Here is a 183,215-nt window from a genome sequence, read left to right on the forward strand (position 1 = left end):
TTCGAGTTCCTACAACAGTTCCTTTGCCAATGGCGAACAACAGAACAACGTGCTCAACTTTAGGCTGGGAAGCAATTACGCCCTGTACAAAAAACACAATCTGAACCTCAACTTTTTAATGTTGTTCAGAAACTCGGAGCTCAATACCGGTCGCGACCTAACCATCACCTTTGGCTATAGCTATGCCTTTGATAATTTTAAGTTGGACATTGACCCGGGCAGCAGAACTCCCAACGAGCGTGACCCTAGAAATAAAGAAAACACTTTAAGCTTCCGCTATAGAAACGTAACCTACAGCGGCACCATTCCCAATTTAAACGAGCAGCTTACCAGTGTATATACAAGTGCTCCGTTTAGGAATATTCCACTATTTAAAAAAGACGAACTTAAAATTCTATTGACGACGGTTAAAGAGCAAAAAAGAGAGGACAGGTACAAAGAAAGTGCACTTACCTTTTTGGCAGAGCTGTACGCCTTTGGCGATTTTGAAAAAGTGTACGAAGAAGCTTTATATAACGTTATTTCAAATATTCAAGACGATATGAAAAAAATTGATATGGCCTTGGAGAACCTGTTTGTAGCCAAGAAACTGGAAGTAGACGAGCACCCGTTGCATAATAAAACAGAGGAGAATTATTCCCAAAGAGATAAGGCTTTGGCTCCTCGATATCAGGCCTTAGTTGCAGAACAACAAACCCGATTGGAAAAATTGGTGGGCCATCGATGGATGGAAACCCAATTCGCAGAATTTACCAGTATGGAGGACATTGAAAAGGGAACCGGATTTTTAAAAGAATTTAAAAAAGACTATGCATTAAAGTCTTTTGAAATGTTTGAGAAAACAGAAAATGTAAACCAACTGGAAACCTATTTGGAAAACGAAATCATTGATTTCTATTACAAAAAATCATTGAACTTGGTGAATCCGGAGTTTTTTGAGCTGAAGTATATTAATAGGAACTAGGGAGTTAGGAGTTAGGAAAATAAAAAAATGCATTTGGTAGAATTAAAATTTGAACTTTTAAAATTAGTCAGAAAAATGCGGCCCATATGGAATACTGCATACTGTCCACTGAAAAAGAATTGAATGTATAACCAACTAACAGCATATAAAACGGCGTTTTCATTAGCTATGGAGGTCTTTGAAATGACAAAAGAATTTCCAAAAGAGGAGCGCTATTCCCTAACCGACCAGATTAGGAGAAGTTCCCGTTCCGTTTGTGCCAATATTGCTGAAGGTTACCGAAAAAGGAGGTATGTAAAACATTTCGTTGCCAAACTTACAGACGCCGATATGGAAAATACAGAAACCCAAGTTTGGTTAAAGTTTTCATTGGAATGCCAGTACATAAAAGAAGAGACCAAAGTAGAACTGTACAACAAGACCGTAGAAGTAGGGAAATTGCTTGGTTATATGATCAATAATCCTAAAAAATTCTGCAGCAAATGATATTTAAAACCATAAAACATATCATCCAAACACTGCAAAACCGCATCCAGCAAACGGCAAAACTGAGCGCTGCTCACTGCCTACTGCAATCTGCAATCTGCCTACTATTTTTAACTTTTAACTACACAATCGCCACCGCCCAATCTTTTCCCGTACAGGTAATTCCGCAAGTGACGCCACCGCCACCTATATATTTTTCGGAATACGCCAACGAGAGTACGGTTAACAGTCCGTTGCGGGTACAGTTGATCTTAAACGATTTTGAGATTGTCAATCGGGAAGTCCGCCTAAGAGTTTCCTTTGAGGGTAGTGGCATCAGTTTTCAAAGTAAGGACCTGGTTACCGGCGCTTCGCCCCTATTTTTGGAAGGAGGCGTTCCCCTGGTACTTACCAACGTAGAGCTGGCACCCTATTTTAGATATGAAAACCTCAACGGTATTTCGGGTAATGTATATGGCAATGCCATCCCTGAAGGTGCCTATAACTTCTGTTTTGAGGTATTCGATGTGCTTACTGGTAGTCGTCTGTCCCAAAAATCGTGTGCCATTAGTGTAGTCTTTCAGAACGAACCGCCTTTTTTGGTATCCCCCAGAAATAAGACCAATGTAGAAGAAATCAATCCGCAGAACATTGTATTTCAGTGGACGCCCAGACACGTAAATGTTAGCAATGTAGAATACGAGCTTAGCATTGTGGAGATTTGGGACACGCAAGTGGACCCCCAACAGGCCTTTTTAAGCTCGCCTCCCGTTTTTCAGACCGTTACCAATGCCACTACCTATGTATACGGACCGGCAGATCCGCTCTTCCTATCCGGAAAAAATTATGCTTGGCGGGTACAGGCAAAGGCGAAACAAGGGTTGGAAGAGGTGGGCCTTTTTGAAAACCAAGGCTATAGCGAAATCTATTCCTTCAGTTATGCCGGCAGTTGTGATTTGCCCTTGGGCATTAACCATGAGGTTAAGGGGAGCACCAACGCCAATATATTTTGGGACGATTTCTCTACCGACGTACCGGAATACACCCTGCGTTACCGACAAAAAAACGTGGAGGGGGCGGAGTGGTTTCCGGCCAAAACCACCAGTAATATTCTCACCCTTTGGAACTTAAAACCGGGCACCACTTACGAGTACCAACTCAGTAAAAAATGTAACACGGTGTACAGTGACTGGAGCTTGTTAAAGGAGTTTACTACCACCTTGGAGTTTGAGGAAGAAAGCGTTCTGGATTGTGGCATAGCCCCCAATATTAGCGTCACCAATAAAGACCCCCTACCAAATATGGCATCGGGTAGCATTTTTAAAGCGGGCGACTTTCCGGTAACGGTGATGGAAGTAAGCGGTAGCAATGGCCGTTTTACGGGTAAGGGCTTTGTAAAAATGCCCTACCTAGAGAATCTTAAGGTGTATGTAGAGTTTACCAATATTCTGGTAAATACAGATCAAGAAATGGCGGAAGGCTCTGTAAGAACCGCCTATGACCCAACTTGGCGAAATATACTGAATACGGCTGATTTGGCCCAGCGGGCCGGGGAGTTTGTGGATGCCGTAGGAGATTTGGGAGAAAGCGTTGACGATATTCTTGAAGATGTATTTAACACAGACGACGAAGACGAAGAGAATGCCCCACCGGTAGATCCAGAAATGGAAGAAGGTGAAACAGTGCCCCCTTCTACCGAAACTTCTGGCGAGAATGAGACAGACACGAATACCTCGGACGCATCAAATGATGCTGACAACGAAGAGTCATCATCTGGTTCCACAAGCAACGATAGTAATGGCTCTACGCCGAACACAGGTGGTTCAACAGGTGATAATTCTTCTGACAACCCTAATCCTGACACCAATGAAGAAGATGAGCAAGAGGTAGTAATAGTTTACAATGGTTCTGAATATAGAAATGGTGATATCTTGGAAATTAAATATTCCAACAACTCAAGTAAACATTTATTCACCTTAGCAAATCACGCCAAAGATTGTAAGATAGATTGGAGCACACATGCTGACATGAATGAATTAGCAGCAACGTCCTTTGCGGGAAGTGGGCATCAAATAGAATTAAATTTAAATAATAAAGAGTATTTAACACTACAAGCAGAATATTGGACTCCTTCTGACAGTTATCCAGAAGGAGAATCACAGAAAATAAGAATTGTAATAAAAATTTTACGTGAGCAATTTGACTTAAAAGAATTATATGCAAAACATAGTAAAAGAAGAATTGCAAAATCTGGACAAACCTTATATTTACTTGACGACACTGGTCTTTCTGAAAGTTCCAAATTTAAAAAAGTTGAATTTGGGGTTAAAATTGACCCTAAATTAAAAGAATCTGAAATACACGATTTAAATCTTGGTTGGTATTATGGTTCAAACAAGTCTGTCTCAAAAGATGAGGCTAGTTTAAATATCTCTAGAAATATTAGGCTTAAAGAGGGGTTTGATAATACTACTGTAAAAGCTGGATACCCTAAAGCTAAAGAAAAAGATATCAATGTTAAGTGGGAAGACCAATATGATGTCTCTACAGATTACTTAACCAAATTCTCAAAAATACTAACTTTTTTAGAACAGTTTAATAGAATTTCTTCAAAATTTAAATCCGTTTTACCCTGCGAGGCTAGTATTTTAAATGATTTTAACGCCCTCGTAGGTGCGAAAAAAATAGCTTTTAAGTTAAGAACCTATAATGAAGAAGACGATGAAAGTAGAGAATTATATGACGTGTTACAAACTAACTTGAAACTACAATCCTCAAGTTTAGCCGATTTGCAATGTGGTAAGGATTTAGGTTATTTAGGCGTTTCATTAGGAAAGTTTTACGGTGGGATGAGTTTAGGCGCGAATATAAATTTTAGATATTCTTTAAAAACTAAAAATGAAACGTTAGAGCGGAAAACTGTTCCCGAAATATCTGGTGGATTCGTATTAACAACTGATTTTGGTTTTAAAACTGCCGAAATCATTGATGAATACTTCTTCTTAAAAGCTGCTATTGAAATTAAGGCAGGTACTAAAACAGTTTACCCCTTTAAAGGGAAAAATTATCAAATAGGCAGTTATCTCTATTTAGGTAAAACGAATTTTGTAGTCGATGGTTATATTGATACTTGGCTAACAGGAAGGGAAGATTTCAATTTCAAGTACTTAATTTATGATTCTCAATGGGAAAGCGATCAAAGACTAATTATCGACTTGAAAGCACAAGACATTTATTTAGAAACAGGTAATTAATGCTATATAAAATTTTCAACAGATTATTTCAATTTTTCTTATTTACCATTCTATTCGTTCTATTCATTAGCAGTATAAGAGTAGTACTTAACAATATAAAATATTTTGGAATTATTAAATCTGGGAAAATAATAGATATAGATTATACCAGAGGTTCCAAATCGACTGATGAGAGAGGCACCTATATGAATACGATATTAACGGAGGGTAATAAAGATACGGTTTATGGAGGAAGTCAGAATCAATATAAAAGGGGAGACAAAATAAAATTTCGCTTTCGAGGAATAGGAGGAAATATAATATTTGAAGTAAACGGATTGAAAGTACGCTCCAAATATGATACTTGGGATTATCTTTCTCCTATTATTCTACTTTTTTCATCATTTATGATTTACAAAATATTAACTCATTGGTTTATACCATTTTTAAATAAAATCAGAAAATGAGTAAAATAATTTTTTTATCAATCTTTTTCATTTTTTACGGACTGTATTCACAATCACAGAATATTGATGGCATATGTTCAGAAGCTGATTTATTCGGGATTCCTGTGGATAATAACCAAATTACATATCATAAATATGCGCCAGTTCTACAACTAAAAAAGAGGTACGCTTCATTTGAAGAAGTTAAAAATCGAACACCCGAAGAATTACTAATTTCTCAAATGTCAGTACAAAATAATAAATGGCTAGCTTATAATTTTGAAAATGATATCAAATGGAAAGAAGAGCAATTTAAAAGAATCACATCTCAAGACCCCGAGAAAAATTACATCGAATTAATCCGAAAAATAACATACCAAATAAACGGTACAAATTATTCCATTTTAAGGTTGAAAATTTATGATGACAGAAAAAGTAAACCCGCCACTTTAAGCCTAATGGCAAGTTGTAATAAAGGGAAATGGGCCTTCGTTAAAAATAAGACACGATCTCCGTTAGAATTTTTAATGTCCAACTTAAACCTCCAATATCTTGATAAGACCTTAGAAAATGAAGATTCGGATAATTCAAGGTTCAATGAATTAATAAAATCTTCATGGAGGTCGAACCGATTAAGTCCTACGAATATCTATAGAATAATCGGTGATAACATGCTGGTTAACGACGGTACTCTTGATAAGGTTTATGAAAGAGCCAACCCTTCCTCTCAACAAACAGAATTTCAAGAATACCATGAAAATTTTGTATTCACTAAAAACACAATAAACGTAAACTATCTTATCCCCCTAACTGATCAAGAATTCTGTTACTATTTTCCAAATCAACTATCACAATTTGATTCGAAAAGTATAGCTCAGCTTATTGAATACTTAGAAAACGAAAACATAAACCAAGAGGGTAAAAAACCAACTATTTTCCCTATTCATAAATTTAGATACCGACAGGACAATAAAGTGTTTGTAATTGTCAAATATTCCATTAGGCTTGAGAACGAAGAAGCCAAAATAAAAACAGAGGTATTTGATTATAATAGAGGTAGATACAAAGTACAGAATGAGATAAATCCAGTAAATAGTAATTTAAAATATTTGCTGAATGTTGCTAAATCAGATTTTATAATACAAATATCAAATGGTGAAAACAATGCAGATTACCCCGAAGTAAATGCTTTAAAACCCGAAACTAAGGACGCCAATGAAATTCTTAACCTGAAGGAACTCATACAAGTAATTACCAATAATAGTTCAAGTTTGGAAAAGTATTTAAACAATTAACATTTAAATTCTTGTTTCCCCGCTAGCGCGGGCGTCACGCTCGTGCCAGCGGCAGCAAAAAGTAAAGGCAAGGATAATTATAATGAGCATTAAATAATTACAAAACACCCCTGTAAAAACCGGTTTGGTTTTTACTGTCCCCTGTAGGGGACAATAACACGTAACAATTCCCCCTTAGAAGGGGGGGCCGCCGCCGCAGGGCGGGGGATGTATTCACCCCTGAATGAGGTGACGTTGTGCCAACATCGGGCGAGCAGAAGCGATGGTGGGGGTGTTAATGATGTAAGTACCAAAACACCCTTAAAGTCCCCTTTAGGAGACAATTAAAAAGTAATGAAAAACAGAATAATACCATATAACCCAAAATTGAAGGAACTGGCAAGGCAGCTACGCCAAAACAGCACCTTGGCAGAGGTATTATTATGGCAAAAAATAAAGAACAGGGCCTATGGGGTGCAGTTCTATAGGCAAGTGCCCATATTGGAATATATAGTGAACTTTTATTGTCATGAACTCATGTTTGCCATCGAGGTAGACGGTAACAGTCATGATCACAAATATGAATATGATGCCGATAGACAGGCCAAACTAGAGGAGCAAGGCGTAAAATTTTTAAGGTTGGGAGACCATGAAGTAAAAAAAGAAATGTTCAGCGTACTGTTAAAAATTGAAGAAACCATAAATCAATTAAAGAACGTTAGGAATTGATACTATAAAAACACCCCTGTTTTGGCTTTTCCAAAACTGTCCCCTCAAGGGGACAATTAATATTCCCCCTTTGAAGGGGGTGCTCGCAGGGCGGGGGGGGGTGTAAAAAATAAAATAGATGAAAAACAACTACCCACATATTTTACTTTTCATTCTATGCAGCCTGTTTTGCAGTTGCTTCACATTTGCTTATGAAGGCCCCATAAGCCTAGCTGATAGCACTCTTGTAAAAACAACAGATTCTGTTCTTACCAAAGAAACCCTGCCACAATCTGCCGAGGCCTTTGATCCCATGGCCCATTGGGCAAAAGAAAAAAACAAAAAAGTGACGGTTGCAGACGCTACTACTGCTGGGTATAGAAGTTTTCCAGAACTCGACTCCTATACCAACAATCTTTACCTGCCTCCGAGCAACGGTTTGGCTGAGTTTACACCAGAATATGTGCAAAACCTGTTTAAGATAGATAATAATACGCAAGAGCTTTTAAACGCCGGTAAAGAGGTATTTGATATTATCGATAGGGAAAAGCGTTTTATCAATATCATTGGGGGCCAAGAAATTATAGAACTGCCCGTAGGTATTACGCAACCTATTTCCGAGCACTCCTTTATCTCCTTGGGCATCGTAAGTATGGAATATCATACCAACTACACTGTGGTTGATCTGTTCGCCAAGATAAAACTGGCAGAATTAGGAGGTGAAGAACTCTTTTTTGCCGCCAATAACGTTAAAATTTCCCGTGAAGGCGGTATTTATGATGAAGCCACTTTAAGTCTTTTAGGCGATTTTCCTATAAGCATGAACGGTGGACAGTGGTTGGTCACCCTCAAAGGGGGAAAGGGAGAACGTGGCAAAGGAGACGGACAAACCTATGTGACCATCAACTGCGAGGGCAAGGTAAAAGAACTGGCTTTTAACGCAGATGTGCGGGTAGCCAAAACCGTGGCCGTTCCCTTAAATGAAGACGGTTCGTTAAAATTTCCGGCAAAGACGGAACCGGGCACCGGAGAAAACCCTGTTGGTAACGATAGCTACGTGGGGGCTAATATTAAACTGCAAACGGCCACATTAGAGGATATGCTCTTTGAGTTAGACCTACCTTTCTTTGAACTTAAAGCGTTACCTCGTTGGGGCTTTAAAATGGAAAAAACGGTTCTGGACCTAAGTGACACCAAAAACGCCGAGGGAATGCTATTTCCTGATATTTACCGTACTCAAGGTTTGCTACAGGGAAATGAAAACCTATGGCGGGGCTTTCACTCCAAGGAAGTGCGGGTCATGTTGCCCCCTGAGTTTAAAAAGAAAGGTTCCGATAAACGTATCTTCGTTGGGGCGCAAAATCTGTTTATAGACAATTTTGGGGTCTCAGGAGACTTTTATGCCACCAATGTTTTGGACATTAATGAGGGAGATGCCAGTAAATGGCAGATTTCTGTAGACTCTATTGGCGTTGATTTAAAGGTAAATAGATTTATTAAGGCTGGCTTTAACGGGGATATTGTACTGCCCATTAGCGATCAAAAATCTACGGGTGGCACATTGGCGTATAAAGGATTGATTACCGCAGATCAATATTACTCCGTTAACGTTGAGGCTACTGACGATGTAAGTTTTGATGTTTTTAAGGCTCAGGCAAAAATCTACAAGGGATCTTATGTAAAATTAGAAGTAGAAAACGATCGCTTCTACCCAGAGGCCAATCTTACCGGGCAAATGGCCTTTAGTGCACAACAAAAAAATCAATTAAACGAAGCTGAAGGCGATGATGGTGTAGAATTGGAATTTGACGGACTTTCGTTTGAGAATTTTAAAATACAGACTCGTGAGCGACCTTATCTTTCCATTGGCCGTGCCGGTTTCAAAGATGATATTAAACTGCCCAAACTCGCAGGTTTTGAATTGGGCTTCTACGATGTAGAAATTACCTCCGATGAGAACGACAACGCCACCCTGGCACTTAATTGTTATGTAAACCTAGACGATTCCGGTATTCATGGCGATGTTGGCTTAGAAATCAATGGGGCCTTGGAACAGGGTGATTTATTAAAATGGCGCTACCAAGGAATAGAGGTTACCGATATTGAGATTGATGTAAAACGAAAGTCCTTTGAGTTTTACGGAAAAGCATCCTTTTTTAAGGACAATCCTATTTATGGCAAAGGCTTTTCTGGGGAATTGCAGTTATATGCCGAAGATTTGGGCATAGAAGTAGGGGCCAGAGGTCTTTTTGGGGCCGTAGATGGATACCGTTATTGGTTCGTTGATGGTCATGGGCGACCGACAAAAAATAACAATACGAATTTCACCATTTTCGACATTGGCGGCGGTGTTTACCACCACATGCGAAAAGCAGGCATGGATGAAACTGCTACCTCCCTATCCGGAATCAAGTACCAACCGGACATCAATACTTCACTAGGTTTTAAGGCTTTGGCCGCTTTTGAAATAAAAAGTGGGGCGGCCTTTACGGCCTTGGCAGGTATAGAAATCGCTTTTAACAGCCAAGCGGCTGGTGGCGGTGTTAGTAGATTAGGCTTCTACGGTGCTGCCATGTTAATTCAGGGCAAAAGTGGTGGTGGCAATCCGCAAACCCCATTCGGCACCGTGGATCAAATGCAGCAAACCGTTTCCGCAAAGGAACAGGCATTGGGCAATTTCCATGAGCTCTCCATTGATAAAGAGGGTCTTAAATATTTTGCCGATGAAGTATTTCCCGAATTGCTGACAGGAGAAGAACTATTTGCAGCGCAAGTAGCCATCGATTTTGATTTTAGAAATAGGGCCTACTGGGGGCTGCTAGATGTTTATCTAAATGCTGGAGCCATCAGGGGCGAAGGTGAAAAGAACCATTTAGGTAGATTGGAGTACTACAATTCGCCTGACGATTGGTACATTTATGTTGGTACCCCGACCCACCGTTTTGGACTTGCAGATATACCCATTGGTCCGTTCTTGGCGAGCATCAACATGTATTTTATGACGGGCACCATATTACCAGACCCCGCCCAGCCGCCACAGAATGTAATAGATATTCTGCATTTATCTGGCAATGAGTTAGAATTCGGAAGAAACTTTGACCAAGAACTGGCAAGAGGAACAGGCTATGCCTTTGGGGCCAAATTTCAGCTGGGTATGGGCTTTGACTGGGGCCTTGTCTATGCCAGTGTAAGTGCAGGGGCCGGTTTCGATTTAATGATGCGTGATTTTGGTGATGCACATTGTAAAGGAAAGGAAGGACCAATAGGAATGGACGGGTGGTACTCCACCGGCCAAATGTATGCCTATCTACAGGGTGAAATAGGTGCCAGAATCAAAGTTTTTGGCATTAAAAAAGACATCCCCATTCTATCGGCTGGCATAGCCGTTTTAGCACAAGCTCAACTTCCAAACCCCTGGTTCATTAAAGGTTACGCCGGTGTTGATATCAAAGTTCTAGGACTGGTTAATATACATACCCGATTGAAGGTTATTATAGGGGAAGAGTGCGAAATTATTGGAAAAACAGGTTTGCAAGATGTGGTTATGATTTCTGACATTACCCCAAGGGACGGGTTGACCGATGTGGATGTTTTCGATGCTGTACAAGTAGCATTTAATGCTCCAATTGGCGAGCCTATCTATATTGAGGAGGAAGGAGGCAAAAAAACCTATAGAATTAGCTTGGATGAACTTATCGTAAAAAATGCCAATGGAATTATCGAAGGTTCTCAAGAACTCAATGAAAATAGGGATCTACTAACATTCAACTCTTCAGAAGTTTTACCTCCGGAAGATGAAATCACTGTTATAGCAAAAGTTTCATTTGAAGAGAAATCAGGAGGAAATTGGATAGTTGTCACCGAAAACGGCTCTCCCGTTATTGAAGAAAAAACGGTAACCTTCACAACCGGTGATGCTCCTAGAAAAATCCCTATTAAAAACATAGAATACATGTACCCTATGGTTGAACAACAATATATGTTGCCGAAGGAATTTTCGAAAGGGTTTGTACAATTATATAAAGGACAAGATTATTTATTTGGTAATGGCCTAAGTGATGAACTCTACTTTATTGACCAAAACGGAACTAAAACAAAAGCCGATTTCAGTTACAACAAAGCTGATAAACGACTCAATTTCTCCATTCCCAGTTTGGATAAAAAAAGCTCCTACACCTATGCTCTGATTACCTTAAACCCAGGTGATATTGAAGAAAATCAAGTAATGACAGCGGTTGAGTTCAATCAGATTTCTGAAGACCTTGAAATATCAAATAACACCATTGTAGGGAACGCTAGCAATGGTGCTTTTATAAGCAGACTAAATTTTAATTTCAACACAAGTGAGCACAATACCTTTAAACAAAAAATACAATCGATTAAAGCGAACAAATATGTAAATCAAAGCTTATCCAATGCAGCGCAACTAGCGGTTTACACCAAAGACTATGAGCCTTTTGAGCTTGCTGAAATAGCACCTTCAAGGTTTAATGGAGGGGTCCCATTAATAATTGGCAATGCTCTCAATAACAATAGGTATTTTAAAAACGAGATTTATCCAACGATATATGAAAACTATCCCTTGGACAACCGTTTTGAAGTTCAAAGAGACGCTGCAATATATGGTCTTCCACCAACTAGACCCATCTCCGTTTCGCAAGTTTATGTTACCTATGCTCAAAATCAACCTGAAAACAGTTTTCTAAAACAACGTTTTCCTTTTTACTGGGATATTGCTCAAGTATACCGAGAAGATTTCTATCACTTGCAATATGAAATTAGTAATTTCTATGATGACCCGGAAAACCCGAAAAGAAAAGATTTTGAATACATAATTTTTTCAAGATTTCCCTATATAAATAACGAGACCTACCAGGTAGAATTTAAATATCACCTTCCACATTCCAACAACGGCAATAAGGTGATATTTGATTACAAAAATGAATTTTAATGAATATACGCCTATTTCAACATATAATTCCTTTTCTACTTTCGGTGACTCTTCATAGCGGGCCCATCTTAGCGCAAAGCACTGAAAACGACCAATGGCAACTTGCCATTAAGCATCGAGTAAAAGATGACGGTATTTGCATTAGGTGGGCAGTAAATACTGTGGAAGCATGGCAGGCCGGCGTACAATATGGTTTTATCATTGAAAGGACATTGATAAACTCTACCTCGTCCAATACCAAAAACAATGAAAAACTATTGTTAACGCCCACCCCCTTAAAACCAAAGCCGGAACAGGAGTGGCAATCGGCAGCGATGAACAATGACATGGCTGCCGTAGCAGCACAGGCTATTTATGGCGACACCTTTTCAGTGAACAACCAAGAAGAGGAAAGCAGGTTTATGCAGGTAATCAATATGGCGTCTGAGAGAGAGCAGAGATTCGGTTTTTCGTTATATGCCATGGATCGCGATTTTAGCACCGCACAACTTGCAGGGTTTGGTTTTGTAGACAAGGATATTGAAGCAGGTGCTACTTATTTGTACCATATAAAATTAGCCTCTCCAACGCAGGATGACAGTCAAAAACTGGAGTATGGGTTTGTTGCACATACGGATGAAATAGAAGAGCTACCCAAACCCAGGGATTTTGTGGTATACTATTACAATGATGCCTTTCTATTGATATGGGAATACGATTCTTACTTACCCTATTACAACTCCTATGATATTGAACGTTCTGAGAACGGTCAAGATTTTACGAAAATCAATAAAGTGCCTATAACAAAACTGGCCAGCACCGATGTTAGTGGGATATCTTACACAGACAGCATTCCAGTTTACGACAAAAAGTTTTGGTATCGAATAAAAGGGCATTCCTATTTTAATGACGTGGGTCCAGTTTCGGATACTATGAGCGTAACCGCTTACAAGCAGCTGTTGGTGGCACCGGAAATAACCCAAAAGGATATTATCTCCGATAAAGAAGTAAAGTTACGATGGTCTTTTGCCAAGGACGAAGCTTGGAAAGTTACCAATTTTGACCTTCTCAGGGCAGATGATGCCATTGGTCCCTATACTACCGTACAATCAAATTTGAGCCAAAATGCGCGGGAAGCTTATTATAATAAGCTAACTGAGAGTAATTATTTTAGGGTTAGGGCAAAAGGAATAGCTGGGGATGTACAAGATTCGTCTCCCGTTTTGATTCAACCCATAGACTCCATTCCTCCTGCACAACCCAGAGGATTGAAAGGTACAGTAGATACCTTGGGAATTGTCAAAATCTCTTGGGAACCGAATACAGAACTCGACCTAAAAGGCTATGACGTTTTCCGCTCTAATACTAAAAATCAAGAATTTACGCGCTTGAATAAGAATCAAATTACCGGTCAGTCGTATACGGATACTATCAATATAAAGTCCTTTAACAAAGAGGTGCTCTACCGTATACAAGCGGTAGATAATCGTTATAACGCCTCGATTCCTTCGGATACTCTGGTAATGAAAAGGCCTAACCGAGCAGCACCTTTGAGCCCTTTGTTTTCGGATTACAGAATTGCACAAGACTCCGTTCATCTCCATTGGCTACCCAGCACCTCTGAAAATATTCAGAAACAAATGCTTTTTAGAAGTTTTATAGACCAACCTGAAAATTGGGAAAAAATTTTTGAGACGGAGACCAATAACCTTAGTACGTTTATTGACCTAAACATAGAGGCTGACACAAAATATGCATACACCCTAATAGCGGTTAACGAGTTTGGCATTGAAAGTAATCCATCTCCCCCATTGGGTCTTGTTACAGGAAAAGAATTAACAAGAGAAAGCATTAAAGGTATTTATGCCCAAGTAAATAGGGAGTTACACCTTATTGATATTAGTTGGAGAGGTGACTTAACCAATGTATCGGAACTTAGGTTGTACCGTAAGACGGAAACGTCTCCTTTTAGGCTATATGAGACCTTGGCACCAGATTCCAAAAAATATACGGATACCCGTTTACAAGTTGGCACTTCCTATGGCTATGCCATACAAGCTATTTTTAATGATGGTACCATAAGTACCTGGGAAGAAATCATGGTAACCTATTAATATAGTTAGTTATGAAGAATTTATTAAGTTTTCTTGTTCTTTATTGTACCCTAGGTGGTATTTTTCAATCATTTGGGCAAAGTAATGATTCTGAATACGGTATTCTATTTTTGACAGATGTCCCAAGTGGAAGTCCATCCAGTGGAACAATAAACGTAATACATAGTCAGGGCTCTTTTCTGTACAAGCCTACGTCCACAAATAGAGAAGAATATAATTACTATGAACTACCCTCAAATTTTAGTGGAATAACAGTAAGATATAGTGCATTTGGCGTTGATGATGGGTGTTCAAATGATGAAGAAATTACTTTTACTCCGGAAGATTTCAATAGAAGCTCCTATGGATTTTTTGGTTGCATTGGTCAAATAAGCACTTATCCAATTCATCTACCTAGTCCAGATGTAGAAAATTCTAGAATATGTCCTGAAGATGAAATTTTCTTAAGTTATGGTTGGCATTGGCAATATCAAATAATAAAAGAGGGTAATGTACAATCGGAATGGGAATATTTTCCTCCTGAATACCAAGAAAAAAGGTCTCTTACACTTAAACTTGAAGACTTCCTAACCAACTCTGAATTAGATAAAATTCAACAGATTAAATTTCAAACAGGATATGACGACAACTTCCTCAAACATATAACTTATGAAGTCACTAAATGTTCCCCAACCCTATTGACGGACCCACCAATTGCCGTTGATGAAACATGTGTAAACTCAAACAATGGCAGTTTTAGCGCCACATTTGAAAGAGGGGTTGTTTCTGGCGAAAAGATGATGGTAAAGGTTACCAATACCGTAACCTCTCAACCTTATCAAGAGGAATTTTATGAGAATGATTTCACATCCGGCACAATCAATTGGCCTAAAACATTGCCCCCGGGCACTTACTTTTTAGAATGGGTCACTTTGACGGATAATGGTGATGACACTTTCCCCGACAAAGCAAGGAAAAGCACAAACAACTTTACCATAAATGAAGCTATACCATTAGTTTTCGACTCTCTCAATAAAACAGATGAAACATGTCAAGGAGAAGCCAACGGCATAATAGAAAACATACAAGCTTCGGGCGGTAAACCACCCTACCAATACGCTATTGAAAACCAATTTGACTTTAGCTCGGAAAATTTCTTTGACAAATTACCAGCAGGCACCTATAATGTTCTTATTAGGGACAGCAATGATTGCACCACTAATCAAGAAGTAGAAATTATTTCCGGAGAGCCCTTACCTACATTCTACTTTACCGCCAACTCCACTTCTTTTGCCCAAAACGGAAACGGTGTTATTGAAATTGCTCTAGAAGATGGCAGCAACACCAATGGGTATTCTTACGTTTGGACTAGTGACGACCCTACTTTTACAACTCAAAATTCACCTACTCTACAAAATCTAAATACTGGTACCTACTCCTTGATAGTCACGGAGACAGCAACAGGTTGCAAATCCAATCAAGTTGACAACAGCTTTACGATAAGTACAATTCCTGAATTATCTGTTAGCCTTACTGCGAACAATGAGGTGCATTGTCCAGGCGATACATCGGCCTTATCGGCAAGCGTAACTTATGGTACTGGCTCAGGCCATACTTATGAATGGTTTGAAGGTCCGGTAGACACCGGCATTAGTATTCCAGGCAACACTAATACCATTACGGTCGAGGCTGGCAGTTATTCCGTAAGGGTTACCGATGATGGTGGCAATACGGCAACTTCTAGCTTTGATTTAAATTATACCGATGTCAATACAGGCAACCCCATAAACGAAATTTTAGCGGCGACAGTCGCCATTCAAGAAGACGCCAAGTGTAAAGGGGAAAGTTCTGGTAGAATAAGTCTAGACATTACAGGAGGCACCGGTTCATATCAGGTTTTTTGGGACGGTTCGTTGACTGCGGGGCCAATAGACAACAGTCAACTTGGGGCAGGACCCCATACCTATAGAATAGATGATGGAAACTGTACCATTACAGGTGGACCCATCGTAATTGGTGAACCAAGCGAAGAGCTCACCATTACATTTGTTTCAAAAACCGATGTGAATGCCAATGGCGGCTCCGATGGTTCAATTGAAATAGCGCTTTCGGGCACTACCCCAGATTACACAATTGAATGGTTGAAAGACGGAATAGCTTATACACCTACAAGTGGTTCCACAAATACGAGATTAATAGGGCTAGAAGTAGGGTCATATTCGGCTGTTGTAACCAACAACAATGGCACTGGCTGCTCCTCTACACTGGCGGAAGCGATTATAATTGGAGAACCGGGTCCATTAACTATAGAAAATCCACAAGCAATCGTAGAAGCTATTTTATGTTTTGGTGATAATACAGGAAGAATAACGGCTCAATATAGTGGTACCGCTCCTTTTGAGTTCGTATGGTTTGATGAAAACGGTATTGAAATAAAGCGAGGGAATGAAGACTTTATTGAGAATCTTGTCGCAGGAACGTATAGTTATACAATTGATGATGCTTCTGCAACACCTCCAATAACTAGTGACGCTATCAATGTAGGTCAACCATCGGAAATTATTTCCTTTGACATAACCGCCACTGGCACCTGTGCCAATAGCACCGAAGGAAGTATTTTAATCAGTAATGCTCAAGGCGGCACCCCTGGATACGCCTACAGTATTGACGGTACTAATTTTAAACCCTCCGGTAACTTTAGCTTTTTGAATTCCGGAAATTATACGGTAACCGTTCGTGATAGCAATGGATGTGAGATGGTACAAACCGATGTGGTGGTAGATAGTTATCCTGAAATTCTTTTGGATAACGAAAACACCATTGTGCTTTCTGTAAGTGCCGAGGGCAGAAGGGATGGTGCCATTTCCCCTATATTTACCGGTGGTGTACCCCCCTTTACTTATCAATGGACAGGACCGAACGTCAACGGAACCAATACACAGGATATTAGCGGCCTAGCGGAGGGAGACTATTCCATTTTGGTTACGGATGCCAATGGGTGTGTTCTAAACGAATCCTTTATCATTACTGAACCTGGCGAACTTATAGTTACTGCATCCCAAACGGAAGTCATTCCATGTAGCGGAGATGCCTTCGGTGAAATTGCCGGACAAGTTACAGGTGGCGTAGCGCCTTATATTCTGGAGTGGTTTCAGCAAATAAATGGTTCTGACATTAGGCTGGCGGAAGATTCCAATCTTTTGGCAGATTTAGGTCCTGGAAGCTACTTCCTTAGAGCTACCGATGCTAATGGAATTAACGCGGATTCTGGCATAGTGCTCATCACTGAACCGGATTTGCTAACGGCTTCGGTACTGAGCACCACCTCTATCTTATGTAGCGGGGAAGCGACAGGGGCTGTAGAAGTTACTTTTTCGGGTGGAACGGCTCCCTATGAATTTTCTTGGAGCAATGGTGATTCCAGCCTCAACTTGACCAATGTACCTTCTGGAGAATATACCCTTTTCATATCTGATGTGAATGGCTGCTATACAGAACTTACAGCGGTAGTAGAAGCGGCACCAGATGCCTTACAAATTAGCAATAGAGACCTCCTCAATGTTTCGGAATACAATGCTAATGACGGTAGTATATCATTGGAATTATCGGGAGGGGCCTTCCCTTTCGATATAGAGTGGACTCAATTATCCAATGGGCTGGCAATAGGCGACCAAGAAAATATTTCCCGTCTTGCGGCCGGAAGGTACCAAGTTACCATTTCAGATGATAATGGTTGCCGACTGACGGAAATTTTTGAAATTACCCAGCCTGATATTGTTGAGGAAACAATCATACAACCGGCTTGTGAAGGAGATACAGATGGAAGCATTTCCCTACTCGTAAATCAGGGCAACGGAACGTTTACTTATGAATGGAGTACAGGCGAAACGACCAATACCATCACTAATCTTGCCCCAGGTTCGTATTCCGTGACCGTAATAGGGCTAGAAAATGGTCCGGTAACACGTACATACTTAATCGAATACCCGAAACCTGTAGAAGTAGATTTAGGGGAAGACCAAACGCTTTGCTTGGATCAGGAATTGGCTTTGGATGCTAGTATAGAGGACGAGGGCGCTATTTATAGTTGGACCTCCAACAATGGATTTACAAGTAATTCTCCTGCTATAAACATCACCCAAAGTGGTACCTATATGGTTACCGTTACCTCCTCTTCAGGATGTAAAGCGGAGGGTTCTATATCGGTTAATGTAAGTACAGAGGAAATTAATGCCGAATTGGCGGCTTCTACACAGGCATTTGTAAATGAGACCATAATTGCCGTAGATATAAGCTACCCTCTTCCAGATAGGTTGGAATGGATATTTCCAGATGAAGCCTTGGTCGTTTCCTCGGATAGCGACGAAGCCCAATTGCAGTTTACCGAAGCTGGCGAATACGAAATCGGAATCATTACGTACCGAGGGGATTGTATCGCACAACAAACCAAAAAAATTATTATCAACCAATCGGATTCTACCGTAAAAGAAGAAGCAACCGCTAACGGAAGCAAGCTAGTAGAGGATTTTCTTATCTATCCGAATCCCTCCAGCGGGCAATTTACGGCAGATGTACATATGACAGAGCGAGGAAATATTAGCATCAAAGTATTTAGTTTGGCGAATAACGCCCTGATAGCCTCTAAAAAAGAACGAGGTGCCTCTTCTTATGAAGTTCCTTTTGATATTTCAGGACTACCAGCCGGGGTATATGCTGTATTACTGGAAACTCCTTATGGAAAGACTTTAAGGAAAGTAATAAAGAAATAATTTTCGATATATACTCAAAATGAAAAATGCCCAAAGAAATTCTTCGGGCATTTTTTAATTATCTTATTGGGTACTTATTAATCCGCTAGGACAATCACCTTGTTGTCTTTCATTTCAACGGTACCACTAGAAATCGGAAGAATTGTCTTGCCATCTGAATCTTTGGAGAATTTAGAAGCGAATTCCTCATCTACGGAGACATTACCATCCACCTTAACATTACCTTCTTGCAAAAGGGAAATAATAGGTTCGTGATTATTCAACATTTGAAACTCTCCATTTACCCCAGGAACAGTTACCGACGTAACCTCTCCCGCAAATAAAGTAGCCTCTGGCGATACAATTTCTAAATACATCTCTTATTAGTTTTAAGCTTTAAGTCAAAAGCCAAAGTAGTATAAAAAACCTTGAACTATTAACTTATCACTATTTACGCTTCAGCTAACATTTTCTCACCTGCCTCAATGGCTTCCTCGATGGTTCCTTTAAGGTTAAAGGCAGATTCTGGAAGGTGATCCAATTCACCGTCCATAATCATGTTAAATCCTTTAATGGTTTCCTTGATGTCTACCAATACCCCAGGGATACCTGTAAACTGTTCTGCCACGTGGAAAGGCTGGGATAGGAAACGTTGCACACGTCTTGCACGACCCACGGCCAATTTATCCTCTTCGGATAATTCTTCCATACCCAAGATGGCAATAATATCCTGTAATTCTTTATATCTCTGTAAAAGCTCTTTTACGCGTTGCGCACAGTTATAATGATCTTTTCCTAAGATTTCAGCCGTAAGAATCCTAGAAGTTGAATCCAAAGGATCCACCGCAGGATAGATACCAAGCTCTGCAATCTTACGAGACAATACGGTAGTAGCATCCAAGTGGGCAAACGTTGTTGCAGGAGCCGGATCCGTAAGGTCATCCGCAGGAACGTAAACCGCCTGTACAGAAGTAATAGAACCTCTTTTAGTGGATGTAATACGCTCTTGCATGGCACCCATTTCCGTTGCCAAAGTAGGCTGGTAACCTACCGCTGATGGCATACGACCCAATAGTGCCGACACCTCTGAACCTGCTTGCGTAAAACGGAAAATGTTATCAACGAAGAAAAGTACATCTTTTCCTTGTCCGTCTCCAGCACCGTCACGGAAATACTCCGCAATAGTCAAACCTGATAGCGCCACACGTGCACGTGCTCCCGGTGGTTCGTTCATCTGACCGAATACGAAAGTGGCTTTTGATTCTTTCATGGCAGCTTTATCTACCTTGGTCAAATCCCATCCTCCATCTTCCATGGAATGCAAGAAATCATCACCGTATTTGATAATACCGGATTCCAACATCTCACGCAACAAATCGTTTCCTTCACGGGTTCTTTCACCTACACCGGCAAATACAGAAAGACCACCGTGACCTTTTGCGATGTTGTTGATCAACTCCTGGATCAATACCGTTTTACCAACACCTGCACCACCGAACAATCCAATTTTACCACCCTTTGCGTATGGTTCGATCAAGTCAATTACCTTGATACCGGTAAAAAGTACTTCTGTGGAAGTAGAGAGGTCTTCAAATTTTGGCGCTTCGCGGTGTATTGGCAAACCTTTATCACCGGCTTTTGGCAAATCTCCCAATCCATCAATAGCATCACCAATTACGTTGAAAAGACGGCCATACACATCATCGCCAATAGGCATTTGAATGGCACTACCCGTAGCAAGTACATCAGTTCCACGGCTTAGACCATCCGTAGAGTCCATAGAAATGGTTCTTACGGTGTTCTCACCTACGTGCGACTGCACTTCCAAAACCAACTTAGAACCATCTTTATTGGTTATTTCCAATGAATCGTAGATTTTAGGAAGGGTATCTCCCGATTGGAACTCAACATCTACAACCGGCCCAATGATCTGCGAAACTTTACCTGTAACTTTAGACATTACCTTTTCGTTTAAAAATTCAATTGATTAACTATTGATAGACAGTTTTTTTCACCTGTGTTTTTCCGGGTGCAAAGGTAGCCTTTTCAACTTTAAATGAAAACTACTTTTTGTTCTTTTTTAAGTATAAAAAACGGCGCCTTACATAAGCACCGTTTTTTGTTGATTTTCAAACATTAAACTACCTCAAGGTAGGTGAATAATTCGTAGGGAAATTCCCTATATCATACAAAGAGCCGGAGTCCTCAAAATTTGAACCGTAAGTAGCATCTATAGCTTTCATAAATTCATTGGCCAATAGAGCGTACCCCCTTGCCGTAGGATGAACACCGTCCAGAGAGAATGCGCCACCGGTCACAAGATTGGCCGTTAAGGTATAGTCACCATCCGTTACTCCACCATTGGCCAAATTTTGCATGATGGCATTGGCGTCCACAAATGCCAACCCGGCACCGGAAGCGGCCGCAGCTATAGTTGCATTGAAATTGTCTGTAGCGGTTTTTAATTCATCTTGTTCTTCTGGAGTCAACACCCACTTATCCGCTAAAGGTAAACTAATGCCCTCCACTGAAAATTGACCAGCAATTGCCAATGGAAGACCTTGTGCCATTAAGGATGCCACCGAATCTTCATTTACCTCACCAATTACATTGCTGCTTGGCAATACAAATAAATCTTCTTCCGTTGCTTGTCTTGTTTGACCATATGTAATCCCTAAAAGATTGGCGACCAAGGGTGCCGCTTCTGAAGGCAACCCGAACTGTTGAACGAACAATGGAAAACCGGGGTTGGCATTAAGTGCCCCCGCTATCTGAGCAGATACATCTGCCAAATCTTCATCGAAAATAACAACGGCACTGGCCTCCGTTTCAGAAAAAACAACCAGCCTTTCAGTCTCACCCAAGGCAGTATAAATTTGATTTAAGGTACCAAAAATGGTGTTCAAGGTTGGAATCTGAGCAGCGAAATCAGGATTAGTAGGATCAAGTGGATTGTGAGGAACCGTCGTAAAATGAGGTATTGTGGTTACGTAGGGTATATTGGCCATAACACCTTGTGCACCAGCAGAAGTTAATGTGCCCACCAATCCATTGATAGCATTATCGAAAAGAGCCTGTTCAGTAATAGGGTTACTGTCATCACCACCGGAAATAGCATAACCCAACACATCATTATTACCTGCCCAAAGGGTAAAAAAGGTGGGAGATTGCGCCATAGCCAGTTCCAAGATACTTACATCCGGAGTGCTTCCGGTCATACGTACAAAATAAGGATTAGCGAGTTTTGCTTCCAAGTTGCCTAAATTTCCGTATCCATTAAATAGCATATGAAAACTTTTAGCTCCCGGAACCCCTAAATTGTTAAAAGGACCTGAGGGGTTGTTCAATGCAATATCTGTTGTTGGACTCACTGGCCCCACTACCTCCTCAAGATCTTTAGGTCCAGCTCCGCCAAACACCAACCTCGGTTTAAATCCTTCCAAAGGCACACCACCAGCCAACAGTCCTCCTATATTATCATTTGCTAAAGGTTGTGTAAACGAACCTCCTCCTACAAGAGAAAACTTTGCAGCCAATAGATTGGGCATGGAATTCTGTTGACCTGCAATAAACAGTGCATTGTCCGTTAAACCGGCGGTAAGGGAATTTCCTAAAGAAACATAGGTTGAAAAGTCGGCCGTACCCGAGGTAAGTTCGGGCATTTCCTCCACCATTTCCACTTCCTCAAAGTCCGATTCTTCGTTACATGCGATAAAAAGGCATGAAACTGCCCAAAGGGCAATATATCTTATTTTCATCATTGTAATTTTATAAGTTGTTGATGGTCCATGAAACATAGTACATAGAACCTATGAAACCTGTTCCAAAAGCTGTAAAATATTCATCACCCAAAAGATTGGTTGCACCCACTTTGAAAGAGGACTTTATGCTTGGCACCCGATAATTCAACTGGGCATCCAAAACGTGGAATTCGGGCACTACCCCATTTCCGAAGGTGGCTTCCCAGAAATAATCATCGCTAAATCTATATGCCAAATTGAAACCAAAATTTTCAAATACGTCCGTATTGCCCAATGACGCCTTGAACTTGTGTTCAGGCGTATTAAAATTGCTCATAAAATCAGGATTCGCTTCTTGATCAAAATCTTGCTTGGCATACGTATAACTTCCACTTAGATCGTACCCGCCAAAGAAAGTGGCTGTTAGACCAATAGAGGCCCCGTAGGAAGAAATATCTACGTCTGAATTGGTGTAGGCGCTATAGGCTTGAAAATCATCATTGGCAATAGCAGCTACCGAAAGTGACCCATCACCTACTGTACCATAATATGGTGCCACAACCACTTCTTGAGAAATAAAATCCTTATAGTTGTTATAGTAGGCACTAAAATCAATCACCAATTTGTCGATTTTACCACGATAACCTACCTCAACGGAAGTAACCAGTTCCGGCTTTACCACATCAGGATTAGCAACTACCAAATCAGCAGGATTGCCTGTTTCCCCTAAACGCTGCACCGAGCTAAGAGTATAAGAGTTTTCATAAGCAGCCCTACCTGTTTGAGTAATGGATGCTGGTTGCTGCAAACCACCTTGTGCCGCACCACTTACCTCAAAACTTCTCGAATATCTATCTAGGTTGTCAGGAGCAGAGCCCACGAGAATAGCTCGACCAGCATCGAGACCAATGAACAGATCTTGAGTCGTAGGATTTCTAAACCCGGTTTGCACAGAAGCCCTAATATTATGATCACGGTTCAAGGTAAGACCTGCGGATAACCTTGGAGAGAAGAATCCATCAAAAAATTCCGATTTATCATATCTCACTGACCCCGTTAACTTAAGGCTCATAGTCTCATTAAATTCAAAAGCTCTTTGTGCTTGGGTATACACCCCAAATTCAGAATAATCGATAGCTCCGTCATAATCAGTATAAATGGTACCGAAAGAATTCAGACTATACCTTCTATAAGACCCGCCCACCTGAATTTCAGCAAAATCGATTAATTCACTGAAATTGTAATTGGCATCTGCATGATAATATTTGGAAGCATCACGGAACTGAGAACCTGTGGAAAGATTGGGGTCATTGATGCTTCTGTTAAAGGCCGCTTCAAACTCCGGCGTCCCTGGCTCGAACCTTCCAGATTCGGCTTGTGCACGGGCTGCTGCGTGCGCTTGTTCGTTTGTAGCTCCTGCCAATGTTGCTTGCACATAGGCTCCCGTATATTCTCCAAACCATGTGTTATCATCCTTCCAAGCACGGTTGATATTAATACCCGTAAATACCATATCATAGGAATCCCCTGCTTTATCGGCAACTACATAACCTCTTAAAAAGAAGTTGTCATTTCTAAATTCTATTTTGTGCTGTTGTTGGAAAAAGTTATCGATATTATATCGGTTGGTTCCTTGATATATCGTAGAACCTGTACCCACTTTACCTACATAGGCAATTTCAAAATCATTGGCCCAAGGTCTGTAATAAAGACCCCAGTCCGCTTTCACGCTCTCTGCGTTATAATTGGTAAGATGTCTTTCGTTATAACCAGTTCTACTAACTTCTGTAGATGGCACCAAGGCATTTGCCCCTGCCGGCAACAATCCTAGACCTTCCAGAGTAACGGCAACATCCTTAATATCTGCCGAAACTTCATCACCATACACGTTAATACCGTCGTAATTCAAATCAGCACGTGTTCCACCAACCCTGGTTTTGTCAACCTCGCTGGTAGCCGCCCAATCGGTACCTTTTAAGTAGCCAAAATTCACCTTCCCGGCGAACTTGTCACTGAATTTGTACGCTAGACGTATACCAAAATCTGTGTAAGGATTGTCCCCTGCGGCCTCTTGCGAAGTCATCCCTCTTTTAGCAAAAGCGCTAATACCTTGATGGTCGAAAGGGTTTTTACTTCTCATAAACAAGATACCGTTAAATGCGTTAGCCCCATAAAGAGCGGATGATGCACCCGGCAATAATTCCACACTCTGCACATCGGTCTCGATCATTCCCACCAGGTTACCAATTGGAAAGTTTAATGCCGGAGTGGAATTATCCATACCATCTACCAATTGCATAAACCTAGTGTTCGCAAAGGTTGCAAAACCTCTGGTATTTACACTTTTAAAGGTTAAACTATTGGTATTTACGTCTACCCCTTTTAGGTTTTCCAATCCATCATAAAAATCCGCTGAAGCGGTATTCTTAATTTCCTGCAAACCAAAACGTTCTACTGTAACCGGAGATTCAAAAATACGTTCCGGAGTTCTAGAAGCAGATATTACAACCTCATCTAAGAATGTTTGCGCTTCGGAAAGAACTATCATAACCGATTGATTGTTTGAAGTAATCTCTTCTGTGGCTTCAGAATATCCGATACTTGAAATTGTTAACTGAAAGGGGGGGACCTCAGACGTTTCTAGAGTAAAATTACCGTCAAAATTAGCCGTAGCCCCAATTGCCTTACCCGTGATAATCACATTGGCTCCCGGAATGGGCTCATTGTTCTGATCTACCACTTTACCGTTTACCGTTGTCTGAGCTTGTACGAAACCGCCAAATAACAGCAATGCCAAAAATAGTACTCTTCTCATGTTAAGTTTAAGTTAAAAAGGTTCGTTTGACCAAGTTACATTTTTTTTTACACGAAAAATACTAAAATGAAAAAAATTATGCATGCATAATATATTTTTCTCAATTTATAACGAGCATATTCAGAATACCTTAATGAAAAAGACCATGGTTTCCCATGGCCTTTTTTGGTATTTACTATTTAAGTTTCCCTAATTTACTCCACTGTTACGGATTTTGCCAAGTTTCTTGGTTGATCTACATTACAACCACGCATAACTGCTATGTGATATGAAAGCAATTGTAAAGGAATAGTAGTTAATAAGGGTGTAAGACTTTCATATGTTTCCGGCACTTCTATTACATGGTCTGCCAGTTCCGTTACCTGCTCATCACCCTCCGTTACAATGGCAATTATTTTTCCTTTTCGGGACTTTATCTCTTGAATATTACTAACCACTTTTTCATAATGTCCTTTTTTGGTAGCAATTACGAACACGGGCATTTGATCATCAATCAATGCGATAGGCCCGTGCTTCATTTCTGCAGCCGGATACCCTTCTGCATGGATATAACTAATTTCCTTTAATTTTAATGCACCTTCCAATGCTACTGGAAAGTTATAACCTCGGCCCAAATAAAGACAATTGGTGGAATCCTTATATACATCGGAAATAATCTCTACTAGCGGATTTGACTCTAGGGCTTTCTCCACTTTGGAAGGTATGGTTTCCAGTTCCGTAAGGAACTGATGGAAATTCGATTCAGAAATCTCTCCTTTTTCTTTAGCTAGTTTTAAAGCGATAAGGGTCAAAACCGTTATTTGAGTAGTAAAAGCTTTTGTAGAAGCCACACCAATCTCTGGCCCCGCATGGGTATATGCGCCGGCGTGGGTCTCTCTTGCAATGGATGAGCCCACCACGTTACACACGCCAAAGACAAAAGCACCTTTATCCTTGGCCAGCTTTATGGCCGCCAATGTATCCGCCGTCTCCCCAGACTGGGAAATAGCAATCAAAACGTCCTTATCCGTAATGACCGGATTTCTATACCTAAACTCAGAAGCATACTCCACTTCTACCGGAATTCTTGCCAAATCCTCAAAAATGTATTCCGCTACTAAACCCGCATGCCAAGAAGTACCACATGCTACAATTATAATTCTATTGGCATTCATGAACTTCTCCAAATGCTCATCAATACCCGACATTTTAACGATACCTTGATCTGCACGTAGCCTTCCTCTATACGTATCCAGTATAGCGCGAGGCTGTTCATAAATTTCCTTGAGCATAAAGTGGTCATAACCCCCTTTTTCAATTTGCTCAATATTCATTTTCAACTCCAAAATATTTGGGTACGCTATGGCATCATCCTTTATTTTACGAAGTTTGATTTCCTTTCCTAACCTTACAATGGCCATTTCCTCATCTTCCAAATACACAGCGTTATTGGTGTATTCAATAAATGGGGATGCGTCTGAAGCAATAAAGTATTCATTCTCACCAATACCAATGGCTAGCGGACTACCCAGTTTGGCTACTACAATTTCATCTGGTTTTTGCTTATCAAAGACTGCGATAGCATAGGCACCTACGACTTCATTCAATGCTATTTGAACCGCTTTTCCCAGTTTTACGTTCTCTTGCTTTTTAACCTCTTCAATTAAGTTTACCAATACCTCGGTATCCGTATCTGACTGAAAGGTATACCCTCTTTTAATAAGCTCTTTTTTAATTGATTCATAATTCTCGATGATACCATTATGAATAATTACCAACTCTCCTGAATTGGAATAATGGGGATGGGAATTTACGTCATTGGGCACCCCGTGCGTTGCCCAACGTGTGTGTCCCATACCAAGAAATCCAGAAGTTGAAATTTCTTTATCCGCCTTTTTGCTAAGGTCCTCTACCTTTCCCTTTGTTTTGGAAAGGTTGATATCCTGCCCATCAAATAAAGCAATACCAGCACTGTCATAGCCCCGATACTCTAATCTTCTTAATCCCTTGATGATTATTGGATAGGCGTCTCTATGACCTATATAACCTACAATACCACACATATCTAGTAATTTACAGCTAAAATTGAAGTTAATGTTCAAGCAAATTTACAAGAACAATCTAGAAACCAATGTTCTTTAACATGTAAACGGTGATATTGGATTTATAGTATAGCTGAAAAAACTCCCTAAAAATCCATGAAACTGAGACTTACTATTCTGTTTCCGTATAGGAAATTTCCAACTGAAGTTTTTTACCCGACATACCTTCTGCCACATTACTTCCGTACAACACAGTACCCAGCGGAGTTAAGGAATTACCTGTAGGTAATTCTTCCTCCACATTATTGGTAATCATGGCATCCCTAATTCCTAACTGAAAAGGACTTGATGTCAAGGTCACTCCCAATGTGGCATTTTCAACATTACGGAGTAATAGATCGTTGATGTGTTCCGTAATCCTTATGGTGTATTTTAGAGCTTTTCCATCACTAGTCTCCTCAAGTTCCCCTCCGTACATTTCTTCCAACAGCACACTGGCCTGATCACTTTGAAGAATGCCTGTATTGTAGAGCGGCAGTAGTGTTTCTGTATTGAACAAGTACAAACTGGGCGGTTGGGCAACATCGCTCTCATCCGCGACATAAAAAACCAAATTGGCTTCATTTACAATCCAGTTGTTATTCTTTATCTGATTTAGAACACTGGTTCCGTTTTCATCATCAAACAGTTTTATTTCAGCATATGAGCCAGAACCTCCTTTGAGATATATTTTTTCGGCATTGGATTCCGAATCCATTGCATCCATAACATCAGCAGGATACGCATCGTTTGTTAAAGTATTCGCCGCATTACCGTTGACTATACCGGTAGCTTGTCCGCTACTCAACACAGAAGTTAGAAAGTTGATTACATAATCCTTTTCCCCTTCACCTTCCCCATCGGTTGTATCATAGCTATAAGTAATGGTTATATTGGCATCCTTTAAATCGAACAACATCATTACTTCTTCAGAAATACCGTTAAGTGTAAAATTTATTCCCCTAAAAAAGTCTTTGAAATTTCCTTGGCTTGCAAGCTCTGAACTACCTTCTTTATTCAAGATATTATTTTGGAAAAAATCGGCATCCAAAGCCACCCTTATTCCAGGACCTAAATAGGTAAATGTTTCAGACTCATCCACATCTTCAGTAGAGCTATCATCCCTATTCTGAACGGGAATTTGATTTCTACTCAATGCTACCTGCCCATCAAACAGCAGGCTATCAACAAAAGAAGGAGCAAATTCTTGATTGCTATAGTATTCTTGCGCTTCCTGAAAGTTGGCACTGGGGTCCAAATCCCGCAAATAGTAATTGGAACGCTCTACCCTTAAATTAACCATAGTGCCTTCTAAGGATGGATTAAAGGACTTTCCACCAACATATACACTATCTACATCCAGGGTTTTTTGATACTGGTTGGCCGTAAAATCATTGTCCTCGTCATCATCAATACCATCACCATCGGTATCTCGATTATTGGGGTTGGTACCTCTGCTTATTTCCTGAGCATCTGAAACTCCATCACCATCCGTGTCACTAGCAGCATCGTTAGGCAGGTCATCAAGTTCATCTATTAGACCGTCGCCATCTGAATCACCTCCGGGATTGATTAAAAAAGGGATGTATAAATAAACGGACTCTACCTTTTCATTTTCAGGTATTTGAGAATCACTAGGATCATCCTCAACCGCTTGCGAATAGATACCGAATGTAGGATTGACAGATGATAATTGAACCTGACTATTAACGGTGGCCTCCGTTTTACCGTACACTGGATGTGTAAAGGAACCTAGCTGATATAGCGGTAATTTGTTCGTGCTAACCGCTTCTATCTTCTTATTGTACGCGAAAACATCAAAGACAGCCTTATCCGTAGTAAAGGGAGAGCTTCCAATTACCCCAGAACCAATAGTAGTAGGATCTTCTTCACAGGCTACTACAGCTAGCATTAGCGAAACTGCTGCCAATGCAGAAAAGAAAAATCTTTTGAAAAATGTCATTCAGGACTATTTTAAAACTTCAGTGTTGTAAAAATTTGCATACGCCTCTTCAAATTCTTGAATAGAAACGTAAGGCAACACTGGTTTTTCAAGGTTGGAAATATGGTTATTCAAATCCTCAGGAATTTCTTCCGCGGCTAAAATAACGGCATCTGAATGATCTACGGCAACTTTTAACAAATTATTATACGATGGGGTTTCCAAGGCAGCTATACTTTCTTCAGGAATACCATCAAAAGCAATTTTTTTGATCATATCCTTCTGTAGCTCACCTTCAAAGGATTTACCGTAAACAGAGGTAACTATCTTGCTGGTATCGAACAAGGGCTCATCTGCATAATATTTTTTTAAGTAGAGTGGCAAAAGGGAAGCCATCCAGCCGTGAACGTGAATAATATCCGGTGTCCAATTCAATTTCTTGACAGTTTCTACGACACCTTTGGCAAAAAATATTGCTCTTTGATCATTATCCGGAAAAAGGTTTCCATCGGCATCGGAAAAAGTAGCCTTCCTCTTAAAGTACTCATCGTTATCAATGAAATAAACCTGAATACGTTCTTTTGGTATGGAGGCAACTTTAATAATCAAAGGCATATCCATATCATTGATTACCAAATTCATCCCCGATAGACGAATTACCTCATGTAATTGATGCCTACGCTCATTGATATTGCCGTACCTTGGCATAAAAATACGAATCTGCCCGCCGTTACTGTTCACCATTCTCGGGGTTTCGTAAGACATTAAGGAAACTTCGTTCTCCGGAAGATAGGGTACTAATTCCGATGATACGAACAATATCTTTTTACCATTCATGTATGCTATATTTTTTGCTGTGGGTTCTAACGTGGCTGCAAAATTACAAAAATTATGCAGATTAGCTGTAATATAGTAAGTTTGCTCCCCCTTAAAATGAACCTATGTTAATTTTTCGTACTCAAAAAGAGCTACAGAATCACTTAAATTCCAATCCTAAGAAAAACAGTTTGGGCCTTGTCCCCACCATGGGAGCACTTCACAATGGTCATTTGGAATTGGTTCGTACCGCAGTACTCCAAAACAAGACTGTAGTTGTAAGTATTTTTGTAAACCCTACTCAATTTGACAAAAAAGAAGATCTTGAAAAGTACCCAAAAACCTTTGAGGCAGACAAAAGACTATTGGAGACAGTTTCAAACGATTTAATCATTTTTGCCCCTTCAGAAACGGAAATATATGGCAATGCCATAGAATCAAAAACCTACGACTTTGACGGATTGGACAAGGTCATGGAAGGTGCTTTTAGGGACGACCATTTTAATGGAGTGGGAACCATAGTGGAAACCCTTCTCAAATTGGTACAACCAACAAGGGCCTATTTTGGGGAAAAGGATTATCAGCAATTACAGATTATCAAGAAATTGGTTTCTTCCCAACAAATACCAGTGGAAATAGTTCCATGCCCAATCGTAAGGGAACAACATGGTTTGGCAATGAGTTCTAGGAATGAAAGGTTATCCAAAGAAACCCGACTTAAAGCAGGCTATATCTATCAAATCCTACAGGCTGCCAAAATAAAATTTGGCACGAAAAGTGCTAGTTATGTTAAAGACTGGGTAGCCAAAGAGTTTGAGAACTATAGGGAATTGGAGTTGGAATATTTTGAAATGACCGAGGCCGAAAATTTGCTACCTGTTATAGAAAAATCAATTGATAAAAAATATAGAGCCTTTATTGCCGTTTATGCCGATGGTGTTAGATTAATTGACAACATAGCACTTAACTAATATTCGAGCCTAAAACCCAACAAAAGCAATTTCAAGGCTAAAGGAATTATTATAATTAACTTTGTACCATGCAAATAGAAGTTGTTAAATCTAAAATACACCGTGTAAAAGTTACAGGGGCCGACTTAAATTATATAGGAAGTATTACCATAGATGAAGATCTTATGGATGCTGCAAATATTATTAGGGGAGAGAAGGTACAGATCGTTAATAACAATAATGGAGAACGACTTGAAACGTACGCAATTCCAGGGCCTAGAAACAGTGGTGAGGTTACCTTAAATGGAGCAGCAGCACGTAAAGTAGCCGTTGGAGATGTATTGATTTTAATCACGTATGCTTGGATGGACATAGAGGAAGCCAAAGTATTTAATCCCTCCTTGGTTTTCCCAAATGAAAAGAACAATCTGTTGACCTAACCTTGAAAAACAACCTTAAAAAGATTCTTAAAACATTACTCCCAATAGCATTGGGAGTTTTTTTGGTTTGGTATTGGTACACTTCCACCTCAAAAGAAGAAATAGACCAGATTATTTATTATGTAAAAGAGGCTGATCTATTTTGGGTATCAGCATCCATGCTTTTAGGTGTTTTTAGCCATATTTCAAGGGCCATACGATGGAATTGCCTTCTAGAACCTTTAGGCTATAAGCCAAAAATAAGCAATAACACCTTTATTATTTTAATGGCCTACCTTACCAATTTGGGCATCCCCAGAACCGGTGAGATATTGAGGGCCACTGCGTTAACTACGTACGAAAACGTGCCTTTTGATAAAGGTATCGGCACCATAATAACCGAAAGGGTTATTGATGTACTTATGCTCTTTCTGATTATATTGCTTACGCTACTGCTTCAAACCGATATTATCCTAGGTTATCTTACTACAATTGGCATTCCCTTTAGTAAAATCATTACCCTTCTATTAATTGGTTTGTTTGGGGGATTCCTATTTTTGCTTTTTATCAAAAAATCGAAGCTGCCATTCGCATTAAAGTTGAAAACCTTTTTAAAAGGACTGTTTGATGGGCTTTTGAGCATCTTTAAAATGAAACAAAAATGGGCATTCATAGGGCATACCATTTTTATTTGGGTATGTTATATTGGCATGTTGTGGGTCATAAAATTTACGGTACCCGAAACATTGGTTTTGACCACCAGTGAGCTTTTGGTTGCGTTTGTGGCAGGCTCCTTGGCCATGATGTTCACCAATGGAGGTATTGGGCTTTACCCTATTGCCATAAGCACCGCCCTTTCCATCTTTGGCATAAGTAAGGTTTCCGGTGATGCCTACGGCTGGATTATGTGGATAGCACAAACCCTAATGGTAGTGGTTTTTGGTGCAATATCTTTTCTGTTATTACCGTTATTGAACAGAAACCGATAAGGATTCGCACCAAACAAAGTTCCATGTTACGTAAAATTACAATTCTAGCACTTTTAGTGTGCTCTGGGCTAAAAGCCCAGGTTACCCAAGAAATATTCGAATCGTTCAAACTACAGGAACGCAGGGATGTCAAATATTACTTCCCTGAAGATTATGATGAAACCAAAAAATATCCCCTGATTGTAGTATTGGACGCGGAATACCTTTTTGATCAAGTAGTTGCCAACGCTAAATTTTACCACCAGTTTCATGGAATGCCCGCAAGTATTGTTGTTGGTATTATGCAAAGTGAAAAAAGCATTCGGTTTGATGATTGTGCCTGGAACGAAGAAAACGGATTACCATCTGAAAAAGGCAAATTGTTCTTTGAATTCCTAGGAATGGAAATTATACCATATTTGGATCTCAATTATAGTACCGCCCCCTTTAAAATGGTAGTTGGTTATGACATCACCGCCAATTATACCAATTATTGGCTGTTCAAAGAAAATTCATTGTTCAACGCTTACATTAATATTTCCCCTAGCTTGGCTCCGGAGATGGAATCTAGGGTACCTTCACGTTTATCCGCATTTGACAAACAGATGTTCTACGAACTCATTATAGAGGATGAAAAAAATAAGGATACAGAGCGCATTTTAGCCATGCATAACGCTATTAAAGAGATTGACAAAGAAACGCTGCATTACAACTTTCAAAAATATGAAGGTGCAGACCATATTTCCATTGCAACCTATGGGATAGGAAAAGCCTTTGATAACATTTTTGGCATGTTCAAACCTATTAGCCCTAAAGAGTACAAAGAGCAAATACTTACCTCAGAAGAATCCGTCTTTCAATATCTTGAAAACAAATACAATGGTATTGAAGAATTGTTCGGCATAAAGAAAACAGTTGATCTGAACGATATCATGGCCATTTATGCCGCCTCTAGAAAAAAGGAAGATATAGAATCTTTAAAGCCGCTATCCGACCTTTGTAAAAAAGAGTTCCCGGACACTATGATGGGGTTTTATTTTGAAGGCGAATACTATGAGCAGATGGGTGAACCTAAAAAAGCACTTAAAACCTTTGAAAAAGCCTTTGGAATGGATGAAATAGACTTCCTTACAAAGGAAATGGCATTAGAAAAAATCGATGCCCTTAAAGCAGATTTTGGATATTAGCGTTTTTTGCTTTGACTCTAGCGTTTGATAGACCTGAATAGTCTTGATCAAATTTATTGTTTTAGTACCTTTACATCTTATCAAACAGGTACTTCATGGCTAAAGTAAAAACTGCCTATTTCTGTCAAAATTGCGGAGCCCAGTACGCAAAATGGGTTGGACAATGCTCTTCTTGCAAACAATGGAATACCGTTGTAGAAGAACTGGTGCAAAAAGAGGAAAAGCAAGGTTGGAAAAGCAGCTCCAATACGGCAAAAAAAGTTTCAAAGCCTCTGAGGGTTCATGAAATTAGTACAGATAAGGAAACAAGACTTAATACTTTTGACCTAGAATTCAATAGGGTTCTTGGGGGAGGATTGGTCCCCGGAGCCTTGGTTCTATTGGGTGGTGAACCTGGAGTTGGAAAAAGTACCTTACTATTACAAATAGCCCTAAAACTACCTTATACCACTCTTTATGTATCAGGTGAGGAAAGTCAGAAACAGATAAAAATGCGGGCAGACCGCATCCATCCTAATAGCGAAAATTGCTACATACTTACTGAAACCAAAACCCAGAACATTTTTAGGCAGATTGAAGCCACAGACCCGGATATTGTGGTCATAGATTCCATTCAAACATTACATTCAGATTATATAGAATCTGCCGCCGGAAGCATATCTCAAATCCGTGAATGTACAGCAGAGCTTATAAAGTTTGCAAAGGAAACCAATACTCCTGTTATTCTAATAGGTCATATTACCAAAGACGGTTCCATAGCTGGTCCTAAAATTTTGGAGCATATGGTAGATACCGTTCTACAGTTTGAAGGTGACAGAAATTATGTATATAGAATTCTACGATCATTAAAAAACAGATTTGGCTCTACAGCCGAACTAGGTATTTATGAAATGCAAGGTGGTGGACTAAGGCAAGTGAACAATCCTTCTGAAATCCTCATTTCCAAAAATGATGAAAAACTAAGCGGAACGGCCATAGCCTCTACCATTGAGGGAATGAGGCCTCTTATGATCGAAATTCAAGCACTCGTAAGCACCGCAGTTTATGGCACCCCCCAACGTTCTACAACCGGTTATAATGCCAAACGACTCAACATGCTTTTAGCCGTTCTGGAAAAGCGTGCCGGTTTTAAATTAGGTGCCAAGGATGTATTTTTAAATATTACAGGAGGCATTTCAGTAGACGATCCGGCCATTGATCTTGCTGTTATAGCTGCCATTCTTTCAAGTAATGAAGACATTCACATTGAAAAAGGGGTATGTTTTGCTGCAGAAGTGGGCCTAGCGGGAGAGATAAGACCGGTTCAGCGTGTTGACCAACGCATAATAGAGGCAGAAAAGCTAGGGTTTACCGAAATCTACGTTTCCAAAAACAATAAAATAGGACTTAAAAACACAAAGATCCAAATTCACCGTTGCTCTAGGATTGAAGATGTTGTCAGCGATTTGTTTGGTTAACGCCTATCTCTCATTATCCGAGCGCAAACCAAAATCACCAATATCACTAAAACAATCAGCACCAACTGCCCTAGACCAACTTTCAAAAAATACATAGCAAATTAGGGTGCTGGGTTCGGGATTTGATTATGTATTGCCTCTATATTCTTTAATACCTCTTCAGACAGATCTACATCAATACTCGCAATATTCTCCTTTAGTTGGCTCATAGTAGTTGCACCAATGATGTTGCTCGTAAGAAATGGTCTCGTATTCACAAACGCCAATGCCATCTGGGCAAGGCTCAACCCGTTTTCTTTAGCAAGCGTATTGTATTGTTCAGTTGCTTTCACCGCAGTTTCGCCGCTATATCTAGCATAATTAGGAAATAAGTTCAACCTACTATTGGCAGGCATCATTCCTCCCAAATACTTTCCGGAAAGAGTTCCGAATCCTAAAGGAGAATACGCCAAAAGTCCTATTTTCTCCCTAATTGAAATTTCGGATAGTCCTACTTCAAAAAGCCTGTTCAACAAACTGTAGGGATTTTGAATGGTCAACATACGAGGCAGACTTGCATGCACCTTACTTTCCGTTAAAAAACGCATGGTTCCCCATGGTGTTTCATTGGACAAACCTACATGCCTAATCTTTCCTTCACGAACCAAATCACGTAGCGTTTCCAGTACTTGGTGAATATTATCCTCCCAATGGTCACTAACATCATGCTTATAGCCCCGTTTTCCAAAGTAATTCGTATTTCGTTCTGGCCAGTGTAACTGATACAAATCTATATAATCCGTTTGTAGTCTGGTGAGACTGGCATTGACGGCCTCAATAATGGAGTCTTTTTTAAATCCTGATGTTCTTATAAACTTGGTAAAATCTGCCTTACCTGCAATTTTAGATGCAAGTACGACCTTATCCCTGTTTCCATTTTTTTTGAACCAAGTACCTATTATCTTTTCCGTGACCGAATGCCTATCAGGATGGGCAGGAATAGGGTAGAGTTCTGCAGTATCAAAAAAGTTGATTCCTTGATCCAAAGCATAATCCATTTGTTCATGTCCCTCGGCTTCCGTGTTCTGGTTGCCCCATGTCATGGTTCCAAGGCAAATTTTGCTTACTTCTATATCTGTATGTGGAAGTTTAGTGTACTTCATGGTTTTTTGGGGTGTTGTTTTTAAGAAGTTTCAAATTTAAAGAAATCCTATGGGCCTAGTTCCTCTTTATACCATTAATTTTCCAGCTCCAATAATATAGGACAATGATCACTGTGTTTTGCTCCCGAGAGAATTACGGAACGCTTTAATCTGTCTTCTAAAGTGTCTGCGACCATACCGTAATCAAGCCGCCAACCTTTATTATTGGCCCTTGCGTTGGCCCGGTAACTCCACCAAGTATAATTGTCCGGCGCGGGATTAAAATATCTAAAACTATCTATGAAACCACTCTTGAGAAATTGTGTCATCCACTCACGCTCCACAGGCAGAAATCCGGAAACATTTTTATTCCTAACCGGATCATGAATATCTATAGCTTCATGACAGACATTATAATCGCCCAAAACTATCAGATTTGGATGTGTTTTACGCAATTCATCGGCATAGACCTGAAAATCTGCCATATACATAAGTTTATGTTCCAATCTGGCCAAATTGGTTCCTGATGGTACATACATACTCATTACGGAAACATCGCCAAAATCTGCCCTTAAATTACGCCCTTCAAAATCCATATAGGCAACACCGGTTCCAAACGCCACATTATCCGGCTTTCTTTTAGACAGGATGGCAACGCCACTATACCCCTTTTTTTGGGCACTGAACCAATAATGATACGGATAACCGGCAGCTTCAAACAGCGATAGGTCCAACTGCTCTTCCATTGCCTTGATTTCTTGCAAACAGACCACATCAGGGTTTACGGTCATTAACCATTCTAATAAGCCCTTCTTTAACGCTGCTCTTATGCCATTTACATTGTACGAAACTATCTTCACCTATTTTGAATTTGTCCGAAAATAGGGAAAGCCTGTTACTTTTAAAAATTCAAAGAGGCTATTGACCAACAGAAGTTATACGCGCCAATTTTTGGCTCATTATTGTCATTAAACCAAGGTAAGCCTTGTATCTTTACCCCAATTGTTTTAATCATGAAGCTTACTCCCCTTTTAATACTCTTGCTGTCATTCACAGCTTGGTCACAAAGCACTACTGAAAACGACAGCATCACCCAACTGGATGAGGTTATTCTTTTAGACGCCTTAAAATCTAAAAAAAGCTTGGGTATTGAACCTTCATTGGTAATTTCTGCCAAGACTTTTCAAAATTACAGCCCTGCAGATATTGTTTCTTCGGTGAACCAAATACCGGGAGTTTTCGTCTTTTCCGGCGCTATAAACACCAATAGAATTACGGTAAGGGGTATTGGAAGTAGAACTGCTTTTGGAACAGACAAGCTCAGGCTATATTACAATGAAATTCCGGTTACGGATGGCTCCGGGTTTTCAACTATAGAGGCTTTCGACTTAGAAAACCTTAGTCAGATTGAAGTAATAAAAGGACCAAAAGCTACCTCTTTTGGCAGCAATCTAGGTGGCGCCATTATTTTAAGCCCCAAAGAAGCCTTAGGGGAATCGACCAATTTTAACAACAATCTCACGGTTGGTTCCTTTGGCTTGATTAAAAACAACCTTTCCTTCAACCATTTTGACGGTAAATTGCGGATTGGACTGCAATACGGTCATATGAGCATGGACGGCTATCGTGACAACAGTAGTTTTGACCGAGACGGAATTCTATTGAACACCTCCTTCAAAATCAATGAAAAAAACACCATTGGTCTTTTAATTAATCATATTGATTATACGGCGCACATTGCAAGCTCATTGGGTATTACCGCATTTATGGAAAATCCAAAGCAAGCTGCTACTAATTGGGGAGGGGTTTCCGGGTTTGAAACAAACAACTATTCGCTCACAGGTATTAACTACACCCATTACTTTAGCAACCGACTAAAAAATACCACGAGTGTCTTCTATAGCTATCTGGACCATTTTGAAAAGCGTCCGAGACCTTTAGGCTTTTTAGATGAAATTACCAAAGGGTTTGGGGCTAGAACTAAATTTTCTGGAACATTTAGTGCTTTTAGTTCTTTGGCAGAATATCATTTTGGCGGGGAGCTATATAAAGATGAATACAACTGGGCACTTTTTGAAACTTTGACCGAACCTGAAAACGGTAGTTTAGAAGGCCCACAATTCGCTAATAACAAAGAATTTAGAGATCAATTGAACCTCTTTGGGTCGGTGCTTTTTCCTCTTACCGAAAAGTTAAAAACCCAATTTGGGGTCAACATTAATAAAACTTCCTATGATTTTAGGGATAGATTCAACACAGGCCCCGACAACCAAAGTGCAGAAAGAAGTTTTAAGACCATTGTTCTCCCTAACTTTAACATCACTTATAAAGCTACTGATAATATCGAATTATTTTCCAATATAAGTAGGGGGTTTTCCAACCCTACGGTTGAACAGACACTTACCCCAGACGGAGTCATTAACCCCGATATTTCCCAAGAAACCGGAATGAACTATGAAATAGGAACAGACCTATTTCTTCATGATAAAAAATTTCACCTCAATCTGAACCTCTACCAAATGAACATAAAAAATTTGTTGGTAGCGGAACGGGTAGCCGAAGACCAATACATTGGCAGAAACGCCGGACAAACCAGGCATAGGGGTCTAGAAATCTACATGGATTATCTATTGGACATAGCCCCTAATTTTCATCTATCACCGTTTGTGAGTTATACCCTTAATGATCATGAGTTTTTAGATTTTACGGATGAGGACGAGGACTATTCTGGAAATCCTTTAACAGGAGTTCCCAAGCAACAACGTACCGCTGGCATTCAGCTTAAATTGTTCAAGGATTTTTATTGGAACACTACGCATCGCCATGTATCAGAAATACCGCTGCGAGATGACAATAGTCTAGAAAGTGAACCCTACAATGTTTTTACCACAAGAATGGGCTACCATAAAAAACTATCGGACAAATTTACTGTTGGTGCAGATTTTGGAATTGATAATATTTTCGATGAAAAATACGCATCCTCAGTTTTGATCAATGCCGGTAGTTTTGGCGGGGAACCCAGATATTACTATCCAGGTAACCCGAGAAACTATTATGCCAGTCTTAGACTAGGCTATCGGTTATAGAAAAATCAAAAAGATAGGAGTAGTGGCCTATTGAATTTTCTGTAACCAAGTTTTCATGTCTACTTGCTCGTGTATAATACGTTTTACATCGGCAATGGCTACACGTTCCTGTTCCATGGAATCCCTATGGCGAATGGTCACCGTTCGGTCTTCCAATGATTGATGATCTACCGTAATGCAAAAGGGTGTACCATTAGCGTCCTGCCTTCTATAACGACGACCAACAGCATCCTTTTCATCATATAGAACATTAAAGTCCCATTTTAAGTCATCTACAATTTCTTGTGCCAATTCTGGCAATCCGTCCTTTTTCAACAAAGGAAAGATAGCCGCTTTGGTCGGGGCCAGAACAGGAGGTAACTTAAGCACCGTTCTAAAAGTACCGTTTTCCAACTCCTCTTCTTGCAATGAATTGGAGAATACGGCCAAGAACATACGGTCTAATCCAATGGAAGTTTCAAGAACATAAGGGACATAACTCTCCCTGGTTTCAGGGTCGAAGTATTGTAATTTTTTACCGGAGTATTTTTCGTGATTACCAAGATCAAAGTCTGTTCTGGAGTGTATTCCTTCTAATTCCTTGAACCCAAAAGGAAAGCGAAATTCAATATCCGCAGCTGCATCTGCATAATGCGCCAATTTTTCATGGTCATGAAAACGATAATTATCCTCTCCCATACCAAGGCTTAAATGCCATTTCATTCGGTTTTCCTTCCACGTTTCATACCACTCCATTTGAGTGCCAGGCTTAATGAAAAACTGCATTTCCATTTGTTCAAACTCCCTCATTCGAAAAATGAACTGCCTAGCAACAATTTCATTTCTAAAAGCTTTTCCTGTCTGTGCTATGCCGAAAGGAATTTTCATTCGGCTGGTTTTTTGGACGTTCAAAAAATTTACGAAAATACCTTGAGCCGTTTCCGGACGTAAATATAAATCCATGGCACTTTCCGCAGATGCTCCCAATTTTGTGCCGAACATTAGGTTGAATTGCTTCACATCTGTCCAGTTTTTAGAACCGGACATAGGACAGGCAATTTCCAACTCTTCAATCAGCTTTTTTACATCTGCCAAGTCTTCTTTTTCCAAAGATTTGGCCAATCTACTAAGAATAGATTTTGCTTGTTCTTGATAATCCACCACCCTTTGGTTGGTAGCCAAAAACTGTTCTTTATCAAACTTATCGCCAAATCTCTTTTCTGCTTTGGCAACTTCTTTCTCTATTTTTGCCTCGATTTTAGCAACATAATCCTCTACCAAGACATCTGCACGATACCTTTTTTTAGAGTCCTTGTTATCTATCATGGGATCGTTAAACGCATCAACGTGCCCAGAAGCTTTCCAAGTAGTGGGGTGCATGAATATGGCGGCGTCAATACCCACAATATTATCATTGAGTTGCACCATGGCTTTCCACCAATAGTCCCTAATATTCTTTTTTAGTTCCGCACCGTTTTGAGCATAGTCATAAACAGCACTTAAACCATCATATATTTCACTGGATTGAAATACGTACCCGTATTCCTTTGCATGGGAGATAACCCTCTTAAAATCGTCTTCTTGTTTTGCCATGCGGCAAAAATAGGATATTACCTAAAGTCAAAAAAAATTATTTCAGCTCAAATTCCGTAGAGGACAGTAGTTTTTGTCCTTCAAAAATGTTGAGCCTGTACATTCCTTCTTCCAAGGAACCTTGAGGAATGGTAATAAAGTCGCAGATATTGGTGTCCTCACCGCTAAATTTAAATTCAACTCTCTTACTGTAGACATTTCCGTTTACGGAAATAGTATTCGCATTATCTGCTACAACGGTCATGTTAGGGTCTAAAAACTGATAATAAATAACCTTAGTGGTATTCATTTCCGTTATATCTGCCAAAACCGTTACGCAACCGCGGAGTTTTTCAATGATAGAGGCTTTGTTCGTATTAATTGGCTTGCCACTACGCAATCTAAAACCACTTCCCTCCGTACCCTGTAAACTAAGGTAGCTTTTGGATTTCAACTCACGATTAAGCTCCTTGATTTTTTGTCTTTGCATGGCCTCTGCCTCTGCCAATGAAATACTTTTTCCTTTCAGCTGTTCCAATTCCCTTTTGGTCTTTTCGTACTTCTCAGTAAGTAGCGTATTATTATACCTAAGGAAATTATTTTTAAGCTTTAAACTATCATTTTTAGACTCAAGCCTTCTTAATTCGGTCTTAAACTCTCTTAGTTTTTCGATAGTAAAATTTAATTGCCCGACGGAATCCAATAATTGTTGAATTCTATATTTTGAACTTTCCAATTCAATTTCGTTTACCTCATTGAGCGCAGAGAGCCTATCAACGTCTGTTTTCATTAAATTCAAATCCTGAACAAGAAGTTCCTTTTCACGTTGTAAAAAAGCTATTTCGCTTTTGTTCTGGGCATAACTGTAATAAAAAGCTATAAGAATACCGATTATCACGGCAACCAGGGCAGCAAAAATAATCTTGTAATTGAATTTAGTATCTTGAACGTTCATTGGGAACGGTGCGCTTTAGGTAAGTCGATCTTTTCGAGCTTAGATTTTGCTGTATAAAAAGTTAACAAATATAACAATTGATATCATTACGGTCCTTTTCCCTAGGGTCTGTTTTGGATGTAATGCTCATTTAATCAGAGGAGAGGAACTGGTCTGCACCACTTGTCGGAACAATTTGCCACTCACCGATTATTCTTTTAACGAAGAAAATCCCGTTGACCGTATATTTTATGGTCGAATTAACATAGAAAAAGCAAGTTCTTTCCTTTTTTTCTCAAAAAAAGGGATTGTTCAACAGCTTATTCATAACCTAAAATATAGAAATCAAGAAGTAATTGGTGACTTTCTAGGAGGGTGGTACGGTCAATTGTTAAAAGACAGTAAAGAGTTAGACGGTAAAATAGACCTTGTAATACCTGTACCGCTCCATTCCAAAAAATTAAAAAAGAGGGGATATAATCAAGTAAGCAAGTTCGCTAAAAAATTGGCAATGTACCTTGAAGCAGATTATGCAGATGATATTCTTGTTAAAACCGCAAATACTAAAACGCAGACCAAAAAGAACCGGTTGGGCAGATGGCATCAGCAAACCTCTTTGTACGCATTAAAAAATCCAGAAAGGCTAACGAACAAGAATGTTCTATTGGTAGATGATGTTATTACCACTGGAGGCACTATGGAAATTTGTGCTCAAGCTCTTTCATCCGGCATAAATATCAAGCTATATATTACTAGTATGGCCGTAGTACCCTAATTATGGTTTTTGCCAAAAATTAGTCGTTTCTTTGTATCCATATTTCTGGTTTATGGTGCGTAGGTTTACGGCGTTTCTTTTTCTCCTTTTAATTGTGAACAGCCTTTGGCAGTGCGCCAGAAAAGGCAGCCCTTCTGGTGGACCAAAGGATATTACCCCTCCTACGTTGGTGAAAACAGAACCTGATAGTATGACCACCAACTTTAAAGCGAAACGAATTCGTCTTTATTTTGATGAACTTATAAAATTGGAAGACGTACAAAACCAATTAATAGTTTCTCCACCATTAAAATATCAGCCAGATATTACACCTCAAGGTGGGGCCAGCAAGTATGTGGAATTCAAATTCAAAGACACTTTAAAGTATAACACCACCTATACCATAAATTTTGGCCAAAGTGTTCAAGACAATAATGAAGGGAACCCAAGTTCTTTCTTGACCTATGTTTTCTCCACAGGAGATTATATAGATTCTCTGCAACTTACAGGTGCCGTCAAGGATGCCTATAAAAGAAAAGCCGATGATTTTATAAGCATCATGTTGTATGAAATGGATACTGCTTACACAGATTCCACAGTTTATAAAAGACCTCCCAATTATATCACCAACACACTTGACAGTGCAGTTATATTTAGATTAAAAAATTTAAAGGAAGGTCAATACAAGCTTTTTGCCCTAAAGGACGCAGCAAAAAACCATGTTTTTGACCAAAACGCAGACAAAATTGCCTTCCTACCAGATACTATTACGTTACCAACAGACTCCACTTACGTTTTAAATTTATTTAAGGAAGTTCCCAATTACAGTATGGCGGTACCTAGCCTCGTAGCCAAAAACAGGATACAGTTTGGGTATTATGGAGATGCCACAGGGGTAGAAATAACACCTCTTACCCCCCTGCCAGACACTGTTTCCACAAAAATCGTGAAGGAAAAGGACAAGGATACCCTAAATTTTTGGCTTACTCCCTACGAAATGGATTCCATAGTTTTTACGGTAACCAATGAGAGATTAAAAGTAAAGGACACTTTTACGGTCAAAAACAGGAAAGTTGGTATTGACTCTTTACGTTTAAACCCCAATCAAAGCGGCTCTTTAAGTTTTACGGAATCCTTTTACATTGGAGCCAATACACCTCTCATTTCCATTGATACCACATTAATGAGCATGATGAACCAAGATTCTGTTGCCATTACCTTTAAGAGTGAATTGGACACCGTTCTAAATAAAGTTGACATAAACTTTGAAAAAGAACCCAATTCCAGTTATCAATTGGACTTATTGCCAGGAGCCATTGAAGATTTCTTTGGCCAAGTAAATGATACCATTTCATATTTTTTATCTACCGGGAGCTATGCCGATTATGGGAATCTAAGGTTTGAGGTAAAGGTAGCAGAGGATGCCTATCCTTTAATTGTACAACTAACGGATGAGCAAGGAAGTCTAGAGCGCGAAATAATTGCCAACGAACCCCAATCCTTTGAATTCAATCATTTGGACCCAGGCAATTATCTTTTAAAAGTAATTTTTGATAAAAACGGAAATGATAAATGGGATACCGGTAATTATTTAAAGCAATTACAACCCGAACGAATTAGCTATTATCCCGATGTAATTGAAGTAAGGGCCAATTGGGAAAAAGTGGAAACCTTTACTATACGAGAGTAAAATTATCCCGGTCTTCTAAAAACTTCAATTTCTTCCTAGTATCGGAAATATGGTTTTTATACAAGGTTGCATATAGAACCTCCTCTTTTTGGGAGAAAACCTTTTGGCTGCCCAAACAATCATATACGGCAGAATGTCCAGAATATTCATTGCCTTTTTCATCCTCCCCAATTCTATTAACCCCAATACAATAGCTCATATTTTCAATGGCACGAGCCTTTAAAAGAGCGTCCCAGGCAGCCACTCTGGGTTTTGGCCAATTTGCTACGTATAACAGAACATCATAGTTGTCCACATTCCTTGCCCAAACTGGAAACCTAAGATCGTAACATACCAGTGGACAAATTTTAAACCCCAAGTAATCTACAATCAATTTATCCGTACCCGCTTTATACACCTTGTCCTCTCCTGCCAAAGTAAAGGTATGACGCTTATCATAGTATACCACTTTTTCATTTGGGGCAACAAAAAATAGCCGATTGACAAACTCCTTTCCTGTATTGTATGCCACACTACCCACAATGGCTACCCCTTTCCCCTCTGCAATATTTTGCATCCAATCTATGGTTTTGTCGCCTTCGGAAATATCTATATTCTCAGGAGACATGGTAAAACCAGTAGTGAACATTTCGGGCAAAATAATGATATCCACATCACTAGAAACACGGTCTATCTTCCTAGAAATTAAAGCTCTATTAACTTCGGGATTTTCCCATACCAAGGCTGTTTGCACCAAGGCTATATGTAATTCTTCTTTCATCAATCAATCAATATGTACCTTACTCCCCTCCTGTTTAGCTAACTCATACAACTGTTGAAGTTGTGAAGAGAGAATACGGTCTTTAGAAAGTTCTGGTAATTCATTTATTTTAAAGAATCCAACCGCTTCCATGTCATATCCATGCTTTGGGGCACCTCCGGTTATGTTGCAAAGAAATATCAATTTATAGATATAGAATGGTTGAGGGGGATGAGGGTGACATCTTTTATCATAAATGGCCAAGAGTCTACACACCTCAGCTTCATATCCGGTCTCTTCTTTTATCTCTTTTAAAACTGCTTCAGAGGGAGTATCCCCTACATCTGCCCAACCACCGGGAATTGTCCACTTGTTATCCAATCTTTCCTTAGCCATGAGAATCTCATTTTGTTCATTTAGAACAAAACCCCGAACATCTACTTTTACCGTTGGATAGTCTTTTTCAGGAAGAAAAAAGTTATCTAAAGTCTTAAGTTCTGTACCCGAAATTTGAGCCATTAATTGGAGACTTATTTGCCTAACTTCTTGATAGCGTTCCTCTGAGTAGTCACTTTCGGCATAGACCAATCCAATATCAGCTATTGATTTAAGGCGTTTTACTAAGTTAAGTTGTTCTTCGGCATTTAAATCCATTACCCTTCCAACATGTTAATAAGCTCATGGGATCCTTGTAACTTGGCATGGTCGAGCGCCGTATGTCCCCTATTATCCTTTACACTTGTATCTGCTCCATTATCCAATAGTAACTTTGCAATTTTAGGTTTGTTAAATGTAGCTGCATAAATTAAGCAGGTACCCCCCATTGAATTTTTCACATTTACATTGGCCCCTTTATTCACCAGCAATTCTGCCAACTCATCATATCCTTTAAAACAGACGCCCATTAATGCCGTATTACCGGCCCCATCTACTTCATCTACTTCTGCACCTTTCTCCAATAACAATTGAGCAATTTCATATTGATTGTAGTATGTAGCTAAAATAAGGGGCGTAGAACCTCTTTGGTCCTTAATAGCCATGAGCTTAGGATTGTCGGAAATTGCCGTTGACACCTTTTCTATATTCCCAGACCTGATATAATTTAAAAAATCTTCATTCATACAAATTTTATTAAAAATGACGTTCCTAATACTATAAAAGCAACTGGACTGAAAATTACAAAATTGAATCTCTATCAAATATCCTGAATTGACTTTTCTAAAATAGCACTATCAAATAAATTTATAAGTACTTAATGACATCTATAACAATGCGTAACAACAATAAAGTAAATAACCATTAATTTTTAGATATTTTCCTACTTTAAAACATATTTTTATAACTTCACTCTCCAAACCCCCCTTGTAATTGGACACTTTAACCATTAACACGCTTATTAAGGAGGCACCTGTAGCCATTGCGTTACTGGATGACCAATATTGTTTTCAAACCTATTCTTCGGTTTGGGAAGACAAATTTTCTGTCCCAAATTCCAATTTGCTAGGTTTAAAGCTTTTTGAGGTAATGCCATTTTTGAAATCAGAATTGGAGTCGGTACTACCCAAATGCCTAAAGGGAGAATCCCATCAAAATGATGGAAATAAATTGGTAGTTGAAGGTATTGTAAAGTGGTTAAAATGGAAAGTGAATCCTCAGCGAAACCTTGATGGCATTATTACAGGAATCATTCTATTTCTAGAAGATATTTCTGAAAACAAAAGAAAGGAAGAGATACATCAAAAAGCTGTTGAAGTTGCCAAAATTGGCGGTTGGGAAATTGATTTACTTACCAATGATCTCTATTGGACAGATATCACCAAGCAAATTCATGAGCTTCCATTGGACTATACACCAAAATTGGAGGAGGGAATTAAATTCTATAAAGAAGGAAGACATAGAGATACTATTTCAAAAGTCGTAGCGCGAGCCATGGCAGATGGCACCCCTTGGGATGTTAACTTAATTATCGTAACTGCCAAAGGAAGGGAGCGTTGGGTACGCGCCATGGGCAGTGTTGAAATGAAACACGGCAAGTGTGTTCGTATTTTTGGTACTTTCCAAGATATTGATGATGAGAAAAGAATGGAAATCAAATTAAATGAGGTTTCCAACAGACTTGCCATTGCCACCACTGGATCCAATATAGGAATATGGGAATACTCTATGCTCAATGAAGACTTTGTATGGGATGACAACATGTACAAATTATATGGGGTCAAAAGAATCAATTTTAATCCTAACAATAGACATCATTGGAGAAGGGCCGTACACCCAGATGATTTAGATAATATTGTATCTACCCATATTAAAGCTCTGGAAGGCAAAAAAGAATATGAGACCCAGTATAGGGTCATAACCCCAAAAGGAGAAATTAGACACTTAGGTGCCAGGGCTGTTATCATATATGACGAGAAAGGTACGCCCACCAAGATGATAGGCACCAACTTTGACATCACAGAGCTTTCCAAGACACAATTAATGCTTGAACGTAGCGAAGAGTCCTTGCATAGGGCCTTTGAGAAATCTACAACGGGTATGGCGTTGGTAGGTTTAAAAGGCGAGTGGATTCAGGTGAACAAGCAATTATGTTCAAAACTGGGATACACGGAAGAAGAGCTACTTAATAAAACCTTTCAAGATATCACCCACCCAGAAGATCTAGAAAAAGATTTAGCCCTCCTTAATGAAATAATCAAGGGAAAAAGGGATAGTTATAAAATAGAAAAGAGATACCTTAATAAAGAAGGTCAGACTATTTTTGCGATATTGACAGTAACGGCAGTTAGAAATATTGAAGGGAAACTTTCGCATTTTATTTCACAGGTGATGGATATCACCCAGAGAATAAAATCCGAAGAAGAATTGACCAGACTTTTAAATATTACCAAGCAGCAAAATGATAGCCTTTTGAATTTTGCCCATATCGTCTCGCATAACTTAAGATCACACGCTACCAACCTCTCAATGCTCACTGGCTTTTTAGAAGGGGAAAAGGATGAATCCGAAGTAACAGAAATCCATTCTATGCTTAAGGATGCTTCTGAAAGCTTAAATGAAACCGTCATACATCTTAATGATGTGGTTCAACTCAAAGTAGGCGCCAACGAAAAAATGGTACCCGTAAACCTACCTGAAACCCTACACACGGTAAAAAAGAACCTAAGTGTATTATTAAATGATAAAAAGGTACAATGCACCGTAGATATGCCCCATAATTTAACCGTAAACGGTATTCCGGCATATATTGACAGCATATTCCTAAATTTGATTACCAATAGTATTAAATATAGTTCGCCCAAACGTACTCCCACTTTAAACATTACAACAGAAATTACCGAAAATCATGTAATTTTAAGTTTTGCGGACAATGGGCTAGGAATTAACCTAAAAAGACATGGCAAGAAAATTTTTGGCATGTATAAAACCTTTCATAAAAATAAAGACGCTAAAGGCATTGGCCTCTTTATTACCAAAAACCAAATGGAATCTATGAGAGGTAAAATAGATGTAGAAAGTGAAGTAGGCATAGGAACTACCTTTAAATTGTATTTTGAGAACAACCAAACCCCAGAATAATGGCTAGAGTAAGTAGTACTTGTATTATTGACGATGACCCCATTTTTGTCTATAGTACCAAACGAATTATGAAAGAAGTTGATTTCAGTGATGAAATCATGGTATACAATAACGGTCAAGATGCTATTGAAGCAATTGAAGATATTGTGGAAAGCGGAGAATCCATCCCTCCTATAATTTTCTTAGACCTTAATATGCCCATCATGAACGGTTGGGAGTTTTTGGATGAATTTGTAAAAATTCCTAATCCGAACAGGGAAAAAACGGTCATTTACATTATTAGTTCTTCTATAGACCCTCGTGATTTGGAACGGATAAGAAATTATGAAATAGTTGATAATTATATTTTGAAACCGGTGGTTCGCGAAGATTTACATACAGTACTAAAGAATATTGGAATAGAACACGATAAGACCACAGAAACATAGGATGTACACCTAGAATAATAGTTACTTTAAAAAGCTGGAATGAATGAATGAAGCCTTAAAAAGCATTTGTATAATAGATGATGACGCCATTTCGGTTTTTGGATTAAAAAGGGCACTAAAAAAATATGATGGGGAAACGGACCCCAATCCCTTAGTTTTTGAGAATGGGCAAGATGCGATTGACGAGTTTGAAGAATTAATAGAGGGCAATCAACCATTGCCCTCCGTTATTTTCATTGATTTAAATATGCCTATTATGAACGGATGGGAGTTTGTTGAGGAGTTTAAGAGAATACACCCCTCTGAGAAAACCACACCGCTCATTCTAATCATGAGTTCTTCTATTGATCCAGCGGATGCAGAAAAAGCCAAAAGCTACGGGTTAGATGACAATTACCTTTCCAAACCTGTTTCCAAAGAAATACTTGAAGCATATTTCAATTAATTCCGATTCCCAGGTGTAAAATCCTCCGGGGCAATTTGGGGTTGATTATTGGTACCTGCCGCACCCGTATCATTATAAATTTCCCACTCACTATTAGTAAAGTTTGGGTTCGCCATGTCAATATCTAGTTTTCTTAAAGCCCGTCCGTCCTCAAATTCGTGATCGGTTCCGGAACCGTCCTCTCCCACAATTCCAAATGCATCAATTACCTTTCCAAAAGGGTCTATAAGTTGAAGGTTGTCATCACCGTTAGAATCTGCGGGACTATTGCCGCCAATAGCCATATCCGGGGCAAAACCATATACCCTTTCAAACTCCTCTGCATTAGGGCTTATAACAAGTGTCTTATTGCCCTCCAGTACAATTCCTGAAAGGTCTAACGTTGAACTTATTTCGGTGTTGGCATTTGTAAACCTGACCAAAGACCATCCTTTTAAGCTTAAGGCCATTTCCGAGGCGTTGAAGATTTCAACAAACCTGGCACCTGCATTGTTATCGGGGTCAGCCAATTCTGAGATAAAAAGCTGATTAGAAGTAAACTCATCTATAAATGGAGCGCATCTATCCTTGGTAAATTCCATATCCTGTAAACTTCTTATGATCAAATCACCCTCCAAAAGAATCCCAGTGACCCTTCCATTTAATTCCGGTACAATTTCAGATTGAAAATCGGAATACCCACTATTCACTAGGGATATAACTTGGTCGTCACAATTGATCAGAGTTCTAACGGTCTCCTCCGCCTCATTTGCAAACGGAAGCCGTAATTCTTCCTCAACAAACTCCAAACTGTCCAGGGACACCAGTATACCGGAAGGATATTCGTTCCATTTTTCGATAGAAATTTTTACAGGTTGAATTATTGAAGGATCATCACAAGAACGAACGATATGCTCATCTACTACGTTGGCAGGTAAACGACCTACGGATACGTTGCCAAAGGATTCAAAGGTTGCTCCCAGTTTATAAACATTGCCACTCTTACCCAGATACAAACCTTTTAGTTTTACATACACTTTACTGCCAATAGGGTAAAGCAAGTGCGAATCTCGTATATCTATTTCTATTTGAAATGCTTCTTTAGGATTTGCAACAGCATCTTGAATATGCAGTACACTAAAAAAGTTACCGTACTCATCTGAAGAAACTACGAAACCCTCAATTATTAGATTCTCTTGAATTTGTACGGTTTCATCCATATAGAGTTCTTTGATTTCTGTATAAGTAGCATTTGCCATTATACTTTCATCGCATTCTGATTTGGGAGGATCAAATTCCCTATTACAGGACAAAAACCAAGTAGCAAACAAAATCACCAATGACATGTATTCAAAGAAGCATTTTCTTAAAAAATCCCGTTTTTCCATACTTCTAAAAACTATAGGCAATATTTAAAAAGAAGGTACGCCCGTAGCCATACCAATATTTAGGGGCAAATGAAGGGGTGCCACTCAAATTATCATCGCGTAACTGTCCAAAATTTCCATTTCTACTTTGTTCATAGCCGCCAGTCCTAAATTGCATATCAAACGCATTATTGATACTAGCGAACACACTAATATATTTACCGTTTTTCAACCATGACTTTCCGCCTATCAAATTGAGTAAATAGAAATTATCCAAAGGATTTTGCTTTAGCAATTCTTCAACATTTTCTGCAGTAGCATCTGGAAAGGGATTTCCTGTTTCCGGGTCTAAATAAAAACTGGAGGTTCTGGTAATAGTAGAAATGTTGGCATAATTATCTGCTAAATAGTTAGCCGTGGCGCCTATCCACCAATATTTGGGGTCTCTGTATTCAAAACCTAAAGCATACGCTTGTTGCGGACCTTGAGCAAGCTTATAGTCCTTTATTTGGGCCGGACCCAAAGATAGGTTTCCATCTATATTGATTAGATCTTCTTCTCTACCTGCCGTATCAAAATTAATGGTAACGTTAGGGTCACTAGCAAACACGTATTTGCCTATAGCCGCCACAAAATTCATTTTAACGGATGATGAAAGCTGATATTCCAATCCGAGTTCTGTACCCAAATGCAACTTATCTAAATCCGTCAATACTTCCTGAACAAAATCGGAACCCACCCCAGTGTCCACAAAGAAGAAGTTGATATCCGTTATGTTCTGAAAACGGGTATAAAAGGCACTCAACCTACCCGTTAAAGTGGGCAGCTTAAGATGGTAGTTAACATCTAGCGTCGTAATTTTTTCATCTTGAATACTAGTGACTACCTCATTATTCTCCCTAGGATTTATAAAAACATTTTGAAGCACCGGTGCCTTAAAAATTTGTGCAGCATTGGTGTTAACGACATGTCTTTCGGTTATTTTGTAGGTTGCACCTCCTTTAATACCATAGTTGGAAAAATGTACCCTATCACTCTTTCCAAGAGAATTGTCTAAATATCTCTCATTTTGAAAAAGCCCTTCCCTTTGGTAAGAAGTATTTGAATATTCGCCAGCCATGAAAGCACTCCATCTGGTCCTGCTATACCTAATTTGAGCAAAACTTGAATAATTTGTAGCGTCCAAAATGTAATTGTAATTAAAAACATCTCCTCTTCGTTTTTGAACCGAACCTGCTATATCATTTTTGGTATCGGAAAAAGCATCCAAATCATTATGAAACTGCGCCCCTAACAAATCGGTAATTTTAGCATAATTGATAGATGATAGTTGTGAATAGTTCAATCCAAGGTTTACTTGAACATTATGTAACATATCAAAGTTACTGATGAGATTAAAGTTAAACTGTTGATCATCCGTGACATCATCATATAAGAGATAAGCGGCCGCCTCCCTTTCATTGGACCTATAGATTTCCTCCCAATCAATTTGAGGTTCGTTTAGAAACCCTTCCTTTGCAAGATTCGCACTCGTAAAATTAGCCCCTATAGGACTATTGATATAAAAACTGGGAAGGTAACGGTAGTAAGTGGGATCTGGGTTTGGCGCGTTAAAATACCCCAGTCTGCTTCTATTGTTTGTTCCAAACTGATAGGAAACACCAGTATTCAAATTGAACTTATCTATTTCGACCCGATAATTTAGCATTAGGATAGGTTCTGAAATTTCTCGCTCCCGGGCATTTCGGGTCTTGTTATCTTGTTCCCCCCAATAGGGGTTATAACGATTACCTACCAACTGAAAAACTTCTTCTGTAATAGCCGATGACCTCCCACGTCTGTTAGAAGCCAGAATTCCAGTAAATTGAAGGGAGTTTTTATCATTGATTTTATACTCCCCTCCTACATAGGCACTATAGGCATCATATAAAGTTCCATTTATATAAGCCTCTTTTGCCCATCGTTTTGAAATTGAAACAGTATATGCCAGCCCATTCTCAAGCAGTCCAGAATTGTGTGTAGCCATGAACCTGCCCGCATATGTTCTATTAGAGGCAGATACCGTAAATCTAGTTCCTGGTCTTAACCCACTTGGGCGCGTATCTATATTTGTATTGCCTAAAATACCGCCAAAAGTAAAATCCGAAGGGGCTAACGCATTGGTATATTGCTGATTTCTTAATACATCATTAAGTCCTCCCCAATTATTCCATTGCGGCCTACCATCATAAAACTTGTTCATTTTAATGCCATTGATGGTAATATTTCCATTCTGGGAATCATATCCTCTTACCCTAAAGAAGGCTTGACCAAAGTCAAAAGCCGCCCTGTTTAGGAACAGGTCTCTAGTGGCCTGCAATAATCCCGAAGGGTTGGAGGCGATACCGTCGTCCGTAAGTTCATTATCGGTTAAAGTAATGAGGTTGGTAGTCTGTTCAGAGGTAATATCCTCCTCCAACATAATTGTTCCTAAATTCAAACGATCCAAAGTAAAGATTATAGGTATTTGTTTCTGAAGGTAATCCGGAGACGAAATCCTAAGGAGGATTTCCTTTTTTGTAGTTGTAATTTTAAACGATCCATTCTCCTGGGTCCTCACTAAATTATTGGACCCTACAATTGCAATTTCAGCTTGGGTAACGGGATTTTCCGTTCTCTGGGAAACTATGGTTCCAGTAAGTATATATTTATCTTGAGACCAAAGACTATGTAGGGCAATGAATGAAAAAACAAAAAGAAACCCAATGCGTTTCAACTACTTATATTTTTTGAAGAACATATCAATATTAACCAAATAAAGATTATTCTTACCAAGAATGAGGTTTAATCAGCTAAAAAAATCGTTAATTGAAGTAGATTTTATATCCCGATTATGAATTTAAAATTACTTTTTCTACTCCTGTTACCCTTTGTAGCAATTTCCCAAAGCAGTTCTTATAAAATAAGAACGGTTGCTTTTTATAATCTTGAAAATCTTTTTGATACCACCAATGACACTTTGATTTTTGATGATGATCGAACCCCAGAAGGAAAGGATAATTGGACCCAAGAAAGATATGAACGAAAGCTCCTTCAAATGTCAAAGGTCATATCGGAAATAGGCTCTGATAAAACCGGAAATTCCCCGGACATTCTGGGGATTTGTGAGGTAGAAAACTTAAGAGTGATAAAAGATTTGATACATCAAGATGCTTTAAGGAATAAGGGTTATGAAATTATTCATTATGATTCGCCTGATGAAAGGGGCATTGATGTGGCTTTACTTTACAAGAAATCGGCTTTTGTGCCGACTTCCACGGCAAGTCATCGGTTATTGCTCTTAAATGAGGAGCAAGAAAGAAATTATACCCGAGACCAATTGGTTGTTGGTGGCATGTTGGATGGTGAACAGTTATTTTTCTTAGTCAACCATTGGCCGTCTAGAAGTGGTGGTGAAGCAAGAAGCCGGCCAAACCGAATAGCCGCTGCCCAACTAAACAAACAAATTATTGATTCCCTACAAAGATTGGACGAGCAAGCAAAAATTATAAGTATGGGGGATTTTAATGACGACCCCACGAATGATAGTTTTAAAAAAATACTTCAAACCAAGGGCAAAATTAAAAAGCTGGAAAAAGGAGAGCTATACAATCCTATGGAGCGCTTATATAAGAAAGGTGTGGGTTCTTTGGCCTATAGGGACAACTGGAATCTTTTTGACCAGCTTTTTATGACAGAAGCCCTTTTAGAAAAGACAGATGAAAAGTATCATTTTTGGAAAGCCTCCGTATTTACCGCCCCCTATCTTTTAACACAAAAAGGAACCTATAAAGGCTACCCTTTAAGAACTTATGCTGGTGGCGCCTACACCGGAGGTTACTCCGATCACTTCCCGGTTTATCTATACCTAATTAGAAAGGAACCATAAAAAAACCCCTCCAATAAAAGAGGGGCTTGACTATTTTAGAAATTAGTTATTTCAATTGCTTCAATTTTATTTTTCGCCATTTCACCTTTATTCCTCCGCCGTCATGGATTTGTAAAGCCACTGACCCTTCTCCCTTACCTATTTTTTCATCGGTAAGCGTAATCATTTGGGTACCGTTCAACCAAGATGTAATTTGGTCTCCCTCTACTCGAATTTTCATTTTATTCCACTCGCCCATTTTCAAGGCTTTATCCTTTTCTGCTTCCGGCTTGATCAACCATCCTCTACCATAGGACTCATAAACACCACCGGTATCATGGCCTGGAGGTGCAACCTCTACCTGCCAGCCGGTAATTTTGGTCCCTTCGATAGTAGAACGAATAAATACACCACTATTTCCGTTGGCCTCTTGTTTAAATTCCAATGTCAATTCAAAATCCTTATAATGCTTATCAGTTGCCAAGTAGCCATAACCCTTGTCAGGACCGCTTTCACAAATGAGTAAACCATCTTCTACATACCATTTTTCGGTACCATAGATGGTCCAACCATCAAGATTTTTTCCATTGAACAATTTTTCTTTTTGGGCATGAGTGAAAGTCACCATACATACCACACACAGGGATACTAATAATCTCTTCATTTGATTTTTGGTTATAAAATTAGGGTTTGGGTTTGATTTATTTGATTGGTAAGATCAATTGAACCACGCATTCCATGGGATACGGCTCAGTAACAAAACAAGTCCGAGGCCATAGAAAATGGCAATGCTTTTAAATTTTTTGTCGCCTTCTACAAATTTTTTGTGTCTAGACCAGCCAATGGTAATGAATACGATGGCTACGATATTGATTACAGGATGTTCCAGTGCCAACAATCGTGCCTGGGCATTTAAACCTCCCATACCCAAGGTTTTGATAGCATTTAAGCCACTTGGGGAAACAAAGTAAAGAATCAACCCCACCAATAGCTGAATATGCGAGAGAATCAAGGCAAACAGACTTAGCCTTAAATCCTTTTCCATATTAAAGATTCTTTTTCCCATCCAGCCGCTTAAGGCGTTGAAAACGGCCAAAATCAATATTAAAAGAACTACATAGGCTAAATAGGAATGAAGCACTTGAACTATTTCGTACATAAGTTGTGATTTTAAGAAGCTAAATGTACGGCTTTTTGGGCATAAAAAAACCCCGCTAGTAGCGGGGTTTCAACTAAAATTTTTAGCTTACTTCTTTTATTTAGAATCTATAACTAAGTGAAAAGTTCCAAGTTCTTCCAAAACCAAAATACACTCTGTTTCCAGTATTTATGCCTTCATAGTTATTAAGAGGATCGGCATCAGGTGCAACGTTCGTTTCTGATTCAGAAATATAAGTTTCATCAAAAACGTTATTGACATTTAACCTCAAGGCCACAGATTTATCCGCTTCTTTACCAACAATCATCTTATACGACACTCCGGCATCAACCAAGTTATAGGCTGGCAATTCAAGAAGAAATCCATCATTATCAGCTACTCCATCTAGATTGTTATCTTGAAAAGAAAGAACATCAAAATCCGCATACAAATTATCAGCCCTAAAGTAACTAGCATCGAATTTTAACCTTTCAACGGGCTCTATTTCTGCTCCGATTCTTGCCGTGAATTGAGCGGCATCACCAACTTTCACGCCATCCAAAATCAAATCTGCAGTACCAAGCACATTACGTCCATCATCCAATACTGTACCTGTTGGGTTTCCAGTATATTCCCAATTACCTATAGAAACCATACCAGTAAAAGACAATATTGGCGAAGCCTTTGCCATAAAATCCACTTCAAGACCGGTATGTAATTGTTCTATTCCAGCATAGTTCGCCGTTCCTTGAAACAAAATATTACCATCAATATCGCTAACCGATATTCCATCACTTTCAAACCTATCCTTCCAGCTAGTTCTATAAAGGTTAACATTTGCGCTAAAAGCTGCTGAACGAAATCCATAACCTAATTCAACACCAAGAATTTTTTCATTCTCTAAATCAGGATTTATATCGTTTACAAAGTTTAAGAAAACCGCATCAAACAATGGTTGCTTTAAATAGTACCCTGCGTTACCGAAAATATTATGTTTTTCATTGATGTTATAGTTTAGGCCTGCCTTTATATTACCCCCGGATTGATTTACCCAATCAGTCTTTTGTTCTGGATCTGAATCCAAGTAATTGAATGGATCTTCTCTTTGAAAGCCTTGGTTAGAAAATGACCCCTGCATAAAGGCAGAAACTTTATCATTTTTATATTCCACTTGACCAAAGGCACCCAACCAACGTACGTAACCTATATTATAGTAATCGATTTTTTCTTCGTCATCAATACTACTGAAAACATTGAATGCATTACCTGCAGTTGGTGCGTATGTTTCCGTTACGGTTCGGAATGTATTATTGATGTTATCATTATCAACGTAGGCATCAGCCCCAAATAAATCCACTAGTCTTCTGTAGTGATATCCTTTATAGCTTCTGGCATCTACTCCTACATCAAAACTCCAATTACTGTTGATATCATTATGAAAATTTAGAATTGTACCATACCAGTTATGAGAATTAACAGATGATCTTTGTGAAATACCGTTCTCACTTCCTCTTACAAAATCATTATCATCCTCAAAACCAAAAGAACTATTATTTCCATTTACAAAGAGACCTTGATTGGCTAATGGACCTCCAAAAGTATATTCTTCTCTTTGTGTTCCAAAATCTGGAATATTTGCACCACTATTCCACCTTTCTATATCATCCATACGGATAAGACCATCAGCAGTTTTAAAAGTTGAAGAGAATGATTGATTACCATTTATTCTTCCTATTGAACCTATAGAGCCACCACGACCAAAAGATGCATAAGCAATTGCAGAAAATTTAGATTTTTCAGAAATAGAATAATCCCAGTTCAAAGAAACAACTGGTTTGTGATAGAAGTTACCCCCAAACGTATCTTCTTTACCATTTCTATAACCCCAATCACTATTATATTTAATGTTAGGATCTGTACCATTGCTTCCGAATTCCAAATAGTTATTTAAACTTGGAGCAAAACTTCTTTGGTTGTGCTGTTGCGGGGCACCTGTTACAATAAACTGAAAGTCATGTTTGTCATTAGGCTTATAACCTATTCCTATAAAATAGTTGAAACCTTCAAATTTAGTTCCATCAACATAACCGTTACCTGCAGTTCTTCCCAACAAAACAGAAGCTGAAAGACCGTTATCCATTAACCCAGTATTATAAGAAACCGTAGTCTTTAAATAATCTGCATTACCCACAGAACCAGTAACCATACCTCCCTCTTGTTGATCAGCAGTTTTGGTGATTACATTTATAGTACCACCAACCGAAGAAATCGCTAATTTAGAAGAGCCAAGACCTCTTTGAACCTGAATAGCAGAAGTCACATCACTTAACCCTGCCCAGTTACTCCAATATACCTGACCATTTTCCATGTCGTTTACAGGCACACCGTTTATCATTACCGCAGAGTTATTAGTGTCAAAACCACGGATATTGATTCTAGCATCACCAAAACCACCTCCTTGCTTAGTAACATATATAGAAGGTGTGGACCTTAGTATCTCCGGAAATTCCTGCGAACCTAATTTTTCCTGAATTTCAGCGGCTCTTATGGTTGACACAGCAACAGGCGTTTCCCTGTCCTTAGCTACATCAATAACACCACTCACTACAACACCTTCCAACTCTTGTGCATTAGGCTCAAGTGTAATTTGACCAATATTTCCTAAACTTGTAAAAGGGACATTTTTGCTTGCGAACCCTATATAAGATACTACTAAAGTTCCTGCATTACTTGGAACTTCTATGGTAAAATTACCATCAAAATCCGTTGAAGTACCAATTGTGGTTCCTTTTACGACAACACTTGCTCCAGGTAAAGGTTCATTTAAATCCCCATCAATGACGGTACCCGTAATAGTGCCTTGTGAAAATGCTACGGCCGCCATGAAGAAAGCGACCACTGTGAAATAGATTTTTTTCATTTGTGTGTATTTGTTAGTCTTCAATTTCGCTGCAAAAGTGCCCTATTTTATAATTTTGAACATTAACACAACGTTAAATTAATTAAGTTGAAATTAACATAAAAAATTTAGTTAACCATTGAAAAGCAGGGATTTACAACTAACCCAAACACAAAATACGAATCTAACAATCTAACTCTTAAATTCCTGCAAAAGCCTCAGTGTTGAGCCGTCATGTTTGCCAATTTCAGAGCCATTAATATCTTGAAGAATTTTACCGGCCAATTGCTTGCCCAATTCAACGCCCCATTGATCGTAGCTGAAAATATTCCAAATAATACCTTGTACAAATATTTTGTGTTCATACAAGGCAATGAGACTGCCTAAACTCTTTGGGGTAAGTTGATCGATCAGCAAAGTATTGGTTGGCTTATTGCCTTCAAAAACCTTAAATGGAATCAATTGCTCCATTTCCTCCTCAGCCATTCCTTTGGCTTTAAGTTCCGTGGTTACCTCTTCAACAGTTTTACCGTTCATGAGTGCCTCTGTTTGTGCAAAGAAATTGGCCATTAACTTATTATGATGGTCCACATCCCCAAACAAGGACATTTTAAAGCCTATAAAATCTGCAGGAATAAGTTTGGTACCTTGATGTATCAATTGAAAAAAGGCGTGCTGGGAATTGGTTCCCGGTTCTCCCCAAATAATGGTTCCGGTTTGGTACCCTACCCTTGAACCGGTACGATCCACACTTTTGCCATTACTTTCCATTATCCCTTGTTGCAAATAGGCCGAAAATCTACTTAGGTATTGTGAATAAGGGATAATAGCCTCTGTTTCTGCATCGTAAAAATTATTGTACCAGACGCTTAACAAGGCCAAGATCACAGGAATGTTTTCTTTAAAATCCGCAGTTTTAAAATGGTCATCCATTTCATTGGCACCTTTCAATAAAGATTCAAAATTATCCGGACCAACGGCCAATGCTATGGATAAGCCCACGGCACTCCATAAAGAAAATCGCCCGCCGACCCAATCCCACATAGGGAAGACATTCTTTTCATCTATACCAAATTCAGCAATTGCCTCTGTATTTGTACTTACGGCAGCAAAATGCTTCGCTATATCTTTTTGGGTAGCATGCTGGAGAAACCATTTTTTAATGGTTGTTGCGTTACTCAAAGTTTCTTGAGTTGTAAAAGTTTTGGAAACCACCACAAACAAAGTGGTTTCAGGATCCAGATTTTTTAGTATTTCGTGTACATGGTCCCCATCTACATTGCTAACAAAATGAGTGGTAAGCTGATTTTTGTAAAATTTTAAAGCTTCGGTAACCATAGCCGGGCCTAGATCAGATCCCCCAATACCTATGTTCACCACATCCGTAAAGACCTTGCCAGTATATCCTTTTACATCGCCATTAATTATACCGGATGCAAACTCACGTATATGCTGTTTTACTTTATAAACCTCTGGTACAACATTGACACCATCCACCAGAATTTTATCAGTGCTTTTCGCCCTCAAGGCAGTATGAAGCACGGCCCTGTCCTCTGTCTTATTGATATGCGCACCCGAAAATTGTTTGTCGATGGCGTCCGAAAGCTTTATCTCATCTGCCAGTTCCAATAACAACTCCAAAGTTTTATCCGTAATCCTGTTTTTAGAAAAATCAACCAAAAAATCATTCCAAGAAAGAGACAGCTTTTCTGCACGCTTATCATCTTTTTCAAACAACTCTTTTAAATGGGTATCTTTTGTTTCTTGAAAATGCTTGGATAATTCTTGCCATGAAGGCAACGAAGTAGGGTTTATATGATGTAAAGACATTGAGGATTGTATATTATGTTAGTATCTCTATCTGGCTAAATTAAGCCATATAGCTACTAATAACAACCTCTACTATGTGATTATTCCGTTAAGGCGGATAGCTCTCCTGCCAAAAGTTCATCTTCTACAGGTTGAGGAGGATATGCAATACAGTCTAATTGATCCTTTAAAGGAGCGATATAATTGAAGTACGCCGGTTGTAAAGTCTCCGCAAGAGGTTCGGCCTTAGGAAGTTCTTCCCTAAGCGGGTCTACCTGTCTTCCATCCTTCCAAAAACGGTAGCAAACGTGTGGCCCACTTGTATTCCCTGTCATGCCAATCCACCCGATAACATCGCCTTGTCTTACGAAATCGCCACGTTTTACGTTTTGCTTCTTCATATGCAGATATTGGGTACTATAGGTGCCGTTATGTCTAATTTTAACATATTTGCCATTACCACCACGCCTAGTAGATTCCGTTACGGTACCATCGGCAGTTGCCAAGATAGGCGTGCCTATAGGAGCTGCATAGTCAGTTCCTTTGTGAGGCCTAATTTTATTACCGTAATATCTGATTCTTCTTTTTAAGTTATAACGAGAAGATAATCTACCGAACTCTACGGGCATTCGCAAAAAGGTTCTTCGAAGGTTATTGGCACTCTCATCAAAGTAATCTACAATACTTTTTAAGGAATCATTTTCGTACGCAAAGGCATATACCGGTTTGCCATTATGCTCAAAATAAGCGGCATCGATACCTTCGGAACCGGCATAGATTGAGTCATTGATGTACTTTTCCTTATAGATAACCTTAAATTTATCTCCTTTTTGAAGCATAGAAAAATCAATGGTCCAAGCATACACATTTGCCAAGTTGTGAGTAACCATATAATCGATTCCTTGCTCTAAGAGCGCTTCGGATAAATTGCTGTTGATTACTCCAGAGACTTCCCGCTCCACAAATTTTACTTGCTTTTTCTCCTTGTAGGCACGAACGGTGTCCCTCAAGTCCACAACCGTATAATTGATAACGTCGTTCTCATAAATAAAAACCTGTGCAGTTTCAGAAGTATCACGGGATTTTAATATCATGTACGGTTTTCCCACACGTATTCTACGAACATCAAAAGTATCTTTAAAGTCTTCCGTTATCCTCGCGATTTTTGGATAATCCACTTTATGTTGAAGCATTAATTCACCAAAACTGTCACCACGTCTTATGGTATCCATTTTAACGGTAAAATCGTCCAGGTTAAAACCAAAATGCCTTTTGATGGGCTTTACAATGGGCGCAATGGCCAACTCAGTCTTTTGAATTTGTTGCTCCGTTGCGGCTTTTTCTTTACAGGAAAAGGTTAGGATAAGTACTAAAAAAAGGCCCCAGTATTTGTGCATTCTGAATTTTTATTTCTTTTCGGGATTAAATATATGGTCTACCCATTGTTTACCCCAATTATTTAACTCTTGTTTAGAATAAATTTCTGGAAAAAATACAACTTTCTGAAAACTAGGCGGCAAATACTCTTTCCAATTGGTTCCCCCGGTGGCGTCCACTTGCTCTTTGTCCTTTGCTAAATATCGATGGGCAGAACCCATATGCATCAATGGCCAGTTAACGTTTGCGTTGATATCCATTGTCTTTAACGCTTGAACGAGCTCTTTATTATACCTTTTGGTTTCCGGAAGCTGTAAATATTTATGATAGATGGTATTATTGCGTACCTGTTTAGCAATCCTTATTAACCGAGGGGTATATCTATACTCAAATTGTTTAAGGGTTAGGGTCTTTTCTCCCGTGGCTAAATCGGTCGCACCTCTTTTCCAATAAATCTCCTCGTAAAGCTCCTCAATTGAATTTAAATCAGAAAATTGATCCCTTTTACTTTGATGAATCAAATTCTCAAGACCCGTGGAATAAATTTCGATCATCCTGAATTGCGCCGATTGAAAGCCACTTGCCGGCAACAACGCCATTCTATATTGCAAAAATTGCTCTCGCTCCATTCCTTTGATCATGATCTTGAAGGAGGAAATAAGAGCTTCGTAATAACTATTGATTCTCCTTACTTTTTCGATAAAGAAGTCCAAGTTTTGCGATTTGTCATCTACCAACTGTTTTTGTTCATGCAGAATAAGCTTAAAATAAAGCTCGGTTATCTGATGGTACATGATGAATATTTCCTCATCCGGGAAATAAGTTCTTGGCTGTTGAAGGCTCAATAAGGTATCAAGATTGATGTAATCCCAATAGGTTAGGTATCTTTGATGGAGCAATCCGTCTAAATAAGAGCTAAGGTCTTGGCCAGAGTCCTTATATTTTTCCTCAAGCTTTTGTATCTGTGAATCTATCCGCTCCCTTTCTTTCATTAATTGCTAGTCCATTATAATCTTGAACTGATGTTTTAGACCATTATACCCGTCCAAATCTGCCTTTATGGAACCTACGGCCAAGTCTGCCTGGATTCTAATGGGTATACGGTTCTTGTCCTTGGACACCCACAAAGATAGGCTTTCTTTTTCTTTGAAGACCCTTCCGGACTGTACCAAGGGCCTAAATTTAAAACATTCTACTTTTCCGAACTTGGTTTTCAAAATTTCAGTACCCAAATATTTTAGCCTGAAATTAAAAACACCATCATCATCATATAGCATTTTAAGCTTGACCGCCTCACCTTTTACCAAATCATCTGGATCGTAGTTATTTCTGAGGTAATAAAAGGCTGAAAGTAAATCCTGAATACTATCCTGAAGATCAAAATTGTACTTTTTCTTATTTTTTTTATCGTTGAGTACTGCCTTATCCGCAGTATGGTCAAAATTTATTTCAATATCCTTGGTGTACCCACCTTCATCAATCTTTCTTATAAAGCGGTATGGTTTGCCGTCTTCCTTACCAAAATAACTTTCGTAGGTATCGTCTACCTTAAAAAAGAGGCTTGCGAGACCTGTAGTTTGACCCTTACCCACCACATGATAGACAGGTACCTCTCCTATATTATCAGATTTAAGGTGAAGAGTAGCGTAGCTGGCATTTAAAAAACCATAGTGCATTCTAAATTTTAACCATTCGCCAGGTTTGAAAGCAGAACTTTCGTATTGCGCCTGAACAAAAAAGCCAAGGGTAAGGAGAAGTATTGTAAAGACCTTTTTCATAAGGTTCGTTTTAACTATAAAATTAAAAAATGCCAAATGGATTTTTTCTAGGATTACAATAACTTAAACAAAATTTATTCCAAAGTATTGCTTTTAACACATTGCAGTGCACCTTCCTATATCAAAAAAAGCCCCAACATTACTGTTAGGGCTTTTCCTAAATAACCAACCAAACTTTAAATTATGAAAAACCAATACTTAAAGTTGTAAGGGAACCACCCCTTACACCAACAAATTTACTGCTTGTTTTAAGATTGGACATCTATTTAACTTACTTTAACTATTACATTAACAGTTCTTTTTACTTACAAGCGATTTTTTTAAACACAGTTGATTAGAATCCTCATCAAAATAACCAAGAAAACCGCTGAATTCCCCTAAACCTAGAGGGTACCCCTAGATTCCTGTTCCCTTTCAATAGCCTCAAAAAGAGCTTTGAAATTTCCTTTTCCAAAAGACTTCGCACCTTTTCTTTGAATAATTTCTATAAACATTGTAGGACGATCCAATATAGGCTTTGTAAATATCTGCAAAAGGTATCCTTCTTCATCCCTATCCACTAAAATACCTAGTTCGCGCAAGGGTACTAAATCCTCATCTATTTCTCCCACACGATCCAATAATTCCTCATAATAACTTGGAGGAACGGTCAAGAACTCCACCCCTCTATCACGAAGAGAGCCAACGGTCTCGATTATATTATCCGTTGCCAATGCCATATGTTGCACCCCAGCACCATTATAAAATTCAATGTACTCCTCTATCTGTGATTTTTTTCTCCCGTCTGCAGGTTCATTAATCGGGAATTTAATCCGTCCATTGCCATTGCTCATCACCTTGCTCATAAGGGCGGTATATTCAGTGGAAATATCTTTGTCGTCAAACGAGACCAATTGTGCAAACCCCATTACTTTAGCATAAAACTCACACCATTTGTTCATCTCGTTCCAACCTACATTTCCTACCATATGATCCACATACTTTAATCCTACATCTTTGGGCTGATAATGTGGCGACCATTTTTTGAAACCAGGTAGAAAGACCCCGTTATAATCTTTTCTCTCCACGAACACATGCACCGTCTCGCCATATGTGTGAATTCCTGATACCACAACTTTACCGGAACCATCTTGTAGGGTCTTTGGCACCAAATAACTTTCTGCCCCCCTGGCAACGGTTTCCTTATAGCTTTTGGTGGCATCATCCACCCATAGGGCAATAGTCTTTACACCATCTCCATGGGAATCTATATGTTTATTAATGTCTCCGCCAGGCTTTAGGGGAGAAGTAAGCATGATCCTAATTTTTCCTTGTTGCAATACATAACTTACCCTATCCTTAAGACCGGTTTCCAGACCTGCATACGCTACAGGTTGAAAGCCCCAGGCAGACATATAATAGTGAGCCGACTGTTTGGCATTTCCTACGTAAAGTTCTACATAATCCGTTCCTAATAATGGCAAAAAATCTTCCGCTTCCAAGTTCTCCTTTGGCAATTGCAAGGAGGTATTATCCAATGTTGACATATGAGTATTTTTAAGTTGAGTTCTGATAAAAGCCTAGTCATAGGCAGATAAAATGGATGACCCTCTAAAGGATCAATAAAAAGAGGATTTACAAAACCTCAGTGGTATTACCACATGGCCCTAAGATGGGAAGTAATATCAATTCTAAACCGTAACATCTCTAACAAATATCGGAAAAAAATTATACAGCACCTATATAACCACCTCAAAACCAATATCCCAAACTGAAGAAAAAATTGCTGTTCTTGCCTTCGGGAGACCATGAATAATGTACTTGTAAAGGCCCAAGAAAGGACTCCCAACCGTATCCTACCCCATATCCCGAATAATCGGGCAAGGTGAACCACTCCCCGGTTCTAAAAAGGTCATCATCCACGTTGGCAAAATTTGCGGTAAACATTAAATGGTTATTAGGAGCAAATTCCAAATCCAATCTACCTGTCGATTTAACAAAACTGTTACCCGGCAGTGATATAAAATCGTAACCAAAAAATGGAATTAGATTGTTGACTTGTATAGAGCCATATCCGCCCAATACAAAATCAAACGAAGTAACATTGGAAGTTCCCAATTTAAAACCTCCTTCTGTTTCTATATTTAGGGTTAACGGTCCAAAAATGGGAAATGCGGTACCTACTTTAGCCTGTGCCACGGAAAATTCCTTGAAATTCTTATTAAAATCCAACGAAAAAAGATATAAATGAAAGTCCCCATCAAAGTAAACCCCCTTAGAAGGAAAGTAGCGGTCATCATAGGTATCTAAACGCAAACCACCAAAGACGCTATAGAAATCACTTTTCTCAAAAAAGGTACGACCGTCCTGAACCCGAAAAGAATCAGGATTTTCCATATCATTGTTCACTCCCAAGGTTCGCGTACTTAACTTTAGTAATTTATGCTCCATCCCCAATCTAAAGGCGAATTCCTCCCTCAGTACGGTCTCTACATAGACCTGATTGGTAAAGTCCGTAATGTCAAGATTAATGGTATTCAAGTTTCCAGTAATGGGAACTTCGTAATTACCTCTAATTAGTTCAAAGTCAATTTCCTTTGCCGTCTCCTTAAAGCTAGAGTTGATTCCAAAACTCCAATAGGAACCTTTGTCCACATAATATTGAAGATTGTATCTAATATTGTCCCCAATAATAAAATCAAAAGAAGTAACATCATCCCTGGTAACAAGGTTTTTTCTCGTAAGATTAATGATAGCACCCGTTTTAAAAAGATTATCATAATGCGCACCTAAGCGCAAAAATGTTTTGTTTTTGTTCTCAACCAATTTTATGGTGAGTTCTTGTTCAGAATCATTGGTCAACAAATTATAATGTATGGTCTGAAAGTTACCAGTTGCGGAAAGATTACTCACCCCTTGCTTAAGTTCATTAAAGGTTGGCGACTCATCTGGCTCAAACCTCAACTTTCCCTTTACATAACCCCTGGAATAATTGTCACTTCCCGTAATGGTTAACCTATCAACATCCAATTGATCCTCGGGCTTATACATTTTAACATGAAATTCTTTCCTTCCCCCGGGCTCCGCCAATTTTTTGAGTTCTTCAAATTTCTCCCTTGCTGCCTCCTCGCCTTTACCAATTATGGTCTCGAACAGATTAAAGTCAATTACCGAAAAATCCGTTATATCAGGTTTTATATAGACATCTGTTAATTGAGACTTTTCTTCCATATCCAAAGCCGTACGGTAATTATTGATCTGCAATAAAATTTCAGTGGCAGATAATAAGGCCTCCCTATCCTTTAGTCCATGCTGAACGTCCACGCCTATAATAATATCCGCTCCCATTTTTTTTACTTCGGCTATAGGGTAATTGTTCACAACTCCACCATCTACAAGAACCTGGTCATCAATTAAAGCAGGCGAAAACAAGGAAGGAAGGGCTCCACTGGCCATCACTGCCTCCGGAAGATATCCACTGTTCAAAAGAACTTCTTTACCTGTTTCCACATCTGTAGCAATACATAAAAAAGGAATAGGCAATTTGCTAAAATCATCTATATCCTTTACCGGGTAAAGCAAACGAACCAATTCATTATAAACATTTTGCCCACCAGATAGTGCCGGAGGAACCGAAACTTTAAAATTGTTGAAAGGCAAGGTTATGGAATACCTTTCAGAATCTTCCTTTTCGTAAAAAGTCTTGGCGTTACGAGGTAGATTGTCCTCTATTAAATTGGTAAAATTAGTGGTCCTAAATACGGAATCAAGTTCTACCGCAGAATAACCGGCAGCATAGAGTGAGCCAACTATGGCTCCCATGCTTGTACCCCCAATATAATCAATTTGAATTCCGGCCTCCTCTATAACCTTTAAGGCTCCAATATGCGCCATCCCCTTAGCTCCACCTCCACTGAGAACCAGACCTATTTTAAGGTCTTTTTTACTAGCCGTTTGGCCCCATAACAATGCCCCCGAAAAAAGCAGACAGAAAATAAGACCTATTTGTTTCATATTTTTTTAGACGTAATATCTAGTGAAAAGTTTCATATATTTTCTTGGCTTTTGCCATACCCACAGTTTCCGCCAAAGATTCTATGGACGCCTCTTTTATCCTTTTAACAGATTTAAAACTCTTTAAAAGCTCTTCCGCCGTTTTTTGTCCTATTCCCTCTATACTTTCAAGCTCCGAATTTATGGCCGCCTTACTTCTCTTTTTCCTATGAAAAGTAATCCCGAACCTGTGAGCCTCATTTCTTAATTGCTGAATAATCTTTAAAGACTCTGATCGCTTATCTAGATATAAAGGCACGGGGTCTCCCGGAAAATAGATTTCTTCCAATCTCTTGGCTATACCTACAATGGCAATTTTACCCCTAAGCCCTAAAACATCCAAGCTCTTTAAAGCGGAAGACAACTGCCCTTTTCCCCCGTCAATAACAATGAGCTGAGGCAAAGGTTCATCTTCTGCCAGCAACCGCTTATAACGCCTGAAAACCACTTCTTCCATAGAAGCAAAATCATCCGGGCCTTCCACTGTTTTGATATTGAAATGGCGATACTCTTTTTTTGATGGTTTCCCGTTTTTGAAGACCACACAGGCCGCTACAGGGTTACTACCTTGTATGTTACTATTATCAAAACACTCAATATGCCTAGGTTCAACGGAAAGCCTCAAATCTTTCTGCATCTGCGCCATTATGCGATTGGTATGCCGATCGGGATCCACAATTTTGATTTGCTTAAATCGTTCTTGCCTAAAAAACCGGGCGTTGCGCTCAGACAGCTCCACAATCTTTTTCTTGTCGCCCAATTTGGGAACTGTCACCTTTAATCCTTCTTCCACCGTGACATCAAAAGGTAAGTAAATTTCCCTTGAAAGCGAATTGAACCGCTGCCTAATTTCAATTATGGCCAAAGCGAGCAATTCATCGTCTTTTTCGTTGAGTTTTTTCTTTATTTCCAAGGTATGAGACCTAATGATGGAGCCATGGGATAATTGTAAAAAATTTACATAGGCATGGGATTCATCCGAAATAATGGAAAAAACATCTACATTATTTATTTTAGGATTTACAATGGTAGATTTCACTTGATAACTTTCCAAAACATCAATCTTTTCCTTGATACTTTGAGCCTCCTCAAACTTCATTTCGGCAGCCAATGTTTTCATTTCCTTTTTGAAATACTGCAAAGAGGATTTAAAATTGCCTTTAATTATCTGACGTATATCTTCTATTTGTTGATGGTATTCTTCTGCATCCTGTAGGTCTTCACAAGGACCCTTGCAATTTCCCAAATGATACTCCAAACATACCTTATACTTGCCAGCGTCTATTTTTTCTTTGGACAGATCATAGTTACAAGTCCTCAAAGGGTATACGCTCTTCACCAAATCCAAAAGAGTTCGAACCGTTTTCATACTTGTATAGGGTCCGTAATATTCAGAACCGTCTTTAATTAACTTTCTTGTAGGAAAGATCCTTGGAAAACGTTCTTTTTTGATACAAATCCAAGGATATGATTTATCATCTTTTAAAAGTACATTATACCGAGGCCTATATTTTTTAATTAAGTTATTCTCCAAGAGTAAGGCATCAGACTCCGTGGGAACTACAATATGTTTGATCATTCTTATTTTTTTTACCATAACACGAGTTTTGCCATACTCATGATTTTTGGTAAAATAAGACGACACCCTTTTTTTTAGGTTTTTGGCCTTGCCTACATAAAGAATTTTTTCATCTGAGTCATAGAATTGATATACCCCTGGACTATTGGGCAAAGTGCTTAATTGTACTTCAATGGAAACTTGAGGCATGTAGTCACAAAATTAAAACTGCCACATTGTATTTGGAGAGATGCAACAGGCTGTTAAATTACTATGTTTTTGGGCAATGGACTACGGTTTAAACTTATTTTAACGAGCTCCAAAACCAAAATTTAGCCAAAATTTAAACCTTAGGACAAGGAGCAATTTCTACAATTTAGGATTATTCAATAAAATATATTCATTTTTAGACATGAGAAAATAGAAATGAAAATTGCAGCCTCTACAATCAATTTTTTGACTCAAATCGTGTAAAAACGTTAAAGTTGAACTAAATTATGCATTTCATCGATAAAAATTAGCACTTAATAGTGTTTGTAAATTAATTTTTAATTAAATTTAAAAATCAAAATCAAAATACCACATGGATAAATATGTAATAACCTTGGGTTTGTACCTGATCTTGATGATTTCCTTCAAGATTTACTATTTGGTGAATGCCAAAGAGTAGCACAATCCTGTTCCCCAGTTTTACTTTAGAATGACCCTACGTAAATGTTGAAAAAGGATGTACGGTCGCACTATAAGGAATTAAGAAAAAACCTATCTGAAGACGCTTTGCTAAATGCTAGTTTAAGCATTGCCAATCGTACACTACACCTTCCTGGTTTTATTTGGAATCTTAATTATTTCCATCTTTTTCTGCCTATAACCGAACAAAGGGAGATTGATACCTCTTTCATTCTTTCCATACTACAAGGAAAGGACAAAACTGTTGTAATACCCAAAGTAATTAGCGCCACAGAAATGACGCACTATCTTTTATTGGACAATACGAGACTCATCAAAAATAAGTGGAACATTCCCGAACCTTTGGACGGTATTGAAATAGAAGCTAGCAAACTAGAGGTAGTTTTTATACCTCTTTTATCTTTTGACAAGAAGGGAAATAGAGTTGGTTATGGCAAAGGGTTCTATGACCGTTTTTTAGACCTTTGCAAGCCCGATGTGGTAAAAATTGGTTTATCACTTTTTGATGCTGAAGAGGTAATTGAGGACGTTGGCCCTCACGATAAAAAAATGGATTATTGTATCACCCCGGATAAGCTCTACTCATTTTCTGAAGATTAAGAATGCGGAAACTCTTCTTCACTTTCAAAAGGTTCCAAATCTTTATCTTCCTCTTTACCAAAGGCTTTTTTATTAAAAACTATTAAAATACCAACACCGGTGCTAATGGCCATGTCCGCGATATTGAAAACCGGTTCAAAAAACCTAAAATCCTTACCTCCAAAATAAGGCATCCATTCTGGCCACGTAGTATCTATCAGCGGAAAATAGAGCATATCTACCACCTTTCCATAAAATAGTCCTCCATAAGGCTCCCCCGAAAATGTAGTTGCCACCTGTTGATAACTATCGTTAAAAACAATCCCGTAAAATACAGAATCAATAATATTGCCCAAAGCGCCGGCAAAAATTAAGGAAACAGCCAAAATAAGCACTTTAGAGGTTTGTTTTTTTATGGTATCGAACAACCAATACCCAATACCTGCAACGGCAAAAAGTCTAAATATGGTTAGCACAAGCTTTCCGGTAGGTTCTGCAATAGGTAGAAAATCGCTTAGTTTTGCTCCCCATGCTGCACCCGAGTTTTCTATAAAAAGAATTTTAAACCACTCAAAAACCTCAACGGATTCACCTAGTACGAAGTGAGTCTTAATATAAATCTTGCTGATTTGGTCTATCAGTAACACAGCAACAATAAGTAACAACGACTTTTTAAGACCCATGATTATTTAAACGGTTTTTAAAGTGCCAAAAATAGGTATATTATTCGGTTTTCCTTACTCTGATATCACCTGTGACCGTGGATAAATTGTAATGCACGTCTGATTTTGGTAAATTCTCCAAATGTGTTGCACCAAACTTATTATTGGTGGTGACCGTAGCCGCGGCGGCAATGATATCAATCGGTCCACTTTGGGTTTCTACTTTTACGGTTTCTCCTACTTCATTCAATTTGCAATAACCGTCATTCAAGGAAATGGAAAGAGATCGATAATTTCCACTGGCATTTACATTACAGCTTTTTCCAAAAACCACTACTTGAAGGTATTCCGGCACTTTAACTTCTAAAGCAATACTCACAACTTTATGCGCACTTAATTTATCATTGGGATTGTGGAAAAGGGGCTGAAAACCGCTACTTACAAAAAATGTATCTCCCTCTTGACCCAATTTAACCCCTAAATCCTGTTTATACTCTCCGTCAATAACAGCTTCTACACTCATTTCATTCCCCTTTACAGTTGTAAGATTTAGAAGAAAACAATTGTTTACATCAATATTGATAGATGCAACATGTGTATCTACAATTGATTTTTTAACCACTTTTTGGGCGGTTAAAATTTGAGCACAACAAACAAACGCAAAGAGATATCTCAACATGGTGCGAAAATAAAAAACCTACAAGATGAGTCTTGTAGGTCTTGAAAAATTATTTAAAGCAATGGGGGGATTTACTTCTGCATATTCTTGGCCTCAATACTTAAAGTGGCGTGAGGTACCAATTTTAATCTTTCCTTATTGATCAGTTTACCGGTTACACGACAAATACCGTAAGTTTTATTTTCAATACGCAAAATGGCATTTTTTAAGTCCCTAATGAACTTCTCCTGCCTAATGGCCAACTGCGTATTCGCTTCTTTGCTCATAGTCTCGGAACCTTCTTCAAAAGCCTTAAAGGTAGGTGAGGTGTCATCCGTTCCATTATTGCCATCATTCATATATGAACTTTTTAAAAGTTCTAAGTGGCTTTTTGCCTTTTCAATTTTCTCTTCGATCAATACTTTAAATTCGGCCAAATCCTTATCCGAATATCTAACTTTTAAATCCTGTGCCATTTTCTAATGTTTTTCAATAAATAATTTCGTGTTCACTTCATCAAAGGCAATTTCAGTGCCTTCTTCTAGTTTTTCTTCAAAATCAAGCTCGGCGGTCAATGTCTCGGTCTTGATATAATTCATATTACTTTCTACCGCTTTCTCCACATGTCCATCCTTAAGGATTTTCACATAGATCTTATCGGTCACCTCAAAGCCGCTATCCTTTCTAATGTTCTGGATACGGTTTACAAGTTCTCGAGCAATACCCTCTTTTCTCAGGTCCTCATTGATGGTAATATCTAGTGCAACCGTAATTGCACCGGCACTTGCCACCAACCATCCTTCAATATCTTGAGAGCTTATCTCTACATCCTGTAACTGTAATGTAACAATTTTATTATCAATTTCAAGTGATATTTCGCCCTTCTGCTCAATTTTTTGGATATCCTCTTGTTCCATTCCCGCAACTGCTTGGGCAATTTTCTTCATGTCCTTTCCAAACTTGGGACCAAGAACCTTGAAATTAGGTTTGATTTTTTTGATCAAAACTCCAGAGGCATCATCCAAAAGCTCTATTTCCTTTACGTTTACCTCAGATTTAATCAGATCTGCAACTGCCTCGATTTCTGTTCGCTGTTTATTGTCGAGCACAGGAATCATTACCTTTTGAAGTGGCTGGCGTACTTTAATTTTTTCCTTCTGTCTGATGGACAATACTAGGGAGGATATTATTTGAGCCTTTTCCATCTTACTTTCCAAGTCCTTATTTACGTAGGCTTCATCAAACACGGGAAAAGTAGAAAGATGCACACTCTCAAAATCTTCCTTTTTGGTAGTATTGATCAAATCCTTATAAAGCCTATCCATAAAGAAAGGCGCAACCGGAGCCGATAATTTTGCAACCGTTTCCAAGCATGTATACAACGTCTGGTAGGCCGCTATTTTATCTTTCTGATATTCACCTTTCCAAAAACGTCTTCTACACAAACGCACATACCAGTTACTCAAATTCTCTTGTACGTAGTCTGATATGGCCCTAGTAGCTCTCGTTGGTTCATAATCCGCATATGCTTCATCTACCGTTTTAATCAAGGTATGAAGCTCGCTCAATATCCATCGATCAATTTCAGGACGCTCATTCAACGGTATTTCTTCTTCCGAAAAGTCAAAAGCGTCAATATTGGCGTAAAGTCCAAAGAACGAATAAGTATTGTACAAAGTGCCGAAGAACTTTCTCTTTACCTCAACAATTCCGTCAATATCAAATTTCAAATTATCCCATGGATTGGCATTGGAGATCATATACCAACGCGTGGCATCCGCACCATGTTCATCCATTGTATCAAACGGATCCACCGCATTGCCCAACCTCTTGGACATTTTTTTCCCCTCTTTATCCAATACGAGTCCGTTGGACACCACATTTTTATAGGCTACGGAATCAAAAACCGTTGTAGCAATAGCGTGTAAAGTATAGAACCAACCTCTAGTCTGGTCAACACCTTCGGCAATAAAATCTGCAGGATAGGTCGTACCCTCATCGATCAATTCTTTATTTTCAAAAGGGTAGTGCCATTGTGCATATGGCATTGAGCCACTATCAAACCACACATCTATAAGATCGCTCTCGCGTCTCATTGGTTTGCCCTTTTCGGACACCAATACGATGCTGTCTACAATATTTTTATGAAGATCTATTTTTTCATAATTAGCTTCGGACATATCGTCCACTACAAAATCCTCAAAAATATCCTTCTCCATAAAACCTGCTGTTACGGACTTGGCCATTTCTTGCTTCAGTTCATTGACAGAACCTATGATTTTAGCCTCTTGACCGTCTTCAGTTCTCCAGATGGGCAGTGGAATTCCCCAATACCTAGACCTACTTAAGTTCCAGTCATTTGCATTGGCCAACCAGTTCCCAAATCGTCCTTCCCCTGTAGATTTTGGTTTCCAATTGATGGTCTGGTTCAACTCGAACATTCGGTCTTTAACATCCGTAATCTTAATGAACCAAGAATCTAATGGATAGTAGAGAATTGGTTTGTCCGTACGCCAGCAATTAGGGTAACTGTGTACATATTTCTCAACCTTAAAGGCCTTGTTCTCTTCCTTTAACTTTATGGCGATTTCAACATCTACCGATTTTTCTGGCTCTTCGCCTAAATCGTAATATTCATTCTTCACATACTTACCACCCAACTCCTTTAATTCCGGTCTAAATTTACCTTGTAAATCCACAAGGGGAACCGGATTGTTATTCTCGTCCAGCACCAACATTGGAGGCACTTGAGGCTCCGCCTGCTTTGCCACCAAGGCATCATCTGCACCAAATGTGGGAGCCGTGTGTACTATTCCGGTACCATCTTCCGTAGTAACAAAATCTCCTGATATTATCCTAAAGGCATTCTCTGGATTTTCACAGGGCAAGGTATATGGTAATAATTGCTCATATTTTACGCCTACCAAATCTTTACCGATAAATTCCTTAACAACATAAAATGGAATTTTCTTGTCCCCAGAGTTATATTCAAGTAATTCCGGCTTGGAATCAACTTCATAAAATTTTCCGGAAAACTGCTTGGTTACCAATTTTTTGGCCACCACTACATTCATTGGTTTAAAAGTATATTGGTTATATGTCTCAACCAACACATATTCAATTTTTGGACCAACGGTAAGGGCGGTATTGGAAGGAAGTGTCCATGGGGTTGTGGTCCAAGCCAAAAAATAAATATCCCCTTCATCCTGTAAAAAATCAGGAAGGGTAGCTTCTACCGCCTTGAACTGAGCAACCACCGTAGTATCCGTTACATCTTGATACGTCCCCGGTTGATTGAGCTCATGGGAACTTAATCCTGTTCCGGCTTTTGGGGAATAAGGTTGAATGGTATACCCCTTATAAATTAACCCCTTGTCATATATCTGCTTTAACAACCACCAAACAGATTCCATGTATTTGGATTTATAGGTGATGTAAGGGTCGTCCATATCTACCCAATAACCTACCTGTTCGGTCATTCTGTTCCAAACATCTGTGTACCGCATAACTGCTTTTTTACAAGCTGCGTTGTATTCCTCAACAGATATTTTTTTTCCAATATCCTCTTTGGTTATTCCCAACTCTTTTTCCACCCCAAGTTCAATGGGTAGGCCATGAGTATCCCAACCGGCCTTTCGCTTCACTTGAAACCCCTTCATTGTCTTGTACCTGGGAAAAATATCCTTTATGGTCCTTGCCATAACATGATGAATACCGGGCATACCGTTTGCAGAAGGCGGGCCTTCATAAAACACATAACTTGGCTTACCTTCACGAGCTGAAATACTTTTTTCAAAAATTCCGTTCTCCTTCCAATAATCAAGTATTTCTTCCGCCACTTTTGGCAAATCCAATCCTTTGTACTCCGCAAACTTCATATTAGACCTTTCTTGAGTAGGAACCCCACTGAGTTCTATTATTTTAAGGCAGCAAAATTAGGGATTTTAAGTGAATATTTGGACTCAAACAAGAACGAATAAGTAGTTTACAACCGAGACAATACTTCAAGGTCAAACCTTGAAAGAGTTACATATTTAACCTGACTAAAACAGACTGTTAAAATTATATCATCCAAAACCAAAAAGCCTACGTATATCTTACAACTATTAACTAAACACATAAATTTAAAATCATGAAAAAAGTAATTCTAGGTTCCATCTTAATGTTAGCCATTAGCATCTCTTTTATTTCCTGTAGGGAATCTGCAGACAAGGCAAAAAGTGCCGCCGAACAAGCGGGCGAAGCCATGGAAAAAGCAGGTGACGACATTAAAGAGGCTGGAGATAAGGCTATGGACAAAGCCAAAGAAGCTGGGGACAGCATGAAAGAAATTGGCGAAGGTGCAGCAAATAAGGCGAAAGAGGCCGGTGAAGAAATGAAAGAAGCTGGAAATAAAGCTCTGGACAAAGCCGAAGAAACCGGTGAAAATATAAAAGAAGGAGCAGAAAAAGCTGCCAATGACGTTAAGAATGCCGCCAATAAAGCAGCAGACGAGGTAGAAAAGGCCGTGAACTAAGAAACCTTTTCTCTTTACAATTTTGAAAAAGCCTCAACTTTTGTTGGGGCTTTTTGATTAGTATACCCAGTAATATTTTAGAAGATTGATGTTGTTCATCGAAGAAAAAAACCTTTCGTATTTTTCACAACAGATTGACTTCACTTCACAACAATTATTTAGACATCAATATTTTACCCGTTAATTTTACATTGTAATTAAGTGATAGTGTTGACCCCAAATTGACCGTTGAACTTAACCGAAATATGCGACCGATACCCAAACTCGGTAACAGAACCTACAAAAGCTTAACCCAAACTTTACCAAACCTACTTGATAAAATCACCCTCCCCCAAGAGGGTTTTTTTATGCCCATTCCTAACGTGCGCCCTAAAAAGTATATCCAACGGCCAGCACCAAATTAGTACCCGGAGCAACTACACCTGAAGAATATGGTCTATACCTTTGGCTTGTTATATTCTCAACACTCATTGACGCTTTTATTCTCTGGGAAATATCATACTGAGACCTAAAATTTAAGGTATGCCATGAAGGCGAATAAGGATTTCCCTCATTGTCTACAGCATAAATGTAAGTTTTGCTACGTTCCGAGGCCGAAAGATTATCATAAGAAATGGATCCATTATAATTTAAGAACACATCTGCCTTAAAACGCTGGTTTTTCCAAATTAGATGAAAATCGCCAAAAGCTGGAGCCACATGCCTACCGGGAGAATCACTTCCATCTTCTTCCTCTTCCACACCTTCAGTAATCGTAAAATTGGAACTAATGGAAAAATTATTTGCCAAAAATGCTTCAAGACCAAACTCCAATCCGCATACATAGGCCTTGGCAGCATTTTGAATGGCCAACACCTCACTCATCTCCCCCTTATAATCAATCACGCCCTGTCCATTAAAATTAAACTCTCTCCTTACCAAAGCATCTACCAAATAAGTGTAATAAGCAGCCCCGCGAAGCATTAATTTATCATTGAAATTTTTATATGCCCCTAATTCCACGTTATAGGCATATTCTGGCTCTAAATCCGGATTTGGCACTACAACCGCCCCTGGCTCCGAATCAAAGATTTTACCCACATCATCAATATTTGGGGCTCTAAAACCGGTTGACCCATTTAAGGTAAGCTGTAAGTCTGCCTTTGGAAACCAGCTAAAACCAAGACTACCCGTTAACGCACCATTGTCCAAATTAGCGTCTTTAAACGGAAAGTCATAATAGGTAGTGTCAAAAAGTGAATTGATCCACACATGGCTATATCGCATTCCCGTAAGCATGGTAAAATTAGGCTTCAATTTATATTCGGCATTAACATACCCCGCTACCGTCTGCCAGATAGAATCATCAGGATACCTACTGGCCGCCCCACTTACTAAAGATGTTTCCGTATTTTGCACATAGCCCTTTGAATTTACCTGGTTGTGTATGTACTCCCCGCCATAATAAAGGCGCAAATCCCCAATTCTTTTGTTCTCAAAATCAATGTTTACCGAAATAGCATCCACCTTTTCCTTGGTGGCAAAAAGATCTAGCGCCCCAAAATCCCGATCATTTCTACTTTCCTCAAAAAATTGATAGGCGGTGGTAATTTTTAATCCATCATAAAAAATACCTTTGCCTCTCTGCTTCAGTTGAAAATTACCTAAAAACCATTTCTGGGGTCCGTAATACCAAACTGCCGAGCGTAGACCATTGTTTTCTTTGTTGGGCCTAATTAATCGATCATACCTAGAATAGTCACTAGTTTCAGAGTAATGGAGTCCTAAGTCATAATTCCAAGAATTACTAGGTTGATAGCTTATTTTTTGCATTATGCTAAGCTGGTTGTAGCCTGTTGAAACCTGCTTTCGAGCATTGCGATTATCTATCAGTTGATCATCCCCATTTTCTGTCTGCACATACCAATGCCTTAAATAAGATTGTGGACCATGCTTACCCATGACCATATCCCCAAAACGATTATAAGAAATACTCGTAAGTGAACCCCATTTCTGCTTGCCCAAGTTGACCTCTGCATGTAGCGTATTTTCCATATTTGCAGAAGAAAACCGATAAAAGGATTCTCCCGAAACCTCTAAACTATCAGTTTGCGAAAGGATAGGGCGCTTTGTATAAAAGTTCATCACCCCACCAATGGCATCGCTACCATAAATGACAGATCCCGGACCAAAAATAATTTCTGTGGATTTTATGGAGAAAGGATCAATTGAAATAACATTTTGTAAATTCCCGCCCCTAAATATGGCGTTATTCATGCGCACTCCATCTACCGATAGAAGTAACCTATTTGTTGCAAAACCCCTAATCATTGGACTCCCGCCCCCGAGCTGACTTTTTTGAACAAATACTTTTCCTGTATTGGCCAAAAGATCAGCCGATGTTTGCGGATTGACAAACTCAATATTTTTTGCTGTTACCACTTCAATTTTATTAGGAACATCCTTTTTTTGCTGTTCCCATTTAGAAACGGACATGACAACTTCTTCTAGTTGTTCCGCCTTTAAAATCATATAAATCTTGTTGCCTTGCCTTCCAATTTGACTTCTACTACTTCTTCTTACCTGATAACTTAAATGCTTAAAAAATATTCGCTCACTAGGGCGGAAGATGGAAAGGTCTACCCTCCCGTCAAAATCCGTTATACCCGTTTTGCTTTTATCATCATTAAAAACGGCTACATTGGAAATAGGCTCACTTGTATCCGCATCCAAGACATGTATTTCTTGAGCAGAAAGTAATTGAACCATAAAGAAAAGAATGACAAGTAGACTCTTGCTCATACTAACTAAAGACTTCATTTAAAACAGCAAGAGACCTGGGCTTTCTAAATCCTTGTAAATGAAGCTCATAATACAGCACTATGGATTGAAGCAGTTCTTGGCGGTTTTTTTTGTTCATTTTGATGCTATTTACCCCATCAAAATTTATGCCCAAGAAGCTTTTAAAGAAACTAAGATTGGTTCCCGTTATAATTGGATTCAAAGAGGGAGTATCGGTAAATTCACCCTCCAGTAAATCAAAACAGCTGGCGTCCATATTTTCCATGTCTGGAAAAAAGCCAAGAAACCGGGTCAACCTTAACAACAGAAATATGTGAAAATTAGAAATTTCACTATGTGTATCCAACCATTGTAGGGATGCCTCCAGAAACTGGAACAAATCAACATTTGGCTCTTCCTCATAAATACTATTGGATAGCATCTCAGCCAAAAAGAGTGTCATGGCATTTTTACCTACGTGGTAATGTAGGGTTTGATAATGAAAGACCACCTTTACTTCACGCAGACTTTCCAAAGTACCTTTGTTTTTATGATATGCAACCATTTCCAATTGCGTTAGTGGCTGAAAATAAGCCGCTTTCAGCTTTCCTTTTTTACTGGAAAGAACCCCTTTGACCAAATAGGATTTAAGCCCGTCCAAGGCGGTAAAGGCTTTAACAATAAGACTTGTATCCCCATATTTTAAAGCCGAAAGTACAATGGCCTTTGTGGTAACTTGCATGTAAACAAATGGATTAAGGACAAATATAATCTTTTACCGTAGAGGCTTCATTTCATTGCTGAAATTACATAAATGAAAAGCGGGAGATAAAAAGAAAATTTACCTCCCGCCTTGACTAATTTTACGAAGTATTTGCAATTGCTAAATCACTCCTTGAGCGAGCATGGCATCGGCCACTTTCACAAAACCGGCAATATTTGCTCCTTTAACGTAATTACAAAAACCATTCTCCTCCATACCATATTCTATACAGGAGTCGTGAATATCTTCCATAATATCTTTTAACCGTTCATCTACCTCTTCACGCGTCCAACTAATACGCAATGAGTTTTGGCTCATTTCCAACCCTGAAGTGGCAACACCGCCCGCATTGGATGCTTTGCCGGGGGCAAACAATATTTTTGCATCGTGAAAAGCGTGAACGGCCTCTGCCGTACAAGGCATATTTGCGCCTTCCGCTACACACATACAACCATTTTCCAATAAAACAGTGGCATCTTTTTCATCCAATTCATTCTGGGTGGCACAAGGCAATGCAATATCACAAGGCACCTCCCAAGGAGTTTTGCCCTTATGATATTCTGCAGATTTATATTTTTCTACATATTCCGATATTCTACCACGCCTGTTATTCTTTAAATCCATCACAAAGGCCAGTTTTTCTTCATCTACACCTTCTTTATCAATGATATAGCCTCCTGAATCCGATAGGGTAATTACTTTTCCCCCAAGTTGAATCACCTTTTCAGCGGCATATTGAGCCACGTTTCCAGAACCCGAAATAACTACTGTTTTCCCATCAAAATCCTCATCCTTGGTCTTCAACATATTTTGGGCAAAATATACCGTTCCGTAACCGGTGGCTTCCGGTCTAATTTTAGAACCTCCCCATGAAAGACCTTTTCCTGTCAATACTCCGGTAAATTCATTTCGAATCTTTTTATACATTCCAAATAGAAAACCTATTTCACGAGAACCTACACCTATGTCCCCAGCAGGCACATCTGTATTTGGCCCTATATGCCTACAAAGTTCGGTCATAAAGGCGTGACAGAAACGCATTACCTCATCATCTGACTTTCCTTTGGGGTCAAAATCGGACCCTCCTTTTCCACCACCCATGGGCAGGGTTGTCAAACTATTCTTAAAGACTTGCTCAAAGGCCAAAAATTTAAGTATACTGGCGTTTACCGTAGGATGAAACCTTAAACCTCCCTTATAAGGACCAATGGCAGAGTTCATTTGAATCCTGTAACCACGATTTACATGGATCTCACCTTCATCATCTACCCATGCCACCCTAAAGGATATTAGCCTCTCTGGCTCGACCATTCGCAACAGAATGTTCTTGCCATTGTAAATTTCCTGTTCCGCTATATAAGGTATGACAGTTTCAGCAACTTCCTGTACCGCTTGAATGAATTCCGGTTCATGACCATTACGGGCCTTCACCTCATCCATAAATGCTTTAATTTTTTCTTCCATCTTTTAAAGAATATATAATTACACCCTTATAAAACAAGGTGTTTTTGTTGAATTAATAATTTAACGACAAAAATATATTATTTATATAATTCCGATGACATATTTTTAAAATTTCATTAATCCAATCCGTTTAGAGCTTGATCTAAATCATTTTTAAGATCTTCAGCATCCTCAATTCCTACACTTAATCTGATCAAAGCATCTACAACCCCACTCTTTTCCCTTTCCTCTTTAGGTATACTGGCATGTGTCATACTTGCCGGGTGACCGGCCAAACTTTCTACCCCACCCAAGGACTCGGCCAATGTAAAGACCTTGAGGTTTTCTATAATTTTTAGGGCATCTTTATAAGTACCCCCTTTGGGAACAAAGGAAATCATTCCGCCAAAGTCTCGCATTTGGTTACGGGCAACATTGTGGTTAGGATGTTCGCTAAACCCTGGCCAATACACTTTTTCAACTTTATCGTGACCTTTCAAAAACTTGGCTATTTCCGTTCCATTTTCACAATGGCGTTGCATTCTCACATGCAAGGTTTTGATTCCCCTTAACACCAAAAAACTATCCATAGGCCCCAAAATGGCTCCACTGGCATTTTGTATAAAATAAAGCTGGTCTGCCAATTCCTTTTTATTGACCACTATGGCCCCTGCCACAACATCACTATGGCCACCAAGGTATTTGGTTGCCGAATGCATTACAATATCCGCTCCTAAATCCAGCGGATTTTGCAGATATGGAGTGGCAAAGGTATTGTCCACCGCAAGCCATACCCGATTTTTCTTGGCAAGTTCTGATACCGATTTAATATCGATGATATTCATCATAGGGTTGGTAGGTGTTTCTACCCAAATAATTTTGGTCCTATCATTTATAAATGACCCTATGGAACTTGGATCTGTCATTCCTACAAAATGGAAAACGATACCATAATTTTCGAATACTTTTTTGAACAAACGATAACTTCCACCATAGAGATCATTGGTAGAAATGACCTCATCCCCTGGTTTTAATAACTTGATAATAGCATCTATTGCTGCCAGACCACTTGCAAATGCCAAACCATAGGTCCCGTTCTCAATACTTGCCAATGAATTTTCCAAAGCCGTTCTTGTAGGATTGGCACTTCTGGAATATTCAAAACCCCGGTGGCCACCAGGAGTAGATTGGGCAAATGTGGAAGTCTGGTAAATTGGGGGCATTACGGCCCCATATGCTTTATCCGGTTGTTGACCTCCGTGTATGGTTTTGGTATTGAACTTTAGTTGTTTTTTACTCATTTCATATGATTTCCTACACAAATGTATCGCTATCTTTGCTAGGACACAATTGAAGAATTAGAAGCTTTACATTTTCCTTACCCCAATGAAAAGAACTATATTAACCCTACTTATTGTTTTAACAATTATAAGCTGTTCTGAAGATAAGACTCTCACGTTTGAACCCCTAACCCTTGACGAAACAAGATGTTCAGAATGTCCGGAAGTGGTCATTCATATTCCGGTAGCGGTAGAAAACCAAGAAATTGCAAAAACAATAAACACCAGTATTAAAGAAGAAATCATCTCTATTCTTAATTATGATGATGAAACTGATGCCGCTACCATCAAGGATGCGGTAAAAAATTTTAGCGATGGTTTTTGGGAACTAAAAAAACTATACCCGGAGGAGGCTACGGTTTGGGAGGCCAATATTGAAGGAATTGTTTCCTATGAGGACGAAACTTACATAACCATAGAACTCAACACCTATCTATTCACTGGGGGAGCCCATGGGTACGGTTCTAAAAAATTCTTGAATTTCGACAAGGTAAAAAATCAGGAACTGGAGAATTGGGAACTTTTTCAAAACCGGGATGATTTTGAAGTTTTAGCGGAAGAAAAATTTAGAACTCAGGAAAGTATTCCAATGGACAAAAATATTAATAGCACCGGTTTTATGTTCGATAGTGACTCCTTCTACCTACCAGAAAACATAGGTTTTACGGCAGAGGGAATCCAACTACACTATAATCCGTACGAAGTGGCATCCTACGCAGACGGCCCCATTGAGGTTATTCTTTCGTTTAAAGAAATAGCACCTTATTTGGCCAAGAGAACTAAATCTTAGAACATTTTTTGAAGGGCGATGATGGCTCCCCTATGAAGCCCTTCATGAAATAAATTAAAGGCAAGGGCATCTTCTACCTTATTCAAGGTTACATTGGCACTGGTGGTATATGAACTGTAATTTTTGAAGAGACCATTATTATAATCTTCTTTCATCCACTCTAATGTAGAGATTAAGAAAGCAGCTATCTCCTTTATTTCTTCATCCGTAGCATTCCCATCTGGCACGGTTCCTTTCTTAAACTTATCTACTAATTCTTCGGGAACCCTCATCTGTAAACCGCTGAATTTGTATACCAAAATTTGTGGCGTTATAACGGTATGGGCTATGTTCCACCAGATATTGTTCCTAAAACCTTCAGGAATTTTCAATAAGTCTTCATTTGGGGTTTCCGTTAAAATCTTATAGAGGAATTTTCTGTTGTTAAGTACAGATTCAAAAAGATGTTCCAAGGGTATTAGTTTAAAGTGAAGGCTAAAAATAGCACAATTGTACGGAATTAGGTTTCTTTGTTGTCACCATTAAAAGTCCTCAATTTTGAAAAAAATATATCATTTAAGCACCTGCGATACATGCAAAAGAATCCTAAAAGAATTAGAACCTTTAAACGGGGTTGACTTACAGGATATTAAAGTAGAAAACATTACTCAAGAGCAATTAGAGAAAATGGAGGAACTAGCCGGTAGTTACGAAGCTCTATTTAGCAAAAGGGCTAAACTTTACAGACAAGAAGGCCTCCATGAAAAAACCCTCTCCGAAGCAGACTACAAAGAATGGATATTGAAGCACTATACTTTTTTAAAAAGACCTGTAGTGATTATCGGCAACGAAATCTTTATAGGGAATAGCAAAAAAACGGTAGAAGCGGCCAAAGCAGCATTACATTCTTGAGTAAAAGAAATCTCGCCATATTAGCAGCTTTAGGGGCTACTACCATTTATGGTCTAAACCATACCATTGCTAAGGGTATCATGCCCAATTTTTTAGAAGCCTTTGCCCTGGTAGAGCTAAGGGTAATTGGCGCTACCCTGCTTTTTTGGTTAATGTCCTTTTTTGGGCCCAAGGAAAAGATAGAAAAGAGAGATTATCTTCGCTTATTTGTCTGTGCCATTCTTGGTATGGGGTTCAACATGCTTACCTTTTTCAAAGGACTTTCGCTTTCGACCCCAATTAATAGCGCCGTACTTATGACTACGTCTCCGATTATTGTCCTGATTCTTTCTGTCATACTAATCAAAGAGAAAGTATTCCCCTTAAAAATAGGGGGTATCATTATTGGCCTTTTAGGTGCGCTAACATTGATATTCTTAAGTAATGAAAGTAGGCAGGACGCTCCCAACATTCCCTTGGGCAACATTTTAATTCTCATGAACGCTACCTTTTATGGTGGTTATTTAATAACAGCAAAGTCCCTAATTGAAAAATACCACCCTTTTACTTTTATGAAATGGCTTTTTTTATTGGGTATTTTCATCTGTTTACCATTTAGCTATCAAGAACTAGTGGACACCCAATGGAATACCCTCACTTTTGATGCTATCTGGAGGATTGCTTTTGTAATCATAGGCACCACCTTTTTTACCTATCTGTTCAATATCTTCGCCCTAACACAATTAAAGGCTTCAACGGTAAGTGCTTTTGTTTACTTACAGCCATTAATAGGGATAATTTTTGCGCTGGTAACAGGACAAGACCAATTAACTACCATTAAGATTGCCGCAGCATGTCTAGTATTTCTAGGGGTATATTTGGCAAGTAAAAAGCCGAACCAAAAAAATAGTTTAGGAAAGATTTAAAACTGAATATCTTTTGGCGCTTTGGCAAATCTTCGGGTATCCTCTTTTGTCAGAACCCTAAACCCTTCTCCCTTCTCCACACCACTAAATGACTTTAAAAAATCATTGGTGAGACCTGTGAGCTTTCGGGTCTTTAAGTCCATCCAAGCACCCATCATTTCGCAATGCGCAAAATTTTCCCCTTTGTGGTTATAAAAATTATGATGGAATTCAAAGAACTTGGCGTCCTCGCTCATCCCCATGATTTCCATAGAAACCTTAATAGGCCTACCAGGAAAAACCTCTTTAAAGTAATACATGTGCTCATGAAAAACCACCGGGCCAATTTGCTCCTTGCCCAAGGTCTCTTGAGTAAAACCCAACTCAAACAGAAAAGCCATACGTGTATGGCTCATATAATTTAGGTAAGAAGAATTGGCCAAATGTCTATTGGCATCTACATCACTCCATCTAATTTCGAACTCTTTTAAATACATAGGGGCGGTTTATTTATTATGCATGCATAGGAACTGTAAAAATAACACCTTTTTTTAAGTCCGCTACCTTGTCTACTGACGAATATAAAATCTTAGAGATATAAATTGAGTAAAAACTGTTCTAGAACTGCACGTGAGGTAAAGGTGTTCAATTAAGAATCCGTATTAGATCATAGGACAACGCTTGCAATTGGCCTTTCCTTTTTTTAAATATTTCTTGCAGCATTTCTTTTTCCTTTTAAAAGTTGTACACTGCACAGGGATAGATTCATTTAAAAAGAAAGGACTAATATAAATCGCTGTCGTCATTATTTTTAACTAATCTAAATAATAGCAAAATTAAACAAACATTTCAAGTAATAAATACGCTCTAACAAAATTATAACCAATAGATGCGGCATTTAATCCAAAACCCGTTCTTACAAGATAACGGAGCTCCCTAACCTAGCAGATTCATTTATAGCCTCTACAATAGCAATATCCTTGAGTCCTTCCTCTCCCGGCACCATCATAGGTTTATTTTGGAGAATGGACAAAGCATCGTCATCCATCTGTTTTGCCTGTTGGTTTTCAATGTAAGTATCCAACAGTTGACCATCACTGGTTTTACCCTTCACTCCGGTGTAGGATTGAAAAGGTTGCAACTGGTACCAGCCGTTTTCACAGTCCGCCTTTAATATATTCACACTTTCCGCAGCGGTAGTCTTACCGCTTGCGGTAAGTCCATCGTTAAAATTTAATGTAAAAATGGTGGTCTCTTCAACTTCCTTAAAAATTTCAGGTCTTGTATTCTTATGTAGGGCAGTTACTGAAATGGGCTCACTTCCTGTGGTATACCTGATACCATTAATGGAATATACGCCCACATCATAAATCAAGCCACCACCTAGCTCTTTGTCCATTCGCCAAGTATTACCGGGGTTTTGTATGTTGAAGCCTATTTCTGCCTTTACCGTTTCTATTTTTCCATAAGGGCGGGTATGAGACCACTTGATCAAAGTTTGTGTGTTGGGCTCATGTTGCATACGATAACCAATGGATAGCTTTACCTTGTTCTTATTACAAGCCTTAATAATTGCTTCGCATTCTTCCACAGTTTTGGCCATTGGCTTCTCACACCAAACATGCTTACCTGTTTCGGCCGCTTTAATGGCATACCGCGAATGCAATCCTGTAGGAAGCACAATATAGATAACGTCAATATCTGGATTGTTGGCAATATCGTCCATATTATCATAATTGTAGATATTCTTATCTAAAATGCCATATTTTCTCTGCCAAACAGGAATTTTATTTGGGCTACCAGTAACTACACCCTTTAATTCACAGTGTTGCGTTAATTGAAGAGCGGGTGCCAACAAATTCTCACTGTAGTTTCCTAGACCCACTAGGCATACACCCAGTTTTTTCTTTTGAAATTTTGATGTAAAAGTGTATTGTGGTAAAACTGACAATCCGCCCATAAACAGACCCGTTTTTTTAATAAATGACCTTCTATTTTTCATTTTCTGAGACTATTTGATGAATAGATACTACAAGGTAACCATAATTAAAGCTCACAAGACCCAATTCTACAGTCACTTACGAAAATATTGCTTATCACAAGAATAGAGTGTAGTTTTATAGACATCACTCTCAACTTAAAATTAAACCTATCATGTCTAATAAACCTTCATTTATATCAGATTTGTCATTACCTGCCATTGCCGCCCCTATGTTTCTTATTTCGGGTCCTGAGCTCGTTATTGAGTGTTGTAAAAATGGTATTGTAGGTACCTTTCCTGCACTAAATCAAAGAACCAGTGAAGGCTTTGAAGAGTGGTTAATTCAAATAAAGGAAGCTTTGGATGCTTTTGAGAAGGAAACTGGTAAAAAGGCGGCACCATTTGGGGTCAACCTTATCGTACACCCCACCAATCCTAGGCTTGAAGCTGATATTAAGCTATGTGTGAAGCACAAAGTGCCTATTATCATTACTTCTCTGGGTGCAGTTTCTATGGTAGTGGACGCCATTCACAGCTATGGCGGACTCGTTTTTCACGATATTATCAAGAAAAGACATGCCGAAAAAGCCCAAGAAGCCGGCGTGGACGGACTCATATTAGTGGCGGCTGGAGCCGGTGGTCATGCAGGTACCATTAACCCAATGACCTTGGTTGCCGAAATAAAGAAATTCTTTAAGAAAACAATTATCCTTTCAGGATGTATAAGCACAGGAAGGGATATTGCATCGGCCTTGCAGATGGGAGCTGATTTGGCCTACATGGGAACTCGATTTATAAATACTACCGAAAGTAAAGCACCAGAAGATTATAGAAAGATGATCGAGGATGCCGGAGCCAATGATGTAACGTATACGGCAGCTATTTCAGGGGTTCACGCCAATTTCCTTTCCAAAAGTTTAAAAGATGCCGGACTTACGGATGAAGACTTGAAAAAGGATACTAAGATTGATTTTGGAAAAGAATTGAATGCGGAAGCCAAAGCTTGGAAAACCATATGGTCTGCCGGACAAGGCTCGGCCCTTATTGATGAAACCTTACCCGTAAAAGACCTAATATCCAATTTAAAATCAGAATTCAGGGAAGCCATTGAAGAACAAGCCAAGATTTTGGAAGTTTATCCTAAATAATCATTAGTTGGAACTGTGCCTAGCTTTTAGCTCGGATAGGAATTGATGCACTTGACTTACCGCCATGGAACCTTCACCAACAGCGGAAGCAACCCTTTTCACGGAACCTTTTCGAACATCGCCTACGGCAAAAAATCCTGGTATACTGGTCTCCAAGGACTGGGGTTTGCGTCTTGGGTAAATATCGCATTTATAAAGGTCCTCTTCCTTTATCCCAGGTCCGGTACATACAAATCCCTTTTCATCTGTGGCCACCACTCCCTCTAACCATTCCGTACACGGTTTGGCACCAATAAATGTAAAAAGATTGGTAATGCTCATTGGTGTCCTAGTGCCTTGTTTGTCTTCCAGCACCAAACTTTCCAAATGGTGCCCACCAATTAATTCTACTACTTGAGAATTCATGATAACGTGAATATTGGGGGCCGCTTCGATGCGCTGGACCAAATAATCGCTCATTTTAGAACCTAAATCATCACCCCTCAAAATTATATGCACCTCGGCAGCATAATCCGCCAAAAAAAGGGCCGCCTGACCGGCAGAATTACCTCCCCCGACTACCCCCACCAGTTCATCTTTACATGCCGTTGTATTCATCCCCGTAGCTGAATAATAAACTCCACTGCCTTCAAACTTGTCTATATTATCGATATCCAATTGTCTATACTCGGCCCCTGTAGCGGCCATTAACGCTTTGGCCTTTACCACCTTGTCATTGGATGCATAAAGAATAAAATGTTCTCCAGTATGTTCTATTTTTTCGGCGCTATGCGGAATGGATATGTTGCAACCAAATTTTTGGGCCTGGAGGTAGGCCTTATTGGCTAAATCCCTTCCTGAAATCCCCGTTGGAAAACCCAAGTAGTTTTCTATTTTAGAACTTTTTCCTGCCTGGCCTCCTGGAGCACTACTGTCAATGGTTACCACACTCAACCCTTCGGAAGAAGCATAAACACTGGCGGCCAGGCCTGCAGGACCGGCACCAATAACAAGCAAGTCAAAAATCTTGTCCTCAAAGTTCATTAAAACACCGGAAAATCTAGCCACCTCATCTAAAGAGGGTTTTTTGTGCAAGTGACCGCCATTACAAATCACAATAGGCAGGTCTTGTTCTCCAAGTTCAAAACTTTGCAATAAATCTGTTGCTTCATCAGACTGGTCCGTATCGAGAAAGTTATACCATATATAGTTTTTGTCCATGAAGTCCCTTATGGCATATGCCTCTTTGGAATTACCGGACCCCACTAACTTAATGCCACCGACGTATTCGTTCAAAATTGCATCCTGTCTTTGCAAGAAGGTATTTAATAACAAATCGCTCAGTCCGCTATTCTTGGCAATCGCTTCCTTCAATTTCTCAGGGGTAATTCTCAGTAATTCGGAATCTTTCTTGGCCACACCTCTAAATTGGGACCCACGATCTGATAGCATGCCACTATCCCCTGAAAACTCACCTTTGTTATGTGTGGCAATGACCCGCTCTTCAAAAGAGGGGTCTAGAATCTTGATTTCTCCTTGAAGGACCACAAAAAAATCATACTTCAATTCATTGATGTCAAATACAACCGTATCGTTCGCAAAATATTCTATTTTACCAAACTGCTTTAACTGACTTATTTGTCTCTGTGTAAGCTGGGGAAATCTTGGGTCGTTCATAATTCCGTTATCTTAAAAGGTAGGAAAAATTACAAATTCTAGGAACATCATTAAATTTACAATAAAGTTGATTTACTTGAGAAATCCTTCTCTGTAGGCCTATTTTTGATTTTTTTTAACCTGAAGTTTACACAATGCCCTTAGTCACCTCAGAATACAATCCTTCTTTACCTTTTAAATTTGGTCATATTTCCACCATCTATTCCGGCCTATTTAGAAAGGTGGAGAATCTTCATCAGCAAAGGGAGCGTTTGGAGTTGGAAGATGGCGATTTTATGGATTTGGATTGGAGCTATGCCAGGGAACCTACGGACCAGGCGGTAATTTTACTTCATGGCCTAGAGGGCAACGGACAAAGACCTTACATAACCGGTAGTGCCAAAATTCTTAACGAGAACGGAATGGATGCCTGCGCCGTTAATTTTAGAGGCTGCAGTGGTGAAACCAATAGACTTTTCAGGTCCTATCATTCCGGCGCCACGGAAGACTTGAATGCGGTGGTTGAACATATCCTTTCATTGAAAAAATATTCAAGCATTTTTATCAAGGGTTTTAGCCTAGGAGGAAATATGACCTTGAAATATGCTGGCGAAAATAGACAACTGCCGCCCGAGCTTAAGGCGGTGATCGGGGTATCTGTTCCCTGCGACCTACACAGTTCCCTGAAACAGTTACTAAAGCCAAAAAACTATGCATATGCGCATCGCTTTAGAAAACACTTGGTAGCCAAACTGAGTATGAAGTTGGAGCTCTTCCCGGATTTGATTACAAAAACCGATGTTGAAAAAATTAAGACCCTAAAAGATTTTGATGAAATCTATACCAGTAAGGCCCATGGGTTTGCCGATGCCCTTGACTATTATACAAAATGCAGCTGTTTACAATTTCTGCCAGATATAAAAGTGCCAACAAAAATCATTAATGCCCTAAACGATTCCTTCCTAGGACCTGAGTGTTTCCCTTTTAAAGAAGCTAAAGAAAATGCCAATTTATTTTTGGAAACGCCAAAATTTGGTGGTCATGTTGGATTCTGGGACAATGGCAATCGATATCACAACGAAAAAAGTGCAATAAAGTTCTTTGAAGCACACATATAAATAGGGGTTATTCTTATATTAGTGCCCATAAATTTGTTACCATGAGAAAATTATTTGTTGTTCTAGCTTTAGGCGGATTGATGGTCAGCTGTGGCGAGAAAAAGAAGGAAGAGAAAAAAGATGGGTTTGAAATGACCCGAACCAAAACCGAAGAAAAAACTGTTGAAGCTAAATCTGAAGGCGTACCTGTAGATATGGACAACGAAGGAGTTGGCCCGTTCAAGGATATTACTTTTGATAGCGAAATTGACACAGAATTGGCCGCCGCTGGCGAAGCTAAGTTCAATGCAATCTGTACCGCTTGCCATATGGCAGAGCAGCGCATGATAGGTCCTGCCCTTAAGGGTGTTTTTGAAAGAAGAAATCCTGCCTGGGTAATGAACATGATTATTGGCCCGGACAAAATGCTTAAGGAAGACCCTATTGCCAAAGCATTGTACGAAGAATACAACAAAGCTATCATGCTTAACCAAAATCTATCTGAAGAAGATACTCGCGCAGTTGCAGAGTACTTAAGAACTCTTTAGAAAAATATACCCTTGTGGTAGGCCGGTTTTCCAAAAGAAAACCGGCCTTTTTATTTTATGAACTTTGGGGTGATTCTCCACTTATTTCATTTTAACATTTTTTTATGAAACGTTTTAAAGGTTATCCGTCTTTATAACCAAACAACATCATCAACAAAACGGACAATTTCATGGAAAACGACAGTACTCTTCACATTGGGGACCAAAATATATCAGAACGATTTCTTAGAAAAAAACGTTCATACATCTCCCTACGAAACTGGATCGGTTGGGCAGGTGGCTACCCTAGCAATAAGGATGAAAAGAACAAGGAATAATTTGGAAAACCATGGGGCTATTGCCACCCCTTTTTAGGAGGAAACCCTATCTGAAACCACTTTGTAAGTAGGATCTTCCAAAACGTTTACGTCAATAATTTCTTGGGCGTTTTCCAACAAGCGTACACAATCCTTGCTCAGGTGTCTTAAATGAACTTTTTTACCCACTTTGGCATAACGCTCGGTAATTTTGTTCAACGCTTCAATTCCTGACATATCTGCCACCCTACTTTCTTTAAAATCAATAATCACTTCATCGGGATCGTTGAGAACATCAAATTTCTCGGCAAACAAAGTGGTTGATCCAAAAAATAAAGGACCATAGATTTCATAGTGCTTAACCCCATTATCATCAACATGCTTGCGGGCCCTGATCCTTTTGGCATTTTCCCAAGAATATGCCAAAGCAGAAATAATTACCCCTAGAAGGACGGCCACCGCTAAATTGTGTGTAATGGCGGTAATGAGAGTTACCAAGACCATCACCACTACATCTGATTTTGGCATCTTGCCAAACGTTTTAAAACTGGCCCACTCAAAAGTACCTATCGCAACCATAAACATCAACCCCACCAAGGCCGCCATTGGTAATCTTTCTATTAGACTAGACCCGAACATAATAAAAACTAAAAGCATAACGGCCGCCGTAATTCCGGATAAGCGTGCCCTAGCTCCGGAAGAAGTGTTGATCAAACTTTGCCCGATCATGGCACAACCACCCATTCCGGAAAGAAAACCGGAAAAAATATTGGCCGTACCCTGAGCTACGCATTCTTTGTTGCCCCTCCCCCTTGTTTCGGTAATTTCATCTACAATATTTAGGGTAAGCAAACTTTCAATCAAACCTACGCCCGCCACAATGGCCGCATAAGGAAATATTATTTGAAAAGTAGCCCAAGTAAAAGGAATCTGCGGGATGGACAAGGGCGGAAAACCCCCACTAATCGTCTCTCCTTCAGACATGGTATCTGCTACGGTTACCGTGTCTATACCAAAACCAATTACAATGGCGGAGACCACAAGAATAGCCAGTAAAGATGAAGGTATAGCCTTGGTAAGCTTAGGGAAACCCCAAATTATGAGCATGGTCAACAAAGTGAGCCCCAACATCATAAAGAAAGAAGAACTTTCTAATAATTGGTCCGTTCCCTTTTGGTAGAAATTTGGGAACTGCGCCATAAAAATGATAATGGCCAATCCATTTACAAAACCGAACATAACTGGGTGTGGTACCAACCTAATAAATTTTCCCAAACGAAGTACTCCGGCCAATATTTGAAGTACGCCCGCAATTATTACAGTAGCAAACGTATATTGTAGAATTTCCTCGGGCCCAATTCCAGGGAAGGTTCTTTTCAATTCTAAAATAAGACCCACAAAAATTACCGCTACAGCACCTGTAGCCCCGGAAATCATTCCCGGTCTACCACCAAGAATAGAAGTGATCAAACAGAGAACAAAAGCCGCATAAAGTCCGGTTAAAGGTGAAAAACCAGGAATTAGCGCAAAAGCAATAGCCTCCGGTACAAGGGCCAAGGCTACTGTCAAACCCGAAAGGATTTCGGTTTTATAATCTACTTTCTGCTTAAAATCGAAAAGGTTGAAATACTTTTTCATGGCTAAATTTTGAGCGGGCAAAATTAGCCTAAAATAAGCTAGCAGCCTAGTAATGAACTATAATAAGCTCCTTTTTTATGGGATATACCATCAAATTACCAATCTCTGAGGCCTAATAGTTTTTCTCCCAATTCCGTTAATTCGGCTTTTTCATACTTGGTCTGTTCCCAATTTCTGGGGTCTCCGGGGAAGGCATATCCTTCTGGTGCTATCCTGTTTTTCCAAGAATTGATTCTCCATTTACGCATGGCCTCGTTTTCCTCTTCCGCAGGCATCATAGAAATATATTGGGCAATTCTCACCTTATCCTTCGATTTGTTTGGCCGAATTCCGTGAGGTTGCGTACTATTGAAAATCAACAAATCACCCGCTTCCATTTTTACCTTTACGATTTTATCCTCCAAACCAGTAATGTCAGGTTGAAAATGGTCTCTATCTTCAGGCTGGGTAAGTTTCCAGCTATCATAGTTTCTATAAAGCCAAGGAATACATTGAAAACCTCCCATATTTTCATCGGTTTGATCTGCCAGTGCCAATACCCCTTGAACATTCTGAGGTTTGGTCTCCGGGTCATAGTCCCAATGGATAAAACCTTTCTTAGTAACACCATCTGGCAACGGAAAATTTAAATTTGCACGATCTATAGTAACCCATAACTTTTCAGTTCCCCAGACATCTACAAAAGCATCATACACTTTTTGGGTCTGCCTATTATTCCAAAGATGCTGATGGTTGTAAACCTCTACCATACCTGTTCCGGTAAGCTCCTTCATCTTCATTTCCGCTCTTGGCGGCGTATACCAAGTGTTAGAATCTCCAGGATCTTTCTCATCAAATTCCCAGATAAAATCTGCGGTAGCTTTTGCCTGCTCTTTGGTAATGGCATTTTTAACTACAATGTACCCGTTCTCCTTCCAAAACCGCCAATCGAACTCACTTAAAATCCTTAAAGGTTCCCCATTGGAGCGATCGTTTAATTGTAGTTTACTACTTGTTGCCGTAGATGGATTTCCTGGAATGGCCTCGTGAGCTTTGTTAGCTATTTCAACTTTTTCTTCTATCTGTCCCATAGTTTTAAATTAGGTTTACCGATTTTACTTGATGATAAAATTATAGTAGAACAATTTTCAATACCACCTTAATATTGACCACAATTTGAACAATATTGATATTTATTTATATGAATATCCATTATTTTAATAATTTAGTGAAACCCTCATCATAATACTATCATTCATTCCTGTGAAGATTCAGCTTGAAACCATAACACCTGCATCGGACAGTACATTTAGGTTATTGCACGACCCTAAACTCAACCATTTATTTTACTGGCATTTTCATCCGGAGTATGAGCTTGTCTACATAGAAGGTGCTAGTGCCACCAGACATGTAGGGGACCATATTTCTACATTTGAAGGGAGTGATTTGGTTCTTATTGGGTCTAATATTCCACATTTAAATTTTGATTATGGTGTAACATCCACCTACAGGAAAGAAGTTCTTCACATAAAACCCTCATTTAAAGAAGATTTTATATCTCCACTTCCAGAATTAAAGAACATTAGCCGACTTATGGACTTGGCACGGTACGGAATAGCTTTTTCCGGAGAGACCAAAAGACAAATAGGAGCGCTTATGAAAGAACTGCACCAGTTGGCTCCCTTTGAGTTTTTCATGAGGGTGATGCAAATACTCAAACTGCTCTCCAACAGTAAAGAATTTGAACTGTTGCACAAAAGACCGTTCGAGCATTCTTACAGTTCAAAGGAACAATCCAGGATTAGGGAAATTTATGCGCTTATTGACGAACGATACCAAGGTAAAATTCCGGTAGAGGAGGTGGCCAGCATGTGTAATCTAAGTAAACCAGCCTTTTGTAGGTATTTTAAAAAAGCTACTAACACTACCTTTATCGGGTTTTTAAACCAATACCGTATAAGTCAGGCAAAAAGACTTCTTCTAATGGAAAAAAATGTTAGCGAGACCTGCTTTGAATGCGGCTTTGAAAGCCTATCCTACTTTAACCGAACTTTTAAAAAAATAACCGGGGAAAATCCTTCTGATTTTAAGAAAAGAATGAAAACCAAAACCGCCCCTTATTCTTTCGAACAGGGGCGGTCTCTAACTAAATAACCAACCAAAAAAATCTTTATCTCATTTTCTACTTCTTTCGACCTTCATTACAGGATTAGAAGTTTTAATTCTTTTTTTGCCTACCGAGTTATCACTCGATTTTAAGTACTGTCTGTAACCTCTGCCTTTAAACCTGTAGACGGTTTCGCTACTAGGGTGGTACAGTTCCACAGTACTGTCATTAATAACGTACAATTCAAAGTAATCATTGCTCGATGAACGGTAAGCCAGTGTTAAAGTTTTAAGCATTTCATCGTACGCAGTGTCATACACCCGATATTCTCCTTCAAAATCCCATTGTAAATTGGATATTGGAGTTCCCGGAGCATCTATAGAAGACTGAAACATGTCTGTATTAAAACTTAAGAAGTTTTCATTATCAAAGTCATTTAACATTCCTTCTTGACTTGTATATACCTTTTCCCAGACATCATATTCTTGTAGGAAATAAGAAAGATTATCATAAAATATATAGTCAAAATCAAATTCGTTCATCTGATAACCTTCCAAAAAATAAGAGGTATCAGATAAGGAATCATATAATTCCAATGTATTATGGTCTACCACAAAAACATCCATAAAGTACCGTCCATATACATCATGGTCAATCTGAATCTCTCCTAGGCCACTTTCATAGAAACCTACATCTATGCCTAAGCCACTACCCGTTTTTCCAATGCCTACCAATTTATTATTGGCGTATAGAGTGCCATTTACAAAAGATAAGGTAAATGCATATTCCATAAAAGCTACCTCACCCGCACCTTGGGTAGCTGTTATATCTACATACCATAAATCATGTGACCTTAAAAGAGATTCAGTAGACACTGCCGGTTCATCTATATAAGAATCTTCTATCAATACCTCCGTATAACAAGAAGAAAGTAACAGGCTAACAAACAAAAGATTAAGTATTTTTATTTTCATAATTATAGTGGTATTGATTCTAGATAAGAATAACAACAGCCATGCCAATATTTTTAACTATATGATAATCAACAGATAAGGTGAAACTTGATTATTTACTTAGCTTTGCCAAGTAAAAAGTACACCCCTTATCTAACTTATGAAGAAAGACCCTAAATTTGCCGTTTTTGGAGGAGGTAGCTGGGCCACCGCTATTGTTAAAATGCTATGTGAGAATCAAAAGAAGGTGGGTTGGTATATGAGAAACCCAGATGCTATTGGGTTCATAAAAATTCAACAACACAATCCCAACTACCTTACATCTGTTACTTTTGACACGGAACAGCTGAACCTCACGGACGACCTTAACCAAGCCGTAACCGATGCGGATATTCTCATTTTTGCCATTCCATCGGCATTTTTACAAACAGAACTTGAGAAATTGACCGTGCCCATTTCGGACAAAATCATTTTTTCTGCCATTAAGGGAATTGTGCCCGAAACCGGACTAATTGTGGGCGAACATTTCCATGAAACGTATGATATTCCGTTTAAGAACATAGGTGTTATCACAGGGCCTTGTCATGCAGAAGAGGTAGCCATGGAACGTTTATCCTATCTAACCATTGCCTGTGCAGACACCCAAAAGGCCTCTTACGTTGCAAAAAACCTCAGTTGTAGTTATATAAAGACCAAAGTTACCAAAGATATTATAGGCACCGAATATGCTGCCATGCTCAAGAATATTTATGCTATTGCAGCAGGAATTGCGCATGGATTGGGATATGGGGACAATTTTCAAAGTGTGTTGATGAGCAACGCCATTAGGGAAATGAAAAGGTTTACCAAACGTATTCACAAAATTGACCGGAACATAAACGATTCTGCCTATTTAGGCGATTTATTGGTAACCGGATATTCTACTTTTAGCCGCAACCGCATGTTCGGGAACATGATCGGAAAAGGATATACCGTAAAAAGTGCCCAAATGGAAATGAATATGGTTGCCGAAGGGTATTATGCCACAAAGAGCGCCTTTTTAATTAAATCCAAATTGGACAAAAAAGTAAAGACGCCCATTATCAATGCGGTTTACAAGGTTCTTTATGAAGCTAAAAACCCGAAAAAAGTATTTTTAGAACTTACCGAAAAGTTAGACTGATTACGCCCGATCTAACGAAAAATTGGAATGGTCGTCCAATTCGGCCTCCAGAGTGTTTCGCCATGCGTTGATTTTGGCATCGTTCAAATCAAAATACTTTTTGAATTCCTCCAAGATTGGGTCTAGCAGAGTTCGCATTCCATCAATATCAAAATACAGTCTGCCGGTTCTTCTAATAAAGAAGTCCATAGGGTTCTGAACCATTTCATATTCTATGCAAAAACGCAACTCTGCCTTGGCCATTCGAATATGAACATCCGCATCATTTAGTTCTTGGTAATATTCCAAAATCCTGTCTGTCTGTTTCCCATAGTTAGTGACCAAAAACCAGGCATCGTGCTCCGTAAATCCGTTTTTTTCAATTCTTTCAAAAACCTGTTTGATATACTTTTTTACGTGTTTGTATTTTTTGAAGTCCACATTCCCGCAGAGGGCGATTTTATCCGTAAAACACTCTTTGAGTTCAGTGTCATGGTCCTCTTCCATTTTTTTGGCAATACGGTTCACCACTCGTTCAGCCATTTTACGATAGCCCGTAAGTTTACCTCCAGCTATGCTAACCAAACCAGTGTCCGATGTAAAAATTTCATCCTTTCTGGATAATTCCGAAGCAGATTTTCCTTCTTCATGGATTAAAGGTCTTAATCCGGCCCAAGAAGAAATGATATCCTCCATTTCCAGCTCAATCTTTGGAAACATATTGTTAACCGCGGAAATAAGGTAAATGGCATCTGCCAAATCTGTTCGCACGCTATCCTTATCTTTGTTGTAATTGGTATCCGTAGTACCTATGTAGGTTATTTTACCTCTAGGGATAGCGAACATCATCCGGCCATCTGGGATATCAAAATAAACCGATTGTTTCACAGGTAGTTTTTCCCAAGGGAATACCAAGTGAACACCTTTGGTTAAATGTAATTGTTTCCCTTTTTTGGAATTGTTCTTACTTCTTAGTTCATCTACCCAAGGACCTGCAGCACTAATTACGTACTTGGATTTTATTTTAAAAGTTTTATCCGTAAGTACATCTTTTACTTCTACTCCAGCAACCTTGTCCTTTTTGTAAACAAAATCTTCTACGGATGCATAATTAAGTGCCCGTGCCCCGAATAATAAACTAGTTTTAAGGTTTTCTATGGTAAGGCGCGCATCATCCGTACGGTATTCCGCATAATAACCGGCACCTTTCAATATTTTTTTGGGAAGTAGGGGTTCCAGTTTGAGCGCTTCTTTCTTCTCTAACATCTGCCTTTTATCATCCCCGGAAACCTGGGCCAAAATATCATACACTTTAAGACCTATGGAAGTTAGCCATTTTCCATAGGAACCATTTTCAATGAGCGGCAACAACATTTTCTCCGGAATGACCAGATGTGGTGCCAATTTATGAACGATTGCACGTTCTGAACCCACTTCTTTCACCAGCCAAAAATCAAATTGCTTCAAATATCTGAGACCGCCATGAATAAGCTTGGTAGACTTACTACTGGTCCCAGAAGCAAAATCACCTTTTTCAACCAAGGCTACTTTTAGACCCCTGCTGGAGGCATCCAGAGCGATTCCAGCTCCGGTGATTCCGCCACCAATGACCACAAGGTCAAAACTTTCCGATGACATTTTTTCAATAGTCCTGTTCCTGTCCAGATTGGAGAACTTAATATTTTTCACTTCGTTATTTTTTATTTTAATATGATCAACAAGAAAAGTTTATTGCTCTTCCCAACCTTTTGTTCGTTCCACGGCCTTTTGCCATTTTTTATATAAACGTTTTCTTTTTACCCGATCAAAACTAGGTTTAAATATGCGGTTCATTGGCCTACTCTCATCCACATCTTCCTGTTTCCACACACCAACTTGAATGCCCGCTAGAAACGCAGCTCCCATAGCTGTAGATTCTATTACTTCAGGTCTATGAACCTCAGAATCCAGAATATCTGCCTGAAATTGCATTAAATAATTATTGGCACAAGCCCCACCATCTACCCGAAGGTTTTTTAATTGAATTCCGGAATCGTCTTCCATGGCCTTTAAAATATCTTTGGTCTGGTAAGCCAAGGATTCTAAAGTTGCCTTTGCCAAATGGGCCTTACCTGTATCTCTGGTCAACCCAAAAATGGCCCCTCTGGCATACATATCCCAGTAAGGCGCACCCAAACCGGCAAACGCAGGGACTACATAGACGGGATTTTCATCTTCCACGGATTCTGCCAAAGCTTCGGTTTCCTTGGCATCCTCTATTAATTCCAGTCCGTCCCTCAACCACTGAATAGCTGCTCCGGCAATAAAAATACTCCCTTCAAGGGCGTAATTTATTTTTCCGTCCAAACCGTAAGCTATGGTAGTCAGAAGTCCGTTTTTGGAAAACTGAGGGTTTTCACCCGTATTCATCAACATGAAACAGCCCGTACCATATGTATTTTTTGCGGTACCCTTTTTAAAACAGGCTTGACCAAAAAGTGCCGCTTGTTGGTCGCCTGCAATTCCTGCGATAGGAATTTTAACCCCTCTAAGTTCATAGTCGCCAAAGTGATACGCCGAAGGCTTTACTTCCGGTAACATTAATTTGGGTATCCCTAAAGCCTTTAAAAGTTTCTCATCCCATTTGAGATCAACAATATTATAGACCATGGTTCGGGAAGCATTGGTATAATCCGTTACATGCTTTTCTTTATTGGTCATGTTCCAAACGAGCCAAGAATCTACCGTACCCATCAATAGGTCTCCATTTTCTGCTTTTTGCCGCGCACCTTCTACATTATCCAAGATCCACTTTACTTTAGTTCCTGAGAAGTAAGAGTCTATGACCAAGCCCGTAGTTTTTCTAACGTGCTCCGTCAAACCTCTGTTTTTAAGGTTTTCACAGATATCTGCCGTACGTTTGTCCTGCCAAACAATAGCGTTATATACAGGCTCCCCTGTAATTTTATCCCAAACCATGGTGGTTTCGCGTTGATTGGTAATGCCAATTGCAGCGATATCACCAGGGGCTACTCTTTCTTTCTCGAGAAGTTCGTCCAAAACTCCCAATTGCGTATCCAAAATTTCTTTTGGGTCATGTTCTACCCAGCCAGATTTTGGGAAAATTTGTTTGAATTCTTTTTGGACCATGCCTTTAATTTGCCCGGCTTCATCCACGAGAAGCGCCCTAGAACTAGTAGTTCCTTGGTCTAAGGATATAATATATTTCATGTAGTGTATGTTGAGTGAGTTGGAATTTAATGAAGCTCTGTTCCTTTAAATCCTATTATGGTTAAATATAGAATTAAAACCACCCAAATCAAAGCTGACCGAGGAGTCATTTCACTCAAAAATGGTGCTCATTCACTTTCCTATAGAGGTATCAGGAAATATAACCGTTATCCACAAAATAATCTACTATGGCCTCTTTCATTAAAACGGCCTGCTCACCGGATTTTAATATGGGCAATTCTTCCTTTATAGTATAATGGGGCCATCCATCTTCATCAAAAAAATCAAACTCATAATAACCGTAAGGTTCTAAAAGTCGGCATATGGCAATATGCATCAATCCTAATTTGTCGTCTTTTTTAAACGTTCTATGGTATTGCCCTAATTCCTGTACCCCTACCAAATAAATAATGGCATCAAGTTCTAATAGGTCACCATCGGAAAACTGCGCCGATAGTTTTTCGACTAAAACATCCCATCTTTCCTTTAAAACAAAATCTCTAGACACCTGCTTACCTGTATTATAGGGTTTCTTTAATGAACAACAATTGACAAAGGTACGAATCAAAAACACTATTTTTGTTTTAATTCAATCAACATGGGATTTCTTGATATTATTTTTGGATTGTTACTGCTCTACGGGCTTTACAAAGGTTTCAAAAATGGACTCTTTATAGAACTTGCCTCTATTGTGGCCCTCGTTGCAGGGATTTTTGGCGCCATTCATTTCTCTTATTATGCTGGTGACTATTTATCCCAAAATATGAATTGGGATGAACGCTACATTAATATTGCCGCTTTTGTAATTACATTTATGGTCATAGTCATTGCCGTTCATTTGGCCGCCAAACTTTTAACAAAAGTGGCAAGTGCTGCCATGCTTGGCCCACTTAACAGAATAGCCGGTGGTATTTTTGGTATTGTAAAGGTAGCCGTGATATTGGGCGCCCTATTGGTCTTCTTTGAAAGAATAAACGAAAGTACGGAAATGGTAGAGGATGAAAAAGTACGGCAGTCCGTCCTTTACGAGCCCATTAAAAAGATTGGGGCGTTTGTTTTTTCTAAAGTATTAAAGGCAAAACGTACGAATGAAATGGAAGAAAATCAACCAAGTGAGGAAATCATCATCTAATAAAAATAACCTCTACTCATTCATCAAAACCCTCCCAGATATGTAATCCAAGACTTACTTAAATCCTACATTGAATTGTATTTCATCGAAAAGAGCATTTATTAACATCCTGCAGCGATATTTTTTTAGATATTCGCCTTATCGATAATCCCCATCGATATTTAGAGAACATGAGAACACCCCCAGATCTCACCTACCCTTCATAAGGGACCTTACCTACTTACAAATAGAACACTATATGAAAATGATTAGGCATTTTGGTGCCTTGGTTTTATTTGTATGTACATTGGCGTCTTGTTCAAAGGAGTCAGTTGAAACTACAAATATCGTTGAGGCCGAGAACGTACCGGAGATTGAAAGTGAACTTTTAGAAGTAGTCAACCAACATAGGTTATCCCTTGGACAAAATTCACTGGAATTTAGCTCTATTGCTTACAAAGAGGCAAATGACCACACAGACTATATGATGGCAGTTGGGTCTTTGAACCATGATAATTTTAGCAAGAGGGCCTCTTCCATTTCTTCAGAGGTCAATGCGGAGTTTGTTGCCGAAAATGTGGCAAAAGACTATGTTAATGCCTCCCAAGCCTTTACCGGTTGGTTAAACAGTAATAACCATAAGGAAACGATGGAAGGAGAATTTACCCATACCGCGGTTAGTGTCAAGAAAAACCAAAACGGGGATTTATATTTTACCCAAATATTTTTCAGATAAGTATTCACCCTTTTTATCATCGTAACTAATCAAGGTTACGGCTATAGTTTATTTTACTTTGGTTAACTTAGCTTTTTATTGCTTAAAAGTTGAGGCCCCACCCCCAATGGGATCAGCTAGTTGACTTAAGCACAAAGTTTAACCTATAAAAGTTAAGACTATGGCCATTAAAGCCCCCTTTAACCTTACACAATGGATTAGTGAAAATCGCGATTCCTTAAAACCACCAGTAGGCAACAAAAACCTTTACAAAGATGCGGGCGACTATATAGTAATGATAGTTGCAGGGCCAAATGCCCGAAAGGACTATCATTACAATGAAACCGAAGAGCTATTCTATCAATTGGAAGGTACTATTGAGGTCCATATTCAGGATGAGGGAAGAAAAAAAACCATGCAACTAGGGCCTGGGGACATGTATCTGCACCCCTCAAAAGTACCTCATTCACCCGTAAGACACGAAGGTAGCATAGGTTTGGTCATTGAGCGAAAGCGAGACCACATGAATGTAGATGATGGCCTTCTCTGGTTTTGTGACAATTGCAACCACAAACTTTATGAGGCTTATTTTACGCTTCATGATATAGAAAAAGACTTTTTGGCCCATTTTAAGCATTTCTATAGCTCCAAAGACCTAAGAACCTGTGATAACTGTGGTACGGTCATGCCTGTAGACGAGCGTTTTATTGCAAAAGATTAAGTTTTTACTATTTCTGAAATAGAATTGATTGGCAGGTCGTTCCCCAAGTATTTACCCAGCTTTCTAAAATGTCCAAATTTCAAACATTCAAATATCTATCAGTATTCTTAATAGGAATATGTATATCCTTTGTTGTTTTTTACAACATGAATCAAAAGGCCCTCCTAACCAAGCAAGAGGCAGTAAACAACGCCATTTCCAGGTCGCTCATAAAAATTGAGGATGAAATCAACAAAATCAATCTTGTTATGGAATCCATGAATTTTTTCTTTGAAAACCATGAAGATGTTTCACAAGAACTTTTTGAAAGATTTACAGACCCTTATTTAATGGAATTAAGAAACATCGGAGCTTTGGAATGGGCCCCACGGATAGACACTGTTGCCAAAAATGAAACAACAGAGGATATACCGGACATAACCACAACGGATACAGAGGGTAACTTTGTTACAGTTGACTCAAAGAGTGTTCATTATCCTATTGTTCTTTTAAATCCGTTAGAGCCTTTAAAAGATGCCCTAGGTTTTGACAACTATTCTGAAACAACGCGAAAAACGGCCATAGATCTGGCTATATCTTCCAATCAAACTACCATAACCGCTCCAGTACAACTGGTTCAAAAGAACAATGGATTACCAGGTTTTTTGGCTATAAAAGCCGTTAAAAATCCTAAGACCAAAGAAACAAAGGGAATAGTTGCTGCCATATATCGCATGGATATCTTCATTAACCGAACTTTGAAAAACGAACTTCCTCTGATGCATATGGCGCTGACGGATTCTGCCGCTCAATCCTCTCCGCTATTTTCAAATTTCAAGGACAGTTCGCAAACTATTGTAAATAAAAAATCAATAATAAAAAGTGTGAAAGCCTCCAACCGGGTCTGGAACGTTCATTTTTTACCAAAACGCGATTATTTTGCCTACCCCCATGTACCGGAATCCTACATCATTTTATTATTGGGTATTTTGACTACAGGACTAATTCTCTACACTATTAAGAAAAACGATGAATACCACGATCGTTTAGAGGCCCGGGTTCAAATTAGGACCAGTGAGTTGGAAGCCTCCAATAAAATGAAGGAAAATTTGTTACGAGAGATTCATCATAGGGTAAAAAACAATTTGCAGATTACCTCTAGCTTAATGAATATGCAAAAGCGAAAATTGGTAAGCAAGGAGGCAATTACGGCCTTATCCGATAGTCAGGCAAGAATTTCTGCCATCGCCCTTACGCATCAAAAAATCTATCAGGACAAGGATTCCAAAGCGGTTAACCTTCATGATTATTTGGTGGATTTAATGGAATATCAAAAAAAAATATCCCCGTCGTTCACCTACAAAATTGATTGCCCTTATGTTTCCGTAGACCTTGACCGCGCGGTACCCCTTGCCTTAATTATTTCAGAATTGGTTACCAATGCCGTAAAACATGCTTACCCAGATACTACCAAATACAATGAACTTTCTATAGATGTAAGTCGAATTGATGAAGAAAACGTCTTTCTAAGCATCAGGGACAATGGCAAAGGCCTCCCCGAAGGATTTGAACTCGAACAGGCAGAGGGTATTGGCTTTGAAATTATCCGTGCCCTATGCAGACAGATTACTGCTACCCTAACTTATGCGTCAACCGAAGAGGGTACCCAGTTTGATTTGAAGTTCAAAAACCTTAGTTAAATTTTAAATCCAATTAAAATTGATTTTGGTTATCTTTAGATATGATAGTTAAGATTCTCATAGGTCTAGTTGCCCTGCTCCATTTATATTTTATGTGGTTTGAAATGTTTGCCTGGACAACTAGAGGAAGAAAAATCTTTAAAGGGTTTCCTTCAGAATTATTTGAACCTACCAAACCTATGGCAGCCAACCAAGGTCTTTATAATGGCTTTTTGGCCGCAGGGCTTATTTGGACCTTTTTTATTACCAATATTACTTGGCAAACAAATATTTCTTTATTCTTTCTATCCTGTGTCTCGGTGGCTGGTATTTTTGGAGCCATTACGGCTGATAAGAAAATTTTCTTTGTTCAAGCACTTCCGGCCCTACTTGGAATTATATTCCTCCTTTTACGATTTTAAATATCCTTTTTCATTTCGGCCAGAACGGAAAGTATTAAAATGTTCAATCCATCATCCAATAGCGTATATTTGGGTAAAAATATAACATTACAACTATAAATAGTTATAAAATTATGGATAAATCAATTTCCTTCGGCATTGAAGATGCCTTGAAAAAATTAAGTATTGAACACCATAATAGCGGTACTTCCACGGGTTCAAGCTTTTTTGGAAATGGTCATGAAATTCTATCTAGTAGCCCAGTAGATGGAAATTTGATTGCTAAAGTAAATACTACTACCAGGGAAGATTATGATAAAGTAGTTGGTACTGCGTCACTCGCATTTAAAAAATGGAGGACCGTACCTGCGCCACAGCGCGGGGAAATCGTGAGACAGTTTGGCAATAGGTTAAGGGAACTTAAGGAACCGTTGGGGAAACTGGTTTCCTATGAAATGGGAAAAAGTTATCAAGAGGGACTGGGAGAAGTACAGGAAATGATAGATATATGCGATTTTGCGGTAGGCTTATCCAGACAGCTGCATGGTCTCACCATGCACTCTGAGAGACCGGGCCACCGCATGTATGAACAATACCACCCCCTTGGTATTGTGGGTATTATTTCAGCCTTTAACTTTCCTGTTGCCGTTTGGGCCTGGAACACGGCCCTTGCCTGGGTTTGTGGTGATGTTTGTATTTGGAAGCCATCTGAAAAAACTCCCTTATGTGCCATTGCTTGTCAAAAAATTGCTGCAGATGTCTTCAAGGAGAACAACCTCCCGGAAGGTATTTCATGTCTTGTAAACGGGGATTATAGCGTAGGTGAATATCTCTCCAATGACAAAAGAATTCCCTTGGTATCTGCTACTGGCTCCATACGTATGGGAAAAATTGTAGCTCAAGCGGTTGCCTCCAGACTCGGAAAATCCTTATTGGAGCTAGGCGGAAACAATGCTATTATTGTTACTCCTGATGCCGATATAAAAATGACCATTATAGGAGCTATTTTTGGGGCGGTAGGTACTGCTGGCCAACGTTGCACTAGTACAAGAAGGCTTATTATACATGAAAAAATATACGATCAAGTAAAAAATGCCTTAATAGATGCTTACTCTCAATTAAAAATTGGGAATCCATTGGATGAAACCATTCACGTAGGCCCATTAATTGATACCGACGCCGTAGAAAATTACAAGAGAGCCTTGCTTCAAGTAGTTGAACAAGGAGGCAACCTATTGGTAGAAGGAGGCCAGCTCACTGGAGAAGGTTATGAAAGTGGTTGCTATGTGAAACCTGCCATTGCGGAGGCGGAACCTTCCTTTGAAATTGTCCAAAATGAAACTTTTGCCCCCATCCTTTATCTTTTAAAATACACAGGCTCGGTAGAAAATGCCATTGAGATTCAAAACAGCGTAGTACAGGGCCTATCCTCTGCAATTATGACAAATAATCTAAGGGAGGCAGAGCGATTTTTATCCGCAGAAGGAAGTGATTGTGGTATAGCGAATGTAAATATTGGAACCTCGGGAGCTGAAATTGGTGGAGCATTTGGTGGGGAAAAAGAAACAGGAGGAGGACGCGAAAGTGGTTCGGATGCCTGGAAAATCTACATGAGAAGACAGACCAACACCATCAATTACACAACAGAGCTACCTTTGGCACAAGGAATAAAGTTTGATTTGTAAAGAGTAAAACCCGCCTATTTTCTTCCTTGCCCTTCCCCCGAACAGACAAGAATCAATAAAACGGGTTTTTAAACTAAACTAACTCAAACAACTCTGCTTCTTACAAAGCAGTTTTCCAATACTATAAAACCAACATGTTTAAACATGTTGGTTATTTTATTTATATGAATCGTACTACTTCCGTATTCAAAGTATTGAAAATCGCCCTTTAATCTCACCCAGTTTTCAAGAATCTTTTCAGTCATTTTTAAAAGGGACGATAAATATAGAAAAGCGAAACCTATCAATACACATTATTTGTATGAATGGTAGATAATCATGTATCAATGTCAAGGAACAGAAAATAAGTGTTCCAAAATAGTGTATAAATGGTAATTATCACATGGCATTTCATCGATTAACTATAGCTTTTAAAGGTTAAAGCAAAATCCTGAAGCCAGACAAAAATAAGAACCAAGTACAATTAACAGTATATAACCCACTATTTATGAAGAATTAAGAGGGGAATTTTAACAGGTGTTGTGGTTTTTTTTAATACATTGTAGATGAAACACTTAACATTGAACAACCATGACTAGAACAACAACCAACCTGCTTGGAATTGTCATTACCATTTTAGCGGGTATTTACTTCTACATGACCTGCTGTAGCAGTTGCCTTCAGGAAGCTAAAGCTACTGAACCGGAGCAGGTAAATGCACCCCCTCCAAAGGTACAGGAACCTACAAACAATCCCTTTGTACTATCGGATGGAGATTTAAATTATAAAACGGAAGACAACTTTAATTTTAGGCTTTCCTCCAACGAATTCATACAACCCCTTTCCAATAATGTGGCAACGGGCATTTCTTCAAATTTGAGCAATTATTTAGCTGAACAAGAAAACAAAGTGGTGAACCTAGTGGGCTATTACAAGAGCGACGAGGAAAACAATACTGCCTTTCCCAACCTTGGAGTGGCCAGGGCCAATTCAGTTAAAAATTACCTAATAGCCCAAAATATTCCATCGTCAAAAATCAATATTGATGGAGAACTTAAGGATGTAATGTTGCCGGATGGTGACATTCTAAAGGGACCCATAGACTTTAAACTTGACGAAGTGGCAGCAAATGCCCAGGAGGAACTTAATGCACTCTACAAAAAAATAAAAGACAACCCTTTAATCCTTTATTTTAACACAGCGGAAGCCTCAATAGCTCTTAATGCGGAACAAAGACAAAAAGTAGCGGATATAACCCGGTATTTAGACAAGGTACCGGATGCACTTTGCGAAATAACCGGCTATACAGATAGTAAAGGCTCCAACGACACTAATATTCGATTAGGGCAAGAAAGAGCAGATTTTGCCAAGTCTTATTTGGTCAGCAATGGTATCTCTGAAAATAAAATTACCACGGCTTCAAAAGGTAAGGCGAACCCAATAGCCACTAATGAGACGGAAGAAGGGCGAGCAAAGAACAGAAGAACCGTAATATCTATTAAATAATCAACCTTAAATCTTTAAAAAAATGAATTTTGAAAACATGAATATTTGGTGTTGGATAATCCCACTACTTGTAGGACTTCTTTGTGCTCTTTTTGGATATCTTCTTGGAAAAGGTAAAAGTGAAACTGTTATAGACCACTCCGCGGAATTAAAGCAATGCAGGGATACAAATGCCAAGCTGCAGGCAGATTTGGATGCCTGTACTAAGAAACTCTCCGAAAAACCAGTTTCCACTCCCCAACCAATGCCTAGCAGTACTTCCAATATTACTAGCTCTTTTGGAGCTACAGCCGAGGTAGAGGCTGCACCCGTGCCAATACCTTTTGATGCCGCTGCGGCGAAGGCCGTATTCGGCAAAAATATTAAACAAGATGACCTAAAGGTCATTGAAGGGATTGGGCCAAAAATTGAAGGCCTCTTTAAGGGAGCCGATATAGCTACTTGGAAAGCACTTTCCGAGACTTCCGTTGCCAGTTGTAAAGAAGTGTTGGCCACCGGTGGAGAACGTTATAGGATACACGACCCCTCTTCTTGGCCTATGCAAGCAAAGATGTGCTATGAAGGCAAATGGGCAGAGTTGGCCAAATGGCAAGACGAACACGATCATGGTCGATTATAATTTAACAAGGCATAAAAAAACCGGCTTCTTCCAAAGCCGGTTTTTTAAATTATGGTCATCATTACAGCATACCGTTGGCCTCAACCCAACTGAATTTGTATTGATCTTCAGGGAACTTCATCCTCTCGGCTATCCTTTCCAGACGTGCAGGAAGTTTGATTAAATAATCCCTAGCTTTTTCCGCCTCGTCAGATAAGCTTCTTACGTTTTCAAGCTCCCAATACTTATTCAGTTTCCTTAAGATATCTACATAATCTTGAGCTGTATACACCCCTAGCCTTTGTGCACAATTGGAAAAATTCTCAAAAGCTTCCCCGATCATACCACCAGATTCCCTTAAAAAATGGGCGGGCATTACAATTTTCTTTTTCATCATATCGGCGAATGCCAACATCATGCCTGAAGGATCTTCACCAAAAATGGTCTTCACAAACTCTCTATACGCCAAGTGGTGCCTCATTTCATCCCCGGCAATAATCGTGCACATTTTACCTAAAAGCACATTGCCTTTTTTTCTAGCCATTTGGCCTACTCTTTTATGCGAAATATTAGTAGCCAATTCTTGGAAGGACGTATATACAAAGTTTTTATAGGGATCCCTATCGGTACCAATATCAAAACCGTCAGATATTAAATGCTGCGTGGTAATTTCAATCTCTCTCATATTCACCCTACCGGAAAGGTATAAGTATTTATTCAATACATCTCCATGCCTATTTTCTTCAGCCGTCCATGCACGAACCCATTTTGCCCAACCGTTTCTCTTGTTCTCGCCATGCTGATCAATACCTTCAACATCCATTAACCAAGATTCATAGGTAGGCAAAGCTTCCTCGGTAATGGTATCTGCTACCATGGTAACCCAAAAATCATATCCCAATTCCTTGGATTCTCCCCTTAATTCTCTAACGGCCTCCAAAAAATTGTCACTTTCAGAATCCGGCAAAAAGTCGCTGGGTTGCCAAATTTTTTCCACTGGAAGCAGAAAAGAATCCATAAACCCTTCAACCTGAGGCTCTATAGCCTGCATCACTTCTAATCTTATATTCTTTTCTGGCATGTTATGCTTTTTTACAAATTTCGTCAATAATTTAGTCAATTAGCAGAAATAGGAAGGCTATTTTTAATTTCTTCCTTGCTCATTTGGATAGAGCATTTCCACTGGGTCACTTTGCCAAACCTCCTTCGTATCTACATCTAACATGGAAAGCGGTCCTTTAAAGGCAGCTCCCGTATCTACATTCCATACGTTAGCGGCCATTTTTGGCTCTGCAATACCAGTTTTTGTTATGGGGGTATGACCAATAAAAATTTCTTTGTAATGGCTCAATCTCTTTGGATACCTTGTATCTTCAGGGCTTAAATCTGGATTAAGGGAACAGGCCAGTTCCCAAAGTGTACGGTCCCAATAGAATGTCTGCTCAAAATATTCAAACTCTATACCTTTTAAGTTGGTAAAACCGGCATGAAGGTAAAGCCTACCTTCCGTATCAAGGTGATAATTCCTTAGGGAATCATAAAATTGAAGATGGTCTGCAATGGTCTTTTGATCGGCCTTGTCATAGGAAGCCCTAGTCGCAGTTCCTCCATGTTGAAGCCAAATTGGATTGTGTTTTTTATAGAGCAACCAATCTTGCGCCAAGACATCATGATTACCTCTAATAAAAATACAATTATGGGTCTTCTTTAGTTCGATCAAAAATGAAACAGTTTCAACCGCAGTGCTCCACCCATCTACGTAATCACCTAAAAATATGAGCTGATCTTCTTTTGTAACTTTTGCCCGATTTAAGAGTTGCTCCAAGCCTCGCAACCCAGAATGGATATCACCTATTGCTAATGTTCTCATTGGGCAAAAATCGCAATTATAGCTATGATAGCAAGGACAAACACTACCAAAAAGAAAATTTTCCAAAAAGAATAGGGTCTTGTACCACTCAAAGCTCCGGTCTGGCCATTTATAAAAAAACGGTATTCCTTTCCGTTATAAGCGTAAGAGCTAATAAAAACTGGCAAAAGCACGTGTTTAAATTTTTCATCACTGAGTTTGATATCCGCGTGATGAATTCTTTGGGTATCGCCTCCAATATCCCTACGTATCCAGGTATAGGCAATATCCTTTGCTTTTTGAAAGGACAGATGATGCCCCTCTTTTAAAGATACCGTATATTTTTCCGTTACAAAACCACTAAGATATTTGGAGTTGAACGGAACCAATTCTTTTAAATTCCATGTAGCAATTTCTGTAGGTATATCCCTTCTCTTTTTTTCTGATGCATTGATTAAAATATCATCTACGAAACCATTGACCCTCCCGGCTGCATGAGACCAACGCGTTTTCCTAACTTGTTTATTCTTATATCCTTGCTTGGTACGTACACGTTTGGTTTCATAAAAATAATCTCCCCTTTGTCCTTGATATTGAGCAAATAGATTAGCATCAAAGGTCCAAAAAGGCAGATATAGTCCGTGAAGTCCCTCTGGATCCAGTGCGGCCCTTTTCAATTTATTGGGAGCAAACCAAATACCATTTACCCAGTTTTTAAAAATAATCTTGGACTTTTGGTCGTCCAATTTAAAGGGGATTAAGGCCCCGGGCAAAATCCACCCCTCTTTTTCTTCATCCTCCTTAATAAGCGGCTCACTGCAATATACACACTTCAAGGATTTGTAATTATCCTCCACATGTTGGTTTGCACCACAATTTTTACAATGTAACAGGCTAATAGTATCCGTATATGCATTTTGACCTACCGCTTGCAAGTAGTGTTGTAGCTCCAATTCTTCAAAACTACTTTTGGCCTGTTCAATAAATTCTTCGTAGCCACAGTACTCACACTTTAATTGATGCGAACCAGGTTTAAATTTTAATTCTGCACCACAGTTGGCACATGATTTTTTATGTTCAGACTTTTGGGATTCTTCCATAAAAACAATTGGCTTTCAAAAATACTTATCCCTAAGCCTTAAGGTAGTGGTGGCGGAGTGTTTCCTCCCAAAAAAGACTTTAATTCATCTATATCTTTAAGAGCGGACCAATCGCCCATTCCCTGTTTCCAAACCAACGTATCCCTATTTATAGCCCTACTAGCAAACAGCTCCCGTAACCTATCTATACCTACAGGACCGTTCTGCAGACCATTTACGGCATAATAATACAGCATTTGTGAGGGCATTGGAGGAGGAACGGCAGAAGGTTGAGACTGAGATGCCGAATTTTGATTGGACTGAGGATTCATCATTTGACCCATTTGTTGTGCCAGAACAAAACCCATACCCATACCCATACCGGCACCGGCGGTACCGCCTTCATTTTTGGCAGCAGCTTCCATTGCCTTGGCAGCCTTAAATTGTGACAATTTTACCATGTCTAACTTGTCCAACCTACTATATTCGAATATTTCCTTTTTAAGGTCCTCAGGCATAGAGACGTTTTCAATGTAGAATTTCTCCAATTCAATACCAACCCTGTCAAATTCCGGTTGCATTACTTCTTGACATGTCTGCGAAAGCTCGGTGGTATTGGCGGCATATAGCTCAATGGGTAAATTGGCCTCTCCAACGGTATCCGTAAATCGGGTGACTATTAAACTTTTTAAATGTTCGTTTACTTCATAGCTGGTGAAGTTTCCGTCTGTACCTACCACATCTACCACAAACTTTCCGGGGTCACTGATTTTAAAGCTGTAGGTCCCATAAGCCCTTATTTCAACCAGGCCAAACCGATTGTCACTTAACATTATTGGGTTCTTTGTCCCCCACTTTTCATCCGTAAAAAGACGGGTATTCACAAAATAGACCTCTGCCTTAAACGGGCTGTCAAATCCATATTTCCATCCTTTAAGCGTAGTTAGAATGGGCAGGTTTTTTGTGTTAAGAGTATAGGTTCCTGGTGAAAACACATCTGCCAGTTGTCCTTCATTGACAAAGACTGCCGTTTGCCCTTCCCTAACAATCAATTTGGCATTGTTCTTTATTTCATTTTGATAGCGTTCAAAACGGTGAACAATGGTATCATTGGTGTTATCGAGCCACTCAATGATATCTATAAATTCATGACTGAGCTTTTTCTTTATTTCGTTGAATATGTCCATTTTTTGGCCTTTTAAATTTTTAAAAAGGTAGGAATTTATCAGTTGAGGTCAAAGCATTGAATTTAACCGAGGTTTTAAAAAGGTAAAGTCGCACATTTATTTGGGTTTAATTCGGTTTTGTGAGTAATTTACACCCCTAACTCACATACTATGAAAACCATTTACTGCATTGGAGAACTACTCATTGATTTTGTTGCCGAAAAGCAAGGAAATGACCTTTCCAAAGCTGATGTGTTTACGAAAAAAGCTGGCGGTGCACCCGCCAATGTAGCTTGTGCCATATCCAAACTTGGCGGAAATAGTAGGTTTATAGGATGCGTGGGGAGAGACCCTTTTGGAACTTTTCTTTTAAATATACTTGAAGAAAACAAGGTTGATATTTCTTTGGCTCAACGATCAAAGCACTTTACCACTTTAGCATTTGTTTCCTTAGCAGAGGACGGTGAGCGCGATTTTGTTTTTAGTAGAGGCGCAGACAAGAAATTAACCTATGACTCTGGCGTCAAGAACGGCTTTAATGGAAATATGGTCCATTTTGGTGCTGCCACTGCACTACTTGGTGGTAATTTAGAGGATGCTTATAACAGGTATTTTTTTGATGCACTTACCAAAGAGTCATTTATAAGTTTTGACCCTAATTTTAGAGGAGACCTTTGGAAAGGGAAAGAAGAAATTTTCGTAAAAAAATGCAGAAGTTTCATTGAAAAATCACATTTGTGCAAATTTAGTATGGAAGAGGTACAGCTCTTATCCGGGGAAAAAGATATTGAAAAGGCCTGTGAACTTATGCATGATTTAGGAGCTCAGATCATTACCGTAACTTTGGGTGGGGAAGGAACATTGGTAAGTACTCCAAACTTAAAAACAACCGTTCCCAGTATACATGTAAAACCGGTAGACACTACCGGGGCGGGTGATGCCTTTATTGGCTGTTTATTATACCAAATCTCAACTCTTAGTAAACCTGTAGTTATTTTAGAAGATTCCGACCAACTATTGGACATGATCAAAAAGGCTAACGTAGCAGGAGCGGTTACCACCACAAATTATGGTGCTATACCCTCTTTGCCAACACTTGACGAAGTAGAAAATAGGCTTATTTAGTTGTATTTTACCTTTCTTAAAATTCGAAGGGCTTCTTTTAGCGATTGGTAAATATTCCTATCATATTTTTTTAAAAGAGGCCTAGCTTCTTCCAAACGGTCCTTGGCCTCTTCAAACCCATTTAAATAACTGATAAGATAGGTGTCCGGAAGATGTACCAAATCTGCCTTTTCGGATTTGTTCAAAGCAATATTACTTTCCAATTTACGCAACAGTGCATTGTTGGCATTGAAAATATGGTAAAGCGTTTTTCGATTGTACTTTGGTGGATCAAAGAGCAAATCACCCGTAATTTGATAGGTTCCATTATCATTAAAATTGATTACCACCTTTTCTAAGGGATAGTAGCCTTGTTTGGAGCCCAAACCTAATTGTACGTATTCTATAGTGGTAAAGGAATCATCATTATAGTCTATAGTTATCTCGTCTAAAGCGGAGTAAAAAAGTTTTACTTGTTCATTGATAAGTTCAATATCCACTCTAGAATAATAGGCTTGCCCATTCACCTTTTTCATATTCCCCGCCCAACAGACTACAAACTGTTCCTTAAAGACTTTATACTCACTTTCCAAATCTTTATGCCTGCGATTCAGGAAATCTACAACACCATCAAGCGTAAGTTCTATATTGTTTCTAGCGTGCTGCTCTATGGTTGCAACTGCTTTGGAATTTATATCTTTTAAAACAACATCAAATGCCTTGGGCATACTTATACTACCTTCCCTAAAAAAAACCATTCCCCCGTAATACTTCCAGATATTTTTGCGAAGTGAACATACTTTGCCTGTTGATTTAATGGTCACAAGGCCAACAACCTTACCTTCGGGCAAATGCGGAAATGGAATATTCTCATACGATATTAAAGGTGGATGCACCAAGTAGGCATTCACTAGATTTTGAATCTTGCTGTCATCAAAAAAATCGACCCCAACAATTTTGTTATCCTCATCCTCAACTCCAATTACGATATACGAATTATTGGATGGATTGCTATTGGCCAGCGCACAAACATGCTTTAAAAACTTGGCCTTCCCCTCTTTTTGACCAATATCAATAAAGCGCTTCTTATCATAAAAACTATTCTCATCATTATGGGCGAGAAGGTTTTTAACAAGTAAACGCTTATTGATCATAGAAGAGAGATTCTCCCATGAAGATATAAATGAAGTTACAGACTTTTGCTTCTTTAACCTGTTTTTTAGAATTATTTCAGGATATTTTAAACTTGCCTATCTAAATATCCGGTTTTCTCACTAATCAGCTTTGTTAAAGACGGTTGCAGAAGCCTGTGCGGTGGGAGTAATGACTAAATCCGCAATATTTACATGTGAAGGTCTGGTAACTACGAATAGGAGTGTTTCGGCAATATCCTCCGCGACCAAAGGGTCAAAACCTACATAAACAGCATCCGCTTTTGCATCATCGCCCTTAAACCGAACATTACTAAACTCTGTTTCCACTGCACCGGGATTTACTGCACCCACCTTTATCCCAAATGGGTTTAAATCAATTCTCATTCCAGTAGTCAAGGCATCCACGGCATGCTTGCTTGCACAATATACATTTCCTCTAGGGTATACTTCTTTTCCTGCGGTTGATCCAATATTGATAATGTGCCCGGATTTTCGTTCGGTCATTTGCGGAATAATCGCTTTGGATACATATAGCAAACCTTTTACATTGATATCCATCATAGCATCCCAATCTTCTTCGCTACCTTCTTGAATAGGGTCTAGACCATGGGCATTACCAGCATTATTGATAAGTACATCAATCTTAGAAAATTCTATGGGAAGACCTGCAATAGCGTTCTTAACCGCCTCCTTTTCCCTTACATCAAAATTTAAAATATGAACCTGCGTCTTTTTACCCAATTCAAGCTGTAAGGCTTCTAACCGGTCTTGACGCCTTCCACATAACACAAGCCTATATCCTTTAACCGCAAATAAGATAGCGGTTGCACGGCCAATACCACTTGTAGCTCCTGTGATTAATACTGTTTTATTCTCCATCTTTTGTTTTTATGGGACTTCTTGTCCATTTGCTGCCTCCAATAATAAAAACCAATCCTGTAATTCCAAATTTATTTCGGTGGCCCCATGAGCCAATTCCAATCGGGATAAGGTTGCGGTACCTACAACAGGGTGAACATTGGTAGGGTGTTTTAAAACCCAAGCCATAAGTAACTGGTCTTCAGAGACATTGTATTTTTTGGTGAGATCGGTAAGACATTTTTTTATTCTCAAGGTAACATCGGTACTTTTCTTAAAATAACTGCCCAAGGGACTCCAAGACATGGCCATTCTATTATTGGCTTTGCAATCATCCAAAGAACCATCTAACAGCGCACTGTTTTGGGTAAGGGAGAATTCAATTTGGTTGGCTTCTACGGCAACTGCCGTTTCCAACAGTGCAATCTGGCCAGGATTAAAATTGGACACCCCAAACTGTTTGATCTTGCCCTGTTCTTTTAGTTGCGCTACCGCAGCGGCAACTTCCTCAGGTTCCAACAACGGACTTGGTCTGTGGAGCAACAGCAAGTCTAAATACTCCGTTTGTAATTTTCCCAATGACCTTTCTACGCTCCAAATAATATATTCCTTGGAGTACTCATAATGCTTCACCTTGTTTTTACGGGAGCCGCTCATTTGTATACCGCACTTACTAATTAATTGTAACTGCGTTCTAGCCATACCACTTATGGCCAAGGCCTTTCCAAATTGCTCCTCATTGGTATAGTCCCCATAAATATCGGCGTGATCAAATGTAGTGATTCCCAGTTCAAAACAGTGGTTCAACACCGCATTCATCTCTTGGGTAGAAAATTGCTTGCCCCAACTTCCCCAAGTCATGGTTCCGGCAATAATTTTAGAATAAAAAATGTTATTTTGCATGGGCTGTTAAATTAAAAACAAATCACTTAAAAACTTCACAAAAATAGGGGTTTACAAGATTTTTTAACCAATTGTTAACAGCTAAGCAATGAATAAATTTTCAATTTGCACACTATTCAAAAAACAACCGACCCCAAACCGTAATTTTTAGCTTTATATGGAAGAAAATACTACTGTTGATATTAGTGCGGTAAACGAAAAGATAGCTCAAGAAAGTGCTTTTATCGATTTGCTAATATTAGAGATGAACAAGGTCATAGTAGGCCAAAAACACATGGTAGAGCGCTTATTGATCGGTCTCTTGGGACAGGGTCATATTCTTTTGGAAGGTGTACCGGGTCTGGCAAAAACATTGGCCATTAATACGTTATCCAAAGCAGTTAAAGGAAGTTTCAGTAGAATACAGTTTACTCCAGATTTGTTGCCTGCGGACGTCGTGGGAACACTAATCTACAACATGAAGGAGAATGACTTCTCCATAAAAAAGGGACCTATTTTCGCCAATTTCGTTCTCGCGGACGAAATTAACCGTGCACCGGCCAAGGTACAATCTGCCTTATTGGAGGCCATGCAGGAGAAACAGGTAACCATTGGTGATGAAACTTTTGTACTTGACAAGCCATTTTTGGTTATGGCCACTCAAAACCCAGTGGAACAGGAAGGTACCTACCCTTTACCGGAAGCCCAAGTAGACCGTTTTATGCTTAAAACCGTGATCGATTACCCTAAAATGAACGAGGAGCAATTGATCATGCGCCAAAATTTATTGGGTGCTTATGAAACGGTGAAACCTGTGGTAACCCTTAAACAAATTCTTAGTGCACAACAGGCCGTAAAAGAGGTCTATATGGACGAAAAAATCGAAAAATACATTCTCGATTTAATTTTTGCCACCAGATATCCGGAAAAGTATAATCTTGAAAGCCTAAAACCACTGATCAGTTTTGGAGCTTCACCAAGGGGTAGTATCAATTTGGGCAATGCTGCCAAATGTTTTGCATTTATTAAACGCAGGGGCTATGTAGTTCCTGAAGACGTTAGGGCCGTTGTTCACGATGTACTAAGACATAGAATTGGAATAACATACGAAGCCGAAGCTGAAAACATCACTTCAGAAGAAATCATCAATAGGATCGTAAACGAGATTGAGGTTCCTTAAAAAACCGCATTTCGCGCCTACCGGATAAGCAAACTCGGCATAAAACAAATTACGGCCGAGCATTGTAAGCTTAGCTTTTGACCAGAACATGAATACCAAAGAGCTCCTAAAGAAAGTACGAAAGATCGAGATAAAGACAAGACGTCTTTCCGATCATATCTTTGGTGGGGAATACCACTCCACTTTTAAAGGGCGCGGTATGACCTTTAGTGAAGTAAGGCAGTACCAATTTGGTGATGATGTAAGAAATATAGATTGGAACGTTACAGCCCGTTATAATGAACCATATGTAAAGGTTTTTGAGGAAGAACGGGAACTTACCATGATGCTCTTGGTAGATGTAAGCGGTTCTGAAATGTTTGGTACTACCAACCAATTTAAAAAAGAAATAATTACGGAAATAAGTGCCACCTTAGCCTTTTCTGCCCTTCAGAATAATGACAAGGCCGGGCTTATTCTTTTTTCTGATGAAGTAGAACTTTTTATTCCCCCAAAAAAGGGTAAGAGCCACGTCTTAAGAATCATTAGGGAATTACTTGAATTTAAACCTAAAAGCAACCGTACCAATTTGGCCGAAGCGCTAAGGTTTTTAAGTAGTGTGATGAAAAAGAAGGCGATTGTTTTTGTGCTTTCTGATTTTATTGCCGAAGATTATGAGAAAACTCTGAAAATCTCCGGAAACAAACACGACCTTACGGGAATTCGTGTTTTTGACCAGCGAGAAGAGGAAATTCCCAATCTGGGAATGGTACAGGTTCAGGATGCAGAAACAGGAAAATTCCAGTTGGTAAACACCCAATCCAAAAGCGTTAGGAAAGCTTATGGTGATTATTACCGCCAACGCGTCACATATTTTAACGATACCTTTAAAAAATCCGGTTGCGGAGTTATTAGTTGTAGGGTAGATGAGAGTTATGTTAAAAAACTATTGGGTTACTTTAAGCGTAGAGGTTAATGCAGAATCTTAAAACAAACATACCGTTCCCCCTATACTACACGGCTAAGCGAGCGCTTTTATCGGTTGGTTGTATTTTGTTAGTTGCCATTGGTTCATATGCGCAACAAGCCCCCAAAGTAAGTTCTACCCTAGATACGACCACCATTAAAATTGGCGAGCAAATCAACTTTACGGTAATTGTTGAAACAGATACCATTTCCAATGTCGTATTCCCGGATGGTCAAACCTTTTCCCCTCTGGAAACCGTAGAGGCCTTTGCTACGGATACCACAAGAAAGGAAGACCGTATGACCCTACAAAAGAGGTATGCCCTTACCCAATTTGATTCCGGTCTGTTTAAATTACCTGCACAACGAATAGAAATAGACGGACAAGGTTATTTTACAGATTCTACCCAAGTAAGAGTGGCCGATGTTGTCGTGGATACCCTTGCTCAAAAGATGTACGATATTAAACCTTTAATGGAGGTTGAAAAAAGCCATACAGACTTCTGGAAATGGCTTTTGCTGGTAGTGGTCATCCTAGGTATTATTGGGGGACTTGTTTATTGGTTCTTTATTAGAAAAAAACCGCTTACTGAAGAGGAAAAAGAAGCTTTACTTCCTCCATATGATAGAGCTTTATTGGAGTTAAAAAAACTTGAAAACTCCAGATACCTTATACAAGACGAATACAAGGAATACTATTCAGAGCTTACCAACATTGTGCGTTCCTATTTGGAGGAAGACGCCCACGTAACAGCATTGGAAAGCACTACAGATGAGCTTATCACCAAGCTGGAAATGCTCAAGGACGCTGGGGAGCTAAAACTGGACAATGACACTCTCAACCAGTTTAGACGAATTCTACAAACAGCGGATTTGGTGAAGTTTGCGAAATCCAAACCGGAAACTTCTGTTGCAGAACAAGATAGAAAGGCCATAGAAGAAATTGTGATCAAGACACACGATGCACTTCCAGAACCTACCGAAGAAGAACTTCTAGAGCAAGCGGAATATCAAGAAGAATTGGAGCGTAAAAGGCAAAAAAAGAGGATTGCCATCGCAGGTTATTCCGCCATAGCCCTTTTGCTATTGACCCTTGGGGCCTCCTTTGCCTATTTTGGTTTTACCAACGTAAAGGATACCGTTTTGGGCCATCCTACGAAAAAGTTATTGGAAGGCGAATGGGTTGCGAGCACCTATGGCTACCCTCCGGTAAGCTTAGAAAGTCCTGAGATATTAAGAAGACAGGAAACGGAAATTACTCCGGACATGAAGGCCAGTGTACAGGAGCTCCAGATTTTCATGTACAGAGATCCTGATGCCCTTTTTACCGTTGGTACCACATCTACGGTTCTTGTTGGAGAAGAAGAGCCCAATTTTGAGGCATCCATAGAAGCCTTTATAAAAAACTTAGAGGATAAAGGAGCTAAAAACATCATCACCAAACAGGAGGAATTCACAACCTTGACTGGCGTTAAGGGCATAAAAGTATACGGTAGCGGAAAATTTCCGGTGTCGGAAGAAAAGGATTTAGTACAAGGAGAATACAGCATTATACTTTTTGGCGGCAAGGGTTTCCAGCAACAGGTAATTCTTACGTGGTTGGAAGATGATGCCTATGCACAACAAATAGTAGATAGAATTTTAAGTACGCTCGAAGTAAAAACTGAGATTTAATGCTAGAGAATATATCATTTGCAAACCCAGAACTGTTTTGGTTGCTTTTGTTGCTACCCTTGGCAGTGCTATGGTATTTCTACAAGCGCAAGGAACAGCAGGCTTCATTAAAGCTTCCTACCATTAAAGGCTTTACATCCACGGGACTCTTGCCCAGATTAAGACCGTTGCTTTTTATTTTAAGATTATTGGCTTTGGCAGCCATTATTGTAGCTATGGCAAGACCGCAAACAGAAGACATCACTACCCGCACCAAAACCACCAAAGGTATTGATATTGTGATGGCCATTGATGTGTCTTCCAGTATGCTTGCGAGGGATTTGAAGCCCAATAGACTATCTGCCCTAAAAGAGGTAGCGGCAAAATTTATCAGGGAAAGACCCAATGACCGGATAGGGCTGGTGGCCTATGCCGGAGAAGCCTACACAAAAACACCCATTACAAGTGACAAGTCAATAGTTCTGAGTTCGCTGAGGGAGATAACCTACGGCCAACTAAACGATGGTACCGCTATTGGTATGGGTTTGGCAACTTCAGTTAACAGATTGAAGGAAAGCAAGGCTTCTAGCAAAGTAATTATCTTACTCACGGACGGGGTCAACAATTCTGGATTTATTGAACCTCAAACCGCTGCGGATTTGGCCACTGAATTTGGTATTAAAACATATACTATTGGCCTGGGCACTAACGGCAACGCCTTAACGCCCATTGCCTATAACGCAGATGGTTCCTACAGGTACGGAATGCGTCAAGTAGAAATTGATGAGGAGCTCTTAAAAGACATTGCAAATGTTACCGGAGGTCAATATTTTAGAGCTACGGACAACGAAAAGTTAGAGGCCATTTATGATGAGATCAATAAGCTTGAAAAGACAGAAATAGAAGAGTTTAAATATTATAAATACGAGGAGAAATTTAGACCTTGGGTACTTTTGGCTGGAGGTTTGCTGTTATTGGAATGGATATTGAGAAATACCTTTTTCAGGAGTTTTATTTAATTTTTGGACAGTTAGGAACATGATTCAGTTTGATGAGAAAATATATTTCTATTTACTAGGTATCATACCGGTACTGGTGGTCCTGTTTGTCCTTTTGCAGCTATGGAAAAAGCGGACTCAAAAAAAGTTTGCAGATTTTTCCCTTCTAAAAAGACTTACCCCAACTCGATCCCGTTATAAATCCGGACTTAAATTGTTCATTTTCTGTTTGGGTATTGCCTTTTTGACCCTGGGATTGGTAAATCCAAAAATTGGAACCAAACTGGAAACCGTAAAGCGGGAAGGCGTAGACATCGTATTTGCCGTGGATGTTTCCAAAAGTATGTTGGCAGAGGATATTGCACCCAACCGGTTGGAAAAAGCCAAGCGATTGGTTTCGGAAATTATCAATCAATTGGCCAGTGACCGTATTGGTATTATTGCCTATGCAGGGCAGGCTTTTCCGCAACTACCCATCACTACGGATTATGGGGCTGCAAAAATGTTCCTGCAGAGTATGAACACAGATATGCTTACCTCGCAGGGAACAGCTATCAATGAGGCCATAGAATTGGCCACCACTTACTACAATGATACCGAGCAGACCAATAGGGTTTTGTTTATTATTTCAGATGGAGAGGACCATTCCGAGGGTGCCGTACAGGACGCGGTTGAAAACGCCAGGGAAGAAGGAATCCGAATTTTTACCATTGGAGTGGGAAAAACAAAGGGAGCACCAATTCCTATTAAAAGAAATGGCGTTGTTAAAAGCTTAAAAAAGGATTCTCAGGGGGAGGTGGTCATTACCCGTTTGAACGAGGAGGTTCTTGTGGAAATTGCCAGCGAAGGGGATGGTGAATACATTGACGGATCCAATACGGAAGATGCGGTAGACTTTATAAAGGAACAACTATTACAAATGGATAAAAAGGAATTTGAGGCCAAGCAGTTTGCAGAATTCAAAGACCAATTTCAATGGTTTTTGGCCCTAGGCCTATTATTTCTATTTTTAGACATATTCGTATTGGACAAGAAGACCAAATGGTTGAAAAAGTTGAATTTGTTTAACGAAAAGACCGAAGAGTAATGAAAAAGTTTTTTTTCGTCCTTATCATTTTCTCAAATCTTTGTTTTGCCCAAGAGGATGCAAATAAGGAAGATGAGCGCAATCTTAGGGAATCTAAAAATTACACTTGGGACGGTAACAAACTACTTTCCGAGGATAAATTTGTAGATGCCGAAGTAGATTATAGAAGGGCTATTGCCAAAAGTGAACAAAATGCCGCCGCCCCATATAATTTGGGCAATGCCTATTACAATAAGGAAACCTTTAGTGAGGCTTTTGGTCGTTTCAAACAAGCTGGAGAATTTGCTACAAGCAAAGAAGACAAACACAGGGCATATCATAATATGGGCAACGTTTTTATGAAGCGTAAAGAATACGAAAAAGCGGTGGAAGCTTACAAAGAGGCCCTTAGGAACAATCCAAAGGATGATGAAACCCGTTACAATTTAGCCTTGGCCAAGGAAATGTTGAAAAAGCAACAAGAAGAAAACGAACAAAACCAGGACAACCAAGACCAACAACAGGACAAGGACGACCAGAAGGATCAAGAACAAAACAAGGACCAAGGAGACAATCAAGAGGAGAATCAGGATCAAGACCAGGAGAACAAAGGTGACGAGGGCGATGAAGGTGACCAGAATGACCAACAAAAGGATGAAAACAAAGAAGGTGACGGTGAGGATAAGCAGGAGCAAAATAAAAAGCCTGAGGACGGCAATCAACAAGAGCAACCTCAGCAGCAACAACCAAGACCTAATCAATTAAGCAAGCAACAAGTTCAAAATTTGTTGGAAGCTATGCAAAACGAAGAGAAAAAGGTACAGGAAAAAATAGACGCCCAAAAAGTTCAAGGGGTTAAGGTTAAAAACGAAAAGGATTGGTAGATGTCTGTGGTATTTAAAAATATCTTGGCTTTCTTTTTGACCGCTTTAGTGAGTTTGGGTAATTATGCCCAAGACGATGAGGCCGTTACTTTTGAAATGAAACTAAGTAAGGAAAAGCTTGGTCTCAATGAACGTCTTAGGGTAGATTTTACCATGAACAAGGACGGCGATAATTTTGTGCCTCCGGATTTTGAAGGATTTAGGGTGCTAATGGGGCCCGCTCAATCCATTAGTTCCTCTTGGATAAATGGGGTTCGAAGTTATTCCAAAACGTATTCCTATACGCTTGCACCAACGGCAAGGGGAGCATATACCATTCAACAAGCATCTATCGTAATTGAGGGAAAAACCTATAAATCGGTTCCCAAAAAAGTAGAAGTTACCGCGGCCGTAGATAAACCAAGCGACCAAATGACGGTAGATGATGTAGCGGATGAGAGTCTGCATCTGGTAGCCGAGGTGTCTAAGGCGAGTCCGTACCTTAATGAAGCCCTTAGTGTAGTTTACAAGCTGTATGTGGCGCCTTCTATTAGTGTGTCTAACTACCAACCGCTTGACAACCCCAAATACAATAACTTTTGGAGTCAAGATATACCGGTTAGGAGACTATCTGCAGAAAACGGCACCTACAAAGGAAAGCCTTATAGATATGTTGTACTAAAACGGGTAGTACTATATCCTCAAAAATCAGGGAAGCTGGAAATTGAGCCACTTTCTCTTGATGTTACCGTTGATGTACCTACAAACAAGCGCGATTTTTTTGGCGGTAGAATTTATTCCCAAACAAACAAAACGGTATCTGCCGGCAGAAGGACCATCAATGTAAAAGCACTACCAGAACAAGGCAAGCCTGTAAACTTCAGTGGTGCCGTGGGCAACTTTGATTTTTCCGTTACCACCAACAAAACAGCTTTAAACGCATCAGAATCCTTACAGGCAATTGTGGAGGTAAACGGAAAGGGAAATTTGAAACTATTCCAATTACCAGAACCAAATTTACCTAGTTCTCTAGAGGTGTACGACCCTGAGTTCAATGAAGATGTGAGAACCACATTATCGGGATCGCAAGGCAAGGTAAGTAACAATTATACCATTGTACCTTCCTTTAAGGGAAAATATCCAGTTCCCAGTATTTCCTTTAGTTATTTTGATCCCAATACGGAGAGCTATAAAACAATAAGTTCAGATGAAATTGTAATTAACGTAAAAGAGGGTCCCTTAAATGCCGCTGCCTCCAACGCCCCGGTCAACTCTTCCAACAAACAAGTGGTGACTACTGGAGACCAATTTAATTTTATTAAGCTGAACCCAAATCTAACAGCCATTGGCTCCAACCACTTTTTTGGATCTTTATGCTTTTACCTTTGGCTACTATTACCCTTATTATTGATTCCGGCCGCAATAGCCTTTAGCAAAAAACGAGAGGCCATTGCCGGAGATGTAGTGGGTAACAGAATAAGACGGGCAAATAAGTTGGCGAGAAAATATCTTTCCAAAGCTAGAAAGGAATTAGGTCAAAAAGAGGCATTTTATGTAGCACTGGAAAAGGCTCTTCACAACTATTTAAAAGCTAAACTAAAGATTGAAACGTCAGAATTCAGCAAAGAAAAAATTGCGACCTTACTTTCAGAAAAGAAAGTTGACGAAGAAACTATCGAGGGTTTTATTTCATTGCTAAAAAATTGCGAAATGGCAAGGTACAGTCCATTTTCAAATGTGCAAATGCAACAGGACTATGATAAGGCAAGTGAAGTAATTTCCCTATTGGACAAGCAATTGTAAGGAGAACTATGAAACAAATTATAAGCATATTTCTTTTAGTCGTAAGCTTTAATGCTTTTTCTCAAAACGATGCGTTGTTTAAAACCGCTACCGATGCTTACAATGTAGGAGAATATCAAAATGCCATTGACAGCTATTTAAAAATATTGGATAATGGCATGCATTCTGCAGAGCTTTATTACAACTTGGGCAACGCTTATTATAAATTGAACCAAATTGCCCCCAGTATATATTATTATGAAAAAGCCCTTTTGTTACAACCTAATGATCCTGAAATAGAAAACAATTTGGCATACGCCCAAAACATGACCTTGGACGCAATTGAAACCCTACCGCAAACAGGGTTATCAAAAATATATAATAACATCGTAGGGCAGTTTTCATTTGACCAATGGGCCTACCTCGCCGTTATTTTTATGTTTCTTTTTGTTTTGTTATACATTGCCTTCTACTATTTCCGGTATTCTTCAAGAAAGCGATTGGCCTTTGTTAGTAGCATAGTCTGTGTTTTTGTAGCAGCCTTGGCATTTGTTTTTGCCTTTCTACAGTACAACAAGTTTAAGGCGGATATGCCCGCTATCGTTTTTGCTGGAGAGAGCAGTGTAAAATCAGAACCGAATAATAGAAGTCAGGAAGCTTTTGAACTGCATGAAGGCACCAAAGTAAATGTTTTAGATGAACTTAACGAGTGGAAGAAAATTCAAATCCCTGATGGTTCCATAGGCTGGATTCTTTCCGAAGACATCAAGATACTCAAAGATTTTTAACTTTATTAACAAAGAAAAGGGTACAAAGCTATTATATTTGTCTTTCACTCACGGACTATGAAAAGTTTTGCCCGCTTTACACTTCTTGTCCTTTGGCTATTTGCTATAGCCGCTCCAAGTATCATTACTCTTTGTGATGTAGACAACCCAATTGTGGTGACCAATATTAACGAGGAAGAACAACAGGAATTGGGTAAAAAATCACCGTCTGAGGAAAAAATTGTTAATGAGCATTTCATGGATTATGCTCTTATTTTTCACGATAATGAGTCCAAATTTGACCATTATCGTATGTTAGGACATTTTGAGCTTAGCTTAGAAATCATTTCTCCCCCACCCGAGCAATCGTTAGTTATTTAAAGACCTTCCATTTTTTATTTATTATTGACTAACCTATCCATTCTTCCAATGAAGAATAGGGTAAAAATTTATTTTTATGTTCAAGCATATTAAAAGCGACTTACCAGCCAGTATTGTTGTTTTCTTTGTAGCATTACCTCTATGTCTAGGTATTGCATTGGCCAGTGGGGCCCCATTATTCTCTGGATTGATCGCCGGTATTGTAGGTGGTATTGTTGTAGGTGCCCTTAGTGGCTCCAATATTGGGGTAAGTGGTCCGGCAGCAGGGCTTGCCGCCATTGTACTTGTAGCCATTACAGCACTGGGAGGTTACCAGAATTTTTTGGTGGCCGTAGTAATCGGTGGGGTAATTCAAATTTTGTTCGGAATTCTTAAGGCCGGGGTAATAGGGTACTATTTTCCATCTTCCGTAATCAAAGGGATGCTTACCGGAATTGGAATTATCATTGTACTTAAACAAATTCCCCATTTCTTTGGATATGATGCTGATCCAGAAGGAGATTGGGCATTTTTTCAAGTAGATGGAGAAAATACCTTTTCTGAACTTTTGAACACGGTAAACAATATCAGCCCTGGTGCAACCCTAATCGCCATAGTTGGCCTTGCCATTTTAATCCTTTGGAACAATGTATTAAGTAAAAAAGGCAAAATCTTTCAATTGATTCAGGGTCCCGTAGTGGCGGTTGTTGTGGGTATCCTTTATTATGTTGCTACAAAGGATCATGAAATTTTGGGTATTTCCAAAGAGCATTTGGTAAGTGTTCCAGTTCCGGATGATATCGATTCTTTTTTTGGGCAATTTAGTTTTCCCAACTTTTCTGCCATAGGCAATCCTCAAGTATGGATAACCGCCTTTACCATTGCCTTGGTGGCAAGCTTGGAAACGTTGTTGTGTGTTGAAGCTACCGATAAATTGGATCCCCATAAAAATGTAACCCCAACCAACCGCGAATTATTGGCGCAAGGTGCAGGTAATATTGTTTCCGGTATGATTGGTGGTCTTCCAATCACACAGGTAATCGTACGTAGTTCTGCTAACATTCAATCTGGCGGTAGAACCAAAATGTCTGCCATCATTCATGGATTCTTCTTGTTGATTTCCATCATACTTATTCCTAACCTATTAAATATGATTCCGCTTTCCGTATTGGCGGCTATCCTTTTTATTGTAGGATATAAGTTAGCAAAGCCCGCCTTGTTCAAGGTAATGTACAACCTGGGATGGAAACAATTTGTACCCTTCATCGTAACTATTTTGGGAATTGTTTTTATTGACCTTCTTTGGGGAATTGGCCTTGGATTGGCCGTAGGTATTGTGGTTATTTTAATCAAAAGCTATCAAAACTCGCACTTCTTACATATGGAAGAATCCTCTGAAGGAAAAGACCATGTAAAAATCACATTGGCGGAGGAAGTTACCTTCTTCAACAAAGGTGCCATTTTAAAAGAGTTGGACAAATTACCCGAAAACACCTTTTTAGAAATTGATGTATTGAAAACAAGGTATTTAGACAATGATATCATTGAAATTCTAGAGGATTTCATCATTAAGGCCAAGGAACGCAATATTGATATTAAATTGGTCTCTAAAAGAGGTATTGTGGAGAATCCGGAAAGTTTTGTGGAATTCTTTAAGCAAAAACCAAAATCCAATTTAAGCCTAAGTTAAATTTTCAATCATTAACTTACACAAACCTATTTATTACGAAATAAAAAAATTAGACATAGAAATGAAAGCACATACTAAAGAAACACAGGCTACTATGACGCCTGAAAAAGCAATTACTTTTTTAAAGGAAGGAAATGAGCGTTTTCAAGCCAATTTAAAAGCTAATAGAAATCTCTTAGAGCAGGTAAACGATACCAAAGATGGCCAATTTCCGTTTGCGACTATCTTAAGCTGTATAGATTCCAGAGTATCCGCAGAATTGGTTTTTGACCAAGGCTTGGGAGATATTTTCAGTGTACGTATAGCCGGTAACTTTATCAATCAGGATATTTTAGGAAGCATGGAATTTGCCTGTAAATTGGCAGGAACAAAAGCTATAGTCGTTTTAGGCCATACTTCCTGCGGTGCTGTAAAAGGTGCATGCGATCATGCGCGAATGGGTAACCTTACTGCACTTATCAATAAAATTGAGCCTGCTGTTTTTGCGGTTAAGGAACCTAAGGAAGAAGAAATGAGAAATTCTAAGAACTTGGAATTTGTAGATGCGGTATCCAAGAAAAACGTTGAGCTTGCCCTTGAAAATATTCGTAGCCAAAGCGTTATCCTTAAGGATATGGAGGAAAAAGGAGAAATTAAAATTGTTGGCGCTATGTACGATATTTCAGATGGTAGCGTTTCTTTTTACTAAATACAATTTTTAACTTTATTATAAGGTGAGGCCAATGATTTTTCATTGGCCTTTTTTGTTGTTGGTTGGAAAATTAAGTTGTTTTTGGAAAAAGATTAGTTTTCCAAAACAAAATTCTTGTTCCGTAAAATATCTTAAATTTGCGGCTTTAGTCCATGCCATGATCGATACATTAAAGGAGCACATTGCAGAAGTTGAAAAATTCACCGCCAATACTACCGATGCGGTGGAAGCTTTTCGAATTAAATATTTGGGAAAAAAAGGTTTATTAAATCAGTTTTTCGCAGAATTTAAAAATGTGCCCAACGAGCAGAAAAAAGAATTTGGTCAGACTATTAACCAACTCAAAACTGCTGCTACCAATAAAGTTAACGAGCTTAAATCTGCCTTAGAAAATCAATCTGAGGAGAAAGGAATTTACGGAGACCTTACCAGACCTGGAGAACCATTGGAATTGGGAGCAAGACACCCTATTTCCATTGTAAAAAACCAAATTATTGAAATTTTATCAAGAATTGGTTTCAATGTATCTGAAGGACCGGAAATTGAAGATGACTGGCACAACTTTACCGCACTGAACCTGCCCGAATATCATCCTGCTAGGGACATGCAGGATACATTTTTTATTCAAACCGATCCCGATGTTCTTTTACGTACCCATACATCCTCCGTTCAGGTTCGGTATATGGAGAACAACAAACCGCCCATTCGTACTATCTCTCCCGGTAGAGTGTATAGAAATGAAGCTATTTCGGCCCGTTCCCACTGCTTTTTCCATCAGGTAGAAGGCCTTTATATTGACAAGGATGTTTCCTTTGCAGACCTAAAACAAACTTTACAGTACTTTACCACCGAGCTTTTTGGAAAATCAAAAATCCGACTTCGGCCTTCTTATTTTCCTTTTACGGAACCAAGTGCGGAGGTAGACGTTTATTGGGGGCTTGAAACAGAAACTGATTATCGCATGACCAAAGGTACCGGTTGGCTAGAAATCATGGGCTGTGGTATGGTAGATCCCAATGTATTGGACAATTGTGGTATTGATTCCAAAGAATATTCAGGATTTGCCTTTGGAATGGGAATTGACCGAATTGCCCTTCTACTTCACCAAATTTCAGATATCCGCTTGCTTAGCGAAAATGACCTGCGTTTTTTGGAGCAATTTAAAAGTGCCCTCTAGTATTCCGTTATGAAAAAGGATATAGAAATTCCAATAGCCAAGGACGTGCATGTAGCAGTTATTCGTGAATGGAATGATGAATTTCTTTCTAAGGACTGGAACGCTTATCTAATCAATAACAGAAAAGATGCCATTGAAATGGCCATAGTGGTATCCAAGGGTTATGACGGTGATATCAAAACCTCTACTATGCGCCATGGCTTGGGAACATTGGGTCCTAAGACTTTTACAAAAATCGAAGTCCTTCAAGAAGAAGTTTTGGCCTTGACCAACGAGTTCTTCGTTACTTTTTTTGCAGAAGGAAAACTTTACGAAAAGAAATTTCTTTTTCAAAAGAATACAATTTCTGAAAAAAGCCTTACCACTATTCCGGTTATAGAAAAGGAAGGAATCTTTCCACAAAAGCCCTAAGTACCTATTTTTTAGTAAAAATTTATTTTAACAAAACTTTAGTTTTGATTAGTTCGGCAATAACCGAACCAACCGTACTTTTGCTCAGCATTTGAATAAATTATGTCTAGAGAAGAAGTAAAAAAGCGACTTATAGAAGATCTGGGGGTGCATTTTGAAAACATGTACCAAATTCCACCATTGGCCGCTAGGTTATATGCCAGCTTAATATTAACGGAGCAAGAAGGGTTGACTTTTGAAGATTGTCAACTCCGAAGAGGGGCTAGTAAAAGCTCAATTTCAAGCGCACTTAACCTCTTATTGAAAATGGAGATCATCTCTTATTTTACGAAACCAGGAGACCGCAAGCGCTACTTTAAAGTTTCGGAAAGTGGCACGTTCTTTTTGAACAAACTAAAGGAACGGCTTAAGCTATTTCAGGCCGAAAAGGAAATTATCTACAAAATCAATGACTACCACGAGCAATACAATCCAGAAAAACACAGAAAGAATCAGCCTAAAACATCGGTCTATCTAAACTTTGTGACCGAAAGTGAAAAATTGCTTAACCAAAGTATCGATAAACTTAAATCATTTAAAGAAGACTAAAGCAGAACAACAGATATCATGAATGTAAAAACCATATACACCGTACTGGCTAGCCTTGTCCTTTTTGTTAGTTGCAAGGAAGATAAAAATGGAGCCCCTCCACAACAAAGTGCACCGTCTTTAAAGGTTACCCAACTTAAAAAACAGGATATAACCACTTATGACCTCTATTCTACTTCTTTGGAAGGGAAGCAAAACGTAGAAATTAGACCAAAAGTTTCTGGTTTTGTGCAACAAATTTATGTGGAGGAAGGTCAGCAAGTAAAAAAAGGTCAGTTACTCTTTAAACTAGAAACAGAATCCTTGACCCAAGATGCCAATGCAGCAAAGGCAGCGGTAAATGCCGCGCAAGTAGAGGTAGATAAACTTAGGCCGCTAGTTGAGAAAAATATTATTAGCAACGTACAGTTAGAAACTGCCAAGGCGCAATTGGAACAAGCCAAGAGCAGCTACCAAAGCGTTACGGCCAATATTGGGTATAGCCGGGTTACCAGCCCTGTAAACGGATACATTGGCAATATTCCCTTTAAAGTGGGTACGCTGGTTAGCGCTACCACCACAACGCCTTTAACTACGGTATCTGATATTAGTGAGGTGCGTGCGTATTTCTCCTTAAACGAAAAAGAGTTGTTGGCAATTAAGCAACGTGTTGCCAAAGAGGGCCGCACCATAGATGTTAACCGTGCTCCAGAAGTAGAACTGATTATGGTCAATGGAGAACCTTATGAACACAAAGGTAAAATTGCCATGGTAAACAACATCATAAACAGCACAACAGGTAGCGTTACGTTACGTGCAGATTTTAAGAACCCAGACCTTATTTTAAGCTCCGGTAGTACCGGCGAAATAAAGATTCCTGCAGAACGCAAAGATGTTTTTGTTATTCCTATGACGGCCACCGTAGACCTACAAGGCAACAAAATGGTATATGTGGTGGGCGATGATAATACGGTAACCAGCAAGCCCATTACCATCATAGACCAAACCCAGGAAAACTACATAGTTACAGAAGGTTTTGAAGAGGGCGACACCTTGGTCATAGAAGGCGTATCCAAGTTAAAAAGTGGTCAAAAAATAGCCCCTATCACAAAATAAAAGCCCCTAAAAAACAGACATATGTTTCAAAAATTTATAGATAGACCGGTACTTTCTACCGTTATATCCGTTATCATCGTAATCTTAGGGGTGCTTGGCCTAACTACCTTACCGGTAGAGCAGTATCCTGAAATTGCACCGCCCACGGTACAGGTTACGGCGTCCTACACCGGTGCAAATGCCGGTACGGTATTGAATAGTGTTGTAATTCCGTTGGAAGAGCAAATAAACGGTGTGGAGGGCATGACCTATATGACATCCACGGCAAGTAACGATGGTTCTGCCAGTATTAGCGTTTATTTTGAATTGGGTACAGACCCGGACATTGCAGCGGTAAACGTACAGAACAGGGTCTCTAGGGCAAATAGCGTGTTGCCAGAATCGGTAATCGCTACTGGTGTAACTACCCAAAAAACACAGAACAGCTCGTTGTTGTTCTTCTCTATATTCTCAGAGAACGAAAATTACGATGCCACCTTTGTAGAAAACTACGCCAAAATTAATCTTGTGCCCAGATTAAAACGGGTCTACGGCGTAGGTAATGTAAACGTTTTTGGCTCCAAGGACTACTCCATGCGTATATGGATAGACCCGGACAAAATGGCTTCTTACAACATTGTTCCTTCAGACATTCAAGCAGCATTGGCAGAACAGAACCGTGAAGCGGCCACCGGTAAAATTGGGGAAAATGCAGATGGTGTTTATGAATATGTTTTGAAGTACAAAGGCCGATTGGACGAAGTATCCGAATATGAAAATATTATCCTGAAAACTACGGAAGATGGCGGTTTCCTACGTTTAAAAGATGTGGCGGATATTGAATTGGGCGCGTTTAATTATGCGCGTAAAAACTACGGAATGGGTGCTCCCGGTGTTGCGGTTGGTGTATACCAAACATCAGGCTCCAATGCTACTGAAATTATCAAAGAGGTTGAAGCCATTTTGGAGGAAAGCAAGGCAGAATTTCCAGAAGGTCTGGATTATGTAATTCCATTTAACACCAAGGATTTCTTGGACGCCTCCATAGACCATGTGGTACAGACCCTTATAGAGGCGTTTATCCTGGTTTTTATTGTGGTGTTCTTGTTCTTACAAGATTTTAGATCCACCTTAATCCCTGCTATTGCGGTGCCCGTGGCCATTGTGGGAACCTTTTTCTTCCTGCAGATTTTTGGCTACTCTATAAACATGCTCACCTTGTTCGCTATGATTCTGGCTATTGGTATTGTGGTAGATGATGCCATCGTGGTGGTAGAAGCCGTGCATGCAAAATTAGAAGAAGGTGCAGAAAGCGGGAAAGCCGCGACAAAATCGGCCATGAGTGAAATTTCTGGGGCGATTATTTCCATAACCTTGGTTATGTCTGCCGTGTTTATTCCAGTTTCCTTTATTCAAGGAACCTCTGGGGTATTCTACCAGCAGTTTGGTATCACCTTGGCGGTGGCCATTCTAATTTCCGCAGTAAACGCATTAACATTGAGTCCGGCATTGGCGGCCTTGTTTCTAAAACCACATACCCATGAAGAAGGTAAAAAGCAAAACTTAAAGGACCGTTTCTTCAACGGGTTCAATAGAGGTTTTAATGCAATTACCGATAAATATACCGGTGCGGTAAACACGCTGATTAAGAGAAAATGGTTGGCCGTTGGTATGTTGGTCATTTTTTCCGGCTTAGCCGTTTACCTATTCAAAAGCACTCCTAGCGGGTTTGTGCCTAATGAGGATAGAGGTATCATTTTTGCCAACGTGAGTATGCCACCAAGTACCACTTTGGAAAAAACCGAAGAAACCTTGATGAAATTGGACTCTATATATGCATCTATGGATGTGATTGATAAACGTCTTACCGTTTCCGGTTTCAGTTTGTTAAACCGGGTTAGTGCGGGATCTTATGGATTCTCTATCATGAAATTACAGGATTGGAGCGAGCGTGAGGCCGATTCCCTATCCGTGGAAGCAACATTGGCCAAACTATTTGCGGTTTCGGCACAATTTAAAGATGCCCAGATTATTTATTTTACGCCGCCTAGTATACAAGGTTTTGGTACCTCATCTGGTTTTGAAGTACAGCTCCAAAGTAAGGGTGGCGCAGATTGGGCAGAGATAGACGAGGTGAAAAATCAATTTTTAGGCGCCTTAAATCAAAGACCGGAAGTGCAATACGCCATCTCCCAGTTTAGCCCAAATTTTCCACAATATGAACTGGAAGTAGATGTGGAGAAAATTAAAATGGCAGGCTTCTCTACAACTGATATTTTTAATGCCTTGCAAGGTTATTATGGGGGAATTTACGCAACAGATTTTAACAAGTTTGGGAAACAGTACCGCGTAATGATCCAGGCAAAACCTGAAGATCGGGCTAATGAAAATAGCTTGAATAAAATCTATGTTCGTAACACCAATGGCGAATCTGTAGCGGTAAGCCAGTTTGTCAACTTAAAAAAGATTTATGGGCCAGAATCCGTAGAACGATTCAACCTTTTAAGTTCCGTAAAAGTAACAGGGGTACCCAACCCTGGCTATAGTACGGGTGATGCCCTTACTGCCATTCAAGAAGTCGCAGCGCAGGTTTTACCCAACAACTATACCTATGAGTACTCTGGATTAACTCGTGAAGAAAGCAAATCTGGCGGTACCACAATCGTAATATTTATTTTGAGTCTGGTGTTTGTGTATTTCTTGCTAAGTGCACAGTACGAAAGCTATATTTTACCGTTTGCCATCTTGCTTTCCTTACCGTTTGGACTAGCGGGCGCCATCCTTTTCGTGAATTTAGGCGGATTGGAGAATAATATTTATTTCCAAATTGCTTTGATCATGCTTATTGGACTATTAGCAAAAAATGCCATTCTAATTGTGGAGTTTGCATTGCAACGGCGTAGGGAAGGAATGGGACTTTGGGACGCGGCCATTGATGGTGCCAAAGCACGTTTTAGACCCATTTTAATGACGTCCTTCGCCTTTATCTTCGGTTTGCTTCCTTTGGCATTGTCCTCTGGTGTAGGTGCCATTGGTAACCGTTCTATTGGTATGAGCGCCGTTGGAGGTATGCTTATAGGTACCATTCTAGGAGTTTTTGTTATCCCTGTTCTTTTTGTGGTTTTACAAGCCTTACAAGAACGTTTTAGCGGAGCACCTAAAACCGAAAATCAAGAAAAAGCCCTTAATGCTTAAGCCCAAAACAATGATAAAAAGAAACAATATAAAATTCATAGCCATTTTGGTACTTCCGCTTGTGCTGCAATCTTGTTTTGTGGCCAAGAATTACGAAAGACCAGATTTGGAAACCCAAAAACTGTATAGAACGGACCAATTACCACAAGATAGTGTATCTATGGCCCAGGTTTCTTGGAAGGATATTTTTACCGATGCCCAATTGCAATCGCATATAGAAAAGGGACTTACCAATAATTTGGACATACGTATAGCCCTGCAAAGTATAATAAGTGCAGAATCTTATTTAAAACAGGGTAAGGCAGGGTATTTTCCAACCTTATCTGCCACGGCAAGTGCTACACGCACCAAGAACTCAGAGAACAGTCAGTTTGGTAGTATTTTTAGCGAAGCTATTGAGCAATACCAATTATCTGGAACACTTTCTTGGGAGGCCGATGTTTGGGGTAAAATTCGTAGTAATAAACGGGCCGCCAATGCCAACTATCTACAAAGTGTTGCAGCACACCAAGCGGTAAAGACACAACTGGTGGCAAGCATTGCCGATTTGTATTATCAACTATTGGCGCTAGACCGTCAAAAATTAGTTGCAGAAGAAACACTTGAGGCACGCAAAAGTAGTCTAGAAACCACAATGGCCTTAAAAGATGCTGGCCAGGTTACGGAAGTTGCGGTAAAACAAACCGAAGCTCAGGTGCACACTACGGAAATAATTCTTATTGATTTGGAGAACAATATTAAATTGTTAGAGAACAGCTTTAGTTTATTACTAGGGGAAGCTCCGCATTCCATTGCAAGGACTACCATTGAAGACCAAGAAATAAATACGGATTTAAACACTGGTGTACCTGCATTATTACTGGCCAACAGACCAGATGTAATACAGGCAGAGTATGCATTGGTAAATGCTTTTGAATTGACCAATGTGGCGCGTAGCAGTATGTATCCAAGTTTAACACTAACGGCCCAAGGAGGCTTTCAAAGCTTGGAATTGGACAATTTTATAGATGCCAGTTCACTGTTTTCCTCATTGGTTGGTTCCTTGACCCAGCCTTTATTTAACCAGCGTAAACTAAGAACCCAATTAGAAGCGGCAAAGGCACAGCAGGAACAAGCACTTTTAAATTATAAAAAGAGTTTGCTAACCGCAGGGCAAGAAGTTTCAAATGCTTTGTATAACTATGAGGCCGAAACCAAAAAACTTTCTGCTAGGGAAAAAGAATTGGATTCCTATGCCTTGGCCGAAGATTATTCCGAAGAACTTTTGAACAACGGGCTGGCCAATTATCTAGAGGTGTTAACCGCAAGGCAAAATGCCTTAAACTCAGAACTGAACCTCATCGATTCTAAATATGGTCAGCTAAGTGCAACGGTAGAATTATACCGTGCTCTTGGTGGAGGTTGGCAATAATCATATCGTGGTGCAAGAAAGAACAGCGGCACTGGAACAAGCACTTTCCCTTTTTACCAAATATGGTTGCAAAAGGGTGAGTATGGACGATGTTGCCCATGCGCTTGGTATTTCCAAAAAAACCCTCTACACCCATTTTAAAACAAAGGATGAACTGGTTTTAGAAAGTGTGGCCTACTTGTTACAGCGTACCCATCTAAAAATGAGTAATTTTTTTGAACTAAGTGATGGGCACAACGACCCGTTTAAACGGGTAATTCAAATTTATAGAGTAGGACTTAAGGAATTAAGAAACTTGAGTCCTACCTTTCTTTTTGGGCTCAAAAAATATTATCCGGAAGCTTTTAACTTCTATAACAATTTTAGGCAAGGAATTGTTTGGACCTATATTCTAGATTTATTGCAAGAAGCAAAAAATAAAGGGCAAATCAAGGAAGGGATTAATCTTAAATTGATATGCGAATTATTCCTTTTACGCACCGATGAAATTATACTGCCCCAAAGCGACTTTTTTGACAATTACACTACCGAAGAACTCTTGGAACACCTTATAATAGTACCATTACAAGGGATTAGGGCTTTATAGCAAAAAATATAAGAGCCATCAACTTTAAACAACCAACTACCTTAATCCAAAACCTTTAGCAGCCCACCAAGGGTGAATTTCAATTTTTAAACGCCCTGCTTTTACCATAGGATCTGCATTGGCCAAACTATCTGCCATTTCTTGGGTGGGCACATTATAAATGGTAATGCCCCGTATAGCCCCATCGTCACCAAAAGGTCCGGATATATCGGCATAACCCATTTCGTACATTTTGCCCAAATGCGCTAAATGTAACGTTTGCAAACTATCCGCTTCCTTTTTACTTTGGGTTCTATTGGGACCGCTTTTTAAAAAGGCGATGAAGTATTGCTGCATCAACACCGTGTCTTTTGTTTTTTCATCTACATAATCGAAAATTTGATAGCCTTCTCCTTCAAGTTCGGCTTTAGTAGCTGCAACGGAAGGTTTAACTTCCTCAACAACATTTACTGATTTGTTATCCTGTTTTGCCCGTTCTTGGCATGCCATACAAACTAACAAAACGACCAAGATTACCAAACACCTCATCTTTACCATGTTTTAAAGGGCTTTTTGCCCAATTGAGAATTGTAATATTTTATATCTCCAGTTACCTCTTCTCCTAACCATTCCGGTTTTTGAAAACGTTCTTTTTCAGTGGAGAGTTCCACTTCGGCAACGGTAAGGCCCTCATTATCGCCATAAAACTCATCCACTTCAAACAAATGATTTCCCACGGGCACTGCATATCTGGTTTTGTCAATGATACCCTTTTCACAAAGAATGAGTAATTGCTCCGCTTCAGTAACGGTAATCTTATGCTCCCACTCAAAACGGGTAGTTCCTTCTTGGTTTGATTTTCCCTTCACGGTCAAAAATCCACTATCTCCTTTGATTCGCACTCGAACCGTACGTTCTGGATCCGTATTCAAAAAGCCCTGAACAATACGTTCTTGAGAGCTTGAATTTTCCTTAAAAGCATCGGAATTCACCAAAAATTTTCGTTCTATTTCTATCACTGCTTTGCTAGTTCTTTTATTTTATCAGACTCTATTTTCCCGTTTGGATAGTCGTTATTGGCCACCCAAAGCATGCATTGGGCAATGGAATCGGGCTCAATGGAACGGTATTTCCTTAATCCTCCTACCAATAAAAGATTACCAATTTTCATCAGTTGCTTAAAAAGCCATTCGCCCAACCTTTTTTCCTCTCGCTTTCCTCCTATCAAAGAAGGTTGCAAAATATAGGTATTCCTAATTTGCTGCTGTAAAACGGCCTCTTCCATTTGACCTTTGATGCGGTTATAGAAAATCTTGCTTTTGGCATCAGCTCCTAATGCGGAGACCACCACAAATGTGGGAATTTGATTTTCTACACACAATTTAGCCGCCTCTACGGGAATACCATAATCGATTTTTTCATACAGCGCATTATCCGGTGTTTTGGCTTTGGTCGTTCCAATACAGCAAAATACTTCCTGCCCGGTAAAATCTTCTTTGAAACTAGAAAGGTTCATCAAATCGCCCAAATGCTCCTCTAATTTCTCATGTTGTATTCCCACCGAGCTTCGAGAAAACAGTTTCACCTTTTGATAGCGGTCATCTGCCAATAACAGTTTCAATAATTTACCTCCGGTGAGTCCGGTGGCACCAAGAATAATTGCGGCCTTTTTCTCTTCTTCCATCCAACTAAATATAGCGTAATTTTACAGCATGTCCAATGAATTTGACAACCGAAAGATCATACATGTGGATATGGATGCTTTTTACGCCTCCGTAGAACAATTGGACCATCCTGAACTCAAGGGAAAACCTGTTGCCGTGGGCGGAAGTTCTAAAAGGGGCGTTGTCTCTGCAGCAAGTTATGAGGCCCGAAAATTTGGAGTACGTAGCGCCATGAGCAGCGTACTGGCCCAAAAAAAATGTCCGGAGCTCATCTTTGTCAAAGCTCATTTTGATCGCTATAAAGAGGTATCCAAACAAATCAGAAACATCTTTTTTGAGTATACGGATTTGGTGGAACCGCTTTCCCTGGATGAAGCTTATCTGGATGTTACCCAAAACAAAAAAGGAAACCCATCGGCTACGATGATCGCGAAGGAAATTAGACAGCGTATTTTAGAGGTAACCGGACTTACCGCTTCCGCGGGAATTTCCATTAATAAGTTTATTGCCAAAGTGGCCAGTGATTACAACAAGCCTAACGGACAAAAAACGGTGAATCCTTCCGAAGTGCTGCAATTTCTCGAAGATTTGGACATTAGAAAGTTCTATGGGGTAGGTAAGGTCACCGCCGAAAAGATGTACAAATTGGGCATTTTCACTGGAGCGGACCTAAAAAAGAAGTCCTTAGATTTTTTGGAAGAAAATTTTGGCAAGAGCGGCAGTTACTATTATAACGTGGTAAGAGGCATTCACCACAGTGCCGTAAAGCCGCATCGCATTCCTAAATCAGTTGGGGCCGAACGCACTTTTAGCGAAAACCTTAGCAGTGAAATCTTTATGCTGGAACGCCTAGAGCGTATTGCCGAAGAACTGGAAAGAAGACTAAAAAAATCGAAGATTGCGGGAAAGACCATTACCCTAAAAATAAAGTATAGCGACTTTACCCTGAACACTCGGAGCAAGACCCTTTCCTATTTTATAGCCGACAAAAGCCTGATTTTGGAAACTGCAAAAGAATTGCTCTACCAAGAAGAAATGAAGAATTCCGTAAGGTTGTTGGGCATTTCCCTTTCCAACCTCAACACGGACAAAAACGAAAAGGAAGAAAAAAAAGAATCGGTATCGGTACAACTCAAATTTGAGTTTTAGCAAAAAAAAGCCTTTGAAACAAAGGCCGTTTTACTATACTATTCTATTTATTACTGTACAACCAAAATATTATCGGTCGCAGTAGGGTTCAAAGGACAGAAATATACATACTCGCCCTTGCTCAAAACCGTTGGCTTTGAATTTTGTTTGGAATCAGTAGCTACGGGAGCCGTTACATAGGCGGTTTGAATGTGGTTTTCGGGCTTTGAAATATCCTTACCCTTTTCTACCAGTACAAATCCTACTTTATGGTCAATACCATTGTTTACAATTTCAAATACGTACGTACCTTCTGATACGGTCAATTGTTTTTTGGTAAACTCACCTGGCGTTTGCTCCAAGGTAATGGTCTTTGTTTGGGTGTCTTGTGCCTGAAGAGCTGCGTTGAATCCGAAAACGACAGCAAAAATCAATAGAATGTTTTTCATGATATTTATTTTTTAAGATGTATGTTAGCGATTAGAATTAAACAGTTGCGTCTAAAGGTTCTGCAGCAGGAAAATCTACCGGTACTTTAGTGGTGCTATGTACGTAGTTACTGATGGTTTTATCACCTACAAGAACAATGGCGTCGATAAGGTTTTCTTTTGTCCATCCGTTATTCAAAAAGTTGTTAACTACTTCTTCATCGGTTGCACCTCTATTCTCGGTAACATTTTTGGCAAATTTTGCCAAGGCATCCAATTTAGAATCGAAGGAAGCCTTACCACTTCTCAACTCTAAAATTTGCTCATCTGTAAAACCGTTCATTTTTCCGATTGCGGTGTGGGCGGCCAAACAGTACTCACAGTTGTTTACTTGGCTAACCGCTAGGTTGACAACTTCTTTTTGCTTAGCGTTCAATGAAGTTTTGGCATTCGCAAAATTTAAATAATTGGCCAAGGCATTGTTAGAATGTGCGTAGGTAGCGTACAAATTAGGTACAAAGCCAACCGCTTTTTCAAGGTTGTCAAAAATAGCCTGATTGGCTTCGTTTACTTCTTCTCTTTTTAAGGGTTTAAAATTGCTCATAATACTATATTTAAATTGTTGATAATTGGATTAAAACGATTTTGCCGAATCACAATAGAAATCGTGATGGTATGCCTTTTCACAATGTGCCGAGGCATTTAGCTTTCTTTTGTTACTCGCTCGATTATTAGTGAAAATCGTAATGAGGTTGAATAGTGACTTTTCTTTGTTGCTCATTGCTTTGTTATTTTTACAGTACAAAGATGTGAACAAAGAGAGGACAGGGGTTATGATGAATTTCCCGAACGCTTGCCTAAATTTCCCTTAGGCCTTTAAAGTCAATGATTCTCGGTATTGAGAAGGGGTAAGTTGGGTAAGTTTTTTGAAAAACTTGCTAAAATGAGCGGGGTCGTTAAAACCAAGTTCGTAGGCAATTTCTTGATTTTGCTTATCAGTAAAGTGAATCAGCCTTTTAGCCTCTAGCGCCAATCGGCTTAAAATTATCTGTTGCGGTGATTTTTGTCCGTAAATGGAAAAAAGGTTGGAAAGCGTTTTGGGCGATTTGTGCAGCATAGTTGCATAATCGCTTACCTTTCTTTTATCCTTATAATGAATATCTACCAGAAAATTGAACTTTCTGATAACTTCGATTTGGTCATTGTTCAACGATTTCACGATGAGTTGTTCTTTCGCCAAACGGGTACACATAATGATCAAGCGTTTCAAAAGCATTTGCAGCATGGCCCCTTGAATCTTGTCTGGTGTGCTGAACTCTTCTAAAAAGATTTCGTACAGCATATCAAAACGCCGTTGTAATTCTTCTGGAATGCTTACGATAGGAATATCTTGAGTACCAAAGAACAAAATACCATTACAGGACACTTCGCTATCATGATCTACGATACAATAGAACTCTCTATTGAACAACAAGGTGGTTAATGGGAGATGGGTATTTGCAAAGGATATATTCTGTAAATAGGTAACTGTAACTATTTGATTTGGTTCCAAGGTCAGCTGTAAGCCATCAATTTCAACAGTTGTAGCCTCTTGGTTTCGGTTCCAAAAGAATTTAATCGTGTTTTCTGTATTTGAAAACCGCCGTTCATCATTCTTAATGTCATCCGTAATTCCAAATATGGCTTTTAACCTTGGCTCCTTAAACTCTGTATACACCTTGTATCTATTTGTAAATTGACAAATTAGTCAAAGAACCCCCCAATTTCTTACACGACCCTATTATTGAAACTGTTATAAGAGTAAATGAGTGGCAATGACATTTTTGTTATGAAATGCATCCCTCAATCTTTTTACAGTTTTCATTTTGTAATTTTACTAATACCAAAAAGCCAATCCTGCAACGACTCCCAATTTAAGTAAGCCATTGATGCGCACAGAAATCCAGACCTATACTAAAATATCAGCCTTTGAAAACATTAAAATAGAACCTTTTGATGCCAACAAGCGATATACTAGACCACACCGTCATAATAAATATTTGGAGCTGGTGTATTTTACTAAGGGAACAGGTATGCATTATATGGACGAGGAGGGATACCCCATACAACCCCCTCTGGCATTTGTGGTCAAAAAAGATGAGGTACACCATTGGGCCATTGATTCGGTACCTGAAGGTTTTGTCATCATCATTAAAGAAGATTTTCTGGAAAAGACCTTGGACCGGTACATTAATCTACAATTAAACGCACTAGAGAATCATCGTGTGATTTTCACAAAAGACGATACTTCGCTATTTCCCCTATTCGAAATCGCCTGTAAAGAGCTGAAATCCCTTGGCGCAGAGCGTGATTTTATCATGGAAGGAATCTTGAAGGCCATTCTATCTAAAATTTTATCCTTCGCCCCCGCATATCCAAAGCAAACTTTAGGGGAAATAGACCACCTATTCATCGAGCTTTTAGAAAAGGACCTCAAAAATGATGTGGGTTATTATGCCCAAGCTCTCAGCACAACTTCTCAAAATTTGAATGCCGTTTGCAAACGTAAATTTGATAAAACGGCCTCAACGGTTATCGCCGAACATATTATCAAAGAAGCCAAACGCCAATTATTGTACACCGATCTCTCGGCAACCGAGATTGCCTATAATCTCAGCTTCGGGGATGTGTCACACTTTGTTAAATTTTTTAAGAGATTCGAGCAAAAAACTCCTTTACAGTTCAAAAAAGAAACCCTCGTACCTTAATTTTTTCATACGTACCCTAATTCAAAAGGTGGCCATACTACTTTCGGCAATCGAAATCCAAACCACTGATTGAAAATGAACATATATTCTTTTTTGCTTTTGCTTGTCGTACTTCCCTTTATAACGACAGCGCAGGTGACAGGTAAAATTATTGACCAAGAAAATGACTATCCACTGGAATATGCCACGGCGGCACTTTTTAATCAAGAATCGAAAGAATTGGTTACTGGGGTCATTACCGATATGGATGGGGTTTTTACCATCGAAAATGTGAAAATCGGTACCTACTATCTAGAAGCTTCCTTTATTGGTTTTGAAACGAAAACGATTGCGAACATCAGTGTACAGAACCGTAAACCGGTGGACGTGGGAAATATTCCCCTGAAGATTGGGGGAACCATGCTCGAAGAGGTTGTCGTTCAAGGGGAGAGGGCTACGGTAATCAACAAAATTGATCGTCAAGTTTTTGACGCCAATAAGTTTCAGAATAGTTTGGGGGGCAATGCCACCGATATTATTAAAAACATACCATCGGTGACTGTAGATGCACAGGGCGAAATTAGTGTTCGCGGAAGTTCTGGCTTTGTGGTGCTGCTGAATGGCAATCCTGTTCAGGGAAATGCATCGGACCTTCTAAACCAGTTTCCGGCCAATGCCGTGGAAAGAGTAGAAGTCATTACTGCACCATCCGCTAAATATGATCCTGAGGGCAAGGCGGGCCTTATCAATATCATTACCAAAAAGGGAGCGACAGACGGTTCATTTGCCCAAATCAACGTAAAAGGCGGTTTTCCATCCGTAGAAACATATGGAAATGATGAATACCACCAGCGCTATGGCGCCGATGCGACTTATAACATTAGAAAAGAAGACTGGAATATTTCTTTAGGTGCTAGTTTTCAGAGAAATGATTTGGGAGGAAGACGTGAAGGTGATGTTTTCACCATTATCAACGATACCCTCACGCAATTTCCTTCAACTGGTGAACGTAGTTTTGACGAAACCAATTACAGTGGAAGGTTTACCGTAGACTATACGCCCGATACCTTGAATACCTTTTCTTTGGGATTCTACGCCGGTAAGCGTCAGAAAGACCGCTTGGCAGATATCGTTTACTACGACAACCATGCCATTACGCCCGCCTCTGGTGGCGACCGATTATACACCTTTCAATATTATAACCACAACCTGCGTACCCGTAAAAGTGATTTTGCTTTAGGAAGTTTCGATTACGCCCATACCTTTAAAAATAATTCTCGTCTTTCCACTTCCATTCTATATGAATACACGCTTTTGGGCGGACCTACCGAAAGTGACAACCTTGGAGAGCCTAACAGAAACATCGTCTATCAACAAGAATACAACACCAATCACAACCCCTTGAACGGATTTAGGTTTCAAGTCGATTATTCCCTTAAACCATTTAAATTCGGACAATTGGAAACAGGCTATCAGTATCGAAATTTAGATCATACGGGCGACTTTGTTTACGAACGAAAAGACGAATCAACAGGTAACGTTTTTGAACTGGTGCCGGAGTTTTCCAGTGAAGTAGATTTACAAAGAAGCATTCATTCGGGCTACGCCCAATTAAATGGAGCCAAGGGCAAATGGGAGTATGCCGCCGGTTTGCGAATTGAGGCCATGGACCGTGAATTGGAACTGAGGGATAAGGTAGGAATCATTGACACTACCTATACCTACGATTACGTAAAACCCTTTCCAACGGCTTCGGTGCAATACAGTATGTCAGATCGAACCAAAGTAAAGGCTGCTTATAGTAAGCGTGTAGAAAGAACTACCACCTTTAAAATGAATCCGTTTCCGGAGAGAGAACACTCGGAGACCCTCGAACAAGGTGACCCTACCCTGAAACCCGAATTTATCGACTTGGTAGAGTTGGGAATTACCCAAAGTTTTGAGGGTGGAAATTCCATATTTGCTACGGCCTATTATAGAAATACCAAAAATCTGGTCAATCGCGTAAATACTATTTATAACGATACCATCCTTAACCGAATTTATTCCAATGTTGGTAAATCCAAGGCAATCGGACTCGAAATCGGTTCGCAACTTAAGCCGTTGAAAAACTGGAACAACTTTATTGGCGCCAACCTTTACAATTACGTTTGATGGCGCGTACGATGGGCGACCTGTAGATACCGATACTTTTGTTTATTCTTTTAATTTAAACAGCACCTATTCCCTGTCCGAAACCGCTTCTTTGCAATTCACTTTTAACTACCTATCGGAAATGGTTACGGCCCAAGGGGAAGATTCGAGGTTTTATTCCCCTAACCTCACTTTTTATAAATCGTTTTTGGATAATAGGCTTACGGCCACCCTACAATGGCAGAATATTGATTTAGGCATGTTAGATTCCAATGAACAACGCATCACGACCTATCGCGATAATGAGTTTTTTACCACGACCAATTATGTGTACGAGGTAGATATGGTCTTGCTCAACCTGTCATACAACTTTAACAACAACAAGAACAAATCGAAATTTATCGATAGCGAGTTTGGTAAGAAGGAGTTCTAGTATCCTCTAAACATTGGTTGGCGCAGCCATACGTTGATTGATGGTCTCAATTGAAATATTCAAAAAGATAGCTTTACCTACTTCGAGAGGCTGATGATGGTGAAAGAATATATCGTGCCCCTCATAAATACCACCAATCATATAATAACTACCCATGTAGTATGAGCCTTTTACGACCACCTCTAAACCGGATTTACCCGAAACCTTAAACTCATGGGCATACACGATGATACGTCTTTTGGTGTCTGCATACGATTTTAGAATATTAATGGGAATGCGGTTGGCTTCCCCGAACAAAGAAGCAATATACAAGTCTTGGGGTCTCTCGTAAAGGTTTTTTGGAGTATCCTTCGCAATAATAAATCGGTCTTTTAGAACAACGACCCTATCCGCAAATGGAAGCATGTCCATAGGATCATGGGTAGCTGTAATTACGGTTATTTTCTGTCTTTTTAAATATCCAAAAACATTACGGCGCAAGCTGTTCTTCCGAAAGTTATCGATGTGGCTGAAAGGCTCGTCCAAAAGCATTACTTTGGGTTCTTGGGCCAATGCACGCGCCAAGGCAACTCGTTGTTGCTGCCCTCCGCTTAGATAACGTACTTTGGTATCGGCAAACTTGGTCATTTCAACCAATTCCATCAGTTCTTGTATTCTTTCTTCCATCTGCTCGGGTTCAAATACAGAAAGAAATTCCCCAATATTCTCCCTAACCGTAGTAAATGGCATCAATTCAAGGTCTTGGGCGAGGTATTTCATAAATGACTGCCCAGGAACCAAGTTATAGGCCGGACCAAGAATTTGGGTATCGTCCCAATAAACTTCTCCGACTTCAATATCTAGAAGTCCGTATAAAATTTTAAGCAGGGTGCTTTTTCCACAACCACTTTCGCCTATAACCGAAATGTGTTCGCCTTTGGCGATACGGAGGTTGATATTCTCCAAAACACTTTCCCCGTCAGGGTAAGCAAAAGATACATGGTCTACTTGTAGCATATAGAATTCTTATGGAAGACAGAACCTCCGCTAAATTAAAAACGGAGGATACGGTAGATTATTGAATAAAAGGTTCTTTATCCGTTTATTCTTTGAACTCCTTTAAAACCGCTTGGTTGGGTAATTCTTGATATCCCATATTGTAAAGCGTAAAACCGAATATATCGGCGTATTGCTCAATAGTCTTACTTACCGGTGTACCGGCACCATGACCTGCATTGGTCTCGATTCGTATCAAGGTTGGGTTGTCTCCGGTTTGTTTTGATTGCAGTTCGGCCGCGAATTTAAAGCTGTGTGCCGGTACCACACGGTCGTCATGGTCGCCCGTGGTGACCAATGTGGCAGGGTAAGCAACCCCTTCCTTTACGTTGTGTAAGGGAGAATACCCTTTTAAATACTGGAACATTTCTTCATCATCCTCGGCGGTACCGTAGTCATAGGCCCATCCGGCACCGGCGGTAAAAGTATGGTATCTAAGCATATCCAAAACACCCACGGCAGGCAATGCTACTTTCATCAAATCGGGCCTCTGGGTCATGGTAGCCCCCACTAACAATCCGCCATTGCTTCCTCCCCTTATGGCTAAATAATCGGAAGAAGTATAATTTTTGTCAATTAGATATTCTGCGGCAGCTATGAAGTCATCAAATACATTTTGCTTTTGCAATTTGGTACCTGCCACGTGCCACTTCTTACCATATTCGCCCCCGCCCCTTAAATTGGGTACGGCATAAATACCACCTTGCTCAAGCCAAATAGCGTTTACGATACTAAATGACGGTGTCAAACTAATATTGAAACCGCCGTAACCATATAAAATCGTCGGATTCTTACCATTCAGTTTCAATCCTTTTTTATGGGTAATTATCATGGGCACTTTGGTGCCGTCCTTGGAGGTGTAAAATACTTGCTTGCTCTCGTATGCGGTAGGGTCAAAATCTATTTCAGGACTCCAATAGGATTCATATTGTCCCGTTTCTACATTATATTTAAAAGAGGAACCGGGCATAATATAGTTGGTAAAGGAGAAATAGAATTCCTTATTATCTTTCTTGCCTCCAAATCCGGTAGCACTGCCCACGCCGGGTAATTTAATTTCGCGCACTAAATTTCCTTCGTAATCGTATTGATACACCTTACTAATAGCATCAACCATATATTCGGTAAAGAAATAACCGCCTCCGGTACCCGGTGAAAGTACATTTTCGGTTTCCGGAATAAAATCTACCCAATTGTCTATACCAGGATTGCTGGCATCAACGGTAACGATTTTTTTATTGGGAGCATTTCGGTTCGTAACGATGAACAGTTTTGAACCAACATTGTCTATCACGTAATTGTCCGATTCCGTATCATCTACAATAGGAATTAGGTCTGAATTGGAATCTTCCAAATCTTTAATGAACAACTTATTTCCGGAAGTGGAAGTAGCTGCCGATACCAAAAGGTATTTTTGGTCTTCTGTTACCGATGCCCCAATATATCGATGTTTTTCACTAGGCTTAGCCCCGAAGATGACTTTGTCCTCCTTTTGCGGGGTACCAAGTTTATGGTAATAAACTTTGTGTTGATCCGTTTTGGCAGAAAGTTCACTCCCCACCGGTTTATCATAACTGGAATAGTAAAAACCATCGTTACCCAACCACGAAATACCACTGAATTTAATATCAACCAAAGTATCTTCAACGGCCTCTTTGGTTTCGGCATTAATGATGATGGCCTTGCGCCAATCGCTACCGCCTTCAGATATCAAATAAGCGGCTAAAGAGCCGTCTTTGGTAAAGCTAAGACCTGCTAAAGAGGTAGTACCATCTTCTGAAAACGTATTGGGATCCAAAAAAACTTCGGGTTCTCCATCATCCTTGCTACGGTAGACCACATACTGATTTTGTAGCCCGTCATTTTTATAGAAATAGGTATAATCACCTTCTTTAAAGGGAGCACTTAGTTTTTCGAAATTCCAAAGTTTCTCCAACCGGTTTTTGATATCCTCCCGAAAAGGAATTTTCTCTAAATATCCGAAGGTAGTCTTGTTTTGAGCTTTTACCCATTCTCCCGTCTCCTCGCTTCGGTCATCTTCTAACCATCTGTAGGGATCAGCAACGTTATTACCAAAATAAGTATCTAGGGTATCAACTTTCTTTGTTGTAGGATATGTCACTTCAATCTTATTTTTTGAGGGTTGATTTTCACATGAAACTATGATCAAGATTGCTGACAGTAGAAGTAAATTTTTTTTCATGTGAACGATTTTATTAAACTCACCTCGTTATACAATTACGAGATTAAAAAGGGCATTATTTTTTTAATCCGATTTTTGAATCGAAGCACCCAAAAGTAAAATAAAAAAACCCGCACATTTGTTGAATGCTACGGGTTTTAACGTAAAATTAGGTATCTAAATGCTGTTACACCAATTCATTGGCCACCAAATATTCAGCAATTTGAACTGCGTTGGTTGCGGCTCCCTTTCTTAGGTTGTCTGCCACAATCCACATATTCAAGGTATTTCGTTGGGTTTCATCCCTACGGATCCGGCCAACGAATACCTCATCTTTATCATGGGCATAGATAGGCATTGGGTAGGTATTGGTTTGAGGATTATCCTGCACTTCCACACCTGGGGTTTCGCTTAACAATTGACGCACATCCTGCAAATCAAAATCGTTTTCAAACTCTACGTTAACGGACTCCGAGTGTCCACCTGCAGTAGGAATACGCACGGCCGTAGCACTTACCGAGAACGTTCTATCATCCAAAATTTTCTGTGGCTCCCGAGCCAATTTCATTTCTTCCTTGGTGTAACCATTCTCCAAGAAGACATCACAATGGGGCAGTGCATTTCTGCCAATAGGATAAGGATAGGCCATTTCGCCTTCCACTCCGGCAATTTCATTTTCCAATTGTTGTACAGCTTTAACTCCGGTGCCGGATACCGATTGGTATGTTGAAACCAAAACCCGCTTCATTTTATATTTTCTGTGCAAAGGAGCCAAGGCCATGACTAGCTGAATGGTAGAGCAGTTAGGATTGGCAATAATTTTGTCTTCCTTGGTAAGTACGTTGGCATTAATTTCTGGTACTACCAATTTTTTGGTAGCATCCATTCTCCATGCTGATGAATTATCGACTACGGTAGTTCCAACTTCAGCAAATTTTGGTGCCCACTCGAGTGATGTATCACCTCCAGCTGAAAATATGGCAATGTTCGGTTTTTGTGCCACCGCATCGGCCAACCCAATAATCGTATATTCTTTACCGTCGTAACTCAATTTTTTACCTACTGATCGCTCAGATGCCACCAATAGCAATTCGGTAATGGGAAACTTGCGTTCAGCCAATACTTTTAACATAACCTCGCCTACCATTCCGGTAGCGCCAACAACAGCTACTTTCATCTATTTTAATTTAGAGCCGCAAATGTAGTGCAAGACCAACGAGTTAGCAAACTCAAGACGGAAAATATTTAAATATATAACAATTTGTTTCAAAAATAACAAATTGACAAAAAAGAACCGCCAGTGAATTTTAGGGACTCACTAGCGGTTTTATATTAGTGTAGCGGTTACCGAGTCTATATACCCGGTGTATACTTTAGTTTTTCTTTTTCAATTCGTCACGAATCTCAGCAAGAAGTTCTTCTGCTGTAGGACCTGCTGGAGCTGGCTCTTCAACAACCTCTGGAGTACGGACTTTGTTGTAAGACTTAACGATCATGAACAATACAAATCCAACAATAATCAAGTTAATGATCGAGTTGATCCATGCACCGTAACGAATGGCACTTTCTGGCTTTTCGACGGTTCCATCGGCTGCAACGACGGCCTCGGAAAGTATGACCTTCATATCGGCAAAATCCATTCCACCGGCAAAATAACCTACAATTGGCATCATGATGTCGTTTACGAATCCGTTAACGACCAAGCCTACGGCTCCGGCCAAAATTACAGCAACAGCTAAATCAATAACGTTGCCAGTCATGATAAAATCCTTAAATTCTTTGAACATGGTTTACGTGTTTTTTAAATGTTAATTATTTATAGTTCTCTGCAAATTAGTTAAAAAAACCTATTCACAAGAAAATGTTAAAAACTTTTTTTTACTCTATAACTAAACGCTTCACCCGCCGGGAAATCCCAGTTATCAACTCATACGATATAGTAGAGGCTCCTTTGGCCAAATCTTCTGCACTGGCTTTAGGACCAAAAACAATCACCTCGTCTCCAGCTTCACAATTGATACCCGTTACATCTACCATAATCATATCCATACAGGTATTCCCAATTATTTCGGCTTTTTTTCCGTTGATCCAAACAAATCCATTCCTATTGCCATAAATTCTACCAATGCCATCTGCATGACCTACAGGTAGGGTTGCCGTTACCATTGAAGCAGATGCTTTGTACTTTCTATTATAACCAATGGATTCTCCTGCCTTGATTTCATGAGTTTGTGAAATGATGGTCTTTAAAGTGGCTACGGGAATCAACTGCTTGTCTATACTGGCCTCGTTTCCGTAACCATACAACCCTATTCCGCTGCGGACCATTTCATATTGCGCCATTTTACCATAATTTATAATCCCCGAAGTATTCAGTGTATGTCTAAAGGGCTTATGCAACAACTTAGCGTGCATTTTATTTGAAATACTATCAAAAATGGAAAGTTGCCTAAACGTAAAATCCTTTTCGTTCAAGTCTTCAGAAGCGGCCAAATGTGAAAAAACAGAAGCTATTTCAATTGCATCTTGAGATTCTGCAAGTTTGCAGATTTCATCCACATCCTCTTCCACAAATCCCAATCGGTTCAATCCTGTATTGAATTTTATGTGTATAGGATATTTCTTTTCCCCCCTCTTTTCGGCCACTGCCATAAATTCCTTAAAGATTTTAAAGGAATAGATATTGGGTTCCAACCTGTGCTTAATGATTTTGTTAAAACTTGTGGGTAAAGGGTGGAGAACTAAAATAGGCAGTGTAATTCCCGCTTTGCGAAGCGCCACTCCTTCTTTTGTATAAGCAACTGCTAGATAATCTGCACCCAGCTCTTGTAATTTTTTGGCGATAACTATAGAATCGCTTCCGTATGCAAATGCCTTCACCACCCCCAAAAACATAGTTTCGGGTACTAATTTAGCCTTTAAATAAGCGTAATTGTGCGCTAAGGCCTTAAGATCGATTTCAAGAACCGTTTCCTTAGCTTTTGGCATCCGTATTTTTAGTTTTAAGGTTTACTTCTTCGCCTTCTACATCCATCTTTTTAACCTTTTCCTTTAACATAGCTTTGTAAAATGCCGCTCTGCTCAAAGGCTCATACTCTTCCGTCTCTCCTAAAAGCACCAAATTATCATTTGCAGACTTACGATAACTATAATTGGCCAAATTACCCGTACGTGTACAAATAGCGTGCACTTTGGTAACATACTCCGCAGTGGCCATTAAGGCAGGCATTGGCCCAAAGGGATTTCCTTTAAAATCCATATCCAATCCGGCCACCACAACCCTAACCCCTCTGTTGGCCAAATCGTTACAGACAGTAACTATCTCATCATCAAAAAATTGAGCTTCGTCTATGCCCACCACATCACAGGTATCCCCCAGTATTCTAATATTGGCTGCTGCCGGTACCGGAGTTGAGGGTATTTCATTGGCGTCATGGGAAACCACCTTCTCCTCATCATATCTAATATCTACCATAGGCTTAAAAATTTCCACTTTTTGCTTCGCAAACTGTGCCCGTTTTAGCCTACGGATCAATTCTTCTGTTTTACCGGAGAACATGGAGCCACAGATGACTTCGATCCACCCGAATTGTTCTTTGTGATTAACGGTGTTTTCGAGAAACATTTTGTAATTTTAGACGAAAATACATGCTTTTTCGTTCCTATTGGTACAGTACTTGTTCAAGCAATTTTGCTATCACAAATGTAGGGTGAAAAAAACGTATGTTTAGTTGAAAGCCTAAAGTTAGCAACTTTGTAAATAGCATTCCTGTAAAATAGGGCTTAAAAAATTTGACCGATGAAGAGAAAATTAAAAGAAGAATTACGAAAGTTGTCCACGGATATCATCACAAGCCGGGACATGAGCGATTTAGATGATCTCTACAGGGCGGCCAAAGACCTCTATGAAAAACTGGCTGTCCTAAAATTCATAGAAGAAAAATTAAAGGATGTAGAAATTGATGTTTCTAAGAACGTCATTGCGGATAAGTTTGAGAAAATGGCCACGGCCGTCCTTAGTGCCAATTCTTCCGTTCCAGAAAACAATCCGCATGAAGAGGATATCATGATTCCCGGTATGGACACCATAAAAGATATAGTTTCAGAGATGCCCAACGGCGAAGAAGTGCCTCTAATCAAAGAAAAGCCTGTGGATAACGTTTTGGAGGAGTTCCTTTCGCAACCAGATTATATGAAAAATGACAAGGAATTGTTTATGCCCCCGGCGGAAACCACATCAAAACAGGAAAATCTGGCGAAATCCCTAAATGACAGGTTCAACACCAAAGAAATAAAGGTGGACCTCAATAATCGTTTAGCCTTTGTAAAGCATCTGTTTGAAGGAAGTACAGAAGACTATAACCGGGTGCTCTCACAATTAAACACTATTGACAGCCACGAACGTTCTGTTTCATTTATAGAAAACATGGTAAAACCAGATTATAACCATTGGAACGGAAAAGAGGAATATGTTGAGCGTTTTATGCAATTGATCGAAAGGCGTTTTAGTTAAAACCACCAACAAAAAAATAGTAAGGCCGGAAGTCCAAATCAATAGGGGTTCCGGTCTTTTTTATTTATTATTGCCAAAACTATGAACATGGGAAAACTTTACTTGGTTCCTACCCCTATTGGTAATTTAGAGGATATGACCCTTAGGGCCATTCGTGTACTAAAGGAAGTAAATCTTATTTTGGCAGAAGACACCCGAACAAGCGGAAAGTTGCTTCAACACTTTGAAATTGCCAGTCCCATGCAAAGCCACCATATGCACAATGAGCATAAAACATTGGATCAATTGGTAAAACGCTTGCAAGGCGGTGAAACCATTGCCCTAATTTCTGATGCAGGCACACCGGCAATATCCGATCCAGGATTTTTATTGACCCGTGCCTGTGTAGAAAATAACATTGAGGTAGAGTGCTTGCCAGGAGCAACGGCCTTTGTGCCCGCTTTGGTCAATAGTGGTCTCCCCAATGACAAATTTGTTTTTGAAGGCTTTCTCCCTCCCAAAAAAGGAAGACAAACTCGATTAAAAATTTTAGCCGAAGAAAACAGAACCATGATTTTCTATGAATCTCCCTATAAATTGGTAAAAACGCTGGGGCATTTAGCCGAATATTTGGGTGCCGACAGAAATGCTTCCGTATCACGAGAATTGACCAAGCTATACGAGGAAACAGTCAGGGGCAGTTTACAAGAAATTATGGAACATTATACCGAAAAACCTCCCAAAGGCGAAATTGTAATCGTAGTGGAGGGTAAAAAATAGACCATGCAAATAGAAGAATTTTTAAAAAAGTTAAAAGAATCGCCTGAAACGGTGGAATTCAGGGATACCATGGCGGTTATTGAGGCAAACTATTATTTTGAGCCTACCTCGTTTAAAAACGGGGAATTGACCAATAAAGCAGACGAAAATTCCGGGTCATGTAAGTTATTGGCCTTTGCTTACGACCAAAATTTAAGTAAAGAAGAAACCTTGGCTTGTTTTGGTGGTTTTTATTTTGACGATGTGCTTGAAGACCCTAAGGGCAAGGGACACCAGAATATTAGAAATTTTATGAAAACAGGTTTTGGAGGAGTCCATTTTGACCGATTTCCGTTAAAGAAAAAATAATATTGATGCAAAAGTTGCTTTCCGAAATTCGTGATTGTACGGTTTGCAGCGAGCATTTACCTATGGGTCCTAGACCCATAATAGCGGGCACCTCAAAATCAAAAATTATTTTGGTAAGCCAGGCCCCTGGCCGAAAAGCACATAACCACCATAAAGCATGGGACGATCCCAGCGGCAAAAAACTACGGGAGTGGTTGGGTGTTACGGACGAGGAATTTTACAACCCTAATAATTTTGCCATTTTACCCATGGGTTTCTGCTATCCTGGCAAAGGAAAAACAGGAGATTTACCGCCACGAAAAGAATGCGCCCCCCTTTGGCATGAACCCTTCTGGGGTCACTTACAAAATGTGAAACTGACCTTACTCATCGGTAAATACGCTCAAGACAGGTATTTAAAAACCATCTCCAAAAAAAACCTTACCGAGAATGTTTCTTCATATAAGGATTTCTTACCACACTATTTTCCGTTACCGCACCCTTCGCCTGTCAACCGTTTTTGGATGGCTAAAAATCCATGGTTTGAAAGTGAAGTGTTGCCGGAGTTGAAGTATAGAATTGAAGCTATTTTGAAAACTGGTTAATTAACTTTTCTAGCCTTTGGGCAATTTACTTCCACAAATCCTGATCTTTCCAATCACTGGGAAATCCCATATGATATAAATCAACTTCAGGATATTTTTCAAATAGTTCAATCAATCTTTCTTTGTATTTATGATAGGGATTTATAAACTGAAGACAATAGAGAATCGAACAAAGTGAAGAATACAATTTTAAAATTTTATCATTTTTATCAACTCTCATCATTGTTTGACCGTCAGAATCATAGTTATTTTCCCATTTATTTACCCATTTTCCTTTTGGCGACTTTAACCATTCAGGTTTTATTGTTAAAATGATATTCCATAAGCGACCATGATGAGCAATAATATTACGGATATAGATGAAACTCTCCACCCATGAAATTAACAAGCTATGATGTAACCCCAGACTTTTAGCGATTGGTATTATATCTTTTTTGTTCTTAATATTTTTTAAAATCGAAAGAAGATCAGTAAAAGTCAATAACTCAAAGGATTTCCAAGAGGGCGGTAAAAACTGACTGTACTTTCTTTGATACTTAAGAATAAATTCTTGTTTAGTACTTTTAACAGCTTTAGTCATTTTTGATAGAAACTGAATATAATTAGGATATTCTGAAAAAGCTTCCACTTTCTCATACCAGAAACCTGAATCATATTGATGGGAAAAATGATAAATAACCTGGGTCCGTATAGATATTTCAATTTGTTCTATTGCCTGAAAGGTAACAGCTCTTAACTCACTATCAAACTGGTAAAGCCTAAAGATTGTTTCAAATGATGATCCTTCTTTAAAGATTTCATCTTCCTTTGGTACTTTTAACATAGGGAACCAATAATTACTTAAGCGATTGTAGCTTACATACGTAAGTATTCGTTCAGCTTTTCTCTCATTTTCAATGGTTAAACCCCTTTGCTTTAAGAGTTGTACTTGATTATTAAAAGTTTTGGGAAGTTTATTATAAATCTCTTTAGACATAAAGAAAAAACAAAAAACCTCCCAAAAGTGCACATCGTTGAGAGGTCCGGGAGGTATTGATACAACGAAATTATACTTTTATTTCTATTTGTGCAAAAATTTAACTGCTTGATTTTGAGAATTAAATCTATTGCATTGTCGTTTGGCTAGTAAACACTCCCATCATGTTTTCCTTTTTCCCAACCGTGTTTGCCTAAATATTGATTACCGCTTTCTATGGCGCCGTCTTCTATAGTCGTTCCCATAGAGTCGTTCCAACGGTTGAGATATCCAAATAACGAGATAACACCTAACATCTCAACAATTTCTCCCTGGTTCCAGTATTGATAGAGTCGGTCTTTAATTTCTTTGTTCACCGCGTTGGGCACTTGTGATGCCGCTAGGGAAAAGTCCAACGCCGCCCTCTCCGCCTCCGAAAAAGCCGGGTGCGTTCTATATTCCCAAATATTATCCAGTTGCCCCTGTTCCGCTCCATAGCGTTCGGCGGCCCTAATGGCATGCGCCTGACAGTATCGGCATCCAGTAGCATTGCTACTTACCCAGGCAATCATTCGTTTTAGGGCGGAAGTGACCTTGCCTTCGTTCGCCATCACGGCCTTATTAAGATTTATAAAGGCCTTTGAAATAGCGGGTCTGTGCTGCATGGTCAATACCGAATTGGGACAAAAGCCCAAGGTTTCGTTAAAGAATTCCGCTAATTGCTTGGTTTCCAAATCATGGTCGGGATCAAGGGGAGTTACAAGGGCCATAAAGTCTATAGTTTAAGTTACTTTTGTAGTTGAACAAATAACGAAAAAATTATGCCCAGCACAAATCATATTACCACTAAGTGGTTAGGAAAAATGGCTTTTGAAAGCACCAACCCATCCGGTTTAACCCTTAACATAGATGCAAGTCCGGATGATGGCGGAGAAGAAAAAGGACTAAGGCCTAAGGCCCTTATGCTCTCTGGGCTCGCAGGATGTTCTGGACTTGATGTGGCAGCACTTATCAAAAAGATGAAGTTGGATGTAGATGATTTTCATATTGAAACCATTGCCAACTTAACAGATGAGCATCCAAAGTTTTATGATTCGGTCGTAGTTGAATACCACTTTCATGGCTCCAACCTAGCGGAGAAAAAATTACAACGCGCGGTGGATCTTTCCGTAGAAAAATACTGTGGTGTTATGGAAATGTTCCGACAATTTGCTAAAATGGAAATTAAGACTATTTTTCATCATGTTTAAAAATCAAATTTAAAGTTCAAGTTTTAAGTTCTAATCGCTAGTGCCAGAGGACAAAAAATATGATTTAAAGGATAGGTTGGTAAATTTTGCTGCTGATATTGCTATCTTTTGTAGTGAATTGCCATAGGATTTTACGGGCGACTATTACGGAAATCAGTTGTTGCGCTCGGGTGGGAGTTCCGCTCTAAATTTTGGTGAAGCCCCGGGAACAAATACTGTCAGAGATGATATCTTCAAGGCAAGTATCTCCTTAAAAGAGTTGAAAGAATCTAGGGTAAACCTTAAAATTTTGAATAAAATCCGTTACGGTAATACCTCCTAAAGAGAATAAATATTCGACGAAGTTGAACAGTTAAAAAAATCATAGCCACCATCATCTAAAACAAATAATAGACCACGAGAACTTTTAGAATTGAACTTAAACTCGATTATTAAGACTTGAACTTTAGTCTTGCTTCTTGAACTTTAATTTTTCCCATGCGCTGGACCATAAAACCCAAACCGGAACAACAAAAGATAGACGCCCTTTCCAAGGCCCTTAAGGTAGATGATTTGGTGGCGCATCTTCTGCTGCAGCGTGGGGTGTCCACTTATGAAGAAGCCAAAAAATTCTTTCGCCCCCAACTTTCGGATTTACATGACCCTTTTTTGATGAAAGACATGGATGTGGCCGTTTCCCGAATTGAGAAAGCCATTTCCAACAATGAAAACATCCTTATTTATGGGGATTATGATGTAGATGGAACTACGGCCGTAGCGTTGGTTTCTTCCTATTTACAAACCATTTACCCCAACATTGCTACTTATATACCCGATAGATATACCGAAGGGTATGGAGTGTCCTTTCAGGGAATCGATTTTGCGCACGACAATGGTTTTTCACTCATCATTGCGCTGGATTGTGGAGTAAAGGCGATTGACAAAGTTAAATACGCCCAAGAAAAAAATATCGATTTTATTATCGGAGATCACCACAGGCCTGGAGATCAGCTTCCGGATGCGATAGCGGTACTAGACCCCAAGCGTGATGACTGCAACTACCCGTATGACGAACTGTGCGGTTGTGGCGTAGGGTTTAAACTTGTGCAAGCCTTGGCTTCTCGACAAGGGGAAACCATTGATGACCTCATCCCCTATTTAGACTTGGTGGCCACGGCCATTGGTGCTGATATCGTGCCCATTACCGGAGAAAACAGGGTACTGGCCTACTACGGACTAAAAGTGATTAATTCCAACCCCAGAACAGGATTCAAGGCCATCATCGCACAGGTTAAAAAAACCGAGCTGACCATTACCGATGTAGTTTTTATCATTGCTCCCAGAATCAATGCGGCTGGTAGAATGGAACACGGCCAGCATGCGGTCAACCTATTACGTGAAACCGACGTGGAGCAAGCCACCGCCTTTGCTGCGGAAATAGAACAGTTTAATACCGATCGACGTGGTCTGGACCAAGAAATTACGGAGGAGGCACTTCAGCAAATTCTGGATAATAATGAGGAAGAACGTTTTACTTCCGTCGTTTATAAAGAATCATGGCACAAAGGGGTTATAGGGATAGTAGCCTCGCGATTGACGGAAACCTATTACCGTCCCACCTTGGTCTTTACCAAAAGTGGAAACAAACTAGCCGCTTCGGCACGTTCGGTAAAGGGTTTTGATGTGTACAATGCCTTGCAAGGTTGTTCCGATTGTATTGAACAGTTTGGGGGGCATAAATATGCAGCAGGACTCACTCTATTGGAAGAGCAATTTGACAATTTTAAGGAACAATTTGAAAAAGTGGTTCAAGAAACCATCGATCCACAGCTATTAACTCCAGAAATTTTAGTGGATGCGCCTATAGAACTGGAACAAATCACGCCCAAGTTGATGCGTATTCTCAAACAATTTGCCCCATTTGGCCCCGGAAATATGACCCCTGTCTTTATGGCGGAAAATTTAAGGGATACCGGTTGGGGAAAGGGTGTTGGGGAAAACGAGGCCCATTTAAAAGTAACGGTTACGCAAAATGGAAGCACACCCATTGGGGGTATTGGTTTTAATTTAGGCGACAAAGTGGGTTTGATTGCCAACCAACAACCCTTTAGTGCCACTTTTTCCTTAGATGAAAATGAATGGCAGGGAAATGTTAGTCTTCAACTGAAATTAAGGGATATTAAGTAAGGGGCAATTCTTAAACATTTTCATCAACAATAGATAATTTGAGTTTCTTTATTTCGATATAAGATCGCTTCGCTTAAATGGTGTAGATCAAGGTATAATCCCTAAAATAGAAAATGCCCGAAAACAACGTTACGAGCACCTTCATTATAAAAGTGGTCCTTGTTGGACCTAAGGTCTCTAAAGTTTCTCGTAAACAAACTGCGGATACCCTCTTTCTCCATTAGCGCTCAACACCGCAGTAAATCTCAATTTATATACATTACCACTGGCATCCTTGACAATGTAGTACCTATCATCTTTTACGGAAGGGGTGCCTCCAAACCCGGAAACCCTCCAATCACTACCAATAACGGCCCTATCATCATACACAAAAGCGCTGTCATCGGCATCCTCTAAGGTAAACTCTGCATAACTGGGCACATCATAATCGGTACGTACACCCTCTCCATCAACTTCGTAAGAAAGTACTTGATAAAGACCAACACCACCCAAAGTATTGTGGGTCACATAATCGGAATAGGTGAGTCCTGCACCTGCAAATCCACCAAAGGGACCATAATAGCTATATACTGATGGAAACTGAATATCCCATGCCTCCCTGGCAGGCTCTACATCAACCGTTTCTCCAGATGTCAAACTAAAGGCTGTTTTTAGTTTTGATACATCTTTGGCGATGGTTACTTCCTCAAAGGTAGTAGCATCCAATTCGGCATACTGAACGATATAATTATCTCCGTCCGTCAAGATGCGAACTTTCATAAATCCGCGATGGTCACCTGTAGTAGCAATTGCCCCGGCATCAGGGGTCGTATTGGGAATTTCAGCACCTAAACCTACAATGAACACATTGTTCTCTTCAGCCGTAGTTGAAATTTCGCCAAAGGCGGTACCCTCCAAAGAACCCTCTTTATCATCCGTAAACTTAATTCCCTCTGCTAGATTTCCATATTGTGAATAGCCAACGGGCAAGCCAATCAGAAGCTCTTCTACGTTGGTCACCTCAACTTCTTCTGGCTGAAAAGTTGTTGTGTTTAGGGTATAGAAATTCATGGATTCTTCAAATTCCAGAACTGAACTTACGACATTCAAATCGGTGATCCCTTCCAATTCAGCAGCGGAAACCAATAGGGCAGGGTTCAAAAACACCCTGTTTTCGGTTCCATTATAAAAAGCTATCTCCCAAGAATCACGTCTTGCGGATACTTGTTGTTGTGTGCTCAAATCCAAGAATACCATATTTGGCTGGTTAGGTCCGCCTACCTCTGGTTCTAGGGTACCACTTGACGCAGCTACAGGGGTAAAACTCACCACTGATGCTGCCGGGTTACCAATTACCCAATCCGTACCAATTGCAGCAGAAATGGTAAATGATACCGAGGCCGTGGTACCTTCAAGGGGATCTGTAAGCTTGTTCAAATCAAAGGTAGCACTGGTTTGGCCAACGGAAACAGGAATAGTCAGACTACTGGATGTAGCTCCCGGGGAAGTTGTGAAATCCGTGCCATATTCGGCATTGTTGCCCGTAAAATCTACGGTAATGGTTCCGGCTTCCGTAGCCGCACGGGAAAAGGTAATACTGATGGTCTTACTCGTTTCGCTTTCGGAAAGACCAACGGTTTCACTGCTAAAGGAGGTTGAGAAATCAATTAAATCGCCTCCCCCATCATCATCACTACATGAGGCAAGCACCAAAAAGCAGGTTATAAAGGTTGAATAAAGTAATTTTTTCATAATAGGTGTGTTATCAATTAAAGGTTAATAGGTATGATAGTTTTAGAAAATAAGAGCGCCCGTTGCCAAAAAGCTGGGAATCGGATCCGGTAACCCCATGGGCACCAGTTGAAACATTGGATGCATCTACACTTACAATATCCATTAAATTACGCACGCCAAAAGTGAGATCAAATTGCGGACTAATATCGATATGGGCGGTAGTGTCTAACCAAGTAAAGGCGTCGGTGCGATCCAATTCCATTCCGTTATCATCAGTACTTACAATAGATAAAGCTCTGCCCGTGTACTTTAATTGGGCGGAAAGGGTGGTATTCCATCTGGGTATTTCATAGAAAACATTGGAATTCAGGTTGAGACTCCACACATAATCGGAGTTTTCCCCATTTCCGGAATCGCTTAAAGTAAGTGATTCACCCAAATAGGTCGCCCCCAGTCCTAATTGCAAGCGTTTCACTCTTAAATTGTGATTGAGGGAAAAACCAAGAATTTGTTGTTTGTTTACATTGTTAAAAAGAAATCTGGGTACATCGCCTGAATCATCTCCTACGAGGGCGATCTTATCCTTCAAATTAAAGTAGAAGGACCTGAAGGCACTCGAAAGAAGTGCATTGTCATTACTGTGCATCCATTTTTTATCGGCATTCAGAAAGATGGAAATACCGTCTTCGGGCTGCAAATCGGGGTTGCCCTGAACGTTATGGTTGCTATCAACGAAGTAGTAGAAGAATTCCTCAAAATTGGGTGCTCGAAACGCAGAACCGAAAATAGCCTTGAGCTTCAAGTTGTTCTCTAAGTCATAATTGGAGGAAAAAGACCATATCAACTGATTACCAAACTGTGAATTATTGGTAACCCTCATACCCGGATACACCGAAAGCCGGTCTGAAAGCAACACATCTAAATGGGCAAACAGATCATAATTCTCCAAGGTGTTTGTAGAGGTATTGGTAGAATAATTACCGGAAGCCAGTGCATCAAAACCCCTCTGATAACTAACTTCATAACCGGTCAATAAGTTAAAACGCTTTGATTTTGCCAGTATATTATTGATTGTTCCTTTAGAAAAGTAAACATCGCTCGATTGGTTCAATTGGTCCAACGTATACGCCTCGATACCTTGTTGTAAAATGTTATAGGTGTATTCTTGTACATATCTTTTTTGATTTTGATAGGAGAGGGACAGGTTGTACGTGGTCGGGCCCAAAAAGCTTCCCGCTATATTTAAATTATTCACCCAGCGGTGGGTATTAAAAAGCTGATCATTGGCAGTAGGATTCGGTTCCCCGTTGCTATTTAGCCTTCCGTTGACCAAGTGATTGTAAATAGTAAGCTCTTCATCAAAGTATTGCGACTTCAAATAAAAAGTGTGTTTGCCCACTTTCTGTCTCACATCTACAAAAGTGGTCAGTTGTTCTTTTGGGTTCCATTCCATACCGCGCAAACCATCATTTACTACTGTACCGCCTTGTATATTTACATAATTCTGGCCTTTAAAATCATTGAAAAAACCCGCATAATCATTTCTAGAAATCCCGCCGGATATCTGGGTAGCATCGAACAATTGGTGGCTCAACCTAAAGTTCTGAATGTGTCTGCCTTGGCTGGTCCAAGCATATTCGGAACCCACAGATTCTTCTTGTAAAGAAGTTCTAATGGCCCATTTATTACCTTTTAGGCCGCTTTTAGAAACAATGTTGATGACCCCGGCCACCGCATTATCACCATACAATACGCCCATAGCACCCTCCACAATTTCTATTCGCTCTACTTCCTCAAGGTTTATTTGGGTAATATCTATGTTATTACCCATTCCATTATCGCTGGCAAGTGGAATCCCATCCAATAAGATTTTGACATACTGACCATCGAGCCCGAACATACTGATGGTACTTCTTCCGGTGGAAGGATTAGGGGTTACGGTAATGTTGAGATTTTGGTTCAGCACATCGGCCAAAGTGTTACCCGCCAATTGTTTTATGTCATCGCTATCGATAGTCTCTACGCGAAACAACTTCTTACTCACGGATAAAACCTTGCTTTCTCCTGTTAAAACAACTTCGTCCAGTTCTGTAATTCTAGTAGAATCCGAAAATTGAACTTCCTCTTGACTCCAAAGGATAAAAGGTGAAAGGCAAAGAAAGAGCAGTGGATAAATCCGCATTTATTTAGAATTGTTCTTAATAATTATTTTGGCAAATATATTAGTTATTTTAAATCAATCTAAATAAATTTAATATTTTTGCTTTCAGAATTTGACAAACACAATCGACTATGAAAACTAAGAACCTTCTCTTAACCCTATGCGTGCTCACTTCTGTAGTGATTTTTGCCCAAGACAAAAAACAGCAGGATATTGATGCCATTAAGGCCATGTGTGGTTGCTACGACATCACTTTTAAATACACGGAAACCTTTGCTCCAGAAATTGATTATGAAAAACATCATGACTATACTGCCTACGGAAAGGAACTGGCGCTATTGATTGAAGATGAGCCTAATAAATTATCTATCCAACACATACTTGTAGTCCACGATACCATGGTCATAAAACACTGGAGGCAAGATTGGATCTACGAGAACGAAAAGGTTTTTCATTACGACAAGGACAATAATTGGGTATTTTCTGAACTTCCTGAGGATGAAGTAAAAGGGCAGTGGACCCAAAAAGTATATCAAGTAGATGATAGCCCCAGATACAGCGGTTCTGCAACATGGGTTCATTTTGACGGGAAGCATTACTGGGAAAACGCTAGTGATTCTCCCTTACCAAGACGCGAATACAGCAAACGGGATGACTATAATGTGATGCGCCGTGGAAATCGGCAAGAGATTACCAAAACAGGTTGGATTCACGAGCAAGACAATGACAAGATTATCAGAAAAGACGGCGAGGAAGACGTTTTGCTCGCACAGGAGAAAGGGTACAATATCTATACTAAAGTAGCCGATAAAGACTGCGCCGTTGCTGAAAAATGGTGGGACAATCACGAAAAATTCTGGTCAAAAGCAAGAAGTGCTTGGGATAAAGCATATGACCGCAAGGGCGATTTAACTCTTTTAAAGAAAGTTGATGGTCAGCCCATGTTTATGAAATTCTATGAGTTGGAAGGCAAAGAAGCTAATAAAAAGGAAATTTCAGCCCTCATTGATCAGTTCATTACCCAAAACGAAGAAACCAAAGCAAGTGGTAAATAGGACGGTTCTACTTTATACTATTTATCTTCTGATTTTGGCTAGTAATCTGGCCTTATCTCCGGCTCAAACGGACACCAGATTACAAGAAAAAATACATAATGCCATTAAGGGAACTTTTGGTACGGAAACCTTTGAGACCGTTTTCATTTCCGTGCCAAAGGAACTCAATGCACAAACCAAGGCTGATTTTAGTGGCGAACGTTTTTTTAAGGTTGAAGGAGATTCCGGCTTGCTTGGGTATGCTTACGTAGGAACCGCCCCGAGTATGAAAAAGGAGTTTGAGTATATTTTAATGTTTAATGCTGATTGGAGCATAAAAAAGTCGAAGGTACTAATCTATAGAGAAAACTACGGCCGCCAAATAGGAAGCCAGCGATGGTTGATCAAATTCGTAGGCCTTACGCCTGAAGTCGAAATCACCTATGGTGAAACTATTGACGGCATTGCCGGCGCCACCATATCGGCCAGTAGCCTCACGGATGCTACTAATGATGTATTAAGCTCCTTAAAAGTTCTCTTAAAGCAAGCTTTTATTCACTAGTGAAATCTACAGTTACCAACCGATCGGTCGGATTTAATTTTCCACAAACTTCAACGCTTGGCTTTCGGCCACTTTAAGATTGAAAAACTTCCGTTTATCGATAGCCTCATTAAAACAAGGGAATAAATGCAACTATATTTCCGACTTAACGGTCGGTTTTGAGTTTTTATGTTTAGCAAGCATATTTCTTAGGTTCTTTTGGACAATCCTCGTACAGAGTTGATACCTTTGCCCCTTATTTCATACGCAACTAGCGATTATGGATCCATACGCAGCACTTCGTTACAAAGAATTCAACATTTTTTTATTGGTCCGTTTTGCCATGGTTTTTGCTTGGTCCATGCAATTTATCGTTATCGAGTGGCAGGTGTATTCCATGACCAAGGACCCACTTTCTTTGGGAATCATAGGTCTGATGGAGGTAATTCCCGCAGTTTCCACGGCTCTTTTTGCCGGCCATGTAGTAGACCAAAAAGAAAAGCGGAATTTGTTGGTCAAGTGCATTTTTGGGTTTTCCATTATTAGTTTGGGATTGTTTCTGTTAAGTTGGCCTTCCATTGAGCTTCACCTTTCTCAACAGGTGATTCTTTATAGTATATATGGATTGGTATTTTTAGGCGGAGTAGTTCGCGCTTTTATAGGTCCCACCATCTTCTCTTTAATTGCCTTGATCGTACCCAAAAAGATTTACCCCAATGCAGCCACTTGGAGCAGTACCACTTGGCAATTGGCCGCTGTTCTAGGTCCGGCCTTGGCGGGATTTTCCATCAGTTGGATGGGAGTACATTGGTCCATGTGCCTAATTTTTGGATTTTCGGTACTTGCGCTGATCAGCCTTTCCCAAATCAAAAGAAAACCCATTCTCAATCCTAAAATTGGAGAACCCGTACTCCAAAGTTTAAAGGAAGGTTTGCGGTTTGTTTTTAGCACAAAGGCGATTTTAGGTGCCTTGACTTTGGATATGATTGCCGTACTATTTGGGGGAGCCGTTGCCCTACTACCGGTTTATGCGCAAGACATTTTGCATGTAGGCTCCGAAGGCTTTGGTATTCTTCGTGCCGCACCCGCCGTAGGGGCGGCTATTACTATGCTAGGCTCTACTCGCTTTCCTTTACATAAAAATGCGGGAAAAAAATTGCTTTTGGCCGTCTTCGCATTCGGAATTTGTATGATTGTCTTTGGTCTATCCACCTATTTTTGGCTATCGGTAGCTGCCCTTTTCGTAAGTGGTGCCGTTGACGGGGTTTCGATGATTATTAGACAAACCATTCTTCAGCTAAAAACTCCGGATCATATGCGCGGTAGAGTGGCTTCTGTAAATTCTATGTTTGTGGGGTCCTCCAATGAATTGGGCGCTTTTGAAAGCGGACTTACCGCCAAATTGATGGGCACAGTAACGGCCGTTGTTTTTGGTGGCTGTATGACCCTTTTGACGGTGAGTGCCACGGCATTCATTTCGCCTACTTTTAGAAGACTCGATTTATCAAAAGATATTGAGGAACACGAGAAAGAGAAATAAAATTTACGCCTAATCTACAAAGGTTTCTTTGATAATAGCTTTGCACCGACTTACTTCCGCTTTGGTAAGTTTCCCTAGTATTTTAATCACTCTAGCCTTATCCACCGTTCTAATTTGGTCGACAGCAATCATTCCTTTTTTACCATTATGATTTACCGAGACCCTCGTAGGGTACTTTTTAAGATTGGTGGTCATCGGAGCAAGCACAATGGTTTTCAGGTATTTGTTCATTTCATTGGGAGAAATAATTACGTACGGTCTTGTTTTCTTAATCTCACTACCAATGGTTGGGTCTAGGTTTACCAGAACGATTTCGTATTGGTCTAATTCCATTCCTCTAAGGTTTCATCCTCAAAAACATCGCCCATCAACAAATCATCATCTCCCGCATCGTTCATTTGCTTAAAAGCGGCTTCCCAATTCTTTCGAGGAGTGTCAATGGGTTTTAAAATTATCTGGCCTTTTTCAAGAATTAATTCCACCTTGTCCTTGATATTGTACTTCTCTAAAATCGTTTTACTTAACCGAAGTCCTTTAGAGTTCCCAATTTTGATAATTGATGCTTCCATAACCAAAAAGTTTGTACAAAGTAATTACATTTTAGTGGTATATCAAAATCCGTCCCCATAATGCTCAAACGGAAATATTGTAATAAAGTTTTAATAATGAGATATATAAAATTAAAATACCATCTCTTAAACGGAACAAAAGCATACGATATTGAAGCTTTTATGCTGAAAGACTATCAGCCTCAAACTTTTCTAGGCTTAAGTTCTCTCCGTCAAAAACGGCATAGGTGTAGTAATTTACCCAGTCGCCTAAATTGGTGTATTTTGATTTTTCGTTAAGATCAATTTCCAAAGGCAAGTGCCGGTGACCAAAAATAAAATGATCGTAGTGTTGGGTTTCCAGCTTTCTTTTGGCGTAGAGTACCAACCATTCTTTCTCTTCCCCTAAAAAATTGGCATCGTCATCACCTGAAATCAGTTTATTGCTCACTGATAAATGTTTTGCCAAACGCACGCCAATATCAGGGTGCAACCAACGAAAGAACCACTGGGCGATGGGGTTGGTAAAGACCTTCTTCATACGTTTAAAGCCTTTGTCATCGGGCCCGAGACCGTCACCATGACCAATAAAGAACGTAGTGCCATTGATGTTGAACTGCTGCGGTTTATGAAAAACGGGAATACCCAGCTCTTCCTCAAAATAACCGTTCATCCACAGATCATGATTGCCCACAAAGAAATAAATGGGGATTCCGGCATCGGAGATTTCCGCCAGTTTCCCTAGGGTACGGGTAAAACCTTTGGGCACCACCGTTTTGTATTCCATCCAAAAATCGAACAGGTCGCCTAACAAAAAAATAACCCCGGCATCCTCTTTAATTGCATCCAACCAGGCCACAAACTTCTTTTCTCGAGGCATACTTTGTTCCATAGTGGGTGCCCCCAAATGGTTGTCACTTGAAAAGTATACTTTTTTGCCCCGTGGAAGGTCTAACGTTGTCATACTGGGGCAAATATAAATATTAGTGAGATAAACTTGGTTTTAGGAATTATCACTAGCATACCACTCCGCATAGGAAGTATCCGTTTCCTGAAGCTTTAAGGAGTGTAGTTTAATGTTATCTGGTAACCTGTCTCCTATTTTCTTAGCAAAATCAATGACCATATTCTCACTGGTAGGCTGGTATTCCGCCAAGATAACATTGTGTCCCCTACTGATCAATTCATTGGCCAATTCAACATGAGGGGTATTCTTATTGAAGACCGTAGCATGATCGAACTTGTCTACAATCTCTTCCTTAACAATCTTTTTAAGATCACCAAAGTCAATGACCATACCCCATTTAACGTTTGAAGAATCTGTGATTGGCTGACCTATGACCGTAACTGAGAGCTTATAACTGTGCCCATGTACATTTCTGCACTTTCCATCGTACCCATAGAGCGCATGTCCCGTTTCAAAATTAAATTGTTTGGTAATCCTAATATTGGCCATAAAAACATTTTGTTCGGCAAAGGTAGAGATTTTCAAAAACCAATTGATTTTTAGATTACATTTGCCCGATTTTTTTAAAACTGAACGAGTGAAAGAACCTCTTGGTCAGCCAATTACATTGGCAGACGCCACTTACGAAACCATCATTACAGATGTGCTTGAAAAAGGTTATAGCGTAATGGATAATTTTTTATCGGCATCTACCGTTAAGCTTTTGCGAAACGATTTGCTTTGGCAATATGAGGACGACCAATTTAAAAAAGCAGCCATTGGCAACCGCACCAATGAGGTCATTAAAAGTGGTATTAGGGGAGATTTTATTCTTTGGATGGACGAAACTACAGCCAACGGTCCACAACAGTTATTTTTTAGTAGGATAAACGATATGGTACAGTACCTAAACCGCACCTGCTATTTAGGTATTTTTAGGAAGGAATTTCACTACGCCCTCTATCCAGAAGGTAAGTTTTACAAAAGACATTTAGATGCCTTCCAAAATGATGACCGAAGAAAGCTTTCCATTGTTTGTTACCTGAATGAAAACGACTGGCAAGCGGAACATGGCGGTGAATTGGTTCTTTATCTAAAAGATGGCGCCGGAGCCGAAAAGCCCCTAAGCATCTATCCATTTCCGGGAAGGGCGGTTATTTTCGAAAGCCGCGTACTGGAACACGAAGTAAAACCTGCCAACCGCGAGCGTTTGAGCATTACTGGCTGGTTAAAGACGCAGTAAATTATTCCCTAAACTGTACGGGCTGCGTCCATGCCATTTCAAAAAACAGTTCCTCAATGGGGTTTTCTTGTTTTTTGGTAGATACAATCTTTGAACGAACAAATAATAAATCTTCATCCAACTCAAAGGAAGCGGTGGTTCCCTTTACCGTTTGCAGAACTTTGGTTTCAGAGTTGCCTTTATCACACCCAACAAATGTGATTTCATAATCTACATTGGGTTCCGCGTCAACTTCTACGGTAAGGACATTAGCATCCATGGCGGCCGTCTTTAGCGTTACGCCCGTACTGGCATAAAAATGACCCGCCTCCATGGCCTCAATTAAGCTAGTAGCGGAAAGCGTATCTGATTGCACCATGATCCAGCCTCTTCCGGCATTGCTCCACTTGTTCCCGATGTGGTGATAGCTATGCGAATCGTCCGTTGCCAAGCCATACATCAACGGTTTATTATTCTCGAGATAATCGATATTTATCAAATCCCACATTTCTTCGGTAGAGATATGAACGGAATCGCCCATATTATGCACCACAGGATGACCATTGTATACCTCAAAGAACCGTTCTCCATTTAGGGCCTTCATATCGTCCAAATCAATACTGTAGTAAAAGTTGGGGTGATTGATATGCGGAATCATAGGCACACCTGTACGTTGGCGTTGCTCCAGCACTTGGTCCAAGTTATTTTGCATGGTTTCCAAAACACTATTTCCACCTTTTGGACTGATCATTTCCTGAATGTTCGTAACATTCATGTGAATATGCTTGTCCTCAAACCTATCGGTAATTTCCTCAGAGGGGATTACCAAAAATTCACCGGCCAATTGGGCATACTCACTGTATTCTTTAAAGGTTTTTAGCTTTACCCTGGTAGTTCCCGAATCAATTTTATAGTCGACCCAATCTTCTCCATAATTTTTTAAATATGATTGAAATGCCTCTTGATAGACGGAATCTTCCCGAATGTCAATCCATTTTTCTTCCCTAGCCATGGTATTATGGTCTGACAGGGCCAAAAATTGATAATCGTGATTCTTATACCAGTCTAAAATTACCTCGGGGAATTCATCTCCATCACTCCAATAGGAATGGGTATGCAAATTGCCCTTGAACCATTTTTGAGGTTTGGCTTTGGGCGTCTCTTTTTCGGTACAACTGATGATTAAAAAGAAGGAAAACAGGAATAATGGTAAGACTCTCATGTTATTGCGGTTTGGTGGTTACCAAATATAGCAATATAAGGGAGTTACAATTTTAAATTAGCATTAAATACACAGAGACCAAAACTTAACGCTTGTACTTACGCCGTGCGCGAACTCTGTTAAAAAAATAAATTACCACTACAAAGAGGGCGAGTAGGGGAAAAATAAGGTCTCCGTTCAGGAAGGTAAGAATGTCCATTAGGTATGTTTTTATGGAAGAACGATGGTAACCCTAACTTATTACCTTTTGAACTTTTTATTTCCTCGGATTCTGTTGATAACATAAACGACCACGACTACCACGGCCAAAATTAAAAATATTAGGTTTCCACTTAAATACTCTGCCATTGTCTATTTTTTAAATTTGTTTAATGCCTCTTTTGTAAAATCGGAAAGTACCAATTTTCCGGTAATGGCCGCTCTATCCACCAACAGATTGTCCCAATGGTCGGTATGGTTCCACAACATTTTCTTCCACTCGTAAAGGGCTTCCGGGTTGTACCCCGCTAATTTGTTTGTAAAGAAATCCAGCTCCTTGTCCAATTCCTTTAAACTATCGAACACCTTTGAAAATAGCCCCTTTTCCTGGGCCCAATAGGCACTTTTCCATTCGGTTGGGGCCAATGAAAGTTCTGATAGGGCGGCGGTTCCAATTTTACGTTCTACCGCCGGGGCAATCACCAAAGGGGCAATCCCTATGGAAAGTTCTGATAACCTTATGGCCGCTGCCTCATTGGCGTACACGTAATCACAAGCAGCCGCCAGGCCCAAACCACCACCAACTGTCTTGCCCTGCACTCTACCGATAATTACCTTCTTACAGGTTCGCATGGCATTGATTACATGGGCAAAACCGCTAAAAAAAACTTTACCCTCTTCCAAATTGGAAACCGCCAGCAGTTCATCAAAAGAAGCCCCGCCACAAAAGGCGCGTTCTCCCTCTGATTTTAATACAATTACTGTAATAGCATCATTATTTGAAAGCTGATCGAGTTCTTTGACCAATCTATTCAGGAGTTCTGCCGTAAACGAATTACCGGCCGGGTGACCAAATTCAACCGTTGCTACCTTTCCGTCTATTTTGGTGTAGAGACTTCCGTTTTCCCTATCGGTTCCCATAAAAATTGAAGTTTAAAAAAGTGGATTAAAATTAACCATTTTGTAAGAGGGGAAGAAACTTTCTTCTAAACTCCCAAACCAAAGCACCCCCGCGAATAACCATCCAAAGGGTGAAAGCGGCCCAAATTCCGTAGAGCCCCCAATCCAAATACTTTCCGACAAATAAAATAGGTACAAAACCAAGAAAAGTAGCGGCGAGCAGGGTGTTTCTCAAATACTTCATTTCTCCCAAACCTTTGAACAAGCCATCAAAAACAAAGGCCACCGTATTCATGGGCAAACTAAGGATTACGATGAAAAATACGGTATAAAAAGTTTCCAACACCAAAGTTTCCTTGGAGAATAGGAGTCCGATCGGCTTGTAAAAAACAAATCCAAAAAGCATTAAAACCAAGCTTATTAACAATCCGTATTTGATGATTCTTTTTGCCAAAGTAAACAAACCCGCATAATCCCGTGCACCCAATAGCCTGCCTCCCATGATATTACCTGCAGCAGCGTATCCATCTATAAAAAAGGCCGAAAACAACCATATATTAATGGCGATGGTATGCGCACCAATGTACTGCGGGCCTAAATCTGTAGCTTCCCTTACGGCCAAAATCAATGCGGTATTCAAGGCCAAAGCCCTAACGAACAGATTCAGGCTCATGACTACCAATCTGCCCAATTCTTTATTTAACGGCAACTGAAGTTTTAAGCTAATATCCGTTTTTACCCAAAGCAGCACAAAAGCCATAATGGCCATTACGCCTTGGGCAATCAAACTTGCCCAAGCAGCCCCCTTCAGATACATAGGTTCTAAATACCCCTCAACTCCGTAGACCAACAAAAAATCGAGGCCAATATTTAAAACAGCACCTGTTATGGCAATGAGCATGGGATAGTAGGTGTTCTGAAGCCCCCTAAAAATGCCCATAACAGCAAAAACAAAGAGCGTTAACGGAAAGCCCCAAACCCTTATGGAATAATAGCTAATACAATATTCCAATATCTTACCCGAAGCATTAAGAAGCTCAAATATTTCACGCACAACAAAGATGGTAGAAAGTAAAATGAGAATGCTAAGGGCGATATTTAAATAGATGGCCTGGGCGGGCAAGGATTTTACTTCTTCCAACCTACCGGCTCCCAAGTATTGCGAAATAATGGCCGAAATGGCACTACGGGTCTGACCTAAAATCCAAATCAACATCGAAAGAAAAGAACCGACGATTCCAGCCGCTGCCAAAGACTCCAACCCATCCACAGGAATGTTGCCCACAATAGCGGTATCGGTAATGGACAAAAGGGGTTCCGCAATCCCTGCCACCGTAGCGGGAATTGCCAATTTATTGATGGTTCTAAAGTTGATTTTCGCTTTCAAGCGCGCAATTTACAGCACTAATTCATAACAATGAAAAGGATGCTCGCTCTGTTTTGGAAAAAAAATGTCTCCCAAACGTTGAAATCCGCGCTTTTCATAAAATCGTTGGTTACGCTTGTTCTGGCTGAAGGTATCAAGTCTTACTGAGACAAAATTTTGGTTACGGGCATATTCTTCCGCAAACTGCATCATTTGCTGGGCGTATCCTTTTCCCTGAACTTCAGGATGCACACCCAATCTATGGATGTAAACGTTATTTTCATTGGGTGTGAGCCATTCTACGGGTACATATTCCTCATCCATTAATGTGGAAATAACAATAGAACCGATGATTTTTTCATCCATTTCCAAGACATATAATTCGCCCCTATCCAAATCTATTTCAAAGGCCTTTTTAGAAGGATAGTGCTCGTTCCATTGGTAGATTCCATTGGAAATCATGTGTTGGGCACAGGCACCGGTCATTTCAAGGATTTCAGGAATATCAGATTTGTTTGCTAGTCGGATCATTTCATTAGGTAGGTTGCAATTAAATTGTAAATTTAAGGTTAAAACAGATAAACCATGAAACACATTCTTGTGCCTATCGGCACTTCACCCGATGCCCACCAAACCCTGCAATACGCTATTGATTTTGCGACTGAATTTTCTTCAAAAATATTTCTGATGGAAGTTTTTAGTGTTTCGGTCGGTGCAGGAAAAGGGTTATCCAACGTAACTGAAAAGGTGGCAGAAAGCGGAATTGAGCGTCTGAAGGAAATCATCGAAAAGGTAGATGCCAAGAATGTAGATATTCAAATTGCCTCATACAATGGCGACATTGTTGACGGACTCAACGACATCAATAAAGAACTGGGTATCGATTTGATTATCATGGCCCCACGAAGCAATGAAATTAACGAAGAACTTTTCTTAGGGAATACTTCTGGCCGCATCATCAAAAGAACCAACATACCTACCTTAATTGTACCCCGAGGGATGGATTACCAACCTTTCGAAAACATCCTAACCGCATTTAAATCCGGTATATTAAAAAGGAAGCGCATTTTAAATCCGCTGATTGAAATTAAAAACAAATTTGGTGCAAAAGTGAACTTGTTATTGGTAAAAACACCTGGCTATACGGATGATGACTTGCAAATAAATACCGCTTTAATGGATATTAGTTCACAGTTGACCTTGACCGAGGCACCTACCACATACCTAGGTGTATTGGAGCATATGCAGGCACAGCACCCGGATGTTTTATGTGTTTTTAGGCGCAAACGCGGATTTTTCAAGAAATTATGGGAAAAGAATACAATCCGAAAATCAGAATTCTCAGCACGTATTCCAGTACTGGTTCTAAGTGTTAAAAAGGATTAAGCGCCAAAAAATAACCTCATAAAGTATTTTGATACTTTGTGAAAATGTATTTCCTTTGCACATCCAAAAACGGGGGATTAGCTCAGCTGGCTAGAGCGCTTGCCTGGCAGGCAAGAGGTCACCGGTTCGACTCCGGTATTCTCCACCAAGCATCGTGTAAGCGATGCTTTTTTTATTTCGGAATTATCCAACCTACATTTTGCTTGAAAATTGCATGCACCTAAACTAAATCTATGGGAACGGTGCGTCCCGAAGGCATTCGGGAAGGTCAGCGGCGCCACTCCATTTTTTTCCACCAAGCATCGTGTAAGCGATCTTTTTTTACGTTTTGACCTTTTCAATATCCTCTAATTCAATCCCCTATGAAAGGTAGGGTTTCTGTATTTTCACAGATAAAAATTACATGGAATATTTTGCTATATTAGTAGTTTAAAACAAAGGGAGTCACGCTTATAGAGGTCATTCCTTTGAACAGCTCTCCCCCGTTTTAGCATTGATTTTTCAAAGAAATCCCTATACCCTAAAGACACATAAACATGAGTAAGAACGAAAAGGTGGTACAGCTTAACGGCACTGAAGAGGAGGCATCATCCAAGATTGAAATCATCAAAAACCTCATTTTTGGTGAAAATATAAAGACCTACGATTCTGAGTTCGAAACCCTTAAGAAAGACATTCTTGACAAAAAAAGAATTTTAGAAGAACTTATTGAGGAGGTAAGGCAAGACCTAAAAACAGCCATAGACAATGTAGCAACCGATGTAAATATTAGAATTACAGAGCTAGAGGATAAAATGGAGGATAAAATTGAATCTCTAGATACCGAAAAAGTTGACAAAAAGCTACTAGGTAAATTATTGATTGATTTAGGAGAAAAAGTAAGCGAAAAATAATTGGCTTTTTACCTAAACACCTACCCAAACTAAGATTCCCCTTAAGCATAAAACCAGTTGATTTTGGGCAATAAAGCACTGATGAACGAAAACGAAAAAATTCAGATTTTAAAGGATATTCTTTTCGCAGAGGACAGTGTGTATATTGAAAAGATTGCCCACAGATTGGAAAACCTAGAGAGTACACTCAACGATAGACAAAAATTTTCACACAAGGTTGACCCTATCATTTTAGAACAATTGGAGGAATTCAAAACCAGCATCCCCACTACTCTGGGACCAACCATTACGGCCGCCCTTAAAACCGAAATCAAAAAAAATAAAGATGAGGTGGTAGAGGCACTATTTCCAATTTTGGGCAAAATGATCAAAAAATATATAGCCCATGAAATCAAATTACTTTCTGAGAAAATCAATAAGCAACTCAGTTTTAAAAACCGAATAAAATCATGGTTCAACAGTTCCTCTACAAAAAAGGAAATTATTGATGAACTCGCTGCTTCAAACATTGAACAAGTGTTGTTGATCGAAAAGGATTCCGGAATTTTAAAAGCCAGTTATTCCGTTACCGAAACCATAGATGAGGACATGATTTCTGGTATGTTAACCGCCATTAAAAGTTTTGTTGAGGATGCATTTGGAAGAAAAGACCAAAATCTGGAACTTATAGATTATGAACTATACCACATTCATCTTCAGAGCTTTAATCGATTTTATATAGCCGTTGTGCTTTCCGGAAATTACACTACACAAGCAAAGGATAAGGTTCAGGACCTCATATTCGATTTCTTTGAAAACCTAACTAAAAAAGAAGATTATCACACTTTGAATACAGAAAGAATCAACCAACAATTAGCTCAAAATTTTGGTCATGCAGATCTCTAAGAAAGTAGTTGTTCTAGGCCATTTTGGAGTAGGCAAGACTTCTTTAATCCGTCGTTTTGTTGAGGATAGCTTTTCTGATAACTATAAGGTTTCCATTGGCGTACACATCACTAAAAAAACCATTGAGTTCTCTATAGATGAGAGTGTAACCCTTATTCTATGGGATTTAGAAGGAACTGATGATATTTCACAAATTAGGGAATCCTATCTCTTGGGTTCCCATGGAATTATCTTCGTTTTTGATGTATCCAGACCAACCACGTTTCAAAATTTGGGGAAAGACTTAATTTCCTTAAAAGAAAAAACCAATGAAGTACCGGTGAAAATTGTAGGAAATAAATCTGATTTGGTAGACGCAAAAGAGCTAGATCAAGTCTTATCGGAAAAAAATATATCATACGATTATATAACGAGTGCCAAAACGGGACATAAAGTAAATCACCTATTTGAAGAATTGGCAAAAATGCTAGCTATCAATGCTTAAGGAATTTAGGGAGTACTATAAAAACAACAAATTTCAATTTATCCTCACGGATTTAGAGGGCTCGGTAATTGATAGTGACCAAAACTTGTTTAGAACTGAGAAAGGGACAGCTCTTGGAGAAATTCACCCGTTCTTTTTCAGCATTTCCGATATTATGGGCCCTAATCGGGAAAAGACTGTGTTTCACTGTGTTCAGTTAGGTAATTCTACAGAAGAATTGACCGTCGATATTGAAATTATAAAACAAAACGGACAATTTCTCATTGCCATAGAAAACCTTACAGAACATTACATATCCTATCAATCCATTGCACAAGCAAGAAACGAATCCATAATTGATTCTGAACTTATTCTCTTAAAAAATCATGATTTAGAAGAAAGGGAGCGCTTTAAAAATGAATTTATACAGAACTTTAGCCATGAATTAAGAAACCCTCTTACCAATATCATAGCTCTCACCAACATACTCCAGAGAAGTCAACTTGATGAGGAACAGAGCAATATCCTAACCGTATTAAAAGACTCTACTTCCAACCTTAAACTTATGTTGGAGGATATTTTGAGTCTTGCCATGATTTCCAAAGGGAAACTTGCCCTAAATCCTACCGTTTTCAATTTTAAACAATTAATCGAATTCCTAAAGCTCACGTATAACACAAGGGCAAAGGAAAGAGGATTGATTTTTACCATTACGGCAGATGAAAGCATTCCTGAATATATTGAAGGTGATCGCCTAAGGCTATTGCAAATACTTACCAACCTATGTGATAATGCCATAAAATATACCCCTAACGGTAAAATAATTTTATATGCGATTCAAAATCAAAGAAGGGCCAACAAGGTTAATTTACGTTTTGGAGTAAAGGATACCGGAATTGGCATTCCGGAGGAAAAATTGGAAACAGTTCTAGAAAGCTTCGAACAGCTTGGAAATACGGAAGGTGTTGGTTTAGGTCTTTCAATTGTAAAAGGACTACTCAGTCTCATGGACTCTAGAATTCAAATTGAATCAACCTCAGGAAAAGGTTCACATTTCTTCTTTGACGTTAATCTGCAGTTTCCACTTCACGACCCCAATAATGAAACTCCCGATAAAAAGTCGAAGAACGAAGTAGTCCAAAAACAGAAAAAGTATAGGGTATTGTTAGTGGAAGATAATGAAGGAGTTCAGACCAGTCTATTAAAGACTCTAATAGACGCAGGAGATTTTTTTATAGACCTTGTTAGCGATGGTGCCTTGGTAATGCAAGAAATTGTAAACAAAAGTTACGATATTATATTAATGGATGTAAACCTTCCAAACATTACAGGTGATCAATTAGCCAAAGTTATACGAGGCTTTCCATTTAAGAATATTAAATCCATTCCCATTATAGGTATTACGGCCAATTCCTATAAAGCTCAAATTAAAGCTTACAAAAAAGCTGGAATGAACGTTGTACTTTCCAAACCTTTTGACGATAAGGAATTGCTTTCAAATATCTACAAGCTTCTAAAATAGAAAGCAATATTAATAAATGTAGGAATTTTCTTTATAATTATGTTTTTTGTCGATTTTATGCTACCTTTCATCGACATTTTGAAACTTGTGCTTTCAGATTCTTTGTTTTGTACTCCTCCCCCTACTTTTACAAAGCTTTAGAAAATATAGTATTAAGCTATACTGACACTAACCATGTTTTAAAGCTAAATAATAAGCGAATCTGTACATCCCGGGAAAAACAGCGCTAAAAAAGAATAAAGTAAAGTTCCCCCTTTACTTAGACAGTTTGGATTTTTAGTAGTGATTGGTTGACTTTTTTTGGATTGAAGGAGACCCGAACAATTATAGGCTATGGTATAGGGTTAGGAAAGTAGTCTATAATAATGTTCCCCCAGGGACATTCAAGTTTACTTGAAATGTCCCTTTGTTTTTTTTATAGCTTATCTCTTTCCCTATTTCTATTTTCTTTCAGGTATATATTCCTAAATTCACTTTAACTTAAATAGCGCATAAGTATTTCTTAACGTTATAATATTTACTATTTGTAAATTTATTTCGAATATTGCATTTTAATATTTACTATTTGTAAATAATAGAAGTTGAAAATCAACCAAAAAAATATCAATTTCATCCTATATGGATCATTAGCCTCTTTTGGCACCTACTTTTGTATGTATGCCTTTAGAAAACCCTTTACGGTGGCCACCTTTGAGAATCTTTCCTTCTTGGGAGTGGATTATAAAATTGTATTGATCATCTCCCAAGTTCTGGGGTATATGCTTTCTAAGTTCATAGGAATAAAAATGATATCGGAGCTTCAACCCAAAAGTAGACTTCCCTACTTACTTATCATGATTATTTTGGCCGAGCTTAGCCTGGTTGGTTTTGGTCTATTGCCCAATCCATATAATATCTTGTTCATGTTTTTGAACGGATTATCATTGGGTATGATTTGGGGAGTTGTGTTTTCGTATTTGGAAGGAAGAAAGTTTACCGAAATACTTGGAGTTATTCTTTGTTCAAGTTTTATAGTTTCCAGTGGGGTTGTTAAATCGGTTGGCTTATTGGTTATGGAAAATTTTAACATATCCCAATTTGCCATGCCTGCGGTAACCGGTGCCATTTTTTTACTGCCGTTTGCGGGCTTTTCATATATGTTGGACAGGATTCCTCAACCAACGACTGAGGATAAGAAATTACGGGAAGAACGGGTTCCCATGACCAAAAAAGACAGAAGAAATGTTGTCTCCAAGTTTCTTTTTCCTATTCTTATTCTTGTCTTTTTCTATGTCTGTCTAACGGCTATGCGTGATTTTAGAGATAATTTTTCACGTGAAATTTGGGATGCAGTGGGTTTTGAAGGAAATATATCTGTGTATACCCTTGCCGAAATACCCATTGCAATACTAGTGCTGGTTTCCATAGGTCTCTTTGCCTTCATCAAGAACAATTTTAAGGCGTTTGTGTCTTACCATTACCTTTTATTAATGGGTTCCTTAAGTATCGGAATAAGCACTTTATTATTTCAATTTGGGATTTCAGGCCCTGTACTTTGGATGATTTTGGTGGGCCTAGGTCTTTATATCTGCTATGTACCTTTTAATTGCCTGTTTTTTGATCGTATGATTGCCACCTTTCAAATCAAAGGCAATGCAGGTTTCCTCATCTATATAGCGGATGCCTTTGGATATTTAGGAAGCATGGCGGTATTGTTATATAAAAACTTTGGACAAGGAGCCCTTTCATCCCTTCAATTCTTTGTGCAAGGAAGTTATATCATTTCCATTATAGGATTGGTAGCCACCCTATTCTCCCTGTACTACTTTAAGAACAAAAGAAAGGAAGACCAACCACAAACTGACAATAAAAATTTATCTGCATATGAACCACTCGTATGATCTCATAGTCATTGGAGGCGGTGTTTTGGGTACATTTCACGCCTATCATGCCGTAAATAAGGGCTTAAAAGTAGCTCTTATAGAAAAGGACATACAACCTCAAGGTGCCACGGTACGTAACTTCGGGCAGGTTGTTCCATCCGGTATGAATACAAAATGGCAAAATTTTGGCCGTGAGAGCCTAGCCATTTACAAAGACATTCAAAAGAAATTTGATATTACCGTAAGAGAGGAAGGCAGTATTTATATCGCTTCCAATGCGGAGGAAGTTCAATTATTGGAAGAACTAAACTCCATTAACAAATCCAATTCCTATACATCAGAATTACTTACCGCCAAGCAGTGTTTGGATAACTATCCGGGTCTTAAAAAGGATTATGTGAAAGCTGGGCTCTTTTTCCCGAAAGAAGTGAAGGTAGAGCCTAGAACAATGATTCTAAAATTGCACGAATACCTTAGAAACAAGGGGCTAGATATTTATATGGGTGAAACCGTAATGGACTGTGATGCCTTGCGTAGCGGGGTGCAGCTTACCACTTCTAAAAACAAACAGTTTTCCTCCAAAAAAGTGATTATCTGTAACGGAAGTGATTTTAAAATACTATACCCCTCTTATTTTGAAGAAAGTGATTTAATCGTCTCCAAATTACAAATGATGCAGACCAAATCACAAACAAACTATACCCTGCCTAGTTCCGTTTTAACAGGCCTTTCCATTAGACGGTATGAATCCTTTACGGAATGTCCTTCATTTAGCTCAATCAAAGCAAAGGAAAACCCTAATTCACTGGAGAAACAATGGGGAGTACATATTCTTTTTAAACAAGCGGATGACGGTTCCGTAATCATAGGCGACTCCCATGAATATGCAAGTGCTGCACAGATGGAACATCTAGGTTTTGACCTAAACATGGATATTGACCATTTTATTCTTAACGAAGCTAAAAAGATTTTTGACTTACCTACCTATGAAATTCAAAACCGCTGGTTTGGGATGTATTCCCAATGTAAAAGCACTGATATTTTTCAAAAAACCATTGACGAAGATATCCACATTGTAACAGGCATAGGCGGAAAGGGTATGACCGGGAGCGCAGGTTTTGCCAAAAACAATATAAATTCAATATTTAATCTAGAACATGCATAATATAGATTTGGCCGTATTTGATATGGCGGGCACCGTAGTTAACGAAGACAACGTAGTTTATAAAACATTGCAAAAAGCAATCAACAAAAAGGGGTATGACCTTAGCCTAGATTTCGTATTGGAACACGGAGCCGGCAAGGAGAAACACCAAGCTATAAAGGACACCCTTAAAGCTATTGATAAGTTTGAAGAAGAACCTAGCAAACCCATATTTGAGGATTTCAAGGTGATGTTGGACCAGGCATACGAGAATCTACAGGTAGGCACTTTTGAAGGCGTTGAAGAAACTCTACTATTCTTAAAGAAAAATGGAATTCAAGTAGCATTTAACACGGGCTACAACAGAAAAATAGCTAGCTTGTTATTGGAGAAAATGAACTGGAAACAAGGTGAACAATATGATGTATTGGTCACCGCAGACGATGCCAAAAACGGAAGACCTGCACCGGATATGATTTTGGAAGCCATGAAGCAACTAGATGTTATAGAAGCTTCCAAGGTTTTAAAAGCTGGTGATTCCATTATAGATATTGAAGAAGGTAAAAATGCGAAATGTGGCGTAACAGTTGGAGTCACCACAGGCGCCCACACCAAGGCTCAGTTAGACTCCGCAAATCCAACCTATGTTTTAGAATCATTGACGCACCTTAAGGAATTGGTCAAGAAAAGTTAAAAATTGTCGGTTTATTTTTAAAAATGGCGGATGTTCTTTTGTAAATATCCGCCATTTTTCATGGGTTAAATAAAGAAGTACATCACTAACATTTTGGAAGGAACATTTCCCCGATTAATGGGAACATGCGGAATACGTCCATCAAAGAAAATAGCATCTCCTTCTTTCAGCAATACTTCTTCTTCTCCAATTTCATAGTAGCATTCGCCACTTAATATATATTTAAACTCGTAGGCATCCGTAGTTACTTTATCCCTTTTTGATCCCGGGGCAACCTCGAGTAACACACTTTCAAATCCTAAAGAAGAAATTTGTTTTCCAAAAACATAGGAGTATGTAAAGCCAACCGCCTCATCTTCTTTTTCAATAATCGTGTAATCCTCTTTTCTAGATACCATAAAATTAGCTCCGTTCACTTGGGGCATCCCGTTGAAAAAGTCCGTTACCTCAATTTCTAAAGAGGATATTATCTTAAGCAGAACGGGTAACGAAGGTATGGTTCGACCATTCTCAATTCTGGAAATAAGCCCCCCGGTCACTCCGGCCCGGCCGGCAATGTCGTTAATGGTCTTGCCTCCTCCTTTTCTTATTTCCTTGATTCTCTTTCCTATTCCAATAAGGTAATCTTCCATTTCTAAACTTAAAATGCAAACATACTACTAATTCAATCTTAGTGTAATCAAACATAAAAAAATAAAAGAACTAGAAACAATAGTAT

155 protein-coding genes, 1 tRNA gene and 1 pseudogene (1 of these 157 cut by a window edge) are annotated in these 183,215 nt (G+C 39.4%); 81 read left to right on the plus strand and 76 right to left on the minus strand.

What is annotated here, in order from left to right; all coding sequences use genetic code 11:
• The 8 genes from BIZ36_RS04275 to BIZ36_RS04310 form a co-directional block, all read left to right on the plus strand.
• A protein-coding gene (locus BIZ36_RS04275; RefSeq protein ID WP_187456631.1) for a TonB-dependent receptor crosses the window boundary here: on the plus strand, window positions 1-964 show its 3' portion. 1,469 nt of this gene lie to the left of the window's left edge; 964 of the gene's 2,433 nt are visible here — the last part of the coding sequence; its start codon lies beyond the left edge, outside the window; it ends in the stop codon at window positions 962-964.
• 123 nt (window positions 965-1,087) lie between these two features.
• Window positions 1,088-1,450, plus strand: coding sequence for a four helix bundle protein (locus BIZ36_RS04280; RefSeq protein WP_187456632.1), 363 nt, complete (start codon window positions 1,088-1,090; stop codon window positions 1,448-1,450).
• Complete coding sequence (locus tag BIZ36_RS04285; protein ID WP_187456633.1) at window positions 1,447-4,683, plus strand: fibronectin type III domain-containing protein; 3,237 nt, start codon at window positions 1,447-1,449, stop codon at window positions 4,681-4,683. Before BIZ36_RS04280 ends, BIZ36_RS04285 begins: the two co-directional genes overlap by 4 nt.
• A gap of 442 nt (window positions 4,684-5,125) precedes the next feature.
• Complete coding sequence (locus BIZ36_RS04290) at window positions 5,126-6,403, plus strand: hypothetical protein (protein ID WP_187456634.1); 1,278 nt, start codon at window positions 5,126-5,128, stop codon at window positions 6,401-6,403.
• Window positions 6,404-6,736: 333 nt separating this feature from the next.
• Window positions 6,737-7,111, plus strand: coding sequence for an endonuclease domain-containing protein (locus BIZ36_RS04295; RefSeq protein WP_187456635.1), 375 nt, complete (start codon window positions 6,737-6,739; stop codon window positions 7,109-7,111).
• 118 nt (window positions 7,112-7,229) lie between these two features.
• Window positions 7,230-12,041, plus strand: a complete 4,812-nt coding sequence (locus tag BIZ36_RS04300) for a hypothetical protein (protein WP_187456636.1) — start codon at window positions 7,230-7,232, stop codon at window positions 12,039-12,041.
• On the plus strand, window positions 12,041-14,134 hold the full coding sequence (locus BIZ36_RS04305) for a fibronectin type III domain-containing protein (RefSeq protein ID WP_187456637.1): 2,094 nt from the start codon (window positions 12,041-12,043) through the stop codon (window positions 14,132-14,134). Before BIZ36_RS04300 ends, BIZ36_RS04305 begins: the two co-directional genes overlap by 1 nt.
• Before the next feature lie 11 nt (window positions 14,135-14,145).
• Window positions 14,146-18,882, plus strand: coding sequence for a T9SS type A sorting domain-containing protein (locus tag BIZ36_RS04310; RefSeq protein WP_187456638.1), 4,737 nt, complete (start codon window positions 14,146-14,148; stop codon window positions 18,880-18,882).
• Between the two features lie 77 nt (window positions 18,883-18,959).
• Here the strand turns inward: BIZ36_RS04310 and BIZ36_RS04315 are convergent, their stop codons facing one another.
• The 7 genes from BIZ36_RS04315 to BIZ36_RS04345 form a co-directional block, all read right to left on the minus strand.
• Entirely contained in the window at window positions 18,960-19,238 is a 279-nt protein-coding gene (locus BIZ36_RS04315) for a F0F1 ATP synthase subunit delta/epsilon (RefSeq protein WP_187456639.1), read from the minus strand.
• 74 nt (window positions 19,239-19,312) lie between these two features.
• Window positions 19,313-20,821: a F0F1 ATP synthase subunit beta gene (gene atpD, locus BIZ36_RS04320; RefSeq protein ID WP_187456640.1), complete on the minus strand. Its 1,509-nt coding sequence runs from the start codon at window positions 20,819-20,821 to the stop codon at window positions 19,313-19,315.
• Window positions 20,822-21,002: 181 nt separating this feature from the next.
• Window positions 21,003-22,622, minus strand: a complete 1,620-nt coding sequence (locus BIZ36_RS04325) for an SGNH/GDSL hydrolase family protein (RefSeq protein ID WP_187456641.1) — start codon at window positions 22,620-22,622, stop codon at window positions 21,003-21,005.
• A 7-nt stretch (window positions 22,623-22,629) separates the two neighbouring features.
• Entirely contained in the window at window positions 22,630-25,416 is a 2,787-nt protein-coding gene (locus BIZ36_RS04330; RefSeq protein WP_187456642.1) for a TonB-dependent receptor, read from the minus strand.
• A gap of 194 nt (window positions 25,417-25,610) precedes the next feature.
• Window positions 25,611-27,458 (minus strand): glutamine--fructose-6-phosphate transaminase (isomerizing), encoded by a 1,848-nt coding sequence (glmS, locus tag BIZ36_RS04335; RefSeq protein WP_187456643.1) that lies wholly within the window; start codon window positions 27,456-27,458, stop codon window positions 25,611-25,613.
• 151 nt (window positions 27,459-27,609) lie between these two features.
• Window positions 27,610-29,439, minus strand: coding sequence for a DUF4270 family protein (locus BIZ36_RS04340; RefSeq protein ID WP_187456644.1), 1,830 nt, complete (start codon window positions 29,437-29,439; stop codon window positions 27,610-27,612).
• 6 nt (window positions 29,440-29,445) lie between these two features.
• Entirely contained in the window at window positions 29,446-30,255 is an 810-nt protein-coding gene (locus BIZ36_RS04345) for a glycogen/starch synthase (RefSeq protein ID WP_187456645.1), read from the minus strand.
• A gap of 104 nt (window positions 30,256-30,359) precedes the next feature.
• Between BIZ36_RS04345 and panC the strand changes: the two genes are divergently transcribed.
• The 5 genes from panC (at window position 30,360) to radA (ending at window position 35,215) form a co-directional block, all read left to right on the plus strand.
• Complete coding sequence (gene panC, locus BIZ36_RS04350) at window positions 30,360-31,205, plus strand: pantoate--beta-alanine ligase (protein ID WP_187456646.1); 846 nt, start codon at window positions 30,360-30,362, stop codon at window positions 31,203-31,205.
• Window positions 31,206-31,273: 68 nt separating this feature from the next.
• On the plus strand, window positions 31,274-31,624 hold the full coding sequence (gene panD, locus BIZ36_RS04355; protein ID WP_187456647.1) for an aspartate 1-decarboxylase: 351 nt from the start codon (window positions 31,274-31,276) through the stop codon (window positions 31,622-31,624).
• 2 nt (window positions 31,625-31,626) lie between these two features.
• Window positions 31,627-32,592, plus strand: coding sequence for a lysylphosphatidylglycerol synthase transmembrane domain-containing protein (locus tag BIZ36_RS04360; RefSeq protein ID WP_187456648.1), 966 nt, complete (start codon window positions 31,627-31,629; stop codon window positions 32,590-32,592).
• Between the two features lie 23 nt (window positions 32,593-32,615).
• Entirely contained in the window at window positions 32,616-33,758 is a 1,143-nt protein-coding gene (locus tag BIZ36_RS04365) for an alpha/beta hydrolase (protein WP_187456649.1), read from the plus strand.
• A 95-nt stretch (window positions 33,759-33,853) separates the two neighbouring features.
• Window positions 33,854-35,215, plus strand: coding sequence for a DNA repair protein RadA (radA, locus tag BIZ36_RS04370; protein WP_187456650.1), 1,362 nt, complete (start codon window positions 33,854-33,856; stop codon window positions 35,213-35,215).
• A gap of 101 nt (window positions 35,216-35,316) precedes the next feature.
• On the opposite strand, the gene BIZ36_RS04375 is transcribed toward radA, so the two are convergent.
• A complete protein-coding gene (locus BIZ36_RS04375; RefSeq protein WP_187456651.1) occupies window positions 35,317-36,357 on the minus strand; it encodes an NADP(H)-dependent aldo-keto reductase in 1,041 nt (346 codons plus the stop codon).
• Between the two features lie 74 nt (window positions 36,358-36,431).
• On the minus strand, window positions 36,432-37,196 hold the full coding sequence (locus BIZ36_RS04380) for an exodeoxyribonuclease III (RefSeq protein ID WP_187456652.1): 765 nt from the start codon (window positions 37,194-37,196) through the stop codon (window positions 36,432-36,434).
• Window positions 37,197-37,349: 153 nt separating this feature from the next.
• On the opposite strand from BIZ36_RS04380, the gene BIZ36_RS04385 reads away from it, so the two are divergent.
• The gene (locus tag BIZ36_RS04385) at window positions 37,350-39,422 is read left to right on the plus strand and encodes a TonB-dependent receptor family protein (protein ID WP_187456653.1); all 2,073 of its coding nucleotides are present in this window, start codon (window positions 37,350-37,352) and stop codon (window positions 39,420-39,422) included.
• A 27-nt stretch (window positions 39,423-39,449) separates the two neighbouring features.
• Here the strand turns inward: BIZ36_RS04385 and BIZ36_RS04390 are convergent, their stop codons facing one another.
• Window positions 39,450-40,994, minus strand: coding sequence for a glycine--tRNA ligase (locus BIZ36_RS04390; protein WP_187456654.1), 1,545 nt, complete (start codon window positions 40,992-40,994; stop codon window positions 39,450-39,452).
• 37 nt (window positions 40,995-41,031) lie between these two features.
• On the minus strand, window positions 41,032-41,928 hold the full coding sequence (locus BIZ36_RS04395; protein ID WP_187456655.1) for a DUF8428 domain-containing protein: 897 nt from the start codon (window positions 41,926-41,928) through the stop codon (window positions 41,032-41,034).
• Window positions 41,929-42,103: 175 nt separating this feature from the next.
• Between BIZ36_RS04395 and BIZ36_RS04400 the strand changes: the two genes are divergently transcribed.
• Window positions 42,104-42,682: a ComF family protein gene (locus BIZ36_RS04400; protein ID WP_222937227.1), complete on the plus strand. Its 579-nt coding sequence runs from the start codon at window positions 42,104-42,106 to the stop codon at window positions 42,680-42,682.
• A gap of 52 nt (window positions 42,683-42,734) precedes the next feature.
• Window positions 42,735-44,351 carry an Ig-like domain-containing domain gene (locus BIZ36_RS04405; RefSeq protein WP_187456656.1) on the plus strand — a complete coding sequence of 539 codons (1,617 nt, stop codon included), beginning with the start codon at window positions 42,735-42,737 and terminating at the stop codon, window positions 44,349-44,351.
• Here BIZ36_RS04405 and BIZ36_RS04410 read toward each other — a convergent pair.
• Genes BIZ36_RS04410 through BIZ36_RS04420 form a run of 3 tightly spaced genes read right to left on the minus strand, consistent with a single transcriptional unit; the run spans window position 44,338 to window position 46,211 of the window.
• The gene (locus BIZ36_RS04410) at window positions 44,338-45,111 is read right to left on the minus strand and encodes a nitrilase family protein (protein ID WP_187456657.1); all 774 of its coding nucleotides are present in this window, start codon (window positions 45,109-45,111) and stop codon (window positions 44,338-44,340) included. The two genes, BIZ36_RS04405 and BIZ36_RS04410, sit on opposite strands and share 14 nt — an antisense overlap.
• 3 nt (window positions 45,112-45,114) lie before the next feature.
• On the minus strand, window positions 45,115-45,744 hold the full coding sequence (locus BIZ36_RS04415; protein ID WP_187456658.1) for an NUDIX hydrolase N-terminal domain-containing protein: 630 nt from the start codon (window positions 45,742-45,744) through the stop codon (window positions 45,115-45,117).
• Window positions 45,744-46,211, minus strand: coding sequence for an ankyrin repeat domain-containing protein (locus BIZ36_RS04420; protein WP_187456659.1), 468 nt, complete (start codon window positions 46,209-46,211; stop codon window positions 45,744-45,746). The genes BIZ36_RS04415 and BIZ36_RS04420 overlap by 1 nt, the downstream gene beginning before the upstream one ends.
• A 247-nt stretch (window positions 46,212-46,458) precedes the next feature.
• On the opposite strand from BIZ36_RS04420, the gene BIZ36_RS04425 reads away from it, so the two are divergent.
• Genes BIZ36_RS04425 through BIZ36_RS04435 form a run of 3 tightly spaced genes read left to right on the plus strand, consistent with a single transcriptional unit; the run spans window position 46,459 to window position 49,539 of the window.
• Window positions 46,459-48,666 carry a PAS domain-containing sensor histidine kinase gene (locus BIZ36_RS04425; RefSeq protein ID WP_187456660.1) on the plus strand — a complete coding sequence of 736 codons (2,208 nt, stop codon included), beginning with the start codon at window positions 46,459-46,461 and terminating at the stop codon, window positions 48,664-48,666.
• Complete coding sequence (locus BIZ36_RS04430) at window positions 48,666-49,094, plus strand: response regulator (protein ID WP_187456661.1); 429 nt, start codon at window positions 48,666-48,668, stop codon at window positions 49,092-49,094. The genes BIZ36_RS04425 and BIZ36_RS04430 overlap by 1 nt, the downstream gene beginning before the upstream one ends.
• 43 nt (window positions 49,095-49,137) lie before the next feature.
• A complete protein-coding gene (locus BIZ36_RS04435; protein WP_187456662.1) occupies window positions 49,138-49,539 on the plus strand; it encodes a response regulator in 402 nt (133 codons plus the stop codon).
• On the opposite strand, the gene BIZ36_RS04440 is transcribed toward BIZ36_RS04435, so the two are convergent.
• Together BIZ36_RS04440 and BIZ36_RS04445 are read right to left on the minus strand one after the other, a co-directional pair.
• Complete coding sequence (locus tag BIZ36_RS04440) at window positions 49,536-50,906, minus strand: DUF5689 domain-containing protein (RefSeq protein ID WP_187456663.1); 1,371 nt, start codon at window positions 50,904-50,906, stop codon at window positions 49,536-49,538. The genes BIZ36_RS04435 and BIZ36_RS04440 overlap by 4 nt on opposite strands.
• 4 nt (window positions 50,907-50,910) lie before the next feature.
• Complete coding sequence (locus BIZ36_RS04445) at window positions 50,911-53,640, minus strand: TonB-dependent receptor (protein ID WP_187456664.1); 2,730 nt, start codon at window positions 53,638-53,640, stop codon at window positions 50,911-50,913.
• Between the two features lie 117 nt (window positions 53,641-53,757).
• Here BIZ36_RS04445 and BIZ36_RS04450 point away from each other — a divergent pair, with 117 nt between their 5' ends.
• Window positions 53,758-54,792 carry an endonuclease/exonuclease/phosphatase family protein gene (locus BIZ36_RS04450; RefSeq protein ID WP_187456665.1) on the plus strand — a complete coding sequence of 345 codons (1,035 nt, stop codon included), beginning with the start codon at window positions 53,758-53,760 and terminating at the stop codon, window positions 54,790-54,792.
• 46 nt (window positions 54,793-54,838) lie between these two features.
• Here the strand turns inward: BIZ36_RS04450 and BIZ36_RS04455 are convergent, their stop codons facing one another.
• The 10 genes from BIZ36_RS04455 to uvrC form a co-directional block, all read right to left on the minus strand.
• The gene (locus BIZ36_RS04455; RefSeq protein ID WP_187456666.1) at window positions 54,839-55,435 is read right to left on the minus strand and encodes a 3-keto-disaccharide hydrolase; all 597 of its coding nucleotides are present in this window, start codon (window positions 55,433-55,435) and stop codon (window positions 54,839-54,841) included.
• 54 nt (window positions 55,436-55,489) lie between these two features.
• A complete protein-coding gene (locus BIZ36_RS04460) occupies window positions 55,490-55,930 on the minus strand; it encodes a hypothetical protein (RefSeq protein ID WP_187456667.1) in 441 nt (146 codons plus the stop codon).
• Window positions 55,931-56,030: 100 nt separating this feature from the next.
• Window positions 56,031-58,829, minus strand: coding sequence for a TonB-dependent receptor (locus BIZ36_RS04465; protein ID WP_187456668.1), 2,799 nt, complete (start codon window positions 58,827-58,829; stop codon window positions 56,031-56,033).
• A gap of 171 nt (window positions 58,830-59,000) precedes the next feature.
• The gene (gene pgi / locus BIZ36_RS04470) at window positions 59,001-60,638 is read right to left on the minus strand and encodes a glucose-6-phosphate isomerase (RefSeq protein WP_187456669.1); all 1,638 of its coding nucleotides are present in this window, start codon (window positions 60,636-60,638) and stop codon (window positions 59,001-59,003) included.
• An 80-nt stretch (window positions 60,639-60,718) separates the two neighbouring features.
• Entirely contained in the window at window positions 60,719-62,014 is a 1,296-nt protein-coding gene (locus BIZ36_RS04475; RefSeq protein WP_187456670.1) for a M23 family metallopeptidase, read from the minus strand.
• A 9-nt stretch (window positions 62,015-62,023) separates the two neighbouring features.
• Window positions 62,024-62,986, minus strand: coding sequence for a tryptophan 2,3-dioxygenase family protein (locus tag BIZ36_RS04480; protein ID WP_187456671.1), 963 nt, complete (start codon window positions 62,984-62,986; stop codon window positions 62,024-62,026).
• Window positions 62,987-62,992: 6 nt separating this feature from the next.
• Window positions 62,993-63,772 (minus strand): DUF3108 domain-containing protein, encoded by a 780-nt coding sequence (locus BIZ36_RS04485; RefSeq protein WP_187456672.1) that lies wholly within the window; start codon window positions 63,770-63,772, stop codon window positions 62,993-62,995.
• 383 nt (window positions 63,773-64,155) lie between these two features.
• A complete protein-coding gene (gene hppD / locus BIZ36_RS04490; protein WP_187456673.1) occupies window positions 64,156-65,298 on the minus strand; it encodes a 4-hydroxyphenylpyruvate dioxygenase in 1,143 nt (380 codons plus the stop codon).
• 205 nt (window positions 65,299-65,503) lie between these two features.
• Window positions 65,504-67,765, minus strand: a complete 2,262-nt coding sequence (locus BIZ36_RS04495; protein WP_187456674.1) for a patatin-like phospholipase family protein — start codon at window positions 67,763-67,765, stop codon at window positions 65,504-65,506.
• Window positions 67,766-67,784: 19 nt separating this feature from the next.
• Window positions 67,785-69,572: an excinuclease ABC subunit UvrC gene (gene uvrC / locus BIZ36_RS04500; RefSeq protein WP_187456675.1), complete on the minus strand. Its 1,788-nt coding sequence runs from the start codon at window positions 69,570-69,572 to the stop codon at window positions 67,785-67,787.
• A gap of 504 nt (window positions 69,573-70,076) precedes the next feature.
• Here uvrC and BIZ36_RS04505 point away from each other — a divergent pair.
• A complete protein-coding gene (locus BIZ36_RS04505) occupies window positions 70,077-70,652 on the plus strand; it encodes a 5-formyltetrahydrofolate cyclo-ligase (RefSeq protein ID WP_187456676.1) in 576 nt (191 codons plus the stop codon).
• Here the strand turns inward: BIZ36_RS04505 and BIZ36_RS04510 are convergent.
• From BIZ36_RS04510 to ileS, 4 genes are all read right to left on the minus strand, one after another.
• Window positions 70,649-71,314, minus strand: a complete 666-nt coding sequence (locus BIZ36_RS04510) for a lipoprotein signal peptidase (RefSeq protein WP_187456677.1) — start codon at window positions 71,312-71,314, stop codon at window positions 70,649-70,651. The two genes, BIZ36_RS04505 and BIZ36_RS04510, sit on opposite strands and share 4 nt — an antisense overlap.
• Window positions 71,315-71,354: 40 nt before the next feature.
• On the minus strand, window positions 71,355-71,915 hold the full coding sequence (locus BIZ36_RS04515) for a DUF4097 family beta strand repeat-containing protein (RefSeq protein ID WP_187456678.1): 561 nt from the start codon (window positions 71,913-71,915) through the stop codon (window positions 71,355-71,357).
• Window positions 71,916-72,043: 128 nt separating this feature from the next.
• Window positions 72,044-72,427: a TraR/DksA family transcriptional regulator gene (locus BIZ36_RS04520; protein WP_187456679.1), complete on the minus strand. Its 384-nt coding sequence runs from the start codon at window positions 72,425-72,427 to the stop codon at window positions 72,044-72,046.
• Between the two features lie 3 nt (window positions 72,428-72,430).
• On the minus strand, window positions 72,431-75,829 hold the full coding sequence (gene ileS / locus BIZ36_RS04525) for an isoleucine--tRNA ligase (RefSeq protein ID WP_187456680.1): 3,399 nt from the start codon (window positions 75,827-75,829) through the stop codon (window positions 72,431-72,433).
• Between the two features lie 254 nt (window positions 75,830-76,083).
• Here ileS and BIZ36_RS04530 point away from each other — a divergent pair, with 254 nt between their 5' ends.
• Window positions 76,084-76,467, plus strand: a complete 384-nt coding sequence (locus tag BIZ36_RS04530; RefSeq protein ID WP_187456681.1) for a hypothetical protein — start codon at window positions 76,084-76,086, stop codon at window positions 76,465-76,467.
• Between the two features lie 369 nt (window positions 76,468-76,836).
• Here BIZ36_RS04530 and BIZ36_RS04535 read toward each other — a convergent pair whose 3' ends face one another.
• The 4 genes from BIZ36_RS04535 to BIZ36_RS04550 form a co-directional block, all read right to left on the minus strand.
• Window positions 76,837-79,248 (minus strand): TonB-dependent receptor plug domain-containing protein, encoded by a 2,412-nt coding sequence (locus tag BIZ36_RS04535; RefSeq protein WP_222937230.1) that lies wholly within the window; start codon window positions 79,246-79,248, stop codon window positions 76,837-76,839.
• 1 nt (window position 79,249) lies between these two features.
• Window positions 79,250-79,969, minus strand: a complete 720-nt coding sequence (recO, locus tag BIZ36_RS04540) for a DNA repair protein RecO (protein ID WP_187456683.1) — start codon at window positions 79,967-79,969, stop codon at window positions 79,250-79,252.
• Window positions 79,970-80,110: 141 nt separating this feature from the next.
• A complete protein-coding gene (gdhA, locus tag BIZ36_RS04545; protein ID WP_187456684.1) occupies window positions 80,111-81,454 on the minus strand; it encodes an NADP-specific glutamate dehydrogenase in 1,344 nt (447 codons plus the stop codon).
• 116 nt (window positions 81,455-81,570) lie between these two features.
• Window positions 81,571-82,734, minus strand: a complete 1,164-nt coding sequence (locus tag BIZ36_RS04550) for a cystathionine gamma-synthase (protein ID WP_187456685.1) — start codon at window positions 82,732-82,734, stop codon at window positions 81,571-81,573.
• Between the two features lie 85 nt (window positions 82,735-82,819).
• Here BIZ36_RS04550 and BIZ36_RS04555 point away from each other — a divergent pair, with 85 nt between their 5' ends.
• Window positions 82,820-83,563, plus strand: coding sequence for a DUF3298 and DUF4163 domain-containing protein (locus BIZ36_RS04555; RefSeq protein ID WP_187456686.1), 744 nt, complete (start codon window positions 82,820-82,822; stop codon window positions 83,561-83,563).
• On the opposite strand, the gene BIZ36_RS04560 is transcribed toward BIZ36_RS04555, so the two are convergent.
• Window positions 83,560-84,015, minus strand: a complete 456-nt coding sequence (locus BIZ36_RS04560) for a DinB family protein (RefSeq protein WP_187456687.1) — start codon at window positions 84,013-84,015, stop codon at window positions 83,560-83,562. The genes BIZ36_RS04555 and BIZ36_RS04560 overlap by 4 nt on opposite strands.
• A gap of 85 nt (window positions 84,016-84,100) precedes the next feature.
• Here BIZ36_RS04560 and BIZ36_RS04565 point away from each other — a divergent pair, with 85 nt between their 5' ends.
• Together BIZ36_RS04565 and BIZ36_RS04570 are read left to right on the plus strand one after the other, a co-directional pair.
• Complete coding sequence (locus BIZ36_RS04565; RefSeq protein WP_187456688.1) at window positions 84,101-84,454, plus strand: arsenate reductase family protein; 354 nt, start codon at window positions 84,101-84,103, stop codon at window positions 84,452-84,454.
• Window positions 84,451-85,359 (plus strand): DMT family transporter, encoded by a 909-nt coding sequence (locus tag BIZ36_RS04570; RefSeq protein WP_187456689.1) that lies wholly within the window; start codon window positions 84,451-84,453, stop codon window positions 85,357-85,359. The genes BIZ36_RS04565 and BIZ36_RS04570 overlap by 4 nt, the downstream gene beginning before the upstream one ends.
• On the opposite strand, the gene BIZ36_RS04575 is transcribed toward BIZ36_RS04570, so the two are convergent.
• Window positions 85,356-85,835: an acyl-CoA thioesterase gene (locus tag BIZ36_RS04575; protein WP_187456690.1), complete on the minus strand. Its 480-nt coding sequence runs from the start codon at window positions 85,833-85,835 to the stop codon at window positions 85,356-85,358. The genes BIZ36_RS04570 and BIZ36_RS04575 overlap by 4 nt on opposite strands.
• A 419-nt stretch (window positions 85,836-86,254) precedes the next feature.
• Window positions 86,255-87,340: a Gfo/Idh/MocA family protein gene (locus BIZ36_RS04580; protein WP_187456691.1), complete on the minus strand. Its 1,086-nt coding sequence runs from the start codon at window positions 87,338-87,340 to the stop codon at window positions 86,255-86,257.
• Between the two features lie 152 nt (window positions 87,341-87,492).
• Here BIZ36_RS04580 and BIZ36_RS04585 point away from each other — a divergent pair, with 152 nt between their 5' ends.
• Complete coding sequence (locus BIZ36_RS04585) at window positions 87,493-88,467, plus strand: NAD(P)H-dependent flavin oxidoreductase (RefSeq protein ID WP_187456692.1); 975 nt, start codon at window positions 87,493-87,495, stop codon at window positions 88,465-88,467.
• Between the two features lie 3 nt (window positions 88,468-88,470).
• Here the strand turns inward: BIZ36_RS04585 and BIZ36_RS04590 are convergent, their stop codons facing one another.
• The gene (locus BIZ36_RS04590) at window positions 88,471-90,123 is read right to left on the minus strand and encodes an FAD-dependent oxidoreductase (RefSeq protein ID WP_187456693.1); all 1,653 of its coding nucleotides are present in this window, start codon (window positions 90,121-90,123) and stop codon (window positions 88,471-88,473) included.
• A gap of 134 nt (window positions 90,124-90,257) precedes the next feature.
• On the opposite strand from BIZ36_RS04590, the gene BIZ36_RS04595 reads away from it, so the two are divergent.
• From BIZ36_RS04595 to BIZ36_RS04605, 3 genes are all read left to right on the plus strand, one after another.
• Window positions 90,258-91,220 carry a YheT family hydrolase gene (locus BIZ36_RS04595; RefSeq protein ID WP_187456694.1) on the plus strand — a complete coding sequence of 321 codons (963 nt, stop codon included), beginning with the start codon at window positions 90,258-90,260 and terminating at the stop codon, window positions 91,218-91,220.
• A gap of 41 nt (window positions 91,221-91,261) precedes the next feature.
• Window positions 91,262-91,747, plus strand: a complete 486-nt coding sequence (locus tag BIZ36_RS04600; RefSeq protein ID WP_187456695.1) for a c-type cytochrome — start codon at window positions 91,262-91,264, stop codon at window positions 91,745-91,747.
• A 170-nt stretch (window positions 91,748-91,917) separates the two neighbouring features.
• Window positions 91,918-92,064, plus strand: coding sequence for a hypothetical protein (locus tag BIZ36_RS04605; protein WP_187456696.1), 147 nt, complete (start codon window positions 91,918-91,920; stop codon window positions 92,062-92,064).
• Window positions 92,065-92,097: 33 nt separating this feature from the next.
• Here the strand turns inward: BIZ36_RS04605 and BIZ36_RS04610 are convergent, their stop codons facing one another.
• Window positions 92,098-93,681 carry a SulP family inorganic anion transporter gene (locus tag BIZ36_RS04610; protein WP_187456697.1) on the minus strand — a complete coding sequence of 528 codons (1,584 nt, stop codon included), beginning with the start codon at window positions 93,679-93,681 and terminating at the stop codon, window positions 92,098-92,100.
• Window positions 93,682-93,776: 95 nt separating this feature from the next.
• A complete protein-coding gene (locus tag BIZ36_RS04615) occupies window positions 93,777-94,751 on the minus strand; it encodes a phytanoyl-CoA dioxygenase family protein (RefSeq protein ID WP_187456698.1) in 975 nt (324 codons plus the stop codon).
• Window positions 94,752-94,923: 172 nt separating this feature from the next.
• Here BIZ36_RS04615 and BIZ36_RS04620 point away from each other — a divergent pair, with 172 nt between their 5' ends.
• A complete protein-coding gene (locus tag BIZ36_RS04620) occupies window positions 94,924-95,814 on the plus strand; it encodes a helix-turn-helix domain-containing protein (protein ID WP_187456699.1) in 891 nt (296 codons plus the stop codon).
• 21 nt (window positions 95,815-95,835) lie between these two features.
• Here BIZ36_RS04620 and BIZ36_RS04625 read toward each other — a convergent pair whose 3' ends face one another.
• Window positions 95,836-96,741, minus strand: a complete 906-nt coding sequence (locus tag BIZ36_RS04625; RefSeq protein ID WP_187456700.1) for a nicotinic acid mononucleotide adenyltransferase — start codon at window positions 96,739-96,741, stop codon at window positions 95,836-95,838.
• Between the two features lie 139 nt (window positions 96,742-96,880).
• Here BIZ36_RS04625 and BIZ36_RS04630 point away from each other — a divergent pair, with 139 nt between their 5' ends.
• Complete coding sequence (locus BIZ36_RS04630) at window positions 96,881-97,882, plus strand: NAD(P)H-dependent glycerol-3-phosphate dehydrogenase (RefSeq protein ID WP_187456701.1); 1,002 nt, start codon at window positions 96,881-96,883, stop codon at window positions 97,880-97,882.
• Here the strand turns inward: BIZ36_RS04630 and BIZ36_RS04635 are convergent, their stop codons facing one another.
• From BIZ36_RS04635 to BIZ36_RS04645, 3 genes are all read right to left on the minus strand, one after another.
• Complete coding sequence (locus BIZ36_RS04635; RefSeq protein WP_353616813.1) at window positions 97,883-99,550, minus strand: glycerol-3-phosphate dehydrogenase/oxidase; 1,668 nt, start codon at window positions 99,548-99,550, stop codon at window positions 97,883-97,885.
• A 39-nt stretch (window positions 99,551-99,589) separates the two neighbouring features.
• Entirely contained in the window at window positions 99,590-101,071 is a 1,482-nt protein-coding gene (gene glpK / locus BIZ36_RS04640; RefSeq protein WP_187456702.1) for a glycerol kinase GlpK, read from the minus strand.
• A gap of 151 nt (window positions 101,072-101,222) precedes the next feature.
• Entirely contained in the window at window positions 101,223-101,639 is a 417-nt protein-coding gene (locus tag BIZ36_RS04645; RefSeq protein ID WP_222937232.1) for a hypothetical protein, read from the minus strand.
• A 30-nt stretch (window positions 101,640-101,669) separates the two neighbouring features.
• Between BIZ36_RS04645 and BIZ36_RS04650 the strand changes: the two genes are divergently transcribed.
• The 8 genes from BIZ36_RS04650 (at window position 101,670) to BIZ36_RS04685 (ending at window position 109,466) form a co-directional block, all read left to right on the plus strand.
• Window positions 101,670-102,203, plus strand: a complete 534-nt coding sequence (locus BIZ36_RS04650; protein ID WP_187456703.1) for a CvpA family protein — start codon at window positions 101,670-101,672, stop codon at window positions 102,201-102,203.
• Between the two features lie 238 nt (window positions 102,204-102,441).
• Window positions 102,442-102,918: a CAP domain-containing protein gene (locus BIZ36_RS04655; protein WP_187456704.1), complete on the plus strand. Its 477-nt coding sequence runs from the start codon at window positions 102,442-102,444 to the stop codon at window positions 102,916-102,918.
• Window positions 102,919-103,078: 160 nt separating this feature from the next.
• Entirely contained in the window at window positions 103,079-103,618 is a 540-nt protein-coding gene (locus tag BIZ36_RS04660; RefSeq protein ID WP_187456705.1) for a 3-hydroxyanthranilate 3,4-dioxygenase, read from the plus strand.
• A gap of 146 nt (window positions 103,619-103,764) precedes the next feature.
• Complete coding sequence (locus BIZ36_RS04665) at window positions 103,765-105,297, plus strand: CHASE domain-containing protein (protein ID WP_187456706.1); 1,533 nt, start codon at window positions 103,765-103,767, stop codon at window positions 105,295-105,297.
• A gap of 41 nt (window positions 105,298-105,338) precedes the next feature.
• Window positions 105,339-105,698, plus strand: coding sequence for a DUF1304 domain-containing protein (locus BIZ36_RS04670; protein WP_187456707.1), 360 nt, complete (start codon window positions 105,339-105,341; stop codon window positions 105,696-105,698).
• Window positions 105,699-105,811: 113 nt separating this feature from the next.
• A complete protein-coding gene (gene amaB / locus BIZ36_RS04675; RefSeq protein ID WP_187456708.1) occupies window positions 105,812-107,362 on the plus strand; it encodes an L-piperidine-6-carboxylate dehydrogenase in 1,551 nt (516 codons plus the stop codon).
• A gap of 570 nt (window positions 107,363-107,932) precedes the next feature.
• Window positions 107,933-108,847 (plus strand): OmpA family protein, encoded by a 915-nt coding sequence (locus BIZ36_RS04680; RefSeq protein WP_187456709.1) that lies wholly within the window; start codon window positions 107,933-107,935, stop codon window positions 108,845-108,847.
• Between the two features lie 22 nt (window positions 108,848-108,869).
• Window positions 108,870-109,466, plus strand: coding sequence for a hypothetical protein (locus BIZ36_RS04685; RefSeq protein ID WP_187456710.1), 597 nt, complete (start codon window positions 108,870-108,872; stop codon window positions 109,464-109,466).
• A 61-nt stretch (window positions 109,467-109,527) separates the two neighbouring features.
• Here BIZ36_RS04685 and BIZ36_RS04690 read toward each other — a convergent pair whose 3' ends face one another.
• The 4 genes from BIZ36_RS04690 to BIZ36_RS04705 all read right to left on the minus strand — a co-directional run bounded on the left by BIZ36_RS04690 (window position 109,528) and on the right by BIZ36_RS04705 (window position 113,560).
• A complete protein-coding gene (locus BIZ36_RS04690; RefSeq protein ID WP_187456711.1) occupies window positions 109,528-110,526 on the minus strand; it encodes an acyl-ACP desaturase in 999 nt (332 codons plus the stop codon).
• A 63-nt stretch (window positions 110,527-110,589) separates the two neighbouring features.
• Window positions 110,590-111,315: a metallophosphoesterase gene (locus tag BIZ36_RS04695; RefSeq protein WP_187456712.1), complete on the minus strand. Its 726-nt coding sequence runs from the start codon at window positions 111,313-111,315 to the stop codon at window positions 110,590-110,592.
• On the minus strand, window positions 111,312-112,394 hold the full coding sequence (locus tag BIZ36_RS20710) for a TFIIB-type zinc ribbon-containing protein (RefSeq protein WP_222937234.1): 1,083 nt from the start codon (window positions 112,392-112,394) through the stop codon (window positions 111,312-111,314). The genes BIZ36_RS04695 and BIZ36_RS20710 overlap by 4 nt, the downstream gene beginning before the upstream one ends.
• A gap of 38 nt (window positions 112,395-112,432) precedes the next feature.
• The gene (locus tag BIZ36_RS04705; RefSeq protein WP_187456714.1) at window positions 112,433-113,560 is read right to left on the minus strand and encodes an SPFH domain-containing protein; all 1,128 of its coding nucleotides are present in this window, start codon (window positions 113,558-113,560) and stop codon (window positions 112,433-112,435) included.
• Between the two features lie 150 nt (window positions 113,561-113,710).
• Here BIZ36_RS04705 and BIZ36_RS04710 point away from each other — a divergent pair, with 150 nt between their 5' ends.
• Window positions 113,711-114,664, plus strand: coding sequence for a carbohydrate kinase family protein (locus tag BIZ36_RS04710; protein WP_187456715.1), 954 nt, complete (start codon window positions 113,711-113,713; stop codon window positions 114,662-114,664).
• On the opposite strand, the gene BIZ36_RS04715 is transcribed toward BIZ36_RS04710, so the two are convergent.
• The 3 genes from BIZ36_RS04715 to BIZ36_RS04725 all read right to left on the minus strand — a co-directional run bounded on the left by BIZ36_RS04715 (window position 114,661) and on the right by BIZ36_RS04725 (window position 117,558).
• Entirely contained in the window at window positions 114,661-115,797 is a 1,137-nt protein-coding gene (locus BIZ36_RS04715) for an ATP-binding protein (RefSeq protein WP_187456716.1), read from the minus strand. The genes BIZ36_RS04710 and BIZ36_RS04715 overlap by 4 nt on opposite strands.
• 120 nt (window positions 115,798-115,917) lie before the next feature.
• Window positions 115,918-116,676, minus strand: coding sequence for an SDR family NAD(P)-dependent oxidoreductase (locus BIZ36_RS04720; RefSeq protein ID WP_187456717.1), 759 nt, complete (start codon window positions 116,674-116,676; stop codon window positions 115,918-115,920).
• A 9-nt stretch (window positions 116,677-116,685) separates the two neighbouring features.
• Window positions 116,686-117,558: an aldo/keto reductase gene (locus BIZ36_RS04725; RefSeq protein WP_187456718.1), complete on the minus strand. Its 873-nt coding sequence runs from the start codon at window positions 117,556-117,558 to the stop codon at window positions 116,686-116,688.
• A 157-nt stretch (window positions 117,559-117,715) separates the two neighbouring features.
• Between BIZ36_RS04725 and BIZ36_RS04730 the strand changes: the two genes are divergently transcribed.
• From BIZ36_RS04730 to BIZ36_RS04815, 18 genes are all read left to right on the plus strand, one after another.
• Complete coding sequence (locus BIZ36_RS04730) at window positions 117,716-118,717, plus strand: AAA family ATPase (RefSeq protein ID WP_187456719.1); 1,002 nt, start codon at window positions 117,716-117,718, stop codon at window positions 118,715-118,717.
• 88 nt (window positions 118,718-118,805) lie between these two features.
• A complete protein-coding gene (locus BIZ36_RS04735; RefSeq protein WP_187456720.1) occupies window positions 118,806-119,672 on the plus strand; it encodes a DUF58 domain-containing protein in 867 nt (288 codons plus the stop codon).
• Window positions 119,672-121,336 (plus strand): BatD family protein, encoded by a 1,665-nt coding sequence (locus tag BIZ36_RS04740; protein ID WP_222937236.1) that lies wholly within the window; start codon window positions 119,672-119,674, stop codon window positions 121,334-121,336. Before BIZ36_RS04735 ends, BIZ36_RS04740 begins: the two co-directional genes overlap by 1 nt.
• Window positions 121,336-122,334: a vWA domain-containing protein gene (locus BIZ36_RS04745; protein ID WP_187456721.1), complete on the plus strand. Its 999-nt coding sequence runs from the start codon at window positions 121,336-121,338 to the stop codon at window positions 122,332-122,334. The genes BIZ36_RS04740 and BIZ36_RS04745 overlap by 1 nt, the downstream gene beginning before the upstream one ends.
• Window positions 122,335-122,353: 19 nt before the next feature.
• On the plus strand, window positions 122,354-123,400 hold the full coding sequence (locus tag BIZ36_RS04750; RefSeq protein ID WP_187456722.1) for a VWA domain-containing protein: 1,047 nt from the start codon (window positions 122,354-122,356) through the stop codon (window positions 123,398-123,400).
• Window positions 123,400-124,263 (plus strand): tetratricopeptide repeat protein, encoded by an 864-nt coding sequence (locus BIZ36_RS04755; RefSeq protein WP_187456723.1) that lies wholly within the window; start codon window positions 123,400-123,402, stop codon window positions 124,261-124,263. Before BIZ36_RS04750 ends, BIZ36_RS04755 begins: the two co-directional genes overlap by 1 nt.
• Window positions 124,264-126,045: a BatD family protein gene (locus BIZ36_RS04760; protein WP_187456724.1), complete on the plus strand. Its 1,782-nt coding sequence runs from the start codon at window positions 124,264-124,266 to the stop codon at window positions 126,043-126,045.
• A gap of 8 nt (window positions 126,046-126,053) precedes the next feature.
• Window positions 126,054-126,812, plus strand: coding sequence for a tetratricopeptide repeat protein (locus tag BIZ36_RS04765; protein ID WP_187456725.1), 759 nt, complete (start codon window positions 126,054-126,056; stop codon window positions 126,810-126,812).
• Window positions 126,813-126,869: 57 nt separating this feature from the next.
• Window positions 126,870-127,172 (plus strand): hypothetical protein, encoded by a 303-nt coding sequence (locus BIZ36_RS04770; protein ID WP_187456726.1) that lies wholly within the window; start codon window positions 126,870-126,872, stop codon window positions 127,170-127,172.
• A gap of 76 nt (window positions 127,173-127,248) precedes the next feature.
• Window positions 127,249-128,841, plus strand: coding sequence for a SulP family inorganic anion transporter (locus BIZ36_RS04775; RefSeq protein ID WP_187456727.1), 1,593 nt, complete (start codon window positions 127,249-127,251; stop codon window positions 128,839-128,841).
• Window positions 128,842-128,902: 61 nt separating this feature from the next.
• Window positions 128,903-129,529, plus strand: a complete 627-nt coding sequence (locus tag BIZ36_RS04780) for a carbonic anhydrase family protein (RefSeq protein ID WP_187456728.1) — start codon at window positions 128,903-128,905, stop codon at window positions 129,527-129,529.
• 160 nt (window positions 129,530-129,689) lie between these two features.
• A complete protein-coding gene (gene pheS, locus BIZ36_RS04785; RefSeq protein WP_187456729.1) occupies window positions 129,690-130,709 on the plus strand; it encodes a phenylalanine--tRNA ligase subunit alpha in 1,020 nt (339 codons plus the stop codon).
• A gap of 9 nt (window positions 130,710-130,718) precedes the next feature.
• Entirely contained in the window at window positions 130,719-131,120 is a 402-nt protein-coding gene (locus tag BIZ36_RS04790; protein ID WP_187456730.1) for a hypothetical protein, read from the plus strand.
• A 102-nt stretch (window positions 131,121-131,222) separates the two neighbouring features.
• Window positions 131,223-131,708 carry a GbsR/MarR family transcriptional regulator gene (locus BIZ36_RS04795; protein WP_080317863.1) on the plus strand — a complete coding sequence of 162 codons (486 nt, stop codon included), beginning with the start codon at window positions 131,223-131,225 and terminating at the stop codon, window positions 131,706-131,708.
• Window positions 131,709-131,726: 18 nt separating this feature from the next.
• The gene (locus BIZ36_RS04800; RefSeq protein WP_187456731.1) at window positions 131,727-132,803 is read left to right on the plus strand and encodes an efflux RND transporter periplasmic adaptor subunit; all 1,077 of its coding nucleotides are present in this window, start codon (window positions 131,727-131,729) and stop codon (window positions 132,801-132,803) included.
• Between the two features lie 21 nt (window positions 132,804-132,824).
• The gene (locus BIZ36_RS04805; RefSeq protein WP_187456732.1) at window positions 132,825-135,977 is read left to right on the plus strand and encodes an efflux RND transporter permease subunit; all 3,153 of its coding nucleotides are present in this window, start codon (window positions 132,825-132,827) and stop codon (window positions 135,975-135,977) included.
• Window positions 135,978-135,987: 10 nt separating this feature from the next.
• Window positions 135,988-137,388, plus strand: coding sequence for an efflux transporter outer membrane subunit (locus BIZ36_RS04810; RefSeq protein WP_187456733.1), 1,401 nt, complete (start codon window positions 135,988-135,990; stop codon window positions 137,386-137,388).
• Between the two features lie 10 nt (window positions 137,389-137,398).
• Window positions 137,399-137,974 (plus strand): TetR/AcrR family transcriptional regulator, encoded by a 576-nt coding sequence (locus tag BIZ36_RS04815; RefSeq protein WP_187456734.1) that lies wholly within the window; start codon window positions 137,399-137,401, stop codon window positions 137,972-137,974.
• Between the two features lie 36 nt (window positions 137,975-138,010).
• Here BIZ36_RS04815 and BIZ36_RS04820 read toward each other — a convergent pair whose 3' ends face one another.
• From BIZ36_RS04820 to BIZ36_RS04830, 3 genes are read right to left on the minus strand one after another with little or no spacing between them, the layout of a single operon-like run.
• Window positions 138,011-138,502, minus strand: coding sequence for a YciI family protein (locus BIZ36_RS04820; protein WP_222937237.1), 492 nt, complete (start codon window positions 138,500-138,502; stop codon window positions 138,011-138,013).
• A gap of 2 nt (window positions 138,503-138,504) precedes the next feature.
• Window positions 138,505-138,972, minus strand: coding sequence for a CYTH domain-containing protein (locus BIZ36_RS04825; protein WP_187456736.1), 468 nt, complete (start codon window positions 138,970-138,972; stop codon window positions 138,505-138,507).
• Window positions 138,969-139,637 (minus strand): NAD(P)H-binding protein, encoded by a 669-nt coding sequence (locus BIZ36_RS04830; protein ID WP_187456737.1) that lies wholly within the window; start codon window positions 139,635-139,637, stop codon window positions 138,969-138,971. Before BIZ36_RS04830 ends, BIZ36_RS04825 begins: the two co-directional genes overlap by 4 nt.
• A 28-nt stretch (window positions 139,638-139,665) precedes the next feature.
• Here BIZ36_RS04830 and dinB point away from each other — a divergent pair, with 28 nt between their 5' ends.
• Entirely contained in the window at window positions 139,666-140,766 is a 1,101-nt protein-coding gene (gene dinB / locus BIZ36_RS04835; RefSeq protein WP_187456738.1) for a DNA polymerase IV, read from the plus strand.
• Between the two features lie 50 nt (window positions 140,767-140,816).
• On the opposite strand, the gene BIZ36_RS04840 is transcribed toward dinB, so the two are convergent.
• The 3 genes from BIZ36_RS04840 to BIZ36_RS21275 all read right to left on the minus strand — a co-directional run bounded on the left by BIZ36_RS04840 (window position 140,817) and on the right by BIZ36_RS21275 (window position 142,890).
• Complete coding sequence (locus BIZ36_RS04840) at window positions 140,817-141,194, minus strand: hypothetical protein (protein ID WP_187456739.1); 378 nt, start codon at window positions 141,192-141,194, stop codon at window positions 140,817-140,819.
• A gap of 37 nt (window positions 141,195-141,231) precedes the next feature.
• Window positions 141,232-141,777, minus strand: a complete 546-nt coding sequence (locus tag BIZ36_RS04845; RefSeq protein ID WP_187456740.1) for a carboxymuconolactone decarboxylase family protein — start codon at window positions 141,775-141,777, stop codon at window positions 141,232-141,234.
• 264 nt (window positions 141,778-142,041) lie between these two features.
• The gene (locus tag BIZ36_RS21275) at window positions 142,042-142,890 is read right to left on the minus strand and encodes a helix-turn-helix domain-containing protein (protein WP_187456741.1); all 849 of its coding nucleotides are present in this window, start codon (window positions 142,888-142,890) and stop codon (window positions 142,042-142,044) included.
• A 211-nt stretch (window positions 142,891-143,101) separates the two neighbouring features.
• Here BIZ36_RS21275 and BIZ36_RS04855 point away from each other — a divergent pair, with 211 nt between their 5' ends.
• Both BIZ36_RS04855 and BIZ36_RS04860 read left to right on the plus strand, forming a co-directional pair.
• Window positions 143,102-143,920 (plus strand): AraC family transcriptional regulator, encoded by an 819-nt coding sequence (locus tag BIZ36_RS04855; RefSeq protein WP_187456742.1) that lies wholly within the window; start codon window positions 143,102-143,104, stop codon window positions 143,918-143,920.
• 75 nt (window positions 143,921-143,995) lie between these two features.
• Window positions 143,996-146,465: pseudogene (locus BIZ36_RS04860) on the plus strand (TonB-dependent receptor).
• Window positions 146,466-146,471: 6 nt separating this feature from the next.
• Here BIZ36_RS04860 and BIZ36_RS04865 read toward each other — a convergent pair.
• The 6 genes from BIZ36_RS04865 to BIZ36_RS04890 all read right to left on the minus strand — a co-directional run bounded on the left by BIZ36_RS04865 (window position 146,472) and on the right by BIZ36_RS04890 (window position 153,307).
• On the minus strand, window positions 146,472-147,461 hold the full coding sequence (locus tag BIZ36_RS04865; protein ID WP_187456743.1) for an ABC transporter ATP-binding protein: 990 nt from the start codon (window positions 147,459-147,461) through the stop codon (window positions 146,472-146,474).
• Between the two features lie 85 nt (window positions 147,462-147,546).
• Complete coding sequence (locus BIZ36_RS04870) at window positions 147,547-149,703, minus strand: prolyl oligopeptidase family serine peptidase (RefSeq protein WP_187456744.1); 2,157 nt, start codon at window positions 149,701-149,703, stop codon at window positions 147,547-147,549.
• A 166-nt stretch (window positions 149,704-149,869) separates the two neighbouring features.
• A complete protein-coding gene (locus BIZ36_RS04875) occupies window positions 149,870-150,859 on the minus strand; it encodes an aspartate-semialdehyde dehydrogenase (RefSeq protein ID WP_187456745.1) in 990 nt (329 codons plus the stop codon).
• Window positions 150,860-151,055: 196 nt separating this feature from the next.
• Window positions 151,056-151,469, minus strand: coding sequence for a large conductance mechanosensitive channel protein MscL (mscL, locus tag BIZ36_RS04880; protein ID WP_187456746.1), 414 nt, complete (start codon window positions 151,467-151,469; stop codon window positions 151,056-151,058).
• Between the two features lie 91 nt (window positions 151,470-151,560).
• Window positions 151,561-152,670 (minus strand): alanine racemase, encoded by a 1,110-nt coding sequence (alr, locus tag BIZ36_RS04885; RefSeq protein ID WP_187456747.1) that lies wholly within the window; start codon window positions 152,668-152,670, stop codon window positions 151,561-151,563.
• Window positions 152,657-153,307, minus strand: coding sequence for a thymidine kinase (locus BIZ36_RS04890; protein WP_187456748.1), 651 nt, complete (start codon window positions 153,305-153,307; stop codon window positions 152,657-152,659). Before BIZ36_RS04890 ends, alr begins: the two co-directional genes overlap by 14 nt.
• A 174-nt stretch (window positions 153,308-153,481) precedes the next feature.
• Here BIZ36_RS04890 and BIZ36_RS04895 point away from each other — a divergent pair, with 174 nt between their 5' ends.
• The 4 genes from BIZ36_RS04895 (at window position 153,482) to BIZ36_RS04910 (ending at window position 155,886) form a co-directional block, all read left to right on the plus strand.
• Window positions 153,482-154,195 carry a DUF8457 domain-containing protein gene (locus tag BIZ36_RS04895; protein ID WP_187456749.1) on the plus strand — a complete coding sequence of 238 codons (714 nt, stop codon included), beginning with the start codon at window positions 153,482-153,484 and terminating at the stop codon, window positions 154,193-154,195.
• A gap of 87 nt (window positions 154,196-154,282) precedes the next feature.
• Complete coding sequence (gene rsmI, locus BIZ36_RS04900) at window positions 154,283-154,954, plus strand: 16S rRNA (cytidine(1402)-2'-O)-methyltransferase (RefSeq protein ID WP_187456750.1); 672 nt, start codon at window positions 154,283-154,285, stop codon at window positions 154,952-154,954.
• 3 nt (window positions 154,955-154,957) lie between these two features.
• On the plus strand, window positions 154,958-155,302 hold the full coding sequence (locus tag BIZ36_RS04905; protein WP_187456751.1) for a HopJ type III effector protein: 345 nt from the start codon (window positions 154,958-154,960) through the stop codon (window positions 155,300-155,302).
• 5 nt (window positions 155,303-155,307) lie between these two features.
• Window positions 155,308-155,886 carry a uracil-DNA glycosylase family protein gene (locus tag BIZ36_RS04910; protein ID WP_187456752.1) on the plus strand — a complete coding sequence of 193 codons (579 nt, stop codon included), beginning with the start codon at window positions 155,308-155,310 and terminating at the stop codon, window positions 155,884-155,886.
• Window positions 155,887-155,911: 25 nt separating this feature from the next.
• Here the strand turns inward: BIZ36_RS04910 and BIZ36_RS04915 are convergent, their stop codons facing one another.
• Window positions 155,912-156,862, minus strand: coding sequence for an Abi family protein (locus tag BIZ36_RS04915; protein WP_187456753.1), 951 nt, complete (start codon window positions 156,860-156,862; stop codon window positions 155,912-155,914).
• Window positions 156,863-157,008: 146 nt separating this feature from the next.
• The gene (locus tag BIZ36_RS04920; protein WP_187456754.1) at window positions 157,009-157,611 is read right to left on the minus strand and encodes a carboxymuconolactone decarboxylase family protein; all 603 of its coding nucleotides are present in this window, start codon (window positions 157,609-157,611) and stop codon (window positions 157,009-157,011) included.
• A gap of 51 nt (window positions 157,612-157,662) precedes the next feature.
• On the opposite strand from BIZ36_RS04920, the gene BIZ36_RS04925 reads away from it, so the two are divergent.
• The 3 genes from BIZ36_RS04925 to recJ all read left to right on the plus strand — a co-directional run bounded on the left by BIZ36_RS04925 (window position 157,663) and on the right by recJ (window position 160,257).
• Window positions 157,663-158,091 (plus strand): OsmC family protein, encoded by a 429-nt coding sequence (locus BIZ36_RS04925; RefSeq protein ID WP_187456755.1) that lies wholly within the window; start codon window positions 157,663-157,665, stop codon window positions 158,089-158,091.
• Between the two features lie 160 nt (window positions 158,092-158,251).
• A complete protein-coding gene (locus tag BIZ36_RS21285) occupies window positions 158,252-158,413 on the plus strand; it encodes a four helix bundle protein (RefSeq protein ID WP_353616819.1) in 162 nt (53 codons plus the stop codon).
• A 155-nt stretch (window positions 158,414-158,568) separates the two neighbouring features.
• Window positions 158,569-160,257, plus strand: a complete 1,689-nt coding sequence (recJ, locus tag BIZ36_RS04935; protein WP_187456756.1) for a single-stranded-DNA-specific exonuclease RecJ — start codon at window positions 158,569-158,571, stop codon at window positions 160,255-160,257.
• A gap of 177 nt (window positions 160,258-160,434) precedes the next feature.
• Here the strand turns inward: recJ and BIZ36_RS04940 are convergent, their stop codons facing one another.
• Window positions 160,435-161,988: an HmuY family protein gene (locus BIZ36_RS04940; RefSeq protein ID WP_187456757.1), complete on the minus strand. Its 1,554-nt coding sequence runs from the start codon at window positions 161,986-161,988 to the stop codon at window positions 160,435-160,437.
• Between the two features lie 13 nt (window positions 161,989-162,001).
• Window positions 162,002-164,152, minus strand: coding sequence for a TonB-dependent receptor plug domain-containing protein (locus BIZ36_RS04945; protein ID WP_187456758.1), 2,151 nt, complete (start codon window positions 164,150-164,152; stop codon window positions 162,002-162,004).
• A gap of 110 nt (window positions 164,153-164,262) precedes the next feature.
• Here BIZ36_RS04945 and BIZ36_RS04950 point away from each other — a divergent pair, with 110 nt between their 5' ends.
• The 3 genes from BIZ36_RS04950 to BIZ36_RS04960 all read left to right on the plus strand — a co-directional run bounded on the left by BIZ36_RS04950 (window position 164,263) and on the right by BIZ36_RS04960 (window position 167,246).
• Window positions 164,263-165,186, plus strand: a complete 924-nt coding sequence (locus BIZ36_RS04950; RefSeq protein ID WP_187456759.1) for a DUF6607 family protein — start codon at window positions 164,263-164,265, stop codon at window positions 165,184-165,186.
• A gap of 34 nt (window positions 165,187-165,220) precedes the next feature.
• On the plus strand, window positions 165,221-165,727 hold the full coding sequence (locus tag BIZ36_RS04955) for an FMN-binding protein (protein ID WP_187456760.1): 507 nt from the start codon (window positions 165,221-165,223) through the stop codon (window positions 165,725-165,727).
• Window positions 165,728-165,986: 259 nt separating this feature from the next.
• The gene (locus tag BIZ36_RS04960) at window positions 165,987-167,246 is read left to right on the plus strand and encodes an MFS transporter (RefSeq protein ID WP_187456761.1); all 1,260 of its coding nucleotides are present in this window, start codon (window positions 165,987-165,989) and stop codon (window positions 167,244-167,246) included.
• A gap of 9 nt (window positions 167,247-167,255) precedes the next feature.
• Here the strand turns inward: BIZ36_RS04960 and BIZ36_RS04965 are convergent, their stop codons facing one another.
• From BIZ36_RS04965 to BIZ36_RS04980, 4 genes are all read right to left on the minus strand, one after another.
• On the minus strand, window positions 167,256-167,579 hold the full coding sequence (locus tag BIZ36_RS04965) for a type II toxin-antitoxin system PemK/MazF family toxin (protein ID WP_187456762.1): 324 nt from the start codon (window positions 167,577-167,579) through the stop codon (window positions 167,256-167,258).
• Window positions 167,570-167,815 (minus strand): AbrB/MazE/SpoVT family DNA-binding domain-containing protein, encoded by a 246-nt coding sequence (locus BIZ36_RS04970; RefSeq protein WP_187456763.1) that lies wholly within the window; start codon window positions 167,813-167,815, stop codon window positions 167,570-167,572. The genes BIZ36_RS04965 and BIZ36_RS04970 overlap by 10 nt, the downstream gene beginning before the upstream one ends.
• A gap of 160 nt (window positions 167,816-167,975) precedes the next feature.
• Window positions 167,976-168,758, minus strand: coding sequence for a UDP-2,3-diacylglucosamine diphosphatase (locus tag BIZ36_RS04975; RefSeq protein ID WP_187456764.1), 783 nt, complete (start codon window positions 168,756-168,758; stop codon window positions 167,976-167,978).
• A 39-nt stretch (window positions 168,759-168,797) separates the two neighbouring features.
• Window positions 168,798-169,286 (minus strand): 6-pyruvoyl trahydropterin synthase family protein, encoded by a 489-nt coding sequence (locus BIZ36_RS04980; protein WP_286174591.1) that lies wholly within the window; start codon window positions 169,284-169,286, stop codon window positions 168,798-168,800.
• Window positions 169,287-169,338: 52 nt separating this feature from the next.
• Here BIZ36_RS04980 and BIZ36_RS04985 point away from each other — a divergent pair, with 52 nt between their 5' ends.
• A complete protein-coding gene (locus tag BIZ36_RS04985; protein WP_353616816.1) occupies window positions 169,339-169,983 on the plus strand; it encodes a 2OG-Fe(II) oxygenase in 645 nt (214 codons plus the stop codon).
• A gap of 1 nt (window position 169,984) precedes the next feature.
• On the opposite strand, the gene BIZ36_RS04990 is transcribed toward BIZ36_RS04985, so the two are convergent.
• From BIZ36_RS04990 to BIZ36_RS05005, 4 genes are all read right to left on the minus strand, one after another.
• On the minus strand, window positions 169,985-171,184 hold the full coding sequence (locus BIZ36_RS04990; RefSeq protein ID WP_187456765.1) for a CehA/McbA family metallohydrolase domain-containing protein: 1,200 nt from the start codon (window positions 171,182-171,184) through the stop codon (window positions 169,985-169,987).
• A gap of 351 nt (window positions 171,185-171,535) precedes the next feature.
• Window positions 171,536-172,303, minus strand: a complete 768-nt coding sequence (locus BIZ36_RS04995) for an enoyl-CoA hydratase/isomerase family protein (protein ID WP_187456766.1) — start codon at window positions 172,301-172,303, stop codon at window positions 171,536-171,538.
• A 31-nt stretch (window positions 172,304-172,334) separates the two neighbouring features.
• Window positions 172,335-173,669, minus strand: coding sequence for an MATE family efflux transporter (locus BIZ36_RS05000; protein WP_187456767.1), 1,335 nt, complete (start codon window positions 173,667-173,669; stop codon window positions 172,335-172,337).
• 9 nt (window positions 173,670-173,678) lie between these two features.
• Window positions 173,679-174,179 (minus strand): GNAT family N-acetyltransferase, encoded by a 501-nt coding sequence (locus BIZ36_RS05005; protein WP_187456768.1) that lies wholly within the window; start codon window positions 174,177-174,179, stop codon window positions 173,679-173,681.
• Window positions 174,180-174,233: 54 nt separating this feature from the next.
• On the opposite strand from BIZ36_RS05005, the gene BIZ36_RS05010 reads away from it, so the two are divergent.
• The 9 genes from BIZ36_RS05010 (at window position 174,234) to BIZ36_RS05050 (ending at window position 182,497) form a co-directional block, all read left to right on the plus strand.
• On the plus strand, window positions 174,234-175,034 hold the full coding sequence (locus tag BIZ36_RS05010; protein ID WP_187456769.1) for a universal stress protein: 801 nt from the start codon (window positions 174,234-174,236) through the stop codon (window positions 175,032-175,034).
• 71 nt (window positions 175,035-175,105) lie between these two features.
• Window positions 175,106-175,182, plus strand: a tRNA-Ala gene (locus tag BIZ36_RS05015).
• 388 nt (window positions 175,183-175,570) lie between these two features.
• Window positions 175,571-175,927, plus strand: coding sequence for a fructose 1,6-bisphosphatase (locus BIZ36_RS05020; RefSeq protein WP_187456770.1), 357 nt, complete (start codon window positions 175,571-175,573; stop codon window positions 175,925-175,927).
• Between the two features lie 63 nt (window positions 175,928-175,990).
• On the plus strand, window positions 175,991-176,812 hold the full coding sequence (locus BIZ36_RS05025; protein WP_222937242.1) for a roadblock/LC7 domain-containing protein: 822 nt from the start codon (window positions 175,991-175,993) through the stop codon (window positions 176,810-176,812).
• Window positions 176,799-177,296 (plus strand): Rab family GTPase, encoded by a 498-nt coding sequence (locus BIZ36_RS05030; protein ID WP_187456771.1) that lies wholly within the window; start codon window positions 176,799-176,801, stop codon window positions 177,294-177,296. The genes BIZ36_RS05025 and BIZ36_RS05030 overlap by 14 nt, the downstream gene beginning before the upstream one ends.
• Window positions 177,289-178,797 carry an ATP-binding response regulator gene (locus BIZ36_RS05035; RefSeq protein WP_187456772.1) on the plus strand — a complete coding sequence of 503 codons (1,509 nt, stop codon included), beginning with the start codon at window positions 177,289-177,291 and terminating at the stop codon, window positions 178,795-178,797. Before BIZ36_RS05030 ends, BIZ36_RS05035 begins: the two co-directional genes overlap by 8 nt.
• 581 nt (window positions 178,798-179,378) lie before the next feature.
• Window positions 179,379-180,677 carry a DUF5690 family protein gene (locus BIZ36_RS05040; protein ID WP_187456773.1) on the plus strand — a complete coding sequence of 433 codons (1,299 nt, stop codon included), beginning with the start codon at window positions 179,379-179,381 and terminating at the stop codon, window positions 180,675-180,677.
• Window positions 180,661-181,824 (plus strand): TIGR03364 family FAD-dependent oxidoreductase, encoded by a 1,164-nt coding sequence (locus BIZ36_RS05045; RefSeq protein ID WP_187456774.1) that lies wholly within the window; start codon window positions 180,661-180,663, stop codon window positions 181,822-181,824. The genes BIZ36_RS05040 and BIZ36_RS05045 overlap by 17 nt, the downstream gene beginning before the upstream one ends.
• Window positions 181,817-182,497 carry a phosphonatase-like hydrolase gene (locus tag BIZ36_RS05050; protein ID WP_187456775.1) on the plus strand — a complete coding sequence of 227 codons (681 nt, stop codon included), beginning with the start codon at window positions 181,817-181,819 and terminating at the stop codon, window positions 182,495-182,497. Before BIZ36_RS05045 ends, BIZ36_RS05050 begins: the two co-directional genes overlap by 8 nt.
• 65 nt (window positions 182,498-182,562) lie before the next feature.
• On the opposite strand, the gene BIZ36_RS05055 is transcribed toward BIZ36_RS05050, so the two are convergent.
• The gene (locus BIZ36_RS05055; RefSeq protein WP_187456776.1) at window positions 182,563-183,129 is read right to left on the minus strand and encodes a helix-turn-helix domain-containing protein; all 567 of its coding nucleotides are present in this window, start codon (window positions 183,127-183,129) and stop codon (window positions 182,563-182,565) included.
• Window positions 183,130-183,215: the final 86 nt, after the last annotated feature.

The organism is Cytophaga sp. FL35, from assembly GCF_014349235.1.
Classification (GTDB): domain Bacteria; phylum Bacteroidota; class Bacteroidia; order Flavobacteriales; family Flavobacteriaceae; genus Euzebyella.

What these genes read in the sequence shown, in the direction of transcription:
- BIZ36_RS04650 (WP_187456703.1), top strand. Translation starts at nt 101,670, where the DNA reads ATGGGATTTCTTGATATTATTTTTGGATTGTTACTGCTCTACGGGCTT.
- BIZ36_RS04510 (WP_187456677.1), bottom strand. Translation starts at nt 71,314, where the DNA reads ATGGGTCTTAAAAAGTCGTTGTTACTTATTGTTGCTGTGTTACTGATA.
- BIZ36_RS04475 (WP_187456670.1), bottom strand. Translation starts at nt 62,014, where the DNA reads ATGCACAAATACTGGGGCCTTTTTTTAGTACTTATCCTAACCTTTTCC.
- BIZ36_RS04940 (WP_187456757.1), bottom strand. Translation starts at nt 161,988, where the DNA reads ATGAAAAAATTACTTTATTCAACCTTTATAACCTGCTTTTTGGTGCTT.
- atpD (WP_187456640.1), bottom strand. Translation starts at nt 20,821, where the DNA reads ATGTCTAAAGTTACAGGTAAAGTTTCGCAGATCATTGGGCCGGTTGTA.
- BIZ36_RS04325 (WP_187456641.1), bottom strand. Translation starts at nt 22,622, where the DNA reads ATGATGAAAATAAGATATATTGCCCTTTGGGCAGTTTCATGCCTTTTT.
- BIZ36_RS04735 (WP_187456720.1), top strand. Translation starts at nt 118,806, where the DNA reads ATGAATACCAAAGAGCTCCTAAAGAAAGTACGAAAGATCGAGATAAAG.
- recJ (WP_187456756.1), top strand. Translation starts at nt 158,569, where the DNA reads ATGCGCTGGACCATAAAACCCAAACCGGAACAACAAAAGATAGACGCC.
- BIZ36_RS04580 (WP_187456691.1), bottom strand. Translation starts at nt 87,340, where the DNA reads ATGAAAAATAGAAGGTCATTTATTAAAAAAACGGGTCTGTTTATGGGC.
- BIZ36_RS04345 (WP_187456645.1), bottom strand. Translation starts at nt 30,255, where the DNA reads ATGAATGGTAAAAAGATATTGTTCGTATCATCGGAATTAGTACCCTAT.
- BIZ36_RS04990 (WP_187456765.1), bottom strand. Translation starts at nt 171,184, where the DNA reads ATGAGAGTCTTACCATTATTCCTGTTTTCCTTCTTTTTAATCATCAGT.
- BIZ36_RS04685 (WP_187456710.1), top strand. Translation starts at nt 108,870, where the DNA reads ATGAATTTTGAAAACATGAATATTTGGTGTTGGATAATCCCACTACTT.
- BIZ36_RS04465 (WP_187456668.1), bottom strand. Translation starts at nt 58,829, where the DNA reads ATGAAAAAAATCTATTTCACAGTGGTCGCTTTCTTCATGGCGGCCGTA.
- BIZ36_RS04305 (WP_187456637.1), top strand. Translation starts at nt 12,041, where the DNA reads ATGAATATACGCCTATTTCAACATATAATTCCTTTTCTACTTTCGGTG.
- alr (WP_187456747.1), bottom strand. Translation starts at nt 152,670, where the DNA reads ATGCCAAAAGCTAAGGAAACGGTTCTTGAAATCGATCTTAAGGCCTTA.
- BIZ36_RS04585 (WP_187456692.1), top strand. Translation starts at nt 87,493, where the DNA reads ATGTCTAATAAACCTTCATTTATATCAGATTTGTCATTACCTGCCATT.
- BIZ36_RS04760 (WP_187456724.1), top strand. Translation starts at nt 124,264, where the DNA reads ATGTCTGTGGTATTTAAAAATATCTTGGCTTTCTTTTTGACCGCTTTA.
- BIZ36_RS04680 (WP_187456709.1), top strand. Translation starts at nt 107,933, where the DNA reads ATGACTAGAACAACAACCAACCTGCTTGGAATTGTCATTACCATTTTA.
- BIZ36_RS04385 (WP_187456653.1), top strand. Translation starts at nt 37,350, where the DNA reads ATGAAGCTTACTCCCCTTTTAATACTCTTGCTGTCATTCACAGCTTGG.
- BIZ36_RS04950 (WP_187456759.1), top strand. Translation starts at nt 164,263, where the DNA reads ATGAAAACTAAGAACCTTCTCTTAACCCTATGCGTGCTCACTTCTGTA.
- BIZ36_RS04855 (WP_187456742.1), top strand. Translation starts at nt 143,102, where the DNA reads ATGCGCACAGAAATCCAGACCTATACTAAAATATCAGCCTTTGAAAAC.
- BIZ36_RS04505 (WP_187456676.1), top strand. Translation starts at nt 70,077, where the DNA reads ATGTTGAAAAAGGATGTACGGTCGCACTATAAGGAATTAAGAAAAAAC.
- BIZ36_RS04450 (WP_187456665.1), top strand. Translation starts at nt 53,758, where the DNA reads ATGAATTTAAAATTACTTTTTCTACTCCTGTTACCCTTTGTAGCAATT.
- BIZ36_RS04770 (WP_187456726.1), top strand. Translation starts at nt 126,870, where the DNA reads ATGAAAAGTTTTGCCCGCTTTACACTTCTTGTCCTTTGGCTATTTGCT.
- BIZ36_RS04495 (WP_187456674.1), bottom strand. Translation starts at nt 67,765, where the DNA reads ATGAAACAAATAGGTCTTATTTTCTGTCTGCTTTTTTCGGGGGCATTG.
- BIZ36_RS04290 (WP_187456634.1), top strand. Translation starts at nt 5,126, where the DNA reads ATGAGTAAAATAATTTTTTTATCAATCTTTTTCATTTTTTACGGACTG.
- BIZ36_RS04775 (WP_187456727.1), top strand. Translation starts at nt 127,249, where the DNA reads ATGTTCAAGCATATTAAAAGCGACTTACCAGCCAGTATTGTTGTTTTC.
- BIZ36_RS04910 (WP_187456752.1), top strand. Translation starts at nt 155,308, where the DNA reads ATGCAAAAGTTGCTTTCCGAAATTCGTGATTGTACGGTTTGCAGCGAG.
- BIZ36_RS04630 (WP_187456701.1), top strand. Translation starts at nt 96,881, where the DNA reads ATGAAGAAAGACCCTAAATTTGCCGTTTTTGGAGGAGGTAGCTGGGCC.
- BIZ36_RS04535 (WP_222937230.1), bottom strand. Translation starts at nt 79,248, where the DNA reads ATGAGCAAGAGTCTACTTGTCATTCTTTTCTTTATGGTTCAATTACTT.
- BIZ36_RS04845 (WP_187456740.1), bottom strand. Translation starts at nt 141,777, where the DNA reads ATGAGCAATTTTAAACCCTTAAAAAGAGAAGAAGTAAACGAAGCCAAT.
- hppD (WP_187456673.1), bottom strand. Translation starts at nt 65,298, where the DNA reads ATGTCAACATTGGATAATACCTCCTTGCAATTGCCAAAGGAGAACTTG.
- BIZ36_RS04430 (WP_187456661.1), top strand. Translation starts at nt 48,666, where the DNA reads ATGGCTAGAGTAAGTAGTACTTGTATTATTGACGATGACCCCATTTTT.
- BIZ36_RS04550 (WP_187456685.1), bottom strand. Translation starts at nt 82,734, where the DNA reads ATGAGTAAAAAACAACTAAAGTTCAATACCAAAACCATACACGGAGGT.
- BIZ36_RS05045 (WP_187456774.1), top strand. Translation starts at nt 180,661, where the DNA reads ATGAACCACTCGTATGATCTCATAGTCATTGGAGGCGGTGTTTTGGGT.
- BIZ36_RS05035 (WP_187456772.1), top strand. Translation starts at nt 177,289, where the DNA reads ATGCTTAAGGAATTTAGGGAGTACTATAAAAACAACAAATTTCAATTT.
- BIZ36_RS04555 (WP_187456686.1), top strand. Translation starts at nt 82,820, where the DNA reads ATGAAAAGAACTATATTAACCCTACTTATTGTTTTAACAATTATAAGC.
- BIZ36_RS04460 (WP_187456667.1), bottom strand. Translation starts at nt 55,930, where the DNA reads ATGTACGAAATAGTTCAAGTGCTTCATTCCTATTTAGCCTATGTAGTT.
- pgi (WP_187456669.1), bottom strand. Translation starts at nt 60,638, where the DNA reads ATGTCTTTACATCATATAAACCCTACTTCGTTGCCTTCATGGCAAGAA.
- BIZ36_RS04410 (WP_187456657.1), bottom strand. Translation starts at nt 45,111, where the DNA reads ATGAAAGAAGAATTACATATAGCCTTGGTGCAAACAGCCTTGGTATGG.
- BIZ36_RS04395 (WP_187456655.1), bottom strand. Translation starts at nt 41,928, where the DNA reads ATGAACGTTCAAGATACTAAATTCAATTACAAGATTATTTTTGCTGCC.
- BIZ36_RS04745 (WP_187456721.1), top strand. Translation starts at nt 121,336, where the DNA reads ATGCTAGAGAATATATCATTTGCAAACCCAGAACTGTTTTGGTTGCTT.
- BIZ36_RS04780 (WP_187456728.1), top strand. Translation starts at nt 128,903, where the DNA reads ATGAAAGCACATACTAAAGAAACACAGGCTACTATGACGCCTGAAAAA.
- BIZ36_RS04765 (WP_187456725.1), top strand. Translation starts at nt 126,054, where the DNA reads ATGAAACAAATTATAAGCATATTTCTTTTAGTCGTAAGCTTTAATGCT.
- BIZ36_RS04485 (WP_187456672.1), bottom strand. Translation starts at nt 63,772, where the DNA reads ATGAAAAAGGTCTTTACAATACTTCTCCTTACCCTTGGCTTTTTTGTT.
- BIZ36_RS04670 (WP_187456707.1), top strand. Translation starts at nt 105,339, where the DNA reads ATGATAGTTAAGATTCTCATAGGTCTAGTTGCCCTGCTCCATTTATAT.
- gdhA (WP_187456684.1), bottom strand. Translation starts at nt 81,454, where the DNA reads ATGGAAGAAAAAATTAAAGCATTTATGGATGAGGTGAAGGCCCGTAAT.
- panC (WP_187456646.1), top strand. Translation starts at nt 30,360, where the DNA reads ATGTTAATTTTTCGTACTCAAAAAGAGCTACAGAATCACTTAAATTCC.
- BIZ36_RS05055 (WP_187456776.1), bottom strand. Translation starts at nt 183,129, where the DNA reads ATGGAAGATTACCTTATTGGAATAGGAAAGAGAATCAAGGAAATAAGA.
- glpK (WP_187456702.1), bottom strand. Translation starts at nt 101,071, where the DNA reads ATGAAATATATTATATCCTTAGACCAAGGAACTACTAGTTCTAGGGCG.
- BIZ36_RS04755 (WP_187456723.1), top strand. Translation starts at nt 123,400, where the DNA reads ATGAAAAAGTTTTTTTTCGTCCTTATCATTTTCTCAAATCTTTGTTTT.
- BIZ36_RS04365 (WP_187456649.1), top strand. Translation starts at nt 32,616, where the DNA reads ATGTTACGTAAAATTACAATTCTAGCACTTTTAGTGTGCTCTGGGCTA.
- BIZ36_RS04995 (WP_187456766.1), bottom strand. Translation starts at nt 172,303, where the DNA reads ATGGGAACCGATAGGGAAAACGGAAGTCTCTACACCAAAATAGACGGA.
- BIZ36_RS04890 (WP_187456748.1), bottom strand. Translation starts at nt 153,307, where the DNA reads ATGTTTCTCGAAAACACCGTTAATCACAAAGAACAATTCGGGTGGATC.
- BIZ36_RS04375 (WP_187456651.1), bottom strand. Translation starts at nt 36,357, where the DNA reads ATGAAGTACACTAAACTTCCACATACAGATATAGAAGTAAGCAAAATT.
- BIZ36_RS04655 (WP_187456704.1), top strand. Translation starts at nt 102,442, where the DNA reads ATGAAAATGATTAGGCATTTTGGTGCCTTGGTTTTATTTGTATGTACA.
- glmS (WP_187456643.1), bottom strand. Translation starts at nt 27,458, where the DNA reads ATGTGTGGTATTGTAGGTTATATAGGTCATAGAGACGCCTATCCAATA.
- BIZ36_RS04710 (WP_187456715.1), top strand. Translation starts at nt 113,711, where the DNA reads ATGAAAACCATTTACTGCATTGGAGAACTACTCATTGATTTTGTTGCC.
- BIZ36_RS04750 (WP_187456722.1), top strand. Translation starts at nt 122,354, where the DNA reads ATGATTCAGTTTGATGAGAAAATATATTTCTATTTACTAGGTATCATA.
- BIZ36_RS04730 (WP_187456719.1), top strand. Translation starts at nt 117,716, where the DNA reads ATGGAAGAAAATACTACTGTTGATATTAGTGCGGTAAACGAAAAGATA.
- BIZ36_RS04455 (WP_187456666.1), bottom strand. Translation starts at nt 55,435, where the DNA reads ATGAAGAGATTATTAGTATCCCTGTGTGTGGTATGTATGGTGACTTTC.
- ileS (WP_187456680.1), bottom strand. Translation starts at nt 75,829, where the DNA reads ATGAAGTTTGCGGAGTACAAAGGATTGGATTTGCCAAAAGTGGCGGAA.
- BIZ36_RS05020 (WP_187456770.1), top strand. Translation starts at nt 175,571, where the DNA reads ATGAGTAAGAACGAAAAGGTGGTACAGCTTAACGGCACTGAAGAGGAG.
- BIZ36_RS04440 (WP_187456663.1), bottom strand. Translation starts at nt 50,906, where the DNA reads ATGGAAAAACGGGATTTTTTAAGAAAATGCTTCTTTGAATACATGTCA.
- BIZ36_RS04870 (WP_187456744.1), bottom strand. Translation starts at nt 149,703, where the DNA reads ATGAAAAAAAATTTACTTCTACTGTCAGCAATCTTGATCATAGTTTCA.
- BIZ36_RS04715 (WP_187456716.1), bottom strand. Translation starts at nt 115,797, where the DNA reads ATGATCAATAAGCGTTTACTTGTTAAAAACCTTCTCGCCCATAATGAT.
- BIZ36_RS04805 (WP_187456732.1), top strand. Translation starts at nt 132,825, where the DNA reads ATGTTTCAAAAATTTATAGATAGACCGGTACTTTCTACCGTTATATCC.
- BIZ36_RS04575 (WP_187456690.1), bottom strand. Translation starts at nt 85,835, where the DNA reads ATGTATTTAAAAGAGTTCGAAATTAGATGGAGTGATGTAGATGCCAAT.
- BIZ36_RS04840 (WP_187456739.1), bottom strand. Translation starts at nt 141,194, where the DNA reads ATGAAAAACATTCTATTGATTTTTGCTGTCGTTTTCGGATTCAACGCA.
- BIZ36_RS04340 (WP_187456644.1), bottom strand. Translation starts at nt 29,439, where the DNA reads ATGACATTTTTCAAAAGATTTTTCTTTTCTGCATTGGCAGCAGTTTCG.
- BIZ36_RS04285 (WP_187456633.1), top strand. Translation starts at nt 1,447, where the DNA reads ATGATATTTAAAACCATAAAACATATCATCCAAACACTGCAAAACCGC.
- uvrC (WP_187456675.1), bottom strand. Translation starts at nt 69,572, where the DNA reads ATGCCTCAAGTTTCCATTGAAGTACAATTAAGCACTTTGCCCAATAGT.
- BIZ36_RS04915 (WP_187456753.1), bottom strand. Translation starts at nt 156,862, where the DNA reads ATGTCTAAAGAGATTTATAATAAACTTCCCAAAACTTTTAATAATCAA.
- BIZ36_RS04530 (WP_187456681.1), top strand. Translation starts at nt 76,084, where the DNA reads ATGAAAAAAGTAATTCTAGGTTCCATCTTAATGTTAGCCATTAGCATC.
- BIZ36_RS04720 (WP_187456717.1), bottom strand. Translation starts at nt 116,676, where the DNA reads ATGGAGAATAAAACAGTATTAATCACAGGAGCTACAAGTGGTATTGGC.
- BIZ36_RS05005 (WP_187456768.1), bottom strand. Translation starts at nt 174,179, where the DNA reads ATGATCCGACTAGCAAACAAATCTGATATTCCTGAAATCCTTGAAATG.
- BIZ36_RS04605 (WP_187456696.1), top strand. Translation starts at nt 91,918, where the DNA reads ATGGAAAACGACAGTACTCTTCACATTGGGGACCAAAATATATCAGAA.
- BIZ36_RS04590 (WP_187456693.1), bottom strand. Translation starts at nt 90,123, where the DNA reads ATGAACGACCCAAGATTTCCCCAGCTTACACAGAGACAAATAAGTCAG.
- panD (WP_187456647.1), top strand. Translation starts at nt 31,274, where the DNA reads ATGCAAATAGAAGTTGTTAAATCTAAAATACACCGTGTAAAAGTTACA.
- BIZ36_RS04600 (WP_187456695.1), top strand. Translation starts at nt 91,262, where the DNA reads ATGAGAAAATTATTTGTTGTTCTAGCTTTAGGCGGATTGATGGTCAGC.
- BIZ36_RS05010 (WP_187456769.1), top strand. Translation starts at nt 174,234, where the DNA reads ATGAAACACATTCTTGTGCCTATCGGCACTTCACCCGATGCCCACCAA.
- BIZ36_RS04705 (WP_187456714.1), bottom strand. Translation starts at nt 113,560, where the DNA reads ATGGACATATTCAACGAAATAAAGAAAAAGCTCAGTCATGAATTTATA.
- recO (WP_187456683.1), bottom strand. Translation starts at nt 79,969, where the DNA reads ATGCAAGTTACCACAAAGGCCATTGTACTTTCGGCTTTAAAATATGGG.
- BIZ36_RS04795 (WP_080317863.1), top strand. Translation starts at nt 131,223, where the DNA reads ATGTCTAGAGAAGAAGTAAAAAAGCGACTTATAGAAGATCTGGGGGTG.
- BIZ36_RS04415 (WP_187456658.1), bottom strand. Translation starts at nt 45,744, where the DNA reads ATGGATTTAAATGCCGAAGAACAACTTAACTTAGTAAAACGCCTTAAA.
- BIZ36_RS04945 (WP_187456758.1), bottom strand. Translation starts at nt 164,152, where the DNA reads ATGCGGATTTATCCACTGCTCTTTCTTTGCCTTTCACCTTTTATCCTT.
- BIZ36_RS04905 (WP_187456751.1), top strand. Translation starts at nt 154,958, where the DNA reads ATGCAAATAGAAGAATTTTTAAAAAAGTTAAAAGAATCGCCTGAAACG.
- BIZ36_RS04315 (WP_187456639.1), bottom strand. Translation starts at nt 19,238, where the DNA reads ATGTATTTAGAAATTGTATCGCCAGAGGCTACTTTATTTGCGGGAGAG.
- rsmI (WP_187456750.1), top strand. Translation starts at nt 154,283, where the DNA reads ATGGGAAAACTTTACTTGGTTCCTACCCCTATTGGTAATTTAGAGGAT.
- BIZ36_RS04695 (WP_187456712.1), bottom strand. Translation starts at nt 111,315, where the DNA reads ATGAGAACATTAGCAATAGGTGATATCCATTCTGGGTTGCGAGGCTTG.
- BIZ36_RS04965 (WP_187456762.1), bottom strand. Translation starts at nt 167,579, where the DNA reads ATGGAATTAGACCAATACGAAATCGTTCTGGTAAACCTAGACCCAACC.
- BIZ36_RS04300 (WP_187456636.1), top strand. Translation starts at nt 7,230, where the DNA reads ATGAAAAACAACTACCCACATATTTTACTTTTCATTCTATGCAGCCTG.
- BIZ36_RS04875 (WP_187456745.1), bottom strand. Translation starts at nt 150,859, where the DNA reads ATGAAAGTAGCTGTTGTTGGCGCTACCGGAATGGTAGGCGAGGTTATG.
- BIZ36_RS04615 (WP_187456698.1), bottom strand. Translation starts at nt 94,751, where the DNA reads ATGGGACAGATAGAAGAAAAAGTTGAAATAGCTAACAAAGCTCACGAG.
- BIZ36_RS04665 (WP_187456706.1), top strand. Translation starts at nt 103,765, where the DNA reads ATGAATCAAAAGGCCCTCCTAACCAAGCAAGAGGCAGTAAACAACGCC.
- BIZ36_RS04975 (WP_187456764.1), bottom strand. Translation starts at nt 168,758, where the DNA reads ATGACAACGTTAGACCTTCCACGGGGCAAAAAAGTATACTTTTCAAGT.
- pheS (WP_187456729.1), top strand. Translation starts at nt 129,690, where the DNA reads ATGATCGATACATTAAAGGAGCACATTGCAGAAGTTGAAAAATTCACC.
- BIZ36_RS04390 (WP_187456654.1), bottom strand. Translation starts at nt 40,994, where the DNA reads ATGGCAAAACAAGAAGACGATTTTAAGAGGGTTATCTCCCATGCAAAG.
- mscL (WP_187456746.1), bottom strand. Translation starts at nt 151,469, where the DNA reads ATGTTCAAAGAATTTAAGGATTTTATCATGACTGGCAACGTTATTGAT.
- BIZ36_RS04295 (WP_187456635.1), top strand. Translation starts at nt 6,737, where the DNA reads ATGAAAAACAGAATAATACCATATAACCCAAAATTGAAGGAACTGGCA.
- BIZ36_RS04690 (WP_187456711.1), bottom strand. Translation starts at nt 110,526, where the DNA reads ATGCCAGAAAAGAATATAAGATTAGAAGTGATGCAGGCTATAGAGCCT.
- BIZ36_RS04610 (WP_187456697.1), bottom strand. Translation starts at nt 93,681, where the DNA reads ATGAAAAAGTATTTCAACCTTTTCGATTTTAAGCAGAAAGTAGATTAT.
- BIZ36_RS05030 (WP_187456771.1), top strand. Translation starts at nt 176,799, where the DNA reads ATGCAGATCTCTAAGAAAGTAGTTGTTCTAGGCCATTTTGGAGTAGGC.
- dinB (WP_187456738.1), top strand. Translation starts at nt 139,666, where the DNA reads ATGTCCAATGAATTTGACAACCGAAAGATCATACATGTGGATATGGAT.
- BIZ36_RS04280 (WP_187456632.1), top strand. Translation starts at nt 1,088, where the DNA reads ATGTATAACCAACTAACAGCATATAAAACGGCGTTTTCATTAGCTATG.
- BIZ36_RS04810 (WP_187456733.1), top strand. Translation starts at nt 135,988, where the DNA reads ATGATAAAAAGAAACAATATAAAATTCATAGCCATTTTGGTACTTCCG.
- BIZ36_RS04740 (WP_222937236.1), top strand. Translation starts at nt 119,672, where the DNA reads ATGCAGAATCTTAAAACAAACATACCGTTCCCCCTATACTACACGGCT.
- BIZ36_RS04625 (WP_187456700.1), bottom strand. Translation starts at nt 96,741, where the DNA reads ATGAAAATAAAAATACTTAATCTTTTGTTTGTTAGCCTGTTACTTTCT.
- BIZ36_RS20710 (WP_222937234.1), bottom strand. Translation starts at nt 112,394, where the DNA reads ATGGAAGAATCCCAAAAGTCTGAACATAAAAAATCATGTGCCAACTGT.
- radA (WP_187456650.1), top strand. Translation starts at nt 33,854, where the DNA reads ATGGCTAAAGTAAAAACTGCCTATTTCTGTCAAAATTGCGGAGCCCAG.
- BIZ36_RS04925 (WP_187456755.1), top strand. Translation starts at nt 157,663, where the DNA reads ATGCCCAGCACAAATCATATTACCACTAAGTGGTTAGGAAAAATGGCT.
- BIZ36_RS04595 (WP_187456694.1), top strand. Translation starts at nt 90,258, where the DNA reads ATGCCCTTAGTCACCTCAGAATACAATCCTTCTTTACCTTTTAAATTT.
- BIZ36_RS04520 (WP_187456679.1), bottom strand. Translation starts at nt 72,427, where the DNA reads ATGGCACAGGATTTAAAAGTTAGATATTCGGATAAGGATTTGGCCGAA.
- BIZ36_RS04480 (WP_187456671.1), bottom strand. Translation starts at nt 62,986, where the DNA reads ATGAAAGAAAGGGAGCGGATAGATTCACAGATACAAAAGCTTGAGGAA.
- BIZ36_RS04920 (WP_187456754.1), bottom strand. Translation starts at nt 157,611, where the DNA reads ATGGCCCTTGTAACTCCCCTTGATCCCGACCATGATTTGGAAACCAAG.
- BIZ36_RS04330 (WP_187456642.1), bottom strand. Translation starts at nt 25,416, where the DNA reads ATGAGAAGAGTACTATTTTTGGCATTGCTGTTATTTGGCGGTTTCGTA.
- BIZ36_RS04405 (WP_187456656.1), top strand. Translation starts at nt 42,735, where the DNA reads ATGGTGCGTAGGTTTACGGCGTTTCTTTTTCTCCTTTTAATTGTGAAC.
- BIZ36_RS04420 (WP_187456659.1), bottom strand. Translation starts at nt 46,211, where the DNA reads ATGAATGAAGATTTTTTAAATTATATCAGGTCTGGGAATATAGAAAAG.
- BIZ36_RS04970 (WP_187456763.1), bottom strand. Translation starts at nt 167,815, where the DNA reads ATGGAAGCATCAATTATCAAAATTGGGAACTCTAAAGGACTTCGGTTA.
- amaB (WP_187456708.1), top strand. Translation starts at nt 105,812, where the DNA reads ATGGATAAATCAATTTCCTTCGGCATTGAAGATGCCTTGAAAAAATTA.
- BIZ36_RS04790 (WP_187456730.1), top strand. Translation starts at nt 130,719, where the DNA reads ATGAAAAAGGATATAGAAATTCCAATAGCCAAGGACGTGCATGTAGCA.
- BIZ36_RS04960 (WP_187456761.1), top strand. Translation starts at nt 165,987, where the DNA reads ATGGATCCATACGCAGCACTTCGTTACAAAGAATTCAACATTTTTTTA.
- BIZ36_RS04865 (WP_187456743.1), bottom strand. Translation starts at nt 147,461, where the DNA reads ATGCTACAAGTAGACCATGTATCTTTTGCTTACCCTGACGGGGAAAGT.
- BIZ36_RS04310 (WP_187456638.1), top strand. Translation starts at nt 14,146, where the DNA reads ATGAAGAATTTATTAAGTTTTCTTGTTCTTTATTGTACCCTAGGTGGT.
- BIZ36_RS05050 (WP_187456775.1), top strand. Translation starts at nt 181,817, where the DNA reads ATGCATAATATAGATTTGGCCGTATTTGATATGGCGGGCACCGTAGTT.
- BIZ36_RS04800 (WP_187456731.1), top strand. Translation starts at nt 131,727, where the DNA reads ATGAATGTAAAAACCATATACACCGTACTGGCTAGCCTTGTCCTTTTT.
- BIZ36_RS04660 (WP_187456705.1), top strand. Translation starts at nt 103,079, where the DNA reads ATGGCCATTAAAGCCCCCTTTAACCTTACACAATGGATTAGTGAAAAT.
- BIZ36_RS04725 (WP_187456718.1), bottom strand. Translation starts at nt 117,558, where the DNA reads ATGCAAAATAACATTTTTTATTCTAAAATTATTGCCGGAACCATGACT.
- BIZ36_RS04820 (WP_222937237.1), bottom strand. Translation starts at nt 138,502, where the DNA reads ATGAGGTGTTTGGTAATCTTGGTCGTTTTGTTAGTTTGTATGGCATGC.
- BIZ36_RS04895 (WP_187456749.1), top strand. Translation starts at nt 153,482, where the DNA reads ATGAAGAGAAAATTAAAAGAAGAATTACGAAAGTTGTCCACGGATATC.
- BIZ36_RS04830 (WP_187456737.1), bottom strand. Translation starts at nt 139,637, where the DNA reads ATGGAAGAAGAGAAAAAGGCCGCAATTATTCTTGGTGCCACCGGACTC.
- BIZ36_RS04435 (WP_187456662.1), top strand. Translation starts at nt 49,138, where the DNA reads ATGAATGAAGCCTTAAAAAGCATTTGTATAATAGATGATGACGCCATT.